We start from the raw sequence: 166,773 nt of genomic DNA on the forward strand, positions 1-166,773 counted from the left end.
AGTGCGCGCGGTAGACGAGGTGCTTGATGTTCGCCTGCGTGAGGCCCTCGTCGGGGTCGGTCGCGCGGATGTGGATGGGGTTCGACATGAACCGGCGCGCGAGCGCGACGATTGGCCCCGGCATCGTCGCGGAGTACAGCATCGTGTGCCGGACGGGCGCGACCTTCGAGAAGATCTTCTCGATGTCGGGGAGGAATCCGAGGTCGAGCATCTTGTCGGCCTCGTCGAGCACGACCTCGGTCGCGTGCGACAGGTCGAGCAGGCGCTGGTTGTTCAGGTCGATGAGACGTCCGGGCGTGCCGACGACGATCTGCGCACCGGCCTTGAGCTGGTCGATCTGGCCCTCGTACGCCTTGCCGCCGTAGATCGCGACGACGCTCGTCGAACGGTTCGAGGTGAGCATGTCCATGTCTTCGTAGACCTGGACGGCGAGCTCTCGCGTCGGGACGACGATGAGGACCTTGACGCCGGGCTCGGGGTTCGGCCCGAGGCGCTGCACGACGGGGATGCCGAAGCCGAAGGTCTTGCCGGTGCCGGTCTTGGCCTGGCCGATGATGTCCTGGCCGGGAAGACCCAGGGGGATGGTCTGCTCCTGGATGGGGAAGGCATCCACGATGCCCTTCGCCGCGAGCGCCTCGACGATGTCGGCGTCCACGCCCATGTCTGCGAATGTCGTCACAATACGTGCCTGTCTGGCGGTGAGAAGCCGCCGGGTGAGAAGTCCACGCCCTTCACTCAGCCACAGGCGCGGTGGCCCCGATCCGTCGCCGGGACCGTTCCAGCCTACCGGAGAGCGATCTGGCTGCCCCGGCGGCGCGCAGGCACCGCATAGGCTGTCAGGGTGGTGACCTGGCCCTGGCAGCGCAATCGCACCACCGCACGCACCCTGAAGGTGCGCTCGCGGGGGGACTTCGGCGACGTCAATCGCGTCGACTTCGAAGAGCTCGCGCCCGACGTCGACACCTTCCTCGGGCAGGCCGCGTACCTGCAACTGGGCTACTTCGAGACGCTCAGCCACCTGATCGCGCCGACGCCCGAGCTCTCGCAGAAGGAGTCGCTGTCGCTCGCGGCCGGTGCCGCCCTGCTCAAGCACCGTGAGCTCGTCGCGGTCGTGCGCGAGCGCGGCGATGACCCGACGGCCATCATGCTGCCGTTCCGCGAGCCGCTGGATGCCTATCGGGGTGCGACGCGCGGCGCGCGTCCGCTCGAGACGATGCTCTCGGTGCACGTCACGGCGGGCATGCTCGACGACTTCTACATCGCGCTGTCGGCGAGTTTCGGTGCGACGGGCGACCGCGTCGCGCAGATCCTGCGCGGCGACGACGAACGTCAAGCGCTCGCGCGCATCATCACCGAGGCGATCGACGCCGACGCCGAGTGGCGGTCGCTGCTGTCACTGTGGGGCAGGCGCCTCGTCGGCGACACGCTGCTGGTCGCGCGTGGCGCCCTGCGGCCGCACACGCTGGATGCCGCCGAGGAGAAGCGCGTCGAGCCGGTGTTCACCGACCTGCTCGCCGGCCACTCGCGCCGCATGGCGGCACTGGGCTTGGATGCCTGAGGGCTTGGACGCCTGAGCTCGGGTCCGCGCGTCAGGAGATCTTCAGTCGCAGCCGCTCACGCGCGTCGTGCGTGGCGCGCGTGCGCGTCAGCGCGATCAGCGCGAGCGGCACGACGACCGCCGGCACGATGATCGACACGATCCAGATCCACGGGCTCTTGGTCGTGACGCCTGCCCACGTGAAGGCGAGCCAGGTCACGCCGCCGAGCAGCGCGCCGAGGATGGGCGCGAGCGCGTTGCCGCGCGATGCACGGCCGGGCATCAGGTAGTGCAGGACGCTGCCGTAGGCGGCGCCGAAGATGAGCGCGAGGAGGATGTCCACGGTGCGGCGGGTGTCAGGCGACGAAGCCGATGCGGCGGGACTCTTCCGTGCCCACCTCGACGAACGCGATGCCCGCGGTCGGGACGATGTACGTGTTGCCCTTGACGTCGGTGAAGGAGACGGCGCTCTGGCCGCCCTCGAGCGCGGCTGAGACGGTCTTCGCGACGGCATCCGCCGACTGGTCGGACTCGAAGTTGAGCTCGCGTGCGGTGTTCGCGATGCCGATGCGGATCTCCACGATGACTGCCTTTCCGGCCCGGGTGGCGGGCGCATGTCGACTCTACGACACGGCGGCAGGGTGCAGACGCGGATGCCGCACTCGCCCTGCTCGCTGTGCGCGAACGCGTGCCGAGGACGGTGCGCGCGGCGATGTCGGCGACGCCGGATACCGTGGGGGGATGCCCCTGGATTCCGCGCAGCGCGCCGTCGTGGACCTGCCGCCGGACGCCTCGGGCGTCGTCGTCGGCGCCTCCGGATCGGGCAAGACGACCGCCATCATCGCGCGGGTCGAGGCTCTGCTGCACGCGGGGATTGCGCCCGACGAGCTCCTCGTGCTGACCCCGACGCGGGCCGGCGCGACGGCGCTGCGTGACCGGCTCGCGATCGCGGTGCGCATGGCGACGCCGGGGCCGCTCGCTCGCTCGCTCGCCGCGTTCGCCTACCAGCTCGTCCGCGCGCACGCGGTCGCGGTCGGTGATGAGCCACCGCAGCTGCTGACGGGACCTGACGAAGACCGCATGCTGCAGGACCTGCTCGACGGCGACGCGGAGGACGAGGCCGACGGACGTCGCCGATGGCCCGAGTGGCTCGGCGCAGAGATCCGCGGCACGCGGGGGTTCCGCGCCGAGCTTCGGGCGTTCCTGGCGGAGTGCACCACGCTCGGCATCGAGCCGGTCGAGTTGGCGCGGCTCGCTCGTGTGCACGATCGTGAGGTGTGGGCGACGCTCGCGTCGTTCGCGACCGACTATCACGCGGTGCGGGCGGGCATGCGCGGGGCGCATCGCGACGCCGCGGGACTCGTGCGCGAGGCCGTGGGCCTCGTGCGGACGACGCCGGGCGCGGTCACCTCACGCGTGCGGGTGCTCCTCGTCGATGACGCGCAGGAGCTGACCCTCGGCGGCATCGAACTTCTCGAGGCGTGCCGGGCCGCGGGCGTCGCGGTGCTCGCGTTCGGCGACCCGGATGTGGGTGCGGGTTCGTTCCGCGGTGCGCGTCCGGAGAACTTCGCTCGGCTCGCGGCGGGCGCGGCCGTCCACGTCCTCGACGGCACGCACCGGGGGACGCCGGTGCTGGCGGAGCTCGCGGCGCAGGTCACGGCGCGCATCGGCGCCGTCGGTGTCGTCGCGCACCGCCGCCGCCCGACGGGCGCCGGTTTCGACGCGTCGGTGCGCGCGTACACGGCGCGCTCGAGCGCGGAGGAGTATGACCTCATCGCCCGGCTCCTGCGCGAGCGGCACCTGCACGACGGCGTCGCGTGGGGGTCGTGCGCCGTGATCGCGCACGACAGTCGCCAAGTGCGTGCGCTCGAGGGCGAACTCGCGGCGCGCGAAGTCCCGACCGCGAGCAGCCACACGCGCACGCTCGGCGAGACCCGCGCCGTGCGCGATCTGCTGCGCCTGGTCGACCTCGCCGGGCAGGACGAGTGGACCGCCGACGACACCCTCGACGCGCTGCGCAGCGGGGGACTGGATGCCGTCGAGGTGCGCCGCCTGCGCACGGCGCTGCGGCATGACGCGTTGCGGGCGGCGGGTGCGGACGGGGCGGCGGAGGCCGAGGCTTCGGATGCCGGCGCGGGCGTGGCCTCTGTCGCCGACGTCGTACCGGGCGCGCGCGAGCTGCTCGCCTCGGGATTGCGGCACCCGATCGACTTCGAGCTGCTCGACACGCGCGAGGGGCGACGCGCGGCGCGCGTCGCCCGCACGCTCGCCCAGCTGCGCGCGCAGCTGGGCGAGGACGCCACGGCGCACGAGCTGCTGTGGACCGCGTGGGAGGCGTCGGGGTGGGAGCGCTCGTGGCGTGAGGCCGCGAGCGGGCACGGGCCGCTCGCGGCACAGGCGCGGCGCGACCTCGACGCCGTCGTCGCGCTCTTCCAGTCCGCGAAGCGGCACGGTGATCGGGGCGACGGCACCGCCCCGATCGCGTTCCTGCGCGGCATCCTCGACTCCGACGTCGCCGAAGACAGGCTCACCGCACCGCCGCGCGACGGCGTCGTGCAGGTGTTGACCCCTGCGGCGGCGCTCGGCGCCGAGTTCGACACCGTCGTCGTCGCGGGCGTGCAGGATGGCGTCTGGCCGAATCTGCGCACGCGCGGTGGCCTGTTCGACACGTGGCGGCTCGCGACGGCGGGCGATGAGGCCGTCGACGCGCTCGACCTGCGCCGCGGCGTGCTGCACGACGAGTTGCGGCTGTTCGCCCGCGCGATCACGCGTGCGAACGCCCGTCTCATCGTCACGGCGGTCGACGACGACGACACCGGCCCAAGCGTGCTGTTCGAGCTGCTGCCGCCGGCGGAGCCCGCGCCGGTCAGCGCCGAGCATCCGCTCTCGCTGCGTGGCCTCGTCGCGCGCTACCGACGCACCCTGACGGATGCCCGGGCCACCGCATCCGCGCGGACGGATGCCGCGGCCCAGCTGGCGCTGCTCGCCGCCGCGGGTGTCGCGGGCGCCGACCCTGACCAGTGGTACGGCGTCGCGGAGGCGACGAGCACGGGCCCCCTGTACGACCTCGACGTCGAGCAGGCGCGGGTGTCGCCCTCGAAGCTCGAGGCGATCGACGAGTGCCAGCTCAATTGGGTGATCGGTGACCTCGGGGGTGACGCGGGCAGCGTCGGTGCCGGGCTGGGCACCCTCATCCACGCGGCGCTCGAGCACGCGGAGGGTGCCGACGAAGCCGCGCTGTGGGCGGCCGTGGAGAGTCGGTGGGGCGAACTCGAGTTCGAGGCCGCGTGGATCGAACGCACCGAGCGAACCCGCGCGCGCGACCTCATCGCGCGGCTGAGCAGGTACCTGCGCGATGCGGAAGCGGCGGGCACCGTGCTGCTGGAGGCCGAGCCGCATTTCGAGCTGGAGGTGGCGGTGCCGGCGGCGCGGCGTCCTGCCGTCATCAGCGGCACGATCGACCGCGTTGAGCTGACGGCCGAGGGCACGGTCGTCATCGTCGACCTCAAGACGGGCCGCACCCAGGCGACGGGCGAGAAGGCCGCCGAGGGCAATCCGCAGCTGAGCGCGTATCAGCTCGCTTTCGAACAGGGGGCGATCCCCGCGGCGACGGCGCATCCGTCCGGCGGAGCCAAACTGCTCGTCCTGAAGAAGAACCGGAACGGCCCGTACGCGACGCCGACCCAGCCGCCCTTCGACGACGAGACGCGCGCGGCGTTCCTCGGACGCATCGACGACACGGTGCACGTCATGGGCGGCCGCGAGTTCCTCGCGCCCTACGAGGCGCACTGCCGCGATGACCACACGCGGGGTCTGTGCCGCATCCACACGATCGGGCCGGTGAGCAGCGCGTGACGACTCCTTCCACTCCACCTGCGATCTCACCTGAGGCGATCGCCGCGGCGCTCGGGCAGTTCCCGCCGACGCCCGAGCAGTCGGCCGTCATCGCCGCGCCGCTCGAGCCCGCGCTCGTCGTCGCGGGCGCCGGCAGCGGCAAGACCGAGACGATGTCGGGCCGCGTCGTCTGGCTCGTCGCGAACGGTCTTGTCCGCCGCGACGAGGTGCTCGGCTTGACCTTCACGCGCAAGGCGGCGGGCGAGCTCGCCGAGCGCGTGCAGCGCCGCCTTGCGCGGCTCGGCGAGTTCGAGCGGCGCGGGCTGCTGCCGCGGCTGCAGAGCCTGCACGCCGCGGGCGCGCTCGACGTCTTCGGGAAGATCGAACGCGACAGCGCCGACGCGCGCGCGGCGGACGCCGCACGCCGCGCGGCGCTGGATGCCCTGGCATCCGGCACAGCAGCGCCTGAATCCGACCCCGATGCCCTGCTGCACCGCCCCGTCATCTCGACCTACAACAGCTTCGCCGACCAGCTTGTGCGCGAGAACGCCGTCCGCATCGGGCGCGACCCCGAATCGGTCGTCCTCAGCGAATCGGCCGCGTGGCTGCTCATGCGCAGCGTCGTGCACGCGAGCGACGACGCCGCGCTGGAGGAGATCGACCGGCGGCCCTCGACGATCATCGACGCGGCCCTGCAGTTCGCCCGCGACGCCGTCGACAACCTCGCCGACCTCGATCAGATCGCCGCATTCGCAGGCGACCTCGCGGAGGTGCTCGAGCGTCCCTCGCAGCGCGGCGCCGCGCCGCTCGCACCCGTGCGCGACGCAGTCGTCCCCGTGTCGTGGCTGCCGCAGTTGGCGCGCCTGGCTCGCGAGTACGACGCGCAGAAGCGCCGCCGCGGACTCATCGACTTCTCCGACCAGGTCGCCGGCGCCCTGCAGATCGTCCGCGCACATCCGGCGGTCGCCGCCGAGGTCCGCGAGCGCTACCGCGTCGTCCTGCTCGACGAGTATCAGGACACGTCCGTCGTGCAGAGCGACCTGCTGGCGACCCTGTTCGGCGGCACCGCCGTCATGGCCGTCGGTGACCCGCATCAGTCGATCTACGGCTGGCGCGGCGCGAGTGCCGGCAACCTCGGCGGCTTCTCGGCCGCCTTCGCCCCCGGCGCGCGGGCCCATGAATTCTCCCTGCTGACGAGCTGGCGCAACAGCGAGCGCGTGCTGGGCGCCGCGAACGCCCTGCTCGCCCCGCTCGTGGCGCGCACCCCCGTGCGGGTCGGCGAGCTCACGCCGCGTCCGCAGGCACCCGAGGGCACCGTCGAACTCGCGTACGAGATCGACGTGGATGCCGAGGCTGACCGGGTCGCCGACTGGTTCGCGCAGGTGCGCACGAGCCGCGCGGCGGCGGGGAAGGCGACGACCGGCGCTGTGCTGTTCCGCGCGAAGAAGCACATGGTGCGGTTCGCCGACGCCCTCGGACGCCGTGGCATCCCGCACCGCATCCTGGGCCTCGGGGGACTCCTCTCCACCCCCGAAGTCGTCGACGTCGTCGCGGCGCTGCGCGTCATCAGCGACCCGAAGGCCGGCTCCGCACTCATTCGACTGCTCAGCGGTCCGCGCTGGGCCGTGGGCCTGCCCGACCTCCGTGCGCTCGAACAGCTCGCACGCCGCATCGGACGCCACGACTCGACCCTGCAGGCGCTGGGCGCCGATGTCGTCGCGCAACTGCGCCGGTCGGGTGACGAGGCCGCCTCGCTCATCGACGCGCTCGACTTCGTGGGGCGTCAGGCCGACGACCACGGCTGGCTCACCGGGTTCACGCCGCTCGGGCGCACGCGTCTGCGCGAGGCATCCGCCGTCTTCGCCGGTCTGCGGCGCGCGGCAGGTCTGCCGGTGCCCGAGCTCGTGCGGCTCATCGAGGTCGAGCTGCGTCTGGACATCGAGCTCGCCGCGAACGAGGCGCGCGGGCCCGCCCGCGTCGCGGGTGACCAGCTGCGCGCGTTCGTCGACGAGCTGCAGGGGTTTCTCGCCGCCGACGAGAGCGGATCGCTACCGGCTCTGCTCGCGTGGCTCGACCGCGCCGAGAGGGCTGACGAGTTCGCCCCGCGCACCGAGCCACCCGAGGACGACGTCGTGCAGCTGCTCACGATCCACGGGTCGAAGGGGCTCGAATGGGATGCCGTCGCCGTCGTCCGCGGCGTCGAGGACGAACTGCCCGCCAAGCCCCGCGACGGGCTCGGCTGGCTGCGCTTCGGCGTGCTGCCGTACCCGTTCCGCGGTGACCGCGACTGGCTGCCGCACCTGGCGTGGGGTGCGGCGGATGCCCCCACCCAGCAAGATCTGCGTGATGCGCTCGTGGCGTTCAAGGAGGCGCTGAAGGAGCGCCAGCTCGAAGAGGAGCGCCGCCTCGGCTATGTCGCCGTCACCCGCGCACGCGACCTACTGCTCGTCACCGGATCGGCGTGGTCGGGCACGAAGGAGCAGCGTCCGCCGAGCCGGTTCCTGACCGAGATCGCGGAGGCGCTGGGGCAGGAGCTCGCGATCCCGGAGGATGTGGGGGAAGACCCGTACCTTGACGAGAGCCGGCTGCTGGCGTGGCCGATCGACCCGCTCGGCGCACGCCGCGGCGCGGTCGGGAAGGCTGCCGCGCGCGTGCGTACGGCACAGCAGTCGGCGCCGGCCGAACCCGCGCGCGACGTCGTGCTGCTCCTGGCGGAGCGAGCGGAGCGCGAGGCAGGGGTCGCAGAGGCGGCGCCCACCCGTATTCCGGCATCCCGCTACAAGGACTACGTCGCGGACTACGCGGGGGCGGCCTCGGCGCTCGCGCTGCCGGTACCCGAGCGGCCGTACCGGCAGACCCGGTTGGGCACGCTGTTCCACGCGTGGATCGAGCAGCGCTCCGGACTGCAGGGCGCGGGCGCGTCACTCGATGACGCGCTGTGGGAGGTCGACGACGACACGATGGGTCTCGCCGAGGCGGACGCCGTCGCGATGGATGACCTGAAGGCACGGTTCCTCGCGTCGGAGTGGGCGGAACTGCAGCCGATCGAGGTCGAGGTCGAGATCGACGTCGCGCTCGACGACCTGTTGCCCGACGGGCGCCCGCACATCGCGATCTGCAAGCTCGACGCCGTCTATCGCCGCGGCGAGCGGATCGAGATCGTCGACTGGAAGACGGGCCGCCCGCCCCGTAACGCGAAGGAGCGGGAAGAGCGACTGCTGCAACTACGGCTGTACCGGCGGGCTTACCAGGCACGCAGCGGCATCTCCGCGGACCTCATCGACGTCGCGCTGTTCTACGTCGCCGACGACCTCATCATCCGCGACTGACGAGGATCAGATGGTGCCGGTCCAGCGGCGCAGCGCGTTGCGTGCCGCGCTGTCGACGTCGGCATCGCGCGGCTCTTCGCCCGAGGCGCCTGAGGTGACCGGGGCCTCCGCGGTGGCAGCGCTCTCGCCGTCGCTTGTCGCCGGCGCGACGACGCCCGTCTCCTCGCGCAGACCGGTCCACGCCGACAGCTCGACGGGCACGGTCGCGTCTGCTTCACCCGTGTCGATGGCCGCCGTCTCGTTCGACATGAAACCGGCAAGGGTCTCGGCGTCGAACGTATCGGTGTGCATCGACGTGTCGATCGGGCCGGCAGCCGCGGGAACGCGCTCACTCGCCGCGATCGCTTCGTCGGCGGTCACGGCGTCGTGGTGCACGGCCGGCTGATCGCGCACGCTCTCGGCGAGCGAGTCGAGCAGCGCGACCGCGTCGGCGATGATCTCCTCCGATCCCGTGGTGTGGCCGTGGACGAGCCACTTCGCGAACTCGAGCTCGGCGTGCAGACGCGCGCGCTCGGCGAGCTGCGGGTCGGGCGCGCGGTGCGAGGCGCGGGCGTAGGCATCCAGCACATCGTCGCGGGCTGCGGGGGCCGATGCCGTCCAGCGCAGGTCGATCGCGGGGTCGCTCACCGCGAGTCCGCCCCACGACAGCAGGCCGGTCACGATCGGTACGCCCTCGGCGTCGTCTTCGAACACGAAGGATGCCGGGTCGGCGCCGCCGAGCACGACGGTCGTCTCGAAGCGCCACAGTCGGTCGGATGCCAGCGCCGTGCTCCACCGCCGCAGCAGTCCGAACGGCAGGCGTCCGGTCGCCTCCGCGGCATCCAGCAGCTTCTCGGCCTCGTCGCGCACCGCCGCCGCCGTCTGCACCGGCAGGCCGGCGTCGCGGACGACGGTGACGGGCAGGTCGTGCACCTGTGCGGTCGCGGTCGCGAGCGCCGTCGCGATGCCGCGGCCGGCCGGCACGTGCGCTGCGTCGACGCGGTAGCCCGGCAGCAGGGTCTGTACGAGGGTGTGGCGGCCGTCGACGCGCGTCTGCCCGAGCACATCCGGTGCGCCGAACGGCAGCACGGCGCGCACGCCCGGCGTCAGCGACGTGAGTGCGCGCGCTTCGGCACGCAGGTCGGCGTCGGCGTCGTCGTCCACGGGAACGCGCACGACGACGCGGCGTCCGTCTTCCAGATGGGCGATCGCGCTGTCGTAGCGGCCGCTGGTCCCCTCGCTGAGCGAACCGACGCTCGTCACCACGACGCGGGGCAGGGCCGAGGTCACCGACGCGGCTAGAGTGAGAGGTGAGCGTGCCATGCCCCCAGGTTAGGTCGGACGTGCCCCGTCCGGTCGCGCGCCACGCCCGGCAAGGAAGGTCCCGCATGACGCGATCGGACGCCCCGCAGCCGCCAGCCCTGGCGCGCGCGGGCATCGACCGCTCCGCCGAAGAGCGCGAGCAGCCCGACCTCGTGGACAGCTTGCGCGCCGATCCCGCCACGCGTGTCGTGGCCGTGCACGGCGACCGCGGACTCGTGTCGACGTCGGGGCCGCACCTGCACACCGTCGGCGTCGCCGACGTGTCGGGCGACGTGGAGTGGGCTTTCCTCGGGCGTGACGACGCCGGCTTTGCCATGCTGCTCGCCGTGTCGGGACCGGATGCCGAACCGCCGGTCGTCGTGCCCGACGGCGCCGAGTGGGCCGCTCTGCGTGCTGTCGGCGGGGAGCTCGACCCGGTCGCCGCAGCTCTGCTCGTCGAGGCCGTGTCGCTGGGGCGCTGGCTCGTCGACGCGCCCTTCTGCCCCGCCTGCGGTGCGCGCACGCGAACGCGCGCGGCGGGCTGGGCGCGCCATTGCCCGTCGTGCGGGCGCGAGCACTTCCCGCGCACCGATCCGGCGGTCATCGTCGCCGTCCAGTCCGCCGACGGCGAGCGTCTGCTCCTCGGCAAGAACGCGCTGTGGGCAGGCCGCAACATGTACTCGACGTTCGCCGGCTTCGTCGAGGCGGGGGAGTCGCTCGAGTCGGCCATCACACGTGAGATCCACGAGGAGTCCGGCGTGGTCGTCGCGGCATCCTCGTACCGCGGTTCACAGGCGTGGCCCTATCCGCGCTCGCTCATGCTCGGGTTCCACGCGACGTGCACCCCCGACTCGGTCGTCCGTGCCGACGGCGTCGAGATCGTCGACGCGCGCTGGTTCGACCGCGCCGAGCTCGCCGAGGCGCTGGCCGGGCGCAGCACCGACGGCGTCGCGCTGCCCGGAACCGCCTCGATCGCCTATCGACTGATCGTCGACTGGGTCGAGTCGGCGCCGTGAGTGGCGACCCCCTCGCCGGTCTCGACGACCAGCAGCGGGCCGCGGCCTCGCTTCTGCGCGGGCCCGTGTGCGTGCTTGCCGGTGCCGGCACCGGCAAGACCCGCGTCATCACGCACCGCATCGCGCACGGCGTCGACACGGGTGCCTACTCGCCCGGTCGGGTGATGGCCGTCACCTTCACCGCGAAGGCCGCCGGCGAGATGCGCGGACGCCTGCGCGCGCTCGGCGTCGAGGGCGTCGCGGCGCGGACCTTCCACGCGACCGCGCTCGCGCAGTTGAACTTCTTCTGGCCGCAACTGGCGGGCGACACGGCGCCCACGATCATCGACAAGAAGGTGCGCGTGCTCGGCCAAGCCGCCGACTCGCTCGGCCTGCACCTCGATGCCGCGACGCTGCGAGATGTCGCAAGCCGCATCGAGTGGCGCAAGGTCGCGATGCGCACGATCGAACAGGATGCGGCCGCGCACCCCGCAGGCCTCGGCGGGATCGACGCCGGCAAGCTGGCCGACCTGATGCGCGCGTACGAGAAGGTCAAGGACGACCGCCGCCAGCTCGATTTCGAAGACGTGCTGCTCGCGTGCGCCGGGATGCTCGAGTCCGAGCCGCGCGTCGCAGCCGCCGTCCACGAGCAGTACCGCCACCTGACGGTCGACGAGTTCCAGGACGTGTCGCCCGTGCAGTATCGGCTGCTGGAACTGTGGCTCGGCGACCGCCGCGACATCTGCGTCGTCGGCGACGCGAGCCAGACGATCTACTCGTTCGCGGGCGCCGACCCTCGCTACCTGCTCGAGTTCGGATCGCACTATCCGGATGCCCAGCTCGTGCGCCTCGAGCACAGCTATCGGTCCGACCCCGCGATCCTCGCGGTCGCCAACGCCCTCATGCGGGGGCGCCCCGGCGCGCTCGCGCTGACCTCCGCGCGCAGGCCCGGCCCCGCGCCGGTCGTCACGGCGTACCCGGACGACAGCGCTGAGGCATCCGGTGTCGCGGCAGCCGTCGCCGCGCAGATCGCGTCGGGCATCTCGCCGGACGACATCGCGATCCTCTACCGCGCGAACGCGCAGTCGGCGCCGCTGCTCGCGGCGCTCTCGGCGCGGGGGATCGCCGCGACCGTGCTGGGCGGCACGCGCTTCTTCGACCTGCCCGAAGTGCGTCAGGCGGTCATGGCACTGCGCGGCGCGTCGGTTGCACCGGTCGAGACGACGTTCCTCGCCGCGGTGCGCGACGTGCTCCGCTCGCTCGGCCTGACCGACGAGGCACCGCCCGCGGGCGGCGCGCTGCGTGACGCGTGGGAAGCCCGGTCGGCGGTGCTGCGGCTCGCGGAGGAGGCGCCCGAGGGCACGACCCTGCGCGGCTTCACTGACGAGCTGATGGCGCGCGGTCGCGACCAGCACGAGCCCGCGCTGCGCACGGTGACCCTCGCGACGCTGCACGCGGCGAAGGGTCTCGAATGGGACCACGTGCACCTGGTCGGGATGAGCGAGGGGCTGCTGCCGATCTCGTACGCGACGGGGTTCGAGCAGATCGACGAGGAGCGCCGGCTAGCTTACGTCGGCATCACGCGGGCCGGGCGAACGCTCTCGCTGTCATGGTCGGAGCACTCGGGGTCGCGTCCTCGGCAGCGCTCGCGATTCCTTCAGGAGATCGGCACAGACACCGTTCGTGCGGGCGATGGGCGTGCCAGACCCGGCGCACGTGGGCGGAGCTGAGCGTCACCGACAGTGTGGCCGCGGGCGGTGCGGCGGGTTCTGATCTCAGCAGTCGTGCAGCCAGGACCGCCGCCTCCAAGACCAGCGCCGCGTCGGTCGCGACGCGCTGACGGCCGATGAGCTGCACGGCGATGAGCGGCCACTGCGGATCGGCGTCGATGCGGTGTGTGTGCAGGCAGGTCAGGCACGCCGTGAGGCCCGGCACGACCAGTGGGCCCACGACGATGCTGTCGCCGGCGAGCACGATCGGCAGGTGCGTGATGTCGGCTGTCATCAGGGCCGCCGTGCGGCGCGGCTCGAGTGCGCCGTCGGCGACGACGATGAGCGGTGCCGACCGGTCGGGGCGATCTTGCGTCCAGCGGGTCGTCGTCGTGATCGCAAGGCCCGCGGCGCGCCAGCCGTGTGCGAACGCGTCGGCCTCGGCGAAGCTGATCTCGCTCGGCAGCTCGGCGGCCGCGGTCAGGGCCGCGGCCGGCCCCGGCGCCAGCGCACCCCCGATGCCGGCGATGAAGCGCTCGGCATCCACGAGCGGTGCGCCCAGGCTCCGCGCGAGCGGCAGCAGCATGGCATCGGGGATGCCCTCGGCCAGGGCATCCAGCAGCTGTTCCTGCCAGCGGGTGATGTCGTCGATGCGCACGGTGCCGTCAGCGCCCAGCTGCAGGCACGACTCGGTGCGCCACAGCGGGGGCCTGGAGGGAGCGAGTCGGAGCATGTCCCGATCATGCCCAGACGGCGGAGCCTCCGTCACGACTGTCCACAGGCCGAGCGCGGAATCGCCGAAATCCGCCGCCTGTGGAGGAGGCGATGCGCCGCGTGCGCGCGGGGCAGCTCAGACGGGGCGCGGGTCGTCGGGGGTGTCGTCTGCACGGCCGTCGTCTTCACCGGCAGCCTGCGCGAGCAGTTCGTCGAGCGCCTCGTCCATCGCGTCGCGCGGCAGCTCTTCGCCCGCGGCGCGCGCCTTCAGTCGGGCGATGAGAGCCTGCGGGTCGTCGATGTCTTCGGACTGCGGCATGAGGTCGGGGTAGTCCCACAGGCTGTCGCGCTCGGTGGCGCCGACGGCATCGGTGACGGCGCGCCACATGGCGGATGCCTCGCGCAAGCGCCGCGGGCGCAGTTCGAGCCCCACGAGCGAGGCCATCGCCTGCTCGGCGGGCCCGCCGACGGCGCGGCGGCGGCGCACCGCCTCGGCGATCCGCGCGGCCTCGGGCAGGCGCGCCGTGGCATCCGCCGTCACGACGTCGACCCAGCCTTCGATCGTGGCGAGCAGGTTCTCGAGGCGGGTGAGCGCCGCCTCCTGCGCCTGGGTGCGCTGCGGCAGCAGGGCACCGGACTCGATGAGCGAGCGCAGCTCTTCGGGGTTGGACGGATCGAAGCGCGAGGCGAGCTCTTCCAGGGCGCTCGTGTCGACATGGATGCCCCGGGCGAACTCGGTCACCTGCGAGATGACGTGCAGGCGCAGCCAGCGGGCGTGCCGGAACAGGCGTGCGTGCGCCAGCTCGCGCGTCGCGAGGTACAGCGCGAGCTGATCGTCGGTGACCTCGAGGTCGCGCCCGAAGTCGGCGAAGTTCTGCGGCAGGATCGCCGCGACGGCGTCGGGCATGACGGGGATGCCGACGTCGCCGCCCGAGACGACTTCGAGTGACAGGCGCCCCACGACTCCGCCGAGTTGCGCCGCGAACAGCGAGCCGCCGATGCGGCGCATGAACGCCCCCGCGCCCGCAACGAGCTGCTTCATCTCTTCGGGGGTCTGCTCGTCGATGACCGAGGTGAGTGCACCCGCGATCGACTCGGCGACGGGTTCGGCCAGCTCCTGCCAGACTGGCAGGGTCTGCTCGACCCAGTCACCGCGCGTGATGGCGACCGGGGGAGCGGCCAGCTCAGAGATCGACGTCGCCTCGCTCAGCCACAGGGTGGCGAGCGCGAACGCCTGCTCGAACTCGGCACGGTCGCCCGTCGAGATGCTCAGTCCGTCCTTGTTCGACAGGTGCAGCGCCTGTGTCTTCGCGGCGCCCCAGTCGATGCCGTCGCCGGCGGAACCGGCTTGCGAGAACGCGGCCTGCATCTGCCCCATGATCTGCTGCAGCATCGCGGGGTCGACGCCCATGCGCGACAGACCCTCGAGTTGCGCGGGGTCCAGCCCTGCTCCGCCCGCGCCGAGCAGGTTGCGCAGCAGCTCTTGGAACTCCTCTTCGCCGGAGCGGTCGGGAGTGTCGTCGTCAGCCATGTCAGGCGCCTTTCAGCAGGCGGATCTCGTCGCGTTCTACGCTAGTCGCACGGCTTCCGCCGCGGCGCGTCTCGCGGCCTGGTCGAGGATGTCGTCTGTACGCCGATCGCGAACGACCGGCCGGAAAGGGCTGCCGTGGCACTGTTCGATGAGGGGACGACGATCGTGCCCGCCCGCCGGCGACTGTCCCGCTCGGCCTCGGTCGGGATCTGGGCGCTCACGGTCGCGCTGTTCGCCCTGCTGGCTCTGACGCTGCTGCCGAGCTCGTTCGTCATCCAGCGTCCCGGTCCCGTCTTCAACACGCTGGGCTCGGTGCAGAACTCCGACGGCGATGACGTCCCCCTCATCTCGGTCTCGGGTGCGCAGACCTATCCGACCGCCGGTGCCCTCGACCTGCTGACGGTGCAGGTCGTCGGCTCGCGCGAGCGCACGCCGTCATGGTTCGAGCTCGCGCTGGCGTGGTTCGACCCGGCGAAGGCCGTGCTGCCGCTGGACGATGTCTTCCCGGAGGGGCAGACGACCGAGGAGCGCAACCAGGAGAGCGCCGTCATGATGGTCGACTCGCAGAAGGAGGCGACCGCCGCCGCCCTCACCGAGCTCGGCTACGACGTGCAGGCGATGGTGCGCGTGTACTCGCTCACCGACGATTCGGCGGCGCAGGGCATCCTCGAACCCGACGACATCATCCGCGCCGCGAACGGGCAGGCGATCACCGAGACCGACGAGCTGCGCTCGATCATCAACGCGGGCGAGGGTGCGCCGGTCGAACTCACGGTCGAGCGGGCGGGCGAGACGCTCACCGAGACGGTCACTCCGACGCTGGCGACCGTCGACGGCAAGGACACCTGGCTCATCGGGGTCACGACACTGCACGACTACGACTTCCCGATCGACGTCACGATCCAACTCGACAACGTCGGCGGGCCGTCGGCGGGCATGATGTTCGCACTCGGCATCATCGACACCCTCAGCGAGGGCGAGCTCAACGGCGGCGAGCAGGTCGCCGGAACCGGCACGATCGACGCTGCCGGCACGGTCGGCGCGATCGGTGGCATCCGGCAGAAGCTGTACGGGGCGAAGGATGCCGGTGCCGAATGGTTCCTCGCTCCGGAGAGCAATTGCGACGAGGTCGTCGGGCACATCCCGTCGGGCCTGCGGGTCTTCTCCGTGGCAACACTCGATGACGCGCTGACCGTGCTCGAGACGATTCGCGACGGCGGCGACCTCGATGCCCTGCCGACCTGCTCCTAGGCATCCGCCCAGAATCCCCGCGCCTAGGATAGAGGCGTGACCACGACCTCAGCGCCGAACCAGGCCACGCCCAGTCCGTTCCGCCGCGCGATCGGCATCACTCTGGCCGTCATCGCGGCCATCGTGGTGGCCTTCTTCATCTTCGCGAGCCTGTACGCCGACTGGCTGTGGTTCGACCAGCTGGGCTTCTCCAGCGTCCTGTGGACGCAGTGGACAGCCCGCGTCGTGATGTTCGTGATCGGGTTCCTCGCGATGGCGATCCCCGTGTTCGCGGCGATCCAGCTGGCGTACCGCCTGCGACCCGTCTATGCGCGCCTGACCTCGCAGCTGGACCACTACCAGGAGGTCGTCGAGCCCCTGCGGCGCCTCGCGATGTGGGGCATCCCCGTCTTCTTCGGCTTCTTCGCCGGATTCGCCGCGGCGGCGCAGTGGGAGACGGTGTGGCTGTGGGCGAACCGCGTCGACACCGGCACGACCGATCCGCAGTTCAACATGGACATCGGCTTCTACCTGTTCTCGCTGCCGCTGTTCAGCTCGGTGCTCGGGTTCGCCTCGGCCGTGCTGCTGGTCTGCCTCATCGTCACGGTTCTCGTCGCCTACCTGTACGGCTCGGTGCGCATCGGGCAGCGCGAGTTGCGCATCTCGAAGGCCGCGCGCATCCAGCTCGCGGTGCTGGCCGGTCTCTACCTGGCCGTGCAGGCGGCCAGCCTGTGGGTCGACCGCTACAAGACCCTGACCGAGCAGAGCGGGCGCATCACGGGTGCGAGCTACGTCGATGACCACGCGATCATCCCCGGGCTCACGATCCTCTCGATCGCCGCGATCATCGTCGCGATCCTCTTCTTCATCACGGCGCTGATCGGGCGCTGGCGCTTCCCGCTGATCGCGACGGCGCTGCTGATCGTGACCTCGCTCGTCGTCGGCGTCGCCTACCCGTGGTTCGTCAATCAGTTCCAGGTCGTACCCAACCAGGAGACTCTGGAGAGCGAGTACTACCAGCGCAACATCGACGCGACGAAGGTCGCGTACGGCATCGACGGACTCGAGAAGAGCGACTTCCAGGCGGTCACGGATGCCGAGCCGGGGCAGCTGCGCGCGGACGCCGACACGACGGCATCCATCCGCATCATGGACCCCGCGATCATCTCGCCGACCGTGCGCCAGCTCGAGCAGTACCGCTCGTACTACCAGTTCACCGACCCGCTCGATGTCGACCGATACGAGATCGACGGGGAGTCGCAGGACACCGTCGTCTCGGTGCGGGATCTGAACCTCGCGCAGCTGGGCGCCGCGGCATCCTGGTACAACACGACCCTCGTCTACACGCACGGCTACGGCATCGTCGCCGCGAAGGGCAACGAGCGCACGACCGACGGCAACCCGGTGTTCCTCGAGCGGGGCATCCCGACGGCGGGTTCGCTGACCGACGACACCGACTACGAACCGCGCGTCTACTTCGGCGAGTCCTCACCGACCTACTCGATCGTCGGCGGGCCCGAAGGCGGCACCGACATCGAGCTGGACTACCCGCGCGGCACCGACGGCGCCGCCCAGACCAAGACGACGTTCAGCGGCGACGGTGGACCGAGTGTCGGCAACCTGTTCAACCGGCTGATCTACTCGCTGAAGTTCCAGTCGACCGACATCCTGTTCTCGGATGCCATCAACGATGACTCGCAGATCCTCTACGACCGCGACCCCAAGACGCGTGTGCAGAAGGTTGCGCCCTATCTCGAGCTCGACAACGACCCGTATCCGTCGGTCGTCGACGGGCGCATCGTGTGGATCATCGACGGATACACGCTCAGCGCCGACTACCCGTACTCCGAGGTCGTGAGCCTGCGCGACGCGATCAGCGACACGACGAACACGCAGCCGCGCGTCGCGCTCGACGACGTCAACTACATCCGCAACTCGGTGAAGGCGACCGTCGACGCCTACGACGGCACGGTCACCCTCTACGCGTGGGACGACACCGACCCGCTGCTGCAGGCGTGGCAGAAGGTGTACCCGTCGACGCTCAAGCCGATCTCGGAGATGAGCGCCGACCTGATGAGCCACGTGCGCTACCCGACCGACCTGTTCAAGGTGCAGCGCGCCATGCTCGGCACGTATCACGTTGACGACGCGGCCTCGTTCTACGCCCGCGACAACGCGTGGAAGACGCCGAACGACCCGGTCGCGACCAACGACGTGCTGCAGCCGCCGTACTACCTGACGATGAAGATGCCCGGGCAGGACGACCCGACCTTCTCGATGTTCACGTCGTTCATCCCGGCCTCCGAGGGTGACGGTGCGCGCAACGTCCTCATGGGTTACCTGGCGGTCGACTCGGACGCCGGCGCCACCGCAGGCACCAAGGCCGAGGATTACGGCAAGCTGCGGATGCTGGAGATCAGCGCCGACGTCAGCGTGCCGGGCCCCGGTCAGGTGCAGAACACCTTCAACGCCGAGCCGAGCGTGTCGTCGTTCATCAACATCCTGCAGCAGGGTCAGTCTGAGGTGCTCAACGGCAACCTGCTGACGCTGCCGGTCGGCGGCGGTCTGCTCTACGTGCAGCCGGTCTTCGTGCAGGCATCCAGTGGCACGAAGCTGCCGACGCTGCAGAAGATCCTGGTCGCGTTCGGTGATTCGGTCGCGTTCGAAGACACGTTGCAGGATGCCCTGGATGCCCTCTTCGGCGGCGACTCGGGCGCTAACACCGGCGACGGCAACGTCACGCCGACCCCCGACCCGACCGCGACCGGTGACGGGTCGACAGGTGGGTCGACGGGCACCGACGTCGCGTTCCAGGCTGCGCTGCAAGAGGCCCAGCAGGCGATGCTCGACCGCGACGCCGCGCTGAAGGAGGGTGACCTGACGAAGTTCGCCGAGGCCGATGCCCGCCTCACTGCGGCGGTCGAGCAGCTGCTCGCGCTGAGCGGCGACTGACCCAGGCTGCAAAAGAGAAGGACCCCGCCGAAGCGGGGTCCTTCTCTTTTCGTTGCGGGGACAGGATTTGGCCACGCCGCCCCTCCACTTGGCGGTGCGCGGCGCGCGGAGCCTCCGGCGGCGCGGGACCCCCTGCATGCAGGTCAAGACAACGGTCCCGGCAGCCAAAAGAAGAAGGCGCCCCATGTGGGACGCCTTCTTCTTTTTCGTTGCGGGGACAGGATTTGAACCTGCGACCTCTGGGTTATGAGCCCAGCGAGCTACCGAGCTGCTCCACCCCGCGGCACAAGAAACTACTCTAGCACGGGTTTCAGAGTGGGTCGCACGTTGCAGGCATCCGGAGCGGCGGGGGAGGATGTGGGCATGACTTCCGACGGGCGCAACGAGACGCCCACCGAGCGCGCCGACCGCAACTGGACGGACGTGCTGCAGGAGCTGCGCGTGCTGCAGACCGGCACGCAGATCCTCACGGGCTTCCTGCTCGCGATCGCCTTTCAGCCCGCGTTCGCGGCGCTGAGCGAGAACCAGCGGCTGTTCTACCTCATTCTCGTGGTGCTGTCGGCGCTCAGCGCGATCGTCGCGCTCTCGCCCGTCGCGTTGCATCGGGCGCTGTTCGCGCGTCGCGAGAAACAGACCGTCGTCGCCTTCGGGCATGCGGCGCTGGTCACGGTGCTCGCGACGATCGCGGCGCTGCTGGTCGGCGTCGTCGCGTTCGTCTTCGATGTCGTCGTCGGTGAGACGGCATCGTGGGTCGTCGGGATCGCAGCGAGCATCGTCGTGATCGTGCTGTGGATCATCGTGCCGTGGCGGCAGCGGCGGAAGGTGATCGGGTGAGCGGGGATGCCGCGGGCATCGCGGTCGCCGTTGCGCAGTTCGCGCCGACGGCAGACGAAGGCGCCAACCTCACCGCGATCGACGAGCTCACCGCGCGTGCTGCTGCGCGGGGCGCGCGTCTCGTGCTGTTCCCCGAGTACGCGAGCTATTTCGTCGACCCGTTCGATGAAACCCTCGCTGCCCACGCGCAGGATCTGGGCGGCGCCTTCACGACGGCGCTCCGGGCGTGCGCGACGCGGCACGGCGTCACGATCGTCGCGGGGCTGGTCGAACGCGGCGAGGGTGACCGCGTGCGGAACGCGGTCGTCGCCGTCGACGGCAGCGGGGTGCGCGCCGTGTACCGCAAGCTGCATCTGTACGACGCGTTCGGCGAGCACGAGTCGGACTGGATCGAGCCGGGCGGCCTCGAGCCGCCGCAGACCTTCGAGCTCGACGGCGTGGGCTTCGCGCTCATGACGTGCTACGACCTGCGGTTCCCCGAGGTCGCCCGCACCCTCGCCGACGCGGGCGCGCACGTCATCCTGACGGCCGCCGAGTGGGTGCGAGGCCCGCTCAAGGAGCACCACTGGCGCACCTTGCTGCACGCGCGCGCCATCGAGAACACCCTGTATGTGGCGGGCGCCGACCACCCGCCGCCGCTCGGCGTCGGGGCATCCGTCATCGTCGATCCGCAGGGCGTCGAGATCGCGGGCGTCGGCACCGCGACCGATGTCGCGGTCGCGTGGGTCGAGGTCGACGTCGTCGAGCGCGTGCGGCGGGTCAATCCGGCGCTCGCCCTGCGGCGATTTCGGGTCGTGCCCCGCGACGAGTTCAGCGCAGAGCGCTGAGACGGGCGGATGCCTCGGCGATGACCTCGGTGCGCTTGCACGCCGCGAAGCGGACGAGGCTCGCGTACTGGGCGCGGTGCTGCGGCGAGGCGAACGCGGTCAGCGGGATCGCCACGACGCCGGCGCGCTCGGGCAGGGCGCGGCAGAAGTCCGCGGCATCCTGACCGGAGCTCAGGAACGGCGCGGCATCGGCGACCGTGAAGTACGAACCCGCCGCGATCGAGACATCGAAGCCGGCAGCGCGCAGGCCGTCGCCGAGCAGGTCGCGCTTGGCGCGCAGGGTCGCGGCGATGCCGGAGAAGTACGCGTCGGGCAGGCCGAGTCCCGCGGCGATCGCCGGCTGGAACGGGGTGCCGTTGGTGTAGGTCAGGAACTGCTTGACCGCCAGCACCGCGTCGACGAGGTCGGCGGGGCCGGTGACCCAGCCGATCTTCCAGCCGGTCATCGAGAACGTCTTGCCGCCGGAGGAGATCGACAGCGTGCGCTCGGCCGCGCCCGGCAGCGTCGCGAGGGGAACATGCGCGCCATCGAAGACGAGGTGCTCGTACACCTCGTCGGTGACGATGAGGGCATCGTGCAGGCGCGCGAGCCGCACGATCTCGGCGCGGACGTCTGCGGAGAACACGGCGCCGGTGGGGTTGTGCGGGTCGTTGACGAGGATGATCCGCGTGCGGTCGGTGACAGCGCGTGCCAGCTCGTCGAGGTCGGGTTGGAAGTCGGGGAAGCGCAGCGGCACGGGGACCAGTCGCGCCCCGGCGAGCGCGACGCAGGCGGCATACGAGTCGTAGTACGGCTCGAAGACGACGACCTCGTCATCGGGGGAGTCGATGAGCGCGAGCAGCGTGGCGGCGAGGGCCTCGGTGGCGCCGGCCGTCACGAGCACCTCGCGCTGCGGGTCGACCTCGAGGTCGTAGAACCGGCGCTGATGGGCGGCGATCGCATCGAGCAGCACCGGCACCCCGCGACCCGGCGCATACTGATTCGCGCCGTCCGCGATCGCCGCAAGCGCGGCCTCACGGACCTCTGCGGGGCCGTCCTCGTCGGGAAAACCCTGTCCCAGATTGATCGCACCCGTCCGCGCAGCGAGGGCGGTCATCTCGGCGAAGATCGTCGGTGCGGGCGCGTCGCCGGGGCCGAGTAGGCCTGCTCCGCGGGCGGTGCGCCGCCAGGCGCCGGGAATCTCTCGCATCGCCTCCACGTTAGTCGCAGCACACGAGAGCGACTATCTGCCTGCTCACCACAGACACATAGGCTGATGGGGGCGTGGCCATATGGAACGCACAGACTCCCGCGGCATCCTGATCGTGTCTTGGGAAGAAGGAATCACCGATGAGCGACAACGCCCCCACCTCGAACACTCCGGAACAGTCGGATGCCTCCGCTGAGGAGCCCCTCTCTCCGGCGTCGCCGGCTTCCGACGTCCCTGACGTCGCCGCCGCGCCCGCCGAGCGCCCGCCGCTGCCGGCTCAGGCTGCGGCCGACGCCGCGTCGGCCGCCCCCGCGGCGGACGCCCCGGCACAGCCCGCCGCCGTGCAGCCGACGCCGGTGCAACCGGTGCAGCCCACGCCCGTGCAGCCGATGCAGCCCGCCTACGGCGCCTACGCCGGGCAGCCGCAGTACACGGCTCCTCGCGTCCCGACCTACGCCGAGGCGACCGCCGCCTACGGCACCGCGCCGTACGGGCAGACCGCGCAGCCGGCTCACACGGCACCGGCCGCTCCCCACACGGCATCCACGACGACGGCGCCCTCGGGCAAGGTCGGCGCGGGCCGCATCGTCGGCATCATGGTGGCCGCCGCCCTCGTCGGCGGTGCCGCGGGCCTCGGCGGTGCTGCCGCGGGCAGCTCGTTCTTCGCGCAGCCGCAGACCGTCGTCACGACCGGCCCCGCCGCCGTCACGGTCAACAACACCGACTCGGTGAACCAGACGACCGCGATCGCCGCCAAGGCGCTGCCGAGCGTCGTCACGATCTCGGCGACGTCCGGTTCGTCCGGTGGCACGGGGTCGGGCGTCATCCTGACCGCGGACGGCTACGTCGTCACGAACACGCACGTCGTCACGCTCGACGGCGCGACCGCCGACGCGCAGCTGTCGGTCACGACCTCCGACGGCAAGGTGTACGCGGCGACGATCGTCGGCACCGACCCGACGTACGACCTCGCGGTCATCAAGCTCACCGACGCGTCGGGCCTGACCCCGATCGAGTTCGGCGACTCGAGCAACCTCAACGTCGGCGACCAGACCGTCGCGATCGGCGCCCCGCTGGGCCTGTCCAACACGGTCACGACCGGTATCGTCAGCGCGCTGAACCGCTCGATCCAGATCGCCTCGTCGGCCGCGCCCGACAGCGAGAGCCAGGACTCGAACTCGGGCGGCCAGGACTCGCCGTTCCAGTTCGACTTCGGCCAGGGCCAGCAGCAGTCCTCGACGACCTCGTCGATCTCGATCGCCGTGATCCAGACCGATGCCGCGATCAACCCGGGTAACTCCGGCGGCGCGTTGCTCGACGGCGACGGCAAGCTGATCGGCATCAATGTCGCGATCGCCTCGACCGGGTCGAGCAGCTCAAGCTCGAGCCAGTCCGGCTCGATCGGCGTCGGCTTCTCGATTCCGTCCGACATCGTCAAGCGCGTCACCGACGAACTGATCGCCGACGGCGTGGCGACGCACGGTCTGCTCGGCGCGGGTGTGAGTGACGCTTCCGCGCAGACGGATGCCACGACGGCCGGCGCCTACATCGCCAGCGTCACCAGCGGTGGCGCGGCCGCGGCTGCCGGGCTGCAGCAGGGCGACGTCGTCACGTCGTTCAACGGTGTCCCGATCACCGACGCGACGGATCTGACCGCCCAGGTGCGGGCCCTCGCCGCGGGTAGCACCGCCACGGTCGTCTACGAGCGCGACGGCAAGAGGGCTTCGGTCGAGGTCACGCTCGGGTCGCTGACGGAGTAACCCGGCACAACGAGAAGGACGCCACCCCGCGATAGGCTCGCGGGGTGGCGTCCTTCTCGTTCGGCGCCGGCAACGCCGGGAAGCTCCTGCGCATCCCGCTGTACGCGCTGGGGCGCCTCGCGACGCTCGTGATCCGGCGCACGCGCGATCTGTGGGTGTTCGGGTCCGCCGCGGGCCTCGCCGACGGGGCGTGGGCCCTGTGGGAGCACGCCGCCGAGCGCGGTGAGCGCACCGTGTGGCTCACGGGCAGCGCAGATCAGGCCGCGCAGGCGCGGGCGCGGGGCATCAGGTTCACGCCGAAGGGATCCCCGCGCGGGTTCTGGCTGACGGCACGGGCGGCCGTCACCGTCGTCACGCACGGATTCGGCGACGTCAACCGCTACGCGGCGACCGGCGGCGTCATCGTGCAGCTGTGGCACGGCATCCCCCTCAAGCGCATCGGTCTGGATGCCACGGTCACCATCGACAGCCCGCTGCCGTTCGCGCGCGGGATCACCCGCCGGAGTCTCGCCGCGCTCTACCGCCGCACGCAGGGCCGCATCCGGGTGCTGCCCGCCGCGTCCGAGCTCGTGCGCGGCCGCCTCGAGTCGGCGTTCGGGTTGGCGACGGCGCGGGTACCCGTCACGGGGGAGCCGCGCACCGACGTGCTCTCGCGCGGAACCGCCGACGGGCGGCGAGCTACTGCCCGCGCCGCATTGGCGAGCCTCGTCGGCACCGTCGGAGGCGACGAGACCGTCGTGCTGTACGCGCCGACGTGGCGCGACGGTGCGGATGATCCGTCCGTGCCCGGGGCGAGCGAGATCACGGCCCTGCACGCGCTACTCGACGATGCGCGCGCGGTGCTGCTCGTGCGCTCGCACCATCTCGGCGCCGGCGACTACACGACGCTGCAGGGGGCGCGCGTCCGTATGCTCGGCGGTGACCTCGCCCCCGACATCACGCCGTTGCTGCCGGGGATGGATGCCCTCGTCACCGACTACTCGTCGCTGGCCTACGACGCGGCCCTCGTGCCGCTGCCGACGCTGTTCTTCGCCCCCGATCTCGACGCGTATCAGCGCAGCAGAGGCTTCTACGGCACCTACGCCGACGTCGCCGGCGCCGCACCCGCACGTGATTGGACCGAGCTCATCGCCGCACTGCGCGCCCTGCTGACCGACCCGGAGGATCGTGCTGAGCGCGTCGCTCGCGCGGCCGCGCTGAGCGCGCGCATGCATGCCTTCGACGACGGCCGCAACACGGAGCGGGTGTACCGCGCGATCCGACGCCTGCTGCCACCCCACCCGCCGGCCACCGAGAGGCCCTCATGACGATCACCGCGCACCTCGACGACAGCGCCGAGCCCACGCTCATCCTCGGCGGCACGGGGCCCCGGCCACAGCGGGTCACACTCACGGGACGCCGCGCGACGGTCAGCGCACGCCCCACGGGGCGCGGCACGACGTGGACGGCGCGTCTGCCGCTGCGCGCCGCACGGTGGGGCGGGCCGGAACTGCCGCTGCCGAGCGGCGAGTACCGGCTGCACATCGAGGCAGCGGGCGGTGCGGCCGTGCCCGTCACAGCGTCGCTGCCCGCGACGCTCACGGCGACGGTGCGGGTGCAGCTCGACGGAGACGTGCTGAGCGTGCGCCCGCCGATTGATGTGGCGTACGACTCGGGGGAGGGACAGGCGGCGCTCGAGCGGCGTTACGCGACGCGCCCGCAGGGGCTCGAGAACGCGGTGTTCTTCGAGAGCTTCTATGGGCGCAATGCGAGCTGCAATCCGCGCGCGATCGACCGCGAACTGGCCCGCGTCGCACCGGGCGTGACGCGCTACTGGAGTGTCGTCGACCTGTCGGTGCAGGTGCCCGACGGCGCGATCGCCGTCGTCGAGGGCAGTCCGCAGTGGTGGCGGGCGCGTGGCGCGGCGCGCCTGCTCGTCGTCAACGACTGGCTACGCCGCCGGTACGAGCGGCGCGCCGGACAGGTCGTGCTGCAGACGTGGCACGGCACCCCGCTCAAGCGTCTGGCGCTGCACCGCCCCGGTTTCGACCCGCGGCGCATGCTGGCGGTACTGCGGGAGAGTCGGCGCTGGGATGTGCTGCTCGCGCAGAACCCGTACGGCGAGCGCGTGCTGCGCAAGGCCTACGCGTTCCTGCGGCGGCCCGTCTGGGTCGAGGGTTACCCGCGCAACGACACGCTCGTCACAGGCGACGGGGCGAAAGCCCGTGCGGCACTGGGCATCGGCGCCGACGAACGGGTCATCCTGTACGCGCCGACGTGGCGCGATGACCGTGACACGATGGTCGACTTCCTCGATCTGCAGAAGCTCGCCGCCGACACCGGGGCGGTCCTGCTCGTGCGCGGCCATTCGCGGACGATCCTGCCCGGCAGTGACACGCACGGTGCGCGGCTGATCGACGTGACGGCCTATCCCGACATCGCCGAGCTACTCGTCGTGGCCGACGCCGTCATCACCGACTACTCGTCGGTGATGTTCGACTACACCGCGACCGGCAAGCCGATCGTGTTCTTCACGCCTGACCTCGCCGACTATCGCGAGCGCCTGCGCGGGTTCTACTTCGATCTCGCCGCTCATGCTCCAGGGCCGCTTGTGACGACCCAGGACGAGCTCACTGCCGCACTCGCGACGGAGGGCATCCCGCCCGAGTACGCGCAGCGGTACGAGCAGTGGCGTGAGCGCTTCAACGCGCGCGACGACGGTCACGCCGCCGAGCGCGTGGTCGCGCGGATCCTCGACCAGGGATTCGTCGACCGCGCCTGAGCCGTCGCGGGTGCGACCGCGTGATTCGGGTACGACTCAGGGGAGCGGTGTGTTGCGGCGCAACCGCGAGGTGTCGATGTTCTCGCGTGCGCCGGTCGCGGCGCCGACGAGGAATCCCAGCCCCCACGCGAGGTGCATCGAGGCGATCACGACGGGTGCCCACAGGCGTTCGCGCCAGCCGGGCCCGGCCTGCCGACTGCCCGCGTACGCGGCGATCAGCACGAGGTAGGCGAGCAGAGGCAGATAGACGACGGATGCCGCGATGCTCGCCGTCCCGCCGATGACGCCGGTCAGCTGCAGGGCCCCGATGACGAGGGCGAGAACCGCGATGATGACGAGCGCGGGCGGTGCGAAGAAACGGAGCGAGTTGCGCCGGCCGAAGCGCCGGACGAGCTCGCCGCGCCACGTGCCGGTCGAGCGGAACTGGCGTACGAGGGCCGTCCAGCGCTCGCGCGGCCAGTACGCGACGGCCAGTTCGGGGTCGAACCAGACCCGGTAGCCGGCGCGGCGGATGCGCAGGTTGAGCTCCCAGTCCTCGCCGCGGCGGATGCTCTCGTCGAACAGGCCCACCTCATCCAGCACGGCGCGGCGCATGACGCCGAGGTAGGCCGACTCAGCGGGGCCCGCGGTGCCGCCCGAATGGTAGGCGCCGCCGCCGAGGCCGATGGGGGAGTTGTACGCGCGTGCGACGGCGCGTTGGAACGGGGTGCGGCCCTCGGCGCGCATGACGCCGCCGACGTTCGCGGCCCGCACGCGCGCGAGCGTCGCAAGAGCCTGCCGTGCGTAACCCGGCTCGAGTGCGGAGTGCGCATCGACACGCACGATCGTCGGGTGGGTCGACGCGCGAATGGCGAGGTTGAGCCCGACCGGAATGTCGGCCGCGGGATTGGCGATGAGACGGACGCGGGGGTCGGCCGCCGCGAGGCGCCGCGCGATCTCGTCCGTGGCATCCGTCGACGGCCCCAGCGCCAGGATGAGCTCGGACGGGCCGTCGACCTCCTGCGCGAGCACACTCTCGACGGCGGCCTCGAGGTAGCGCTCCTCGTTGAGGACGGGCATGACGAAACTGACGCCGGCCCCCGGCGGCGGCACCGGGGCATCCCGCCCGCCCGGATCGACATCGTGCATCCGTCGATCATGTCACGCCGACGTGTCGGCGCCGCGGCCGAGCGCGCGCGTGCGGCTCGTTAGGCTGGAAGCGTGGGATGGATCTCGGATGGCCGCAAGGCGGTCGTGCTGGTGCGCAAGGCCGTGCGCAGTCGCATGGCGGTGCGCGACGTGCGCGCGCGGCTGTCGGCGCTGGGGCGTCACCCCGCCGACCACTTCCGTGTCGCGGTGTACTTCGCCGACGGCGAGGTCAACATGTACCAGATCCGCCAGTGGTACAAGCCGCTGCAACATCTGGCGCAGACGTGGCCGGTCGTCGTGCTGTCGCGTCAGGCGACGGGTGCCCGTGCGATCGTCGCCGACGGCGCTGTGCCGGTCGCCTACGTCCCGACGGTGCGAGACCTCGAGCGCTACATCGCGAAGCAAGACATCCGCATCGTCCTGTACGTGAACCAGAACACCCGCAACTTCCAGATGTTCCGGTACGGGCGGCGCTGGCACGTGTTCATCAACCACGGCGAGTCCGACAAGATGTACATGACCACCAACCAGTTCAAGGCGTACGACTACGCGCTGGTCGCCGGTGACGCGGCCCGCGAGCGGCTCGCGCGTGTGCTGTGGGACTACGACCTCGACAGCCGGACGATCCCGATCGGTCGCCCGCAGGCCGACTACTACTCGGGCGAGCTCCCGTATCACCCCGACGAACGCACCGTCGTGCTGTACGCGCCGACATGGGAGGGCGACCGCCCCTCGGCGCACTACGGCTCGATCCGCACGCACGGCGAGGCACTCGCGACCGCGCTGCTCGCCTCGCCGCGCCACCGTCTCATCTACCGGCCGCACCCGCGTTCGGGTGTCGTGGATGCCGAGTACGGCGCCGCGAACGATCGGATCATCGCCGCCATCGCGGCGGCCAACGCCGCCGATCCCACCGCCGCGCACGTGTTCGACGACAAGCCCGACCTCGGCTGGCAGCTGGCTGCGGCCGACGTCGCCGTCGTCGACATCTCGGCGATGGTCTACGACCGACTCGCCGCCGACAAGCCCCTGATGATCACGCGCCCCGTCGACCCGGCTGCGGCGGTCGACACGCACGGCTACCTCTCCGATGCCGAGTGGCTCACCGCCGATGCCGCGCCGCGCATCCTCGACGAGACAGAGCGCGTGCTCTCGGACCCGGGCGCCACGGGCCGCCTCGAAGGCTGGGTGCGACACTACTTCGGCGATACGACGCCGGGCGCGGCCACAGCACGGTTCGAGGGCGCGATCCGCTTGCTGATGGATCGGTGGGATCAGTGGCACGCGGCATCCCGGGTGGACGACGATGACGACGCCGAGGACGATGCGGAGCTCGACGAGGACTGACGCTTCAGCCCCGCGTGATCAGGCGGTCGACCGCCGCCAGCGGGATCGACAGCCACCCGGGGCGGTGCCTCGCTTCGTAGATCGCCTCGTACACGGCCTTCTCAAGCTCCAGCGCGTCCAGCAGCGGGCCGGCCGGGTCGGTTCCGGCGACCTCGCGGTAGCCGGCGAGGAATGCCGCGCGTGCGGCGGAGGACCATGCCTCCGCCGTCGTCGTGGTGCGCGTCAGGGCGAGGGAGCCCGCGACGTAGTCGAACGAGCGGAGCATGCCCGCGATGTCGCGCAGCGCGAGGTCGGGCTTGCGGCGTTCGTCCATGGGGCGCATGGGTTCGCCCTCGAAGTCGAGCAGCACCCAGCCGCGGTGCGGCACCTGCAGCACTTGACCCAGGTGATAGTCGCCGTGAATGCGCTGCAGTGCGGGCCATTCGGTGGATGCCGCCATCGCGTAGCGGTCTCGGATGGCGCTCAGCTGCGGGCCCAATTGCGGCACCTCTGTCGCGGCGATCTCAAGGCGCCTCCGCCAGGTCTCGATCAGCGCAGCGCGTTTCGCGCCGTCGGCAGGCGGTGTCGGGAACAGTCGCGCGAGATCGCGGTGGACGGCGGCGGTGGCGCGGCCGAGCTCTTCGGCGGGGGCGGTGAAGTCCTCGCCGGCCTCGGCCGCGCGCAGCGCGACCCGCCAGGCATCCTCGACGTCGGGGAAGAACTCCTGAGCGAACGCCAGAGTGCCTGGCAACGTGCGTGTGGCATCCACGGGGTCGGTCCAGCGACCGTCGAACACGCCGATGACGGCGGGCACATGCGGCGACCCGATGCCGGCGAGGGCGCTCTGCAGTTCGATGTCGGGGTTGACGCCGGCGCTGAGCTGTCGGAACACCTTGCAGATGACCGGCCGGCCGGTTGCAGGGCGATAGATGATCGACGTGTTCGACTGCTCGCCACGCAGCACCTCGCCGCGCGCCGCGGCGGCACCGGCGGCGCCGGGGGCCACCAGCTCGAGCAACGCCCCCGTGAACGCCGCGTCGTACGGTCCGTCGATGAGCGCCGTCTCTTGTGACCCGTCGATCCATCCCGAGGTCTCGCGCGCCACAGCGCCCGCGCGCTCGACGACGGGCACCTGGTAGACGACGGGTCGGGCGGGCGCGTCGTCGGCGACGATGAGCACACGCACGCGCGCGTCCGGGTCAGGGGAGGGCAGCTCCACGTTCGCGAGCTCGCGCAGCTGCGGCGTGCGCCCCGTCGTGGTGAACCAGCGCTGGTGCGGCAGCCAGGCGGCCAGCCGCGCCATCGTGTCGTCCATGCGTCGAGGGTAGCGGGTGACGCGGCTTGACTCAGTCGCTGTCGCCACCCGCGTCGACGGCGATCTCGATCGTCGACAGCTGTGCCGGGTCGGTGAGTGAGATCCCCTCGGTGCCCAGCACCACGGCATCGCCGATCGGCGGCGGCAGCACCTCTCCCGGCACGCGCGGCTGCCACGGCTCAGCGGGCAGGCCCGCCCACTCGTCCGGCTCTTCGGGGCGGCTCTGGAAGATTCCCATGGCACCATTGTCGCCCTCACAGCACGAATCGCCAGCAGTACTCTTCGTCGGTGCGCCAGCGGTACCAGGCGACGGTGATGACGACGGCATCGAGGTCGGCGTCGCACAGACACATGGCGACGTCCTCGCCGGGCAGCACCTGCCCCCAGTGCTCCGACGCTCCATCCGAGCGGAACACCCGCACGAAGTCGGCGGGTTCGGCGCTGCTGTTGCGCACGACGGGGTGCGCCTCGTCACGTCGATCGATCTGCCAGGGGACGGCGTAGGGACGGGATCTGCCGGGTTCGAGTGCTCGCAACATGCCCGTGACGCTAGGGGTGAGCACCGACGCGGAAGCACCCCAACGCGCCCGCATCACTCGGTTCTGTGGAAACTCCGTCCGAGTGTGTCGATGTGGAGGAGGCGACGCCCGCTGCTGCCGAGTGCGGAGCCCGCGCGCCGCAGCGTGCCGAATGCGGATGCTTCCAGACGCGTGGCACCCGGGCGCGGTTCGAGTTCGGCGGGGTACTCCTGCGGCGCCTGCCCGAAGGCGCGACGGGAACCGATCACGACGCGGCGACCGAGCAGGTGGTTTCCGGTGCCGCCGACTGCCGCGCCGATGCCGAACGGCAGCGCCTTGCCGATCACCGAGGCGCTGCCCTTCGCGGCGAACTGGTGGATGAACGCCGTCTTGAGCCGGTCGACAAGGGGACCGACGGCCGCACGGGGCAGCGACTTCGTGATGAGCTCGCCCCAATAGGCGGACCGAGCCGGCCCTCTGCCGGCGGCCTGACCAGCGAGCTGGGCGACCAGGTCGACGCCCTCCTGGCCGAGCATGAGGGTCAGCACGAGGGCCCGCGCGCGGTCGGGGTTATCGACCGGGATGCCGTGGAGCTCGGCGAGCGACTGAGCGAACAGCGCCGTCGCATCGAGGAATCCGATGGTCTCGACGCCGGAGAGCGCCAAGGTCACGCCCGTGCCGATACCGGGGACGACGGCGGTCGCACCGACGGCTGCTCCACCCGTCGTGACGGCCGCGAGATAGCGGCGCTCGAGCATCCGCACGATCTGCGTCGTCGTGGCATCCGGGTTCCGCAGGCGGATGCTGCGCAAGTGGGCGACCACGATGGGCCGCTGGACCCGCAGCACCGAGTCGAGGGCGCGGATCGCTCGTGGGTGCTCTGCGGAGCCCTGCGGCGGCAGGCCTCCCGCCCAGGGCGCGTCGTTCGGCATCGAGTGGATGCGGTGGACCTTTGCCATGTCAGCCCGATCCTACGAACGACCCCTGAGCGGGTGCTGTGCGACGCGCGCGCCGCGCGGCTCAGACGTACTGGTTCGCGCGCTCGAGATCTTCGGCGAAGTCGATCTCGACCGCGTACAGGTCGGAGATGTCCAGCGGCTCGAGGAGCAGCCCGTTCTCGGCGATCGCGAGCTCGAGGCCGCGCTCGAAGTAGTCCTGATCGTCGACGCGGCCGAGCTGTGCGATGAGCGCACGCTTGTCGGCGCTGGAGATGTAGTTGATGCCGACCGCTTCGCCGATGCCGCCCTTGACGGTCTTGGAGAGCTGCTTGATGTAGCCCTCGGCGGTCACGGTGTACTTGACCTCTTCGTCGCTGACCTTGGCGGTGTTGACGGTGACGAACGACTGATCGCGCTCGATGAACTCGATGGCCCGACCGAGCACGCGCGGGTCGAAGACCACATCGCCGTTCATCCAGAGCACGCCGCCGCGACCGGTTGCCTTCAGGGCGCGCAACAGGCTCTTGGAGGTGTTGGTCTGGTCGTAGCGGTCGTTGTGCACGTAGTCGACGTGCGGGAAGGCGTCGATGATCGTCTCAGCGCGGTAGCCGACCACGGTCGTGATGCGGGCGGTGTCGCCGAAGGCGGCCCGGATGTTGTCGTGCTGCTGACGCATGATGGTGCGGCCGTCGCTGAGCTCGGTGAGCGGCTTGGGCAGGCTACGCCCAAGACGCGAGCCCATGCCCGCGGCGAGGATGACTGTATGAAGGGTCAAGGGGTACTCCTGGAGTCTGCTGTTCACTGTCCGTTTGACGTGTGGACACTCCGTCGTGCCGTCAGCATGGTAGCGAAATGACCTGGGAAGGCGCAGGAAGATGCAGGTCCGTTGCCGTTTTGTGACCTTCGCCGGGCTCGTCACGGCGCGATGCCGACCGGGTTTCTGTCAGGGCCGCTTGCTAGGTTGTACGGGTGACCGCCTCTTTGCCGCTCCCTGAGAACGACGCCGGCGACCACGAGTTCGTGGCCCCGCCGCTGCCTGCGCTCAGTGCGGCGGATGCCGCGGCATCCGCGGTCGCCGCCGACCACGCGGACTCGGATACCGTCTCGGAGCCGCCTGCGTCGCAGGAACCCGACGCGCCCGCCACGCCGGCGCCGCGCCCCCCGCGAAAGCGCCCCGCACGGACATCGGCGGCACGCACGACGGCGGCGCGCACGACGACGCCGCGCACGACGACGCCGCGCACGACGGCGAAGCGCACGCCCGCGAAGCCGACGGCGGTGCCGCCGCCGCCCCCTCCGCCGCCGACGCCCGCGTCGGTTGCGGCCGCGCGATTCGACACGGATCCCGCGCCCGACGTGGAGGCCACCGCGGCGCCCGAAGTGGATGCCCCCGCGGCGCCCGTTCCCGAGAAGCCGGCCCCGAAGCCGCGCGCCCCGCGCAAACCCCGAACGCGCACGCGCCTGGTTCGCCCGGCAGAGCCCGAGGCCGAGATCGTCGTCGAGGAGCCCGAGGTCGCGCTCGCGGTCGTCGAGGAGCCCGAGGTTGAACCCGAGCCCATCGTTGTTCCCGAGCCCGAGCCCGAGCCCGAGGTCGAGCCGGAACCCGAAATGGAGCCGGAGCCCGGACCGCAGCCGGAGCCCGAACCGGAAGTCGAGCCCGAACCCGAAGTCGAGCCCGAGCCGGAGGCCGAGCCTGCCGCAGACGCCGACCTCGTGGTCGATGCCCTGCCTGAGCTGGAGGTCGACGTCGACGCCGCGGTGCCGGCGCTGCGCTTGCGCGGCGTCACGAAGACGTTCGGGCAGACGCGCGCCGTCGACGCGATCGATCTGGCCGTCCCGGCGGGCACGTTCTACGGCATCGTCGGTCCGAACGGCGCCGGAAAGACGACGACGCTGTCGATGATCGCGGGGCTCTTGCGCGCAGATCACGGCACGATCGAAGTGGCCGGCGTTGATCTGGCGGCCGATCCCGCCGGCGCGAAGCGGCTGATGGGCATCCTGCCCGATCGGTTGCGCACGTTCGATCGCCTCACCGGGCGCCAGCTGCTGCACTACTACGGGGTGCTGCGCGGACTGCGGTCATCCGTCGTCGAGTCGCGCACCGCCGACCTCGCGCGCGCGTTCGACCTCAGCGACGCGCTTGGGCGCACCGTGTCGGACTTCTCCACCGGTATGACCAAGAAGATCATGCTCGCCGGCGCGATGATCCACTCGCCGCGCGTGCTCGTTCTCGACGAGCCGTTTGAATCGGTCGACCCGGTGTCGTCGTCGGTGATCCTCGACATCCTCTCCGCTTACGTCGCCCACGGCGGCACCGTGATCCTCTCCAGCCACGGGATGGAACTGGTCGAGCGCGTCTGCAGCGGCGTCGCGGTCATCGTCGCGGGTCAGGTCCTCGCGCAGGGCACCGTCGACGAGGTGCGCGGAGAGCTGACCCTCGAGCAGCGGTTCATCGAACTGGTCGGCGGCGTCAGCGACGTGGAGGGCCTGGAGTGGTTGCACACGTTCTCCGATTGAGGTTCGACCTGCTCGTCGGCGCGCTGCGGGGCGACCGTCGACGCGCGGCACGCATGATCCTCGGCCTCGTCGTCGTCACCGCGGCCGTCGTCGGGGTCTTCATCGCGGCGGCGCGGTTGCGAGGCGTCGACCTCGCAGTCGCCGACACCGTGACGGTCATCGCCGGCTCCGCCCTCGTGCTCGGCTTCTTCGCCGCACCGCTCGTGGGCGGACTCGACGATCAGCTCGACCCACGCCGTTTCGCGGTGTTCGGGATGTCCAGCGGCGCTGTCGCCGGTGCTATCCTGCTCGCCGGGGTCATCAGCATCCCCGTGCTCACGCTCATCGCCGTCGGCGTCGCCGTCACCGGCCTGTGGACGGCACACGGGGCATCCGGCCCGCTCACCGTCTTCGCGGTCGTGCTGGGCGTCGTGACCTGCATGCTCGCCGCCCGCATCGGGCTGGCCCTGGCGGGGCTCGTCCTGCGCGGACGCCGCACGCGCGAGCTGAGCGGCCTGCTGCTGGTCGCGGTGCTCGTCATCGTCGTTCCGGTCGTGGTCTTCTTCGTGTCCCTCGAATGGGACGGCGCTGTGCCGTCGGCTCTCCGCGAAGCGGTCGCAGTGCTGTCGGTCACGCCGCTCGGCGCCGCCTGGGCGATCCCCGGCGCGGCGCTCACCGGCACCCTGACCGGCCCACTGCTGGTCGCGATCGGCACCGTCCTGGCGCTCGCGGCGCTGTGGGTGTGGCTCGTGCGGGTGCTGCTGACGACCACCGAACGCCCGGGCGTCGGGCGCGAGCGCGCGGGGCTGGGCTGGTTCGTGCTCACGCCGAGCACGCCCACCGGTGGCATCGCGGCGCGCAGCCTCATCTACTGGCTGCGTGACCCGCGTCACCTCGTGAACCTCGTCATCGTGCCGGTCACGGCCGTGGTCATCGTGCTGCCGCTGCTCGTGGTCGGCGTGCCGTTCGAGTACATCGCGCTCGTGCCTGCGCCGGTGATGGCGCTGTTCTTCGGCTGGCTCGTGCACAACGACCTCGCCTACGACTCGACGGCCCTGTGGATGCACATCGCTGCGGCGGTGCGCGGCGGCGCCGATCGTGCCGGTCGCCTCGTCCCGGTGCTGCTGGTCGGTCTGCCGCTGCTCGCGATCGCGATCCCGCTGTCGGTCGCGCTGCACGGCCGCTGGGCGATCCTGCCCGCGCTGGCCGGTGTGTGCGCGAGTCTGTTCCTGACCGGTCTCGGGCTCTCGTCGGTGTCGTCGGTGCTGGCACCGTACGCCGTCTCGCGCCCCGGCGACAGCCCGTTCCAGCAGCCGCAGCGCACGAACGGTGGACTCGCGCAGGGCGTCGTGCTGATCGGGGCGCTCGTGCTGAGCGCTCCGGCCCTCTGGTGGGGGTGGCTCGCTCTCACCGCAGACGTGTCCTACGCCTGGGTCGCGTTGTGGGGTGGCATCGGCATCGGGTTGGCTGTATTGCTGCTCGGTGTCGGCATCGGCGCGGCGATCTTCAACCGGTCCGGCGGGCGGCTGATGGAGTTTGTCGAATCGACGTGATTCGATTCGGGCCCCGATGACGGTGCCCGCCGCTAGAATCGGATGCCATGAGCACCCCCGTCGAAGGCCCGGAGCAGGGTGGCACCCTGACCCTCGATCGCGAGCTCGAAGAGCTCCTGCGCGAGGAGAACATCGAGCCGGGCGACCACGAGCGGTTCTCGCACTACGTCAAGAAGGACAAGATCCTCGAGTCGGCGATCACCGGCAAGCCGGTGCGCGCGCTGTGCGGCAAGAAGTGGACGCCGGGCCGTGACCCGGAGAAGTTCCCGGTGTGCCCGACGTGCAAGGAGATCTACGAAAGCCTGATGGGCTGAGCGCGCCCTGCGCTCCTCCGCCCTAGGCGTCGATGAAGACGGTCGGCAGGGCGGGGTCCGAGCGGCTGAGCGCGAGCGCCTTCACCGGCAGTTCCTCGCGGACGAGGGCGTGGTGGGCGCGCGCGAGCGCGACGCCGCCGGGGCCCTCGTATGAGGCATCCGGCTCGCCGTGGTCGACGAGCGTGACCTGCAGCGGCCTGGCGTCGGGATGGTCGGTGGCTGTCTGCAGCTGCTCGAACCCGTCCGAGACGGCGATGAGCTCGCTCGTCGCGGTGCCGCGATCGAGCGTGCGGAACGTCGCCTTGCGGCCGCCCTTCGAGCCCTTGTCAGCGGATGCCTTCGCGACGGCGACCCAGCCGCCGGCGCCGTCCTGGCGGGCGACGAGCTTGTAGACCATACCGGCGGTCGGCGCACCGGAACCCGTCACGACAGACGTGCCGACGCCATAGGCATCGACGGGCGATGCCGCGAGGGCCGCGATCGCGAACTCGTCGAGGTCGCTCGTGACGGTGATCTTCGTCCCGGTCGCACCGAGTTCGTCGAGCTGCGCGCGCACGGCGGCGGCGACGGTGGGCAGGTCGCCCGAGTCGATGCGCACGCCGCCGAGGCCCGTCCCCGCGACGCGTACCGCCGTGGCGACGCCTTCCCGGATGTCGTACGTGTCGATCAGCAGGGTGGTCTCGACGCCGAGTGCGTCGATCTGCGCGCGGAACGCCGCCTCCTCCGTGTCGTGCAGCAGCGTCCAGGCGTGCGCCGCGGTGCCCATCGTCGGGATGCCCCACGTGCGCCCCGCCTCGAGGTTGCTCGTCGCGCCGAAGCCCGCGATGTAGGCCGCGCGTGCCGCGGCGACGGCCGAGCGGTCGGCGGCGCGTCGCGAGCCCATCTCGGCCAGCGGCCGGTCGCCGGCCGCGATGCTCATGCGCGCCGCCGCGTTCGCGACGGCGGAGTCGTGGTTCATGATGCTCAGGGCCAGGGTCTCGAGGACGACGGCCTCGGCGAACGTGCCCTCGACGGTGAGGATGGGGGAGCCGGGGAAGTACAGCTCGCCCTCGCGGTAGCCGCGGATCGTGCCGTTGAAGCGGTAGCCCTCGAGGAACGCGAGCGTCTCGGGGCTGACGATCCGGTGATCGCGCAGGAACCGCAGCTCGTCGTCGCCGAAGCGGAAGTCGCGCAGCTGCTGCAGCAGCCGCCCCGTACCCGCGACGACGCCGAAGCGGCGCGCGCCGGGCAGACGCCGGCCGAACAGCTCGAAGACGCACGCACGCGCGGCCGTGCCGTCGCGCAGGGCCGCGTCGATCATCGTGAGCTCGTACTGGTCGGTCAGCAGCGCGGTCGAGCGGGGCTGCGCGTCTGATCCCTGAGCCTGCGCGTCTGATCCCTGAGCCTGTCGAAAGGGCATGCGGTCACTCTACCGACGCGCGGGTAGGCTGGGGGATCGTGAATGACGCGCCGATCGGAATCTTCGACTCCGGGGTCGGCGGACTCACCGTCGCTCGGGCCGTCTCGCAGCTGCTGCCCCGGGAATCACTGCTGTATGTCGGCGACACGGCGCATTCGCCGTACGGACCCAAGCCCATCGCCGACGTCCGCCGGTACAGCCTCGAGGTGCTTGACACCCTCGTCGACGAGGGCGTGAAGATGCTCGTGATCGCGTGCAACACGGCATCCGCCGCCATGCTGCGTGATGCGCGCGAACGGTACGACGTCCCGGTCGTCGAGGTCATCGGCCCCGCCGTCCGCACCGCGATCTCGACGACCCGCAACGGCCGCATCGGCGTGATCGGCACGGCCGGCACGATCGGATCCGGCGTGTACCAGGACATGCTCGGCGTCAACGAGTCGCTCACGGTGTTCGCGCAGTCGTGCCCGCGGTTCGTCGAGTTCGTCGAAGCCGGCATCACCGACTCCGCCGAAGTCCTCGCCGTCGCCGAGGACTACCTCGCGCCGCTGCGTCACGCGGGTGTCGACACGCTCGTGCTCGGCTGCACGCACTACCCGTTCCTCGAGGGCGCCATCAGCTACGTGATGGGCCCCGAGGTGTCGCTCGTCTCGAGCGACACCGAGACCGCGAAGGACGTCTACCGCCAGCTCGTCTCGCGCGACCTGCTCGCCGGCCCCGACGCCGCCGCCACCCACGTCTACGAAGCGACCGGCGACTCTGCCGACGACTTCCTGAGCCTGGCCGACCGGCTGATGGGGCGCGGCGTCTCCGCCGTTCGTCTCGTGCACACCGGCGCCATCGACCTCCCGAAGGGAACCCCATGACTGACACCGTTCGCGCTGATGGGCGCGCCGTCGACCAGCTCCGCCCCGTCGTGATCGAGCGCGGCTGGAGCGCTCACGCCGAGGGCTCCGCGCTGATCTCGTTCGGCGGCACCAAGGTGCTGTGCACCGCGTCGTTCACGGGTGGCGTGCCCCGCTGGCTGACCGGCAAGGGCAAGGGCTGGGTCACGGCGGAGTACGCGATGCTGCCGCGGGCGACGAACAGCCGCAACGACCGCGAGAGCGTCAAGGGCAAGATCGGCGGCCGTACGCACGAGATCTCGCGCCTGATCGGGCGCGCGCTGCGTGCCGTCGTCGACACGAAGGCCCTCGGCGAGAACACGATCGTGATCGACTGCGACGTGCTGCAGGCAGACGGCGGCACGCGCACAGCCGCGATCACCGGCGCCTACGTCGCCCTCGCCGACGCCATCGAGTGGGGCCGCGCGAAGGGACTCGTCAGCAAGAACGCGAACGTGCTGCTCGACTCGGTCGCAGCGATCTCGGTGGGCATCATCGACGGCGAGCCGATGCTCGACCTCGCCTACGTCGAGGACGTCCGCGCCGAGACCGACATGAACGTCGTCGTCACGGGCCGCGGGCTGTTCGTCGAGGTGCAGGGCACCGCCGAAGGTGCACCGTTCGACAAGCGCGAGCTCGACGCGCTGCTCGAGCTGGGTGTCGCCGGCTGCGCCGACCTGCGCGACGCCCAGGCCGCGGCCCTCGCCGACTGATCGCGTACCGGAATACTGCAGACTGCGACAGATGAGCACTCGAATCGTCCTGGCAACCCACAACAGCCACAAGGTGCAGGAGTTCGGCACGATCGTCGCCGCGACCCGGCCCGATGTCGAGGTCGTCGGCTACGACGGTCCGGAGCCCGTCGAAGACGGCGTGACGTTCGCGCAGAACGCCCTCATCAAGGCCCGCGCCGCGGCAGAGCACACGGGGCTGCCCGCGCTGGCCGACGACTCGGGGATCTGCGTCGATGTGCTGGGCGGCGCACCCGGCGTGTTCTCGGCCTATTGGGCCGGACACAAGAAGGATGCCGCGGCGAACCTCGAGCTCCTCCTCGACCAGCTGTCCGACATCGTCGATCCGCACCGCACGGCGCATTTCGTCTCGACGATCGCGCTCGTGATCCCGGGCGGCGCGGAGCACGTCGTCGAAGGCATCTGGCCGGGGCGGCTCGCGGCGGCTGCGGCCGGTGGCGGAGGGTTCGGGTACGACCCGATCTTCATCCCCGACGGGCAGGATGCCGCGGCCGAGCGCACGGCGGCCGAGTTCTCGGCGGCGGAGAAGAACGCGGCATCCCACCGTGCCCGCGCCTTCGCCGCGCTCGTGCCGCTGCTCGCCGGCCTCTGACTGAGAATCACGATCATTCCCGACTGCGCGTAACCCCGGGCGCACCCGCACCCGCGGGCCTACGCTCGAAGCATGCACGATCATGCTCACGGCGTCACGGGGGTGCGGGGCGCGGCGAACAGCCGCCTGCTGGCCGTGTCGCTGTCGCTGACGGCGACCGTCATGGTCGTGCAGATCGTGGGTGCCGTCCTCACCGGATCTCTCGCGCTGCTGGCCGATGCCGCGCACATGTTCGCGGATGCCTCGGCCCTCGTGATCGCCCTCATCGCGAGCCTCGTTGCGGCCCGCCCCGCCAACGAGCGCAACACCTACGGGTATCAGCGAGCTGAGGTGTTCGGCGCCCTGATCAACGCCGTGATCCTCATCGTGCTGTGCGTGTGGATCGCGATCGAAGCGGTGCAGCGCCTGCTGAACCCCGGCGATGTCGAGGTCTCGGGGGGCCTCATGATCGTCGTCGCGGTGGTCGGCCTGATCGCCAATGCGATCTCCATGTGGCTGCTGTCGGCGGCGCAGCGCACGTCGATCAACGTGCGCGGTGCGTACCTCGAGGTGCTGGGCGACCTCATCGGATCGGCGGTGGTCATCGTCGCGGCGGTCGTCATCGCGGTCACCGGATGGATGCCGGCCGATGCCCTGGCATCCCTTCTGATCGCCGTCATGATCGTGCCGCGCGCGGTCGCGCTGCTGCGCGAGGTCTTCGCCGTGCTGGGCGAGCGGGCGCCCGAGGGCACCGACGTCGGGCGGATCCGCGAGCACATCCTGAGCGCCGACGGCGTCGCAGACGTCCACGACGTGCACGTGTGGCAGCTCACACGAGGCGCGCCCGTGTTCACGGCGCACGTCGTCGTCGAACCGGACGTCTTCAACAGCGACCGCGCCGCCGCGCTGCTGTCGAGCCTGCAGTCGTGTCTGTCCGAGCATTTCGACGTCGAGCACTCGACCTTCCAGTTCGAGCCGGCGGGGCATCGCGAGCACGACGCGCACTGAGCGATGCGTCGCGCACCTGCCACCGCGGTGTGCGACGATGCAAGCGATGGATGCCGCGCTGATGACCGAGCTGCAGGCGCTGCGTGCCCGCGCGTACGGCCGCGATGCCACGGTCGCACTGGACTCCGCCGAGAGCGAGCGTCTGCACGAACTGGAGCGCACGCTGCGTGGCGAGACGCCCGCCACCCCCGAACCCGCCGCAATGCCGGACCGGCCGCCGGTTCCCGGGATGCCCGCCGCGCTGGCGGCGGCCGGCGCGCCGCGTGCATCTGCCGAACCCGACCCGCTTCCCGATGACCCGGTTCGCCCTGCACCGCGTCCCATCCGCTCCGGCTGGATCATCGCGTGGGCGGCGTCCGTGCTCGTCGTCGCCGTCGGCGTGGGGTCACTCGTGTTCGCGCTCGCGCTCGCGTCGATCCGCCCCGTGTCGACGGCCACGGGTGCACAGCAGGTCGCCACGCTGTCCGAACCGATCGACCCGCCGCGGTGGGCGATGGATTGGTTCGGTCAGACGGACCCGCCGGTCGTCTACTCGTATCGCGGGCTCGTGGTGATGCCCACGCCGACCGGCGTCTTCAGCGACGGCGAGCACTGCATCTTCGTCGCTCCCTGGAATGGAATCGACGAGTCGACCGGTGCGATCAACGGACCGATCTACTCGGCCTGCGCTGCCGGGGCTTTCCCCGCCACAGTCCAGTTCGTCATCGACGACTCCGCGCCCGATGACCTGCGCTCAGAGTTCCCCGACGGCACCGCGCTGCAGTTCGTGCTGCGAGATGACGTGGTCGGTGTCTTCGTCAGCGAGGCGGCCCCGAGCCCGAACCCCACGGCCTGAGAACGCTCAGCCGCGCGTGACGTCGCTGGGCGACATGTCGGGTCGCACACCGCGCCACCGTGCGTGCCGCAGGGTGCCGCCCGGTGTGAACTCGGCGAACTCGACCTCGGCGACGATCTCGGGCCTGAGCCACAGCGCGTCGGACGCATCGGCCGCCGGGACGGCGGAGAACGGGCACTGATCGGTGCGCAGCGGCGTGAGCATCGTCTCGAGCCGCGCGAGCTCACGGTCCGAGAATCCCGTGCCGACGCGGCCGACGTAGCGCAAGCCTGCTTCGTCGGGGATGCCCAGCAGCAGAGAGCCGATCGTGCCGGTGCGTCCGCCGCGTCCGGGCCGGATGCCTCCGACGATGACGTCCTGCGTCGCCGTCAGCTTGAGCTTGAGCCATTGCTCGGAACGCGTGCCGCGCCGATACGGTGAACCCGGATCCTTCACGACGACGCCCTCGAGGTGCAGCTCGCGGGCGGCGGTGAGCGCCGCATCGAGGTCATCCGAGACAGGCGGCACGACGATCGCCGGCGCGGCGTGAGCGGCGATGCGCTCCAGCGCCGTCCGGCGCTCGCTCAGCGGCCTCGGTGCAAGATCCGCCTCGCCGAGGCGCACAGCGTCGAAGAGGAACAGACTCACCGGAGTGCGCCCAGCCTCGCGCTCGATCTCGTGCGGCTTCGTCAGGTGCATTCGCGCCTGCAGGCGCGAGAAACTGGGGCGTCCTGTCGCGTCCAGCGCGACGATCTCGCCGTCGACCACGGCAGGAGCATCTCCGAGCCCCGCGTCGCCGCCGGTGAGCTCGGGATAGCGCGCCGTGATGTCGGTGCCGCTTCGCGCCCGCAGGGTCAGCCGGTGGCCGTCCCACGTGCCGATGGCACGGATGCCGTCCCACTTGAACTCCACCCACGGTGCGCTCCAGCGGGCGATCGCCGCCGCAGCGATGCCCGGCGTCGCCGGGATCGCGAGCATCGGCGTGTCGGCCCCGGTCGCGCGCGTTCGCGCGGGCGCGGGCGGCGCGGGTGCTGCGGCATCCTTCATCCGATGCAGCAGCCACTGCGACTTCTCGCCCGACCCCGACGTGCGGATCAGCGCAAGTTGCACCGTTCCGAGCGGACCACCGGGGCGGCCGGTGAGGCTCATGATGATCTCGTCGTCGCGCCACTTCGTGGCCGCGTAGACGCCGGTGTCCCAGACCGTCATCGTCCCCGCACCGTACTGGCCCGCGGGGATGGTCCCGGCAAAGTCGAGGTACTCCAGCGGGTGCGGCTCGGTCATGATCGCGAGGTGATTACCCTCGCCATCGGTCGGGATGCCACGGGGCACAGCCCAGCTCACCAGGACGCCGTCGCGCTCGAGCCGAAGGTCGTAGTGCAGTCGCGAGGCATGGTGCTCCTGCACGACGAACCGGGGCGCGGCGGGTGATGCAACCCCGGCGGCGGCGGTCGGGAAAGGCTCGGGAGTCGCGCCGGCCGTGCGCTTGGCGACATAGGGGCGCAGCGCGTCCGTGGCATCCGGAGCAAGAGGCGCCAGCAGATCGCCGTCGTCCGTGTAGCGGCGGAGCACCTCGTCGAGCTGCAGATGCCGCAGGTCGGGATCGTCGAGCTCTGCCCAGGTGCGTGGCGCGGCGGCGGTCGGGTCGGCGCGTCCGCGCAGCGAGTACGGCGAGATCGTCGTCTTGGCGGCGTTGTTCTGGCTCCAGTCGACGAACACCTTGCCGGGCCGCACCGACTTTGTCATCGCGCTGACGACGAGCTCGGGATGGTCGGCCTCGAGCGCGCGGGCCAGTTCGCGCGCGAACGCGGAGATCTCGTCGCTTGAGCGGGTGCCGTCGAGGCGCGCATAGAGATGGATGCCCTTCGAGCCGCTCGTGACAGGCAACGGGTCCATGCCCATGCCCTGCAGGATCTCGCGTGCCCAGCGCGCCACGGCGGCGCACTCGGCAAGGCCCGCGCCGGGGCCGGGATCCAGATCGAGGACGAGCCGATCAGGTCTGCCGCGGCCGGCGCCGTCGAAGCGCCATTGCGGCGTGTGCAGCTCGAGGCTCGCGACCTGGGCGAGATAGACGAGCCCCGCGACGTCGTCGACGAGCGGGTACTCCTTCGCGCCGCCGGAGTGGTCGACGGCGCGACGGGCGAGCCAGTCGGGTGCACCGCGCTCGAGATCCTTCGCGAAGAACGGCGGCTGATCGACGCCTTCGGGCCAGCGCAGGCGCGTTACCGGGCGGCCGCGCAGGTGGGGGAGCAGGGCCGGAGCGATGCGCGAGTAGTAGTCGAGCACTTCGCCCTTGGTGGTGCCGGTCGCGGGATACAGCACCTTGTCGAGGTTGGTCAGGCGCAGACGCCTGCCCGCAACCTCGACGACCTGTCCGCCCGCTGGCATGCGCCCAGGCTAGCGCCCGCCCCTGGCGATACGCGTGGGGCAGGTGTTCACTGGTGTCATGAGAGCGATCTGGAAGGGCGCCCTGACCTTCGGCCTGGTCAACGTGCCGGTGAAGGTGTACTCCGCCATCGAAGACCACGACGTGCCGCTGCACCAGGTGCACGCGGCGGACGGTGGGCGCATCCGCTACCAGCGCATCTGCGAGCTCGACGGGGAAGTGGTGCCATACGCCGACATCGACAAGGCCTACGACGACGGCGAGCGCACGGTCGTCCTCACCGCTGAGGACATCGCCGCGTTGCCGGCGGAGCGGTCGCGCGAGATCGAGGTCGTCGAGTTCGTGCCGAGCGATCAGATCGACCTGCTGACCCTCGACAAGGCGTACTACCTCGAGCCCGACTCGACCTCGCCCAAGGCCTATGTGCTGCTGCGTCAGACGCTCGAGCAGACCGAGCGGACGGCCGTCGTGCGCTTCTCGCTGCGGCAGAAGACGCGCCTGGCAGCGTTGCGCGTGCGCGGCGACGTGCTCGTGCTGCAGACGCTGCTGTGGGCCGACGAGGTGCGCACCGCGTCGTTCGCGGCGCTCGACGAGCCGGTGAAGATCTCGGCGAAGGAACTCGAGCTGTCGGCATCCCTCGTCGAGAGCTTCTCGAGCGATTTCGACCCGTCAGAATACGTCGACGAGTATCAGCAGGAGCTGCGTACGCTCATCGACGCGAAGCTCGAGAAGGGTGATGCCATCGACACCGCGGAGACGTTCGGCGAACGCGCCGAACAGGACCGCGGCGGCGAGGTGATCGACCTGATGGCAGCCCTCAAGGCGAGCGTCGAGCGCAGCCGCGCCGCACGCGCCGAGAAGGACAGCCCCGAGAAGGCGGGCTGAGGGTCAGACCTCGTCGCCCTCGATCGGTTCGATCGACTCGGCGGGAAGGCCGGCAGCGACCTCCTTGCTGACCTTGCGACGCTCGGAGAAGTAGTGCCACAGGGTGATCAGCGCCGTGCCGCCGACGGCGGCGAGCAGGATCAGGTCGATGTAGTTCTCGACGAAAGTGGCTACCGGCGGGATGTACCCGATGAGGAAGCCGAACATCGTCAAGCCGAAGCCCCAGATCACCGCGCCGATGAGGTTGTACAGCGTGTAGCGCCGCCACGGCATGTGGCCCACACCCGCGGCAACGGGGGCGAAGGTGCGCACGATCGGCACGAACCGGGCGAGGATGACCGTGAGGCCGCCGTAGCGCTCGAAGAACGCGTTCGTGCGTTCCACGTTCTTGCGGCTGAACAGGCCGGATTCTTTGCGCTCGAATACGGCTGGGCCTCCCTTGTGGCCGATGTAGTAGCCGACTTCACCGCCGACGAAGGCCGCGAGTCCGATGAGCAGGGCGACCCACCAGACACTCAGCCCGAACACGCCGTGCGGGAGCTTGTCGGAGGAGTGTGACAGCAGTCCAGAGATGACCAGCAGGGTGTCGCCGGGCAACAGGAAGCCGATCAGGAGTCCGGTCTCGGCGAAGACGATGAAGCACACCACCAGCAGCGCCCACGGCCCTGCCGTTTCGATGATGGCGGCGGGGTCCAGCCAGGGAATGAGGGCAAGAGAGTGCACGGAGGTCCCGTCGGTCGGTGGGCGGGGAGTGATGTCGGCGACGCAGGCATCCCAGGGGTTGCCTGCATCTACCGTGCGGAAGGTGGGACTTGAACCCACACGCCCGAAGGCACAGGAACCTAAATCCTGCGTGTCTGCCGATTTCACCACTCCCGCAAAGGAGTGCTCAGTCTATCTGCGCGGCGTGAACCGATTCCTGAGCGGATGCCGGGACCGCCGCGTCCGCGGCAGTGGCGTGCGCGGCGACGCGCGGTGACCCACCGACGATCCAGTAGCCCAGGCCGACGACGACGGCGCCACCGACGAGGTTGCCCAGGCCCACCCAGAGCAGGTTGTTGCCGAACAGTGCCCACGTCGCCTGCGGGTCACCGGAGATGAGTCCGATGCCGTAGGTGGTCATGTTGGCGACGACGTGTTCGAAACCCGACGAGATGAACGCGAGGATCGCGGCGAAGATCAGCAGGATCTTCGCGACCTCGGACCGCACACGGGCGCACATCCAGATGGCGAGGCAGACGAGCACGTTGCAGAGGATGCCGCGGACGAACAGTTCGACAGGCCCCTCTTCGGCTTTTGCAGCGAGCATGTCGGCGAGCATCTGGCCCGCGGGGGCGTTGGCATGAAGGACGCCGGATGCCACGATGAGCGCGGCGAACACGAGCGCCCCCACGAGGTTCGCGGCGAAGGTCGCGATGATCGTTCCCGCCGCACGCCACGGCCCGACCGCGCGCATGAGCGCGCCCACCGGGAGGATCATCATTGCGCTCGTGAGCAGATCTCCACCCGCGAAGACGACGAGGGTGAGGGCGACACCGAAGACGACACCGCTGACGAGTTTGGCCAGGCCGTCGCCCGCCGCGATCAACGGACCCGCCGTGGAGACCATGAGGACGACGCCGATGCCGATGTAGGCGCCGGCGAGCATTCCGGACACGAGGAACCGCCCGGGCGAGCGCAGCCCGTCGGATTTGTGGACCGCGGCATCGGCTTGAGCCTCGAGGGTCTGCGGGATCGTGAGCACGGCTCCCATGCTACTTGTGGTCAGACCACACTTCAAGGCATCCCGCTGTGGATAACTCCGACGCGGACTCGTGCGCTCTTGTCATGATGCGGGGGTGAGCCTGACAGCATCCGCCTTCCCGGCCTCCGCCGTGCACGCGGTGACCGAGCGCGTCAGGCAGCGGTTGCGTGAGGAACAGTCCGATCCGCTGCGGCACCCGGGAGCTGCCGAACAGGTGGCCCTCACGGAGGTGCGACGCCACAACGACTTCGCTCTCGCGCGGGGGCTCGAGTTCATCGAGGACGAATCGGCGTGCGTCCGCGACGTGCTGGCCACCGTGACCGGCTACGGGCCGCTGCAGGCGCTCTTGGACGATCCCGAGGTCGAGGAGATCTGGATCAACGACCCGCAGACGATCTACGCGGCGCGCGCCGGACGCAGCGAGCGGGTGCCCCTGCGACTGACCGACGAAGCCGTGCGCGACCTCGTGGAGCGGATGCTGCACGCGACCGGTCGCCGGGTGGATTTGAGTCAGCCTTTTGTGGATGCCTCGCTACCCGACGGCAGCCGTCTGCACGTTGTGATTCCGGATGTCACCCGCACGCATTACGCCGTGAACATCCGCAAGTTCCTGTCGGCTCGGCGCACGCTCGACGACCTCGTCGGTGCCGGCGCGCTCAGCGCACAGGTGGCCGCGGTGCTGCGCGCCGCGATGGGCGACGGGCGCAACGTGCTCGTCTCCGGTGCGACGCACGCGGGCAAGACGACGCTTCTGGCGGCGCTGATCGGGGCGTGCCCACCCGAGCAGCGCATCATCACGGTCGAAGAGACGTTTGAGCTCGCGGTCGTTGCCCCCGACGCCGTGGCGCTGCAGGGACGCCAGCCGAGCCTGGAGGGCACCGGCGCTGTGAGCCTGCGCCGCCTCGTGAAGGAGGCGCTGCGCATGCGACCCGACCGACTCGTCGTCGGTGAGGTGCGGGATGCCGAGGCCCTCGACCTGCTGCTGGCGTTGAACACGGGCGTCCCCGGTGCCGCGACGATCCACGCGAACTCGGCCGACGATGCGCTGCGGCGGCTCGCGGCGCTGCCGCTGCTGGCCGGCCGGAACATCGATGCGGGGTTCGTCGTGCCCGCCATCGCGACGGGCGTCGATCTCGTCGTGCACTGTCGTCGCGCGGCGGACGGGCACCGCTTCGTCGAGGAGGTCGTAGAGGTCACCGGCCGGGTGATCGATCAGACGGTCCAGACGCGCGTCCTGTATGCGGCGGATGTGGATGCCCACGGGCGGGCCGCCTCATGACGCTCGTGTGGGGTGCCCTGCTCGCGGCCGGTGTGCTGCTGACGGTGTCGCCGTGGCTGTGGCCGTCGACAGCACGCGTAGCCAGGCCTCGCGCCGGGGGCCGGCTCGACCGCCTGCTGCAGGAAGCCGGGTACGCCCACGCGCCGGGCAGCCGACTGGGCTTCGTCGCGGCGCTGTCCGCCGTCGTGGCCGCGGCGGTGGCGTGGCTCGCGACGGGATTGCCGGTCGTGGCGGTGGTGGCCGCCGTCGCGGGTGCGGTGGCGCCGTTCTCGTGGTTGCGCGCCCGTGCGCGACGCCTGCGCCGGTCACGCCGCGCGCTGTGGTCCGACGTGTGCGACCTGCTGGTGTCGGCGGTGCGGGCGGGCATGTCCCTGCCCGACGCCGTGGCTGCGCTCGCGATGAGCGGACCGCCCGCCCTGCGCCCGGCGTTCACAGCGTTCGGCGCCGACATGGCGGCATCCGGTCATTTCGACTCGAGCGCCCTGCGGTTGAAGGCGACGCTCGCCGATCCCGTCGCAGACCGCATCATCGAGACGCTGCGGATGGCGCGTCACGTCGGCGGCACCGAGCTCGTGGGCGTGCTGCGGGCGCTGTCGGCGTCTGTGCGGGCCGATGCCGCGCTGCGCGCCGAGGTCGAGGCGCGGCAGTCCTGGGTGCGGGGTGCTGCGGTCGTGGGTGTCGTCGCTCCGTGGATCGTCCTGGGGCTGCTCAGCATGCGGCCCGAAGGGGCCGCCGCGTATGCGACGGCATCCGGTGTCGTCGTCGTGCTCGTCGGAGCCGGCGTCTCGGTCGTCGCCTACCGCCTGACGATCCGGCTCGGCCGCCTGCCCGAACCGCAGAGGTGGTTCGGATGAACGCCCTCACGTTCGCGGCCTGCGCCGTCATCCTCGGCGCGGCGCTGGCCGCGGGCGTGCTGCTGACCGCACAGCGCGTGCCACGGTGGTCGGCGCCGTCGCTGTCGCGGCGCATCGCGCCGTACCTGCGCGACATCGCCGATCCGGCGGGGCTCACGCCGCTGCGCGCCGCGCCGGCCGTGCCCGGCTGGGCCGGATTGCGCGACCGGCTCGCCGCCGCGTGGGGCGGGGGAGACGCGCTCGCGCGAAGGCTACGGCAGGCGGCGATGCCGGAGGATGTCGTCGCGTTCCGCGCGAAGCAGCTCGCGTGGGGTGTCGCGGGCCTGTTCGCAGGCGGTGTGCTCGCGGTGGCCGCCGCGATGGCCGGCCGCGGCGGAGTGGTCGCTGTCATCCTGCCGCCGCTGGTCGCGGTGGCCGCGGTCGTCGCGTACGAGCAGCGTCTCACGATCGCCGCGCGCCGCCGCGTCGCGCGGATCGAAGACGAGCTGCCGACCGTCCTCGAGTTCCTCGCGCTGTGCCTGGCCGCCGGTGAGGGGCTGCGCGACGCGCTGCGGCGCGTCGGCGAGGTCGGCTCGGGCGTACTGACCGCCGAGCTGCGCGCCGCGGTGCTCGCCAGCGGCACGGGTTCGAGCCTGTCCGACGCGCTGCTGCGCGTGTCGACGACGGCGGATGTTCCGGCGCTCTCACGCGCCGTCGAGCACCTCGTCGCGGCGATGGACCGCGGCGCCCCACTCGCGCACGTGCTGCAGGAACAGGCTGTCGACGCGCGCGAGGACGCCAAGCGCCAGCTGCTGGAGGCCGCGGGGCGCAAGGAGATCCTGATGCTCCTGCCGTTGGTCTTCCTGATTTTGCCCCTGTCGGTGCTGTTCGCCGTCTTCCCGGGGATCGTCATGCTCAAGCTCGGAATCGGTTGACCGGCGACGGTCGGAAGGAGGCGGACATGCTTCGCACACAGTGGGGGAGGGTGCGTGCGTTGTACACGCGCACCCTCGAGGACGACCGGGGCGACGTCCCCGGCTGGGTTTTGGTCACACTCATGACGGCCGGCTTGGTCGTCGCGATCTGGGCGTTGGCCGGGCCCGCTCTGGCCGACCTGTTCGAGCAGGCGCTCGCGCGCGTCGCGGGCTTCTGAGCACGCCATGATCCGACTGCGGGACGACGACACCGGCGCGGCGCCGGTCGAATTCGTCCTCGTCGGAACCCTGCTGACGCTGCTCACGCTCGGCGTGCTGCAACTGGGGCTTGCGGTCTACATCCGCAACGTCGTGCACGACGCGGCCGTCGAAGGGGCGTATCACGGCGCCCTCGCCGACACCGATCCCGCCGACGGCGCCGCGCGCACCGCCCGACTGCTCGACGCGGCCGTCGGCGACGGGTTGGATGCCGAGGTCTCCGCGCGACTGGCCGCCGGCGCGACCGGCCCAGAAGTCGAAGTCACCGTCATCGCGACCCTGCCGCTGGTCGGACTCCTGGGCATCCCGGCCGGGCTGGAGGTGACCGCGCATGCGCCGCGCGAGAGGTTCGACTGAACAACCGGCGGGGACGATGCCCGCGGACGACGACGGTTCCGCGTCGCTCGAGTTCATCGGCGTCGGCGTGATCCTGCTCGTGCCGATCGTCTACCTGATCGTCGCGCTCGGTGCGATCCAAGGGCAGGCGCTCGGGGTTGAGACCGGTGCCCGCCAGATCGCCCGCACGATCGCCGAGGCCCCGGATGCCGCGGAGGCGGACGCCCGAGCTGCGCGCGTGCGCGACGCGATCATCGCGGAGTACGACCTCGATCCCGCCGCCGTCGAGGTCGCGATCTCGTGCGAAGGCGCGACCACCTGCCCCGAGGCGGGCGCCGTCCTGTCGGTGACGATGACGACCGCCGTGCCGCTGCCGCTCGTGCCCGCCGTGTTCGGGCTCGAAAACGCCGCACGGGTGCCGGTGCAGGCTTCGGCGGTGCAGAAGGTCTCGCGCTTCTGGGGGACGGCACCATGACCCTGCAGCGCGGCGATGCCGCCGACGACGAGGGATCGGTGCTGCTGCTGACGCTCGGTTATGCCGTGCTCGCGATCGTGCTGGTGCTCGTCTGCGTCGACGCGACGAGCCTCTATCTCACGCAGAAACGGGCGGATGCCGCTGCCGACGCGGCCGCGCTGGCCGGCGCCGACGGGTTCGTCCTCACCGTCGCGGGCGGCGAAGCCACCGCGCGACTGACCGACGCCGGCGTCGCCGACCAGGCGGCCCAGGTGATCGACGTCCTCGGCGCGGCGGGCGGTGCCGTCACGCTCGTGTCAGCGGGCACGCCCGACGGCGTGTCAGCGCGGGTGACGGTGCAGACCGTGTGGCATCCGCCCGTGCTCTCCATCTTCGTGCCGGACGGCTGGACGATCGACGCGACCGCGACGAGCCGCACCGCGTTGCGGTGACCGCCGCCGATTCAGCGTTCGCGCGGGACGAACCGCGGCACCCACCGGATGAACGCCGCGGCGCCGAGTAGCCCGACCACGCCCATGGCCGCGGTGGCGAGCGACAACGACAGCGCCGCGGCCAGCGCCGACACGATGAGTGGGGCGACGGCACCGCCGGCATCCGTCAGCGTCCGCCACGAACCGAGGAACGGTGCCGGGTCGTCTTGTGGTGCGACGTCGGCGCCGAGGGTGAGCAGGATGCCACTCGACAGGCCGTTGCCGACGCCGAGCACGGCGGCGAACAGGGCGTACCACATGGCCGCCTGATCCAGATCGTGCGTGAGCGACAGCGCGAGGAAGCCGCTCGCCATCAGCAGCATGGCCGGCAGTGCCGCCCAGAGCCGGCCGAACCGGTCCATGACCTGACCGCTCGCGTAGAACAGCGCGAAGTCGATCGCGCCCGACACACCGACGACGAGGGCGATGGTCTGGGCATCCAGCCCGATCGACACGCCCCACAGCGGCAGGACGACCTGCCGCGCCGAGCGCACCGCTGACAGCGACGCGGCAGCCAGCCCCAGCCGCGACAGCACTCCGCGGTGGCGCCACATCGTGCGGAACACGCCCGCGCGGGCGCGCTGCGCCCCGACCGTCGGGATCGAGCCGGTCACCGCCTCGCCGGTGTCTTCCGTGACGAGTTCGGCCGCCGTCGCGCCGTCGCGAGGGCCGGCAGCCGTCGCCTCCGTCTCGGGATCAGGACCGAACAGCACCAGCAGCACCGTGGCCACGAGGCACACCGCGAAGAACCAGACGGTCGCGTGTGGGTCGCCGAACACACCGAGCAGGGCCGCGGCGATGAACGGACCGATGAACATGCCCAGGCGGAAGGTGCCGCCGAGCAGTGACAGGGCGCGTGCGCGGAAGTCGAGCGGCACGCGCGTCGTCATGAACGAGTGCCGCGCGAGGCCGAACGCGGCCGCGCACATCCCGATGAGGAAGGTCGCCGCCGTCAGCACGGCGAGGTTCGGCGCCAGCGCGAGCCCCGCGACGCCGGCGAGGGCGAACCCGCCGCCGATCGCCATCGTGACCCGTTCCCCGATGCGCGCGACCAGCCAGCCGGCGGGGATGTTGCCGCACAGCTGGCCGACGACCAGCGCCGAGGCGACGAGGGCCGCCGTGGGCACGTCGGCGCCCAGGTGCGCCGCGAACACCGGCAGCAGCGGCACGACGGCGCCCTCACCGAGGGCGAACAGCACGGTCGGCCCGTAGATGACGGGAGACAGCCGCCACAGCATGCGGCGGATCGAATCGGGGGAGGAGGCATCCGTCACCCCATCCACGTTAGTCTGGAGTGTCATGCTTGAATTCGATCCCTCCGCCGACATCCAGGCCCTGCGGTCCACCTTCTCCGACATCTCCGCGGTGGTGGACGTCGAAGGGCTGCGCGCCGAGATCGCACGCCTCTCCGACGAGGCCGGCGCTCCCGACCTGTGGGACGACGTCGACAAGGCGCAGAAGGTCACGAGCGCCCTCAGCCACCGCCAGGCCGACCTCAAGCGCGTCACCGACGTCGAGCAGCGCCTCGACGACCTCGACGTGCTCGTCGAGCTCGCCCTCGAGATGGACGACGAGGACACCGCGGAAGAGGCCCGCCGCGAGATCGCCGCGCTGCAGGACGTCATCGGCCAGCTCGAGGTGCAGACGCTCCTCGACGGCGAGTACGACGATCGCGCAGCGGTCGTGACGATCCGCTCGGGCGCCGGCGGCGACGACGCGACCGACTTCGCCGAGATGCTGCTGCGCATGTACCTGCGCTGGGCCGAGCGGCACAAGTATCCCGTCAAGGTGATGGACACCTCGTATGCGGAAGGTGCCGGCATCAAGTCGGCGACCTTCGAAGTGGATGCCCCCTACGCGTACGGCACTCTGTCGGTCGAGGCCGGCACGCATCGCCTCGCCCGCATCAGCCCTTTCGGCTCGGCCGACAAGCGCCAGACCTCCTTCGCTGCGGTGGAAGTGATCCCCGTCATGGAGGAGGCGCAAGAGGTGGACGTGCCCGAGGGCGACATCCGCGTCGACGTCTTCCGCTCGTCCGGTCCCGGTGGTCAGTCGGTCAACACGACCGACTCCGCCGTGCGCATCACCCACATCCCCACCGGCCTCGTCGTCTCGATGCAGAACGAGAAGAGCCAGATCCAGAACCGCGCCGCCGCGATGCGCGTGCTACAGACGCGCCTCATGCTCTTGCAGCGCGAAGAGGAAGCGGCCAAGAAGAAGGAGCTCGCCGGCGTCATCACCGCGAGCTGGGGCGACCAGATGCGCTCCTACTTCCTCTACGGCCAGCAGCTCGTGAAGGACCTGCGCACCGGCTACGAAGTCGGCAACCCCGCATCGGTCTTCGACGGCGACCTCGACGGCCTCATCGCCGCAGGCATCCGCTGGCGCAAACGCAAAGACGAAGACTGAGCTTCGCGGCACGCGATCCGGCGCGCCGGGTGTCGTGCCGGGCATCCATAGCCCAGCCGCTTAGGCTCGACGGGTCATGATCCGGTTCGAGCACGTCACCAAGAAATACCGCGGGACGAACAAGCCGGCGCTGAGCGACGTCGACTTCGAAGTGCAGCGCGGGGAGTTCGTCTTTCTCGTGGGAGCCTCCGGGTCGGGGAAGTCCTCGTGCCTGCGCCTGATCCTGCGCGAGGATTCGCCGAGCGAGGGCAGAGTCGTCGTTCTGGGCCGCGACCTGCACACGCTGTCGACACGCAAGGTTCCCTACTTCCGGCGCCACATCGGCTCGGTGTTCCAGGACTTCCGGCTGCTGCCGAACAAGACCGTCTTCCAGAACGTCGCCTTCACGCTGCAGGTGATCGGCGCATCGCGCGCGTTCATCCAGCAGGCGGTTCCCGAAGTGCTCGTGCTCGTCGGGCTCGACGGCAAGCAGAAGCGCTTTCCGCACGAACTGTCCGGCGGTGAGCAGCAGCGCGTCGCGATCGCGCGCGCACTCGTCAACCGCCCGCAGATCCTGCTCGCGGACGAACCCACCGGAAACCTCGACCCGGCCACCTCGATCGACATCATGCAGCTGCTCGCCCGCATCAACGAGAGCGGCACGACCGTCGTGATGGCCACCCACGAAGCCGGTTTCGTCGACCAGATGAAGCGGCGAGTGATCGAACTGCGCGGAGGCGTCATGGTGCGCGACGACCGACACGGCGGCTACGGCGATCGCTCGTCGCTGCCGAGCCTCGCGCCCCAGCAGGAGAAGGGCGCCGCGGCAGCCGCCGCCTTGACCGCTGTGCTCGAACTGCAGCGTGAGATCGCCGCCTCGCCCGTCGAGCCGGTGCCAGCGATGGAGGAGGCCGTGACGGATGCCGTGGCCGCGTCTGCCGTCGCGGCCGCCGTGGCGACGGCGCCGGAGATTCCTCCGGTGACCGCGCAGGTGCCGATCGTCGAGCTCGACGGGTTGCACCTGGATGACCTGGGGGTCGCCGAGCGACTGGGCCTGGCATCCGACGAGGACGAAGTCGGACCGACATCGTGAGGGCGCGTCTGATCCTCGCCGAGGCGCTCACCGGCCTGCGGCGCAATGCCTCGATGGTGATCTCCGTCGTGCTGGTGACGTTCGTGTCGCTGACGTTCGTGGGCGCCGCGATGCTCATGCAGATGCAGATCGGCAAGATGCAGTCGTACTGGGCAGAGCGGGCGCAGGTGTCGATCGTGATGTGTCGCGACGACTCGACCGTGACGACGTGCGTTGACGGCGCTGCCACCCCTGAGCAGCTGCAAGAGGTCGCCGATCGCCTGGCCAGTCCCGCCTTGGCCGACATCGTCCGCGACGTGCGGTTCGAGTCCGCCGATGAGGCGTATCAGAATCTCATCGACCTCTACGGCGACGAGTACAAGGACTATGTGACGCCCGCGCAGCTCGGCGAGACCTACTGGGTCGGGCTCGTCGATCCCGGCAAGTCCGACGTCATCACCGAAGCCTTCAAGGGTACCACGGGCGTCGAAGCTGTGCGCAACCAGATGCAGTACCTCGAACCGCTGTTCTCGGCGCTGACCGTGGCGACGTACATCGCCGTCGGCATCGCGGCGCTCATGCTCATCGCCGCGGTGCTGCTGATCGCGACGACGATTCGGCTGTCGGCGTACGCGCGACGGCGCGAGGTCGGGATCATGCGCCTGGTCGGAGCCTCGAACCGGTTCATCCAGACGCCCTTCATCCTCGAGGGTGTGTTCGCGGCGTTCATCGGCTCGCTGCTGGCGGGCGGTGCGATCGTCGCCGGCGTGCACTTCGGCGTCGGCGGCTACCTGCGCGATCGCGTGACGTTCATCACCGACTGGGTGGGGCTGCAGGATGCCGCGATCGTGATCCCGATCATCGTGCTGATCGGCCTCGTGCTGGCGGCACTGTCGGCCGGCTTCGCGATTCGGCGGTGGCTGCGCGCCTGATGTAAACTGACGGGCTGGCCGCGCCGCGGTCACAGGTCAAGGAGTTCAGTCATGCCCAGGGAACGCGGGGAGAAGGTCGTCGCGACCAACCGTCGCGCGCGCCACGAATACGCCATCGAGAAGACGTACGAGGCGGGGCTGGTCCTCACCGGTACCGAGGTGAAGTCGCTGCGCGAGGGTCGTGCGAACCTCAGCGACGGCTACGCGTACATCGACGGCGGGCAGGCGTATCTCGATGCCGTGCACATCCCCGAGTACGCACAGGGGCACTGGACCAACCACTCGTCCAAGCGCACGCGCAAACTGCTGCTGCACAAGCAGGAGATCATCAAGCTCTCGCACGCGATCGCCGCGGGTGGCTACACGCTCATTCCGTTGAAGCTGTACTTCTCCGACGGCCGGGCGAAGGTCGAGATCGCGGTAGCCAAGGGCAAGCGCGAGTACGAGAAGCGCCAGACGATCCGTGAGCGCGAGGACAAGCGCGAAGCCGAGCGCGCGATGCGCAGCCGCAACCGCCTCGGCGAGTGAGCGTCAGCTGGCGCTGAAGCGCGCCTCCACGGCGGCGGTCACGACGATGTCGTCCGGACGGAAGTCCACGGCGGGCGCGGATCCTGCGGCATCCATCGCCATCATCGACGCCTTGATCATGCGCGGGGCGGCACCCTCGCGTCCGCCTGAGTCCAGCAGTCCCAGGTCGGCGATCTGCAGTGGCGTGACGGTCTCGCGGCCGATCGCGGCCGCGTAGGCGGTCGCGCGCTCGACGGCGACGGCGACGGCATCCGTCGCGACCTCGCGCTCGACGCGCGCGCGAGTCTCGGGCGTGAGCTCCCAATCGACGGTGCTGGCCTGCAGGCCGTCGGTGGTGGCGATCTGGTTCAGCCAGTCGGACAGAGCCATGAGGTCGCTGAAAGTCGCCGTCAGCTCGACCGAGGCGTGGTGCACGAGATTGAGCTGGCGGCCCTCGTTGTTCCACGGACGATCCGACCAGACCGAGACGCGCTGGCTCGCCCAGTCGACGATTGAGCCGGCGGCCTTGCGCGCGGCGAGGTCGGTGCGCACCGGCTCCGCGAGCGCCGCGATGCGCTCGACGACGCCGCCGCGTTCGGGACCGTCGGCGGATGCTGAGACGTGCGCGATCGCACGCTCGGGGGTGATGAGGGATCGGCTTTCGCCGCGGACCGTGATGATGACATCGCTCATGATGTAGACTGTAATGCTCGGATGCCCACGGCATCCGAGCACACAACTCCACAGCGTGACAGTGGCTCACTGCCGCATGGCTACCCGGGGCTGATCGGTTTCGACAGCGCCTGCGAAGCTGCGAGAAGCGGGCCGAGGATGCAGGGTTATCTCGTAAACGATCTCTGCGAACCAATAGTTGCCGATGCAAAGCGCAACGACTTCGCCCTCGCTGCCTAAGCGAGCCTGAAGTCCGTCAGACCGTAGGCGATCCCGCTACGGACCCTGGCGTCATCTAGGGATCTTGCTGTGTGACGGGGTCTCGACGTCACACGGGACTCTTCTGAGACTGGGCTCGTCGACTTAGGTGTCTGTGACAAAGGTCGGAGCCGAGCAGAACGTCTCTACAGACTGCGCCCGGAGAAGACGCAGTATCCCAGCGTTGGACGGGGGTTCGATTCCCCCCAGCTCCACAAGTCACTGTCACAGGAAGAGGTCCGATCCCCGGAGGCCAGTGCTTTCGGGGATCGGACTTTTTCTGTGGAACCGTCAGGCGCCGGGGCGCTGGATCAGCAGCAGCTGGTCGGCGACATCCGACACGAGCACCCAGCCGTCGCCGAAGCGATAGGTCATGCCGAAGCTGTCCGAGATATCGGCGCCGGAGGCGGTCTCTGTCAGCGTCCAGCCCTCGGCGACCAGTCCGTCCTGCATCTGGGTCGCCTCGACGGCGGTCAGCGGCGCCCATCCGAAGAGCATGAGGCTCGCCGTCGACTCGCTTTCGAGGTCGCCCCATTCGCACTGGATGCCATCGGTGACCGTGACGCCGCCCGCGGTGAACGTCGACTCCTCATACGTCCAGCCCTGTGCCTGCAGCTGTGCGAGCGTGTCGCTGTCGATGAGCGTCTCGCACGTGACGGGCTCCGTCGTCGCGCTTGCGGTCGGAGCGGACGTCGGCTCCGTGGTCGGCGCGGCGGCGGCTGCGTCTGTGTCGGGTGACGCGGTGGGCGTGGGTTCAGCGCCGGCGCCGCAACCGGCCAGAAGCACGGCGCTGACGGCGGCAGCGGTGAGGGTCGTGAGGAAGCGGCGGGGGAGGCTCATCGTCTCGTCTCGTCTCGTGTCGGCGGGGGTCCAGCGGGGGAGTTCAGCGGGGGGAGTTCAGCAGGGTGAGGAAGTCATCGTGCAGCGTGCCGTTGGTCGCCAGCGACGAGCGAGACGCGATGCTGTCGGCGCCCGCGATGTCGGTGAAACGGCCGCCGGCCTCGAGGATGATGGGCACGTGCGCGGCGAGGTCGTACTCCTTGACGTCGAACTCCGCGACGAACTCGAGGCGGCCCTCGGCCAGCAGCATGTACGGCCAGGCATCCCCGTAGCCGCGGTCACGCCAGACGGCGCGGCTGAGCCGCACGAGGTCGTCGGAGCGGCCGACGCCATCCCACTGGGCGATGCTCTGGAAGCTCACGCTCGCCTCGGCGAGGCTGGCCACGTTCGATACCGCGAGGCGGCGGGGTCCTGCGGGGGTGTCGGTCCACGCGCCGAGGCCGGAGGCCGCCCACCAGCGACGTCCGATCGCCGGCTGGCTGACGACGCCCACGCGCGGGACGCCGTCGATCGCGAGCGCGATGAGCGTCGCCCACATCGGGATGCCCTTGAGGTAGTTCGCCGTCCCGTCGATCGGGTCGATAATCCACTGGCGCGTGGTGCTGCCGGAGGTGCCGAACTCTTCGCCGAGGATGCCGTCGCCGGCGCGCTCGGCGGCGAGGATGCCGCGGATCGCGCGCTCGGTGGCGAGGTCGGCCTCCGTCACGTGCGAGGCATCCGCCTTCACCTGCACGTCGAGGTCGGATGCGTCGAAGCGGGCCATCGAGACGGCATCGGCCGCGTCCGCGAGGCGCAGCGCGAGCGCGAGGTCGTCGGCCAGGTCGCCGGTGTAGGGCGCGCTCCACGAAGGCGTAGCGTCGGGGGAGGTCACCCCTCAAGGATACGGGGCGCCACATGCTCGATTCGCGATGTACCGCATCGGGATGGTAACGTTGACCCTCGGTTCGCCGGTCGCTTTTCGAAGCGCGTATGCGGCGGCCGACGGAACGCACCTCTAGCTCAATCGGCAGAGCAACTGACTCTTAATCAGTGGGTTCTGGGTTCGAGTCCCAGGGGGTGCACCACAGGAAGAGCCCCGGCAGACATCGTGTTTGCCGGGGCTTTTCTCGTCAACGCGGCGTATCAGGCAGCGTCGCCGTAGAGCACGGCGGTGGCCTCCTCTTCGGCATCCGCTTCGTGGCCGTCGATGCGGGCGAGCGCGCGACGTCCGAACAGGATCGTGAGTGCCGAGATCAGCACCGAGAGCGCGGCGAACACGAACGGCACCGAGGCGTTGAACGCGTGCCACAGCGCCGCGGCGATCGGGGGAGCGGCCGCGCCACCGAGGAAGCGCACGGCCGAGTACGCCGACGACGCGACAGAGCGCGGCAGGTCGGTGGCCTCCATGACCGACTCGGTGAGGATCGTGTTGACCATGCCGAGCAGCAGACCACCCACGATGATGCAGGCGATGAGGGCCGCTGCGGTGTCGACGAAGACCGCCGCGACCAGCAGGTCGATCGCCAGTAGCGGCAGGACCATCAGCAGCGCCGTCGTGCGGGCGAAACGGCGCAGGAGGATCGGCGCCACCCACACGCTCGTGATCGCGAGCGCCACGCCCCACCCGAAGAACGTCAAGCCGATGCCCATGGCGCCGAACCCGAGCGGGAACGGCGAGAAGGCCAGCAGCACGAAGAACCCGATGTTGTAGAACAGTGCCGCGACGGCGAGCACGGCCAGCGCCGGCTGGCGCAGCGCCTTGAACGGCGCCGACAAAGGCACGGGCGTGCGCTTCTCGTCGCCTCCGCGAAGCAGCACCGACACGGCGATGAACGCGATCGCCATGAGCGCGACGACTCCGAAGAACGGGCCGCGCCAGCTGATCTCGCCGAGGAATCCGCCCAGGAGCGGCCCGATCGCGATGCCGAGACCGAGCGCTGCTTCGTACAGGATGATCGCGGCGGCTGATCCGCCGGATGCCGCCCCGACGATCGTCGCGAGTGCCGTCGAGATGAACAGTGCGTTGCCCAGGCCCCACCCGGCACGGAAACCGATGACGGCGTCGACGCTGCCCGCCAGTGCGCACAGCAGCGCGAACACGACGATGAGCCCCAGCCCGATCAGGAGGGTCGCCTTCGTGCCGATGCGCGATGAGATCCAGCTGGTGACGAGCATCGCGAGACCCGTCACGACGAGGTAGCTCGTGAACAGCAGCTCGGTCTCGACCGGGGTCGCCTGCAGCGACTCCGCGATCGCAGGGAGGATGGGGTCGACCAGGCCGATCCCCATGAACGCGATGACGCTGGCGAACGCGACGGCCCAGACCTGCGCCGGCTGGCGCCAGACGTTGACTCCGCTGCCGGCGCTCATCGGGTCGTCCCCTCGGCGGCCACGCGCGTACGTGCGTCGACGATCTCGGTAGCGCGGCGGATGGTCGCCCAGTCGTCTTCGCCGAGGTCGGCGAACCGCGGCGCGAGCGCGTCGCTGAGGGTCTGGAACCACTCGTCGAGGGCTGTGAGCCCGGCATCCGTCGCTGAGACGACCGTCACGCGCGAGTCGTGCGCATCGGGGCGACGCTCGAGCAGTCCCGCCTCCGACATCTGCGCGACGAGCCGCGTCATGCCCGGCTGGGTGACACGGCTGAGGGTGGCCAGATCGCCCACGCGCTGCGGTCCGTGCTGGCGCAAGAGATTGAGCGTGCGCCACTGAGCGGCGGGGGCGTCGTTGCGCGTTTCGAGCGACGTGATCCGCGAGAGTGTCTGCGCGCTGATGATCAGATGGAGGATGTCATCACCGTGTTGCATATCAACAGTATATACCCGTGGTATATATCGGCCGCGAATGCGTGTGGGTTACCGGATCGTGATGCTTCAGGCGTGCTGGAGGTTTGACATCCCGTCGTCACCTGAACATGATTGCATTACCTGAATCACATTTCAGGTGCTCCCTTCCAATGGTGAAAGGCACGCACATGCGGGTTACACAGAAGTTGCTCCCCAAGGCAGGGCTCGTCGGCGTCGTCGTCGCCACAGCCGCCCTCGTCCTGTCAGCCTGCGCACCGCAGGCATCCACCCCCGACCTGACCGACTCCGAGGCTGCCGGCCCCGCTGAGATCACCGTCGGCGTCATCACGAGCGAGACGGGCGCGCTCGCCGGCTACGGCAAGCAGTACCTGGACGGCTTCAAGGCCGGTCTCGACTACGCGACGGACGGCACGAACGAGGTCGACGGCACCAAGATCGTCATCGACTACCGCGACGACGCGGGCGACCCCGACACGGCGGTCGGCGCGGCGAAGGAGCTCATCGGCTCGGGCGTCACGATCCTCGCCGGTAGCGCGTCGTCGGGCGTCGCCGCGGCGGTCGCCGAACAGGCGGGTCAGAACAAGGTCCTGTTCATCTCCGGCCCTGCCGCCGCTGACGCGCTGACGGGCATCAACGACTACACGTTCCGCAGCGGCCGCCAGACCGCGCAGGACGTCGCGACGGCCGGTACCTTCCTCGGCGACATCGAGGGCAAGAAGATCACGGTGTTCGCGCAGAACACCGCGTTCGGTCAGGGCAACGTCGCGGCCGTCGAGGCGATCCTCGGCGCCAAGGGCGCGACGGTCGACAGCGTGCTCGTCGCCGAAGACGTCACCGAGTTCACGCCGTTCGCACAGCAGGTGCTCGCGGGCAGCCCCGACCTCGTATTCGTCGCGTGGGCCGGTGCCACCTCGGGCGCGATGTGGCAGGCGATGAGCCAGCAGGGCGTGTTCGACGCGGTTCCCGTCGTCACCGGTCTCGGCGACGCGGCGACGTTCGGCGCGTACGGCGAGGCATCCGAGCAGATCAGCTTCCTGAACTACTACTTCCCCGGGGCACCCGACAACGCCGTCAACACGGCGATGGTGGATGCCGTGGAGGCAGCCGGCGGCACCCCTGACCTGTTCACGCCGGACGGGTTCAACGCTGCCCTGATGCTCGTGCACGCGATCAGCGAGGGCAAGGGCGACGTCGACGCGATGATCGCGGCGCTCGAGGGCTACACCTTCGACGGGCCGAAGGGCTCGCTGACGGTTCGTGCCGGCGACCACGCGCTGCTGCAGGAGATGTACCAGGCCAAGCTGGTCGCCGACGGCGACACCTTTACCCCCGAGCTCGTCGAGACCGTTCCGGCCGACGAGGTCGAGCCGGCAGAGGTGCAGTAACCCGATGAGCACCCCAGTCCCGTCCGCGCTCAAGATCGAAGGCCTCGGCCTGCAGATCGGCGGCGCGACCATCCTCAAGGATGTCGACCTCGACATCGCGCCCGGCAGTCTCGTCGGCGTGATCGGGCCCAACGGCGCCGGAAAGACCACGCTGTTCAACGTGATCTCCGGTGTCGCGCGGCCCACGGCAGGCCGGATCCTGATGAACGGCGACGACATCACCCGCACGTCCGTCCCTCAGCGGGCGCGGGCGGGATTGGGGCGCACCTTCCAGACATCGAGCCTGTTCCCGAGGCTCAGCGTGCTGGAGAACGTCCGCCTCGCGGCGCAGGTCTCGCGCGGCGGCAATTACTCGCTGCTGCGGTTTCCGAGAAGAGCGGATGCCTCGACCGAGCACGCCCTCGAGCAGCTGATCAAGGTCGGACTCACCCACAAGCTCGACACGGCCGCCGGTGACATCTCGCACGGCGACAAGCGCAAACTCGAGATCGCGGTGCTGCTGGCGACCGAGGCGCGCATCGTGCTGCTGGACGAGCCGATGGCGGGCGTCGCGTCGGGTGATGTCGCGGGCCTCGTGCAGAACATCCGCGAGCTGCAGCGCGAGACCGGCTGCACCGTCCTCATGGTCGAACACCACATCGAGGTGCTGATGGACCTCGTCGAGAAGGTGGCCGTCATGTACTCGGGCTCGATCATCGCGTTCGACACGCCGCAGCAGATCATGGCGAACCCCCTCGTGCAGAGCGCGTACCTCGGACGCACCGAAGGGAGCGCCGCATGAACGCCGCCGCGCCCGAGCCGATCCTCACCGTCACGCACCTGTCCGCCTCGATCGCCGGTCAGCAGGTCGTCGAAGACGTCACCTTCACGGTGCCGCCGACCGGCATCACGGCTGTGCTCGGCCGCAACGGCGTCGGCAAGACGTCCACGATCCGGGGCATCCTCGGACTCATCCACCGCCGCGGCGAAGTGACGCTCGCGGGCGAGCGCATCGACGCGCTGCCCACGCACCGCATCGTCCAGCGCGGTGTCGGCTACGTGCCGGAAGACCGCGAGGTCTTCGCCGGGCTCACGGTCGCCGAGAACCTCTCGCTCGCCGAGCGCGACCGCAATCCCCGTCGCGAGTTCGTCGCCGAGCTGTTCCCTGACCTCGTGAAGCGGCGCGGCCAGCTCGCCGGCACGCTGTCGGGCGGGCAGCAGCAGATGGTGTCGGTGGCCCGCGCGCTGCTCAACGAGAACCGCATCCTGCTGGTCGACGAGCCCACGAAGGGCCTCGCCCCGCGCATCGTCTCGGAAGTGGCCGATGCGCTGCAGGAGGCGTCCAAGATCGTCCCCATCCTGCTCGTCGAGCAGAACCTCGAGGTCGTCCGGCAGCTCGCCCAGGATGCCGTCGTCATCGCCGGCGGCCGTGTCGTGCACACGGGGCCGGCGCGCGAGATCCTCGACGATGACGCCCTGACCACGCGCCTCCTGGGCGTGAGTGCGGAGGCACACGCGTGAGCAGCATCGTCCTCATCCTCCTCACCGGCATCGGCCTCGGGGCGCTGTACTTCCTCGTGGCATCCGGACTCAGCCTCATCTACGGCCTCATGCACGTGCTGAACTTCGCGCACGGCGCCTTCCTGACTCTCAGCGCGCTCGTCGGCTGGCAGGTCGCGCAGGCGCTCGGCACCGCCTCGTGGGGCTCGTTCCTCGTCTCGATCCTCGTCGGCGCCGTCGTCGGTGCGATCTTCGCGACGCTGACCGAGCTGATCCTCATCCGCCCGCTGTACGAGCGGCACATCGAGCAGGTGCTCGTCACCGTCGGCCTGTCGTTCGCCTCGGTTGCGCTCTTCGAGGGCATTTGGGGCACGGATGCCATCAACATCGCCGGCCCTGCGTGGCTCAAGGGTGCCACGGACGTGCTCGGCGCGCGCATCCCGAATACGTACTGGGTGCTCATGATCGCGGCAGCCCTCGTTCTGGTCGCACTCGTGCTGTTCCTGCGCAAGACGCGGTACGGCATGATCATCCGCGCGGGCGTCGAGAACCGGTCGATGGTGACCGCGCTCGGCATCGACGTGCGCAAGAGCTTCACCCTCGTGTTCGCGATCGGCGGCGCCGCCGCCGGCATCGGCGGCGTGCTCGCGATGCACTATACGACCTTCGTGTCGGCGCACTTGGGCGCGACCCTGCTGATCTTCGCGTTCATCGTCACCGTCATCGGCGGACTCGGCTCGCTCACGGGCGCTGCGATCGCGTCGGTGCTCGTGGCGGTGCTGCAGCAGTTCGCCAACGTCTATCTGAGCGGCACGGGCGACTTCATCGTCGTGATCCTGCTGGCGGTCGTCCTGCTGGTGCGCCCCAGCGGTCTTCTGGGGAGGAAAGCATGAGCGGTCAGAGCACCGTCACCACGGGAGTCCCGACTCTTGTCCGCGGCCGCGCGGGAGCGTGGATGCCGTTCATCGTCGGCGCCGTGCTCGTCGTTCTGATGGCGATCCTGCCGCTGCTGAACATCGAGATCCCGGGCATCCTGCCGGGCGCGACGTACACGCCGGGCACCCTGGCTCTGCTCTCGCTGTGCATGGTGTTCGCCGCTCTCGCGCTGTCGTACAACCTGCTGCTCGGCACCGGCGGCATGCTGTCGTTCGGTCACGCGCTCTACTTCGGCGCCGGCGCCTACGGGCTCGGTCTCGCACTGCAATACCTTCAGGTACCGCTGTGGCCGGGCATCCTCATCGCCCTCGTCGGTGGCCTCGTGATCGCCCTGTTCACCGGCGCGATCTCGATGCGGGTGTCGGGCATCCCGTTCGCGATGGTGACGCTCGCCTTCGCGCAGGCGGGGTCGGTGCTGGTGCGCCGCAATCAGCAGATCACCGGCGGTGAGGAGGGCCTGCGTCTGCCCGTCGCGCACGTGCCCGATTGGCTCGTCGGCGTCATCAACACCCGCAACCTCTATTGGCTCACGCTCGTCGTTCTCGTGGTCGTCTACCTCGTCGTGCTGTGGGTCGATCGTTCTCGACTCGGGCACCTCGCCCAGGCGACACGCGAGAACGAACTGCGCGTGCAGATCCTCGGTCTCAGCCCGTACCGGGCCAAGCTCGTCGTCTTCGTGGTCGCGGCGCTGTGCGCGTCGCTCGCCGGCATCGCGTACATGCTGCTGCAGTCCGGCACGCAGCCGAGCTCAGTCGGTGCCGATCTGACGATCACGGTGCTCGTGATGGTCGTGCTCGGTGGCGTCGGATTCCGCTGGGGTGCCATCGTGGGCGGCGTGCTGTACACGCTTCTCGATCAGCGGCTGACGGTGCTCGCGCGCGCGGACTGGATCCACGCGCTGCCGGACGTCCTGCGCATCCCGCTGTCTGAGCCGCTGTTCCTGCTCGGCGTGTTGTTCATCCTCGTCGTGATGTTCCTGCCCGGTGGCATCGCCGGGACGATCGACACGTGGGTGCGCAGGCGCCGCGGCGAGCGCACGCGCTCGCAACTGAGTCAGCTCGGTGACGCCGACGACGCCGCTGTGGAAGCGGCCGAGGTGCGCGCATGACACGCACAGATGAGCCGATGGATGCCTTCGACGCCGACGCCGCATTTCCCGACGGTGCGCACACGATCGGCCGCTGGCTGACCGATCGGGCGGCGGCCTTGCCCGGGCATCCGGCGATCGACGACCGCGGCGTGCGGATCGGTTACGCCGACCTCGAGGCGCGGGCGGCCGCGCTCGCGCTGTCGCTGCAGCGGGCGGGGTACGGGCCGGGTGATCGGATCGCGACGGTGTCGGGCAACTCGATCGACCATGTGGTCGTGTTCTTCGCGTGCGCCAAGAGTGGCGTCGCGTTCGTGCCGCTCTCGTGGCGGCTCGCCCCGCGCGAGCTGGCCGAGGTGCTCGAGCAGGCTGACCCCGTACTCGTCCTCGTCGAGGACGAGTACACCGGCGTCGCGTCCGACGCGCTGGCCCGCGTAGCCGAGCCGCTCGTCGTCGCCGCGCTAGGCACGACCGGCATCGAGACGGTCGTGCCGCCGCGCCGCGGCCCCGCCGCGCCCCGGCGCGCCGTGCGCGACGACGACGCGCTGCTGATCATCTTCACCTCGGGCAGCGAGGCGGCGCCGAAGGGTGTCGTCCTCACGCACGCGAACTGCTTCTGGAACAACCTCGCACTGGCAGGGGCCATCCAGATCACGGCCGACGATGTCGTGCTCGCGATGCTGCCGCAGTTCCACATCGCCGCATGGAACTGCCAGCCGCTGCTGGCGTGGTGGTCGGGGGCCACCGTGGTGCTCGAGCGCTCGTTCCAGCCCCAGCGGATCCTGCAGCTGCTCGAGAAGCGCGGCGTCACGACCATGATGGGCGTGCCCACGCAATACCGGATGCTCTCCGACGACCCGAGCTTCCCAGCGATCGCGGCGGGGCCGCTGCGGCAGGCGCTCGTCGGCGGTGCGACCATGCCCGAAGACCTCGCCGCGCAATGGGCGGATGCCGGAGTGCCGCTCACGCAGGGCTACGGACTGACCGAGGCCTCACCCAACGTGCTGTGCCTCGCGGCATCCGACAGCGAGCGGTTCCCGGGAGCCGTCGGGCGGCCGTATCCGCACGTCGACGTCTGCGTGGCCGACCCCGAGACGGGCCTCGTGCTGGCGGGTGAGGCGACCGGCGAGCTGTGGGTGCGCGGTCCGAGCGTGTTCGCCGGCTACCTGCGCGATCCGCAGGCCACCGCCCGCACGATGGCGGGGGAGTGGCTGCGCACCGGCGACATCGTGCACCGCGACGGCGCCGGGGTGTTCCGCATCGTCGATCGCCTGAAGGACATCTTCATCTCCGGCGGCGAGAACGTCGCGCCGGCCGAGGTCGAACGCGCGCTCTGTCTGCATCCCGGCATCGCCGAGGCCGCGGTCGTCGGCGTGCCCGACCCGGTGTGGGGCGAGCGGGGTGTCGCGTTCGTCGTCCGCGCGGACGGCGCCACGCTGGGCCAGGATGAAGTGCTGGCGCACGCCCGCAGTGAGCTCGCAGGGTTCAAGGTGCCCGTGCGGGTGGCCTTCGTCGCGGATCTGCCGCGATCGACGATCGAGAAACTGGCTCGTTCGCGACTGCGCGAGAGAGCGTCGGCACTGCTGGAGGAGACCGTTCATGAGCACCGCTGATCAGTACGAGCCGGGGCTGCACTTCGCGACCCCCAGTCTTCTCGAACCTGCCGCCCCCCTGTCGGCGACGGGCAAGCCACTCACCAAGCGCGGCGAGGCGACGCGTCGCAAGCTGCTCGAAGCGGCCGAGCAGGTCTTCGCCGGCGTCGGGTACCACGAGGCATCCATCGTGAAGATCACCGAACGCGCCGGCATCGGCCTCGGCACGTTCTATCTCTACTTCGACAGCAAGCAGCAGATCTTCGAAGAACTGGTGCTCGATCTGAACCGCAGAGTGCGCCACTCGATGACCGAAGCGATGGCGGGCACCACCAACCGGATCGACGCCGAGCGGGCCGGGTTTGAGGGGTTCTTCCGCTTCACGGCGGCACACCCCGCCCTCTACCGCGTCGTGCGCGAAGCCGAGTTCGTCTCGCCCGAGATGCTGCGGCTGCACTACACGCGCATCGTCGACGGCTATGAGGCGGGCCTGCGCGCCGCGCAGCAGGACGGCGACGTCGACGAGGCACTCGACCCCGAAGTGACCGCGTGGGCGCTGATGGGTGCGGGCGAGCTCATCGGCATGCGCTACCTGCTGTGGGAACGCGACGAGCAGGGCGCCCCGCCCGCCGAGATGCCGCGAGAGATCATCGACGCCACGATGCGGTTCATCCGCAACGCACTGGCGGTGCGCCCTACCGGCGACACCGCCTCGACCACGGAAGGACAGAAGGATGCCTGAACAGGATCTCGCCGGGCGGCGAGCGCTCGTCACCGGCGGCGCGAGCGGGATCGGGCTGGCCTGCGTGCATGAGTTCGCCCGCCGCGGCGCGCACGTCACCGTCGCGGACTTCAACGGCGAAGCCGCGACCGCCGTCGCCGAGGAGGTCGGCGGGGATGCCTGGGTCGTGGACCTGTCCGATACCGCCGCGCAGGAGGATCTGCACCTCGACGTCGACATCCTCGTCAACAACGCCGGCATCCAGACCGTTGCACCGATCGACCAGTTCGAGCCCGAGCGCTGGCGCTTCATGCACCGGCTCATGGTGGAGTCGCCGTTCCTGCTCATCCGGGCAGTGCTGCCCGGGATGTACGAACATGGCTGGGGCAGGATCGTCAATCTTTCCAGCGCGCACGGGCTGCGCGCGAGTCCGTTCAAGGCGGCCTACGTGTCGGCCAAGCACGCCATGGAGGGTCTGTCGAAGGTGACGGCGCTCGAGGGCGGCGCGCACGGGGTGACGAGCAATTGCGTGAACCCCGCCTACGTGCGCACTCCGCTCGTCGAGAAGCAGATCGCCGATCAGGCGGCTGTGCACGGCATCGACCCGGGCGAGGTGGTCGAGAAGATCATGCTCACCGAGTCGGCGATCAAGCGGCTCGTCGAAGCGGACGAGGTCGCCTCGCTGGTGGGCTGGCTCGTCTCTGACCGCGCGGGCATGGTCACGGGCGCCAGCTACACGATGGACGGCGGATGGACCGCGCGATGACCCGGGCGAAGCACACCGTCGCGGTCCCCGTCGCGGGCGGCGATCTGACCGTCGGCGTCTGGGACGCCGACGCTTCGGGTGCCCCGACGATCGTCGCGATCCACGGGGTCACCTCGTCGCACTTGGCTTGGGAACTGCTGGCCGAAGCACTGCCCGGCGTGCGGGTCGTGGCGCCCGACCTGCGCGGGCGCGGGCGCAGCAACACGCTCGAGGGTCCGGCCGGCATGGCCGCACACGCGGAAGACCTGGCGGCGATGTTCCGGGCACTCGGGCTCGAATCTGCCCTCGTGGTCGCGCACTCGATGGGCGCCTTCGTCGGGGTGACGCTCGCCGCGCGTCACCCCGACCTCGTCTCGCGGCTCGTGCTCGTCGACGGGGGCCTTCCGCTCGGCGCTCCCGCGGGGCTCACCCCTGACGAACTCGTCGCCGCGATCCTCGGTCCGACCGCCGCGCGGCTCGACCTGCGGTTCGGGGACGTCGAGGACTATCTCGACTTCTGGCGCGGGCATCCCGCTTTCGTGGATGACTGGTCACCGCAACTCGAGGAGTATCTCGCGTACGACCTGGTACCGGCCGAGCAGGGCACGATGCGGCCCGCGACCTCGTACGCCACGACCGTCGAAGACACGATCGACATGAACACCACCACGACGATCGCCGACTCGCTGGCTGCCTTGCAGCGGCCGACGATGCTGATCACCGTGCCGCGCGGTCTGCAGAACGAAGAACCCGGGCTGTACGCCGAGCCGCATCTGGGCGCGGTGCTTGCGGACAACCCCGCGATCGCCCATGAGCGGTGGGACGGCTTGAACCACTACACGGTCGTGATGAGTGCCACGGGCGCGCAGCGACTGGCGGGGGTGGTGCAGCAGCAGCTCGCGCTCGTCTGAGCTGCTGTCAGCGCGCGCCCGCGGCCACGCGCGTGGACAGTTGGTGCGCGTGCGCGAGCAGCGTGCGACCGAGCTCGGGGATGCGGTCGGGAGTGAAGCGAAACTCGACGCCGGTGAGGCTCAGCGCCCACTGCGGATGCCCCGACTTCGTGAACACGGCGGCGCCGATGCCGTAGCTGCCCTCGACGATGAGTCCGGGGTTGAGCGCGAACCCGCGCGACTGGGTCTCGCGCAGGCGTGCGCGCAGTCGCGCCTCGGCATGCGCCGACCCGTAGTGTTCGGCGAGTTCGGGATGCCGCTCGAAATAGGCGTCCACATCGTGGGGCGGCAGGAACGCGAGGATCGCGAGCCCCGCCGACGCGACGCCGAGCGGGAACCGGATGCCTTCGGAGAGCACGAACGACCTGATGGGGAAGCTGCCGTCCTCGCGGATCAGGCATACCGTCTCGTCGCCGCGACGCACCGACAGGAACGCGCTCTCCTCCGTGCGCACGGCGAGCGAGCGCACGATGTCGCGCGCGATCGCCGTGATGTCGTAACGTGCGGCGGCGACGGTCCCCATGAGATAGAGCTCGGGACCCGGCATCCACCGGCTGCTGCGCTCGTCCTGGTCGACGAGTCCCTCGTGCCGCAGCGCGGCGAGCAGGCGGTGTGTCGTCGGGCGGGTGAGGTCGGCGCGGCGGGCGAGATCGGCAACCGTGACGCCCTCGTCGCCGGCGCCCGTGATGAGTCGCAGCAGGGCAGCCGCGCGGGCGACGGACTGCGCGCCCGGTATCGAGCGAGAAGCGTGCATGTCCACACTATGGACACTACGTGTGCAATGCTCCACATCGCAAGCACGCGGGTGCGCCCGCCGATCGAGGAGCACAGGATGGAGTCACACGGCACGAAGGAGTACACGTGATCGACAAGACCTACCCCTCGGCGGCGGACGCCGTTGCGGACATCGCGGACGGGGCATCCCTCGCCGTCGGTGGTTTCGGGCTCTCCGGCAACCCGATCGCTCTCATCGAAGCGCTGCTCGCGCAGGGCACGTCGGAGCTGTCCATCGTCTCGAACAACTGCGGCGTCGATGATTGGGGCTTGGGGGTGCTGCTGAACGCGAAGCGCATCCGCAAGATGACGTCGTCGTACGTCGGGGAGAACAAGGAGTTCGAGCGCCAGTTCCTCTCCGGTGAGCTCGAACTCGAGCTGACGCCGCAGGGCACGCTCGCCGAGAAGCTGCGCGCCGGCGGCGCGGGCATCGCGGCGTTCTACACGCAGACCGGCGTCGGCACGCAGGTCGCCGAGGGCGGGTTGCCGCGCCGATACGACGGTCAGGGCGGCATCGCCGTCGCGTCGCCGCGCAAGGACGTCCGCACGTTCGGCGTCTCGGGCGGTGACCGCGAGTACGTCCTGGAAGAGGCGATCGTGACCGACTTCGCCCTCGTTCACGCCGAGCGCGGCGACGTGCACGGCAACCTCGTCTTCAACAAGTCGGCCCGCAACTTCAACCCGCTCGCCGCGCAGGCGGGGCGGATCTGCATCGCGCAGGTCGAAGAGCTCGTTCCCGCGGGAACGCTCGACCCCGACAGCATCCACCTGCCCGGTATCTACGTGCACCGCATCGTCGAGGTCGGCCGCGACATCGAGAAGCGCATCGAACGGCGCACGGTGTCGGTCGACGAGGCCCTTTCCCGCGACATCCCCGAAGGAGCCTGAGATGGCACTGTCCCGCAACGAGATGGCCGCCCGCGCGGCCGCTGAACTCACCGACGGCTCATACGTCAACCTCGGCATCGGCCTGCCGACGCTCGTGCCGAACTACGTGCCCGCCGAGGTCACCGTCGTGCTGCAGTCTGAGAACGGCATCCTCGGCGTCGGTCCGTACCCGACCGAGCAGAACGTCGACCCCGACCTCATCAACGCCGGCAAAGAGACCGTGACGGTGTTGCCCGGCGCCGCGTTCTTCGACTCGGCGACGAGCTTCGGCATGATCCGCGGCGGCAAGATCGACGCGGCAATCCTGGGCGCGATGCAGGTGTCGGCCGCGGGCGACCTGGCGAACTGGATGATCCCCGGAAAGATGGTCAAGGGGCCGGGCGGCGCGATGGACCTCGTGCACGGCGCCGACCGTGTGATCGTGCTGATGGAGCACGTCGCCCGCGACGGTTCGGCGAAGATCGTGGATGCCTGTTCGCTTCCGCTCACCGGCCGTGGGGTCGTCGACCGCATCATCACCGACCTCGCCGTCATTGACGTGACCGCCGACGGGCTGGTCCTGGTCGAGACCGCGCCGGGTGTCACGGTCGACGAGGTCGTCGCCGCGACCGAGCCCACCCTCATCATCTCCGAGAATCTGAAGGAACACGCATGAGCATCGACGACATCGTGATCGTGGCCGCCGCCCGCACTCCGCAGGGGCGGCTCAAGGGGCAGCTCGCCTCGTTCAGCGCGCCGCAGCTGGGCGGATTCGCCATTGCGGGGGCGCTCGCGCAGGGAGGCATTCCGGAGGACGCTGTGGACGCCGTCATCATGGGGCAGGTGCTGCCGGCCGGGTCGGGACAGAACCCGGCCCGTCAAGCGGCCCTGGCTGGCGGCCTCGGGTGGGACGTTCCGGCATCCTCGGTCAACAAGGTCTGCCTGTCGGGCCTCACCGCCATCATCGACGCGAAGCGCATGATCGCCTCGGGCGACGCGACGGTCGTCGTCGCGGGCGGCATGGAGTCGATGACGCGCGCGCCGCACCTGCTGATGGGTTCGCGCGACGGCTGGTCGTACGGCTCGTTCGAGGTGCTCGACCACATGGCGCTCGACGGGCTGACGGATGCCTACGACAAGGAGTCGATGGGTGCGTCGACCGAGCGGCTGAACCCGACCTTCGAGATCACGCGCGCCGCGCAGGATCACGTCGCGGCGCTCTCGCATCAGCGTGCGGCGGCCGCCCAGGCCGAGGGGCTGTTCGACGCAGAGATCGTCTCGATCGAGGTTCCGCAGCGCAAGGGCCCTGCGGTGCAGGTGACGACAGACGAGGGCATCCGCCCCGGCACGACCGTCGAGACGCTCGCGGGCCTGCGACCTGCGTTCGCGGCAGACGGGACGATCACGGCGGGCAACTCGTCACAGATCTCCGACGGGGCATCGGCGGTCGTGCTGACGACGCGTGCGCACGCGGATGAGCGCGGCTGGCCCGTGCTCGCTGTCGCGGGTGCCGCGGGGCAGGTCGCCGGGCCGGACAACTCGCTGCACGCCCAGCCGGCGCGCGCGATCGAGCAGGCTCTCGAGCGTCAGCACCTCACGGCGGCCGACCTGGATCTCGTCGAGATCAACGAGGCATTCGGCGCCGTTGTGGTCCACTCGCAGGCCGAGCTCGGAGTGTCGGAAGACGTCGTCAATATCCATGGTGGAGGCATCGCGCTCGGGCATCCGATCGGCGCGTCGGGTGGCCGGCTCGTCGTGCACGCCGTGCACGAGCTCGTCCGCCGAGGCTCCGGCACCGCCGCCGTCGGACTGTGCGGCGGGGGAGGCCAGGGCGAGGCGCTGATCCTCACGCGCTGACGCGCGCGGCGACGTCGCCGCTCCCGACCGCGTTGTTCTAGAACGGCGGCTGCTCGGGGAGGGGCGGCGCGCATCCGTCGCGGAGGCGCGCCAGGAGCTCGGCGGCCTCGCGTTCGCCGGGCCGCGGCGGTCTCGTGCTGTGGCCGGTCGGGGTGGTCAGTTGGACGGTCCCGTCGGGACGGCGCCGGTAGCGGAACCGCGTGCGCTGCTTGTCCAGGTTCTCGGTGGCGCAGAGCGGGCCGAGATTCGAGAGGCCGGTGGGTCCGCGATTCGGTCCGTTGTAGGGATCCCAGTGGTCGACGTCGGAGTCGGCGGCGGGATGTGTGCACCCGTCTCGGCTACAGGTCGCGTGGGTCTGGATCAGCCATTCCCGCTGCTGTCGCGTGGCCTTCCGGGAGCGGCGGTCCATGTCGAGGATGACTCCGGTGACGGGGTCGGTGATGATACGGGTGAACGACCCGGCTTCCAGGAGCATCCGGATCGCCGTCGCCCGATCGATCGTCTCGCCCGTGTCCAGGCGTGCCGCCTCATTCAGGTCGGGTGCGCCCGCCGGGACGGGCAGCGCGCGGACGGACGCGCGGGCCGTCTCGGTGAAGACATCGGCGGGTACCGTGACGTACACCTTCGTCTTGACCGCGGTAGGAGTCCCCGCGCCGGTGAGCCACCCGGCGGCGAGGTCCGCCCGCACCTGGTCGCGGGTACGGGGATCGTTCAGGCCCCCGCGACGGGCGCGCTTTCGCGTGTTCTTCGCCGTCGACGTCGCACACCGATAGATCGCCCGGGCTCTGGCGGTGTCGGTGTAGAGGTGCACCCACGACATCCCGGCCTGGTCGCGTTCGATGCTCAGTCGCCGTCTCGCGAACGCGGCTTCATGCTCGACCACCGGGTCGGCCGGAGCAAGCCGGTCGGCGAGGCGCCTTGCCTTCGCGCGGAACGCCCCGGGAGAGCACGTCAGCGCGGCCTCGGCGAGAGCCGCGTCGAACACGGCCCGGGCATCCTCATGCCCATCGAATCGGCTCAGCAGATCGACGCCGATCTCCACCTGCGTGAGAGTCGCGAAGCCCTCCCACGCGCGCTCCCAGAGGGCCGGCAGCAGCGCCCGTGCACGATCGGCCGCCGAGACGAGATTGCGCACCTGGTTCTCCGACAGCTGCAGCCGCAGGGCCGCGTCGATCACCGCGCACCGCTCGGCCGTAGCGATCGGCGCAGGATCACCGGGGAGCGCGTAGATCTCGGGGTGCGCCCGCGCGAACCCGATCGCGTCTGCCAGCGACGCGGCGCGTCGCGCCGCCGTCCGGTTCAGCTCATACTGGTGCTGCTCGACCCCGGTGAAGAACAGGCCGAGGACGTCCGTGTCACTCGGATGCTCGATCACCGGTTCGGAAGCCATACTCGCAATGTACGCCGGGGCTCCGACATCGCAGCCTGGCCGACTAACATGGCGGGCGACCTACGGAAGGAACCCCCATGTGCTACCCCGCGACCTGCTCCACGTGCGGCAAGACGACCTGGGCCGGCTGCGGCGAGCACATCGACGCGGCTCTGGCGGGCGTCGCGGTGGCCGACCGCTGCACCTGCCCGCGCTGAGCGCAGTCCCGCGCTGAGCGCGCCCTAACTACCGCTTCAGTCGCTTCGCCAGCAGCTTCTGCTCGCTGCCGTGCACGGGGGAGTCCTCGGCGATCAACGTGCCCCGCGACGCGCGATAGGTGTCGACGATCGTCCCGATCGCGAGCGCGAGCGTAATGCCCCAGCTCAGCCAGGCGAGCGCCTGCCGCCACGTCCACGGCGCACCGTCGCGCGTTCCGCGCAAGAGGGCCATGCCGCTGGTCACGGCGGTGATGATCCCGGTTCCGAACACGTACTTGCGCATGTGACCACGTTAGCCTGGACAGACGCCTGCCGAGAGGAGCCGTGTGAGCGACACCGTGAGTGACACCACCGCAGAGGCCGACTTCGTCGTGGTCTCCAACCGACTGCCGGTCGACCGGTCCCCTGACGACGAGGGCTGGCGCCGCTCGCCCGGCGGCCTGGTCGCCGCCCTCGAGCCGGTGCTGCAGTCCACCGGCGGAGCCTGGGTGGGGTGGCCGGGCCAGAGCGATCTCGATCTCGAGCCCTTCGCATTCGACGGCATGGAGCTGGTCCCCGTCGCGCTGAGCGCGCAGGATGTCGAGCTGTTCTACGAGGGCTTCTCGAACGACACGATCTGGCCGCTGTATCACGACGTCATCTCACCGCCGACGTATCACCGGGAATGGTGGGATGCGTACGTCCGCGTCAACGAGCGGTTCGCGCGGGCCGCGGCATCCGTCGCTGCCTCCGGCGCCACCATCTGGGTGCACGACTACCAGCTGCAACTCGTCCCGCGCCTGCTGCGCGAGCTGCGTCCCGACGTTGTGATCGGATACTTCCACCACATTCCCTTCCCGGCATATGGCATCTACTCGCAGTTGCCGTGGCGTCGTCAAGTGCTCGAAGGGCTGCTCGGCTCCGACGTGATCGGGTTCCAGCGCGCCGCGGATGCCGGCAACTTCGCCACCGCCGTCCGGCGTCAGCTCGGCTATGAGACGAAGGCTGGCGCGATCCGCGTGCCCACGGCGGACGGCGCACGCACGGCGGTCGCGAGGGCCTACCCCATCTCCATCGATGCCGCCGTCTACGACGAGCTCGCCCGACGCCCTGACGTGCAGGCGCGAGCCCGCGAGATCCGGGCAGAACTCGGCGACCCGGCCGTCGTCCTGTTCGGCGTCGACCGACTCGACTACACGAAGGGCATCGGGCATCGCTTGAAGGCCTACGGCGAACTGCTCACCGAGCAGCGGCTCGACAAGACCGAGGTGACTCTCGTGCAGGTCGCCAGTCCCAGCCGCGAGCGGGTGACCGCTTACATGCAGCTGCGTGACGAGATCGAGCTTGCCGTGGGGCGCATCAACGGCGACCACGACACCGTCGGCCACAGCGCGATCCGCTACCTGCACCACGCCTACCCGCGCGAGGAGATGGTCGCCCTGTACCTCGCGGCCGACGTGATGCTCGTCACGGCGCTACGCGACGGGATGAACCTCGTGGCGAAGGAGTACGTCGCCAGTCGCGTCGACGGGCGCGGCGTGCTCGTGCTGAGCGAGTTCGCCGGAGCGGCCGACGAGCTGACGCAGGCCATCCGGGTCAATCCGCACGACATCGAGGGCCTCAAGGACGCGATCATGACCGCCGTGGAGATGCCGGTCGCCGAGCAGCGTCGCCGCATGCGGGCGCTGCGGCGACGCGTGCGCGACCACGACGTCGCCGGGTGGTCGCGCACCTTCCTTGCCGATCTCGAGACGGCGCGGCGGTGACTCCCCACGCTGCCATCGCCCAGCTTGCACCCACTCGGCACCTGCTGGTCGCGCTCGACTTCGACGGCACGCTGTCGCCGCTCGTCGATGAACCGATGAGCGCGCGCATGCTGCCGGAGGCCCGGGCAGCGCTGGATGCCCTCGTGGCGGCTCCCGCGACCAGCGTCGCGCTCGTGTCGGGCCGGACGCTGCACGACCTCCGCATCATCGCCGAGCACGACGACGATGCGCCCGTGCTGCTGGCTGCTTCGCATGGCGCCGAGCAGTGGCCCGCTCCCGAGGATGAGGTGACGGATGCCGCGGCGCTCGCGCTGCGCGACGAACTTCAGGGCGCGGCTGCGCGTATCGCGGGGGAGCAGGAGGGCGCCTGGGTCGAGCCGAAAGCCTTCGGCTTCGCCGTGCACACGCGCCTCGCCGCGCCGGGCAGCGTGGCACCGCTGCACGCCGCCGTCGACGCGCTCGTCGCGCAGCGTGCCCCGCACTGGCGCCGCCGCCTCGGGCACGACGTCCTCGAGTTCTCCTTCCGCAGCGAAGGCAAAGACGCCGCCATCGCGCGACTGAGAGCGCAGACCGGCGCCACCGCCGTCCTGTTCGCGGGCGATGACGTCACCGACGAAGACGCCCTGCGCTCGCTCGCACGGGGGGACGTCGGCGTGCGCGTGGGCGGGGGAGAGACCGCGGCCGCGGTTCGTGTCGAGGGCATCCGAGAACTGTCGTCGCTGCTTGTCGGACTCGCACATGAACGGGCCCGCCTGCGGGCATAGACTGCGAGAATGCCTGACAGTTCAGCAACGCAGGACACCGACGCCATCGACATCAAACCCCGCAGTCGCGTCGTCACCGACGGCATCGAAGCCACGACATCCCGGGGCATGCTCCGCGCCGTCGGCATGGGCGACGAAGACTGGGACAAGCCCCAGATCGGCATCGCGTCGAGCTGGAACGAGATCACGCCCTGCAACCTGAGTCTCGACCGCCTCGCACAGGGCGCCAAAGAAGGTGTGCACGCGGGCGGCGGATACCCGCTGCAGTTCGGCACGATCTCGGTGTCGGACGGCATCTCGATGGGTCATGAGGGCATGCACTTCTCGCTCGTGAGCCGTGAAGTCATCGCTGACTCGGTTGAGACGGTCGTCATGGCCGAGCGCCTCGACGGCACCGTCCTGCTGGCGGGCTGCGACAAGTCGATCCCCGGAATGCTCATGGCGTCGGCCCGGCTCGATCTGTCGAGCGTCTTCCTCTACGCCGGTTCGATCGCCCCCGGTTGGGTCAAGCTCTCGGACGGCACCGAGAAGGACGTCACGATCATCGACTCGTTCGAAGGCGTCGGCGCCTGCCTCGCGGGGCGCATGAGCGAGGCCGACCTCAAGCGCATCGAGTGCGCGTTCGCGCCCGGTGAGGGCGCGTGCGGTGGCATGTACACCGCCAACACGATGGCCTCGGTCGCCGAGGCGCTCGGACTCAGCCTGCCCGGCTCGGCCGCTCCGCCCGCGGCCGACCGTCGCCGCGACTACTTCGCGCACCGCTCCGGCGAGGCCGTCGTCAATCTGCTTCAGCTCGGCATCACGACGCGCGACATCCTCACGAAGGAGGCGTTCGAGAACGCGATCGCCCTCGCAATGGCCCTCGGCGGCTCGACCAACGTCGTGCTGCACCTGCTCGCGATCGCGCGTGAAGCCGACGTCGACCTGAACCTGCACGACTTCAACCGCATCGGCGACAAGGTGCCGCACGTCGCCGACATGAAGCCGTTCGGCAACTTCGTCATGAACGACGTCGACCGCCACGGGGGCATCCCGGTCATCATGAAGGCGATGCTCGACGAAGGGCTCCTGCACGGCGACGCCCTCACCGTTACCGGCAAGACGCTCGCCGAGAACCTCGCCGAACTCGACCCCGACCCCATCGACGGCACAGTCATCCACACGTTCGACAACCCCATCCACGCCACCGGCGGCCTCACGATTCTGCACGGGTCGCTCGCGCCCGAGGGTGCCGTCGTGAAGACCGCGGGGTTCGACGCCTCGGTCTTCGAAGGGCCCGCGCGCGTCTTCGAGCGCGAGCGCGCCGCGATGGACGCGCTCGAGGCAGGTGATGTCGAAGCCGGCAGCGTCGTCGTCATCCGGTACGAGGGCCCGAAGGGCGGCCCCGGCATGCGCGAGATGCTCGCGATCACCGCCGCCATCAAGGGCGCGGGGCTCGGAAAAGATGTACTACTCTTGACGGACGGACGATTCTCAGGCGGCACAACCGGCCTGTGCATCGGCCACATAGCACCCGAAGCGGTGGACGCTGGTCCCATCGCCTTCGTGCGCGATGGTGATCTGATACGGGTCGATATCGCGGCTCGCACTCTCGACCTACTCGTCGATGACGCAGAGCTGAGCTCCCGCCGTGATGGCTGGGAGCCCCTTCCCCCGCGCTATACCCGTGGCGTCCTGGCCAAATACTCGAAACTCGTGCGCTCTGCAGCTGAGGGCGCGACGACGGGTTAGGCTCCCGCTTTACCGCATTCGATCACCGAGGTCTCACACATGTCTCTCGACACCGCTGCGGCCGTTCCTCGGCCGCCCGCTCGCGGCGCCTCCGCTCCGGTTCTGACCGGGGCTGAAGCCGTCGTCCGTTCCCTCGAACTGCTGGGGGTGACCGACGTGTTCGGTCTGCCCGGCGGCGCGATCCTGCCCGTCTACGACCCGCTGATGGATTCCACGGCGCTGCGTCACATCCTCGTCCGCCACGAGCAGGGTGCCGGTCACGCCGCCGAGGGCTACGCGTCGGCATCCGGCAAGGTCGGCGTCGCGATCGCGACGAGCGGCCCCGGCGCCACCAACCTCGTCACGGCGATCGCCGATGCGTACATGGACTCGGTCCCGATGCTCGCCATCACCGGTCAGGTGTTCTCGACGCTCATGGGCACCGATGCCTTCCAGGAGGCCGACATCGTCGGCATCACGATGCCGGTCACGAAGCACTCGTTCCTCGTGAAGGATGCCTCGGAGATCCCCGGAGCCATCGCCGCCGCCTACGAGATCGCCTCGACGGGTCGTCCCGGCCCGGTGCTGGTGGACATCACGAAGGATGCGCAGCAGGAAGAAGCACCGTTCGTCTGGCCGCCGCGTTACGACCTCCCCGGCTACCGGCCGGTTACGAAGGCGCACGGCAAGCAGATCCAGGCGGCTGCGAACCTGCTGGCATCCGCCCACAAGCCCGTGCTGTACGTCGGTGGCGGTGTCGTGCGCGCCGGGGCAGCCGCCGAGCTGCTGACGCTCGCCGAGACGACCGGTGCGCCCGTCGTGACGACTCTGATGGCGCGCGGCGCGTTCCCCGACTCGCACCCGCAGCACCTCGGCATGCCCGGGATGCACGGCACGGTGCCGGCCGTCCTCGCGCTGCAGGAGGCCGACCTGATCGTCGCGCTCGGCGCGCGGTTCGACGACCGCGTCACCGGCAAGGCGGCGCTGTTCGCCCCGCACGCGCAGGTCGTGCACGTCGACATCGACCCCGCCGAGATCTCGAAGATCCGCACGGCGGACGTGCCGATCGTGGGCGACGTGCGTGAGGTCCTCGTCGACCTCGACGGCGCCTACCGCGGCGCGATCGCCGAGACGACGCCCGACATCGCCGAATGGTGGTCGTACCTCGACGGCCTGCGCGACGAGTTCCCGCTGGGCTACTCGCAGCCCAGCGACGGCCTGATGTCGCCGCAGTACGTCATCTCGCGCATCGGTGAGCTGACCGGCCCCGAGGGCGTGTACGCCGCAGGCGTCGGCCAGCACCAGATGTGGGCGGCGCAGTTCATCAAGTACGAGCGTCCCAACGCGTGGCTCAACTCCGGCGGCGCCGGCACGATGGGCTACTCGGTGCCCGCCGCGATGGGGGCCAAGGTCGCCGAACCCGACCGCGTCGTGTGGGCGATCGACGGCGACGGCTGCTTCCAGATGACCAACCAGGAGCTCGCGACCTGCGTCATCAACCAGATCCCGATCAAGGTCGCGATCATCAACAACTCGAGCCTCGGCATGGTGCGCCAGTGGCAGACGCTGTTCTATGACGGCCGCCACTCGAACACCGACCTCAACACGGGCCACGGCACCGTCCGCATCCCCGACTTCGTCAAGCTCGCCGAGGCGTACGGATGCCTCGCCCTGCGGGTCGAGAAGGAAGAGGACGTCGACGCGGCCATCAAGACGGCCCTCGAGACGAACGACCGCCCCGTCGTGATCGACTTCGTCGTGTCGGCCGACGCGATGGTGTGGCCGATGGTGCCCCAGGGCGTCAGCAACAGCTACGTCCAGTACGCGCGTGACCACGCGCCGAGCTTCGACCAGGAGGACTGAGATGAGCAAGCATGTCCTGAGCCTCCTCGTGGAGAACAAGCCCGGCCTGCTGACCCGCGTCGCGGGGCTGTTCGCACGGCGCGGCTTCAACATCGAGTCGCTCGCCGTGGGCGTCACCGAGGTGCCCGGCCTGTCGCGCATCACGGTCGTCGTCGACGTCGAGGAACTGCCGCTCGAGCAGGTGACGAAGCAGCTGAACAAGCTCGTGAACGTCATCAAGATCGTCGAGCTCGAGCCCGCGGCATCCGTCCAGCGCGAGCACATGCTCGTGAAGGTGCGCGCCGACAACCAGACGCGTTCCAACGTGATCGAGGTCGTCAACCTCTTCCGCGCCTCCGTCGTCGACTATGCGACGGATGCCCTGGTGGTCGAGGTCACCGGTGACCGCGGCAAGGTCGACGCCCTGCTGCGCGCCCTCGAGCCCTTCGGCATCAAGGAACTCGCCCAGTCCGGCATGGTCGCCATCGGCCGCGGCGGCAAATCCATCACCGAGCGCGTCCTGCGCAACTAGTTCGTTGATCGAGTGCCCGCGCAGCGGGTGTATCGAGATCACCACCCAATCAAGGAGAAACACACACATGGCTGAGATCCTCTACGACGCCGACGCCGACCTGTCCATCATCCAGGGCAAGAAGGTCGCGATCGTCGGCTACGGCTCGCAGGGCCACGCCCACGCGCAGAACCTGCGCGACTCTGGTGTCGAGGTCGTCATCGCGCTCAAGGACGGCTCCAAGTCGGCGCCCAAGGCGGCCGAGGACGGCTTCGAGGTCAAGAGCGTTGCGGACGCGACCGAGTGGGCCGATCTCATCATGATCCTCGCGCCCGACCAGCACCAGCGCGGCATCTACAGCGAGTCCATCAAGGACCGGCTGACCGAGGGCAAGACGCTCGCGTTCGCGCACGGCTTCAACATCCGCTTCGGCTACATCGACGCTCCCGAGGGCGTCGACGTCATCCTCGTCGCGCCGAAGGCCCCCGGCCACACGGTGCGTCGCGAGTTCGTCGCGGGCCGTGGCATCCCCGACATCATCGCCGTCGAGAAGGATGCCTCCGGTACGGCGTGGGCGACCGCGCTCTCGTACGCGAAGGCGATCGGCGGCACCCGCGCCGGCGTCATCAAGACGACCTTCACGGAAGAGACCGAGACTGACCTGTTCGGCGAGCAGGCGGTGCTCTGCGGCGGCATGAGCCACCTCGTCCAGTACGGCTTCGAGACGCTCACCGAGGCGGGCTACCAGCCCGAGATCGCGTACTTCGAGGTGCTGCACGAGCTCAAGCTCATCGTCGACCTCATGTGGGAGGGCGGCATCGCGAAGCAGCGCTGGTCGATCTCCGACACGGCCGAGTACGGCGACTACGTCTCGGGCCCGCGCGTGATCGACCCGTCGGTCAAGGAGAACATGAAGGCCGTCCTCGCCGACATCCAGTCGGGCGCGTTCGCCACGCGGTTCATCAACGACCAGGATGCCGGTGCCCCCGAGTTCCTCGCGCTGCGTGAGAAGGAGGCGCAGCACCCGATCGAGAAGACCGGCAAGGAGTTGCGCGCCCTGTTCGCGTGGAAGCAGCAGGACAGCGACTACACGGAGGGCTCGGCCGCGCGCTGACCTTCGTCCACGACTCCGACACACCCGTCGGATCAGGCTTGCTACAAGCCATACGGACCCGGCCCCCTCACAAGGGGGCCGGGTCTTCGGCATTCGGCCGCCTGCCACCCCGCTACGCTGGGCGGGTGAGCACCGGACGCGATGACGACGCCCTGAGCTGGGGCGGCGACGACGATCCCACGCTGGACGTCGGGGCACGGCCTGAGCCTGAGCCGGCTCCGGCACCGGCTCTTCCGGACGGCTTCACGGCCGTCGGGCGGGGGAGTGAGGCCCTCGCGGGCCGGGCAGACGTGCCGGCGGATGCCGCGGAGGATGCCCCGCCGGCATCCCTGTCGAACGTCGCGCTCGTCACGATCGGCATCATCGCGGGCATCTACCTGCTGTACACGATCGGCTGGATCGTGGGCGGGTCACGACTGGCGGGCACCGCACAGTTCCTCGTGAGCCCCGTCGGCTATCAGTTCGCGCTGTGGCTCGCGATCGCCGCGCCCGCGCTCTGGTTCGGGACGGCGTACGCGCTCACGCGCGGCACCAAGACCTGGATCCGCGTGCTGTGGCTCGCCGCGGGCCTCGCACTGCTGGTGCCGTGGCCGTTCATCATGGTCGGGGCGGTGGGACAGTGAGCACGCAAGAGTCGCCCGCACGACCCGCACACCGCGGCGCACTGCCGGTGTGGCTCATCGTCACGATCTCGGTCTTCTTCGGCCTCTTCTACGCCTACGCGGTGTGGAATGCGGTGGAGTTCCTCATCTCGCAGGCGACCGGCACGCTGACACTCAACGGCTACGGCTGGTTCGTGCTGCTGCTCGCCGTCGCATTCCCACTCGTGGCCTTCGGCGTCGCGTTCGCGATCGGATGGCGCCGGGTGTGGTGGGAGTTCGGTCTGGTCTTGCTCGCCGGGCTCGGCGTCGTCGCGGTGTTCTGGCTCAACGTCATCGCCTACAGCGCCACCAACGGCGCATCGATGCTGGGCTGACCGGGCACCCTCTGCCGGTTACTTCCGTCGTCACACGGTCAGGTGCGTGTGGTCGCGGACGGTAGGCTGAACCCCGTGACCAAGCCTGTCGTCCTGATCGCCGAAGAACTCTCCCCCGCCACGATCGATGCCCTCGGGCCGGATTTCGAGATCCGCACGGTCGACGGCACCGATCGCCCCGCGCTGCTGTCGTCGATCGCCGACGCCGACGCGATCCTGATCCGATCGGCGACGAAGGTGGATGCCGAGGCGATCGCCGCGGCATCCCGCCTCAAGGTCGTCGCACGCGCCGGTGTGGGCCTGGACAACGTCGACATCAAGTCGGCCACGGCGGCGGGCGTCATGGTCGTCAACGCGCCGACCTCCAACATCATCTCGGCAGCCGAGCTCACCGTCGGCCACATCCTGAGCCTCGCGCGTCACATTCCCGCGGCGCACGCCTCGCTCGCGGCGGGCGCATGGAAGCGCAGCTCGTTCACGGGCACCGAGCTGTTCGAGAAGACGGTCGGCATCATCGGCCTCGGCCGCATCGGTGGCCTCATCGCGGCGCGCCTGCAGGGCTTCGGTGTGTCGGTCGTCGCGTACGACCCCTACGTCACGCCCGCCCGCGCACAGCAGCTCGGCGTGACGCTGCTGCCGCTGGATGACCTGCTCGCGCAGAGTGACTTCGTCACGATCCACATGCCGAAGACCCCCGAGACGACCGGCATGATCGGCGCCGAGCAGTTCGCACTGATGAAGCCGACCGCGTACGTCGTCAACGTCGCCCGCGGCGGGCTCATCGACGAGGCCGCGCTGTACACGGCGCTCACGACCGGCGAGATCGCCGGTGCGGGGCTCGACGTCTTCACCTCTGAGCCGCCGAAGGAAGACGGCACCGCCTTCCCGCTGCTCTCGCTGCCGAACGTCGTCGTGACGCCGCACCTCGGGGCATCCACCGACGAAGCACAGGAGAAAGCCGGCATCTCGGTCGCCCGCTCCGTCAAACTCGCTCTCGAGGGTGACCTCGTTCCCGATGCCGTCAACGTCGCCGGCGGCGTCATCGACCCGTTCGTGCGCCCCGGCATCGCGCTGGTCGAGCGGCTCGGCCAAGTGTTCTCGGGTCTTGCCGCCAGTGCCCTGACGAGCCTCGACATCGAGGTGCGCGGCGAGCTGGCCGCCTACGACGTCAGCGTGTACCGCCTCGCGGCGCTCAAGGGCATCTTCACGAAGATCGTCAGCGAGAACGTGTCGTACGTCAACGCGCCGCTGTTCGCCGAGCAGCGCGGCATCGAGACGCGCCTGATCGTCGAGGCCGACAGCCCGCTGTACCGCAACATCACGATCCTGCGCGGCACGCTGTCCGACGGGTCGGTGCTCACGGTCGCGGGCACGCTCGCGGGCACCCGCATGGTGCCGAAGATCGTCGGCATCAACGGGTACGAGATCGAGGTGCCGATCGAGCAGCACCACGTCGTGATGCGCTACGCCGACCGCCCCGGAATCGTCGCGATCTACGGTCAGAAGCTCGGCGAAGCCGGCATCAACATCGCGGGACTGTTCGTGGCGCACCCCGACGCGTCCGGCCGCGCGCTGTCGGTGCTGACGGTCGACCAGCCCGTGCCCGAAGAGATCCTCGAGCAGATGCGCGCCGCCGTCGGCGCCGACCTCTTCCGCCAGATCGAGATCACCGAGGCCTGAGCCGCGGCATCAGCCGGGTGCGTCAGTGCGCGGATGCCTCGACGAGCGCGATGAGCGCGTCCAGCGCGGCGCCGCGGGGGACCGGGCCCGAAACCGGGTCGCTGGAGAGGGCGTTGTTGTAGTACAGCCCGTCGCTCACGAGCAGGACGAGCGCGAGCGCGGCCTCGTCGCGCACGTGCGGCCGCAGGGCATCCGCCCACCGCGCGCGTACGCGCTGCAGCGCCTCGGCGGCGTCGGCGCGTCCACCCTGCGCGAGGCGTGAGGTGGCGATGAGCGCCCGATCGAGCGGGTCGCCGTCCATGACGGACGTGCGCAGGTAGTACGCGACGGTGCCCTCGGGTGCCGCGGCCATCTGGCCGAGATCCTCGTCGACGAGGGTTTCGAGCCGGTCGAGGAGGCCGCGCTCGAGGGCGTCCTTCGAGGCGAAGTGGTACAGCAGGCCGCCCTTGGAAACACCCGCGGCGTGGGCCGTGGCATCCATCGTCGCGGCGCGTTCGCCGTCGTCGACGAGCAGGCTCTCGAAGGCATCGAGCACGCTCTCGCGGGCGCGTGGGGGTCGGGACATCGGTCTTCCTTCCGGTCGCCGTCGTCTGTTACTATACCGGCTGGACGGTTTACAAATGACATTGACTGAAGAGATCACCATCGCAGACGCACAGGGTCGCAGAGTGGGCTGGCGGGGCTGGACGGCGCTGGTCGTCCTCATGCTGCCCGTGTTGCTCGTGTCGGTCGACAACACGGTGCTGAGCTTCGCGCTGCCCGACATCGCGCGCGACCTCTCGCCGACGAGCGCGGAGCAGCTCTGGATCATCGACGCGTACCCGCTTGTGCTCGCGGGCCTGCTCGTGACGATGGGAACGCTCGGCGACCGCTTCGGACGCCGCCGGATGCTGCTGATCGGCGCGACCGGGTTCGCGACGATCTCGGCGCTCGCGGCCTTCGCCCCCACGGCGGGCCTGCTCATCGCGTCGCGCGCGGCGATGGGCGTCTTCGGCGCCATGCTCATGCCGTCGACGCTCTCGCTGCTGCGGTCGATCTTCACCGACCGTGACCAGCGCCGGCTCGCGATCGCGGTGTGGGCATCGATGTTCTCGGCCGGCTCGGCGCTCGGCCCCATCGTCGGTGGCATCCTGCTCGAGCACTTCGCGTGGGGCTCAGTGTTCCTCATGGCCGTGCCCGTGTTGCTGCCCCTGCTGATCCTCGCGCCGCTGCTCGTGCCCGAGAGCCGCGACCCCAACCCGGGCCGCATCGACCCCGTCAGCATCCTGTTGTCGATGGCGACGATGGTGCCGATCGTGTTCGCCATCAAGGAAGCCGCCGTGCACGGCTTCGACCTCACGGTGCCCGTGCTCGTGCTGGTCGGCCTGGGCTTCGGCGCGCTGTTCGTGCGTCGCCAGCTGCGCAGCACCGCACCCATGCTCGACATGCGCCTGTTCACCCGTGGCACGTTCACGGGCGCGCTGCTGGTGAACCTGCTGAGCGTCATCGCGCTCGTCGGGTTCCTGTTCTTCGTCGCGCAGCACCTGCAGCTGATCGTCGGACTCTCGCCGATGGATGCCGGTCTCGCGCTCGTCCCCGGAATGGTCGCCATGATCATCGCGGGCCTGGTCATCGTGCCGATCGCGCAACGCGTCGACGCGCGCATCGTCGTGCCCATCGCGCTGATGTTCTCAGTCGCGGGGTATGTCCTGGTCGCGATGTCTGCGACCGACGCCGACCTCGCGCTGCTCGTGGCGGCGTTCGTCCTGCTCGGCATCGGCATCGGCGCGGCCGAGACCGTCTCGAACGACCTCATCCTCGCGAGCGCACCGCCGGACAAGGCCGGCGCGGCCAGCGCCGTCTCCGAGACCGCGTACGAGCTCGGCGCCGTCCTCGGGACGGCCGTGCTCGGCGGCATCCTGACGTCGCTGTTCCGCACCGGCATCGTGCTGCCGCAGGGACTGACGTCGTCGCTGGCGGATGCCGCGCGCGAGACGCTCGCCGGGGCCATGACCGTCGCCGATCAGCTCGGCGGGGCGATTGGCGAGCAGTTGCGCGTCGCCGCCTCCCACGCCTTCGACGGGGGCGTGGTCGTGACCTCGCTCGCGGGTGCGGCGCTCGTGATCGCAGCGGCCGTCATCGCGGCCACTACGCTGGGAACGAGCCCACGCAGTCGCAAGGAGAGCAATGTCGCGCGTCATCAGATTGGCCCTGATCCCCGGTGACGGAATCGGCCCCGAAGTGGTCGCCGAAGCCGAGAAGGTCCTCGACGCCGTCACCGCGGCATCCGACGTCACCTTCGAGCGCACGCGGTTCTCGCTGGGCGCCGCGCGCTACCTCGAGACCGGTGACACGCTCTCGGACGAGGATCTCGCGGCGATCGCCGAGCACGACGTCATCCTGCTCGGTGCCGTCGGCGGCGTTCCCGGCGATGTGCGGCTGAAGGATGCCAACATCGAGCGCGGCCTGCTGCTGAACCTGCGCTTCGCGCTCGACCACTACGTCAACCTGCGCCCCTCGAAGCTGTACCCGGGTGCTCCCGGCCCGCTCGCGAACCCCGGCGAGATCGACTTCGTCGTCGTCCGCGAGGGTACAGAAGGCCCGTACGTCGGCAACGGCGGAGCGATCCGCGTCGGCACGCCGCACGAGGTCGCCAACGAGACGAGCGTCAACACCGCGTTCGGAGTCGAGCGGGTCGTCCGCTACGCGTTCGCGCAGGCGCAGCGCCGCCGGCAGAAGCTCACGCTCGTGCACAAGACGAACGTGCTGGTGCACGCGGGCGGCATCTGGAAGCGGATCGTGGATGCCGTGGCATCCGAGTACCCCGACGTCGCCGTAGACTATCTGCACGTCGACGCGGCAACCATCTTCCTGGTCACGAACCCGAGCCGTTTCGATGTGATCGTCACCGACAACCTCTTCGGCGACATCCTGACAGACCTGGCCGGCGCCGTCACCGGTGGCATCGGCCTCGCCGCATCGGGGAACATCAACCCCGACGGCGCGTTCCCCTCGATGTTCGAGCCCGTGCACGGCTCGGCGCCGGACATCGCGGGCACCCAGAAGGCCGACCCCACGGCCGCGATCCTGTCCGTCGCCCTCATGCTCGATCACCTCGGGCTGCAGAGCGAGGCGCAGCGCGTCACCCGCGCCGTCGAGGACGACATCGCCGCACGGGGCACACACACGCGCACGACCACCGAGGTCGGAGACGCGATCGTCGCGGCACTCCAGGCGTAGCCTGGGGATGCCGCCGCACAGACATCAGGGATGGACATGAGCCTCACATTCGACCCCGACGCCGGACTCGCCCCGCTCGAGTTCGCTGTCACGAAGAACCTCGCCGCGCGCTCTGCGCAGGAGCGCACCGAACTGCTGGTCGACCCCGTGTTCGGCACGGCCTTCACCGACCACATGGTCGACATCTGCTGGTCGGTACGCGGCGGCTGGCACCGCCCGCGCGTCCAGCCGTACGGGCCGCTGTCGCTGGACCCGGCCGCGGCGGTGCTGCACTACGGTCAGGAGATCTTCGAGGGCATCAAGGCGTACCGGCACGCCGACGGGTCGATCCACACGTTCCGCCCGCGCCAGAACGCGCTGCGGCTGCAGCGCAGCGCGCGTCGCCTGGCGCTGCCGGAGCTGCCCGTCGAGTACTTCCTCGAGTCGCTCAAGGCGCTCATCGCGGTCGACGGCGAGTGGGTGCCGTCGGGCGCTGACCAGAGCCTGTACCTGCGTCCGTTCATGTTCGCGAAGGAGGCGTTCCTCGGCGTGCGCCCCGCCAACAAGGTCGGCTACTACCTCATCGCCTCGCCGGTCGGCGCGTACTTCAAGGGCGGCGCGAAGCCCGTCTCGATCTGGCTGAGCGAGGACTACGCGCGCGCCGGCAAGGGCGGCACGGGTGCGGCGAAGACGGGCGGCAACTACGCCGCGAGCCTGCTGCCGCAGGCCGAGGCCTACGAGCAGGGTTGCGATCAGGTCGTCTTCCTCGATCAAGACCGCAACGTCGAAGAGCTCGGTGGCATGAACATCGTGTTCGTCTACAAGGACGGCACGATCGTCACCCCGCAGTCCGACTCGATCCTCGAGGGCATCACGCGCGACTCGATCCTGCAGCTGGCCGCCGACCGCGGCCACAAGATCGAGGGCCGCGCGGTCTCGATCGACGAGTGGCGTCAGGGTGTGGCATCCGGTGACATCGTCGAGGTGTTCGCGTGCGGCACGGCCGCCGTCGTCGCCCCGATCGGCGTGCTGAAGGGCAAGGACTTCATCGACGAGCAGCCTCTCGGTGACCTCGCGCTGTCGCTGCGTGAAGAGCTCACCGACATCCAGTACGGGCGTCGCGAGGATACCCACGACTGGCTGCGGCGTCTCGACGCGTGAGGACCGTTGCGGGTGGCGCCTCGATAGGCTGAGTGCGTGAGGATCGTACGCTTCAGCCACCAGGACGCCATCCGCTTCGGCATCGTCGACGACACCGAACTCGTCGTGCTGGCGGGTGACCCGCTGTTCACCGGGTTCGACACGACGGGCGAGCGGGTGCCGCTGGGCGAAGCCGCGCTGCTGGCTCCGGTGATCCCGCGCTCGAAGGTCGTCTGCGTCGGCAAGAACTACCGCGACCACGCCGCCGAGATGGGGGGTGAGGCACCCGCCGCGCCGCTGCTGTTCCTCAAGCCGAACACCGCGGTGATCGGCCCGGGCGACGCGATCGTGCGGCCGCCGCAGTCACAGCGCACCGACTTCGAGGGCGAGCTCGCCGTCGTCATCGGCCGGGTCGCCAAGAACGTGCCGGCGAGCGACGCACTGGACTACGTGTTCGGCTACACGATCGGCAACGACGTGACGGCGCGCGATCTGCAGGCATCCGACGGGCAGTGGGCACGTGCGAAGGGATTCGACACGTTCTGCCCGCTCGGCCCCGCGATCGAGACCGAGTTCGACCTCGCCGGCGGAGCGCGCATCATCACGCGCGTCGACGGCGAGGTGCGCCAGGACGGCCCGATCTCTGACATGGTCCACTCGGTTCCCGACATCATCGCCTACGCGTCGGCGGCGTTCACGCTGCTGCCGGGAGATGTGATCCTCACCGGCACGCCGGCCGGGATCGGCCCGTTCGAGGCCGGGCAGACGGTCGAAGTCGAGATCACGGGGCTCGGCACGCTGCGCAACCCGGCGCGCGACGCGTGACGGACGGTCCCGCCGCCGCACCCGAAGCGCCCGAGCCGCTCGAGCCGCCCGATGCGCCCGAGCAGGTCGCCGCGATCCAGCGGCGCACCGTCCGTGTGCTCGCCGCCGGGCAGGTACTCGGGGGTATCGCGTTCGGCGCGACCGTCTCACTCGGGGCCCTGCTGGCTGCCGACCTGTCTGGGCAGGAGTCGCTGTCGGGCCTTGCCACGGCCTCCGTCACCCTCGGTGCGTCCCTGTGCGCGATCCCGCTGGCCCGCTTGGCGGCCCGGCGCGGACGGCGCACCGCGCTGACGCTTGGCAACCTTTTCGCTCTTGTCGGCATCGCGATCGTGATCACCGCGGCGGCGCTGCGGGTCTTCCCGCTGCTGCTGGTCGGGGTGATCCTCATCGGGGCCGGCAACGCGGGCAACCTGCAGTCCCGCTTCGCGGCGACCGATCTCGCGGCATCCGATCGTCGCGCGCGTGATCTCGGCACGGTCGTGTGGGCGACGACTGTCGGCGGAGTGCTCGGCCCGCTCATGCTGACGCCCGGCGAGGCGGTCGGGCAGCTGATCGGGATGCCTCCGCTCACGGGCGCGTACGTCTTCTCGATCGTCGCCCAGATCGCCGCGCTCGCGCTCTACCTCGTCGCGCTGCGGCCTGACCCGTTGCTCATCGCGCAGCGGCTCGCGCGCAGCGGCGAGGCGCGCCGCGACCACATCGTCGAGACCGATCGGTCCGTCGCGGCGCGGTACGCGATGTTCGCCGTCGCCGGCTCGCACGTGGTCATGGCATCCGTCATGGCCATGACCCCCATTCATCTGTCGCACCTCGCACCCGAGCATGTGACGCTCGTGGTCGGCACGACGATCGCGCTGCACGTCTTCGGGATGTACGGTCTCTCGCCGCTGTTCGGCATGCTGGCCGACCGGGCGGGCCGCATCGCGACGATCCTCGTGGGTCAGGCGCTGCTGGCGGCGTCGCTCGTGCTGGCGGCGGTCGCACCCGACTCGCAGTGGACGGTGCTCGTCGCACTCTTCCTGCTCGGGGCCGGCTGGAGCGCCGCCACTGTCGCGGGTGCCGCACTGCTCACTGAGAGCACGCTGACCGCGCGGCGTCCGCGGCGCCAGGGCCTGAGCGACACGATCATGACCTTCAGCGCGGCCGTCGGCGCCGTGCTCGCCGGCGTCGTGCTGAGCGCGATCGGCTACGGCGGGCTCGCGCTCGTGGCCCTCGTCGTGGTCGTCGCCGTGACGGTGCTCTCGCCGTACGCGCGGCGGGCCTGACGCGCCGCGAACTAGACTGGTGCGGATGTGTGCCGCGATCGATCCCCGTACCACCACCGCCTCCGGCGCCGACGTCCGCGTCCGGTTCTGCCCCTCGCCGACGGGTCTGCCGCACGTCGGCATGGTCCGCACCGCGCTGTACAACTGGGCCTACGCCCGGCACACCGGCGGCAAGCTGATCTTCCGCATCGAGGACACCGATGCCGCGCGCGACAGCGAAGAGAGCTACCTGCAGCTCGTCGACGCGCTGACCTGGCTCGAGATCGACTGGGATGAGGGTGTCGAGAAGGGCGGCCCGCACGCGCCGTACCGCCAGTCGCAGCGCCACGAGATCTATGCCGAGGTGCTCGAGAAGCTCATCGCGACCGGCGCCGTCTACGAGTCGTACTCGACGGCCGAGGAGATCGACGCGCGCAACGAGGCTGCCGGCCGCGCCAAGCAGCTCGGCTACGACAACTTCGACCGCGACCTGACCGACGAGCAGAAGGATGCCTTCCGCGCGGAGGGTCGCGAGCCGGCGTACCGCGTGCGCGTGCCCGATCACGACCTGACCTACGTCGACCTCATCCGAGGTGAGGTGACGTTCCCGGCGGGATCGTTCCCCGACTTCGTCGTCGTGCGCGCGGGTGGCCAGGCGCTGTACACGTTCACGAACCCCGTCGACGACGCGCTGATGGGCATCACGCACGTCATCCGCGGCGAAGACCTCATGCCGTCGACGGCGCGTCAGCTCGCGTTGTACGCGGCGCTCAACGACGCCGGCGTGACAGATTTCGTGCCGCGCTTCGGGCACATGCCGCTCGTCCTCGGTGAGACCGGCAACAAGAAGCTCTCCAAGCGTGACCCGCAGGCCGACCTGTTCCTGCTGCGCGACAAGGGGTTCATCCACGAGGGCCTGCTCAACTACCTGTCGCTGCTCGGCTGGTCGATCGCGGCCGACCGTGATGTCTTCTCACGCGATGAGCTCGTCGCGGCGTTCGACATCGCCGACGTCAACCCGAACCCCGCGCGCTTCGACCAGAAGAAGGCGGAGTCGATCAACGGCGACCACATCCGCATGCTGGATGCCGCGGACTTCGCCGCGCGCCTCGTGCCGTATCTCGCCGCCGAGGGTCTCTTCGAGAACCCGCCGACCGCGGCGCAGCAGGCGACGCTGGATGCCGCGGCACCGCTCGTCCACGAGCGCATGCAGCTGCTGGGGGAGGCGCCGGGCCTGCTCGGCTTCCTCTTCCGCGACGTCACCGGCTACGACGAGGACGCGCTGAAGGGCCTGCCCGCGAACGCGGGCGAGGTGCTCGTCGCCTCGGTCGCCGCGCTCGAGCTCGTGCCGGAGGATGCCTTCACCACCGCCGCCGTGCAGGAGGCGCTCGCGAACGCCCTCATCGAGGAACTGGGGCTCAAGCCCCGCGTCGCCTACGGGCCGCTGCGCGTTGCCGTCAGTGGCCGCCGCATCTCACCGCCGCTGTTCGAGTCGATGGAGTTGCTCGGCAAGACCGTGACCATCGCCCGACTAGGCGCCCTCGTGCAGCACCTGGGCTGAAACCGACGCGCCCGGGGCGCCCCGGTTTGGCCGGGCCGTCTGCGTGGGCTAAGCTTGATCTTCGGTACGGCTTCGGCCGTCACCCCTTGGGGTATGGTGTAATTGGCAACACGGAGGTTTCTGGTACCTTTGTTCTTGGTTCGAGTCCAGGTACCCCAGCCAGCAAAAACCCCCGCTCAGGCGGGGGTTTTGCTGTATCCGTAGACAGCGCGGGCGGGTATGGTCAGCATCAGCAACGATGCGAGTGAGGAGCGGGCCATGGGCACCGAGCTCAACGAAGACGACATGATCGAAGAGATCGTCGACCGTCTCACCGAGAAGTACGCCGCGCTCGGCGGCGATCGGGTCCGCGAGGTCGTGAACCATCACCGCGTCGCACTCGACTCCGCGAAGGTGCGCGACTTCCTCCCGGTGCTCATCGAGCGAGCCTCGAAGGATCAACTGAAGGCAGAAGCGAAAGCCGCGAAGTCGGTGTGATCTGCGCCCGACTCGTAAACAGAGCGCATGCTTGACGTATGAGCGTGATCCGGCCGACGAGCGAGTACGAGGCACTCGTGGGGGCCGTCAGCCGCGCAGCGCGTCAGCGCATCGCGTCGCCGATGTAGCTGTACTTGAGGAACACCTCGCTGGCCCAGCCCGCCTCATCGAGCACGCCCTGAACCGCGGCGAGCATGTACTTCGAGTCCCAGCCCATGTAGAGGTACTGTCCGTCGGCGATCTGGTCCCACTGGCCGTTCCACGCCATCTCCGGATAGAGGGGGCCGCCGCGGCGCGCGCTGAAGTCGATGACGGCCTGGCGCGAGGCATCCGACTCTGTCCACAGTCGCTTGAAGACGCGGTTGAACAGGTACCGGATGTCCTTGACCTCCCAGTGCTCACCGCGGAACTCGACGTAGTCGAACTCGCGCTGCCAGCCGCGCGGCCATCCGCGGCGGCGCTTCGCGTCGAGGATGGGAGTGAGGTCGTCGTCGTCGATGCTGACGACAGCGGGGCGCTCCCACACACGAACGAAGACATCGGTGAGGTGCTCGGTGCGCGCGGCGATGGCTGCGGTGCTCCAGGCATCCGCGCTCGCGATCTCGGTCGTGAGGACGACATCGCTGGCCGCGTAAGCGGCGCGCTTGGCGGGGAAGGACGCGTCGATCGCCCGCTCGGCGAGCGGTTGCTCGAGCAGCGTCAGGTTGCCGAGGGTCTGCGCCAGGGCGCGGAAGCTGTTCTGCTCGTCGTCGGTGAGTTCGGCCCAGCGGCGGATGCCATCGGGCGACCACTCGTCGGAGGGTGCCAGCGGCACGACATGCTCGATGTCGAGCGCGTCCCCGCCGTTCGTGCCGGCAAGGCGGCCCAAGACGTAGTGCGCGTGGGGGAGGTCGCCGTACTTGAGACCGACGCGCGTGCGCTCGTCGGACGGCGTGATGCGCGCGATCGCGTGGACGAGATCGTTCGTGCCGCGATCGGCCGCGCGGCACAGGCGCGCCACCAGACGGTCGGTTGAGATGCCGACGATCTTGCGGCGCAGCAGCAGCGACTGCAGCTGCTCGAGCGACGAGAGCAGCTCGTCGATGCCGAGCTCGCCGTGCGCGTGCGAGCGGTACAGCCGCATGACGAGGGGGTAGACGCCGCGTCCGAACGTGTTCAGGTAGCCGAGCTGACGGGCGATCTCGGTGTCGGGTGCCTGCGCGGGGTCGAGCAGCACGCCGTAGATCTGCGCGAACTCGCGCCACTGTGCGGCGCGCTGGCGCAGCGTGTCGACATCCAGTCGCGGGAACTCGTGGCGGAACGCGTCGTACACGCCCCGTTCACCGGCGACGGCGACTTCGCGGCCGGTCAGCATGACGAGGTAGTGACGCCAGAACGCACCGATCTGCTCGCCGGTGGCGTCTTCGATCGGCAGCCAGTAGTCGTTCTCGATCTCGCTCTGCTCGGCGTGCGAGAGGCCCATCAGTACGTAGTTGTGGATCAGCTCGTGATCGCGCAGCGGTTCGCCGGTCGAGTTGAGGCTCTCGAACGTCTGCTGCGCGTTCGCTGCCGCGCCGAGGGTGATCGAGACGTGCTCGAGCTTCGTCAGACCGCGCCAGATGCTCGCCGCCTCGCCGGGGCGGATCTGGCTGCGGAAGAACGCGTAGTTGTCGTCGAAGCGCGATTCACGCAGGTCGTCGGATGCCGCGCGGCGGTCCAGCACGACGCTCTCGAAGACGTCGGCCCAGGCGCGGTGCGGGCGCAGCTTGGTGCGCGTCGGGTCGTCGGCGCGCACCAGCACCCGCTCCAGTTCGGCGGCGAGCGTCGGGTCGTCGTCGCGCAGGGTGTGGTGCAGGGCGGCGACGAGCAGCATGAGCGTCGTGATGCGCTGCTGGCCGTCGATGAGCACGAGATGGGCGCCCTCGTCAGCGTCGGAGGTCGACGCGGCGGAGAGGATCGACCCGATGAAGTGGGTGTCCGAGGCATCCGCCGCCGACACCGCACGCACGTCGCTGAGCAACTGTTCGCAGCCGCCGATATCCCACCGATACTGACGCTGATAGACGGGAACGACGATCGTCGTATCGGAGGCGGAGAGCCACCCGATCGTGTTGACGGCGGTGGCCTCGACGTTCGCGGCGGGGATAGTCGAGGCGATGCTCGCGGCAGTGCTCATGATCGAAAAGACGCTCCTTGCAGACCTCGGTCGAGTCTATGCGCGTTCACAAAACGGCTCTGTAGGCTTGCCTCAGTCGGGCCTGTAAAAACTTCGCTTGTCCGGCAGAAAGGGCATGATCCGTCATGGCATACATCAAGAGCGCTGCGCTCGAGGAGACCGGTTACGTCGTCCTCGACATGTACGGTGCAGAGATCGACCCCAAGGAATGGCTTGACGTCGAGTACGTCGACTGGAAGTCGTCGGGCGACACCCGGTTCGCGCCGCTGGCTTCGGCCAAGGGCGAGATCGAGTGCAACGGCTTCTGGAACCACAAGCCGCCGCGCACCGACAAGGACGGCGTCTGGATCGACTCGCAGACCGCGATCGCCCCGACGCTGACCGCACGCGCGCAGGAGCCCGGCGCCAACGTCGGCCGCTGCCGCATCATCGAGCTGCAGCCGAACACCTACGCGGACTGCCTCTACAACCTGCACCAGGACGACAACAACCGCCTCAACCCCGACGGCACCGGCTGGGTCGTCCGCGGGTTCTTCAACCTCACCGACGACAAGACGAGCTACTTCGTGCTGCGTGAGAACCGCACCGACCCGAGCGAGGAGACGCGCATCGCCCTTCCCGCCGGCGCGCAGCTCATCGTCGACACGCAGCGCCTGTGGCACGCGGCGGCGCACTACGGCGACGAGCCCCGCTACTGCCTCATCACGTCGTGGGAGTCGGGCCCCGAGCTCGACGCGTACATCGCGAAGTACAACGGTGTGAACAAGGTCGAGAGCTACCCCGTCGACCAGGAGACGCTGGATGCCGGCCAGGTCGAGCAGGCTCGCCGCATCGCGGCCCGCGCCGCGGCCCTCGCCGCGCGCGGCCAGCAGGAAGTCAACGTCATGAGCGAGGCCTGAGCCTCACTCCCACCCGCAGAGGGGTTCCCGGCCATCGCGGCCGGGAACCCCTCTGTCGTTGCGGTCTGATCAGGCGGCGACGAGCCCGCGCTGACGGTTGCGGTGCACGAGTCGGTGCCCGATCCACGCCGTGATCGCGATAAGCCCCACGATCGCCGTACCGAAGATCCAGGGCAGCAGCGCCGGCACCAGGCTCGACGTGCCCGCCTTCAGCGTGTCGGTGCCCGCGGCGATCTCGGCGTTGCCGTCGGCGAGGCGCGAGGCGCCCGCGGCGAGCGTCCCCGATCCATCGAACAGCCGGGCCGAGCCGTCCGACAGCGTCGTCGCGCCGGCGGAGAGGTCGTTCAATCCGGTCGCGAGGCTGCCCGCGCCGTCGGACAGCTGCTGCGTGCCGTCGGCGAGCGAGGTCGCACCCGCCGACAGGCTGCCGGCGCCGACCGCGAGGTTCTGCGCGCCCGAGCTGAGTGCGAGGGCCCCCGTCGACAGCGTCTGCGTGCCGGATGCCAGCGAACCGGCACCGGCCGCGAGCTGGCCCGTGCCGCCGGCAAGCTGCGCGGCGCCCGCGTTGAGCTTGTCGAGGCCTGCGGCGAGTTCCTGCGCCTTCGCTGCGAGATACGGCGCGCCCTTCTGCGCGTCGGCGAGGGCCACGGTACCCGGCCAGGCGTTGGCGGCATCGCCGTTGATGATGGCGGAGATCCCGCCGGTCACCTGCGCAGCGCCGCCGGCGACCTGCGCCGCCCCGCCCGCGGCGTCGCGCAGGCCGGCGGCAAGCGCCGGAGCGGCCGCTGCCTGCGGTGCCATCGCGGCGACCTGCTGGTTCAGCCCGGCGGCGAGCGCCGAGATCGTCGCCCAGTCGGCGTTCGCGGGGTCGGCGGCGCCCGCCGCGACGAGTGTGGCGAGCGTGCTCGCGTTGCCCTGGGCGCTGGTCGCGTTGGCGGTGATCGCGGCGCCGTTGTCGGCGAGCGCGGTGACCTCAGCGCTGACCTTGCTGCCCAGCAGTGCCGAGAAGCCCTCCGCCTTCTGCTGGAAGGTCTCAGCTCCGCTCAACACGGCACGACTGTACGTGTCGGCACCGACGACGCCGCGGGCGAGCGTCGAAGCGCCCTCGGCCAGCTGCGTGCCGCCGGTCGCGGCGGTCTGCGCTCCGGCGGAGAGGTCGCGTGCGCCTCCCGCGGCGCTCTGTGCGCCGGCGGAGAGCTGGGCGGCACCGGCAGCGGCGGATGCCGCGCCGTCGCGCACCTTGGCCGCACCGGTCGCGGCCGAATCGGCGCCGGCGGCCAGCGTGCCGGCCCCGGTCGCGAGCGAGGCGGCACCCGCCGCGGCGCTGGTGGCACCGTCGGACAAGGTGCTCGCGCCGTCGGCGGCAGCGGTGGCGCCGGCATCCAGCTTCTCGGCACCGGCCGAGAGGTCGGATGCGCCGTCCGAGAGCGTCTGCGCGCCCGCGGCGAGCTCGTCCGAGCCCGATGAGGCTTGTGCGGCGCCGGCGCTCAGCTCTGCGGCGCCGGCGTCGAGCTTCGCGGCGGTGATCAGGTACAGGGTCGTCATCGTGGCCAGCAGCAGGCCGAGCACGATGACGGTGACGCGCATACCCATGCCATGGGTGTGTGTGCCGGTTCTCGTCATTGAGGACTCCGTTGTCTCGCGCCTGCATCGTCGCAGGCGTGGTGTGGGTGCTCTGTCGGGAGAGCGACATGACGCTAACAGCCTGACCGGGCAGATTTCGGCAACCTTGTGCGCATCTGCCGTGTGGAACCAAGTGCCACGAATGCTGACGCCCAGTCCCTTGTAGATCTGCTACAAAGCGCTCCCGAATGTCGCTTGTCGCGACTCGACGTGTCTGTCGATCGACAGGCTTGTGCCGATCTGTGTATGTGTTGTATTGTGTGGATATCCAAGGAGGGTCCACATGTACGCAACGGAGCGACAGCAGCTCATCGAGCACCTCGTCGCGACAGAAGGCCGTGTGGTCGTCGTAGAACTCGCACGCCGCTTCGGCGTCACGACCGAGACCGTCCGCCGCGACCTCGACCAGCTCGAGTCGGCGGGAGCCGTGCGCCGCGTGCACGGGGGAGCGGTTGCGCGTACGCGCGTGAGCACCGCCGAGGCATCCCTGGCCGAACGGACTCTGCGCAGCAGTGACGCGAAGCTCGCGATCGCCGCGCGTGCCCTCGATGCGATGCCGGCGGCGTTCGAAGGCTCCGTCTACATCGACGCGGGCACGACGACCGCTGCCATCGCGCACCTGCTGGCGCAGCGCCCCGCCGGAGCCCACCCCCTGGAAGTCGTGACCCACTCGATGACCGTCGCCCACCTTCTCGCGGGCGCCCCAGCCCTGAGCCTCACCGCGATCGGCGGACGCGTGCGCGGACTGACCGCGGCCGCGGTGGGGGCGCAGACCGTCGACACCGTCTCGCGTCTGCGTCCGGACATCGCCTTCATCGGCACGAACGGCCTGTCGACGGGCTTCGGACTCAGCACACCCGATCCGGATGAAGCCGCCGTCAAGCGCGCGATCATCCGCGCCGCGCGGCGCACGTTCGTCGTCGCAGACGCCGAGAAGTTCGACGCCGAGCTGCTCGTCTCGTTCGGCGACCTGGCGGACATCGACGTGTTCGTCACGGACGCCGCCCCGCCGAGGGAATTGTCCGAAGCCTTGCAGGCTGCAGATGCGGAGGTCTGGATCGCATGATCGTCACACTCACTGCCAACCCGTCGCTCGATCGTGCGGTGACCCTTGCCGAGCCGCTGCGGCCCGGTGAAGTGCAGACCGCGCAGTCGGTGCGGGAGGATGCCGGGGGCAAGGGCATCAACGTCACCCGGGTGCTGCTCGGCTCGGGGCAGGACAGCGTGGCCGTGCTGCCGCTCGATGCCGACGACCAGTTCGCCGTCGTGCTGCGGGCAGCAGGCGTGCCCCTGCGGCCCGTCGCCGCGCACGGCGCGGCCCGGGCCAACCTCACGATCGCCGACCCGTCGGGCGTGACCACCAAGATCAACCTCCCGGGCGTCACCCGCTCGCGCGAGGACGGCGATGCGCTCATCGCAGCCGTCGCCGCCGCCGCGGCGGGTGCGCGCTGGCTCGTACTTGCTGGATCGCTGCCGCCGGGCCTGCCCGACGACTTCTATGTCGACGTCATCCGCGCCGTGCGCGCGAACGCCGACGCGCCCCGCATCGCGGTCGACACCTCCGGCGCGGCGCTGCGCGCCGTGGTCGCAGCCGGTGCCCCTGACCTGATCAAGCCCAACGATGACGAGCTCGTGGAGCTCACCGGAGCACCGCTCGATGCCAGCATCCCGCTGCCGCAGGCCGTCGCCGCGGCGGGCCGGGCGCTCGTGCCCGATCGCGTGGGTGCCGCTTTCGTCACGCTCGGCGGTGCCGGTGCCGTGCTGGTCACGCCCGACGGCGCGTGGCAGGGGACTCCGCCGCCCACGCGCGTGCGCAGCACGGTCGGCGCGGGCGACAGCTCGCTGGCAGGCTTCCTCCTGGCGGAGGCATCCGGCGGCGAACCCGAGGAGTGCCTGCGCAGCGGCATCCGCTACGGCTCCGCGGCAGCCGCCCTCCCCGGAACCCAAGCTCCCACCCCGGCAGATCTGCTCCCCGGCGACGTGCCGGTGAGCGCTCTCACCCACTGACAATCCCAACCCGACCACTGGAGGTCACCGTGTCCGAGATCATCACGCCGGCGCTCGTCAGCCTTGACGAGTCGCTCGGCACCGACAAGCGGGCGGTCATCGACGCCCTCGCGGCGCGTGTTGCCGCAACCGGTCGCGCGAGCGACGGCGCGGCGCTGTCCGCGGATGCCTGGAAGCGCGAGCAGACCGATGAGACCGGGCTGCCCGGCGGCATCGCGATCCCGCACGCGAAGAGCCCCGCGGTCAACGAGGCCACGCTTGCCTTCGCGCGCCTCGCGCCGGGCGTCGACTTCGGCGCCGGTGACGGCCCCGCCGACCTCGTCTTCCTGATCGCCGCGCCCGACACCGCCGCCGAAGAGCACCTCGCCGTGCTGTCGCGCCTGGCCCGCGCGTTCATGCGCGACGAGTTCACGGCGGGTCTGCGCAGCGCCGCGACGCCGCAGGATGTCGTCGACCTCGTGCAGCACGCCGTCAGCGATGCGCCCGCACCCGCCGCAAAGCCTGCGGCCGCGCCGGCCGCAGCGCCCGCGCCCGCAGCCGCCGTCGCGCCGGGACTGACCGTCGACGGGCGCCCCGCACGCATCGTCGCCGTCACGGCCTGTGCGACGGGTATCGCCCACACGTTCATGGCGGCCGACGCGCTGACCGCAGCGGGTCAGAAGGACGGCATCGACCTCACGGTCGAGCCGCAGGGCTCGTCGGGCTACAAGGCGATTCCGCAGCAGGTCATCGACGATGCGGATGCCGTGATCTTCGCCGTCGACGTCGACGTCCGCGGCGAGCAGCGCTTCGCCGGCAAGCCCGTCGTGCGCGTACCCGTCAAGAAGGGCATCGAAGAGCCCTCGCACCTGATCGCCGAGGCGATCGCCGCCGTGGGCAACCCGGCGGCCGCGCGCGTCAGCGCGTCGGCGGGCGAGGCCTCGACCGCGCAGGCGGCACCGACCTCACTCGGCGGCAGCGTCAAGCGGGCGCTGCTGACCGGTGTCAGCTACATGATCCCGTTCGTCGCCGGCGGTGGTCTGCTGATCGCCCTCGGATTCCTGCTCGGCGGCTACAACGTCACCGACAACGCGGGTGACGTCGTCCTGCACAACGCCCTGTGGAACCTGCCCACGACCGACATCACCTCGCCGCTCGGCCCGCTCGGCCAATACCTCGGCTCGGTCGCGTTCATCATCGGAAGCACCTCGATGGGCTTCCTGATCCCCGCCCTCGCCGGTTACATCGCGTTCGGCATCGCCGACCGCCCGGGCATCGCACCCGGTTTCGTCGCCGGTGCCATCGCGGGCCTCATGGGCGCGGGCTTCATCGGCGGCATCGTCGGTGGTCTGCTCGCCGGCCTCGCCGCGTGGTGGCTGAACCAGCTGAACGTGGCGCGCTGGCTGCGCGGACTGATGCCGGTCGTGATCATTCCGCTGCTGGCATCCATCTTCGCCTCGGGCCTGATGCTGCTCGTCCTGGGCGGCCCGATCGCGTGGCTCATGACCGCGCTGAGCGACTGGCTGGGCGGCCTCACCGGCGCCGGCGTCGTGATCCTCGGCGTCATCCTCGGCCTCATGATGTGCTTCGACCTCGGTGGCCCGATCAACAAGGTCGCCTACGGCTTCGCGACCGCGGGCCTGTCCGCGGGGCTCGCCGGCGACGACCGCTACCTGCAGATCATGGCAGCCGTCATGGCGGCCGGCATGGTGCCGCCGCTCGCGATGGCGCTGGCATCCACGGTCCTCGCACGTGGCCTGTTCACCGAGCCTGAGCGCGAGAACGGCATGGCCGCGTGGCTGCTCGGTGCCGCCTTCATCTCGGAGGGCGCGATCCCGTTCGCCGCCGCTGACGTGTTCCGCGTCATCCCCGCGATGATGCTCGGCGGCGCCGTCACCGGAGGCCTGTCGATGGCCTTCGCCGTGACCGCGAAGGCTCCGCACGGCGGCGTCTTCGTGTTCTTCGCGATCGACAACTTCTGGCTGTGGCTCATCGCGATCGCCGCCGGCACCGTCGTCGCCGCATTCTCGGTCGTCGCGCTCAAGCGCTTCGCGCACCGGCGCGGGGCCGAGCCGGTTACCTCTGGCGCCGACGGAGTTCCGCAGGCCGTCGCGACCGCCTAGTCTCGAAGACAACCCTCGACCAACGATCCAGGAGGAATCCATGGCAGAACGTACCGCCACCGTCGCGAGCAGCTCGGGTCTGCACGCCCGCCCCGCGAAGCTCTTCGTGCAGGCCGTGCAGGCGACCGGTGTGCCCGTGACCATCGCCGTCGAGGGCGGTGCCGACCTCAACGCCGGCAGCATCCTCAGCCTGATGGGCCTGGGTGCCACGCAGGGCACCGTCGTCACGCTCAAGGCGGAGGGCGACGGAGCAGAGGCAGCACTGGACTCGCTCGTCGCGTTCCTCGAGACGGACCACGACGCCGAGGCCTGAGCCCGGACCACCGACGGATGCCGCGGAGTCCCCGACCGGGGAGTCCGCGGCATCCGTCATTTCAGCTGCGGTCAGACCTCGACGGCGTCGCCGGGATCGAGCGTCACGAACTCGCCGCCGCCCTGCTCAGCGGCCCACGCGAGGCGTGCTCGATGCATGTCGAGGCCGATGCGCGAGAGGGTCATGTCGTGCGTCGCGAACGCGCGGTGCGGCCGCGCCGCGAGCACGAAGTCCATCGCCTCGCCGATCTTCAGCCAGGGGGCGCCGACGGGAGCCGCGAGCATCGCGATCGGCGCGTCGCCGGGCAGCGAGTACGAGTCGCCGGGGTAGTAGAAGGTGTCGTTGACCAGCACGCCGACGTTCTGCACGACCGGGATCGACTCGTGGATGACGTTGTGCGTGCCGCCGTGGAAGGTGAGCGTGAACGGCCCGGCGGTCACGGTGTCGCCGGGGGAGACGACCGTGACGTCGGCACCCGCCGCCGCAACGCCGGCCGTGCCGTACATCGGGACATCGGGCACCTGCGCGCGGATGTGTGCGAGCTGCTGCGGCGTCCAGTGGTCGGCGTGCTCGTGCGTGATGACGACGGCGACCAGGCCGTGCAGATCCTCGAGGGGCAGCGTGAAACCGCCGGGATCGATGATCAGCTGGCGGTCCTCCAGCTCCAGTCGCAGGCAGGCGTGCTCGTGCTTCGTGATGCGCATGAAGACAGTCAACGCGTGCCGCGGCGCTGCGGCAAGCCCACCGGCGCGTTGCGTCTGGGTGTCGCATCTGGGCGGGGTTCGCGCCTCGATTTTGCGAGGGCCCGCCAGACATGGCATAATCGAACGGTTGCTTACGCAGCGAAAAGTACGGCCCCATCGTATAGCGGCCTAGTACGCCGCCCTCTCACGGCGGTAACGCGGGTTCGAATCCCGCTGGGGTCACCACATGCAGAAAGCCCGTCCGCACGGACGGGCTTTCTGCATTCCTCCGGGCTCAGCCCTCTGCGGACTGCTCGCCGGCGCGCCGCGCGCGGCGGCTGCGGATGCCGCGGCGCACCGCCCAGAACACGAGCCACGCGATCGCCAGTACCGCGACCCAGGGGAGCAGGAATCCGATCGCGACGACCAGACCGTTGAGCGTCGCGATCAGCCCGTTCCACCCCGCGGCGATGCCGTCACCGAAACCCGCGGGGTCGGCTGCGACGGCGGGGGCGGCGACCGTGAGCGACACCGTGAGCGTCGACATCCCGACCTGGTTGTCGAGCCAGGTGAGCTGCTGACGCAACGAGTCGAGCTCGGACTGCCGCTGCGCGAGTTCCGACTCGGCCGCGATGAGATCCGCTGTCGACGTCGCCTGACCCATGAGCTCGGTCAAACGTGCGACGGATGCCTCGAGGGCTGTCACCCGCGCGCGCAGATCGACAGCCTCCGTCGTGACGTCCTGCCGGCTGACTTGGCTCGCCATGACCTCGCCGACCGTCGCGAGCTGCGCGATCGCCGCGTCGAGGTGATCGGCCGGCACGCGCACCGTGATCCACGCGCCGGAGTACGCGGGGGAGATCTCCGGTGAGTCGCCCGCTGTCGTGTCGACGGCTGTGCCGTCGATGCTCATCGACTCGACGTAGCCGCCCGCGGCGGTCGCCGCGTCGCCGATCTGCTGGGCCGCTGCCGCGGCATCCTCGACCTGCACCGTCGCGCTGGCCGTCGCGATGATCTCGCGGTTGCCCGTGGCGAGCGCGTCTTCGGAGCCCGTCGCGGCACCGGCGTCCGCACCCGCAATACCCGCACCGTCCATCGACGAGGCCGAGCCGTCCATCGGCATGCCGGCTGCGGGCGCCACTTCGGAGACGTACGCCTCCTCGGCCCGGGACCCGCTCGATCCGCTGCCGAGGTTCAGCTGCGGGGCGATGAGGGCGGCGACCGCGACGAACGCCGCCGCGCCCGCCACGCCCATCCAGATGCGCCCGCGCCGAGTGGCACGTGCACGCGCACGCTCGGCGTCAGCGCGGGCATCCCGTCGCTCCTGCGAGATGCGCGCGAACAGCGTCGTCTCGATCTCGTCGACGCGCTCGTCCGACAGCTCGGGCAGTGTGATGTCGTGAGTGTTCATGTCCCCTCCGGTTCGATCGAGTTCCGCAACTGCGTGCGGATGCGGGACAGACGATTGCGGACGACCCCGTGCGAGACCCCCAGCTCATCGGCGGCGGCCTGGTAGGCGTAGCCTTCGGCAGCGCACAGGTGGAAGATCCTCTGGTCGAGCGGGCTGAGCGTGCCCACCTCGGCGATGACGCGCTCGACGAGCGCGGCGTCGATGACCTGCTTCTCGACGTCCACGACCGCAGGGATCGTCTCATCGACGCCGGCCGCGGTGTGCACCCGATCGCGCTGCTGCCGGCGGATGCGGTTCGCGCTCTGAAAGCGGCAGATGGTCGCGAGCCACGGCAGCAGGGAGTCGCCGGCCAGTTCCAGCCCGGGCAGCTTCCGCCACGCGGCCAGGAACGTCTCCTGCGTCACGTCCTCGGCGTCGGCGCTCGTCCCGACCAGCGAGTGCGCGAGCCAGTACACCGGTCGCACGTAGGCGCGGTACAGCGCGCGGAAGGCGCTCTCGCTCCCGCTCGCGGCGGCCGCGACGAGGTCGGCGTCGGTGTGCGACGTCGCGGCGCGGTCAGGCTCGGGGGTCATGGGTCTCCTCGTCTGTTCCCACTCTGTCAGTGTCGGCAGGTGCGCACACGTCTCGGATCGGCATCGATTCGGCGGCCTTTTCCACGGCGGCATCCCTGTATCCTTGAGCGAGCGAGAGGGAGTATCCCGCCTCGCGCGTCCCGTCAGTACGGGTTCCGTCGTCGGAGCCCCGGGCGCGCGCCGCACCGGATCGAGCATGCACGCCGGAGCGGGGGAGAGACTTTCGACGTCAACCGTCCCCTCCGAAAGGTCCTGATGGAGCTTCCCGTCTGGTTCGAAGTCGGCTCTCTGGTCGCCCTCGTCCTCATCCTCGTCGCCGATCTGCTGCTCATCCTCAAGCGTCCGCACATCCCGTCCACCCGCGAGTCGACGCTGTGGGTCGTGTTCTACGTCACGCTCGCTCTGATCTTCGCGGGGATGCTGTGGCTCTTCGCCGGGCACGAATTCGCGGGGCAGTTCATCGCCGGGTGGCTGACGGAGTACAGCCTCTCGATCGACAATCTCTTCGTCTTCGTCCTGATCATGGGGCAGTTCGCGGTGCCGCGCCGCTACCAGCAGGAAGTGCTGATGGTGGGCATCATCATCGCGCTCGTCCTGCGTGGGCTGTTCATCCTCGCCGGCGCTGCGATCATCGAGCAGTTCAGCTGGGTGTTCTACATCTTCGGTGCCTTCCTCATCTGGACGGCATGGCGGCAGGCATTCCCCGGCGGCGGTCACGACGACGACGTCAAGCAAGAGTCGTTCATCGTGCGGACCCTCCGTCGCATGGTCGACATCAGCGACCATTACGACGGCGCGAAGGTGCGGACGGTTGTCAACGGCAAGAAGATCTTCACGCCGATGATCATCGTGTTCGCGGCGATCGGCATGACCGACCTGCTGTTCGCGATCGACTCCATCCCGGCGATCTTCGGCATCACGCAGAATCCGTTCATCGTGTTCACGGCGAACCTGTTCGCCCTCATGGGGCTCCGACAGCTGTACTTCCTCCTCGGCGATCTGCTCGACCGCCTGAAGTACCTGCACTACGGCATCGCGTTCATCCTCGCCTTCATCGGCGTGAAGCTGTTCTTCCACGCGATGCACGTCAATGAGCTGTCGTTCATCAACGGCGGCGATCACATCGACTGGGCGCCGGAGATCTCGACGTGGATGTCGCTGGGGGTCATCGTGGTCTCGATGGTCGTCGCAACGGTCGCGAGCCTCGCCGCGTCCGCCCGGGAGCGGCGGGCCGTCCCCGCGGGCGACGCACCGTCGACGCCCCTCGAGGCCGCCGAGGCCGTCGCCGAGCAGAAGCGCACGCCGCCGACCGTCGACGGTCCGTGACGGGGTGCGGGGGAGGCACCCACTCGCGGTGGTAATGTGACCACGTGCGGATCGCTCGCCTCCTCCTTAGCGGCCGCGGCGAGACCTCGTTCTGAGCCCGCTCTCGTCGCGGAGTCCGTGCTGGGCCTCATCCGCTAGCAGGAGAACGAGACTGACATGACCACCGACATCCCCGATCGCCCCCGCACCCTCGCTGAGAAGGTGTGGGACGATCACCTCGTCGTCAAGGGCGAGAACGGCGAACCCGATCTGATTTACATCGATCTGCACCTCGTGCACGAGGTCACCAGCCCTCAGGCGTTCGACGGCCTGCGTGCCGAGGGACGGCCCGTCCGGCGTCTTGACCTGACGATCGCGACCGAAGACCATAACACCCCGACACTCGAGATCGACAAGCCGATCGCCGACCTCACGAGCCGCACGCAGATCGAGACGCTGCGCCGCAATGCCGAGGAGTTCGGCGTGCGCCTGCACTCGCTGGGCGACAAAGAGCAGGGCATCGTGCACGTCGTCGGTCCCCAGCTGGGCCTGACGATGCCGGGCATCACGGTCGTCTGCGGCGACTCGCACACCTCGACCCATGGCGCCTTCGGCGCGATGGCGTTCGGCATCGGCACTTCCGAGGTCGAGCACGTCCTCGCCACCCAGACGCTGCCGCTGAAGCCCTTCAAGACGATGGCCATCACCGTGGAGGGCGAGCTCAAGCCCGGCGTCACAGCGAAGGACATCATCCTCGCGATCATCGCCAAGATCGGCGCGAACGGCGGACAGGGCTACGTGCTCGAGTTCCGCGGCAGCGCGATCCGCTCGCTCTCGATGGAGGGCCGCATGACGATGTGCAACATGTCGATCGAGGCCGGCGCACGCGCGGGCATGGTCGCCCCCGATGAGACGACGTTCGCGTACGTCAAGGGCCGCCCGCACGCCCCGACCGGGCAGGACTGGGACGACGCTGTCGCGTACTGGCGCACACTGCCCTCGGATGAGGGCGCCGTCTACGACGCTGAGGTGTTCCTGGATGCCGACGAGCTCGAGCCGTTCGTGACGTGGGGCACCAACCCGGGTCAGGGCGTCTCGCTGAGCCAGGCGGTGCCCGACCCGGCATCCTTCACCGACCCCAACGACCGCGCTGCGGCCGAGCGCGCGCTGGAGTACATGGACCTGACGCCCGGTACCCCGCTGAAGGACGTCGCGGTGGATGCCGTGTTCATGGGCTCGTGCACGAACAGTCGCATCGAGGACCTGCGCCAGTTCGCGTCGATCGTCGAGGGTCGCACGAAGGCGGAGGGCGTGCGCGTCATGGTCGTGCCGGGCTCCGCACGGGTGCGGCTCGAGGCCGAGGCCGAGGGCCTCGACAAGATCTTCACCGACTTCGGTGCCGAGTGGCGGTTCGCCGGATGCTCGATGTGCCTCGGCATGAACCCCGACCAGCTTGCGCCGGGGGAGCGCTGCGCGTCGACGAGCAACCGCAACTTCGAAGGCCGCCAGGGCAAGGGCGGGCGCACGCACCTCGTATCGCCCCTCGTCGCCGCGGCGACCGCCGTTCTCGGGCGTCTCGCGAGCCCCAGCGATCTGCCGCAGCGAGTGGAGGCCTGACCATGGAGAAGTTCACCACTCACACCGGCATCGCCGCTCCGCTGACCCGCTCGGCGGTCGACACCGACCAGATCATCCCGGCGGTGTACCTGAAGCGCGTCACCAAGACGGGCTTCGACGACGCGCTGTTCGCCAACTGGCGCCAGGACCCGGAGTTCGTGCTCAACCAGCCGGCGTACGCGGGGGCATCCGTTCTCGTCGCCGGCCCCGATTTCGGCACCGGTTCGAGCCGTGAGCACGCCGTGTGGGCGTTGCGCGACTATGGCTTCCGGGTCGTGCTGAGCCCGCGGTTCGCCGACATCTTCCGCGGCAACGCGGGCAAGCAGGGCCTGCTCGCGGGTGTCGTCTCCGAGTCGGACGTCGAGGCGCTGTGGGGCGCGATCGCCGCCTCGCCGGGAGCCCAGATCACGGTCGACCTCACCGAGCGCACGGCGCGGTTGGGTGACCTCCAGGTCTCCTTCGACATCGACGATTACACTAGGTGGCGGCTTCTCGAAGGGTTCGACGACATCGGACTCACACTGCGCAACGAAGACAGGATCGCGCAGTTCGAGGCGCGCCGAGAGGCGTGGCGGCCGCGGACACTACCCGTCCGCTAGCCGAGCACAGCACCCCGCACCCGGGGAGAGCAGCACACGCCCTCGACACACAAGTGAGGTTCCGATAGATGAGCACCCTTCTCAGCGCGTCCGCGCCGACCCCCTCCGGCAACGGGAACGGTGACCTCGCCTCCGGGCAGGTCCTGAAGATCCGCGGAGGACGGCCACTGACCGGACGCGTCGAGGTCAAGGGCGCGAAGAACCTCGCGACGAAGGCGATGGTCGCCGCTCTCCTCGGTGAGACCGAGAGCGTGCTGCGCGACGTTCCCGAGATCAGCGACGTCAACGTCGTGCGCTCGCTTCTCGAGGTGCACGGTGTCACCGTGCAGGACGACGGTGAGGGCGTGCTACGGCTCGACCCGCGCGGCGCCGTGTCGGCGCATTTCGAAGAGATCGACGCGCACGCCGGCGCCTCGCGCATCCCGATCCTGTTCTGCGGACCGCTGCTGCACCTGCTCGGTCAGGCGTTCATCCCCGACCTCGGTGGATGCCGTATCGGTGACCGCCCGATTGACTTCCACCTCGATGCGCTGCGGTCGTTCGGTGCGACCGTCGACAAGCTTCCCAGCGGCATCCGCCTGTCGGCGCCCGAGGGTCTGCACGGCGCGAACATCACGCTGCCCTACCCGAGCGTCGGCGCGACCGAGCAGGTGCTGCTGACGGCCGTGCGCGCGAAGGGCACGACCGAGCTGCGCAACGCCGCGATCGAGCCGGAGATCATGGACCTGATCGCCGTCCTGCAGAAGATGGGCGCGATCATCTCATACGAGCCCAACCGCGTCATCTTCATCGAGGGCGTCGACTCGCTGCGCGGCTACGACCACCGCTGCATCTTTGACCGCAACGAAGCCGCCTCGTGGGCGTGTGCGGCCCTCGCGACCGACGGCGACATCTTCGTCGGGGGAGCGAAGCAGCCCGAGATGCTCACGTTCCTCAACGTCTTCCGCAAGGCCGGCGGCGAGTTCGACATCCACGAGGACGGCATCCGGTTCCACCGCGGCGGCGCCCTCAAGCCCGTCACGGTCGAGACTGATGTGCACCCCGGCTTCATGACCGACTGGCAGCAGCCGCTCATCGTGGCCCTCACGCAGGCCGAGGGCACCTCGACGGTGCACGAGACCGTGTACGAGAACCGGCTCGGGTTCACCCGGGCGCTGAACCAGATGGGCGCCGACATCGTCGTGCACCCCGAGGGCTTCGCCAGCCCCGAGCGCCGCGTGCCCCGTCGTGCGCTCGAGCAGGCGGCCGTCATCACGGGACCGACGCCGCTGCACGGTGCCGATGTCGTCGTGCCCGACCTGCGCGGCGGCTACAGCTACGTCATCGCGGCGCTGGCGGCCGAAGGTGAGTCCACCGTCCGCAACGTCGAGATCATCCGCCGCGGCTACGAGAAGTTCCTCGACAAGCTGACGGCGCTCGGTGCCGATTACGACGTCATCGGCTGATGGCGCAGCCGCGAACCCCCCGACGGCGCTGGTCGGCTGAGAAGTCCAAGCCGAGCGCGTTCTCGCCCGCAGCGGCCGTCGTGATCCCGCTGAACGGTCTCATCGCGAAGATCGAGATCTCCGGCATGGAGAACCTGCCCCTCGAGGGGCCGTACGTGCTCGCACCGAATCACTACAGCGAGTTCGACCCGATCATCGTCGCCGTCGCGACGTGGCGGATGGGTCGTGCGCCGCGGTTCATGGCGAAGGAGAGCCTGTTCCGGGTGCCGGTGCTGGGTGCGCTGCTGCGCGCCACCGGAATGATCCCCGTCGCGCGCGCCGCGTCGGCGGCGGCCGCGAAGCAGACGATCGCCCAGGCCGAGGCGCTCGTCGAACACGGGCGCGGCGTCATCGTCTACCCCGAGGGGTCACTCACCCGCGAACCCGACCTGTGGCCGATGCGCGGCAAGACCGGCGCCGTGCGGCTCGCACTGACCGGGGACATCCCGGTCATCCCCGTCGCGACGTGGGGCGTGCAGCAGATCCTGCCGCGCTACGGCAAGCTGAGCCTGTGGCCGCTGCGCAAGAAGGTGCTCGTCAAGGTCGGCCCGGCCGTCGACCTCGACGCGTACCGCGGCGCCCCGCGCACCAACTCGAACCTGATCGCGGCGACGGATGCCGTCATGGCCGACATCACGGCGCTGCTGGCCGATGTGCGCGGCATGCAGCCGCCCGCAGAGCGGTGGGATCCCGCGGTGCACGGCCAGACCGAGACGGGGCGCCTTGAGTCGGAGAACTGACACCGGGATGCCCCGCGTCGCCGTGATCGGATCCGGCAGCTGGGGCACGACATTCGGCAAGGTGCTCGCCGACGGCGGCGCGCACGTCGTGATGTGGGCGCGCCGCGCTGAGCTCGCGCAGGAGATCCAGGAGAGCCACCGCAACAGCGAGTACCTGCCCGGCATCAACTTGCCTCGCTCGATGTCGGCGACGACGCATCTGTCCGAGGCTCTCGACGGGGCGACGCAGATCTACCTTGCGATCTCCAGTCAGGCGCTGCGGCAGAACCTGAAGGCCGTGCGCCCCCTCATCGCGACCGTCGACGCGCCTGTGGTCTCCCTCATGAAGGGTGTCGAGAAGCGCAGCGGGCTGCGGATGAGCCAGGTCATCGAGCAGGAGCTGCACTGCGACCCGGCGCGGATCGCCGTGGCATCCGGCCCCAACCTCGCCCTCGAGATCGCTCGCGAGCAACCGACAGCGGCGGTGATCTCCTCGCCCAGCCGCGAGACGGCCGAGGCGGTGGCGTTGCGCGCGCGCAACAGGTACTTCCGCACGTTTGTGAACACCGACGTGATCGGCACCGAGTTCGGCGGCGTGCTGAAGAACCTCATCGCGGTCGCCATCGGCATCGTCGACGGCGTCGGCTACGGCGAGAACACGAAGGCCTCGATCATCACGCGGGGCCTGGTCGAGATGACGGACTTCGCGGTCGCCTACGGCGCCCAGCCCGAGACGCTGCAGGGACTCGCGGGGCTCGGCGACCTCATCGCGACGTGCCAGTCTCCGCTCAGCCGCAACAACACGGCGGGGCGCCTGCTCGGCCAGGGATACAGCTTCCAAGACGTCGTGAAGCAGATGAACCAGACCGCGGAGGGGCTGGCATCCGTCGCCCCCATCCTGCAGTTGGCGCGTGAGGCATCCGTGTCGATGCCGATCGTCGAGCAGGTCAAGATGGTGCTCGACGGAGCCATGGACCCGCGCCACATCGCGCCGCATCTGACCACGGACGACGACAAGCCCAAGGGCGAGAGGACCCAGAATGGACAAAGCGGTGGTGGCGGTGCTCTTCGGCGGTCGCTCCAGCGAGCACTCGATCAGCTCCGCAACGGCCGGGGGCGTGCTGCGGGCGATTGACCGCGAGCGCTTCGACGTCATCCCCGTCGGCATCACGCGCGACGGAGCGTTCATTCTCGAGGACGACGACCCCGACAAGTTCGCGCTGCGAGCCGAGCACCTGCCCGAGGTGGTCGACAACGGCACGCGCATCATCTGGCCCGATTCGGCGCTCTCGCGTGAGCTGAAGGTGTCGGATGCCTCAGGCGTGCGCTCGCTGGGTGAGATCGACGTCGTGTTCCCGATCCTGCACGGCCGGTTCGGCGAGGATGGCACGGTGCAGGGCTTCCTGGAGCTGCTCGACCTCCCCTACGTCGGGGCGGGCCTGCTCATGTCGGCGATCGGGATGGACAAGCACACGACCAAGAGCATCCTGCGCTCGGCCGGGGTGCCGGTCGTGCCGTGGGTCACCGTGACCCGACGTGACCTCGATCGCGACCGCGACCTGTGGGAGCGGCGCATCCGCGCGCTCGGGCTGCCGGCCTTCGTCAAGCCCGCCCGCGCCGGATCGAGCGTCGGCGTCTCGAAGGTGAGCGACTGGTCAGAGCTGGATGCCGCGCTCGATGTGGCCTTCGCCGAGGATCGCACCGTGCTCGTCGAGCAGGGCGTCGTCGGGCGTGAGGTCGAGTGCGGCGTGCTGCAGGGTCGCGACGGTGGGGCGCCGCGCGTGAGCGTTGCGGGCGAGATCGTCATCACGGGCCGCGACTTCTACGACTTCGAGGCGAAGTACCTCGGCGCGCCGGGGATCGACTTGGTCTGCCCGGCAGAACTGCTCCCGGGTGAGCTGGCCGAGATGCAGCGTGTCGCCGCCCGCGCGTTCGAAGCGGTCGGCGGCGAGGGTCTGTCGCGCGTGGACTTCTTCTACACCGGCACCGAGTTCTTCGTGAACGAAGTCAACACGATGCCCGGGTTCACGCCGATCTCGATGTTCCCCACCTGCTGGATCGCGTCGGGAATGTCCTACCCCGAGCTCATCACCGAACTGATCGACCTCGCGCTCGCGCGCTGAGAGCGGCGGCGTGCATCAGGACGACGGGCGCTCGGTGCACTCGGAACCGCTCGCGGGCAGCTGCTGCACGGCGGTTCCGAGTGCGTCGAGCACGTTGCGGGCACTCACGACGTCATAGTCGAGGTACACCTCGAGCGCGGGCGTGCGCCCGTACGTCGTGAAACGGTAGTTCGGCGCTTCCGAGTCGTCGATGAGCCAGTCGACGCCTCCGGCGCTTTCGCAGACCAGCGTTGAGGGGCCGGACGGCGCGAGACCGCAGGTGAGAAGCACGGTCGTGCGGCCGTCGGCGTCGGTCCAGGCACCGGTCGCCTGGGCATCCGTCCAGACACGGTTCATCCCGTCGACGGTGTCGGGCAGGCGCACCGTCACGGCCGCACAGGCCGGATCATTCGCTTGCGCGGCGGGCGTCAGCGAGACCGTCGTGCTGCATCCTGACAGCAGCAGTGCCGCCGCGACGACCGCGACAGGGGCGAAGCGGCGCAGGCGAGACACCCCTCCAGGCTACCGTGGTGGGATGCAGTCAGAGCACGAGCAGACCGTCGGCCACCTGGGTGAGAAGGCGGTGCTCGCCCGGATCTTCACGGCGCTGGCGGGATCCTCGACCGCCGAGATCGGACCGGGCGATGACGCCGCCGTGCTCGCGGCACCCGACGGCCGCGTCGTCGTGTCGACCGACACGCTCGTGCACGGACCCGACTTCCGCCTCGCGTGGTCGACCGGGTTCGACCTGGGCTGGAAGTCCGCCGCCGTCAACCTCGCCGACATCGCCGCGATGGGCGCGCGCCCGACGGCGCTGTTCGTGGCACTCGCCCTGCCCGTCGACACCGACGTGGCGTTCGTCGAAGAGCTCGCCCGCGGGCTGCGCAACGCGTGCGACGAGCTCGCCGACGGCTGCGCCGTCGAGGGCGGAGACCTCACGGCATCCGACACCCTGACGATCGCCGTGACGGCCGTAGGCGTGCTGGACGGTCGCGCTCCCGTACTGCGCAGCGGAGCGCGCCCGGGTGATGTCGTCGCCGTCGCGGGCACGCTCGGCGCGGCGTCGCGCGGCCTCGCACTGCTGTTCGACCGGTTCCGCGACGCGGTCGGCACTCCAGTTCCGGTCGATGAGGCCCGGCTGGATGCCACCGAGCGCGTCGACCTCGCCGCGCAACTGCGGCCCACGCCGCCGGTCGCGCTCGGCCCTGTCGCTGCCGCGGCTGGTGCCACCGCCATGATGGATGTCTCGGACGGACTGCTGCTCGACGCGACCCGAATGGCGGATGCCTCGGAGGTCACGCTTGCGCTGGCACCGGGCCTGGACGAGGCGGCGTTGCGCGGGGGAGAAGACCATGCGCTGCTCGCGTGCTTCCCGTCAGACCGGCCGCTGCCGGACGGCTTCCGCGCCATCGGGGTCTTGGCCGCACGCGCCGACGCGGCGGTCACGATCGGCGGCACCCCGGCGACGGGGCACCTCGGGTGGGATCCGCAGCGCGATTGGGACGCGCGGCGGGGGTGAATCAGTCGGCGATGGATTCCACAGCGCGCACGCACCACCACAGTGTCGTATCGCCGTACCGTTTCGAGCGCTCCACCTCGAGAGCGTCCGGCAGCGTCGGCTCGCCCGAGCGCGTCGCGCGCTCAATGATCACCAGCGCATCGGGGTGCAGGCGCGGCACGAGTAGCTCGAGCGCGGTGCGCAATGCGTCATCGTCGAGGTCATACGGCGGGTCGACGAAGACGAGGTCGTATGCCGCCGTGCTCGCGCGCAAGAAGGCGTCGACGGCCGCGCGGTGCACCTGCACGCGCGCCCGGGGCACCGCCCGCGTGATCGCTTGCGCGTTGCGCGCGGTGACGGATGCCGCACGCGGCGACTTCTCGACGAGGTCGGCCGAAGCCGCGCCGCGGCTGACCGCCTCCAGAGCCAGCGCGCCGGAACCGGCGTAGAGGTCGAGCACGGCCGAGCCACGCAGCCGGTCGCTCGACTCGAGGGCGCCGAACAGCGACTCGCGCACGCGGTCACTGGTGGGGCGCGTCCCGGCATCCGGCACCGCGAGTGTCAGCGAGCCGGCGGCACCGGCGATGATCCTCGTCACCAGGACACCCTACCGAGGCGGGTGCGTCAGACCGTGGCGCTGCTCTCGCTCGCGATGCGCGGCTCAGTGCGCCGCTCGGGGCGCAGGCCCGCCTTGTCGGCGTAGAACGCGCGAATCCGGTCCATGTCGGCACTGACGTCGCCGGTCAGCTCGATCGTCGGCCCGAGCCCCGTCGTCATCGTCGTGCGGTCGACGTAGCCGAGTGTGACGGGCATGCCGGTCTCACGCGCGATGCGGTAGAAGCCGCTCTTCCAGTGGGTGTTGCCGCCGCGCGTGCCGTCGGGGGTGACGACGAGGCCGAAGACCTCGCCGGCGTGGACGCGCGCGACGACCTCCGCCACCACGCGGCTCGCGTCGTCGCGCTGCACCGGAATGCCGCCGAGCGCGCGCATGATCGGTCCGCGCCAGCCGGTGAACAGGCTCGCCTTGCCGAGCCATCGGACGGGGATGCCCAGACGCCAGGCGATCGCGAGCATGAGCACGAAGTCCCAGTTCGAGGTGTGCGGCGCTCCGATCAGCACGGTGGGCTTCGTGGGGGCGGGCTCGGTGCGCAGAGTCCACCGACTGCACAGCCAGTAGATGCGGGCGACGATGCGACGGAGCATCAGGCAAGAGTACGCGGGGGCATATGCCGCGGCGGGCGTATGTCCCCGTGCACCCCGGCGCCGTTCCGGGACCTCGGCGCGCCGGTATGTCAGTGGTGATGCCTAGACTCGACGCATGCCCACCGTCACGCTCGACACGAGCCTGGTCGATGCGCTCGGCACGAAGACGGCGGCGCTGTTCCAGCGGGCATTCGAGATGGTCACCGTCAGCGACCTGCTCAGTCACTACCCGCGGCGGTACGCACGCCGGGGCGAGCTGACGCCGATCGCATCGCTGCCGCTGGGCGAGCAGGTGACGATCGTCGCCGAAGTGCGCTCGGTCTCATCTCGCCCGATGCAGCAGCGCCGGGGCACGATCGTCGAGGTCGTGATCAGCGACGGCGAGGGCGCACTGACGCTGACGTTCTTCAACCAGAAGTGGCGGGCCGACCAGCTCACGGTGGGTCGGCAGGGCATTTTCTCGGGCAAGGTCGGCCAGTTCAAGGGACATCAGCAGCTCGCCCACCCCGACTACGCCCTGTTCGACGATGAGGAAGTCGCGCGGCTGACCGCCCATGTGCGCCAGAACACGCCGATCCCGATCTACCCGGCCACGAGAACGGTCGCGAGCTGGCAGGTGCAGAAGGCTGTCGCCGACGTGCTGGAGAACCTGCAGCCGGTCGCCGATCCGCTTCCGGATGACTTCCGTGGCGCACACGGACTGCTGGATGCCGACACGGCGCTGCGCCGCATCCACGCTCCCGCCGAGTTCGACGAGATCGACGCGGCGCGCACGACGCTGCGCATGCACGAGGCGTTCGTACTGCAGACGGCGCTGCTGCAGCAGCGGCAGTTCGTGCGGGCGATGTCGGCGACCTCGCGCCGGGCGGGCGACCTGCTGGAGCGCTTCGATGCCCGACTGCCCTTCGAGCGCACCCCCGATCAGCACGCCGTCGGCGATGTCATCGCGCACGACCTCGAGGGCGACTGGCCCATGAACCGGCTCGTTCAGGGCGAGGTCGGCTCGGGCAAGACCCTCGTCGCGCTGCGGGCGATGCTGCAGGTCGCGCAATCCGGCGGCCAGTCCGCCCTCATCGCACCGACCGAGGTTCTCGCGGCGCAGCACGTGCGCTCGATCGCCCGCATGCTCGGCCCCGACCTGGCGCCTGAACTCATGCCGACGCTGCTGACGGGGCAGCTGCCGGCGGCCGAGCGTCGCAAGGCGGCGCTGCGCGCGGCATCCGGTCAAGCACGCATCGTCGTCGGAACGCACGCGCTGCTGAGCGCTTCGACGACGTTCGCCGACCTCGGCCTCGTCGTCGTCGACGAGCAGCACCGCTTCGGCGTCGAGCAGCGCGAGACGCTGCGCGCGAAGGGCACCGCGCCGCACGTGCTCGTGCTCACAGCGACGCCGATTCCGCGCACCGTCGCGATGACGGTGTTCGGCGACCTCGACGTCTCGACGATCCGCTCACTGCCGCCGGGCCGTGCCGGGATTTCGTCGTTCGTCGCACCGCTCGCCGAGAAGCCGGGCTGGTTCACGCGCGTGTGGGAACGCGTCACCGAGGAGGTCGCCGCGGGCCACCAAGTGTTCGTCGTATGCGCGGCCATCGACGCCGAATCGAAGGCGAAGGATCAGGAAGCGCCCGACGCCGCACCCGTGCTGGAGGGCGAGCAGCCGCGCACGCGCTGGGGCGTCGTGCAGGTGCGTGAGCTGCTGGCGACCAACCCCGCGTACGAGAAGATCCGCGTCGAGACGCTGCACGGCAAGATGCCGGGCGAGCAGAAGGATGCCATCATGCAGGCCTTCGCGCGCGGCGAGATCGACGTGCTCGTGGCGACAACCGTCGTCGAGGTCGGCGTCGACGTGCCCAACGCCTCGACGATGGTGATCCTCGAGGCCGACCGGTTCGGCGTCTCGCAACTGCACCAATTGCGCGGCCGGGTGGGGCGCGGGCAGCTGCCCGGGCTGTGCCTGCTCGTGACCGAGGCGCCGGTCGACACCCCCGCGCGTTCGCGCGTCGAGGCGGTCGCCGCGACCACCGACGGCTTCGACCTGGCCGAAGTCGACCTCGAACTGCGCGGCGAAGGAGATGTGCTCGGCGACGCGCAGTCGGGCGCCCGCTCGTCGCTGCGCCTGCTGCGCGTCGTGGCCGATGCCGACCTCATTGCGATCGCGCGCGCCGGCGCCGAGGACGTTCTCGCTGAAGACCCCGCGCTGCTGCAGCACGCCGGCCTCGCCGCGGCGCTCACCCGCCGCCTCGGCCAGCAGGAGCGTGCTGCCCTCGCCAAGAACTGACCGGCCACGCGGTGGCGTGCGGCCGGCGACGATAGGCTCGGAGCATGAACAACCGCATCGCGGTCGTCCCGGGTTCTTTCGACCCGCCGACGCTGGGTCACCTGGATGTCATCCGTCGCGCCGCGGCGCTCTACGACGAGCTGCACGTGCTGGTGGTGCACAACCCCGACAAAGAAGCGATGCTGCCGATCGCGCAGCGGCTGAGCCTTCTCGAGCAGTCGATCGCCGACGAAGGCGTTTCGGGCAACGTGATCGTGGCGTCGTGGAGCATGGGCCTGCTCGTCGACTACGCCGAGGACGTGAACGCAGGCGTCCTCGTCAAGGGCATCCGCTCTCAGGTCGATGTCGCCTACGAGACGCCGATGGCGATCGTGAACCGCCACCTCGCCGAGATCGAGACCGTTTTCCTGCTGCCCGACCCGGCCCATGCGCTCGTCTCGAGCTCGCTCGTGCGCCAGGTCGCCGCCCTCGGCGGCGATGTCTCACCGTTCGTTCCCGCCGCCGTCGCGACGTTCCTCGACACGGGAGCACGCGAACGCTGAGCCGACGCACGGCTGTGGCCGTTAGCATGTGATGCGTGGTCAGAAAGCATGTGAACGGTCCGTTCGCGTTCCCCGTGCGCGACATCCTGCACCGCTCGGGCGAGATGCGCGAGTTCGAGCTCGAGGTGCCGGCCCCCGAGAAGTGGGGCGAAGGACTCGTCTCCATCGCGGAGGGTGAGCCGATCTCAGGTGACGTCCGGCTCGAGGCGGTGCACGAGGGCATCCTCGTGACAGCCGACCTCGAAACGCGATACACCGGCGTGTGCGGCAGGTGCCTCACCGACGTGGCCGAGCCTGTCGAAGTCGAGTTTCAGGAACTCTTCGGGTATCCTGGAGAGGAAGCGATCGACTTCGAGGTTCAAGACGACCACGTGGATCTTGAAACTCTGGTCAGGGATTCGATCGTCCTGTCGCTTCCTTTCCAACCGGTGTGCCAGCCGGATTGCCCCGGACTGGATCCGGCAACGGGCGAGAAGCTGGTTGCAGGAACGGTGCGGGAAACCCCGATCGACGATCGCTGGAGCGCGCTGGCCGCGCTGAAGGCTGACACCCCACCAGACCCAGACGACGAGGCCGTGCGCCCCGCCGCCCACACAGAGAAGAGCTAGCCATGGCAGGTAACCCCCCGAAGCGGAAGGTCTCCCGCTCCAACACTCGTTCGCGTCGCGCGCAGTGGAAAGCCGAACCGGTCGCCCTCGTCAAGACGATCGAGAACGGCAAGGTCGTCTACAGCCGTCCGCACCAGGCGAAGGTCGTCACCGACTCGCAGGGCACCGAGCTGTTCCTGGAGTACAAGGGCCGCAAGGTCGCAGACATCTGATCGAGGCGTCTTCGTCGTGACAGACGCTGCGATCGAGCACACGGTGCTCACCGACAAGCTCGGGGTCGATATCGACCCCGAGCTTCTGTCGCTTGCCCTGACGCACCGCTCGTACGCGTACGAGCACGGCGGCATCGCCCATAACGAGCGCCTCGAGTTCCTCGGCGACTCGATCCTCGGGCAGGCCGTGACGGTGCACCTGTTCACGGCGCACCCCGACCTCGAAGAGGGCTCGCTCGCCAAGCGCCGCGCCAGCGTCGTCTCGACCGTCGCTCTGGCAGAGGTCGCCCGCGGCATCGGGCTCGGCGCGCACATCCTGTTGGGTCGCGGTGAGTCGCAGACCGGCGGTGATGACAAGGACTCGATCCTCGCTGACACGATGGAAGCGGTCATCGGCGCGACCTTCCTCTCCGCGGGGCCGGATGCCGCGACGCAGCTCGTGTTGCGCCTGGTCGCCCCGCTGATGGCCGACCCTGAGCGCTACGGCGCAGCGATGGATCCGAAGACGAGCCTGCAAGAGCTCGCCGCGCGCCTGCTGCAGGCACCGCCGACGTACGTCGTCGAGGCGGAAGGTCCCGACCACCACCGCCTGTTCACGGCGACCGTCACGGTCGGCGACGTCTCCATGAGCGGCACCGGGTCGAGCAAGAAGCAGGCCGAGATGGCCGGCGCTCTCGCGGTGTGGCACGCGCTCACCGAGCGCACGCGCACGGCGTGAGCCGGCGTTCGCATGCCTGAACTGCCCGAAGTCGAAGTCGTGCGCGCGGGGCTTGCACCTGCCGTCGTCGGCGCGCAGATCGTCGCCGTCACGGTGCTGGACGATCGCGCGCTGACGCGGCATCCCGGCGACGCGGTCTCGTTCGAAGCGGGGCTGGCCGGACGCACGTTCATCGCTGCGGCGCGGCGCGGCAAGTTCCTGTGGCTGCCTCTCGATACCGGCGATACCGGCGACGCGCTCGTCGGACACCTCGGCATGAGCGGGCAACTGCTGTTGCGGGCATCCGGTGCACCCGTCGAACGGCACGAACGGGTGCGCCTCGACATCCGGCATCCGGTGCACGGCGACCTGGCGGTCGTGTTCAGCGACCAGCGCACGTTCGGCTCGCTGGCGATCGACCGGCTCATCCCGACGCCGGACGGCGCGGCCGGCGGCTGGGGCGCGGATGCCGCGGTCGTGCCGACCCAGGTTGCGCACATCGCCCGTGACCCGCTCGACGCGGCGTTCGCCGACGCACACTTCCGCGCGGCGCTGCGCACCAAGCGGTCGGCGATCAAGCGCGTGCTTCTCGACCAGACGGTCGTCAGCGGCATCGGCAACATCTATGCCGACGAGGCGCTGTGGGCGGCGCGCGTGCATCCCGAGACAGCGGCATCCGATCTCGCCACCCGCACCGTGACGCGCGTGCTGACCGAAGTGCGCACCGTGCTCGAGAAGGCCCTGGCCGAAGGCGGCACGAGCTTCGACGCACAGTACGTCAACGTCAACGGGCAGGCCGGTTACTTCGCGCACTCGCTGAACGCCTACGGGCGTGGGGGAGAGCCATGCCCTCGCTGCGGCGGGCCGATCGTGCGCGACTCGTTCATGAACCGGTCGTCGCACTACTGCCCGCGCTGCCAGCGGCGGCGCTGAGCGCTCATCCGTCCCGATCTGTCGCTGCGCTGCGCGCGAAGCGACGAGACGGGACGGATGAGCAGCCCCGCCCTACTCGACGACCTTCTTCCAGGCCCCGTGATAAGCGCTCGGCACGAAGCCGATCGCCTCGTTGATGTCGAGCATGGGGCGGTTCTCCTCGGCGTTGAACGTGATCACACGGTCGGATGCCGGGGCGATGTCGCGCCGCCACGTCGTCAGCCCCGCGCACTTGACGAGCTGGCCCAGGCGGTGACCGCGGTGCTCCTTGAGTACGAGTGTGTCCTCCTGATGGCTGGGCGCGGTGGCATCCGCCCCGATGGTGAGCTCGTTGAACGCGACGAGCTCGCCCGTGGCGAGGTGCTGCGCCGCCGTGACGAGCATCGTTCGGCCGCCGTCGAGCACACGCTTGTCATGCAGGGCGATGCGATCGGCATCCCAGACCTCTTCGTCGAACTCGAGCGCGCCCATCGGGGTATCGGTCGACATGCGCGACTTCATCCAGGCGTAGCCGTCGACGTACTCGGCCGGGGTCGGCGCCTGCCATTGCACGACGCGGTAGCCCGCCGCCGCCGCTTCAGCGTCGCGCAGAAGCCGTGCGACGGTGTCTGCGGATGTCTGCAGATCGAGCCTGCTCTCGCGCTCGATCTGCTCGAGCGCGTAGCCGTGCCGGCGGTAGAAGCGCGCGACGTGGTCTTCGGGGATCGAGCCGAACCCCGTCGGGGCCGCAAGCCGCGGGCCGGGCGCATCAGGGTGCTCAGCCCACGACTGCAGCACGGTCCGCCCGTGCTCGCGTGCCGTCCGTTCGACGAGTGCGAGCGCGGCCGAACCGATGCCGACGCCCCAGTGCTCTCGGAGGAGCTCAACGAGCCAGAAGCCGGCGCGCGACCCCTCTTCGAGCGGGAAGTCGATGCCGGCGCGCCCGATCATGCGGCCGCCGCGGTGCACGGCCCAGACGTAGCGGATCGCTTCGGAACTCGGTTGGTACTGCGGCAACAGCTCTTCGGGCGTGATCGCGTCATCGTCGTTGTCCGCGATCTCGCGGTAGACCGCGTTGCGCACGCGGGTGAACTCGCGGAACTCGTCGGAGCCTGCGGCATCCAGAGATGCCGGGATCGTGAGGGATCGGAACTCGACCCCGGGTTGAGTGGTCATGATGTGTCCTCGGTGTGTGCGTCAGGGTTGGGGCGTGGGCAGCCCGGCGGTGCCGGGTCTGCCCACGCTCACAGGAAGGGACGAAGCTGCAGCAGTCGCTGCCAGTCGTGTTCGCGCTGAAGGCGATCGCGCTGAGCGAGCCGGATGCGGCGAGCTTCTTGAGCGGATGCGTCGCGGGCCGACGCGGTGAAGGGATGCATGAGTGCGTGCTTTCGTGTGAATGCGACTCCGCAGAGTGCGAAGCGCAAGGGCGATGAAGGATGCCGGACTGCGGCGGCAGCGCGCGGAGTGCGCGGGTGCGGCGAAAGCCGCAGGGCGAATACCGGAGGGCAGAGCGCAGGTAACGTCCGCGAGCGGACGGAGCTCTCGCTGTGACCGATCAGACGGCGGCGGGGTACAGCGCGCCGAAGGAGACGGTCCCGGTGTGCGCAACGGCGGGAGCGAACGCTCCGGTGGTGTCGATGTGCATCATCATTTCAGGACCTCCTTTCTCGACTTCTGACGCGATCACAAACGGTAGACCCCCATCACCCGCCGCGTCAAGGGGCCGATCCGACTTCCGTCCGCTAGCGTGGTGCGCACACGACCTGTGGAGGAACGCCGGATGCACTTGAAGAGCCTGACGCTCAAGGGCTTCAAGTCGTTCGCGCAGCCGACGACATTCGCCCTCGAACCGGGCGTCACCTGCATCGTCGGCCCCAACGGATCGGGCAAGTCCAACGTCGTCGACGCGCTCGCATGGGTGATGGGGGAGCAAGGTGCCAAGACCCTGCGCGGCGGCAAGATGGAGGACGTCATCTTCGCCGGCACCTCCACGCGCGGTCCGCTCGGGCGCGCCGAAGTGCAGCTGACGATCGACAACGCCGACGGAGCGCTGCCGATCGAGTACAGCGAGGTCACGATCAGTCGGACCCTCTTCCGCAACGGGTCGAGCGAGTACGCGATCAACGGCGAGAACTGCCGTCTGCTCGACGTGCAGGAGCTGCTGAGCGACTCTGGCCTCGGCCGCGAGATGCACGTCATCGTCGGCCAGGGGCGCCTGGACAGTGTGCTGCAGGCGAGTCCCGAGGATCGTCGCGGCTTCATCGAAGAAGCCGCGGGTATCCTCAAGCACCGCCGCCGCAAGGAGAAGACCCTCCGCAAGCTCGAGGCGATGGAGGCCAACCTCACCCGGCTCAGCGACCTCGCCGGTGAACTGCGCCGCCAGCTCAAGCCGCTCGGCAAGCAGGCCGAGATCGCGCGCGAGGCGGCGACGATCGCCGCCGTCGTGCGCGACGCGAAGGCGCGCCTGTTCGCCGACGAACTGGTCGGCCTGCGCGCGCAGCTCGCCGACCACGCCCGCAACGAGCAGGAGCGCCACGCGGAACGCCTCGTCCTGCAGGATCAGGCCGACCAGCTCAAGCTGCGCATCGATGAGCTCGAGCACGCGCAGCGCTCGGAGGCGGTGGATGCCGCGCGCGGCGTCGCCTTCGCGCTCGAGCGTGTGCAGGAGCGTCTGCGCGGGCTGTACACACTGGCCGGGCAACGACTCGCGCTGCTCGAAGACGACGGCACGCTTGCCCTCGAGGTCGCGACGGTCAGCCAGGGCATCATCGACGAAGCGCGTGCGGAGATCGACGAGATCGCGGCGGGGCTGGGCGACGCGCAGGATGCCGCGGCGGACGCTGGCCGCGACGTCATCCGCGCCCGCGCCGAGCTCGATGCGCTCGACGCCGACATCGCCGCGCAGAGCGCGCTGGTCTCTGAGCACGACATGCGGCTGACCGCGTTGCGCGGCACGTCGGAGGCCGCCACGTCGCGCCTCGAGGCCGTGCGCACGGCGGTCGAGCGTCAGCAGCGCGCGCTGGATGCGGCGCTGGCCCGCCGCGCCGAGGCAGAGCAGGCACTGGCCGGCGTCGACCCGACGCTCGCTCCGGAGGGCTCGTCGGCCGAGCACGCCGCCGCGTACGAGCATGCCCAGCGCGACGCGGGCACGGCCGAGACGCAGGTCACGACACTCCGCGAGCGGCTGCACGCGGCCGAGCGCGAGGTCGAGTCGCTCACCGCGCAGTCTGCGGCCCTCGGGCGCGCCCTGGATGTCCGCAATGCGGCCGCGGCCCTGATCGACCGCGGTGGCCGGGGCATCCGCGGACTCGTGGGCGACGCAGTGAAGGTCACGCCCGGCTTCGAAGCAGCGATCGCCGCGGCGCTCGGGTCGCTCGCAGAGGGCGTGCTGGTCGACGACGTCGCCGCCGCGATCGAGCTCGCCGAGACGGCCCGCGAAGCCGACCTCGGCACCGTCGACATCGCGATCGCCGGCGCGCCCGTGATGACCGTGTCGCTCAGCGGGATGCCCGGTGTCACGCCCGCGCACGAGGTCGTCACCGCCCCCGAGGGCATCCTCGGCGTCCTCGCGTACGTCGCGATCGTCGACGACCTCGCTTCGGCGCACGCTGCCGGCCGCACCCTGGCGGCGCGCGAGGTCGGCGGACCGATCACGATCGTCACCCGTGCCGGTGAGATCGTCACCGAGCACACCGTGCGCGCCGGTTCCGGCGCGGGCCGGTCGCGCCTCGAGCTCGCGGCAGAGCGCGACGCCGCCGTCGAACGGCTGGACGAGATCCGCGTCGTCGCCGATTCGCTGCGTGAAGCCCTCGCCGACGCGCAGCGGGCGTGGGAAGACGCGCGCCGGCACACGCGCGAGTCGTTGCAGCGACTGCGCGAACACGACGCCGCCCTGGCCGCGCACACCGAGCAGGTCAACCGTGCGACGGTGCGGCACGAAGCCGCCGTCGCGGAGTGCGAGCGCCTGGATGCGGGCGTGCGTCAGGCGCAGGCGGCCGTGGCCGATGCCGAGAAGGCCGCGCGTGTCGCGGAGGACGCGCTCACCGCCGCGCAGGAGACGCCGCGCCCGATCCTCGACGCCTCGGCGCGCGATGACCTGCTCGCGGCGCTCGAGCAGGCGCGCGACCACGAGATGCGTGCTCGCCTCGACGTCGAGACGCTCAAGGAGCGGGTGCGCGCCGGCGAAGTGCGCGTCGACCAGTTGATCCGTCAACGCGAACGCGAGAAGGCCGCGGCGGCCGAGGCGGCGCGCCGCGCCGTCATCCGCCGGGCGCAGCGTGAGCTGGCATCCGAGGTCGCCGAGACGCTGCCGCCGCTGCTGGATTCGGTGGACCGCTCGGTGACGCAGGCACGCGTCGAACTGCAGCTGGCCGAGCAGGCACGCACCGAGCTGACAGCCGAGCTCACGCAGCTTCGGCAGCAGGATGCCGCGGTGCGCGAGCGCCTCGCCGGCCTCACCGAGAGCGTGCACGGTCTCGAGCTGCAGATGCACGAGAAGCGGCTGCACGTGACGAGCCTGCTCGAGCGGGTGGCATCCGAACTGAGCCTCGACGAGAATATTCTCGTTTCGGAATATGGTCCGGATCAGCCGATCCCCGCCGACAGTGACGACGCGGAGCCGACGGCCTTCGACCATGCCGCCCAGCGCCGTCGCCTGCAGGACGCCGAGCGCAAGCTCGGTCAGTTGGGTCGCGTCAACCCGCTCGCGCTGGAGGAGTTCGCCGCGCTCGAGCAGCGCCACGCCTTCCTCACCGAGCAGCTCGCCGACCTCGTGCAGACGCGCAAGGACCTCGAGACGATCATCGGTGAGCTCGATGAGCGGATGCAGACGATCTTCCTCGCGGCATTCGAAGACACGAAGGTCGCGTTCGGTGAGGTCTTCCCCATCCTCTTCCCGGGTGGCGCGGGCAGCATCTCGCTGACCGACCCCGACAACCCCCTGACAACCGGCATCGACGTCGCCGTGCGGCCCGTCGGCAAGAAGATCGAGCGACTGTCGCTGCTGTCCGGTGGTGAGCGGTCGCTTGCCGCGGTCGCGCTGTTGACGGCGATCTTCAAGGCACGCCCGAGCCCCTTCTACATCCTCGACGAGGTCGAGGCCGCGCTTGACGACGCCAACCTCGGGCGTCTGCTGGGGGTGTTCGAGCAGCTGCGCGAGTCGAGCCAGCTGATCGTCATCACGCACCAGAAGCGCACGATGGAGATCGCAGACGCCCTCTACGGCGTCTCGATGCGCCAGGACGGTGTCTCGGCCGTCGTCGGCCAGCGGGTGCGCGACCGCGAAGCGGTCTGATCACGCCGTCGCGAAGCGGTCTGAGGATGGCCAACTAGGCTGGAGGCATGGCGGAGAACTCCTGGTCGCTCGGTCGCGCACTGCGCGGCATGTTCGTCAAACCCACGATCGATGAGAACACCTGGGACGACCTCGAGACCGCGCTGCTGACGGCCGACTTCGGGCCCGATATCACCGAGCGCATCGTCGACGAGTTGCGTGAGAAGGTCGAGCGGTACCGCACGACCGATCCGCGCGACCTGCAGCGGATGCTGAAGGAGACCCTCGAGGAGCACTTCGCGAAGTTCGACACGACGCTCAAGCTCACCGAGCGCCCCGCCGTCGTGCTCGTCGTCGGTGTCAACGGCGTCGGCAAGACGACGACGATCGGCAAGTTCGCGAACTACCTCAAGCGCTTCGGGCGCTCTGTCGTCGTCGGCGCGGCCGACACCTTCCGCGCCGCGGCTGTCGACCAGCTGGCCACGTGGGCCGAGCGCGGGGGAGCGACGATCGTCCGCCCGCAGCAGGAGGGTCAAGACCCGGCATCCGTCGCCTATCAGACGATCGAGTACGCCAAGCAGCACGGCAGTGAGATCGTGCTCGTCGACACGGCGGGCCGCCTGCACACCAAGGGCGGGCTCATGGACGAGCTCACCAAGATCCGCCGCGTCATCGAGAAGCAGGCACCCATCAGCGAGGTGCTGCTCGTGCTGGACGCCACGACCGGCCAGAACGGCGTCATGCAGGCCGAGGCATTCCTCGAGCATGCCGGTGTCACGGGGCTCGTGTTGACCAAGCTCGATGGATCGGCCCGCGGCGGGTTCGTGCTCGCGGTGCAGGAGCGCACCGGCATCCCGGTCAAGCTCCTCGGTCAGGGCGAAGGCATCGGCGACCTGACCGGTTTCACGCCGCACGTGTTCGCGGCGGCACTCGTCGACTGACACCGCGACATGCGCGACATGCGGCCGTGGGGTCGCGCGCGGGCGGAGAGGGTGATTGCATAGGGCCATGGCGATCGAGCACGACTACTTCGGACTCCTCGAGTCGGGACCCGACGGATCGATCTTCTGGTCCGAGACGGTCGACTTCGCGGACCAGCGGGTCACCGTTGACCTCACTGCGCCCGATCAGGACGACGTCTCGCAGGCGGCGCTCGATGTCGCCGCCGCGATGATCTCGAGCCTCGAGCAGATCGATCTGACGGCCCGCAATGCGATGGTCTCCGAGCTCGACGACCGCACGAGCGAGGTGACCGAGTACCTGCTGCAGCAGCAGGAGGCATTCGGCGATGACCTGGCCGATGTGCTGGTGGACATCTCCGGCGACACCCACATCGACATCATCCGGTCGTTGCAACTGGTGAGCATGACGATCCTCGCCGACGAGCACGGCGGGGTCGACCCGTTCGCGGTGCTCGAGTATGCGCTCGACGCGGATGCCACCGATGAGGTGCTGCTCGTGAACCTCACGAGCGACGGCGAGGTGCAGTCGGTCACGAGCGCCGACTGACCGCTCTGCGCACGTCAGCGCGTCGTCCGGCTCAGCCACTCCGCGAACGTCTCGGTACTGGTCTCGACGCCCGGACCGGGCAAGACCGTGCCGGCACGCTGAGCGCGGCCGAACGGACCGGGCAGCGAGATCGCGGGAATCCAGCCGCGGATGCCCGACGCCCGCGCCCACGCGCGGATCATCGCCACGAGCGACTCCTCGCGGGGTCCGGCGATCTCGACGTAGCCCGTGTGGGCGGGCGCTTCGGCCAGATCGATGAGGCGTGTGGCGACCTCGCGGGCCGCGATCGGCTGCGTCCGCATGCGCGGCGCGACGTGGACTGGGCCGATCTTCGCGTTCGCGTACATCTGTCGCGAGAACTCGTGGAACTGCGTCGCGCGCAGGATCGTCCAGGGCACAGGGCCCGCCTCGACAGCGCGCTCCTGCGCGCGCTTACCCGCGTAGTAGCCGTATGGCGCGCGGTCGACGCCGACGATCGAGAGTGCGATGTGGTGGGGGACGCCGGCAGCGGCCTCGGCGCTCAGCAGCGTCGCGGTGACGGCCTCGAAGAAGGCGACGCACGCCTCGGCCTTGAGCGTCGAGGTGGAGGTCACATCGATGACCGCGTCGGCACCCGCGATCGTTGCCGTCACCGGTGCGACATCGCCGGTGAGGTCGAAGCCGAGCGAGCGGGACAGCACGACCACGTCGTGGCCGCGAGCCTGCGCCTCGGCGACGACGAGGCTTCCGAGCACGCCGGTACCGCCGGCGACGACGAGCTTCATGCTCCCGGTCTATCAGACCGCCTGCAGGGCCGCAGGCGGTCTTTCAGACCGCCTGCGCGAAGTCGCCCTCGGCGATGTGGGCGAGGTGTGCGGGGATCTCGCGACCCTTCGACGTCATCGACTGCGCCCACAGGCGCCCGGCGCGATACGAGGAGCGGACGAGGGGACCGGCGAGCACGCCGAGGAAGCCGATGCGCTCGGCCTCCTCCTTGAAGGCGACGAACTCGTCGGGCTTGACCCAGCGGGCCACCGGCAGGTGCCGCGGGCTCGGGCGCAGGTACTGCGTGATCGTGATGATGTCGGTGCCCGCCTCGCGCAGGTCGTGCAGAGCCTGCACGACTTCTTCGGGCTCCTCGCCCATGCCCAGGATCAGGTTCGACTTCGTGATGAGGCCGGCATCCCGCGCCTGCGTGAGCACATCGAGCGAGCGCTCGTAGCGGAACGCGGGGCGGATGCGCTTGAAGATGCGCGGCACCGTCTCGACGTTGTGCGCGAAGACCTCGGGCCGCGCGTCGAAGACCTCGTTCAGCAGGTGGGGCTCGCCGTTGAAGTCCGTCGCGAGCAGCTCGACGCCCGTGCCCGGGTTGACGGCGTGGATCTGCCGGATCGTCTCGGCGTTGAGCCACGCACCGCCGTCGGGCAGGTCATCGCGGGCGACGCACGTCACGGTCGCGTACCGCAGTTGCATGCGGCGCACGCTGTCGGCGACGCGGCGCGGCTCATCAGTGTCGTAGTCGGCGGGCTTGCCCGTGTCGATCTGACAGAAGTCGCACCGGCGCGTGCACTGCGACCCGCCGATGAGGAAGGTCGCCTCGCGATCTTCCCAGCACTCGTAGATGTTGGGGCATCCGGCTTCCTGGCACACCGTGTGCAGCTGCTCGCCCTTCACGAGCGACTGCAGGGCCTGGAACTCCGGGCCCATCTTCGCCTTCGTCTTGATCCACTCCGGCTTGCGCTCGATCGGGGTCTGCGCGTTGCGGACCTCGAGCCGCAGCAGCTTGCGTCCCTCCGGCGCCGACGCAGGGCCGGATGCCGCGGGCGCACCGCACGCGCTCACGCGGCGACCTCCGTCGCATACGCGGCGTGGAAGGCCGACGCCACCGTGTCCAGGACATCGGCGGGAGTCACGTCCTGACCGATCACCTCGCTGATGGTCGTCACCCCGGCATCCGAGATGCCGCACGGAACGATCTGCGAGAACGGCAGCAACGAGTTGTCGCAGTTGAGCGCGAAGCCGTGCATCGTCACGCCGCGCTGCACGCGCACGCCGATCGCGGCGATCTTGTCTTCGGACAGGGGCCGCCGCACCCAGACCCCGCTGCGACCCTCGACGCGGTATCCGGTCACATCGAAAGCACCGAGCACATCGATGAGGATCTGCTCCAACCGCCGGACGTGCGCGACGACATCGACGGGCTCGGCGAGCCGGACGATCGGATAGCCGACGAGCTGTCCGGGGCCGTGCCACGTGATCTTGCCGCCGCGGTCAACGTCGACGACGGGAGTTCCGTCGGTGGGACGCTCGTGCCGTGCGGTGCGCGCACCGGCCGTGAAGACGGGCTCATGCTCGAGCAGCAGGAGCGTGTCGGGGCGCTCGCCCGCGACGACGCCCGCGTGGACCTCGCGCTGCAGCGCCCAGCCGTCGGTGTAGGGGATCAGGTCGGGGGAGAGCCCCACCGTGCGCACATCGAGCATGTCGCTCCTTCGAGAACGGTTGTTGTACCGCGTCCAACAATACGCCTCGATAGGGTGGCGAGATGACCAGCGGCCGCCCGCGCGCCACCTCGCGCGACACGATCTCGGAGGCGGCGTGCGAGCTGTTCCTCGAGCAGGGGTTCGCGCACACCTCCGTCGCGCAGATCACGCAGCGCGCGGGCGTCAGCCGGTCGAGCTTCTTCAACTACTTCACGTCGAAGTCCGACGTGCTGTGGGCGGGGCTCGACGAGCGGATCGTGGAGCTGGGCACCCGGCTGAGCACCGTAGACGGCGCAGATGCCGGGTCATCCGTCATGATGGCGTTGCGGGCGATCGGCGACGACTTCGCGCCCGACAGCCTGGCGCTCGCACTCGTCAACACCGAGGTCATGGGCTTCGGCGACGAGTTCGACCGCGACGCGGGCTTGCGCCGCGCGCGGATCGCGCACGCGGTCGCAACCCGGCTGCGGGGGAGCGGCGCCGACCCGCTTCGTGCCGAGGTCGCCGGTGCCGCGTGCGGCGGGGCAGTCCTCGCGGCGATCGGCGCGTGGGCGCAGGCCGGTGCCGGCCAGAAGCCGCTGGCGCCCCTGCTCGACCAGGCGCTCGCGATCGCCGCGCCGACGCTGGCCTGAATCCAACTGCAAGGCCACGCGCGCGACACGCCGAGGCAGGGCGCCGGCGGCCGGCGTGTCGCCTCCCGCGCCTTGCAGTTGCGTACGAGCGGCCGAGCGGCCGTGCGAGCGCACCTCCCGTAGAATCGGGGGATCATGGCGACATTCGGCACTCTCTCCGACCGGCTCACAGAGACCTTCCGCAACCTCCGCACCAAGGGCAAGCTGACGCCCGCGGATGTCGACGGCACCGTCCGCGAGATCCGGCGCGCGCTGCTGGACGCCGACGTCGCGCTCGTCGTCGTGAAGGACTTCACGGCGAAGGTGCGCGAGCGCGCGCTCGGCGACGAGGTCAACAAGGCGCTGAACCCGGCCCAGCAGGTCGTGCAGATCGTCAACGAGGAGCTCATTGCGATCCTCGGCGGCCAGCAGCGTCGCCTGCAGTTCGCCAAGACCGCACCGACCGTCATCATGCTCGCCGGCCTGCAGGGCTCGGGCAAGACGACGTTCGCCGGCAAGCTCGCCAAGCAGCTTGAGAAGGACGGCCACACGCCGTTGCTGGTCGCCGCCGACCTGCAGCGCCCCAACGCCGTCAACCAGCTTCAGGTCGTCGCTCAGCAGGCCGGGGCGGCGATCTATGCGCCCGAGCCGGGCAACGGTGTCGGCAACCCCGTCAAGGTCGCCAAGGACGGTGTCGAGACGGCCCGCCGGCAGCAGCACGACGTCGTCATCATCGACACCGCCGGCCGACTCGGTGTCGACGCAGAGCTCATGAAGCAGGCATCCGACATCCGCAAGGCGACCGATCCCGACGAGGTGCTGTTCGTCATCGACGCGATGATCGGTCAGGATGCCGTGAACACCGCCAAGGCGTTCCAGGACGGCGTCGATTTCACCGGCGTCGTGCTCTCCAAGCTCGACGGTGACGCCCGCGGTGGCGCCGCGCTGTCGGTCGCGTCGGTGACCGGCCGCCCCATCATCTTCGCGTCGACGGGCGAGGGCCTCGATGACCTTGAGGCCTTCCACCCCGACCGCATGGCCAGCCGCATCCTCGACCTCGGTGACATCCTCACCCTGATCGAGCAGGCGCAGCAGGCGTTCGACGAAGAGGAAGCCCGCAAGGTCGCCGAGAAGCTCGCGACCGAGCAGTTCACGCTCGAGGACTTCCTCGACCAGCTGCAGCAGATGAAGAAGATGGGCTCGATGAAGAAGATGCTCGGGATGCTCCCGGGCATGGGCCAGATGAAGCAGCAGCTCGACCAGTTCGACGACCGCGAGATCGACCGCACCGAGGCCATCATCCGGTCGATGACGCCGGGCGAGCGCCGCAACCCCAAGGTGCTCAACGGATCGCGGCGCCTGCGCATCGCACGCGGTTCGGGCATGACCGTCACCGACGTCAACCAGCTCGTGCAGCGCTTCGATCAGGCCGCGAAGATGATGAAGACCGTCGCGCGCGGCGGTGTGCCCTCGATTCCCGGCATGGGCTCGCTCGGCGGCAAGCCGGGTGCCTCGGCCAAGCGTGGCAACAAGCAGAAGAAGGGCGGCGGCTCGCGTTCGGGCAACCCCGCGAAGCGCGCTGCCGAGAACGCCGGTCTCGCGGCGGCGACGCAGTCAGCGCCATCCGGTTCGGGCTTCGGCCTGGGCGGCGGCGCGGCGCAGCCGAGCGAGGCCGACCTCGCCGAGATCCAGAAGCTGTTCGGCAAGAACTGATCTGGTCTGTTTCGTCATCGAGGGGAACAACCCCCTGTGGGCGGCGTTGGACCTCAATAGGATGAGACTCGTCCCCTTGCCGCGCTGTCGGCGCGGTGCGAACAGGAAGAAGAGAAGATGGCGAAGTACACACTCCCGGACCTCCCGTACGACTTCGCGGCCCTCGAGCCGCACATCAGCGGCAAGATCATGGAGCTGCACCACGACAAGCATCACCAGGCGTATGTGACGGGTGCCAACACGGCCCTCGACCAGCTCGCCGAGGCCCGTGAGAGCGGCAACCTGGCGAACGTCAACAAGCTCGAGAAGGACCTCGCCTTCAACCTGGGCGGTCACGTCAACCACTCGATCTTCTGGACCAACCTGGCGCCGGCCTCGAACGGCGGCGGCGGGCAGCCCGAGGGTGAGCTGAAGGCCGCGATCGACGAGTTCTTCGGCGGCTTCGACAAGTTCCAGGCCCACTTCACGGCGGCCGCGACCGGCATCCAGGGCTCGGGCTGGGCCGTGCTCAGCTGGGACGTCATCGGCCAGCAGCTGATCATCCAGCAGCTGTTCGACCAGCAGTCCAACACGGCGCAGGGCACGGTGCCGATCTTCCAGCTCGACATGTGGGAGCACGCCTTCTACCTCGACTACCTCAACGTCAAGGCCGACTACGTCAAGGCCGTGTGGAACATCGCCAACTGGGGCAACGTCGCAGAGCGTTTTTCGACGGCTCGCGAGAAGACGACGGGGCTCGTCTAGTAGTAGTGTCGTGATCAGGTGAGGATGCCGGGTCCCACCCGGCGACGGGGGAGACCCGGCATCCTTTTCCATTTCGCAGAGATCGCGATCGCGGTGCGTCCAGTTGGCGACACCGGCGCGACAAGAACCGGGAGACAACGTGTCTGTCAAGATCGGAATCAACGGCTTCGGCCGCATCGGACGTAACTTCCTCCGCGCGGCTCTCGAGCAGGGTGCGGACCTCGACATCGTGGCGGTGAACGACCTCACCGACAACAAGACCCTCGCCCACCTCCTCAAGTACGACTCCGTCGGCGGACGCCTGGACGCGGAGGTCTCGTACGACGCAGACTCCATCACCGTCAACGGCAAGGCCATCAAGGTCTTCGAAGAGCGCGACCCCGCGAACCTGCCCTGGGGCGACCTGGGTGTCGACATCGTCATCGAGTCGACGGGCCGTTTCACGAAGGCTGCCGACGCCGGCAAGCACATCGCGGGCGGCGCCAAGAAGGTCATCATCTCCGCTCCCGGCACCGACGTCGACGGCACGTTCGTCATGGGTGTCAACGACGGCGACTACGACCCGGCGACGATGAACATCATCTCCAACGCGTCCTGCACCACGAACTGCCTCGCGCCCCTGGCCAAGGTCTTCAATGACAACTTCGGCATCGAGCGCGGCTTCATGATGACGGCGCACGCCTACACGGCTGACCAGAACCTGCAGGACGGCCCGCACAGCGACCTGCACCGTGCCCGTGCCGCCGCGATCAACATCGTCCCCGCCTCGACCGGTGCTGCCAAGGCCATCGGCCTCGTGCTGCCCGAGCTCAACGGCAAGCTCTCCGGCTCGTCGTACCGCGTTCCGGTTCCCACCGGCTCGATCGTCGACCTGACGATCATCACCCCGACCGAGGGCCTCACGGCCGAGGTCATCAACGCGGCCTACAAGAAGGCTGCTGCCGAGGGTGAGCTCGTCGGTTACCTGAAGTACAACGAGGACGCGATCGTCTCGAGCGACATCCAGCTCGACCCGCACTCGTCGGTCTTCGACGCCGGCCAGACCAACGTCTCGGGCAACCTCGTCAAGGTGTCGTCCTGGTACGACAACGAGTGGGGCTACTCGAACCGCCTCGTCGACCTCACCGAGCTCGTCGCCGACAAGCTCTGAGATCACACCATGGCTCTGCGTACCCTCGATTCGCTGGGTTCGCTGGCCGGTAAGCGCGTCATCGTCCGTGTTGACTTCAACGTGCCTCTCAAAGAGGGCGTCATCACGGACGATGGCCGTATCCGGGCGGCTCTTCCCACGCTGAACCACCTCATCAACCAGGGCGCACGCGTCATCGCGTGCTCGCACCTGGGTCGCCCCGACGGCGAGCCCAACCCGAAGTACAGCCTCGCGCCGGTCGCGCAGCGCCTGTCCGAGCTGCTCGGCAAGCCCGTCGCCTTCGCGAGCGACACCGTCGGCGCCTCGGCGCAGGATGCGGCATCCGCTCTCGAGGACGGCGACATCGCCGTCATCGAGAACCTCCGCTTCAACCCGGGTGAGACCGCGAAGGACGACGCCGAGCGTCGCGCCTTCGCCGGTGAACTCGCCGCGCTCGGCGACGCACTCGTGTCGGACGGCTTCGGTGTCGTGCACCGCAAGCAGGCGTCGGTGTACGAGCTCGCCGAGCTGCTGCCGTCGGCTGCCGGTTTCCTGATCGAGAAGGAGGTCGACGTCCTCGACCGCCTCACCGAGACCCCTGAGCGCCCGTACGCGGTCGTCCTGGGCGGCTCGAAGGTCAGCGACAAGCTCGGTGTCATCGAGCACCTCCTGCCCCGCGCGGACAAGATCCTCGTCGGCGGTGGCATGCTCTTCACCTTCCTCGCGGCCCAGGGCCTGAAGGTCGGCAAGAGCCTGCTCGAGGCCGACCAGATCGACACCGTCAAGGGCTACATCCAGACGGCCGCCGAGAAGGGCGTCGAGCTCGTCCTTCCCGTCGACGCCGTCATGGCATCCGGCTTCGCGGCCGACGCCGACCACGTCGTGGCGGCCGCGGACGCGCTGGAGGAGACCCCCTTCGGCGCCGACGGGATGGGTCTGGACATCGGGCCCGAGACGGCGAAGATCTTCGCCGAGGCGATCCGCTCGTCCAAGACCGTGTTCTGGAACGGCCCGATGGGCGTGTTCGAGATGGCGGCGTTCGCGGCCGGTACCAAGGCCGTCGCGCAGGCGCTCACCGAAGTCGACGGCCTGTCGGTCGTCGGCGGCGGCGACTCGGCCGCGGCCGTGCGTCAGCTCGGCTTCGCGGACGACCAGTTCGGCCACATCTCCACCGGCGGCGGTGCCAGCCTGGAGTTCCTCGAAGGCAAGAAGCTTCCCGGATTGGAGATCCTCGGATGGCAGTGACGCGTACCCCGCTCATCGCGGGCAACTGGAAGATGAACCTCGATCACCTGCAGGCGGTCGCCTTCGTGCAGAAGCTGCACTGGACGCTGAAGGATGCTGCGCACGAGGACGGCTCGGTGGAGGTCGCGGTCTTCCCGCCGTTCACCGACATCCGCACGGTGCAGACGCTCATCGACGCCGACAAGATCCCGTTCGCCCTCGGCGCGCAGGACCTGTCGACGAAGGACTCGGGTGCATACACGGGCGAGGTGTCGGGTGTCTTCCTGAACAAGCTCGCCTGCCGCTACGTCATCATCGGGCACTCCGAGCGGCGTGACTACCACCACGAGACCGACGCGATCGTCGCCGAGAAGGTCCAGGCGGCGCTGCGCAACGAGCTCGTACCGGTGATCTGCGTCGGCGAGACGCTCGAGCAGCGCGAGGAGTCCGGCCCCACCGCGGTGTCGGTCGCGCAGCTGCAGGTCGCGCTCGAAGGCGTGCCCGCCGATGCCGACTTCGTCGTCGCGTACGAGCCGGTCTGGGCGATCGGCACCGGTCAGGTCGCCTCGCCCGAGCAGGCCCAGGAGGTCTGCTCCGCGCTGCGCGCCGTCATCGCCGAGAAGCTGGGGGAGGATGCCGCGGCCCGTACGCGCGTGCTCTACGGCGGCTCGGTGAAGTCGGGCAACATCGCCAGCTTCATGCGCGAGCCCGACGTCGACGGTGCCCTGGTGGGCGGTGCGAGCCTCGTCGCCGACGAGTTCGCCGCGATCATCCGCTACCAGAAGCACGTCGGCGTCTGACGCCTCACGGCTTCTGCGTTTCGTCTCGCGGCTTCGCCGCTCGCTCAACGACCGGTTGCATCACGCGCCGGTCGTTGAGCGAGCGAAGCGAGACGAAACGTCGCGACCGGTATAATCGATCCTTGTGCGCCCGGTGGCGGGCGCAGCGAAAGGCTATCTCCGCTGTGGACATCCTCGAGTTCGTGCTGCAGGTGCTGCTGGGCATCACCAGCCTGCTGCTGACCCTGCTCATCCTGCTGCACAAGGGTCGCGGTGGCGGCCTGTCCGACATGTTCGGCGGTGGCATGAGCTCCGCAATGGGCGCGTCCGGCCTTGCCGAGCGCAACCTCAACCGCTTCACCGTGGTGCTTGCACTCGTGTGGTTCGTCTCGATCGTGGCCCTCGGCCTGATCACGAAATTCCAGGGGATTTGATGGCCACCGGAGGCAATGCAATCCGCGGCACCCGCGTCGGTGCCGGACCCATGGGCGAGCAGGACCACGGCCACCACGCCGACCGCCTCGCCATCTCGTACTGGGATGCCCTCGGCAATGAGACCGTGCGCTACTTCGCCGCCGGCATCGCCGAAGAGGAGATCCCCGAGGTCATCGACTCGCCGCACTCCGGGCTTCCCGCCGGGCGCGACAAGGAGAACCCGCCGGCGGTCGCCAAGACCGAGCCGTACAAGACACACCTCGCCTACGTGAAGGAGCGTCGCACCGAGGAAGAGGCCGACGCCCTCCTCGATGACGCCCTCGCGCAGTTGCGCGAGCGCCGCGGCCAGGCCTGAGGCGGCTCAAAACTCCTGGTCGATGAGTTCCACGGGGACGTTCGTCGCGGCATCCTGATCGACGAAGAACATCGTGCGCCGGCGGCCCTTGGCGCCCGCCGCCGGGACGGTCTCGTAGCTCGCACCGGCCAGGGCGAGTCCGAGCGCCGCAGCCTTGTCGACGCCCGACAGCACGAGCCATACGCAACGCGCTGAGTTGATCACGGGGCGGGTGAAGCTCAGGCGCTCCGCGGGCGGCTTGGGGGAGTCCGGCACGGGCACGACGGTGCGGTCGGTGACCTGGATCTCCGGACGGTCCGGGAACAGTGAGGCGATGTGCCCGTCCGGGCCGACGCCCAAGAAGCACAGATAGAACGCAGGCCAGGCCTGCTCTTCATCGCCGAACCGCGCCAGCTCTTCCGCATAGACGCGGGCCGCGGTCTCCATGTCTGCGACCTCGTCAGCCGCCGGCATGGCGTGCACGTTGTGCGCAGGGATGTCGATCTGGTCGATGAACGCGCGACGTGCCGTCACGTCGTTGCGGTCTTCGGCACCGGAGGGCGCGAAATGCTCGTCACCCCACCACAGATGCACGGTCGACCAGTCGATGTCGCCGCGCCGCGGGTGCGCCCCGAGGGCGCGCAGCACGTCAGAGCCGATGACGCCGCCGGTGAGGGCGATGTGCGAGGTCTTGCCCGCCGAGGCCCGCCGCGCAAGGCGGACCAAGAGACGTTCCGCGACGTCGGATGCCAATGTCGCGGCATCCGGGCTGATCACAACCCGTTTCTCGGTCCACAATTGCGCCATCGGAACTCCTAGGACTCAGAAGTGGCGGCGGGCCCGAGCAGGCCCCAGCCCTCCGTGATGACTCGACCATACAGGACGTCCGGATCGAGCCTGCGCAGCTCTTCGGCGAGGCATTCACGCAGCGTGCGCCGAGGCAGCACGATGTCGTGCGCCGGCTGGCCGGGCTGCGTGAGGGTCGCGTCGATGTCGTTGCTGCGCTGCAGCAGGATGTCGCCGCTGGGGCGCGTGAGACGGACGAGCTGGATGCCGTGTTCCCAATCCTCGAGGGGCGCAGACCGCCACGTCACGGGGACGTCCAGCTTGAGCCGCAGCCAGGCGGCGAGGAGCCCCGTCGACGGGGAACTGCCCGCGCCGACGACCTCGACCGCGGTGACCGGCTCGTACGGCGGCTGATCCAGCACGGCGGCGAGCTGCTCGCGCCAGTGCGTCAGGCGCGTCCAGGCCAGATCCGTGTCGCCGGGCGCATAGGTCGCCCCCAGCTGCGTGAGACGGGTCTTGGCGAACGGCGGCGTCGAGGCATCCGTGATGCGCCGCTGCGCGACGCGACCGACCTCGGAGGTCGAGGGGTCGACCGGCGGGTGATCGGGCCACCACGCGACGACGGGGGCGTCCGGCAGCAGCAGGCCCGTGATGAGGCCTTCCTGGCTCGCCGCGGCGGGACCGTGGGCGCGCAGGACGATGACCTCGCTCGCGCCGGCGTCGCCGCCCACACGGATCTGCGCGTCGAGCTTGGACTCACCGGCGGTGTCGGCGATCAGCACGATGACGCGCATCGGGTGCTCGCGGGACGCGTCGTTGGCGGCCTCGATGGCCTCCTCCTGCAGGCCGTGGGTCGTCACGATGACGAGGGTGAGCACGCGCCCCAGAGCGACGGCACCGCCCTCTTCGCGCACGCTGACGAGCGAGCGCGCGATCTTCGAGACGGTGGTATCGGGCAGATCGACGATCATGGGCGCCTCCAGACGCGGCCGTCGCGGGCCAGGAGCTCATCAGCGGAAGAGGGGCCCCACGAACCGGGGGCATACTGCTCGAGCGGACCACCGGCGGCGGTCCAGTACTCTTCGACGGGGTCGAGGATCTTCCACGACAGCTCCACCTCTTCGTGACGGGGGAACAGCGGCGGGTCGCCGAGCAAGACATCCAGGATGAGGCGTTCGTACGCCTCCGGGCTCGACTCGGTGAACGCGTGTCCGTAACCGAAGTCCATCGTCACGTCGCGCACCTCATTGGCGGCGCCCGGCACCTTCGACCCGAACCGGATCGTGACGCCCTCATCGGGCTGCACACGGATCACGAGCGCGTTCTGGCCGAGCTCGAGCGTCTGGTTGCGCTGGAAGAGGTGCTGCGGCGCGCGCTTGAAGACGACGGCGATCTCGGTGACACGGCGGCCGAGGCGCTTGCCCGCGCGCAGGTAGAACGGCACGCCCGCCCAGCGGCGCGTGCCGATCTCGAGCTTGATGGCAGCGTACGTCTCCGTCGTCGAGGCGGGGTTCATGCCGTCTTCGTCGAGGAAGCCGGTGACTTCCTCGCCTCCCTGCCAACCGCCCGCGTACTGACCGCGTGCGGTCGCCGTCGAGAGGTCCTCGGGCAGCCGCACAGCGGCGAGCACCTTCTCCTTCTCGGAGCGCAGGTGCGAGGCATCCATCGAGATGGGCTCTTCCATCGCGGTGAGCGCCAACAACTGCAGCAGGTGGTTCTGGATGACGTCGCGCGCCGCGCCGATGCCGTCGTAGTAGCCCGCACGGCCGCCGACGCCGATGTCCTCAGCCATCGTGATCTGCACGTGGTCGACGTAGTTGGCGTTCCAGATCGGCTCGTACAACTCGTTCGCGAAGCGCAGCGCGAGGATGTTCTGCACCGTCTCCTTGCCGAGGTAGTGGTCGATGCGGAAGATCGAGTCGGCGGGGAACGCGACCTCGAGGCCCGCGTTCAGCTCTCGCGCGGTCTGCAGGTCGGAGCCGAACGGCTTCTCGATGACGACGCGGCGCCAGGCATCCGGGTTGTTCGCCCTATCGTCGACGAGGCCCGAGTCCTTGAGCTGCTTCGTGACGATCGGGAAGTCACGCGGCGGGATCGACAGGTAGAACGCGTGGTTGCCCATCGTGCCGCGTTCGACGTCGAGCTTCTCGACCGTCTCACGCAGACGCCGGAACGCGTCGGCGTCGCCGAACTCGCCGGAGACGAAGCGGATGCCCTGCAGCAGCTGCTTCCACGTCTCTTCGCGGAACGGGGTGCGCGCGTACTGGCTCACCGAGTCGTGCACGACCTCGGCGAAGTCCTGGTCCTCCCAGTCGCGACGGGCGAAGCCGACCAGCGCGAAGCCGGGGGGCAGCAGACCGCGGTTGGCGAGGTCGTAGACGGCGGGCATGAGCTTCTTGCGTGACAGGTCTCCTGTCACGCCGAAGATCACGAGCGCGCTCGGACCGGCGATGCGGTTCAGGCGGCGGTCATCGGGGTCGCGCAGCGGATTGTGGCCGCGCGAGATGTCAACTGTCATCAGTGGGGGAGCTCCTACTGGGCCGCATCGAACAGGGCGAGCACGTCGGCCTGCGGATCGGTGAGGGTGAGCGTGACGACGGGCCTGCCGTGCGCGACCAGAACCTGGGCGTCGCCGGCGGCCTGTGCCGCGATGAGCTGGCCGAACGTGAACGGTCGGCCGGGGATCTCGAGGTCGACATCGTCGGCGCCGAGAATCTGCAGGAAGACGCCGTCGGCGGGTCCGCCCTTGTGGTATTGACCCGTCGAGTGCAGGAACCGCGGCCCCCACCCGAACGTCGTGGGGCGACCGCTGTCCGCCGCGATCAGTTCACGTAGCCCCGCCAGCTGGGGGACGGCGACGCGATCCACGTACGCCTGAACGGCGACGTAGCCGGTGGGGGAGAGCCGGGCCCAGAGTGCATCGAAGACGCCCGCGAGGGTGCCGGATGCCGCGAGCTCGGGGTCAGAGACGCGTACCTCGACGTCGCCCTCGACGAAGGCGGGGGCGCCGGCGTCAGGCCGGCTGTCGAGGAGGCCGCGGGCCGCCTGCTTGGCCGACTCGACGTCGGGCTGGTCGAACGGGTTGATGCCGAGCAGGCGCCCGGCGATCGCGGCCGCGTACTCCCACACCACCAGCTGCGCGGCCAGCGAGCCGCTCAGCAGCACTTCGTCCGGATGCTGCTCGATGATCTGGAAGTGCACGGCGTCGTCGACGAGGCGCACGAGCTGCAGATCGGCCGGGGTCTGGTCGACCTCGGGCGAGAGCGGCTGCAGCACGACCGGCAGGATGCCCGTGCCGTTCTTGCCGGTCGATTCGGCGACGAGCTGTTCGATCCAGTCGGGCAGGCCCTGGATGTGCGTGCCGTCCGAGATCAGACCCAGCTTGTCGCGGCGCGTGCCGTCTGCCGCCGTGCCCGCGATCGCGGCCGCGAGCACGAGGGCGGGGTTGCGCTTGTCGTCGATCGCGACTTCGAGCAGGGTGGCCTCGGCTTCATCGAGCAACTCGGTGATGTCGACGCCCGCCAGTCCCGTCGGCACGAGGCCGAACGCCGTCAGCGCGGAGTATCGGCCGCCGACGGTGGGGTCGGCTGTGAAGACGCGGTAGCCCGCCTCACGGGCGGAGGCCTCCAACGGCGAGCCGGGGTCGGTCACGACGACGATCCGGTCGGCGGGATCGATGCCGAGATCGCGCCACGCGGCCTCGAACGCACGCCGCGCCGAGTCGGTCTCGACGGTCGAGCCCGACTTCGACGAGACCACGAGCGCGGTCTGCTCGAGGCCACCCGCTTCGGCATCGCCGTCGATCGCGGCGAGCACCTGGCCCGGCGCGGTCGAATCGAGGATCACGAGCGGCACGCCCGCGGTCGCGGCGATGACCTCGGGGGCGAGCGACGAGCCGCCCATGCCGGCCAGCACGATGCGCGTGATGCCGCGGGCGTTCAGGTCGGCTCGCAGCGCCTCGATCTCGGCCACGAGCGGTCGCGAGACCGTCACGGCATCCACCCAGCCCAGTCGCTGCGCGGCCTCGGCTGCGGCGTCCGGACCCCAGAGATCCGCGTCGCCCGCCGTCACGCCGCTGGCCACGAGCGCGTCGACCAGACCCGGCAGGGTCTGCTCGACGACGCTCTTGACGTGACCGCTGACGTGGATCTCGAAACTCACCGGGCGCTCTCCGGAGCGTCCGCGAGAGCGGCGGCGACGGTCTGCTTGAGGTCCTGCCAGGCGGCGATGAACTTGGCGACGCCCTCGTCCTCGAGCACCTGGGTGACGTCGGCGATGTCGACGCCCACGGCGGCGAGCTCGTCGAACGTGCGGTGCGCGTCGGCGTAGTTGCCGGTGACGGTGTCGCCCGTGATCTCGCCGTGGTCGAAGGTCGCCTCGAGCGTCTTCTCCGGCATGGTGTTGACGGTGCCGGGGGCGACCAGCTCGGTCACGTACAGCGTGTCGGGCAGGGCCGGGTCCTTGACGCCCGTCGAGGCCCACAGCGGACGCTGCACGTTGGCGCCGGCCGCGATGAGCTCCTGAGCGTCCGCCGCGGCGAAGCGCTGCTCGAACAGCTCGTAGGCGAGGCGGGCGTTCGCGACGCCGGCCTTCGACTTGAGGGCTGCTGCGGCGTCGCCGCCGATCTTGGCCAGGCGTGCGTCGACCTCGGTGTCCACGCGGGACACGAAGAAGGATGCGACCGAGTGGAGGGTGGACACGTCGTGCCCGTTCTCCTTCGCCTGGGCGATGCCGGCGAGGTACGCGTCGATGACCTCGGCGTAGCGCTCGAGCGAGAAGATCAGCGTCACGTTGACCGAGATGCCGGCTGCGAGGGTCGCGGTGATCGCGGGCAGGCCCGCCTTGGTCGCGGGGATCTTGATGAGCGCGTTCGGGCGGTCGACCTTGGCCCACAGCTGCTGGGCTTCGGCGACCGTGCCGTCGGTGTCGTGCGCGAGGTCGGGGGAGACCTCGATCGACACGCGGCCGTCGACTCCGCCGGTGGCGTCGAAGACGGGGCGGAAGATGTCGGACGCGTCGCGCACGTCGGTCGTCGTGATCTCGAAGATCGCCTCGTCGGCCGAGGCACCGCCGCGGGCAAGTTCAGCCAGCGGCGCGTCGTACGAGTTGTCGTTCTTGTTGCCGATGGCGGCCTGGAAGATCGACGGGTTGGTCGTGACGCCCGTGACGGTGCGGGACTGGATCAGTTCGGCGAGGTTGCCGGAATTGATGCGCGAGCGGGACAGATCATCGAGCCAGATGCTGACGCCGGCTGCGGACAGGTCCTGGGTGGGGGTGCTCATGCGTTCTCCTTGACAGTTGCACGTGCGGCCTCGACGACCGCGTCGGCGGTGACGCCGAACTTCTCGAACAGGGTCTTGTAGTCGGCCGACGCGCCGAAGTGGTCGATACCGACGCTGCGGCCCGTGGAGCCCACGATGGTGCGCCACAGCGGGGTGGAGCCGGCCTCGACCGATACGCGGGCGGTGACCGATGCGGGCAGTACCGACTCACGGTATGCGGGCTCCTGCTCGGCGAACCACTCGAGCGACGGCGCCGAGACGACGCGCGCCTGGATGCCCTCGGCGGCGAGCGTCTCGCGCGCCGCGACGGCGAGCTGCACCTCAGAACCGGTCGCGATCAGGATCACGTCGGGGTTGCCGCCCTCGGCGTCGATGAGCACGTACGCGCCCTTCGCCACACCGTCGGTCCCAGCGAACCCGTCCTCACCGCGGGGGAACGTCGGCACGTTCTGACGCGTGAGCGCGATGCCGACCGGTCCGCCCGAGGTGCGACGGACGATCTCGAGCCATGCGGCCGAGGTCTCGTTGGCGTCGGCGGGGCGGACGACGGTGAAGTTCGGGATCAGGCGCAGGGTCGACAGCTGCTCGATCGGCTGGTGCGTCGGGCCGTCTTCGCCGAGGGCGACCGAGTCGTGGGTCCAGACGAACACGGACGGGATGTCCATGAGGGCGGCCAGACGCACGGCGGGGCGCATGTAGTCGCTGAAGATCAGGAACGTGCCGCCGAACGGACGGGTCGGACCGTGCAGCTTGATGCCGTTGACGATCGCGCCCATGGCGTGCTCGCGGATGCCGAAGTGCAGCACCCGACCGTACGGCGAACCCGACCACTCATGGGTCGACCACTGTGCGGGGATGAAGCTCTTCGCATCCTTGATCGTCGTCAGGTTCGACTCGGCGAGGTCAGCCGAACCGCCCCACAGCTCGGGGAGCTGCGCGGCGAGGGCGTTGATGACCTGACCGGACGCGGCACGCGTGGAGACGTCCTTGCCGGAGGCGAACTCCGGCGCGGAAAGGCCCTCGGGCAGCTGCCCCGCCTCGAGGCGGTCGAGCAGTGCCTTGCGCTCGGGGTTGGCCGCGGCCCACGCGTCGAAGGCGACCTGCCAGGCGGCACGCGCCTCGGCGGCACGCGCCGCAAGACCGCGCGTGTGCGCGATCACGTCGTCTGCGACCTCGAACGTCTGCTCGGGGTCGAACCCGAGGACCTTCTTGGTCGCGGCCAGCTCGTCGGCGCCGAGGGCGGAGCCGTGGATCTTGCCGCTGTTCTGCTTGCCGGGCGACGGCCAGCCGATGATCGTCTTCAGGACGATGAGCGACGGCTTGTCGGTGACGCCCTGAGCCGCCTCGATCGCGGCGTACAGCTCCGCGGCATCCTCGACGTACTGACCCGTCTTCTTCCAGTCGACCGTCTGCACGTGCCAGCCGTACGCGTCGTAACGCTGTGCGACATCTTCGGTGAACGCGACGTTCGTGTCGTCCTCGATCGAGATCTGGTTCGAGTCGTAGATCGCGATGAGGTTGCCGAGCTGCTGATGCCCGGCGAGGCTCGACGCCTCGCTCGTGACGCCTTCCTGCAGGTCGCCGTCACCGGCGATGACATACACGAAGTGGTCGAACGGGCTGGTGCCGGCAGCGGCCTCGGGGTCGAACAGGCCGCGCTCGTAGCGCGCCGCGTAGGCGAAGCCGACGGCGGAGGACAGGCCCTGGCCCAGCGGACCGGTCGTGATCTCGACGCCCTTGGTGTGGCCGTACTCGGGGTGACCCGGGGTCAGCGAGCCCCACGTGCGCAGCGACTTCAGGTCGTCGAGCTCGAGCCCGAACCCGCCGAGGTACAGCTGCACGTACTGCGTGAGCGAGGAGTGGCCCGCCGAGAGGATGAACCGGTCGCGGCCCAGCCAATCGGTGTCGGTCGGGTCGTGACGCAGCACCCGCTGGTAGAGCAGGTAGGCCGCGGGAGCCAAGCTCATCGCGGTGCCTGGGTGACCATTGCCGACCTTCTCGACGGCGTCTGCCGCCAGCACGCGTGCAGTGTCCACTGCACGCCGATCGATCTCATCCCACTGCAGATCTGACACTCTTCGCCTTTCGTTGGGGCACGTCCGCGGCCTGTCGTTCTTCTCGGAAGGGAGGGGTGACGGCGTCGCGCGCAGGTGTTCTCAGCATATCGAAGGGGCATGCGCCGCGGGCCATGCGTCACCGTTCATGACGCAGTCTGGTTGGCGCGTGTCACGGCGTGTGTCTCCGTTGTGACAGCGCAGAGTCGTTCCTCTCACTCTGTGGCGGGCCGCGGTGTGAGGTGGGGGAGCGGCGGCGGGAGTTAGTTCTGGCCGATGTCATAGACTTGGGCCGACCGATCGGACGGCGGGGGCGATGGACATCACGACGACGCAGCACAGCGAACGCGTCTCGAAGCGACGCAGCGTGGGCCGCACGATCAAGGCGTACGTCGCGCTCACCAAGCCCCGCGTGCTCGAGCTGCTGCTCGTGACCACCGTGCCGGTCATGATCCTGGCCCAGAACGGGATGCCTTCACCGCTGCTCGTGCTCGCGACCGTCATCGGCGGGTCGCTCAGCGCCGGCTCCGCGGCATCCTTCAACATGTACCTCGATCGCGACATCGACGCGCACATGCACCGCACCGAGAACCGGCCGATCGTGACGGGTGAGATCTCGCCCCGCAACGCGCTGATCTTCTCGTGGGTGCTGGCCGTGGCATCCACGGTCTGGCTGCTGCTGACGACGAACTGGCTGGCCGCGACCCTCAGCGTCGTCGCGATCTTCTTCTACGTCGTGATCTACACGATGATCCTCAAGCGCCGCACCGAGCAGAACATCGTGTGGGGCGGGATCGCGGGCTGCTTCCCCGTGCTCATCGGGTGGTCGGCGGTCACGGGGTCGCTGAGCTGGACGCCGTTCATCCTGTTCCTGCTGGTGTTCCTGTGGACCCCGCCGCACTACTGGCCGCTCTCGATGAAGTACAAGGGCGACTACCAAGAGGCCGACGTGCCGATGCTCGGCGCGACGCGTGACGGGCTGCAGGTGGGCCTGCAGGTGATCCTGTACGCGTGGGCGACCGTCGCGTCGTCGCTACTGCTCGTGCCGGTCGCGGGGATGGGCCTGGTCTACACCGTGTCGGCGCTCGTTTTCGGCGGGTGGTTCATCTACGAGTCGCACGTGCTGTACAACCGCGCCGTGCGCGGCGAGCAGATCAAGCCGATGCGGGTCTTCCACGCGTCGATCACGTACTTGACGTTGCTCTTCCTCGCGATCGCGATCGATCCGCTGCTGCCGTTCTGAGACCGCCGTTCTGGGGCTGCCGTTCTGGGGCGGCGCCGCGGCTCAGCCCGTCGCGGACGCGTCGAGGAACGCCAGCACGGCGCGCACACGCCGGTTCTCGGTGTCGGACGGCGTGATCGCCAGCTTGGTGAAGATGCTCGTCGTGTGGCTCTCGACAGTGCGCTCGGCCAGCCACAGCCGCGCGGCGATCCCGGCATTGGTCAGGCCTTCGGCCATCAGCGCCAGCACTTCTCTCTCCCGCACGCTCAGCGGGTCGAGGCGGCCTTCCGCGGCGCGCGCGCCCAGGAGGCGCGCGACAACCTCTTGGTCGAGCGCGGTGCCGCCCTGCTGCACCCTCTCGAGGGTGTCGAGGAACTCGTCGAACGCGAGCACGCGGTCCTTCAGCAGGTAGCCGAAGCGGCCTCGGGGAAGCAGCTGCATCGCGTGGCGCGCTTCGATGTGCTGCGACAGCAGCACGATGCCCACGGTGGGGTCGTACTCGCGGATCGCGACCGCGGCTCGAGCACCGTCGTCGGTGCCGTCGGGCGGCATCCGGATGTCGAGCACGACGATGTCCGGGCGCAGCGACTGCGCCATGGCGACGGCCTCGAGGGCATCGCCGCAGCTGCCGACGACCTCTTGCCCCGCGTCGACCAGCAGCTTTGCGAGCCCCTCCCGGAACAGCGCGGAGTCCTCGGCGATCAGGATGCGCACGGCAGCTCCGCTTCCAGGGCCGTGCCGGCGCCGACGGCGGAGTCGACCCGCAAAGCGCCGCCGACGGCGCGGACGCGATCGGCCAGGCCGGCCAGCCCGCCGCCGGCGCGCGCGTTGGCACCGCCGGCACCGTCATCGATCACGCGCACCCGCACGACCTCGCCGGCGCGGACGACCGAGACCGTCACGCTGGCCGCGTGCGCGTGCTTGACGGCGTTCGCGATGCCTTCGCTGGCGACGTAATAGGCAGTGGTCGCGACGATGTCCGGGATCTCCTGGGTGTCGAGCCGCACGTCCACCGGCACGGCCGAGGCGCTGGAGAGGTCTGCGAGGGCGGCCGCCAGTCCGTCATCGAGCCGGCTCGGTCGAAGACCGTGCGCGACGGCACGCAGATCTGCGACGGATGCCGCGACCGCCGCGATCGCGTCATCGAGAGCCTGCGTGACATCCAGCTCGCCACGCGCGTCGCGGCGCTGGGCGAGTCGCAGCGACATGCCCAGGCTCACCAGTCGCTGTTGGGCGCCGTCGTGCAAGTCGCGCTCGAGCCGGCGACGCTCATCCGTCTCAGCGGTCATCAGCCTTCGACGACTCTCTTCCACCTCTCGGAGGGCGCGGGCCAGCTGCGCACGTTGTCGCGCGAGCTCGAGCAGCGGTGCTGCGGCATCGGCGATCCGCTGCGGCACCGCGAGGTCGGCGCGCAGGATCGTGGCTACGCGGGCTCCGCCGACGGTGACCGGAGTCGGTACACCGCGGAGTCCCGCGGGACTCACGCCACGGCGTTCGTCCTCGGCCGCGTAGTCGACGGTCAGTTCCGGATCCTCGAGCCCTGATCTGAGCACCGCCACGACGCGCTCGGGTGGCGCTGCACCGCGATGGACGTCAGCGAGCAGGGTGCGCAGCGCGTCGACGGTGCGCTCCGTCCGGGGGAAGAGCACTGCGGCGACGACGCGTTCCAGCGGGCGGCGCAGCAGCATCACCGCAAGAACGGCGGCAGCAGAGGTGACGGCGGCGATGGCGACCGCGCCACGGTCGGGCACGCGGGTCGCCAGCGCAGCGGCAGCCGCGACGACTCCGAGCACCGCGAGCAGCAGGACGCACCATGTCACGACGCGGACGATCCAGAAGTCGACGTCGGCGTCGGCTGTGAGCAGCGCGGCGCCGATGGCAACGGGGATCGCGACGCAGAACGCGGCGATCCCCACCATGACGGCCTCCATCCCTCCCCACAGCAGGTACGACGCCCAGCACAGCAGCAGAGCCAGCGGGACGATCGTCGCGGCCATCACGAGCCACCGGAGTCGTCGCAGCGTGAGGCCCGTGGCGCGCCGCGCGCGCACGAACGTCGAGACGACAGACGCCAGCAGGCAGACCAGGAACAGCGGCAGCAGAATGACCGCGGCGACGCCGGCCCAAGGCACGACACCCCACGGATGCGCAACCTGTGCGAACGGCGGCGAGTAGGGCTCGGGCGCGACCGCCACCAGCAGGTCGAACGCGACGCCCACCACGACGACGGCCCACGCGGTGACGCGGTCGATGGTGCTCTCGAACCGGCCTGTCGGAAAGAGCAGCAGCACCCATACCCACGGCCCGTACAGGACCATCCAGGCGCCGGTCGACAGTGCGATCAGGACCGTCGGCGTCGGCTGCCCCGTTTCCACTGCTCCCCGGAGGTAGGTGTCAGTCGCGGCGGCGAGGACGATTCCGACACCTGCCGCCGCCAGAGCGACACCGACCGACAGACCTGTCCGCCACGCGATGGCCGGACCCAGAACCAGTGCAGGGACAGCGATCGCGACCGCGAAGATCAGCCAGGCGGATCCTGTCGACGACATCGCTACGCCGGCGACGCCCACGGCCATGAGCGGCAGCGCGAAGAGCGCGACGATCGTCGCGATCACGGCATTGCACGGCACGACGCGCGAGGGGCGCTCCACGGCACCAGGTTAGGGCGCCGGGCGTCGGCGCAACATCGTGGAAACCACGCACTGCTGAGTGGTGCCACCCGCGATGTGCGAACCGCACCGCAGCGGGACGCTGATACCGCCGGTGCTAACCGGTCGCCGAGACAGCACATTCGGTGCCGCCGGCGCACGGAGAGGAGAAGACCATGGCGGTGCAGACGATGCCCGTGGGTGGGCGGGAGATCACGGAGCGCGGGCGCGGCTGGCGCCCCTTCTGGCGGTGGACGGCGGCGATCGTGCTGCCGATCGGACCGCTGTCGATCCTGGTGCTGCGCACGATGCTGCCGTACTGGACCGATGATCCGCCCGAGAAGATCGCGGCGGCCGTCATCGATAACCCGGGCCTCATGGAGTTCATCGGCTGGGCCGGTCTGTTGGCCGCGCCGGCGATGCTCCTCGGCGCCCTCACACTCGGCTATGTGGCGCGCCGGGGTGCGCCGCTCCTGGCGACACTGGGATCTGCGCTGACCTTCATCGCCTTCGCGAACTGGTCGGCGGCGGGCAACCTCGATCTGCTCACGCAGACCATGGCGGACGCCGGCTACGACGTGGCGGACGTCGTCAGCCTCGGCAACGCCATGTCGGAGTCGGCGATCGGCAGTTTCACCGGCGGGTTCTGGGTCGTCGGGCACATCCTCGGCATGGTCCTGCTCGGGGTCGCCCTGGGCCGCGCGCACGTCGTGAACTGGTGGGTCGCGGGGGCCCTGATCGTGTCGCAGCCGATGCATCTGGTGGCGGCTGTCATCCTGCCGTCGCGGTGGCTCGACGCCACGGCGGGCTGGGGGTTCACGACGCTCGCCTTCATCGTCGTCGCGGTCGTCATCGCCCGCATGCCTGACGAGCAGTGGGACCCGTGGCCGGTGACGGCAGGGCGCGCGTAGCGGAAGACACCGAGGGGTGGGGTGTACTCAGCACCCCACCCCTCGGTGTCACAAGCGGGTCAGCGCGCGACGTCCTCCGTGACGGGGGTGGTCGCGGCATCCGCAGCGGCCTCGGCGGCAGGCGCCTCGGCAGCGGCCTCGGCCGCGGTGGCCTCGACCTCGTCAGCGGGGATCTCGACGACGTCGTCCCACGCGGGGGGCTCGATCACGTCGACCGTCTCACGGGCGGGGATGGCGGAGCGCAGTCCCGCGAGCGTCAGGGCGAGGGCGAGGCCGATGAGACCGGCGCCGACGAGGATCGCGCCGAGGACGGCCCAGATCTGACCGGCGTACACCTCGACACCGGTGGCGGTGCCGTCGGTGAGCGTCGTCGCCATGAGGGTCAGCTTCGAGATGAGCAGGTAGGCGCCGCCGGCCAGCGTGACGACGGAACCGCCCACGAGCACCCAGTAGGGGATGCTGCGGCTCAGGCGGGTGGTGGGCATGGGGGACTCCTTCATGTCGTGCCGACGCGCGCGCGCCGACTCTTCGACTATCTGCGAACCGCCCGAGTGCGAGCGATGCACCACCTATGATCCTGCTGTGGAAGCTCAGGCGGTAGTCGGGGTGTTGCGCGGCGCCTTGAGCCGCATCACCACGACGGTCATCGTCGCGGCGGTCAGTGCGGCGAGGACCATGTGGATGCCCACGAGGATCTCCGGCAGTCCGTTGCGCGCCTGGTAGAGACCCACCGCGACCTGCACGAGTTCCGCCGCAAGCAGCAGCGTGACCCAGCCGCGCACGGGCAGCCTGCGGACCCACGCGACGGCCGCGAGCACGACCGTCAGTGCCAGCAGGGCGTAGCCGGGCCACGCGTGCACGTGCTCGAGCACGGTCGCGTCGAATCCGCTCCGGCCGACCGAGGGATCGCCCGAGTGCGGGCCCGCCCCCGTCGTGAGCACGCCGAAGAAGACCGACACCGCGAGCGCGAGCGTCGCGACGTGCGTCGTGACGACGTACCAGCGCGGCACCACGAGGGCGCGGGGGCCGGGGGTGGCATCCAGCCGCACGATGATCGCGGCCGTGACACACACCAGCACCAGCGAGGCGATGTAGTGGAACCCGACGATGAAGGGGTTCAGGCCGGTCAGCACCGTGATGCCGCCGACGACCGCCTGCGCGATGATGCCGGCCATCACGATCCACGCGAGCACGAACAGATCGCGGCGCTGCGCCCGCACGCGCCACACGAGGATCAACAGCACGAGCGCGAGGATGCCCAGCAGGGGACTCATCATGCGGTTGCCGTACTCGATGAGTGAGTGGATGCTCTCGTCCACGAGCGCCGGCGTCGGCACGAGCGAGTCGGGCGTGCAGAGGGGCCAGGTGGGGCAGCCGAGGCCTGACCCGGTCAGGCGGACGGCGCCCCCGGTGGCGATGATGAGGACGTTCCCGACGAAGTTCAGCCAGGCCAGCACCCGCAGCGCGCTGCCCACGCGCGCCGGCGCGATCTGTGCGGCGGATGCCGCGGAGACAGTGGGCGCGGACGTGTCGGGCATGCGGATGTCGCCTCCTGCGATGGCGCCCGGGACGGACGCCGGCCACGCCCGTGGGGGGCGTTGCCTGTAGACTCGAGTGGTGGGAACGGCGGCGCGCGAAGCGCGTGCGATCCACCCACAAGTTTAGGTGCGCCACGCGTGCGCATCGTCACGGCTGACCGGCCGTGACGTGGAGCGGCCCTGAAAGCGGCATCCCACCCCCGCCACTCCCGGAGGCGCGGGAATGCCGGAGCGGATGACACCGCGGGCACGAAGGAGGCAAAGCCATGTCGGATGTGCTCATCGACCGACCGGAGCTCGACGGACTCGGCGTCTACGAGTTCGGATGGCACGACCCGGATGCCGCGGGGGCCAGCGCCAAGCGCGGCCTGTCGGAGGCGGTCGTGCGCGACATCTCGGCGCTGAAGGCCGAGCCGGAATGGATGCTGAAGACCCGCCTCAAAGGTCATCAGCTCTTCGGCCGCAAGCCGATGCCGACGTGGGGCGCCGACCTGTCGGAGATCGACTTCGACAACATCAAGTACTTCGTGCGCTCGACCGAGAAGCAGGCGCAGTCGTGGGAGGACCTCCCCGAGGACATCCGCAACACGTACGAGAAGCTCGGCATCCCCGAGGCTGAGCGTGCGCGCCTGGTCGCCGGCGTCGCGGCGCAGTACGAGTCCGAGGTCGTCTACCACCAGATCAACGAAGAGCTCGAGAAGCAGGGTGTCATCTTCATGGACACCGACACGGCGCTGCGCGAGCACCCGGAGTTCTTCGAGGAGTACTTCGGCACCGTGATCCCTGCCGGCGACAACAAGTTCGCCGCGCTCAACACCGCCGTCTGGTCGGGCGGGTCGTTCGTCTACGTGCCGCCGGGCGTGCACGTAGAGATCCCGCTGCAGGCGTACTTCCGCATCAACACCGAGAACATGGGCCAGTTCGAGCGGACGCTGATCATCGCCGACGAGGGCTCGTACGTGCACTACATCGAAGGCTGCACGGCCCCGATCTACAAGAGCGACTCGCTGCACTCGGCCGTCGTCGAGATCATCGTCAAGAAGAACGCCCGCGTGCGCTACACGACGATCCAGAACTGGTCGAACAACGTCTACAACCTCGTCACCAAGCGCGCCGTCGCCCACGAGGGCGCGACGATGGAGTGGATCGACGGCAACATCGGCTCCAAGGTGACGATGAAGTACCCGTCGATCTACCTCATGGGTGAGCACGCCAAGGGCGAGACCCTGTCGGTCGCCTTCGCGGGCCCCGGTCAGCACCAGGATGCCGGCGCCAAGATGATCCACATGGCGCCGTACACGCAGTCCTCGATCGTCTCGAAGTCGATCGCCCGCGGCGGCGGTCGCGCCGGCTACCGCGGTGAGGTGCGCGTCGACGCGAACGCCCACCACTCGGCCAACACGGTGCGCTGTGACGCCCTGCTGGTCGACACGAAGTCGCGATCGGATACGTATCCCGCGATCGACATCCGCGTCGACGACGTGCAGCTCGGTCACGAGGCGACAGTCTCGAAGGTCAGCGAAGAGCAGCTGTTCTACCTGCAGTCGCGAGGCATGCCCGAAGACGAGGCGATGGCGATGATCGTCCGCGGCTTCATCGAGCCGATCGCGCGCGAGCTGCCGATGGAGTACGCCCTCGAACTGAACAAGCTCATCGAGATGGGCATGGAAGGATCCGTCGGCTGATGACGACCGTGACACAGACCCCCGCCTCGGCGGAGGGTCACATCGACCCTGCCGCCACACTGACCGACGGCTTCGTGCCGGTCCAGACCCGTTCCGAGCGGCCGACCTCGTTCGAGCCGGCCGACTTCGGCACACCGACCGGGCGCGAGGTCAACTGGAAGCACACGCCCGTCGCCAAGCTCGCACCGCTGTTCGCGGTCGCAGAGCCTAACGACGGCGTCGACTACTCCTTCGCCGCCGGCGAGCAGTACGTCGCCGCTCCGCTGACGCCCACCGACGCCCCACGCGGTGAGGTCTTCCTCGCCGAAGACGTCGTGGCCGCCGTCGCATGGCAGGGCTCGAAGGATGCCCTGCACCTGCGCATCCCGCGCGAAGAGGCGGTCGCCGACCCGATCGTCGTCGCGATCACCGGCCGGGGCGCCGACCAGCGCGCCGACGCCCACATCGTGATCGAGGCGCTCGAGCACAGTTCGGCGACGGTCGTGCTCGCACACACGGGCGCCGCGCAGTACGCGCAGAACGTCGAGATCCTGGTGCGCGACGGTGCCTCGCTGACCGTCGTCACGCTGCAGCAGTGGGACGACGCGGCTGTGCACGTGGCATCCCACCAGGCACGCGTGGGCGCCGACGCGACCCTCAAGCACTTCGTGATCAGCTTCGGCGGGGGCCTGGTTCGGGTGAACCCGAACGTCGAGCTCGCCGGCAACGGCTCGTCGGGGCACCTGTACGGACTGTCCTACGCCGACGCCGGTCAGCACCTGGAGAGCCAGGTGTACCTGCACCACAAGGGTGCGCACACGGTCGGCGACGTCCTCTACAAGGGCGCGCTGCAGGGTGAGAACGCGCACAGCGTCTGGATCGGCGACGTGCTGATCGGGCCGGATGCCACCGGCACCGACTCGTACGAGGCCAACCGCAACCTGGTGCTCACCGAGGGCGCACGCGCCGACTCGATCCCGAACCTCGAGATCGAGACCGGCGACATCATCGGCGCCGGCCACGCGAGCGCGACCGGTCGTTTCGACGACGAGCAGCTGTTCTACCTGCAGGCACGCGGCATCGGTGAAGACGAGGCACGGCGCCTGGTCGTGCTCGGCTTCCTGTCCGAGGTCGTGCAGCGCATCGGCATCGACGACCTGCAGGCCCGGCTGATCGCCGCGATCGAGGCGGAACTCGCCCTCACGCAGAGCCTCGTCGAGGCATCCGCATGAGCGCACAGAAGGTGCTCAGCCTCAGCGGGCTCGAGCAGGACACCGCGGTGCGCGTCGTCGTCGACGGCGTGCCCATCGCCGTCGTGCTCGACTCCAACGGCGAAGTGCACGCGATCGGTGACACCTGCACGCACGGCGACGTGTCGCTGGCCGACGGCTTCGTCGAGGGTGAGACGCTTGAATGCTGGGCGCACGGCTCGGCGTTCTCGCTGCGCACCGGTCGCCCCCTCAACCTGCCGGCGTACGAGCCGGTGCCTGTCTACGAAGTGACCATCGACGGCGATGACGTGCTCATCGACCCGGCCGTCACCAAAGAAGTGAACTGAAGAAGGTATCTGACATGACTGTTCTCGAGATCCGCGACCTGCACGTGACTGTCGAGACCGAGGCGGGGACCACCCCCATCCTCAACGGTGTGGACCTCACCGTCCGCACGGGTGAGACCCACGCGATCATGGGCCCCAACGGCTCGGGCAAGTCGACGCTCGCATACACGATCGCGGGGCATCCGAAGTACACCGTGACCTCGGGCACGATCACGCTCGACGGCGAGGATGTCCTCGCGATGACCGTCGACGAGCGGGCGCGTGCCGGACTGTTCCTCGCGATGCAGTACCCCGTGGAGATCCCCGGCGTCACCGTCACGAACTTCCTGCGCACCGCCAAGACGGCGATCGACGGTGAAGCACCGGCGATCCGCGCGTGGACCAAGGACGTCAAGGCGGCCATGAAGGACCTGCGCATGGACCCGAAGTTCGCGCAGCGCAACGTCAACGAGGGCTTCTCGGGCGGCGAGAAGAAGCGTCACGAGATCCTGCAGCTCGAGTTGCTCAAGCCCGCCATCGCGGTGCTCGACGAGACCGACTCGGGCCTCGACGTCGACGCGCTCAAGATCGTCTCGGAGGGCGTCAACCGCGCCAAGGAGGCGACCGACCTGGGCGTGCTGCTGATCACGCACTACACGCGCATCCTCCGCTACATCACGCCGCAGTTCGTGCACGTGATGGTCGCCGGTCGCATCGTTGAAGAGGGTGGCCCCGAGCTCGCCGAACGCCTCGAGAACGAGGGCTACGACCGCTTCGTCGACCCTGCCGCCCCGATCGAAGCCTAGGATCGAGTCATGACCGCGACTCTCAGCCCTGAGAAGTACGACGACGTCACCGAGGCTCTCAAAGACGTCATGGACCCGGAACTCGGGATCAACGTCGTCGACCTCGGGCTCATCTACGACCTCAGCTGGGACGAGGAGAACGACGCCCTCGTCATCCACATGACGCTCACCTCTGCGGGCTGCCCCTTGACGGACGTGCTCGAGGAGCAGACGGCGCAGGCGCTGGACGACGTCGTCGACCGGTTCCGCATCAACTGGGTGTGGATGCCGCCCTGGGGCCCGGAGCGGATCACCGACGACGGGCGCGACATGATGCGCGCGCTCGGGTTCGCTATTTGAGTCGAGCCTCTCGGTAGGCTCGTCGGGTGAGTATCGTGCCCCTCGAAGCCCTGCCCCTGGAGGTGCTGCGGCGCCGGTCGAGCACGAAGTGGCGGTCGTATCCCGACGACGTCATCCCGCTGTTCGTCGCCGAGACCGACTTCGCTCTGGCAGCACCGATCGCGCGCGCTCTGACGGATGCCGTGGCGATCGGCGACACCGGTTACACGCCGCCGCGGCCTGGCATCGCGGAGGCGTTCGCGTCGTTTGCGCAGCGCCGGTTCGACTGGGAGGTCGACCCGAAGCGCGTGCGCTGGACCGGCGACGTCATGATGGGCGTCGTCGAGCTGCTGCGCGCGGTCACGACTCCGGGTGACCGGGTCATCGTGACCCCGCCCGTCTACCCGCCGTTCTTCGACACCGTCGAGGAGGCGGGGGCGGTTGTGGCATCCGTGCCCCTCATCGACACCGTTGCGGGCTGGGAGCTCGACCTGCCGGGCATCGAGGCGACGCTGGCCGAAGGCGCACGTGCCGTGCTGCTGTGCAACCCGCACAACCCGACCGGAACGGTGCATTCCCGCGCGTCGCTGGCCGCGCTGGCCGAGTTGGCGCAGCGCTACGGCGCGGTCGTCCTCAGTGACGAGATCCACGGGCCGCTCGCGTACGACCGTGCATCCTTCACGCCGTTCCTGACGGCTTCGCAGGTGGCGGCAGAGGTCGGCTTCGTCATCACGAGCGCCTCGAAGGCCTTCAACTTCGCGGGCCTGAAGTGCGCCGTCATGGTCGCCGCGACCGACGAGCATACGGCCGTGCTGCGCGGGCTCGCGTGGGAGGTCGAGTGGCGCACCGGCCTGTTCGGTGCGATCGCCAACAACGCGGCGTTCGGTGGCGAGTCGGATGCCTGGCTCGACAGCCTGCTGGCGCGTCTCGACCTCAACCGTCGTCTGCTGGCCGAGCTGCTCGCCGAGCACTTGCCGCTCGCCCGATACCGGATTCCGGATGCCGGCTTCCTCGCCTGGATCGACCTGTCGGCGTACGACTGGGGTGACGACCCGGCGGTGAAGATCCGGCGCGACGCGCGCGTCGCGCTCAACCACGGTCCACTGTTCGGCCCGGCGGGTGTCGGCCACGTGCGCATCAACTTCGGCTGCGCACCCGAGCTGCTCACCGAGGCCGTCACCCGCATCGGGGCGCTCGCGCGGGACTGAGGCGCTCAGACCTCGGCGCGGCCCACTCGCCAGTAGCCCATGAAGGCGACCGCGCGGCGGTCGACGCCCATGTCGGTGACGAGGTGGCGGCGCAGCGTCTTGATCGCGCCGGCTTCGCCCGCAAGCCAGGCATACAGCGGTGCGCTCTTGAGCGCCGCGCCGCCCTTCGCGGTGCGGGGGACCTCCCACAGGATGTCCTTGTCGATGTCGACCTCTTCGACCTCGGCGCCGCGGCCCGCGGGCACGAGACGTGCGGCAGCATCCTCGACGGACGCCACGAGGTGTGCGTGGCGCAGGCTGGCACTGCGCGCCGCGATGCGGAAGTCGAAGCCGGGGTGGGCCGGCAGATACGCGGCATCCGCGTCGTCCGGAACCTCCAGCACGACGACACCGCGCGCGTCGCGCGGCAGCTGCTCGAGGATCACGGCGATCGCGGGCGCCGCGGTCTCGTCACCGGCGAGCAGGATGTCGTCGGTGCGCGCGGGCGGCACGAAGTCGATGCCATAGCTGACGCCGGAGTGCGCCGTCGTGGGCGCGAAGATCAGCACCTCGTCGCCGACCCGCGCATCGGCGATCCACGCGGATGCCGGGCCCTGCACGTCGTGCGCGACCATGTCGACGTCGACCTCGCGGGCATCCGGTCGCACGTAGCGCGTCGTGTAGGTGCGGAACGGCGGGCGGCCCTCTTCGTCCATCGCGCGCCACTGGTCCCACCAGTCGTCGCCCGTCGGCATCGCGTCGATCGGCGTCCGCGGCGTCGGGAAGACGATCTTGATGCGCTGGTCGAGGCCGGGGTCGCCGTAGTCGGCGAGGTCGGCGCCGCCGAACGTGAACCGGCGGAAGCTCGGGGTCAGGTCGGTGATCGCGGTCACCTCGGCGCGGAAGAAGCGGCTCGTGGGGAGGGTCATCGGTCGGCTCCAGCGGTCGCGGGGGATGGGGTGGGGGACGAGGACGGTTCGGGACGCACGTGGTGGCGCCCGCGCGGCAGCACCATGGGCGCCCCCGAGACGGGATCGTCGATGACGAGCGAGTCGAGCTCGAACACATCGCGCACGAGCTCGCTCGTGACGATGTCGGCGGGCGCTCCCGAGGCGATGAGGCGGCCCTTCTTGAGCGCGAACAGCGCGTCGGCGTAGCGCGCGGCGAGGTTGATGTCGTGCAGCACCATGACGATCGTCGTGCCGCGCGTCGCGTTGAGGTCGGTCAGCAGGTCGAGCACCTCGATCTGGTGCGACACGTCGAGGAACGTCGTCGGCTCGTCGAGCAGCAGCACGTCAGTCTCCTGAGCAAGTGCCATCGCGATCCACACGCGCTGCCGCTGACCTCCCGACAGCTCGTCGACGGCGCGGTCGGCGAGCTCGAGCACACCCGTCGCCGTGAGCGCCTCGGTGACGGCGCGGTCGTCGTCGGCGGTCCACGAGCGGAACAACTTCTGGTGCGGGTGCCGCCCGCGCCCGACGAGATCCGCGACGACGATGCCCTCGGGCGCGACGGGCTGCTGCGGCAGCAGGCCGAGCGTGCGTGCGAGCTCCTTCGTGGGGATGCGGTCGATGCGCTTGCCGTCGAGCACGACGGCACCTTCCTGCGTCGGCAGGAGCCGCGCGATCGTCTTCAGGAGCGTCGACTTGCCGCACGCGTTGGCGCCGACGATGACGCTGATGCCGCCGGCGGGGAACTGCAGGTCGATCCCGTCGACGATGCGGGTCGCGCCGTATCCCGAGACGAGGTCTTCGGTGGACAGGAGGTGCTGTGCGGTCATGACGATCCTCCGCGACGGCTCGTTCGGATGAGCAGGTAGATGAGATAGGGCGCACCGAGGATGCCCGTGATGACGCCGACCGGGAACTTCGTGTCGAACGCGAATTGGCCGAGCAGGTCGGCGGCGAGCACGAGGCACGCGCCGGTGAGGGCGGCAGGCAGGATGACGGGGGAGCCCGGCCCCACGATGCGCGCCGCGATGGGCCCGGCCAGGAATGCGACGAACGCGATCGGGCCCGTCGTCGCCGTCGCGACGCAGGCGAGCGCGACCGCCGCCACGACGAGGAGGATGCGCGTGCGGTCGACGCGCACGCCGAGCGCGGTCGCGGACGCGTCGCCGAGTTCGAGGGCGCTGAGATCACGGCTGAGCAGCAGCACGACCGGCACGAGCACGATGACGGCGATCAGCAGCGGCGGCAGGTCTTCCATGCGCGATCCGTTGAGGCTGCCGGTCATCCAGCGTGTCGCGACAGCGAGGTCCCACACGGCCGCGCGCAGCAGCAGGAACGCGACGACCGCGTCGAGCATCGCGCCCACACCGATGCCGATGAGGATCAGGCGCCCGCCGGTCGACTCGCCGCCGCGCGCCGCGAGGTAGATGATGACGGCGGTCGCGATGCCGGCGACAAGAGCCAGGGCCATCGTGGCCGCGCCGCTCCAGTGCAGCACGACGAGTGAGAGCACGGCGGCGGCGCTCGCGCCCGAGGTGATGCCGATGACGTCGGGGCTCGCGAGGGGGTTGCGCAGCATCGTCTGGAAGGTCGAGCCGGCGACGCCGAACGCGATGCCGGCGAGGACGGCCGTGAGGGCGCGGGGGAGACGCAGCGTGCCGATCGCGAACGAGGCGCCGGGCACCTGCTGGCCGCTGAGCACGGCGAGCACGTCAGACAGCGGATAGATCGTGTTGCCGAGCATCAGCATCGCGGCGAAGAGCACGACGACGAGCACCGACATGATCGACATCGCGAGGATGCGGCGGCGCACCCGGTGGCGCCGCCCGGCGCGGACACGCGCGATCGCGGCATCCGCCGGAAGAGTCAGAACAGCCATCAGAGTGCCTTCATCCGGGTCTTGCGCGCGATCGCGATGAGCACCGGCGCGCCGAGGAAGGCCGTCACGATGCCGGCTTCGACCTCGCCGGGCGAGCCGATGACGCGGCCGATCGTGTCGGCGAGGGTCAGGAGCACGGCACCGCCGAGGGCCGACAGGGGGAGCAGCCAGCGCTGATCGGATCCGGCCACCAGGCGCACGGCGTGCGGCACCATGAGCCCGACGAACCCGATGGGACCGGCGACCGCGGTGACGGCCGCGCACAGCGCGACGCCGGCGATGGCGGCGATGATGCGCACGCGCCCCACGGGTACGCCGAGCCCGACGGCGACATCGTCGCCGAGCGCGAGGGCGTTGAGCGCCGACGCGCACAGCAGCGCGACGGCCGTCCCGATGACCAGCACGGGCACGATGACGCCCATGGTCTCCCAACTGGCGCGGCCGACGTTGCCGATCTGCCAGTAGCGGAACTCGTTCATGACGGCCTGGCGCGGCAGCAGGATCGCCGCGACGAGCGAGGACAGGGCGGCGGTCGTCGCCGCGCCCGCGAGCGCGAGTTTGATGGGCGTCGTTCCGCCCGGGCCGACCGAGCCGACGAAGTACACGAAGAACGCCGTGATGAACGAGCCGATGAGGGCGAGACCGAGGTAGCCGAACGAGCTCGACACCCCGAGGAACGCGATGCCGATCACGACCGCGAGCGCGGCACCCGTGTTGACGCCCAGGATGCCGGGGTCGGCGAGCGGATTGCGCGTGATCGCCTGCATGAGCGCGCCCGAGAGCGCGAGCGCGGCGCCGGCGAGGAGCGCCAGGATGGTGCGCGGGATGCGGCTCTGCACGGCGATCGCGCCGATGTCCGTCGGCGTCTCGCCGCGGAACCACGTGCTGATGCCCTCGATGACCTCATTGAAGCTGACGGTGCGCGACCCGAACGAGAGCGAGAGGACGACCGAGAGCAAGACGGCCGCGATCGCGACGCCGAGGACGACGCCGTGGCGCCGCGCGCCCACCGCAGGGGCGGGCGCGCGGCGACGTGTCGCGACGGAAGCGGTCACTGGACCTTCGCTGCCGCTTCCTTGAGGTCGCCGACGTACTGGTCGAGCACCCACGGGATCGACAGCGCGGTCGGGCTGACGGCGGCGCTGTACGCGTCGCCCTCACCGACGGCGACGACGGCGCCGGCCTGGACGGCGGGCAGCGTGCTCCAGAGCGGGTCGGCCTGCAGCGCGGCCAGCAGGGTGTCATCGCCGTAGGTCACGATGACGTCGACGTCGGCGAGCTGGTCGGCGTTCTCGGCGCTGAAGTCGAGGTAGAAGGTGCCGGATGCCGCGGCGTCTGCCGCAACCTGCGGCTCGTCGAACCCGAGGTCACCCAGGAACGCGGTGCGGGAGTCGCCCGACGTGTACAGGGAGACCGTCGAGAGGTCGGCGGGGTTCATGTAGAAGAACGCGGCGGTCTTGCCTGCGAAGCCGGCGTCCGCCGTGGCATCCGCGATCTGCGCCTCGAGGTCGGAGACGAGCGCCTCGCCCTCGGCCTTCAGGCCCAGGCCCGTCGCATTGAGCGTGATCTGCTCGCGCCACGGTGTGAACCACGGGATGTCGGGGTAGGCGACGACGGGCGCGATCGCGGACAGCGTCGAGTAGTCGTCGGCGGTGAGACCCGACTGCGCCGCGAGGATGATGTCGGGCGTCGTGTCGCTGATGGCCTCGAAGTCGATGCCGTCGGTGGTGTCGAAGAGGGTGGGCATGTCGGCGCCGAGCTCGTCGAGCTTGTCGCTCGTCCACTCGTAGACGCCCGGGTCGACCGTGCCGCTCCATGCCCACACCTGGGCATCCATGCCGACCGGCACGACGCCGAGGGCGAGTGCGACGTCCTGGTTGCCCCACGAGATCGCGGCGACGCGCTCGGGCTTCGCGGCGATCGTCGTCTCGCCGAGGGCATGCGTGATCGTGACGGGGAACGCGTCGCCGGTCGCCGCAGCGCTCGAGCCGGTGTCAGTCGAGGCGCTCGAGGTGGCGCACCCGGTCAGGAGCAGGGCGGCCGCTGCGCTCAGCGCGGCGGCAGTGCGGATACGAGACACGATGGGTCCTCCGGTGCTGTGGAATGAGCGCCCAGGTTAGGGCAGGCTTACATTACTTCGCAGATGCCGCGCCACGCGAATTCGCTGCAGTCGCCCTGAAGGTGCAGCCGCGGATTCCCGCCGCACACGACAGCGGCCCCGCCCCCTCTTCCGGAGGGTGCGGGGCCGCTGTGCGAAAGGCGTCAGGCGCGCTTGGAGCGATCGATCGCGCGCACGCCGGCCCACGCCGCCGGGATCAGCAGGGCTGCGAAGGCGGCCTTGATGAGGCCCGGGACGATGAAGTCGGCGACGCCCGCCTCCCAGATCAGCGCGGGGGTGACGGTCACGCCCTGCACGGACGCGAGGATCAGAGCCATGTAGGGCAGGCCGATGAGGAACGGGATGATCGAGGCGCCGACGAAGCCGAGGAAGGCGAGCACCGGGCGGCGGTCCCACGCGCGCTCGGCGCACCACCCGGCGACGAACGCCGCGGGGATGAACCCGAGGACGAAGCCGAACGACGGCATGAGGACGTACGCGGGGCCCGCGACGGCACCCGCGAAGATCGGCGCGCCGGCGAGGCCCGCGAGCATGTAGGTCGTGAGGGCTGCGGCGCCGCGGCGCGCGCCGAGGGCGGCGCCGACCGTGATCACCGCAAGCGTCTGGCCCGTGATGGGAACGGGGCCGACCCAGAAGGCGACCTTCGCGAGCAGCGCGACGATGGCTGCACCGGCGAGGACGAGGCCCGCGTCGAGCGCGAACGCGCGAGCCCGGTCAGACGGCCGCGCGATCAGGTCGGCGAGGACGGGGCGACGAGCAGGGACGGCGAGGGACATACAGGCTCCTTGGGAGTTCGGCCGGGCCGGCGAGCGGCGCCGGAGCGTCGCGACCCAGCCTAGGGGTGACCGAGCCCGCATTCTTGGACGCCGTCCACTGAACCTGAGCGGATGCCTTGTGGAAAGCGCACGGCTCGCATGGCAGAGTGGCCGGCGTGAAGAGCGAGGCGAAGACCGACCTGAAGCGGGAACTGGCGTCGTATCGCGCGACCCGCGGCCGCTTCGACCTCATCACCGTGCCGCCGCGGCAGTACCTCATGCATGACGGGCAGGGCGACCCGAACACGGCGCCCGCCTATCTGCGCGCCCTCGGCGCGCTGTACCCCGTCGCGTATGCGCTGAAGTTCCTCAGCAAGCGCGAACTCGATCGCGACTACACCGTGATGCCGCTCGAGGGGCTGTGGTGGGCTGACGACCCCGAGTTGTTCACGACACGGCGCGACAAGGATGCGTGGTGCTGGACCCTCATGATCCTGGTTCCCGACTGGCTCGAGCCCGCGCACGTCGAGCAGGCCCGTGACGCGGCGGTCGCAAAGGGTGTCGATGGTGTGGGCGAGATCCGGGTGGGGCGGCTCGACGAGGGGCTGTGCGTGCAGACCCTGCATGTCGGCAGCTACGACGACGAGGCATCCGTTCTCGCTGAGCTGCACGACCGCGTCATCCCCGATCGGGCCCTGCGGATGACGGGACGACACCACGAGATCTACCTCAGCGACGCCCGGCGCACGGCGCCGGAGAAGCTGCGGACGATCCTGCGGCAGCCGGTCGAGGCGGTCAGCGGCACCTCACCCACAGCGCCGCCCCGGTAGACTGGGCAGCTGGCCCCTTCGGCCGCATCCCACCCCCGATGAAGAACGGACGTCCGCTGTGCTCGCCGTGCACGACCTCGAGATCCGCGTGGGCGCGCGCACCCTCATGTCGGAGGTGTCGTTCCGTGTCTCGGACGGCGACAAGATCGGCCTCGTCGGCCGCAACGGCGCCGGCAAGACGACGCTCACGAAGGTGCTCGCGGGCGACCTGATCCCCGCGAACGGGCGCGTCGACAGCTCGGGTGAGCTCGGCTATCTGCCGCAGGACCCGCGCTCGGGCGACCCGGAAATGCTGGCGCGCACGCGCATCCTCGATGCCCGCGGCCTCGGCACCCTGGCGTTGCAGATGCACGAGGCGTCGCTGCAGATGGGGGATGCCGACGAGAAGGTCGCCGCGAAGGCGATGCGCCGGTACGGTAACCTCACCGAGCGCTTCGAGGCACTTGGCGGCTACGCGGCTGAGGCCGAGGCGGCCTCCATCGCGCACAATCTATCGCTGCCCGACCGCATCCTCGACCAGCCGCTGAAGACCCTCTCGGGTGGTCAGCGTCGGCGCATCGAACTCGCGCGCATCCTGTTCTCCGACGCGCAGACGATGATCCTCGACGAGCCGACCAACCACCTCGACGCCGACAGCGTCGTGTGGCTGCGCGAGTTCCTGAAGAACTACAAGGGCGGGCTGATCGTCATCAGCCACGACGTCGAGCTTGTCGGCGAGACCGTCAACCGCGTGTTCTACCTCGACGCGATGCGCCAGGTCATCGACGTCTACAACATGAACTGGAAGAACTACCTGCGCCAGCGGGTGGCCGATGAAGAGCGCCGGAAGAAGGAGCGCGCCAATATCGAGAAGAAGGCCACCGCGCTGCAGCTGCAGGCCGCGCGCTTCGGTGCGAAGGCCTCGAAGGCCGCCGCGGCGCACCAGATGGTCGCGCGCGCCGAGAAGATGCTGTCGGGCCTCGAAGAGGTGCGTCAGGACGACCGCGTCGCCAAGCTCCGGTTCCCCAAGCCCGCGCCGTGCGGCAAGACGCCGCTCATGGCCAAGAACCTGTCGAAGTCGTACGGGTCGCTCGAGATCTTCACCGATGTGGATCTCGCGATCGACCGCGGTTCGAAGGTCGTCGTGCTGGGTCTGAACGGTGCCGGAAAGACGACTCTGCTGCGCATCCTCGCCGGCGTCGACAAGCCCGACACGGGCATCCTCGAACCCGGCCACGGCTTGAAGATCGGCTATTACGCGCAGGAGCACGAGAACCTCGACACGAGCCGGTCGGTGCTGGAGAACATGATGTCGGCAGCCCCCGACATCAACGCGACCGAGGCACGAAAGGTGCTCGGGTCGTTCCTGTTCACGGGTGATGATGTTCTCAAGCCCGCGGGCGTGCTGTCCGGTGGCGAGAAGACCCGTCTGTCGCTCGCGACGCTCGTCGTCTCGAGCGCCAACATGCTGCTGCTCGATGAGCCGACGAACAACCTCGACCCCGCGTCGCGCGAAGAGATCCTCGGCGCGCTCGCGCACTACGAGGGCGCCGTCGTGCTCGTCTCGCACGACTCGGGAGCTGTTGAGGCGCTGAACCCCGAGCGGGTGCTGATCCTGCCCGACGGCGTCGAGGACATCTGGGGTCGCGACTACGTCGAGCTCATCGAGCTGGCCTGACAGGCGCAGCCCCGCGCGCGCTCAGCGCGGCGTGAGCTCGTCGAGGAGGGCGTCCTCGTCCTGCATGTCGCGGTCCTTGCGGCGCGGCTCGCCGCGACGGCGGGGTCGGACGGATGCCGGAGCTTCCGCAGGCGCGACGTCCGGCCGGTCCTCGGGCCCGTCGTCCGCAGCTGCCGCGGCATCCGCCGCATCTTCGCGGCGATGGCGCAGCTCGGTGCGGATCATGTACCAGATGAAGACGAAGCCCATGACGGCGAACAGGATCCACTGGATCGCGTACGACAGGTGCGGACCCGGGTCCTGCGACGGCGCATCGAGGAGGGTCGGCGCACTGGCGGGCGCCGGGTCCTCTGACACCAGCAAGCCGTACGAACTGGTGATCAGCTCGTCGAGCCCCGTTTCCTGTGAGATAAGCGGCAGGTTGATCGTCGGCACTTGACCCGCCGGCGCCGACTGCGTCTCGTTGCGCAGCGGCTCGCCCGGTGTCAGCCGCGCGATGACGGTCACTGATCCGGACGGGGGAGCGGGCACCTCGTCGGGTTCAGGCTGGTCGGCGCCCGGAGGCACCCAGCCGCGGTTGACGAGGAAGACCTCGCCGTTGTCGGTGCGGAACGGCACGAGCACCTCGAACGCCGATGTGCCGCCATGGGCGCGGTTGCGCGCGAGCAGCGTGTCATCGGTCAGGTACTGGCCGGTCAGTTCGACGGGCCGCCACTGGTCGTCCGGGTCGAACCCGTCGGCTCCGGGCGTCACGAGCTCATCCAACGGCACGGGGTCCGCGTCGTAGTTCGCGGCGATCAGGGTGAGCTGCCGCTCGCGCTCGTCGTTACGGCTGAACTGCCAGTTCGACAGGTACACGCACGCGATCGCGAACGCGACGGCGAAGGCGATGTAGCCCGTCCAGCGCAGTGCGGTGCGGTTCATGAGTCAGCCTCGGCGCGTGCGATGTCAGGGAGCGCGGCGACCTCGACGGGGAAGTCACGAGCCGCCAGGTAGTCGCGCAGGTACGTGACGTGCTCGTCGCACGCCGCCCAGATCTTGCGACGATCGGGTGTATGGATGCGCGGGTTGCGCCAGATCACCTGCCAGGCGGCATCTGCGCGGCATCCGGCACGCGAACACACGACGGCGCTCACTTGTCCTCCGGGTGGGATGCCTCGGCGATGCGGATGACGCCGGTCGCGCCATCCGGCGCGGTGGGGTCGGCGCGCAGCGGCTCGATCTCGCGCTCGGGCGGCACGGCGCGCCCCGCGGGAGCGGCGGCGACGTTCGCGATCACGACGGCGATGTACGGCAGCACGATCGCGCCGAGGGCGAACAGCCACGTATACCAGCTGTAGGGCTGGATCGCGACCATAAGCACGAAGCAGACGACGCGGATCGCCATCATCGTGAAGTACTTGGCCATGCGGGTGTGAGCGTCGTCGCGCGGCGCGCGCGGCAACGACGTCGCCGACTGCGGGGAGGTACTCTTCACGATCCTTCAAGCGTACGCCGCCGCGCACGGACGAAGCCGCGCCGCGGGGGATGATGCGGGTGCGTACGACTCAGGCGTAGCGGC

The 166,773-nt window shown here is 69.9% G+C and carries 159 protein-coding genes, 5 tRNA genes and 1 other RNA gene (1 of these 165 cut by a window edge); 105 read left to right on the forward strand and 60 right to left on the reverse strand.

Annotation, left to right across the window (positions count from 1 at the left end; all coding sequences use genetic code 11):
* On the reverse strand, window positions 1-679 hold the beginning of the coding sequence (locus BGO46_RS05195) for a DEAD/DEAH box helicase (RefSeq protein WP_292677295.1). 833 nt of this gene lie to the left of the window's left edge; 679 of the gene's 1,512 nt are visible here — the first part of the coding sequence; the start codon lies at window positions 677-679; the stop codon falls past the left edge of the window.
* 162 nt (window positions 680-841) lie between these two features.
* Between BGO46_RS05195 and BGO46_RS05200 the strand changes: the two genes are divergently transcribed.
* Entirely contained in the window at window positions 842-1,558 is a 717-nt protein-coding gene (locus BGO46_RS05200; protein WP_292677298.1) for a ferritin-like fold-containing protein, read from the forward strand.
* Between the two features lie 31 nt (window positions 1,559-1,589).
* Here BGO46_RS05200 and BGO46_RS05205 read toward each other — a convergent pair whose 3' ends face one another.
* Window positions 1,590-1,880, reverse strand: coding sequence for a hypothetical protein (locus BGO46_RS05205; protein WP_292677300.1), 291 nt, complete (start codon window positions 1,878-1,880; stop codon window positions 1,590-1,592).
* A gap of 13 nt (window positions 1,881-1,893) precedes the next feature.
* The gene (locus BGO46_RS05210; RefSeq protein ID WP_292677302.1) at window positions 1,894-2,118 is read right to left on the reverse strand and encodes a DUF3107 domain-containing protein; all 225 of its coding nucleotides are present in this window, start codon (window positions 2,116-2,118) and stop codon (window positions 1,894-1,896) included.
* Window positions 2,119-2,278: 160 nt separating this feature from the next.
* Here BGO46_RS05210 and BGO46_RS05215 point away from each other — a divergent pair, with 160 nt between their 5' ends.
* On the forward strand, window positions 2,279-5,392 hold the full coding sequence (locus BGO46_RS05215) for an ATP-dependent DNA helicase (protein ID WP_292677304.1): 3,114 nt from the start codon (window positions 2,279-2,281) through the stop codon (window positions 5,390-5,392).
* Complete coding sequence (locus BGO46_RS05220; RefSeq protein WP_292677306.1) at window positions 5,389-8,700, forward strand: ATP-dependent helicase; 3,312 nt, start codon at window positions 5,389-5,391, stop codon at window positions 8,698-8,700. The genes BGO46_RS05215 and BGO46_RS05220 overlap by 4 nt, the downstream gene beginning before the upstream one ends.
* 6 nt (window positions 8,701-8,706) lie before the next feature.
* Here BGO46_RS05220 and BGO46_RS05225 read toward each other — a convergent pair whose 3' ends face one another.
* Window positions 8,707-10,002, reverse strand: a complete 1,296-nt coding sequence (locus BGO46_RS05225; protein WP_292677308.1) for an aminoglycoside phosphotransferase — start codon at window positions 10,000-10,002, stop codon at window positions 8,707-8,709.
* Window positions 10,003-10,067: 65 nt separating this feature from the next.
* On the opposite strand from BGO46_RS05225, the gene nudC reads away from it, so the two are divergent.
* Window positions 10,068-10,997 carry an NAD(+) diphosphatase gene (gene nudC / locus BGO46_RS05230; protein WP_292677311.1) on the forward strand — a complete coding sequence of 310 codons (930 nt, stop codon included), beginning with the start codon at window positions 10,068-10,070 and terminating at the stop codon, window positions 10,995-10,997.
* Window positions 10,994-12,706 (forward strand): ATP-dependent helicase, encoded by a 1,713-nt coding sequence (locus BGO46_RS05235; RefSeq protein WP_292677313.1) that lies wholly within the window; start codon window positions 10,994-10,996, stop codon window positions 12,704-12,706. The genes nudC and BGO46_RS05235 overlap by 4 nt, the downstream gene beginning before the upstream one ends.
* An 829-nt stretch (window positions 12,707-13,535) precedes the next feature.
* On the opposite strand, the gene BGO46_RS05240 is transcribed toward BGO46_RS05235, so the two are convergent.
* Window positions 13,536-14,930 carry a zinc-dependent metalloprotease gene (locus BGO46_RS05240; protein WP_292677315.1) on the reverse strand — a complete coding sequence of 465 codons (1,395 nt, stop codon included), beginning with the start codon at window positions 14,928-14,930 and terminating at the stop codon, window positions 13,536-13,538.
* A gap of 135 nt (window positions 14,931-15,065) precedes the next feature.
* On the opposite strand from BGO46_RS05240, the gene BGO46_RS05245 reads away from it, so the two are divergent.
* Both BGO46_RS05245 and BGO46_RS05250 read left to right on the forward strand, forming a co-directional pair.
* The gene (locus tag BGO46_RS05245) at window positions 15,066-16,181 is read left to right on the forward strand and encodes a S16 family serine protease (protein ID WP_292677317.1); all 1,116 of its coding nucleotides are present in this window, start codon (window positions 15,066-15,068) and stop codon (window positions 16,179-16,181) included.
* A gap of 36 nt (window positions 16,182-16,217) precedes the next feature.
* The gene (locus BGO46_RS05250; protein ID WP_292677319.1) at window positions 16,218-19,112 is read left to right on the forward strand and encodes a UPF0182 family protein; all 2,895 of its coding nucleotides are present in this window, start codon (window positions 16,218-16,220) and stop codon (window positions 19,110-19,112) included.
* A gap of 209 nt (window positions 19,113-19,321) precedes the next feature.
* On the opposite strand, the gene BGO46_RS05255 is transcribed toward BGO46_RS05250, so the two are convergent.
* A tRNA-Met gene (locus BGO46_RS05255) sits at window positions 19,322-19,395 on the reverse strand.
* An 80-nt stretch (window positions 19,396-19,475) separates the two neighbouring features.
* On the opposite strand from BGO46_RS05255, the gene BGO46_RS05260 reads away from it, so the two are divergent.
* Both BGO46_RS05260 and BGO46_RS05265 read left to right on the forward strand, forming a co-directional pair.
* Window positions 19,476-19,946, forward strand: a complete 471-nt coding sequence (locus BGO46_RS05260; protein ID WP_292677321.1) for a DUF6328 family protein — start codon at window positions 19,476-19,478, stop codon at window positions 19,944-19,946.
* The gene (locus BGO46_RS05265) at window positions 19,943-20,773 is read left to right on the forward strand and encodes a carbon-nitrogen hydrolase family protein (protein ID WP_292677322.1); all 831 of its coding nucleotides are present in this window, start codon (window positions 19,943-19,945) and stop codon (window positions 20,771-20,773) included. Before BGO46_RS05260 ends, BGO46_RS05265 begins: the two co-directional genes overlap by 4 nt.
* Here BGO46_RS05265 and BGO46_RS05270 read toward each other — a convergent pair.
* Complete coding sequence (locus BGO46_RS05270) at window positions 20,757-21,962, reverse strand: aminotransferase class I/II-fold pyridoxal phosphate-dependent enzyme (RefSeq protein WP_292677324.1); 1,206 nt, start codon at window positions 21,960-21,962, stop codon at window positions 20,757-20,759. The two genes, BGO46_RS05265 and BGO46_RS05270, sit on opposite strands and share 17 nt — an antisense overlap.
* A 140-nt stretch (window positions 21,963-22,102) precedes the next feature.
* Between BGO46_RS05270 and BGO46_RS05275 the strand changes: the two genes are divergently transcribed.
* The 3 genes from BGO46_RS05275 to BGO46_RS05285 are packed head-to-tail and all read left to right on the forward strand — an operon-like array spanning window position 22,103 to window position 26,483.
* Window positions 22,103-23,722, forward strand: coding sequence for a trypsin-like peptidase domain-containing protein (locus BGO46_RS05275; RefSeq protein ID WP_292677327.1), 1,620 nt, complete (start codon window positions 22,103-22,105; stop codon window positions 23,720-23,722).
* A 44-nt stretch (window positions 23,723-23,766) separates the two neighbouring features.
* Window positions 23,767-25,029: a CDP-glycerol glycerophosphotransferase family protein gene (locus BGO46_RS05280; RefSeq protein WP_292677329.1), complete on the forward strand. Its 1,263-nt coding sequence runs from the start codon at window positions 23,767-23,769 to the stop codon at window positions 25,027-25,029.
* The gene (locus BGO46_RS05285) at window positions 25,026-26,483 is read left to right on the forward strand and encodes a CDP-glycerol glycerophosphotransferase family protein (protein WP_292677331.1); all 1,458 of its coding nucleotides are present in this window, start codon (window positions 25,026-25,028) and stop codon (window positions 26,481-26,483) included. Before BGO46_RS05280 ends, BGO46_RS05285 begins: the two co-directional genes overlap by 4 nt.
* A gap of 36 nt (window positions 26,484-26,519) precedes the next feature.
* Here the strand turns inward: BGO46_RS05285 and BGO46_RS05290 are convergent, their stop codons facing one another.
* Window positions 26,520-27,611 carry a glycosyltransferase family 2 protein gene (locus BGO46_RS05290; protein ID WP_292677333.1) on the reverse strand — a complete coding sequence of 364 codons (1,092 nt, stop codon included), beginning with the start codon at window positions 27,609-27,611 and terminating at the stop codon, window positions 26,520-26,522.
* 72 nt (window positions 27,612-27,683) lie between these two features.
* Between BGO46_RS05290 and BGO46_RS05295 the strand changes: the two genes are divergently transcribed.
* The gene (locus BGO46_RS05295; RefSeq protein WP_292677335.1) at window positions 27,684-28,958 is read left to right on the forward strand and encodes a CDP-glycerol glycerophosphotransferase family protein; all 1,275 of its coding nucleotides are present in this window, start codon (window positions 27,684-27,686) and stop codon (window positions 28,956-28,958) included.
* Window positions 28,959-28,962: 4 nt separating this feature from the next.
* Here BGO46_RS05295 and BGO46_RS05300 read toward each other — a convergent pair whose 3' ends face one another.
* From BGO46_RS05300 to BGO46_RS05320, 5 genes are all read right to left on the reverse strand, one after another.
* Window positions 28,963-30,252 (reverse strand): aminoglycoside phosphotransferase, encoded by a 1,290-nt coding sequence (locus BGO46_RS05300; protein WP_292677337.1) that lies wholly within the window; start codon window positions 30,250-30,252, stop codon window positions 28,963-28,965.
* A gap of 31 nt (window positions 30,253-30,283) precedes the next feature.
* A complete protein-coding gene (locus tag BGO46_RS05305) occupies window positions 30,284-30,490 on the reverse strand; it encodes a hypothetical protein (protein ID WP_292677339.1) in 207 nt (68 codons plus the stop codon).
* Window positions 30,491-30,506: 16 nt separating this feature from the next.
* Window positions 30,507-30,791 (reverse strand): hypothetical protein, encoded by a 285-nt coding sequence (locus BGO46_RS05310; protein ID WP_292677341.1) that lies wholly within the window; start codon window positions 30,789-30,791, stop codon window positions 30,507-30,509.
* 53 nt (window positions 30,792-30,844) lie between these two features.
* Complete coding sequence (locus BGO46_RS05315) at window positions 30,845-31,729, reverse strand: hypothetical protein (RefSeq protein WP_292677343.1); 885 nt, start codon at window positions 31,727-31,729, stop codon at window positions 30,845-30,847.
* Between the two features lie 61 nt (window positions 31,730-31,790).
* On the reverse strand, window positions 31,791-32,483 hold the full coding sequence (locus tag BGO46_RS05320) for a phosphocholine cytidylyltransferase family protein (protein ID WP_292677345.1): 693 nt from the start codon (window positions 32,481-32,483) through the stop codon (window positions 31,791-31,793).
* A gap of 194 nt (window positions 32,484-32,677) precedes the next feature.
* Here BGO46_RS05320 and BGO46_RS05325 point away from each other — a divergent pair, with 194 nt between their 5' ends.
* The 3 genes from BGO46_RS05325 to BGO46_RS05335 are packed head-to-tail and all read left to right on the forward strand — an operon-like array spanning window position 32,678 to window position 36,071.
* A complete protein-coding gene (locus BGO46_RS05325; protein WP_292677347.1) occupies window positions 32,678-34,225 on the forward strand; it encodes an ABC transporter ATP-binding protein in 1,548 nt (515 codons plus the stop codon).
* On the forward strand, window positions 34,222-35,757 hold the full coding sequence (locus tag BGO46_RS05330; RefSeq protein ID WP_366246799.1) for a hypothetical protein: 1,536 nt from the start codon (window positions 34,222-34,224) through the stop codon (window positions 35,755-35,757). Before BGO46_RS05325 ends, BGO46_RS05330 begins: the two co-directional genes overlap by 4 nt.
* Window positions 35,758-35,804: 47 nt before the next feature.
* On the forward strand, window positions 35,805-36,071 hold the full coding sequence (locus tag BGO46_RS05335) for a DUF3039 domain-containing protein (RefSeq protein ID WP_292677351.1): 267 nt from the start codon (window positions 35,805-35,807) through the stop codon (window positions 36,069-36,071).
* Between the two features lie 22 nt (window positions 36,072-36,093).
* Here the strand turns inward: BGO46_RS05335 and BGO46_RS05340 are convergent, their stop codons facing one another.
* Window positions 36,094-37,470, reverse strand: a complete 1,377-nt coding sequence (locus BGO46_RS05340; protein ID WP_292677354.1) for a nicotinate phosphoribosyltransferase — start codon at window positions 37,468-37,470, stop codon at window positions 36,094-36,096.
* Between the two features lie 38 nt (window positions 37,471-37,508).
* Between BGO46_RS05340 and murI the strand changes: the two genes are divergently transcribed.
* The 5 genes from murI (at window position 37,509) to BGO46_RS05365 (ending at window position 41,520) form a co-directional block, all read left to right on the forward strand.
* Window positions 37,509-38,336, forward strand: coding sequence for a glutamate racemase (murI, locus tag BGO46_RS05345; protein WP_292677356.1), 828 nt, complete (start codon window positions 37,509-37,511; stop codon window positions 38,334-38,336).
* Complete coding sequence (rph, locus tag BGO46_RS05350; protein ID WP_292677358.1) at window positions 38,333-39,067, forward strand: ribonuclease PH; 735 nt, start codon at window positions 38,333-38,335, stop codon at window positions 39,065-39,067. Before murI ends, rph begins: the two co-directional genes overlap by 4 nt.
* Window positions 39,068-39,098: 31 nt before the next feature.
* Window positions 39,099-39,698: an RdgB/HAM1 family non-canonical purine NTP pyrophosphatase gene (gene rdgB / locus BGO46_RS05355; RefSeq protein ID WP_292677360.1), complete on the forward strand. Its 600-nt coding sequence runs from the start codon at window positions 39,099-39,101 to the stop codon at window positions 39,696-39,698.
* Window positions 39,699-39,770: 72 nt separating this feature from the next.
* The gene (locus BGO46_RS05360) at window positions 39,771-40,685 is read left to right on the forward strand and encodes a cation diffusion facilitator family transporter (RefSeq protein WP_292677362.1); all 915 of its coding nucleotides are present in this window, start codon (window positions 39,771-39,773) and stop codon (window positions 40,683-40,685) included.
* 46 nt (window positions 40,686-40,731) lie between these two features.
* On the forward strand, window positions 40,732-41,520 hold the full coding sequence (locus BGO46_RS05365; RefSeq protein ID WP_292677364.1) for a spermidine/putrescine ABC transporter permease: 789 nt from the start codon (window positions 40,732-40,734) through the stop codon (window positions 41,518-41,520).
* A 6-nt stretch (window positions 41,521-41,526) separates the two neighbouring features.
* Here BGO46_RS05365 and BGO46_RS05370 read toward each other — a convergent pair whose 3' ends face one another.
* On the reverse strand, window positions 41,527-43,887 hold the full coding sequence (locus BGO46_RS05370) for an ATP-dependent DNA ligase (RefSeq protein WP_292677366.1): 2,361 nt from the start codon (window positions 43,885-43,887) through the stop codon (window positions 41,527-41,529).
* 58 nt (window positions 43,888-43,945) lie between these two features.
* On the opposite strand from BGO46_RS05370, the gene BGO46_RS05375 reads away from it, so the two are divergent.
* Window positions 43,946-44,770 carry a Ku protein gene (locus tag BGO46_RS05375; protein ID WP_292677368.1) on the forward strand — a complete coding sequence of 275 codons (825 nt, stop codon included), beginning with the start codon at window positions 43,946-43,948 and terminating at the stop codon, window positions 44,768-44,770.
* A gap of 3 nt (window positions 44,771-44,773) precedes the next feature.
* Here BGO46_RS05375 and BGO46_RS05380 read toward each other — a convergent pair whose 3' ends face one another.
* The 3 genes from BGO46_RS05380 to BGO46_RS05390 form a co-directional block, all read right to left on the reverse strand.
* On the reverse strand, window positions 44,774-45,493 hold the full coding sequence (locus tag BGO46_RS05380; protein WP_292677370.1) for a VTT domain-containing protein: 720 nt from the start codon (window positions 45,491-45,493) through the stop codon (window positions 44,774-44,776).
* A 74-nt stretch (window positions 45,494-45,567) separates the two neighbouring features.
* A tRNA-Leu gene (locus tag BGO46_RS05385) sits at window positions 45,568-45,649 on the reverse strand.
* Window positions 45,650-45,659: 10 nt separating this feature from the next.
* On the reverse strand, window positions 45,660-46,514 hold the full coding sequence (locus tag BGO46_RS05390; RefSeq protein ID WP_292677372.1) for a formate/nitrite transporter family protein: 855 nt from the start codon (window positions 46,512-46,514) through the stop codon (window positions 45,660-45,662).
* Window positions 46,515-46,608: 94 nt separating this feature from the next.
* Between BGO46_RS05390 and BGO46_RS05395 the strand changes: the two genes are divergently transcribed.
* Genes BGO46_RS05395 through BGO46_RS05425 form a run of 7 tightly spaced genes read left to right on the forward strand, consistent with a single transcriptional unit; the run spans window position 46,609 to window position 51,061 of the window.
* Window positions 46,609-47,793, forward strand: coding sequence for an ATPase, T2SS/T4P/T4SS family (locus tag BGO46_RS05395; protein WP_292677374.1), 1,185 nt, complete (start codon window positions 46,609-46,611; stop codon window positions 47,791-47,793).
* A complete protein-coding gene (locus BGO46_RS05400) occupies window positions 47,790-48,647 on the forward strand; it encodes a type II secretion system F family protein (protein WP_292677376.1) in 858 nt (285 codons plus the stop codon). The genes BGO46_RS05395 and BGO46_RS05400 overlap by 4 nt, the downstream gene beginning before the upstream one ends.
* Window positions 48,644-49,561: a type II secretion system F family protein gene (locus BGO46_RS05405; protein ID WP_292677378.1), complete on the forward strand. Its 918-nt coding sequence runs from the start codon at window positions 48,644-48,646 to the stop codon at window positions 49,559-49,561. Before BGO46_RS05400 ends, BGO46_RS05405 begins: the two co-directional genes overlap by 4 nt.
* Window positions 49,562-49,587: 26 nt before the next feature.
* On the forward strand, window positions 49,588-49,779 hold the full coding sequence (locus tag BGO46_RS05410) for a hypothetical protein (protein ID WP_292677380.1): 192 nt from the start codon (window positions 49,588-49,590) through the stop codon (window positions 49,777-49,779).
* Between the two features lie 7 nt (window positions 49,780-49,786).
* Complete coding sequence (locus tag BGO46_RS05415; RefSeq protein ID WP_292677382.1) at window positions 49,787-50,176, forward strand: TadE/TadG family type IV pilus assembly protein; 390 nt, start codon at window positions 49,787-49,789, stop codon at window positions 50,174-50,176.
* 16 nt (window positions 50,177-50,192) lie between these two features.
* Window positions 50,193-50,630 carry a TadE family protein gene (locus tag BGO46_RS05420; RefSeq protein WP_292677384.1) on the forward strand — a complete coding sequence of 146 codons (438 nt, stop codon included), beginning with the start codon at window positions 50,193-50,195 and terminating at the stop codon, window positions 50,628-50,630.
* Window positions 50,627-51,061, forward strand: coding sequence for a pilus assembly protein TadG-related protein (locus BGO46_RS05425; protein WP_292677386.1), 435 nt, complete (start codon window positions 50,627-50,629; stop codon window positions 51,059-51,061). Before BGO46_RS05420 ends, BGO46_RS05425 begins: the two co-directional genes overlap by 4 nt.
* An 11-nt stretch (window positions 51,062-51,072) precedes the next feature.
* On the opposite strand, the gene BGO46_RS05430 is transcribed toward BGO46_RS05425, so the two are convergent.
* Window positions 51,073-52,338 (reverse strand): MFS transporter, encoded by a 1,266-nt coding sequence (locus BGO46_RS05430; protein ID WP_292677573.1) that lies wholly within the window; start codon window positions 52,336-52,338, stop codon window positions 51,073-51,075.
* Between the two features lie 61 nt (window positions 52,339-52,399).
* Between BGO46_RS05430 and prfB the strand changes: the two genes are divergently transcribed.
* From prfB to smpB, 4 genes are all read left to right on the forward strand, one after another.
* Entirely contained in the window at window positions 52,400-53,509 is a 1,110-nt protein-coding gene (gene prfB / locus BGO46_RS05435) for a peptide chain release factor 2 (RefSeq protein ID WP_292677387.1), read from the forward strand.
* Between the two features lie 76 nt (window positions 53,510-53,585).
* Window positions 53,586-54,581, forward strand: coding sequence for a cell division ATP-binding protein FtsE (ftsE, locus tag BGO46_RS05440; protein ID WP_292677389.1), 996 nt, complete (start codon window positions 53,586-53,588; stop codon window positions 54,579-54,581).
* Window positions 54,578-55,492: a permease-like cell division protein FtsX gene (gene ftsX / locus BGO46_RS05445; RefSeq protein WP_292677391.1), complete on the forward strand. Its 915-nt coding sequence runs from the start codon at window positions 54,578-54,580 to the stop codon at window positions 55,490-55,492. The genes ftsE and ftsX overlap by 4 nt, the downstream gene beginning before the upstream one ends.
* A 51-nt stretch (window positions 55,493-55,543) precedes the next feature.
* On the forward strand, window positions 55,544-56,020 hold the full coding sequence (gene smpB / locus BGO46_RS05450) for an SsrA-binding protein SmpB (RefSeq protein ID WP_292677393.1): 477 nt from the start codon (window positions 55,544-55,546) through the stop codon (window positions 56,018-56,020).
* A gap of 3 nt (window positions 56,021-56,023) precedes the next feature.
* Here smpB and BGO46_RS05455 read toward each other — a convergent pair whose 3' ends face one another.
* Window positions 56,024-56,692, reverse strand: coding sequence for an SIMPL domain-containing protein (locus BGO46_RS05455; protein WP_292677395.1), 669 nt, complete (start codon window positions 56,690-56,692; stop codon window positions 56,024-56,026).
* A gap of 86 nt (window positions 56,693-56,778) precedes the next feature.
* Between BGO46_RS05455 and ssrA the strand changes: the two genes are divergently transcribed.
* Window positions 56,779-57,147, forward strand: a transfer-messenger RNA (tmRNA) gene (ssrA, locus tag BGO46_RS05460).
* A 73-nt stretch (window positions 57,148-57,220) separates the two neighbouring features.
* Here ssrA and BGO46_RS05465 read toward each other — a convergent pair.
* Entirely contained in the window at window positions 57,221-57,769 is a 549-nt protein-coding gene (locus BGO46_RS05465) for a hypothetical protein (RefSeq protein ID WP_292677397.1), read from the reverse strand.
* Window positions 57,770-57,812: 43 nt separating this feature from the next.
* A complete protein-coding gene (locus BGO46_RS05470) occupies window positions 57,813-58,640 on the reverse strand; it encodes an inositol monophosphatase family protein (RefSeq protein ID WP_292677399.1) in 828 nt (275 codons plus the stop codon).
* 117 nt (window positions 58,641-58,757) lie between these two features.
* Here BGO46_RS05470 and BGO46_RS05475 point away from each other — a divergent pair.
* A tRNA-Lys gene (locus tag BGO46_RS05475) sits at window positions 58,758-58,833 on the forward strand.
* A gap of 58 nt (window positions 58,834-58,891) precedes the next feature.
* On the opposite strand, the gene BGO46_RS05480 is transcribed toward BGO46_RS05475, so the two are convergent.
* Both BGO46_RS05480 and BGO46_RS05485 read right to left on the reverse strand, forming a co-directional pair.
* Window positions 58,892-60,118: an MFS transporter gene (locus tag BGO46_RS05480; protein ID WP_292677400.1), complete on the reverse strand. Its 1,227-nt coding sequence runs from the start codon at window positions 60,116-60,118 to the stop codon at window positions 58,892-58,894.
* Window positions 60,115-60,552 (reverse strand): MarR family winged helix-turn-helix transcriptional regulator, encoded by a 438-nt coding sequence (locus tag BGO46_RS05485; protein ID WP_292677402.1) that lies wholly within the window; start codon window positions 60,550-60,552, stop codon window positions 60,115-60,117. The genes BGO46_RS05480 and BGO46_RS05485 overlap by 4 nt, the downstream gene beginning before the upstream one ends.
* A gap of 167 nt (window positions 60,553-60,719) precedes the next feature.
* Between BGO46_RS05485 and BGO46_RS05490 the strand changes: the two genes are divergently transcribed.
* The 9 genes from BGO46_RS05490 to BGO46_RS05530 all read left to right on the forward strand — a co-directional run bounded on the left by BGO46_RS05490 (window position 60,720) and on the right by BGO46_RS05530 (window position 69,408).
* On the forward strand, window positions 60,720-61,937 hold the full coding sequence (locus BGO46_RS05490) for a substrate-binding domain-containing protein (RefSeq protein WP_292677404.1): 1,218 nt from the start codon (window positions 60,720-60,722) through the stop codon (window positions 61,935-61,937).
* A 4-nt stretch (window positions 61,938-61,941) separates the two neighbouring features.
* Window positions 61,942-62,718, forward strand: a complete 777-nt coding sequence (locus BGO46_RS05495) for an ABC transporter ATP-binding protein (protein WP_292677408.1) — start codon at window positions 61,942-61,944, stop codon at window positions 62,716-62,718.
* Window positions 62,715-63,437 carry an ABC transporter ATP-binding protein gene (locus BGO46_RS05500; protein ID WP_292677410.1) on the forward strand — a complete coding sequence of 241 codons (723 nt, stop codon included), beginning with the start codon at window positions 62,715-62,717 and terminating at the stop codon, window positions 63,435-63,437. Before BGO46_RS05495 ends, BGO46_RS05500 begins: the two co-directional genes overlap by 4 nt.
* Window positions 63,434-64,309 carry a branched-chain amino acid ABC transporter permease gene (locus BGO46_RS05505; protein ID WP_292677412.1) on the forward strand — a complete coding sequence of 292 codons (876 nt, stop codon included), beginning with the start codon at window positions 63,434-63,436 and terminating at the stop codon, window positions 64,307-64,309. Before BGO46_RS05500 ends, BGO46_RS05505 begins: the two co-directional genes overlap by 4 nt.
* A gap of 62 nt (window positions 64,310-64,371) precedes the next feature.
* Complete coding sequence (locus tag BGO46_RS05510) at window positions 64,372-65,460, forward strand: branched-chain amino acid ABC transporter permease (protein ID WP_292677575.1); 1,089 nt, start codon at window positions 64,372-64,374, stop codon at window positions 65,458-65,460.
* Window positions 65,457-67,052 carry an AMP-binding protein gene (locus BGO46_RS05515; protein WP_292677413.1) on the forward strand — a complete coding sequence of 532 codons (1,596 nt, stop codon included), beginning with the start codon at window positions 65,457-65,459 and terminating at the stop codon, window positions 67,050-67,052. Before BGO46_RS05510 ends, BGO46_RS05515 begins: the two co-directional genes overlap by 4 nt.
* Entirely contained in the window at window positions 67,039-67,773 is a 735-nt protein-coding gene (locus BGO46_RS05520) for a TetR/AcrR family transcriptional regulator (RefSeq protein WP_292677415.1), read from the forward strand. Before BGO46_RS05515 ends, BGO46_RS05520 begins: the two co-directional genes overlap by 14 nt.
* Complete coding sequence (locus BGO46_RS05525; RefSeq protein ID WP_292677417.1) at window positions 67,766-68,518, forward strand: 3-hydroxybutyrate dehydrogenase; 753 nt, start codon at window positions 67,766-67,768, stop codon at window positions 68,516-68,518. The genes BGO46_RS05520 and BGO46_RS05525 overlap by 8 nt, the downstream gene beginning before the upstream one ends.
* Entirely contained in the window at window positions 68,515-69,408 is an 894-nt protein-coding gene (locus BGO46_RS05530) for an alpha/beta hydrolase (protein ID WP_292677419.1), read from the forward strand. The genes BGO46_RS05525 and BGO46_RS05530 overlap by 4 nt, the downstream gene beginning before the upstream one ends.
* A 7-nt stretch (window positions 69,409-69,415) precedes the next feature.
* Here BGO46_RS05530 and BGO46_RS05535 read toward each other — a convergent pair whose 3' ends face one another.
* Window positions 69,416-70,201, reverse strand: a complete 786-nt coding sequence (locus BGO46_RS05535) for an IclR family transcriptional regulator (RefSeq protein ID WP_292677421.1) — start codon at window positions 70,199-70,201, stop codon at window positions 69,416-69,418.
* 107 nt (window positions 70,202-70,308) lie between these two features.
* On the opposite strand from BGO46_RS05535, the gene BGO46_RS05540 reads away from it, so the two are divergent.
* Genes BGO46_RS05540 through BGO46_RS05550 form a run of 3 tightly spaced genes read left to right on the forward strand, consistent with a single transcriptional unit; the run spans window position 70,309 to window position 72,945 of the window.
* On the forward strand, window positions 70,309-71,109 hold the full coding sequence (locus BGO46_RS05540; protein WP_292677423.1) for a CoA transferase subunit A: 801 nt from the start codon (window positions 70,309-70,311) through the stop codon (window positions 71,107-71,109).
* Window position 71,110: 1 nt separating this feature from the next.
* Window positions 71,111-71,764, forward strand: a complete 654-nt coding sequence (locus BGO46_RS05545) for a CoA transferase subunit B (RefSeq protein ID WP_292677425.1) — start codon at window positions 71,111-71,113, stop codon at window positions 71,762-71,764.
* The gene (locus BGO46_RS05550; protein WP_292677427.1) at window positions 71,761-72,945 is read left to right on the forward strand and encodes an acetyl-CoA C-acetyltransferase; all 1,185 of its coding nucleotides are present in this window, start codon (window positions 71,761-71,763) and stop codon (window positions 72,943-72,945) included. The genes BGO46_RS05545 and BGO46_RS05550 overlap by 4 nt, the downstream gene beginning before the upstream one ends.
* 37 nt (window positions 72,946-72,982) lie before the next feature.
* Here BGO46_RS05550 and BGO46_RS05555 read toward each other — a convergent pair whose 3' ends face one another.
* Together BGO46_RS05555 and BGO46_RS05560 are read right to left on the reverse strand one after the other, a co-directional pair.
* Window positions 72,983-74,335 (reverse strand): HNH endonuclease signature motif containing protein, encoded by a 1,353-nt coding sequence (locus BGO46_RS05555; RefSeq protein ID WP_292677428.1) that lies wholly within the window; start codon window positions 74,333-74,335, stop codon window positions 72,983-72,985.
* Between the two features lie 225 nt (window positions 74,336-74,560).
* Window positions 74,561-74,815 carry a hypothetical protein gene (locus BGO46_RS05560; RefSeq protein ID WP_292677431.1) on the reverse strand — a complete coding sequence of 85 codons (255 nt, stop codon included), beginning with the start codon at window positions 74,813-74,815 and terminating at the stop codon, window positions 74,561-74,563.
* 43 nt (window positions 74,816-74,858) lie between these two features.
* Here BGO46_RS05560 and BGO46_RS05565 point away from each other — a divergent pair, with 43 nt between their 5' ends.
* The 9 genes from BGO46_RS05565 (at window position 74,859) to serA (ending at window position 84,874) form a co-directional block, all read left to right on the forward strand.
* On the forward strand, window positions 74,859-76,277 hold the full coding sequence (locus BGO46_RS05565; protein WP_292677433.1) for a trehalose-6-phosphate synthase: 1,419 nt from the start codon (window positions 74,859-74,861) through the stop codon (window positions 76,275-76,277).
* Window positions 76,274-77,041 carry a trehalose-phosphatase gene (gene otsB, locus BGO46_RS05570; protein ID WP_292677435.1) on the forward strand — a complete coding sequence of 256 codons (768 nt, stop codon included), beginning with the start codon at window positions 76,274-76,276 and terminating at the stop codon, window positions 77,039-77,041. The genes BGO46_RS05565 and otsB overlap by 4 nt, the downstream gene beginning before the upstream one ends.
* 9 nt (window positions 77,042-77,050) lie before the next feature.
* Window positions 77,051-78,772 carry a dihydroxy-acid dehydratase gene (gene ilvD / locus BGO46_RS05575; protein ID WP_298045667.1) on the forward strand — a complete coding sequence of 574 codons (1,722 nt, stop codon included), beginning with the start codon at window positions 77,051-77,053 and terminating at the stop codon, window positions 78,770-78,772.
* Window positions 78,773-78,811: 39 nt separating this feature from the next.
* Window positions 78,812-80,614, forward strand: coding sequence for an acetolactate synthase large subunit (locus tag BGO46_RS05580; RefSeq protein ID WP_292677437.1), 1,803 nt, complete (start codon window positions 78,812-78,814; stop codon window positions 80,612-80,614).
* A 1-nt stretch (window position 80,615) separates the two neighbouring features.
* A complete protein-coding gene (gene ilvN / locus BGO46_RS05585; RefSeq protein WP_292677439.1) occupies window positions 80,616-81,125 on the forward strand; it encodes an acetolactate synthase small subunit in 510 nt (169 codons plus the stop codon).
* Between the two features lie 67 nt (window positions 81,126-81,192).
* Window positions 81,193-82,218 carry a ketol-acid reductoisomerase gene (gene ilvC, locus BGO46_RS05590; RefSeq protein WP_292677441.1) on the forward strand — a complete coding sequence of 342 codons (1,026 nt, stop codon included), beginning with the start codon at window positions 81,193-81,195 and terminating at the stop codon, window positions 82,216-82,218.
* 125 nt (window positions 82,219-82,343) lie between these two features.
* Window positions 82,344-82,841, forward strand: a complete 498-nt coding sequence (locus tag BGO46_RS05595; RefSeq protein ID WP_292677443.1) for a DNA polymerase III subunit gamma/tau — start codon at window positions 82,344-82,346, stop codon at window positions 82,839-82,841.
* Complete coding sequence (locus tag BGO46_RS05600; protein ID WP_292677445.1) at window positions 82,838-83,194, forward strand: bacitracin resistance protein; 357 nt, start codon at window positions 82,838-82,840, stop codon at window positions 83,192-83,194. Before BGO46_RS05595 ends, BGO46_RS05600 begins: the two co-directional genes overlap by 4 nt.
* 75 nt (window positions 83,195-83,269) lie before the next feature.
* Window positions 83,270-84,874: a phosphoglycerate dehydrogenase gene (gene serA / locus BGO46_RS05605; RefSeq protein ID WP_292677447.1), complete on the forward strand. Its 1,605-nt coding sequence runs from the start codon at window positions 83,270-83,272 to the stop codon at window positions 84,872-84,874.
* 22 nt (window positions 84,875-84,896) lie between these two features.
* Here the strand turns inward: serA and BGO46_RS05610 are convergent, their stop codons facing one another.
* A complete protein-coding gene (locus BGO46_RS05610) occupies window positions 84,897-85,439 on the reverse strand; it encodes a TetR/AcrR family transcriptional regulator (protein WP_292677449.1) in 543 nt (180 codons plus the stop codon).
* 55 nt (window positions 85,440-85,494) lie between these two features.
* On the opposite strand from BGO46_RS05610, the gene BGO46_RS05615 reads away from it, so the two are divergent.
* From BGO46_RS05615 to BGO46_RS05650, 8 genes are all read left to right on the forward strand, one after another.
* The gene (locus BGO46_RS05615; RefSeq protein WP_292677451.1) at window positions 85,495-87,078 is read left to right on the forward strand and encodes an MFS transporter; all 1,584 of its coding nucleotides are present in this window, start codon (window positions 85,495-85,497) and stop codon (window positions 87,076-87,078) included.
* Window positions 87,041-88,093 (forward strand): 3-isopropylmalate dehydrogenase, encoded by a 1,053-nt coding sequence (locus BGO46_RS05620; protein WP_292677453.1) that lies wholly within the window; start codon window positions 87,041-87,043, stop codon window positions 88,091-88,093. The genes BGO46_RS05615 and BGO46_RS05620 overlap by 38 nt, the downstream gene beginning before the upstream one ends.
* Before the next feature lie 36 nt (window positions 88,094-88,129).
* Window positions 88,130-89,233, forward strand: a complete 1,104-nt coding sequence (locus tag BGO46_RS05625; protein ID WP_292677455.1) for a branched-chain amino acid aminotransferase — start codon at window positions 88,130-88,132, stop codon at window positions 89,231-89,233.
* A gap of 36 nt (window positions 89,234-89,269) precedes the next feature.
* Entirely contained in the window at window positions 89,270-90,037 is a 768-nt protein-coding gene (locus tag BGO46_RS05630) for a fumarylacetoacetate hydrolase family protein (protein ID WP_292677456.1), read from the forward strand.
* A gap of 74 nt (window positions 90,038-90,111) precedes the next feature.
* Window positions 90,112-91,302: an MFS transporter gene (locus tag BGO46_RS05635; RefSeq protein ID WP_292677577.1), complete on the forward strand. Its 1,191-nt coding sequence runs from the start codon at window positions 90,112-90,114 to the stop codon at window positions 91,300-91,302.
* A gap of 25 nt (window positions 91,303-91,327) precedes the next feature.
* Entirely contained in the window at window positions 91,328-92,842 is a 1,515-nt protein-coding gene (gene gltX, locus BGO46_RS05640; protein ID WP_292677459.1) for a glutamate--tRNA ligase, read from the forward strand.
* A gap of 87 nt (window positions 92,843-92,929) precedes the next feature.
* A tRNA-Gln gene (locus BGO46_RS05645) sits at window positions 92,930-93,004 on the forward strand.
* 96 nt (window positions 93,005-93,100) lie between these two features.
* Complete coding sequence (locus BGO46_RS05650) at window positions 93,101-93,319, forward strand: three-helix bundle dimerization domain-containing protein (RefSeq protein WP_292677461.1); 219 nt, start codon at window positions 93,101-93,103, stop codon at window positions 93,317-93,319.
* Between the two features lie 103 nt (window positions 93,320-93,422).
* Here the strand turns inward: BGO46_RS05650 and BGO46_RS05655 are convergent, their stop codons facing one another.
* Window positions 93,423-95,474: a DUF262 domain-containing protein gene (locus tag BGO46_RS05655; RefSeq protein WP_292677463.1), complete on the reverse strand. Its 2,052-nt coding sequence runs from the start codon at window positions 95,472-95,474 to the stop codon at window positions 93,423-93,425.
* 125 nt (window positions 95,475-95,599) lie between these two features.
* Here BGO46_RS05655 and BGO46_RS05660 point away from each other — a divergent pair, with 125 nt between their 5' ends.
* Window positions 95,600-96,373: a hypothetical protein gene (locus BGO46_RS05660; protein ID WP_292677465.1), complete on the forward strand. Its 774-nt coding sequence runs from the start codon at window positions 95,600-95,602 to the stop codon at window positions 96,371-96,373.
* 69 nt (window positions 96,374-96,442) lie between these two features.
* Here the strand turns inward: BGO46_RS05660 and BGO46_RS05665 are convergent, their stop codons facing one another.
* Complete coding sequence (locus BGO46_RS05665; protein ID WP_299985488.1) at window positions 96,443-97,966, reverse strand: hypothetical protein; 1,524 nt, start codon at window positions 97,964-97,966, stop codon at window positions 96,443-96,445.
* 313 nt (window positions 97,967-98,279) lie between these two features.
* On the opposite strand from BGO46_RS05665, the gene BGO46_RS05670 reads away from it, so the two are divergent.
* Genes BGO46_RS05670 through BGO46_RS05685 form a run of 4 tightly spaced genes read left to right on the forward strand, consistent with a single transcriptional unit; the run spans window position 98,280 to window position 102,418 of the window.
* A complete protein-coding gene (locus tag BGO46_RS05670; RefSeq protein ID WP_292677470.1) occupies window positions 98,280-99,062 on the forward strand; it encodes a DeoR/GlpR family DNA-binding transcription regulator in 783 nt (260 codons plus the stop codon).
* Entirely contained in the window at window positions 99,059-100,003 is a 945-nt protein-coding gene (locus tag BGO46_RS05675) for a 1-phosphofructokinase (protein WP_292677472.1), read from the forward strand. The genes BGO46_RS05670 and BGO46_RS05675 overlap by 4 nt, the downstream gene beginning before the upstream one ends.
* 29 nt (window positions 100,004-100,032) lie before the next feature.
* Window positions 100,033-102,105, forward strand: a complete 2,073-nt coding sequence (locus BGO46_RS05680; RefSeq protein ID WP_292677474.1) for a fructose-specific PTS transporter subunit EIIC — start codon at window positions 100,033-100,035, stop codon at window positions 102,103-102,105.
* A gap of 40 nt (window positions 102,106-102,145) precedes the next feature.
* Window positions 102,146-102,418, forward strand: a complete 273-nt coding sequence (locus BGO46_RS05685; protein ID WP_292677476.1) for an HPr family phosphocarrier protein — start codon at window positions 102,146-102,148, stop codon at window positions 102,416-102,418.
* A 71-nt stretch (window positions 102,419-102,489) separates the two neighbouring features.
* On the opposite strand, the gene BGO46_RS05690 is transcribed toward BGO46_RS05685, so the two are convergent.
* On the reverse strand, window positions 102,490-103,122 hold the full coding sequence (locus BGO46_RS05690; RefSeq protein ID WP_292677478.1) for an MBL fold metallo-hydrolase: 633 nt from the start codon (window positions 103,120-103,122) through the stop codon (window positions 102,490-102,492).
* Window positions 103,123-103,271: 149 nt separating this feature from the next.
* On the opposite strand from BGO46_RS05690, the gene BGO46_RS05695 reads away from it, so the two are divergent.
* Window positions 103,272-103,347: transfer RNA gene (locus BGO46_RS05695), tRNA-Glu, on the forward strand.
* 49 nt (window positions 103,348-103,396) lie between these two features.
* Here BGO46_RS05695 and BGO46_RS05700 read toward each other — a convergent pair.
* Both BGO46_RS05700 and BGO46_RS05705 read right to left on the reverse strand, forming a co-directional pair.
* Window positions 103,397-104,512: a DUF4349 domain-containing protein gene (locus BGO46_RS05700; protein ID WP_292677480.1), complete on the reverse strand. Its 1,116-nt coding sequence runs from the start codon at window positions 104,510-104,512 to the stop codon at window positions 103,397-103,399.
* Window positions 104,509-105,084 (reverse strand): RNA polymerase sigma factor, encoded by a 576-nt coding sequence (locus tag BGO46_RS05705; RefSeq protein WP_292677482.1) that lies wholly within the window; start codon window positions 105,082-105,084, stop codon window positions 104,509-104,511. Before BGO46_RS05705 ends, BGO46_RS05700 begins: the two co-directional genes overlap by 4 nt.
* Window positions 105,085-105,339: 255 nt before the next feature.
* Here BGO46_RS05705 and BGO46_RS05710 point away from each other — a divergent pair, with 255 nt between their 5' ends.
* The 7 genes from BGO46_RS05710 (at window position 105,340) to BGO46_RS05740 (ending at window position 112,931) form a co-directional block, all read left to right on the forward strand.
* The gene (locus BGO46_RS05710) at window positions 105,340-106,410 is read left to right on the forward strand and encodes a TerC family protein (protein WP_292677484.1); all 1,071 of its coding nucleotides are present in this window, start codon (window positions 105,340-105,342) and stop codon (window positions 106,408-106,410) included.
* 156 nt (window positions 106,411-106,566) lie between these two features.
* Window positions 106,567-108,006, forward strand: a complete 1,440-nt coding sequence (leuC, locus tag BGO46_RS05715) for a 3-isopropylmalate dehydratase large subunit (RefSeq protein ID WP_292677486.1) — start codon at window positions 106,567-106,569, stop codon at window positions 108,004-108,006.
* A gap of 2 nt (window positions 108,007-108,008) precedes the next feature.
* Window positions 108,009-108,605 carry a 3-isopropylmalate dehydratase small subunit gene (gene leuD / locus BGO46_RS05720; RefSeq protein ID WP_292677489.1) on the forward strand — a complete coding sequence of 199 codons (597 nt, stop codon included), beginning with the start codon at window positions 108,009-108,011 and terminating at the stop codon, window positions 108,603-108,605.
* 68 nt (window positions 108,606-108,673) lie between these two features.
* Window positions 108,674-110,050, forward strand: coding sequence for a UDP-N-acetylglucosamine 1-carboxyvinyltransferase (gene murA / locus BGO46_RS05725; protein WP_292677491.1), 1,377 nt, complete (start codon window positions 108,674-108,676; stop codon window positions 110,048-110,050).
* On the forward strand, window positions 110,050-110,829 hold the full coding sequence (locus BGO46_RS05730) for a lysophospholipid acyltransferase family protein (protein WP_292677493.1): 780 nt from the start codon (window positions 110,050-110,052) through the stop codon (window positions 110,827-110,829). The genes murA and BGO46_RS05730 overlap by 1 nt, the downstream gene beginning before the upstream one ends.
* A gap of 7 nt (window positions 110,830-110,836) precedes the next feature.
* Window positions 110,837-111,943, forward strand: coding sequence for an NAD(P)H-dependent glycerol-3-phosphate dehydrogenase (locus BGO46_RS05735; protein ID WP_292677494.1), 1,107 nt, complete (start codon window positions 110,837-110,839; stop codon window positions 111,941-111,943).
* Complete coding sequence (locus BGO46_RS05740) at window positions 111,849-112,931, forward strand: D-alanine--D-alanine ligase family protein (RefSeq protein WP_292677496.1); 1,083 nt, start codon at window positions 111,849-111,851, stop codon at window positions 112,929-112,931. The genes BGO46_RS05735 and BGO46_RS05740 overlap by 95 nt, the downstream gene beginning before the upstream one ends.
* Before the next feature lie 15 nt (window positions 112,932-112,946).
* Here BGO46_RS05740 and BGO46_RS05745 read toward each other — a convergent pair whose 3' ends face one another.
* A complete protein-coding gene (locus BGO46_RS05745; RefSeq protein WP_292677498.1) occupies window positions 112,947-113,423 on the reverse strand; it encodes a DUF3515 family protein in 477 nt (158 codons plus the stop codon).
* A gap of 22 nt (window positions 113,424-113,445) precedes the next feature.
* On the opposite strand from BGO46_RS05745, the gene thiL reads away from it, so the two are divergent.
* Window positions 113,446-114,429 carry a thiamine-phosphate kinase gene (thiL, locus tag BGO46_RS05750; protein ID WP_292677500.1) on the forward strand — a complete coding sequence of 328 codons (984 nt, stop codon included), beginning with the start codon at window positions 113,446-113,448 and terminating at the stop codon, window positions 114,427-114,429.
* 1 nt (window position 114,430) lies between these two features.
* On the opposite strand, the gene rsmD is transcribed toward thiL, so the two are convergent.
* Both rsmD and BGO46_RS05760 read right to left on the reverse strand, forming a co-directional pair.
* Window positions 114,431-115,006: a 16S rRNA (guanine(966)-N(2))-methyltransferase RsmD gene (gene rsmD / locus BGO46_RS05755; RefSeq protein WP_292677501.1), complete on the reverse strand. Its 576-nt coding sequence runs from the start codon at window positions 115,004-115,006 to the stop codon at window positions 114,431-114,433.
* 26 nt (window positions 115,007-115,032) lie between these two features.
* A complete protein-coding gene (locus BGO46_RS05760; RefSeq protein ID WP_292677503.1) occupies window positions 115,033-115,611 on the reverse strand; it encodes a 1-acyl-sn-glycerol-3-phosphate acyltransferase in 579 nt (192 codons plus the stop codon).
* A gap of 115 nt (window positions 115,612-115,726) precedes the next feature.
* Between BGO46_RS05760 and BGO46_RS05765 the strand changes: the two genes are divergently transcribed.
* The 6 genes from BGO46_RS05765 to mutM are packed head-to-tail and all read left to right on the forward strand — an operon-like array spanning window position 115,727 to window position 120,881.
* Window positions 115,727-117,889, forward strand: coding sequence for an ATP-dependent DNA helicase RecG (locus tag BGO46_RS05765; protein ID WP_292677505.1), 2,163 nt, complete (start codon window positions 115,727-115,729; stop codon window positions 117,887-117,889).
* Between the two features lie 44 nt (window positions 117,890-117,933).
* Window positions 117,934-118,431, forward strand: a complete 498-nt coding sequence (coaD, locus tag BGO46_RS05770) for a pantetheine-phosphate adenylyltransferase (protein WP_292677507.1) — start codon at window positions 117,934-117,936, stop codon at window positions 118,429-118,431.
* A gap of 50 nt (window positions 118,432-118,481) precedes the next feature.
* Window positions 118,482-119,039 carry a DUF177 domain-containing protein gene (locus BGO46_RS05775; protein WP_292677579.1) on the forward strand — a complete coding sequence of 186 codons (558 nt, stop codon included), beginning with the start codon at window positions 118,482-118,484 and terminating at the stop codon, window positions 119,037-119,039.
* 2 nt (window positions 119,040-119,041) lie between these two features.
* Complete coding sequence (rpmF, locus tag BGO46_RS05780; protein WP_292897314.1) at window positions 119,042-119,251, forward strand: 50S ribosomal protein L32; 210 nt, start codon at window positions 119,042-119,044, stop codon at window positions 119,249-119,251.
* A 16-nt stretch (window positions 119,252-119,267) separates the two neighbouring features.
* Complete coding sequence (gene rnc, locus BGO46_RS05785; RefSeq protein WP_292677509.1) at window positions 119,268-119,969, forward strand: ribonuclease III; 702 nt, start codon at window positions 119,268-119,270, stop codon at window positions 119,967-119,969.
* Window positions 119,970-119,981: 12 nt separating this feature from the next.
* Window positions 119,982-120,881 (forward strand): bifunctional DNA-formamidopyrimidine glycosylase/DNA-(apurinic or apyrimidinic site) lyase, encoded by a 900-nt coding sequence (gene mutM / locus BGO46_RS05790; RefSeq protein ID WP_292677511.1) that lies wholly within the window; start codon window positions 119,982-119,984, stop codon window positions 120,879-120,881.
* 72 nt (window positions 120,882-120,953) lie between these two features.
* Here mutM and BGO46_RS05795 read toward each other — a convergent pair whose 3' ends face one another.
* Window positions 120,954-122,036, reverse strand: a complete 1,083-nt coding sequence (locus BGO46_RS05795; RefSeq protein ID WP_292677513.1) for a GNAT family N-acetyltransferase — start codon at window positions 122,034-122,036, stop codon at window positions 120,954-120,956.
* 68 nt (window positions 122,037-122,104) lie between these two features.
* On the reverse strand, window positions 122,105-122,236 hold the full coding sequence (locus BGO46_RS05800) for a hypothetical protein (protein ID WP_292677515.1): 132 nt from the start codon (window positions 122,234-122,236) through the stop codon (window positions 122,105-122,107).
* A 404-nt stretch (window positions 122,237-122,640) separates the two neighbouring features.
* Here BGO46_RS05800 and smc point away from each other — a divergent pair, with 404 nt between their 5' ends.
* From smc to BGO46_RS05815, 3 genes are all read left to right on the forward strand, one after another.
* A complete protein-coding gene (gene smc / locus BGO46_RS05805) occupies window positions 122,641-126,153 on the forward strand; it encodes a chromosome segregation protein SMC (RefSeq protein ID WP_292677517.1) in 3,513 nt (1,170 codons plus the stop codon).
* Between the two features lie 47 nt (window positions 126,154-126,200).
* Window positions 126,201-127,073, forward strand: a complete 873-nt coding sequence (gene ftsY / locus BGO46_RS05810) for a signal recognition particle-docking protein FtsY (protein ID WP_292677518.1) — start codon at window positions 126,201-126,203, stop codon at window positions 127,071-127,073.
* 67 nt (window positions 127,074-127,140) lie between these two features.
* Window positions 127,141-127,641, forward strand: coding sequence for a DUF2004 domain-containing protein (locus BGO46_RS05815; protein WP_292677520.1), 501 nt, complete (start codon window positions 127,141-127,143; stop codon window positions 127,639-127,641).
* A 14-nt stretch (window positions 127,642-127,655) separates the two neighbouring features.
* Here BGO46_RS05815 and BGO46_RS05820 read toward each other — a convergent pair whose 3' ends face one another.
* From BGO46_RS05820 to lipB, 3 genes are read right to left on the reverse strand one after another with little or no spacing between them, the layout of a single operon-like run.
* The gene (locus BGO46_RS05820; protein ID WP_292677522.1) at window positions 127,656-128,405 is read right to left on the reverse strand and encodes an SDR family oxidoreductase; all 750 of its coding nucleotides are present in this window, start codon (window positions 128,403-128,405) and stop codon (window positions 127,656-127,658) included.
* A gap of 43 nt (window positions 128,406-128,448) precedes the next feature.
* Window positions 128,449-129,462, reverse strand: coding sequence for a lipoyl synthase (gene lipA / locus BGO46_RS05825; protein ID WP_292677547.1), 1,014 nt, complete (start codon window positions 129,460-129,462; stop codon window positions 128,449-128,451).
* Window positions 129,459-130,100, reverse strand: a complete 642-nt coding sequence (lipB, locus tag BGO46_RS05830; protein ID WP_292677549.1) for a lipoyl(octanoyl) transferase LipB — start codon at window positions 130,098-130,100, stop codon at window positions 129,459-129,461. The genes lipA and lipB overlap by 4 nt, the downstream gene beginning before the upstream one ends.
* 62 nt (window positions 130,101-130,162) lie before the next feature.
* Between lipB and BGO46_RS05835 the strand changes: the two genes are divergently transcribed.
* The 8 genes from BGO46_RS05835 (at window position 130,163) to BGO46_RS05870 (ending at window position 137,090) form a co-directional block, all read left to right on the forward strand.
* Window positions 130,163-130,732, forward strand: a complete 570-nt coding sequence (locus BGO46_RS05835; protein ID WP_292677551.1) for a TetR/AcrR family transcriptional regulator — start codon at window positions 130,163-130,165, stop codon at window positions 130,730-130,732.
* Between the two features lie 135 nt (window positions 130,733-130,867).
* The gene (ffh, locus tag BGO46_RS05840; protein ID WP_292677552.1) at window positions 130,868-132,424 is read left to right on the forward strand and encodes a signal recognition particle protein; all 1,557 of its coding nucleotides are present in this window, start codon (window positions 130,868-130,870) and stop codon (window positions 132,422-132,424) included.
* Between the two features lie 117 nt (window positions 132,425-132,541).
* The gene (locus tag BGO46_RS05845) at window positions 132,542-133,168 is read left to right on the forward strand and encodes a superoxide dismutase (RefSeq protein WP_292677555.1); all 627 of its coding nucleotides are present in this window, start codon (window positions 132,542-132,544) and stop codon (window positions 133,166-133,168) included.
* Window positions 133,169-133,307: 139 nt separating this feature from the next.
* Window positions 133,308-134,318: a type I glyceraldehyde-3-phosphate dehydrogenase gene (gene gap / locus BGO46_RS05850; RefSeq protein ID WP_292897312.1), complete on the forward strand. Its 1,011-nt coding sequence runs from the start codon at window positions 133,308-133,310 to the stop codon at window positions 134,316-134,318.
* A 9-nt stretch (window positions 134,319-134,327) separates the two neighbouring features.
* Window positions 134,328-135,542 carry a phosphoglycerate kinase gene (locus tag BGO46_RS05855; RefSeq protein WP_292677189.1) on the forward strand — a complete coding sequence of 405 codons (1,215 nt, stop codon included), beginning with the start codon at window positions 134,328-134,330 and terminating at the stop codon, window positions 135,540-135,542.
* Complete coding sequence (gene tpiA / locus BGO46_RS05860; RefSeq protein ID WP_292677187.1) at window positions 135,533-136,321, forward strand: triose-phosphate isomerase; 789 nt, start codon at window positions 135,533-135,535, stop codon at window positions 136,319-136,321. Before BGO46_RS05855 ends, tpiA begins: the two co-directional genes overlap by 10 nt.
* A 164-nt stretch (window positions 136,322-136,485) precedes the next feature.
* On the forward strand, window positions 136,486-136,734 hold the full coding sequence (gene secG / locus BGO46_RS05865) for a preprotein translocase subunit SecG (RefSeq protein WP_292677185.1): 249 nt from the start codon (window positions 136,486-136,488) through the stop codon (window positions 136,732-136,734).
* Window positions 136,734-137,090, forward strand: a complete 357-nt coding sequence (locus BGO46_RS05870) for an RNA polymerase-binding protein RbpA (RefSeq protein ID WP_292677183.1) — start codon at window positions 136,734-136,736, stop codon at window positions 137,088-137,090. Before secG ends, BGO46_RS05870 begins: the two co-directional genes overlap by 1 nt.
* A 6-nt stretch (window positions 137,091-137,096) precedes the next feature.
* Here BGO46_RS05870 and pgl read toward each other — a convergent pair whose 3' ends face one another.
* Genes pgl through tkt form a run of 6 tightly spaced genes read right to left on the reverse strand, consistent with a single transcriptional unit; the run spans window position 137,097 to window position 145,212 of the window.
* Window positions 137,097-137,876 carry a 6-phosphogluconolactonase gene (pgl, locus tag BGO46_RS05875; RefSeq protein WP_292677181.1) on the reverse strand — a complete coding sequence of 260 codons (780 nt, stop codon included), beginning with the start codon at window positions 137,874-137,876 and terminating at the stop codon, window positions 137,097-137,099.
* Window positions 137,877-137,884: 8 nt separating this feature from the next.
* Window positions 137,885-138,826, reverse strand: coding sequence for a glucose-6-phosphate dehydrogenase assembly protein OpcA (locus BGO46_RS05880; protein WP_292677180.1), 942 nt, complete (start codon window positions 138,824-138,826; stop codon window positions 137,885-137,887).
* Window positions 138,823-140,373 (reverse strand): glucose-6-phosphate dehydrogenase, encoded by a 1,551-nt coding sequence (gene zwf / locus BGO46_RS05885; protein ID WP_292677178.1) that lies wholly within the window; start codon window positions 140,371-140,373, stop codon window positions 138,823-138,825. Before zwf ends, BGO46_RS05880 begins: the two co-directional genes overlap by 4 nt.
* Before the next feature lie 14 nt (window positions 140,374-140,387).
* Window positions 140,388-142,016 carry a glucose-6-phosphate isomerase gene (locus tag BGO46_RS05890; RefSeq protein WP_292677176.1) on the reverse strand — a complete coding sequence of 543 codons (1,629 nt, stop codon included), beginning with the start codon at window positions 142,014-142,016 and terminating at the stop codon, window positions 140,388-140,390.
* Window positions 142,013-143,137, reverse strand: a complete 1,125-nt coding sequence (tal, locus tag BGO46_RS05895) for a transaldolase (protein WP_292677174.1) — start codon at window positions 143,135-143,137, stop codon at window positions 142,013-142,015. Before tal ends, BGO46_RS05890 begins: the two co-directional genes overlap by 4 nt.
* On the reverse strand, window positions 143,134-145,212 hold the full coding sequence (tkt, locus tag BGO46_RS05900; RefSeq protein WP_292677172.1) for a transketolase: 2,079 nt from the start codon (window positions 145,210-145,212) through the stop codon (window positions 143,134-143,136). The genes tal and tkt overlap by 4 nt, the downstream gene beginning before the upstream one ends.
* Before the next feature lie 295 nt (window positions 145,213-145,507).
* Here tkt and BGO46_RS05905 point away from each other — a divergent pair, with 295 nt between their 5' ends.
* Complete coding sequence (locus BGO46_RS05905) at window positions 145,508-146,434, forward strand: heme o synthase (RefSeq protein WP_292677170.1); 927 nt, start codon at window positions 145,508-145,510, stop codon at window positions 146,432-146,434.
* 42 nt (window positions 146,435-146,476) lie between these two features.
* On the opposite strand, the gene BGO46_RS05910 is transcribed toward BGO46_RS05905, so the two are convergent.
* Window positions 146,477-147,127, reverse strand: a complete 651-nt coding sequence (locus BGO46_RS05910) for a response regulator transcription factor (protein ID WP_292677168.1) — start codon at window positions 147,125-147,127, stop codon at window positions 146,477-146,479.
* The gene (locus BGO46_RS05915) at window positions 147,115-149,064 is read right to left on the reverse strand and encodes a histidine kinase (RefSeq protein ID WP_292677166.1); all 1,950 of its coding nucleotides are present in this window, start codon (window positions 149,062-149,064) and stop codon (window positions 147,115-147,117) included. Before BGO46_RS05915 ends, BGO46_RS05910 begins: the two co-directional genes overlap by 13 nt.
* 173 nt (window positions 149,065-149,237) lie before the next feature.
* Between BGO46_RS05915 and BGO46_RS05920 the strand changes: the two genes are divergently transcribed.
* The gene (locus BGO46_RS05920; protein WP_292677165.1) at window positions 149,238-149,972 is read left to right on the forward strand and encodes a hypothetical protein; all 735 of its coding nucleotides are present in this window, start codon (window positions 149,238-149,240) and stop codon (window positions 149,970-149,972) included.
* Between the two features lie 59 nt (window positions 149,973-150,031).
* Here BGO46_RS05920 and BGO46_RS05925 read toward each other — a convergent pair whose 3' ends face one another.
* Both BGO46_RS05925 and BGO46_RS05930 read right to left on the reverse strand, forming a co-directional pair.
* Window positions 150,032-150,457 (reverse strand): dinucleotide-utilizing enzyme, encoded by a 426-nt coding sequence (locus BGO46_RS05925; RefSeq protein WP_292677163.1) that lies wholly within the window; start codon window positions 150,455-150,457, stop codon window positions 150,032-150,034.
* 105 nt (window positions 150,458-150,562) lie between these two features.
* Entirely contained in the window at window positions 150,563-151,510 is a 948-nt protein-coding gene (locus tag BGO46_RS05930; protein WP_292677160.1) for a COX15/CtaA family protein, read from the reverse strand.
* Window positions 151,511-151,776: 266 nt separating this feature from the next.
* Here BGO46_RS05930 and sufB point away from each other — a divergent pair, with 266 nt between their 5' ends.
* Genes sufB through BGO46_RS05960 form a run of 6 tightly spaced genes read left to right on the forward strand, consistent with a single transcriptional unit; the run spans window position 151,777 to window position 157,043 of the window.
* The gene (sufB, locus tag BGO46_RS05935) at window positions 151,777-153,195 is read left to right on the forward strand and encodes a Fe-S cluster assembly protein SufB (RefSeq protein ID WP_292677158.1); all 1,419 of its coding nucleotides are present in this window, start codon (window positions 151,777-151,779) and stop codon (window positions 153,193-153,195) included.
* Entirely contained in the window at window positions 153,195-154,406 is a 1,212-nt protein-coding gene (sufD, locus tag BGO46_RS05940) for a Fe-S cluster assembly protein SufD (protein WP_292677156.1), read from the forward strand. Before sufB ends, sufD begins: the two co-directional genes overlap by 1 nt.
* Window positions 154,403-154,732: a non-heme iron oxygenase ferredoxin subunit gene (locus tag BGO46_RS05945; RefSeq protein ID WP_292677154.1), complete on the forward strand. Its 330-nt coding sequence runs from the start codon at window positions 154,403-154,405 to the stop codon at window positions 154,730-154,732. Before sufD ends, BGO46_RS05945 begins: the two co-directional genes overlap by 4 nt.
* Window positions 154,733-154,746: 14 nt before the next feature.
* On the forward strand, window positions 154,747-155,517 hold the full coding sequence (sufC, locus tag BGO46_RS05950; protein ID WP_292677152.1) for a Fe-S cluster assembly ATPase SufC: 771 nt from the start codon (window positions 154,747-154,749) through the stop codon (window positions 155,515-155,517).
* Between the two features lie 9 nt (window positions 155,518-155,526).
* Window positions 155,527-155,856 carry a metal-sulfur cluster assembly factor gene (locus tag BGO46_RS05955; protein WP_005049292.1) on the forward strand — a complete coding sequence of 110 codons (330 nt, stop codon included), beginning with the start codon at window positions 155,527-155,529 and terminating at the stop codon, window positions 155,854-155,856.
* Between the two features lie 26 nt (window positions 155,857-155,882).
* On the forward strand, window positions 155,883-157,043 hold the full coding sequence (locus tag BGO46_RS05960) for an aminotransferase class I/II-fold pyridoxal phosphate-dependent enzyme (protein ID WP_292677149.1): 1,161 nt from the start codon (window positions 155,883-155,885) through the stop codon (window positions 157,041-157,043).
* A gap of 5 nt (window positions 157,044-157,048) precedes the next feature.
* Here BGO46_RS05960 and BGO46_RS05965 read toward each other — a convergent pair whose 3' ends face one another.
* The 6 genes from BGO46_RS05965 to BGO46_RS05990 all read right to left on the reverse strand — a co-directional run bounded on the left by BGO46_RS05965 (window position 157,049) and on the right by BGO46_RS05990 (window position 162,746).
* Window positions 157,049-157,951 (reverse strand): siderophore-interacting protein, encoded by a 903-nt coding sequence (locus BGO46_RS05965; protein WP_292677147.1) that lies wholly within the window; start codon window positions 157,949-157,951, stop codon window positions 157,049-157,051.
* Window positions 157,948-158,802, reverse strand: a complete 855-nt coding sequence (locus tag BGO46_RS05970) for an ABC transporter ATP-binding protein (RefSeq protein ID WP_292677145.1) — start codon at window positions 158,800-158,802, stop codon at window positions 157,948-157,950. Before BGO46_RS05970 ends, BGO46_RS05965 begins: the two co-directional genes overlap by 4 nt.
* Entirely contained in the window at window positions 158,799-159,851 is a 1,053-nt protein-coding gene (locus BGO46_RS05975; protein ID WP_292677143.1) for an iron chelate uptake ABC transporter family permease subunit, read from the reverse strand. The genes BGO46_RS05970 and BGO46_RS05975 overlap by 4 nt, the downstream gene beginning before the upstream one ends.
* Window positions 159,851-160,906: an iron chelate uptake ABC transporter family permease subunit gene (locus BGO46_RS05980; RefSeq protein ID WP_292677141.1), complete on the reverse strand. Its 1,056-nt coding sequence runs from the start codon at window positions 160,904-160,906 to the stop codon at window positions 159,851-159,853. Before BGO46_RS05980 ends, BGO46_RS05975 begins: the two co-directional genes overlap by 1 nt.
* Window positions 160,903-161,931 (reverse strand): ABC transporter substrate-binding protein, encoded by a 1,029-nt coding sequence (locus BGO46_RS05985; RefSeq protein ID WP_292677139.1) that lies wholly within the window; start codon window positions 161,929-161,931, stop codon window positions 160,903-160,905. Before BGO46_RS05985 ends, BGO46_RS05980 begins: the two co-directional genes overlap by 4 nt.
* A gap of 182 nt (window positions 161,932-162,113) precedes the next feature.
* Entirely contained in the window at window positions 162,114-162,746 is a 633-nt protein-coding gene (locus BGO46_RS05990) for a biotin transporter BioY (protein ID WP_292677137.1), read from the reverse strand.
* Between the two features lie 155 nt (window positions 162,747-162,901).
* On the opposite strand from BGO46_RS05990, the gene BGO46_RS05995 reads away from it, so the two are divergent.
* Together BGO46_RS05995 and BGO46_RS06000 are read left to right on the forward strand one after the other, a co-directional pair.
* Complete coding sequence (locus BGO46_RS05995; protein ID WP_292677135.1) at window positions 162,902-163,555, forward strand: GyrI-like domain-containing protein; 654 nt, start codon at window positions 162,902-162,904, stop codon at window positions 163,553-163,555.
* A gap of 58 nt (window positions 163,556-163,613) precedes the next feature.
* Window positions 163,614-165,212, forward strand: coding sequence for an ABC-F family ATP-binding cassette domain-containing protein (locus BGO46_RS06000; protein WP_292677133.1), 1,599 nt, complete (start codon window positions 163,614-163,616; stop codon window positions 165,210-165,212).
* A 21-nt stretch (window positions 165,213-165,233) separates the two neighbouring features.
* Here the strand turns inward: BGO46_RS06000 and BGO46_RS06005 are convergent, their stop codons facing one another.
* The 3 genes from BGO46_RS06005 to BGO46_RS06015 are packed head-to-tail and all read right to left on the reverse strand — an operon-like array spanning window position 165,234 to window position 166,689.
* Window positions 165,234-166,136: an SURF1 family protein gene (locus tag BGO46_RS06005; protein WP_292677131.1), complete on the reverse strand. Its 903-nt coding sequence runs from the start codon at window positions 166,134-166,136 to the stop codon at window positions 165,234-165,236.
* Window positions 166,133-166,348 (reverse strand): hypothetical protein, encoded by a 216-nt coding sequence (locus BGO46_RS06010; protein WP_292677129.1) that lies wholly within the window; start codon window positions 166,346-166,348, stop codon window positions 166,133-166,135. Before BGO46_RS06010 ends, BGO46_RS06005 begins: the two co-directional genes overlap by 4 nt.
* A complete protein-coding gene (locus tag BGO46_RS06015) occupies window positions 166,345-166,689 on the reverse strand; it encodes a DUF3099 domain-containing protein (protein WP_292677127.1) in 345 nt (114 codons plus the stop codon). The genes BGO46_RS06010 and BGO46_RS06015 overlap by 4 nt, the downstream gene beginning before the upstream one ends.
* Between the last annotated feature and the right edge of the window lie 84 nt (window positions 166,690-166,773).

The sequence above is a fragment of the Microbacterium sp. 70-16 genome (assembly GCF_001898315.1).
Classification (GTDB): domain Bacteria; phylum Actinomycetota; class Actinomycetes; order Actinomycetales; family Microbacteriaceae; genus Microbacterium.

Bases quoted from the DNA above. Each gene is read 5' to 3' on its own strand.
- BGO46_RS05215 (WP_292677304.1), top strand. From the start codon at position 2,279: ATGCCCCTGGATTCCGCGCAGCGCGCCGTCGTGGACCTGCCGCCGGAC.
- BGO46_RS05225 (WP_292677308.1), bottom strand. From the start codon at position 10,002: ATGGCACGCTCACCTCTCACTCTAGCCGCGTCGGTGACCTCGGCCCTG.
- nudC (WP_292677311.1), top strand. From the start codon at position 10,068: ATGACGCGATCGGACGCCCCGCAGCCGCCAGCCCTGGCGCGCGCGGGC.
- BGO46_RS05240 (WP_292677315.1), bottom strand. From the start codon at position 14,930: ATGGCTGACGACGACACTCCCGACCGCTCCGGCGAAGAGGAGTTCCAA.
- BGO46_RS05260 (WP_292677321.1), top strand. From the start codon at position 19,476: ATGACTTCCGACGGGCGCAACGAGACGCCCACCGAGCGCGCCGACCGC.
- BGO46_RS05270 (WP_292677324.1), bottom strand. From the start codon at position 21,962: ATGCGAGAGATTCCCGGCGCCTGGCGGCGCACCGCCCGCGGAGCAGGC.
- BGO46_RS05275 (WP_292677327.1), top strand. From the start codon at position 22,103: ATGAGCGACAACGCCCCCACCTCGAACACTCCGGAACAGTCGGATGCC.
- BGO46_RS05285 (WP_292677331.1), top strand. From the start codon at position 25,026: ATGACGATCACCGCGCACCTCGACGACAGCGCCGAGCCCACGCTCATC.
- BGO46_RS05290 (WP_292677333.1), bottom strand. From the start codon at position 27,611: ATGCACGATGTCGATCCGGGCGGGCGGGATGCCCCGGTGCCGCCGCCG.
- BGO46_RS05300 (WP_292677337.1), bottom strand. From the start codon at position 30,252: ATGGACGACACGATGGCGCGGCTGGCCGCCTGGCTGCCGCACCAGCGC.
- BGO46_RS05305 (WP_292677339.1), bottom strand. From the start codon at position 30,490: ATGGGAATCTTCCAGAGCCGCCCCGAAGAGCCGGACGAGTGGGCGGGC.
- BGO46_RS05310 (WP_292677341.1), bottom strand. From the start codon at position 30,791: ATGTTGCGAGCACTCGAACCCGGCAGATCCCGTCCCTACGCCGTCCCC.
- BGO46_RS05315 (WP_292677343.1), bottom strand. From the start codon at position 31,729: ATGGCAAAGGTCCACCGCATCCACTCGATGCCGAACGACGCGCCCTGG.
- BGO46_RS05335 (WP_292677351.1), top strand. From the start codon at position 35,805: ATGAGCACCCCCGTCGAAGGCCCGGAGCAGGGTGGCACCCTGACCCTC.
- BGO46_RS05340 (WP_292677354.1), bottom strand. From the start codon at position 37,470: ATGCCCTTTCGACAGGCTCAGGGATCAGACGCGCAGGCTCAGGGATCA.
- rph (WP_292677358.1), top strand. From the start codon at position 38,333: ATGACTGACACCGTTCGCGCTGATGGGCGCGCCGTCGACCAGCTCCGC.
- rdgB (WP_292677360.1), top strand. From the start codon at position 39,099: ATGAGCACTCGAATCGTCCTGGCAACCCACAACAGCCACAAGGTGCAG.
- BGO46_RS05360 (WP_292677362.1), top strand. From the start codon at position 39,771: ATGCACGATCATGCTCACGGCGTCACGGGGGTGCGGGGCGCGGCGAAC.
- BGO46_RS05365 (WP_292677364.1), top strand. From the start codon at position 40,732: ATGGATGCCGCGCTGATGACCGAGCTGCAGGCGCTGCGTGCCCGCGCG.
- BGO46_RS05370 (WP_292677366.1), bottom strand. From the start codon at position 43,887: ATGCCAGCGGGCGGACAGGTCGTCGAGGTTGCGGGCAGGCGTCTGCGC.
- BGO46_RS05375 (WP_292677368.1), top strand. From the start codon at position 43,946: ATGAGAGCGATCTGGAAGGGCGCCCTGACCTTCGGCCTGGTCAACGTG.
- BGO46_RS05400 (WP_292677376.1), top strand. From the start codon at position 47,790: ATGACGCTCGTGTGGGGTGCCCTGCTCGCGGCCGGTGTGCTGCTGACG.
- BGO46_RS05405 (WP_292677378.1), top strand. From the start codon at position 48,644: ATGAACGCCCTCACGTTCGCGGCCTGCGCCGTCATCCTCGGCGCGGCG.
- BGO46_RS05410 (WP_292677380.1), top strand. From the start codon at position 49,588: ATGCTTCGCACACAGTGGGGGAGGGTGCGTGCGTTGTACACGCGCACC.
- BGO46_RS05415 (WP_292677382.1), top strand. From the start codon at position 49,787: ATGATCCGACTGCGGGACGACGACACCGGCGCGGCGCCGGTCGAATTC.
- BGO46_RS05420 (WP_292677384.1), top strand. From the start codon at position 50,193: ATGCCCGCGGACGACGACGGTTCCGCGTCGCTCGAGTTCATCGGCGTC.
- BGO46_RS05425 (WP_292677386.1), top strand. From the start codon at position 50,627: ATGACCCTGCAGCGCGGCGATGCCGCCGACGACGAGGGATCGGTGCTG.
- BGO46_RS05430 (WP_292677573.1), bottom strand. From the start codon at position 52,338: ATGCTGTGGCGGCTGTCTCCCGTCATCTACGGGCCGACCGTGCTGTTC.
- prfB (WP_292677387.1), top strand. From the start codon at position 52,400: ATGCTTGAATTCGATCCCTCCGCCGACATCCAGGCCCTGCGGTCCACC.
- ftsE (WP_292677389.1), top strand. From the start codon at position 53,586: ATGATCCGGTTCGAGCACGTCACCAAGAAATACCGCGGGACGAACAAG.
- smpB (WP_292677393.1), top strand. From the start codon at position 55,544: ATGCCCAGGGAACGCGGGGAGAAGGTCGTCGCGACCAACCGTCGCGCG.
- BGO46_RS05455 (WP_292677395.1), bottom strand. From the start codon at position 56,692: ATGAGCGATGTCATCATCACGGTCCGCGGCGAAAGCCGATCCCTCATC.
- BGO46_RS05465 (WP_292677397.1), bottom strand. From the start codon at position 57,769: ATGAGCCTCCCCCGCCGCTTCCTCACGACCCTCACCGCTGCCGCCGTC.
- BGO46_RS05480 (WP_292677400.1), bottom strand. From the start codon at position 60,118: ATGAGCGCCGGCAGCGGAGTCAACGTCTGGCGCCAGCCGGCGCAGGTC.
- BGO46_RS05485 (WP_292677402.1), bottom strand. From the start codon at position 60,552: ATGCAACACGGTGATGACATCCTCCATCTGATCATCAGCGCGCAGACA.
- BGO46_RS05490 (WP_292677404.1), top strand. From the start codon at position 60,720: ATGCGGGTTACACAGAAGTTGCTCCCCAAGGCAGGGCTCGTCGGCGTC.
- BGO46_RS05495 (WP_292677408.1), top strand. From the start codon at position 61,942: ATGAGCACCCCAGTCCCGTCCGCGCTCAAGATCGAAGGCCTCGGCCTG.
- BGO46_RS05500 (WP_292677410.1), top strand. From the start codon at position 62,715: ATGAACGCCGCCGCGCCCGAGCCGATCCTCACCGTCACGCACCTGTCC.
- BGO46_RS05510 (WP_292677575.1), top strand. From the start codon at position 64,372: ATGCCGTTCATCGTCGGCGCCGTGCTCGTCGTTCTGATGGCGATCCTG.
- BGO46_RS05515 (WP_292677413.1), top strand. From the start codon at position 65,457: ATGACACGCACAGATGAGCCGATGGATGCCTTCGACGCCGACGCCGCA.
- BGO46_RS05520 (WP_292677415.1), top strand. From the start codon at position 67,039: ATGAGCACCGCTGATCAGTACGAGCCGGGGCTGCACTTCGCGACCCCC.
- BGO46_RS05525 (WP_292677417.1), top strand. From the start codon at position 67,766: ATGCCTGAACAGGATCTCGCCGGGCGGCGAGCGCTCGTCACCGGCGGC.
- BGO46_RS05530 (WP_292677419.1), top strand. From the start codon at position 68,515: ATGACCCGGGCGAAGCACACCGTCGCGGTCCCCGTCGCGGGCGGCGAT.
- BGO46_RS05535 (WP_292677421.1), bottom strand. From the start codon at position 70,201: ATGCACGCTTCTCGCTCGATACCGGGCGCGCAGTCCGTCGCCCGCGCG.
- BGO46_RS05545 (WP_292677425.1), top strand. From the start codon at position 71,111: ATGGCACTGTCCCGCAACGAGATGGCCGCCCGCGCGGCCGCTGAACTC.
- BGO46_RS05550 (WP_292677427.1), top strand. From the start codon at position 71,761: ATGAGCATCGACGACATCGTGATCGTGGCCGCCGCCCGCACTCCGCAG.
- BGO46_RS05555 (WP_292677428.1), bottom strand. From the start codon at position 74,335: ATGGCTTCCGAACCGGTGATCGAGCATCCGAGTGACACGGACGTCCTC.
- BGO46_RS05560 (WP_292677431.1), bottom strand. From the start codon at position 74,815: ATGCGCAAGTACGTGTTCGGAACCGGGATCATCACCGCCGTGACCAGC.
- ilvD (WP_298045667.1), top strand. From the start codon at position 77,051: ATGCCTGACAGTTCAGCAACGCAGGACACCGACGCCATCGACATCAAA.
- BGO46_RS05580 (WP_292677437.1), top strand. From the start codon at position 78,812: ATGTCTCTCGACACCGCTGCGGCCGTTCCTCGGCCGCCCGCTCGCGGC.
- ilvN (WP_292677439.1), top strand. From the start codon at position 80,616: ATGAGCAAGCATGTCCTGAGCCTCCTCGTGGAGAACAAGCCCGGCCTG.
- ilvC (WP_292677441.1), top strand. From the start codon at position 81,193: ATGGCTGAGATCCTCTACGACGCCGACGCCGACCTGTCCATCATCCAG.
- BGO46_RS05610 (WP_292677449.1), bottom strand. From the start codon at position 85,439: ATGTCCCGACCCCCACGCGCCCGCGAGAGCGTGCTCGATGCCTTCGAG.
- BGO46_RS05615 (WP_292677451.1), top strand. From the start codon at position 85,495: ATGACATTGACTGAAGAGATCACCATCGCAGACGCACAGGGTCGCAGA.
- BGO46_RS05620 (WP_292677453.1), top strand. From the start codon at position 87,041: ATGTCGCGCGTCATCAGATTGGCCCTGATCCCCGGTGACGGAATCGGC.
- BGO46_RS05625 (WP_292677455.1), top strand. From the start codon at position 88,130: ATGAGCCTCACATTCGACCCCGACGCCGGACTCGCCCCGCTCGAGTTC.
- gltX (WP_292677459.1), top strand. From the start codon at position 91,328: ATGTGTGCCGCGATCGATCCCCGTACCACCACCGCCTCCGGCGCCGAC.
- BGO46_RS05650 (WP_292677461.1), top strand. From the start codon at position 93,101: ATGGGCACCGAGCTCAACGAAGACGACATGATCGAAGAGATCGTCGAC.
- BGO46_RS05655 (WP_292677463.1), bottom strand. From the start codon at position 95,474: ATGAGCACTGCCGCGAGCATCGCCTCGACTATCCCCGCCGCGAACGTC.
- BGO46_RS05660 (WP_292677465.1), top strand. From the start codon at position 95,600: ATGGCATACATCAAGAGCGCTGCGCTCGAGGAGACCGGTTACGTCGTC.
- BGO46_RS05665 (WP_299985488.1), bottom strand. From the start codon at position 97,966: ATGGGTATGCGCGTCACCGTCATCGTGCTCGGCCTGCTGCTGGCCACG.
- BGO46_RS05670 (WP_292677470.1), top strand. From the start codon at position 98,280: ATGTACGCAACGGAGCGACAGCAGCTCATCGAGCACCTCGTCGCGACA.
- BGO46_RS05675 (WP_292677472.1), top strand. From the start codon at position 99,059: ATGATCGTCACACTCACTGCCAACCCGTCGCTCGATCGTGCGGTGACC.
- BGO46_RS05685 (WP_292677476.1), top strand. From the start codon at position 102,146: ATGGCAGAACGTACCGCCACCGTCGCGAGCAGCTCGGGTCTGCACGCC.
- BGO46_RS05690 (WP_292677478.1), bottom strand. From the start codon at position 103,122: ATGCGCATCACGAAGCACGAGCACGCCTGCCTGCGACTGGAGCTGGAG.
- BGO46_RS05700 (WP_292677480.1), bottom strand. From the start codon at position 104,512: ATGAACACTCACGACATCACACTGCCCGAGCTGTCGGACGAGCGCGTC.
- BGO46_RS05705 (WP_292677482.1), bottom strand. From the start codon at position 105,084: ATGACCCCCGAGCCTGACCGCGCCGCGACGTCGCACACCGACGCCGAC.
- BGO46_RS05710 (WP_292677484.1), top strand. From the start codon at position 105,340: ATGGAGCTTCCCGTCTGGTTCGAAGTCGGCTCTCTGGTCGCCCTCGTC.
- leuC (WP_292677486.1), top strand. From the start codon at position 106,567: ATGACCACCGACATCCCCGATCGCCCCCGCACCCTCGCTGAGAAGGTG.
- leuD (WP_292677489.1), top strand. From the start codon at position 108,009: ATGGAGAAGTTCACCACTCACACCGGCATCGCCGCTCCGCTGACCCGC.
- murA (WP_292677491.1), top strand. From the start codon at position 108,674: ATGAGCACCCTTCTCAGCGCGTCCGCGCCGACCCCCTCCGGCAACGGG.
- BGO46_RS05730 (WP_292677493.1), top strand. From the start codon at position 110,050: ATGGCGCAGCCGCGAACCCCCCGACGGCGCTGGTCGGCTGAGAAGTCC.
- BGO46_RS05735 (WP_292677494.1), top strand. From the start codon at position 110,837: ATGCCCCGCGTCGCCGTGATCGGATCCGGCAGCTGGGGCACGACATTC.
- BGO46_RS05740 (WP_292677496.1), top strand. From the start codon at position 111,849: ATGGACAAAGCGGTGGTGGCGGTGCTCTTCGGCGGTCGCTCCAGCGAG.
- thiL (WP_292677500.1), top strand. From the start codon at position 113,446: ATGCAGTCAGAGCACGAGCAGACCGTCGGCCACCTGGGTGAGAAGGCG.
- BGO46_RS05760 (WP_292677503.1), bottom strand. From the start codon at position 115,611: ATGCTCCGTCGCATCGTCGCCCGCATCTACTGGCTGTGCAGTCGGTGG.
- BGO46_RS05765 (WP_292677505.1), top strand. From the start codon at position 115,727: ATGCCCACCGTCACGCTCGACACGAGCCTGGTCGATGCGCTCGGCACG.
- coaD (WP_292677507.1), top strand. From the start codon at position 117,934: ATGAACAACCGCATCGCGGTCGTCCCGGGTTCTTTCGACCCGCCGACG.
- rpmF (WP_292897314.1), top strand. From the start codon at position 119,042: ATGGCAGGTAACCCCCCGAAGCGGAAGGTCTCCCGCTCCAACACTCGT.
- mutM (WP_292677511.1), top strand. From the start codon at position 119,982: ATGCCTGAACTGCCCGAAGTCGAAGTCGTGCGCGCGGGGCTTGCACCT.
- BGO46_RS05795 (WP_292677513.1), bottom strand. From the start codon at position 122,036: ATGACCACTCAACCCGGGGTCGAGTTCCGATCCCTCACGATCCCGGCA.
- BGO46_RS05800 (WP_292677515.1), bottom strand. From the start codon at position 122,236: ATGCATCCCTTCACCGCGTCGGCCCGCGACGCATCCGCTCAAGAAGCT.
- smc (WP_292677517.1), top strand. From the start codon at position 122,641: ATGCACTTGAAGAGCCTGACGCTCAAGGGCTTCAAGTCGTTCGCGCAG.
- ftsY (WP_292677518.1), top strand. From the start codon at position 126,201: ATGGCGGAGAACTCCTGGTCGCTCGGTCGCGCACTGCGCGGCATGTTC.
- BGO46_RS05815 (WP_292677520.1), top strand. From the start codon at position 127,141: ATGGCGATCGAGCACGACTACTTCGGACTCCTCGAGTCGGGACCCGAC.
- BGO46_RS05820 (WP_292677522.1), bottom strand. From the start codon at position 128,405: ATGAAGCTCGTCGTCGCCGGCGGTACCGGCGTGCTCGGAAGCCTCGTC.
- lipB (WP_292677549.1), bottom strand. From the start codon at position 130,100: ATGCTCGATGTGCGCACGGTGGGGCTCTCCCCCGACCTGATCCCCTAC.
- BGO46_RS05835 (WP_292677551.1), top strand. From the start codon at position 130,163: ATGACCAGCGGCCGCCCGCGCGCCACCTCGCGCGACACGATCTCGGAG.
- ffh (WP_292677552.1), top strand. From the start codon at position 130,868: ATGGCGACATTCGGCACTCTCTCCGACCGGCTCACAGAGACCTTCCGC.
- BGO46_RS05845 (WP_292677555.1), top strand. From the start codon at position 132,542: ATGGCGAAGTACACACTCCCGGACCTCCCGTACGACTTCGCGGCCCTC.
- BGO46_RS05855 (WP_292677189.1), top strand. From the start codon at position 134,328: ATGGCTCTGCGTACCCTCGATTCGCTGGGTTCGCTGGCCGGTAAGCGC.
- tpiA (WP_292677187.1), top strand. From the start codon at position 135,533: ATGGCAGTGACGCGTACCCCGCTCATCGCGGGCAACTGGAAGATGAAC.
- BGO46_RS05870 (WP_292677183.1), top strand. From the start codon at position 136,734: ATGGCCACCGGAGGCAATGCAATCCGCGGCACCCGCGTCGGTGCCGGA.
- pgl (WP_292677181.1), bottom strand. From the start codon at position 137,876: ATGGCGCAATTGTGGACCGAGAAACGGGTTGTGATCAGCCCGGATGCC.
- BGO46_RS05880 (WP_292677180.1), bottom strand. From the start codon at position 138,826: ATGATCGTCGATCTGCCCGATACCACCGTCTCGAAGATCGCGCGCTCG.
- zwf (WP_292677178.1), bottom strand. From the start codon at position 140,373: ATGACAGTTGACATCTCGCGCGGCCACAATCCGCTGCGCGACCCCGAT.
- tal (WP_292677174.1), bottom strand. From the start codon at position 143,137: ATGAGCACCCCCACCCAGGACCTGTCCGCAGCCGGCGTCAGCATCTGG.
- BGO46_RS05905 (WP_292677170.1), top strand. From the start codon at position 145,508: ATGGACATCACGACGACGCAGCACAGCGAACGCGTCTCGAAGCGACGC.
- BGO46_RS05920 (WP_292677165.1), top strand. From the start codon at position 149,238: ATGGCGGTGCAGACGATGCCCGTGGGTGGGCGGGAGATCACGGAGCGC.
- BGO46_RS05925 (WP_292677163.1), bottom strand. From the start codon at position 150,457: ATGCCCACCACCCGCCTGAGCCGCAGCATCCCCTACTGGGTGCTCGTG.
- BGO46_RS05930 (WP_292677160.1), bottom strand. From the start codon at position 151,510: ATGCCCGACACGTCCGCGCCCACTGTCTCCGCGGCATCCGCCGCACAG.
- sufB (WP_292677158.1), top strand. From the start codon at position 151,777: ATGTCGGATGTGCTCATCGACCGACCGGAGCTCGACGGACTCGGCGTC.
- sufD (WP_292677156.1), top strand. From the start codon at position 153,195: ATGACGACCGTGACACAGACCCCCGCCTCGGCGGAGGGTCACATCGAC.
- BGO46_RS05945 (WP_292677154.1), top strand. From the start codon at position 154,403: ATGAGCGCACAGAAGGTGCTCAGCCTCAGCGGGCTCGAGCAGGACACC.
- sufC (WP_292677152.1), top strand. From the start codon at position 154,747: ATGACTGTTCTCGAGATCCGCGACCTGCACGTGACTGTCGAGACCGAG.
- BGO46_RS05955 (WP_005049292.1), top strand. From the start codon at position 155,527: ATGACCGCGACTCTCAGCCCTGAGAAGTACGACGACGTCACCGAGGCT.
- BGO46_RS05965 (WP_292677147.1), bottom strand. From the start codon at position 157,951: ATGACCCTCCCCACGAGCCGCTTCTTCCGCGCCGAGGTGACCGCGATC.
- BGO46_RS05970 (WP_292677145.1), bottom strand. From the start codon at position 158,802: ATGACCGCACAGCACCTCCTGTCCACCGAAGACCTCGTCTCGGGATAC.
- BGO46_RS05975 (WP_292677143.1), bottom strand. From the start codon at position 159,851: ATGGCTGTTCTGACTCTTCCGGCGGATGCCGCGATCGCGCGTGTCCGC.
- BGO46_RS05990 (WP_292677137.1), bottom strand. From the start codon at position 162,746: ATGTCCCTCGCCGTCCCTGCTCGTCGCCCCGTCCTCGCCGACCTGATC.
- BGO46_RS06005 (WP_292677131.1), bottom strand. From the start codon at position 166,136: ATGAACCGCACCGCACTGCGCTGGACGGGCTACATCGCCTTCGCCGTC.